The organism is Lentibacter sp. XHP0401, from assembly GCF_025751535.1.
Lineage (GTDB): Bacteria > Pseudomonadota > Alphaproteobacteria > Rhodobacterales > Rhodobacteraceae > Lentibacter.
Window position 1 is genome coordinate 114,068 of the sequence record NZ_JAOWLC010000003.1, and the last position, 193,846, is coordinate 307,913.

General features: G+C 55.6%; 191 protein-coding genes, 1 tRNA gene and 1 pseudogene (1 of these 193 only partly in view). 99 read left to right on the forward strand and 94 right to left on the reverse strand.

What is annotated here, in order from left to right; all coding sequences use genetic code 11:
• Positions 1-800, reverse strand: partial view of a PP2C family protein-serine/threonine phosphatase gene (locus tag OE750_RS05365; protein ID WP_263762236.1) — the 5' portion only. The gene continues 463 nt to the left of window position 1, outside the view; 800 of the gene's 1,263 nt are visible here — the first part of the coding sequence; the start codon lies at positions 798-800; its stop codon lies beyond the left edge, outside the window.
• Between the two features lie 159 nt (positions 801-959).
• Between OE750_RS05365 and OE750_RS05370 the strand changes: the two genes are divergently transcribed.
• Together OE750_RS05370 and OE750_RS05375 are read left to right on the forward strand one after the other, a co-directional pair.
• The gene (locus OE750_RS05370; RefSeq protein WP_263762238.1) at positions 960-1,289 is read left to right on the forward strand and encodes an Hpt domain-containing protein; all 330 of its coding nucleotides are present in this window, start codon (positions 960-962) and stop codon (positions 1,287-1,289) included.
• A 58-nt stretch (positions 1,290-1,347) separates the two neighbouring features.
• On the forward strand, positions 1,348-1,845 hold the full coding sequence (locus OE750_RS05375) for a L,D-transpeptidase family protein (RefSeq protein ID WP_263762240.1): 498 nt from the start codon (positions 1,348-1,350) through the stop codon (positions 1,843-1,845).
• A gap of 25 nt (positions 1,846-1,870) precedes the next feature.
• Here OE750_RS05375 and OE750_RS05380 read toward each other — a convergent pair whose 3' ends face one another.
• A complete protein-coding gene (locus tag OE750_RS05380; protein WP_263762242.1) occupies positions 1,871-2,383 on the reverse strand; it encodes a CAP domain-containing protein in 513 nt (170 codons plus the stop codon).
• A gap of 180 nt (positions 2,384-2,563) precedes the next feature.
• On the opposite strand from OE750_RS05380, the gene OE750_RS05385 reads away from it, so the two are divergent.
• Both OE750_RS05385 and OE750_RS05390 read left to right on the forward strand, forming a co-directional pair.
• A complete protein-coding gene (locus tag OE750_RS05385) occupies positions 2,564-3,148 on the forward strand; it encodes a L,D-transpeptidase (protein ID WP_412176203.1) in 585 nt (194 codons plus the stop codon).
• A 133-nt stretch (positions 3,149-3,281) separates the two neighbouring features.
• Complete coding sequence (locus tag OE750_RS05390; protein WP_263762619.1) at positions 3,282-3,461, forward strand: hypothetical protein; 180 nt, start codon at positions 3,282-3,284, stop codon at positions 3,459-3,461.
• 74 nt (positions 3,462-3,535) lie between these two features.
• Here the strand turns inward: OE750_RS05390 and hemH are convergent, their stop codons facing one another.
• Together hemH and OE750_RS05400 are read right to left on the reverse strand one after the other, a co-directional pair.
• Entirely contained in the window at positions 3,536-4,594 is a 1,059-nt protein-coding gene (hemH, locus tag OE750_RS05395; RefSeq protein ID WP_263762244.1) for a ferrochelatase, read from the reverse strand.
• Complete coding sequence (locus OE750_RS05400) at positions 4,595-5,512, reverse strand: SAM-dependent methyltransferase (protein ID WP_263762246.1); 918 nt, start codon at positions 5,510-5,512, stop codon at positions 4,595-4,597.
• Between OE750_RS05400 and OE750_RS05405 the strand changes: the two are divergent.
• From OE750_RS05405 to OE750_RS05425, 5 genes and pseudogenes are all read left to right on the forward strand, one after another.
• Positions 5,458-5,601, forward strand: a pseudogene (locus OE750_RS05405) (double zinc ribbon domain-containing protein); the annotation flags it as partial. The gene OE750_RS05400 and the pseudogene OE750_RS05405 sit on opposite strands and share 55 nt — an antisense overlap.
• A 27-nt stretch (positions 5,602-5,628) precedes the next feature.
• Complete coding sequence (locus OE750_RS05410; protein WP_263762622.1) at positions 5,629-6,189, forward strand: ComF family protein; 561 nt, start codon at positions 5,629-5,631, stop codon at positions 6,187-6,189.
• Positions 6,190-6,221: 32 nt separating this feature from the next.
• Positions 6,222-6,482: a glutaredoxin 3 gene (grxC, locus tag OE750_RS05415; protein ID WP_263762248.1), complete on the forward strand. Its 261-nt coding sequence runs from the start codon at positions 6,222-6,224 to the stop codon at positions 6,480-6,482.
• Entirely contained in the window at positions 6,482-7,315 is an 834-nt protein-coding gene (locus tag OE750_RS05420; protein WP_263762250.1) for a carbon-nitrogen hydrolase family protein, read from the forward strand. Before grxC ends, OE750_RS05420 begins: the two co-directional genes overlap by 1 nt.
• Positions 7,312-7,755 carry a MarR family winged helix-turn-helix transcriptional regulator gene (locus tag OE750_RS05425; protein ID WP_263762252.1) on the forward strand — a complete coding sequence of 148 codons (444 nt, stop codon included), beginning with the start codon at positions 7,312-7,314 and terminating at the stop codon, positions 7,753-7,755. Before OE750_RS05420 ends, OE750_RS05425 begins: the two co-directional genes overlap by 4 nt.
• Here the strand turns inward: OE750_RS05425 and ubiG are convergent, their stop codons facing one another.
• Entirely contained in the window at positions 7,756-8,502 is a 747-nt protein-coding gene (ubiG, locus tag OE750_RS05430; RefSeq protein WP_263762254.1) for a bifunctional 2-polyprenyl-6-hydroxyphenol methylase/3-demethylubiquinol 3-O-methyltransferase UbiG, read from the reverse strand.
• A gap of 44 nt (positions 8,503-8,546) precedes the next feature.
• Here ubiG and pip point away from each other — a divergent pair, with 44 nt between their 5' ends.
• The 5 genes from pip to infB all read left to right on the forward strand — a co-directional run bounded on the left by pip (position 8,547) and on the right by infB (position 14,961).
• Entirely contained in the window at positions 8,547-9,521 is a 975-nt protein-coding gene (gene pip / locus OE750_RS05435) for a prolyl aminopeptidase (RefSeq protein WP_263762256.1), read from the forward strand.
• Positions 9,522-9,648: 127 nt separating this feature from the next.
• On the forward strand, positions 9,649-10,224 hold the full coding sequence (gene rimP, locus OE750_RS05440) for a ribosome maturation factor RimP (RefSeq protein ID WP_263762258.1): 576 nt from the start codon (positions 9,649-9,651) through the stop codon (positions 10,222-10,224).
• Complete coding sequence (gene nusA / locus OE750_RS05445) at positions 10,225-11,835, forward strand: transcription termination factor NusA (RefSeq protein WP_263762260.1); 1,611 nt, start codon at positions 10,225-10,227, stop codon at positions 11,833-11,835.
• Between the two features lie 12 nt (positions 11,836-11,847).
• On the forward strand, positions 11,848-12,468 hold the full coding sequence (locus tag OE750_RS05450) for an RNA-binding protein (protein WP_263762262.1): 621 nt from the start codon (positions 11,848-11,850) through the stop codon (positions 12,466-12,468).
• A gap of 9 nt (positions 12,469-12,477) precedes the next feature.
• Positions 12,478-14,961, forward strand: coding sequence for a translation initiation factor IF-2 (gene infB / locus OE750_RS05455; protein WP_263762264.1), 2,484 nt, complete (start codon positions 12,478-12,480; stop codon positions 14,959-14,961).
• A 259-nt stretch (positions 14,962-15,220) separates the two neighbouring features.
• Here the strand turns inward: infB and mutT are convergent, their stop codons facing one another.
• Genes mutT through OE750_RS05470 form a run of 3 tightly spaced genes read right to left on the reverse strand, consistent with a single transcriptional unit; the run spans position 15,221 to position 17,706 of the window.
• A complete protein-coding gene (mutT, locus tag OE750_RS05460) occupies positions 15,221-15,619 on the reverse strand; it encodes an 8-oxo-dGTP diphosphatase MutT (protein ID WP_263762266.1) in 399 nt (132 codons plus the stop codon).
• Positions 15,616-16,845, reverse strand: coding sequence for a bifunctional glutamate N-acetyltransferase/amino-acid acetyltransferase ArgJ (gene argJ / locus OE750_RS05465; protein ID WP_263762268.1), 1,230 nt, complete (start codon positions 16,843-16,845; stop codon positions 15,616-15,618). The genes mutT and argJ overlap by 4 nt, the downstream gene beginning before the upstream one ends.
• Before the next feature lie 6 nt (positions 16,846-16,851).
• Entirely contained in the window at positions 16,852-17,706 is an 855-nt protein-coding gene (locus tag OE750_RS05470) for a peptidylprolyl isomerase (RefSeq protein ID WP_318527981.1), read from the reverse strand.
• 174 nt (positions 17,707-17,880) lie between these two features.
• Here OE750_RS05470 and secA point away from each other — a divergent pair, with 174 nt between their 5' ends.
• The 3 genes from secA (at position 17,881) to OE750_RS05485 (ending at position 23,166) form a co-directional block, all read left to right on the forward strand.
• Positions 17,881-20,562, forward strand: a complete 2,682-nt coding sequence (gene secA, locus OE750_RS05475) for a preprotein translocase subunit SecA (protein WP_263762272.1) — start codon at positions 17,881-17,883, stop codon at positions 20,560-20,562.
• Positions 20,563-20,660: 98 nt separating this feature from the next.
• On the forward strand, positions 20,661-21,587 hold the full coding sequence (locus OE750_RS05480; protein WP_263762274.1) for a hypothetical protein: 927 nt from the start codon (positions 20,661-20,663) through the stop codon (positions 21,585-21,587).
• 22 nt (positions 21,588-21,609) lie between these two features.
• Positions 21,610-23,166, forward strand: coding sequence for a phosphate ABC transporter substrate-binding/OmpA family protein (locus OE750_RS05485; protein ID WP_263762276.1), 1,557 nt, complete (start codon positions 21,610-21,612; stop codon positions 23,164-23,166).
• Here the strand turns inward: OE750_RS05485 and radC are convergent.
• From radC to dnaK, 3 genes are all read right to left on the reverse strand, one after another.
• Complete coding sequence (radC, locus tag OE750_RS05490; protein ID WP_263762277.1) at positions 23,163-23,927, reverse strand: RadC family protein; 765 nt, start codon at positions 23,925-23,927, stop codon at positions 23,163-23,165. The two genes, OE750_RS05485 and radC, sit on opposite strands and share 4 nt — an antisense overlap.
• 230 nt (positions 23,928-24,157) lie before the next feature.
• Positions 24,158-25,309, reverse strand: a complete 1,152-nt coding sequence (dnaJ, locus tag OE750_RS05495) for a molecular chaperone DnaJ (protein WP_263762280.1) — start codon at positions 25,307-25,309, stop codon at positions 24,158-24,160.
• Positions 25,310-25,384: 75 nt separating this feature from the next.
• On the reverse strand, positions 25,385-27,298 hold the full coding sequence (gene dnaK, locus OE750_RS05500; protein WP_263762283.1) for a molecular chaperone DnaK: 1,914 nt from the start codon (positions 27,296-27,298) through the stop codon (positions 25,385-25,387).
• Between the two features lie 199 nt (positions 27,299-27,497).
• On the opposite strand from dnaK, the gene OE750_RS05505 reads away from it, so the two are divergent.
• Positions 27,498-28,112, forward strand: a complete 615-nt coding sequence (locus OE750_RS05505) for an alpha-ketoglutarate-dependent dioxygenase AlkB family protein (protein ID WP_263762285.1) — start codon at positions 27,498-27,500, stop codon at positions 28,110-28,112.
• On the opposite strand, the gene OE750_RS05510 is transcribed toward OE750_RS05505, so the two are convergent.
• Complete coding sequence (locus OE750_RS05510; RefSeq protein ID WP_263762287.1) at positions 28,084-28,716, reverse strand: hypothetical protein; 633 nt, start codon at positions 28,714-28,716, stop codon at positions 28,084-28,086. The two genes, OE750_RS05505 and OE750_RS05510, sit on opposite strands and share 29 nt — an antisense overlap.
• Positions 28,717-28,766: 50 nt before the next feature.
• The gene (locus tag OE750_RS05515; protein ID WP_263762289.1) at positions 28,767-29,588 is read right to left on the reverse strand and encodes an ABC transporter permease; all 822 of its coding nucleotides are present in this window, start codon (positions 29,586-29,588) and stop codon (positions 28,767-28,769) included.
• Between the two features lie 138 nt (positions 29,589-29,726).
• On the opposite strand from OE750_RS05515, the gene cysQ reads away from it, so the two are divergent.
• The 8 genes from cysQ to OE750_RS05555 all read left to right on the forward strand — a co-directional run bounded on the left by cysQ (position 29,727) and on the right by OE750_RS05555 (position 39,205).
• A complete protein-coding gene (gene cysQ / locus OE750_RS05520; RefSeq protein WP_263762290.1) occupies positions 29,727-30,524 on the forward strand; it encodes a 3'(2'),5'-bisphosphate nucleotidase CysQ in 798 nt (265 codons plus the stop codon).
• Position 30,525: 1 nt separating this feature from the next.
• Positions 30,526-31,743 carry a glycosyltransferase family 2 protein gene (locus OE750_RS05525; RefSeq protein ID WP_263762292.1) on the forward strand — a complete coding sequence of 406 codons (1,218 nt, stop codon included), beginning with the start codon at positions 30,526-30,528 and terminating at the stop codon, positions 31,741-31,743.
• Between the two features lie 156 nt (positions 31,744-31,899).
• Positions 31,900-32,796, forward strand: coding sequence for a UTP--glucose-1-phosphate uridylyltransferase GalU (gene galU / locus OE750_RS05530; RefSeq protein ID WP_263762294.1), 897 nt, complete (start codon positions 31,900-31,902; stop codon positions 32,794-32,796).
• Between the two features lie 16 nt (positions 32,797-32,812).
• Positions 32,813-33,796 (forward strand): UDP-glucose 4-epimerase GalE, encoded by a 984-nt coding sequence (galE, locus tag OE750_RS05535; RefSeq protein WP_263762296.1) that lies wholly within the window; start codon positions 32,813-32,815, stop codon positions 33,794-33,796.
• Positions 33,786-35,021, forward strand: a complete 1,236-nt coding sequence (locus OE750_RS05540) for a glycosyltransferase family 4 protein (RefSeq protein ID WP_263762298.1) — start codon at positions 33,786-33,788, stop codon at positions 35,019-35,021. Before galE ends, OE750_RS05540 begins: the two co-directional genes overlap by 11 nt.
• A 71-nt stretch (positions 35,022-35,092) precedes the next feature.
• The gene (locus tag OE750_RS05545) at positions 35,093-36,079 is read left to right on the forward strand and encodes a glycosyltransferase family 2 protein (protein ID WP_263762625.1); all 987 of its coding nucleotides are present in this window, start codon (positions 35,093-35,095) and stop codon (positions 36,077-36,079) included.
• Between the two features lie 17 nt (positions 36,080-36,096).
• Complete coding sequence (locus OE750_RS05550; RefSeq protein WP_263762628.1) at positions 36,097-37,776, forward strand: beta-1,6-N-acetylglucosaminyltransferase; 1,680 nt, start codon at positions 36,097-36,099, stop codon at positions 37,774-37,776.
• Positions 37,777-37,780: 4 nt separating this feature from the next.
• Positions 37,781-39,205: a nodulation protein NodH gene (locus OE750_RS05555; protein ID WP_263762300.1), complete on the forward strand. Its 1,425-nt coding sequence runs from the start codon at positions 37,781-37,783 to the stop codon at positions 39,203-39,205.
• 3 nt (positions 39,206-39,208) lie between these two features.
• Here OE750_RS05555 and OE750_RS05560 read toward each other — a convergent pair whose 3' ends face one another.
• The 6 genes from OE750_RS05560 to OE750_RS05585 form a co-directional block, all read right to left on the reverse strand.
• Entirely contained in the window at positions 39,209-39,673 is a 465-nt protein-coding gene (locus tag OE750_RS05560; RefSeq protein ID WP_263762631.1) for a PTS sugar transporter subunit IIA, read from the reverse strand.
• Between the two features lie 45 nt (positions 39,674-39,718).
• On the reverse strand, positions 39,719-40,288 hold the full coding sequence (gene hpf, locus OE750_RS05565; protein ID WP_263762302.1) for a ribosome hibernation-promoting factor, HPF/YfiA family: 570 nt from the start codon (positions 40,286-40,288) through the stop codon (positions 39,719-39,721).
• A 225-nt stretch (positions 40,289-40,513) separates the two neighbouring features.
• A complete protein-coding gene (lptB, locus tag OE750_RS05570; protein WP_263762305.1) occupies positions 40,514-41,281 on the reverse strand; it encodes an LPS export ABC transporter ATP-binding protein in 768 nt (255 codons plus the stop codon).
• Positions 41,268-41,753: an LptA/OstA family protein gene (locus tag OE750_RS05575; protein ID WP_263762308.1), complete on the reverse strand. Its 486-nt coding sequence runs from the start codon at positions 41,751-41,753 to the stop codon at positions 41,268-41,270. The genes lptB and OE750_RS05575 overlap by 14 nt, the downstream gene beginning before the upstream one ends.
• 3 nt (positions 41,754-41,756) lie before the next feature.
• Positions 41,757-42,371 carry an LPS export ABC transporter periplasmic protein LptC gene (gene lptC, locus OE750_RS05580; RefSeq protein ID WP_263762310.1) on the reverse strand — a complete coding sequence of 205 codons (615 nt, stop codon included), beginning with the start codon at positions 42,369-42,371 and terminating at the stop codon, positions 41,757-41,759.
• Between the two features lie 30 nt (positions 42,372-42,401).
• Positions 42,402-43,016 (reverse strand): ribonuclease D, encoded by a 615-nt coding sequence (locus OE750_RS05585; RefSeq protein ID WP_263762313.1) that lies wholly within the window; start codon positions 43,014-43,016, stop codon positions 42,402-42,404.
• 150 nt (positions 43,017-43,166) lie between these two features.
• Between OE750_RS05585 and OE750_RS05590 the strand changes: the two genes are divergently transcribed.
• The 9 genes from OE750_RS05590 to OE750_RS05630 all read left to right on the forward strand — a co-directional run bounded on the left by OE750_RS05590 (position 43,167) and on the right by OE750_RS05630 (position 49,292).
• A complete protein-coding gene (locus tag OE750_RS05590) occupies positions 43,167-44,822 on the forward strand; it encodes a thiamine pyrophosphate-binding protein (protein WP_263762315.1) in 1,656 nt (551 codons plus the stop codon).
• 182 nt (positions 44,823-45,004) lie between these two features.
• A complete protein-coding gene (locus OE750_RS05595) occupies positions 45,005-46,174 on the forward strand; it encodes a tyrosine-type recombinase/integrase (protein ID WP_263762317.1) in 1,170 nt (389 codons plus the stop codon).
• Positions 46,167-46,850 (forward strand): hypothetical protein, encoded by a 684-nt coding sequence (locus tag OE750_RS05600; protein WP_263762319.1) that lies wholly within the window; start codon positions 46,167-46,169, stop codon positions 46,848-46,850. Before OE750_RS05595 ends, OE750_RS05600 begins: the two co-directional genes overlap by 8 nt.
• A gap of 78 nt (positions 46,851-46,928) precedes the next feature.
• On the forward strand, positions 46,929-47,123 hold the full coding sequence (locus tag OE750_RS05605; protein WP_263762321.1) for a helix-turn-helix transcriptional regulator: 195 nt from the start codon (positions 46,929-46,931) through the stop codon (positions 47,121-47,123).
• A 112-nt stretch (positions 47,124-47,235) separates the two neighbouring features.
• A complete protein-coding gene (locus OE750_RS05610; RefSeq protein WP_263762323.1) occupies positions 47,236-47,523 on the forward strand; it encodes a hypothetical protein in 288 nt (95 codons plus the stop codon).
• 93 nt (positions 47,524-47,616) lie between these two features.
• Positions 47,617-47,790, forward strand: a complete 174-nt coding sequence (locus tag OE750_RS05615; RefSeq protein ID WP_263762325.1) for a hypothetical protein — start codon at positions 47,617-47,619, stop codon at positions 47,788-47,790.
• Between the two features lie 49 nt (positions 47,791-47,839).
• Positions 47,840-48,241, forward strand: coding sequence for a helix-turn-helix domain-containing protein (locus tag OE750_RS05620; RefSeq protein ID WP_263762327.1), 402 nt, complete (start codon positions 47,840-47,842; stop codon positions 48,239-48,241).
• 82 nt (positions 48,242-48,323) lie between these two features.
• Positions 48,324-48,848: a hypothetical protein gene (locus OE750_RS05625; protein ID WP_263762330.1), complete on the forward strand. Its 525-nt coding sequence runs from the start codon at positions 48,324-48,326 to the stop codon at positions 48,846-48,848.
• A 93-nt stretch (positions 48,849-48,941) separates the two neighbouring features.
• Positions 48,942-49,292 (forward strand): hypothetical protein, encoded by a 351-nt coding sequence (locus OE750_RS05630; RefSeq protein ID WP_263762332.1) that lies wholly within the window; start codon positions 48,942-48,944, stop codon positions 49,290-49,292.
• A gap of 614 nt (positions 49,293-49,906) precedes the next feature.
• On the opposite strand, the gene OE750_RS05635 is transcribed toward OE750_RS05630, so the two are convergent.
• Positions 49,907-49,992 (reverse strand) — tRNA-Leu (locus OE750_RS05635).
• 148 nt (positions 49,993-50,140) lie between these two features.
• Here OE750_RS05635 and OE750_RS05640 point away from each other — a divergent pair.
• Positions 50,141-51,121: a complex I NDUFA9 subunit family protein gene (locus OE750_RS05640; protein WP_263762334.1), complete on the forward strand. Its 981-nt coding sequence runs from the start codon at positions 50,141-50,143 to the stop codon at positions 51,119-51,121.
• Here the strand turns inward: OE750_RS05640 and OE750_RS05645 are convergent.
• Positions 51,118-51,924, reverse strand: a complete 807-nt coding sequence (locus tag OE750_RS05645) for an undecaprenyl-diphosphate phosphatase (RefSeq protein ID WP_263762336.1) — start codon at positions 51,922-51,924, stop codon at positions 51,118-51,120. The two genes, OE750_RS05640 and OE750_RS05645, sit on opposite strands and share 4 nt — an antisense overlap.
• Positions 51,925-52,141: 217 nt before the next feature.
• Here OE750_RS05645 and OE750_RS05650 point away from each other — a divergent pair, with 217 nt between their 5' ends.
• The 7 genes from OE750_RS05650 to OE750_RS05680 all read left to right on the forward strand — a co-directional run bounded on the left by OE750_RS05650 (position 52,142) and on the right by OE750_RS05680 (position 64,051).
• Positions 52,142-53,575 carry an NAD(P)-dependent oxidoreductase gene (locus OE750_RS05650; RefSeq protein WP_263762338.1) on the forward strand — a complete coding sequence of 478 codons (1,434 nt, stop codon included), beginning with the start codon at positions 52,142-52,144 and terminating at the stop codon, positions 53,573-53,575.
• 167 nt (positions 53,576-53,742) lie between these two features.
• Positions 53,743-58,281, forward strand: a complete 4,539-nt coding sequence (gene gltB / locus OE750_RS05655) for a glutamate synthase large subunit (RefSeq protein WP_263762340.1) — start codon at positions 53,743-53,745, stop codon at positions 58,279-58,281.
• Positions 58,282-58,557: 276 nt separating this feature from the next.
• A complete protein-coding gene (locus OE750_RS05660; protein WP_263762342.1) occupies positions 58,558-59,469 on the forward strand; it encodes a Hint domain-containing protein in 912 nt (303 codons plus the stop codon).
• Between the two features lie 42 nt (positions 59,470-59,511).
• Positions 59,512-60,228, forward strand: a complete 717-nt coding sequence (gene mtgA, locus OE750_RS05665) for a monofunctional biosynthetic peptidoglycan transglycosylase (protein ID WP_263762344.1) — start codon at positions 59,512-59,514, stop codon at positions 60,226-60,228.
• Between the two features lie 56 nt (positions 60,229-60,284).
• Positions 60,285-60,950 carry a glutathione S-transferase family protein gene (locus OE750_RS05670; protein ID WP_263762346.1) on the forward strand — a complete coding sequence of 222 codons (666 nt, stop codon included), beginning with the start codon at positions 60,285-60,287 and terminating at the stop codon, positions 60,948-60,950.
• A 5-nt stretch (positions 60,951-60,955) separates the two neighbouring features.
• Positions 60,956-62,008, forward strand: a complete 1,053-nt coding sequence (gene queG, locus OE750_RS05675) for a tRNA epoxyqueuosine(34) reductase QueG (RefSeq protein WP_263762348.1) — start codon at positions 60,956-60,958, stop codon at positions 62,006-62,008.
• Positions 62,009-62,053: 45 nt separating this feature from the next.
• Entirely contained in the window at positions 62,054-64,051 is a 1,998-nt protein-coding gene (locus OE750_RS05680) for a hydantoinase/oxoprolinase family protein (protein ID WP_263762350.1), read from the forward strand.
• On the opposite strand, the gene OE750_RS05685 is transcribed toward OE750_RS05680, so the two are convergent.
• The gene (locus OE750_RS05685) at positions 64,048-64,611 is read right to left on the reverse strand and encodes a nucleotide exchange factor GrpE (protein WP_263762352.1); all 564 of its coding nucleotides are present in this window, start codon (positions 64,609-64,611) and stop codon (positions 64,048-64,050) included. The two genes, OE750_RS05680 and OE750_RS05685, sit on opposite strands and share 4 nt — an antisense overlap.
• 17 nt (positions 64,612-64,628) lie before the next feature.
• The gene (hrcA, locus tag OE750_RS05690; RefSeq protein WP_263762354.1) at positions 64,629-65,690 is read right to left on the reverse strand and encodes a heat-inducible transcriptional repressor HrcA; all 1,062 of its coding nucleotides are present in this window, start codon (positions 65,688-65,690) and stop codon (positions 64,629-64,631) included.
• Between the two features lie 112 nt (positions 65,691-65,802).
• Here hrcA and rph point away from each other — a divergent pair, with 112 nt between their 5' ends.
• From rph to OE750_RS05710, 4 genes are read left to right on the forward strand one after another with little or no spacing between them, the layout of a single operon-like run.
• A complete protein-coding gene (gene rph, locus OE750_RS05695; RefSeq protein ID WP_263762356.1) occupies positions 65,803-66,519 on the forward strand; it encodes a ribonuclease PH in 717 nt (238 codons plus the stop codon).
• Positions 66,512-67,120, forward strand: coding sequence for an RdgB/HAM1 family non-canonical purine NTP pyrophosphatase (gene rdgB / locus OE750_RS05700; RefSeq protein ID WP_263762358.1), 609 nt, complete (start codon positions 66,512-66,514; stop codon positions 67,118-67,120). The genes rph and rdgB overlap by 8 nt, the downstream gene beginning before the upstream one ends.
• Positions 67,113-68,270, forward strand: a complete 1,158-nt coding sequence (gene hemW / locus OE750_RS05705; RefSeq protein WP_263762361.1) for a radical SAM family heme chaperone HemW — start codon at positions 67,113-67,115, stop codon at positions 68,268-68,270. Before rdgB ends, hemW begins: the two co-directional genes overlap by 8 nt.
• On the forward strand, positions 68,271-68,621 hold the full coding sequence (locus tag OE750_RS05710; protein WP_263762363.1) for a YbaN family protein: 351 nt from the start codon (positions 68,271-68,273) through the stop codon (positions 68,619-68,621). It begins immediately after the preceding gene.
• Here the strand turns inward: OE750_RS05710 and OE750_RS05715 are convergent, their stop codons facing one another.
• From OE750_RS05715 to hemJ, 7 genes are all read right to left on the reverse strand, one after another.
• Entirely contained in the window at positions 68,622-69,509 is an 888-nt protein-coding gene (locus OE750_RS05715) for a ParB/RepB/Spo0J family partition protein (protein WP_263762365.1), read from the reverse strand. It abuts the gene before it with no gap.
• 9 nt (positions 69,510-69,518) lie between these two features.
• Positions 69,519-70,328, reverse strand: coding sequence for a ParA family protein (locus OE750_RS05720; protein WP_263762367.1), 810 nt, complete (start codon positions 70,326-70,328; stop codon positions 69,519-69,521).
• Positions 70,321-70,926 (reverse strand): 16S rRNA (guanine(527)-N(7))-methyltransferase RsmG, encoded by a 606-nt coding sequence (gene rsmG, locus OE750_RS05725; protein ID WP_263762370.1) that lies wholly within the window; start codon positions 70,924-70,926, stop codon positions 70,321-70,323. Before rsmG ends, OE750_RS05720 begins: the two co-directional genes overlap by 8 nt.
• Positions 70,923-72,794 (reverse strand): tRNA uridine-5-carboxymethylaminomethyl(34) synthesis enzyme MnmG, encoded by a 1,872-nt coding sequence (mnmG, locus tag OE750_RS05730; protein WP_263762372.1) that lies wholly within the window; start codon positions 72,792-72,794, stop codon positions 70,923-70,925. Before mnmG ends, rsmG begins: the two co-directional genes overlap by 4 nt.
• A 2-nt stretch (positions 72,795-72,796) precedes the next feature.
• A complete protein-coding gene (gene mnmE / locus OE750_RS05735) occupies positions 72,797-74,083 on the reverse strand; it encodes a tRNA uridine-5-carboxymethylaminomethyl(34) synthesis GTPase MnmE (RefSeq protein ID WP_263762374.1) in 1,287 nt (428 codons plus the stop codon).
• A gap of 30 nt (positions 74,084-74,113) precedes the next feature.
• Positions 74,114-75,394, reverse strand: coding sequence for a transcription termination factor Rho (gene rho, locus OE750_RS05740; protein ID WP_263762376.1), 1,281 nt, complete (start codon positions 75,392-75,394; stop codon positions 74,114-74,116).
• 120 nt (positions 75,395-75,514) lie between these two features.
• Positions 75,515-75,964 (reverse strand): protoporphyrinogen oxidase HemJ, encoded by a 450-nt coding sequence (hemJ, locus tag OE750_RS05745; RefSeq protein ID WP_263762378.1) that lies wholly within the window; start codon positions 75,962-75,964, stop codon positions 75,515-75,517.
• Between the two features lie 401 nt (positions 75,965-76,365).
• Here hemJ and OE750_RS05750 point away from each other — a divergent pair, with 401 nt between their 5' ends.
• From OE750_RS05750 to dnaQ, 4 genes are read left to right on the forward strand one after another with little or no spacing between them, the layout of a single operon-like run.
• Positions 76,366-76,965, forward strand: a complete 600-nt coding sequence (locus OE750_RS05750) for a Maf family protein (protein ID WP_263762381.1) — start codon at positions 76,366-76,368, stop codon at positions 76,963-76,965.
• Positions 76,962-77,795, forward strand: coding sequence for a shikimate dehydrogenase (locus OE750_RS05755; protein WP_263762383.1), 834 nt, complete (start codon positions 76,962-76,964; stop codon positions 77,793-77,795). The genes OE750_RS05750 and OE750_RS05755 overlap by 4 nt, the downstream gene beginning before the upstream one ends.
• Positions 77,795-78,388, forward strand: coding sequence for a dephospho-CoA kinase (gene coaE / locus OE750_RS05760; protein ID WP_263762385.1), 594 nt, complete (start codon positions 77,795-77,797; stop codon positions 78,386-78,388). The genes OE750_RS05755 and coaE overlap by 1 nt, the downstream gene beginning before the upstream one ends.
• Positions 78,381-79,070: a DNA polymerase III subunit epsilon gene (gene dnaQ / locus OE750_RS05765; protein ID WP_263762387.1), complete on the forward strand. Its 690-nt coding sequence runs from the start codon at positions 78,381-78,383 to the stop codon at positions 79,068-79,070. The genes coaE and dnaQ overlap by 8 nt, the downstream gene beginning before the upstream one ends.
• A 3-nt stretch (positions 79,071-79,073) precedes the next feature.
• On the opposite strand, the gene secB is transcribed toward dnaQ, so the two are convergent.
• Together secB and OE750_RS05775 are read right to left on the reverse strand one after the other, a co-directional pair.
• On the reverse strand, positions 79,074-79,559 hold the full coding sequence (gene secB / locus OE750_RS05770) for a protein-export chaperone SecB (protein ID WP_263762390.1): 486 nt from the start codon (positions 79,557-79,559) through the stop codon (positions 79,074-79,076).
• 64 nt (positions 79,560-79,623) lie between these two features.
• Positions 79,624-80,103 carry an FxsA family protein gene (locus OE750_RS05775; RefSeq protein ID WP_263762392.1) on the reverse strand — a complete coding sequence of 160 codons (480 nt, stop codon included), beginning with the start codon at positions 80,101-80,103 and terminating at the stop codon, positions 79,624-79,626.
• A 105-nt stretch (positions 80,104-80,208) separates the two neighbouring features.
• On the opposite strand from OE750_RS05775, the gene OE750_RS05780 reads away from it, so the two are divergent.
• From OE750_RS05780 to OE750_RS05790, 3 genes are read left to right on the forward strand one after another with little or no spacing between them, the layout of a single operon-like run.
• Complete coding sequence (locus OE750_RS05780) at positions 80,209-80,865, forward strand: Tim44/TimA family putative adaptor protein (protein ID WP_263762394.1); 657 nt, start codon at positions 80,209-80,211, stop codon at positions 80,863-80,865.
• 38 nt (positions 80,866-80,903) lie between these two features.
• Entirely contained in the window at positions 80,904-81,899 is a 996-nt protein-coding gene (locus OE750_RS05785; RefSeq protein ID WP_412176201.1) for a murein transglycosylase A, read from the forward strand.
• The gene (locus tag OE750_RS05790; protein WP_263762398.1) at positions 81,896-82,480 is read left to right on the forward strand and encodes a Smr/MutS family protein; all 585 of its coding nucleotides are present in this window, start codon (positions 81,896-81,898) and stop codon (positions 82,478-82,480) included. Before OE750_RS05785 ends, OE750_RS05790 begins: the two co-directional genes overlap by 4 nt.
• Position 82,481: 1 nt before the next feature.
• Here the strand turns inward: OE750_RS05790 and rfbA are convergent, their stop codons facing one another.
• The 8 genes from rfbA to OE750_RS05830 form a co-directional block, all read right to left on the reverse strand.
• Positions 82,482-83,354 carry a glucose-1-phosphate thymidylyltransferase RfbA gene (gene rfbA / locus OE750_RS05795; protein WP_263762400.1) on the reverse strand — a complete coding sequence of 291 codons (873 nt, stop codon included), beginning with the start codon at positions 83,352-83,354 and terminating at the stop codon, positions 82,482-82,484.
• Positions 83,351-84,184 carry a dTDP-4-dehydrorhamnose reductase gene (gene rfbD / locus OE750_RS05800; protein WP_263762402.1) on the reverse strand — a complete coding sequence of 278 codons (834 nt, stop codon included), beginning with the start codon at positions 84,182-84,184 and terminating at the stop codon, positions 83,351-83,353. Before rfbD ends, rfbA begins: the two co-directional genes overlap by 4 nt.
• On the reverse strand, positions 84,181-85,218 hold the full coding sequence (rfbB, locus tag OE750_RS05805; RefSeq protein ID WP_263762404.1) for a dTDP-glucose 4,6-dehydratase: 1,038 nt from the start codon (positions 85,216-85,218) through the stop codon (positions 84,181-84,183). Before rfbB ends, rfbD begins: the two co-directional genes overlap by 4 nt.
• Positions 85,215-85,775: a dTDP-4-dehydrorhamnose 3,5-epimerase gene (rfbC, locus tag OE750_RS05810; RefSeq protein WP_263762406.1), complete on the reverse strand. Its 561-nt coding sequence runs from the start codon at positions 85,773-85,775 to the stop codon at positions 85,215-85,217. Before rfbC ends, rfbB begins: the two co-directional genes overlap by 4 nt.
• Positions 85,776-85,779: 4 nt before the next feature.
• Complete coding sequence (kdsA, locus tag OE750_RS05815) at positions 85,780-86,604, reverse strand: 3-deoxy-8-phosphooctulonate synthase (RefSeq protein WP_263762408.1); 825 nt, start codon at positions 86,602-86,604, stop codon at positions 85,780-85,782.
• Positions 86,601-87,392, reverse strand: a complete 792-nt coding sequence (locus OE750_RS05820) for a 3-deoxy-manno-octulosonate cytidylyltransferase (RefSeq protein WP_263762410.1) — start codon at positions 87,390-87,392, stop codon at positions 86,601-86,603. The genes kdsA and OE750_RS05820 overlap by 4 nt, the downstream gene beginning before the upstream one ends.
• Positions 87,389-88,354 carry a KpsF/GutQ family sugar-phosphate isomerase gene (locus tag OE750_RS05825; protein ID WP_263762412.1) on the reverse strand — a complete coding sequence of 322 codons (966 nt, stop codon included), beginning with the start codon at positions 88,352-88,354 and terminating at the stop codon, positions 87,389-87,391. The genes OE750_RS05820 and OE750_RS05825 overlap by 4 nt, the downstream gene beginning before the upstream one ends.
• An 88-nt stretch (positions 88,355-88,442) precedes the next feature.
• Positions 88,443-89,666: an MFS transporter gene (locus OE750_RS05830; RefSeq protein ID WP_263762414.1), complete on the reverse strand. Its 1,224-nt coding sequence runs from the start codon at positions 89,664-89,666 to the stop codon at positions 88,443-88,445.
• Positions 89,667-90,030: 364 nt separating this feature from the next.
• Here OE750_RS05830 and OE750_RS05835 point away from each other — a divergent pair, with 364 nt between their 5' ends.
• Complete coding sequence (locus OE750_RS05835; RefSeq protein ID WP_263762416.1) at positions 90,031-90,483, forward strand: GNAT family N-acetyltransferase; 453 nt, start codon at positions 90,031-90,033, stop codon at positions 90,481-90,483.
• 164 nt (positions 90,484-90,647) lie between these two features.
• Here the strand turns inward: OE750_RS05835 and OE750_RS05840 are convergent, their stop codons facing one another.
• Together OE750_RS05840 and OE750_RS05845 are read right to left on the reverse strand one after the other, a co-directional pair.
• Positions 90,648-91,103, reverse strand: a complete 456-nt coding sequence (locus OE750_RS05840) for a carboxymuconolactone decarboxylase family protein (protein WP_263762417.1) — start codon at positions 91,101-91,103, stop codon at positions 90,648-90,650.
• A 144-nt stretch (positions 91,104-91,247) separates the two neighbouring features.
• A complete protein-coding gene (locus OE750_RS05845; RefSeq protein ID WP_263762419.1) occupies positions 91,248-91,721 on the reverse strand; it encodes a GNAT family N-acetyltransferase in 474 nt (157 codons plus the stop codon).
• A 517-nt stretch (positions 91,722-92,238) separates the two neighbouring features.
• Here OE750_RS05845 and rsgA (OE750_RS05850) point away from each other — a divergent pair.
• Positions 92,239-93,321: a ribosome small subunit-dependent GTPase A gene (rsgA, locus tag OE750_RS05850; protein ID WP_263762421.1), complete on the forward strand. Its 1,083-nt coding sequence runs from the start codon at positions 92,239-92,241 to the stop codon at positions 93,319-93,321.
• A 457-nt stretch (positions 93,322-93,778) separates the two neighbouring features.
• Here the strand turns inward: rsgA (OE750_RS05850) and OE750_RS05855 are convergent, their stop codons facing one another.
• Entirely contained in the window at positions 93,779-94,678 is a 900-nt protein-coding gene (locus tag OE750_RS05855; protein ID WP_263762422.1) for a LysR family transcriptional regulator, read from the reverse strand.
• A gap of 135 nt (positions 94,679-94,813) precedes the next feature.
• Between OE750_RS05855 and OE750_RS05860 the strand changes: the two genes are divergently transcribed.
• Together OE750_RS05860 and OE750_RS05865 are read left to right on the forward strand one after the other, a co-directional pair.
• Complete coding sequence (locus tag OE750_RS05860) at positions 94,814-95,506, forward strand: DUF4386 domain-containing protein (RefSeq protein WP_263762424.1); 693 nt, start codon at positions 94,814-94,816, stop codon at positions 95,504-95,506.
• A 268-nt stretch (positions 95,507-95,774) separates the two neighbouring features.
• Positions 95,775-96,569 (forward strand): SDR family oxidoreductase, encoded by a 795-nt coding sequence (locus OE750_RS05865; RefSeq protein ID WP_263762426.1) that lies wholly within the window; start codon positions 95,775-95,777, stop codon positions 96,567-96,569.
• Between the two features lie 139 nt (positions 96,570-96,708).
• Here the strand turns inward: OE750_RS05865 and OE750_RS05870 are convergent, their stop codons facing one another.
• The 5 genes from OE750_RS05870 to OE750_RS05890 all read right to left on the reverse strand — a co-directional run bounded on the left by OE750_RS05870 (position 96,709) and on the right by OE750_RS05890 (position 101,156).
• Positions 96,709-98,022, reverse strand: coding sequence for a TRAP transporter large permease (locus tag OE750_RS05870; RefSeq protein ID WP_263762428.1), 1,314 nt, complete (start codon positions 98,020-98,022; stop codon positions 96,709-96,711).
• An 11-nt stretch (positions 98,023-98,033) separates the two neighbouring features.
• The gene (locus tag OE750_RS05875) at positions 98,034-98,540 is read right to left on the reverse strand and encodes a TRAP transporter small permease subunit (RefSeq protein WP_263762430.1); all 507 of its coding nucleotides are present in this window, start codon (positions 98,538-98,540) and stop codon (positions 98,034-98,036) included.
• 66 nt (positions 98,541-98,606) lie between these two features.
• Positions 98,607-99,599 (reverse strand): TRAP transporter substrate-binding protein, encoded by a 993-nt coding sequence (locus OE750_RS05880; protein WP_263762432.1) that lies wholly within the window; start codon positions 99,597-99,599, stop codon positions 98,607-98,609.
• Between the two features lie 10 nt (positions 99,600-99,609).
• Positions 99,610-100,116 (reverse strand): GAF domain-containing protein, encoded by a 507-nt coding sequence (locus OE750_RS05885; protein WP_263762434.1) that lies wholly within the window; start codon positions 100,114-100,116, stop codon positions 99,610-99,612.
• Positions 100,113-101,156, reverse strand: coding sequence for a M14 family metallopeptidase (locus tag OE750_RS05890; protein WP_263762436.1), 1,044 nt, complete (start codon positions 101,154-101,156; stop codon positions 100,113-100,115). The genes OE750_RS05885 and OE750_RS05890 overlap by 4 nt, the downstream gene beginning before the upstream one ends.
• A 93-nt stretch (positions 101,157-101,249) precedes the next feature.
• On the opposite strand from OE750_RS05890, the gene OE750_RS05895 reads away from it, so the two are divergent.
• Positions 101,250-102,155: a LysR family transcriptional regulator gene (locus OE750_RS05895; protein ID WP_263762437.1), complete on the forward strand. Its 906-nt coding sequence runs from the start codon at positions 101,250-101,252 to the stop codon at positions 102,153-102,155.
• Between the two features lie 114 nt (positions 102,156-102,269).
• Here the strand turns inward: OE750_RS05895 and OE750_RS05900 are convergent, their stop codons facing one another.
• Positions 102,270-105,719: an Ig-like domain-containing protein gene (locus OE750_RS05900; RefSeq protein ID WP_263762440.1), complete on the reverse strand. Its 3,450-nt coding sequence runs from the start codon at positions 105,717-105,719 to the stop codon at positions 102,270-102,272.
• Positions 105,720-106,474: 755 nt separating this feature from the next.
• On the opposite strand from OE750_RS05900, the gene OE750_RS05905 reads away from it, so the two are divergent.
• The gene (locus OE750_RS05905; RefSeq protein ID WP_263762443.1) at positions 106,475-107,518 is read left to right on the forward strand and encodes a succinylglutamate desuccinylase/aspartoacylase family protein; all 1,044 of its coding nucleotides are present in this window, start codon (positions 106,475-106,477) and stop codon (positions 107,516-107,518) included.
• A 97-nt stretch (positions 107,519-107,615) separates the two neighbouring features.
• On the opposite strand, the gene OE750_RS05910 is transcribed toward OE750_RS05905, so the two are convergent.
• From OE750_RS05910 to hslV, 4 genes are all read right to left on the reverse strand, one after another.
• Positions 107,616-109,238: a thiamine pyrophosphate-binding protein gene (locus OE750_RS05910; RefSeq protein WP_263762445.1), complete on the reverse strand. Its 1,623-nt coding sequence runs from the start codon at positions 109,236-109,238 to the stop codon at positions 107,616-107,618.
• A gap of 231 nt (positions 109,239-109,469) precedes the next feature.
• Positions 109,470-110,312 (reverse strand): PRC-barrel domain-containing protein, encoded by an 843-nt coding sequence (locus tag OE750_RS05915; protein WP_263762447.1) that lies wholly within the window; start codon positions 110,310-110,312, stop codon positions 109,470-109,472.
• A 166-nt stretch (positions 110,313-110,478) separates the two neighbouring features.
• Positions 110,479-111,789: an ATP-dependent protease ATPase subunit HslU gene (hslU, locus tag OE750_RS05920; protein WP_263762449.1), complete on the reverse strand. Its 1,311-nt coding sequence runs from the start codon at positions 111,787-111,789 to the stop codon at positions 110,479-110,481.
• A gap of 121 nt (positions 111,790-111,910) precedes the next feature.
• Entirely contained in the window at positions 111,911-112,468 is a 558-nt protein-coding gene (gene hslV, locus OE750_RS05925) for an ATP-dependent protease subunit HslV (protein WP_263762451.1), read from the reverse strand.
• A 97-nt stretch (positions 112,469-112,565) separates the two neighbouring features.
• Between hslV and OE750_RS05930 the strand changes: the two genes are divergently transcribed.
• A complete protein-coding gene (locus tag OE750_RS05930) occupies positions 112,566-113,459 on the forward strand; it encodes a hypothetical protein (RefSeq protein WP_263762453.1) in 894 nt (297 codons plus the stop codon).
• Between the two features lie 8 nt (positions 113,460-113,467).
• Here the strand turns inward: OE750_RS05930 and OE750_RS05935 are convergent, their stop codons facing one another.
• From OE750_RS05935 to regB, 9 genes are all read right to left on the reverse strand, one after another.
• Entirely contained in the window at positions 113,468-114,181 is a 714-nt protein-coding gene (locus tag OE750_RS05935) for a ZIP family metal transporter (RefSeq protein ID WP_263762455.1), read from the reverse strand.
• A 106-nt stretch (positions 114,182-114,287) separates the two neighbouring features.
• Complete coding sequence (gene trxA, locus OE750_RS05940) at positions 114,288-114,608, reverse strand: thioredoxin (RefSeq protein WP_263762457.1); 321 nt, start codon at positions 114,606-114,608, stop codon at positions 114,288-114,290.
• A gap of 39 nt (positions 114,609-114,647) precedes the next feature.
• Positions 114,648-118,034: a double-strand break repair helicase AddA gene (gene addA / locus OE750_RS05945; protein WP_263762459.1), complete on the reverse strand. Its 3,387-nt coding sequence runs from the start codon at positions 118,032-118,034 to the stop codon at positions 114,648-114,650.
• The gene (gene addB, locus OE750_RS05950; protein WP_263762461.1) at positions 118,031-120,997 is read right to left on the reverse strand and encodes a double-strand break repair protein AddB; all 2,967 of its coding nucleotides are present in this window, start codon (positions 120,995-120,997) and stop codon (positions 118,031-118,033) included. The genes addA and addB overlap by 4 nt, the downstream gene beginning before the upstream one ends.
• Complete coding sequence (locus OE750_RS05955; RefSeq protein ID WP_263762463.1) at positions 120,981-121,670, reverse strand: nucleotidyltransferase family protein; 690 nt, start codon at positions 121,668-121,670, stop codon at positions 120,981-120,983. The genes addB and OE750_RS05955 overlap by 17 nt, the downstream gene beginning before the upstream one ends.
• Positions 121,643-122,668, reverse strand: a complete 1,026-nt coding sequence (locus OE750_RS05960) for an aminoglycoside phosphotransferase family protein (protein WP_263762465.1) — start codon at positions 122,666-122,668, stop codon at positions 121,643-121,645. The genes OE750_RS05955 and OE750_RS05960 overlap by 28 nt, the downstream gene beginning before the upstream one ends.
• Positions 122,665-123,135 carry a tRNA (adenosine(37)-N6)-threonylcarbamoyltransferase complex ATPase subunit type 1 TsaE gene (gene tsaE / locus OE750_RS05965; RefSeq protein ID WP_263762467.1) on the reverse strand — a complete coding sequence of 157 codons (471 nt, stop codon included), beginning with the start codon at positions 123,133-123,135 and terminating at the stop codon, positions 122,665-122,667. The genes OE750_RS05960 and tsaE overlap by 4 nt, the downstream gene beginning before the upstream one ends.
• Before the next feature lie 42 nt (positions 123,136-123,177).
• The gene (locus OE750_RS05970; RefSeq protein WP_263762469.1) at positions 123,178-124,719 is read right to left on the reverse strand and encodes a PAS-domain containing protein; all 1,542 of its coding nucleotides are present in this window, start codon (positions 124,717-124,719) and stop codon (positions 123,178-123,180) included.
• Between the two features lie 81 nt (positions 124,720-124,800).
• On the reverse strand, positions 124,801-126,213 hold the full coding sequence (gene regB / locus OE750_RS05975) for a sensor histidine kinase RegB (protein WP_263762471.1): 1,413 nt from the start codon (positions 126,211-126,213) through the stop codon (positions 124,801-124,803).
• Positions 126,214-126,285: 72 nt separating this feature from the next.
• On the opposite strand from regB, the gene OE750_RS05980 reads away from it, so the two are divergent.
• The 3 genes from OE750_RS05980 to OE750_RS05990 all read left to right on the forward strand — a co-directional run bounded on the left by OE750_RS05980 (position 126,286) and on the right by OE750_RS05990 (position 128,601).
• Complete coding sequence (locus OE750_RS05980; protein WP_263762473.1) at positions 126,286-126,918, forward strand: SCO family protein; 633 nt, start codon at positions 126,286-126,288, stop codon at positions 126,916-126,918.
• Between the two features lie 81 nt (positions 126,919-126,999).
• Positions 127,000-127,551: an ActR/PrrA/RegA family redox response regulator transcription factor gene (locus OE750_RS05985; protein ID WP_263762475.1), complete on the forward strand. Its 552-nt coding sequence runs from the start codon at positions 127,000-127,002 to the stop codon at positions 127,549-127,551.
• A 6-nt stretch (positions 127,552-127,557) separates the two neighbouring features.
• Entirely contained in the window at positions 127,558-128,601 is a 1,044-nt protein-coding gene (locus OE750_RS05990) for a glycosyltransferase family 61 protein (RefSeq protein ID WP_263762633.1), read from the forward strand.
• Here OE750_RS05990 and OE750_RS05995 read toward each other — a convergent pair.
• Together OE750_RS05995 and OE750_RS06000 are read right to left on the reverse strand one after the other, a co-directional pair.
• On the reverse strand, positions 128,588-129,043 hold the full coding sequence (locus OE750_RS05995; protein WP_263762477.1) for a GNAT family N-acetyltransferase: 456 nt from the start codon (positions 129,041-129,043) through the stop codon (positions 128,588-128,590). The two genes, OE750_RS05990 and OE750_RS05995, sit on opposite strands and share 14 nt — an antisense overlap.
• On the reverse strand, positions 129,043-129,651 hold the full coding sequence (locus OE750_RS06000; protein WP_263762479.1) for an HD family hydrolase: 609 nt from the start codon (positions 129,649-129,651) through the stop codon (positions 129,043-129,045). Before OE750_RS06000 ends, OE750_RS05995 begins: the two co-directional genes overlap by 1 nt.
• A gap of 155 nt (positions 129,652-129,806) precedes the next feature.
• Here OE750_RS06000 and OE750_RS06005 point away from each other — a divergent pair, with 155 nt between their 5' ends.
• Positions 129,807-130,127 carry a hypothetical protein gene (locus OE750_RS06005; protein WP_263762481.1) on the forward strand — a complete coding sequence of 107 codons (321 nt, stop codon included), beginning with the start codon at positions 129,807-129,809 and terminating at the stop codon, positions 130,125-130,127.
• 71 nt (positions 130,128-130,198) lie between these two features.
• Positions 130,199-131,590 (forward strand): adenosylhomocysteinase, encoded by a 1,392-nt coding sequence (gene ahcY, locus OE750_RS06010; protein WP_263762484.1) that lies wholly within the window; start codon positions 130,199-130,201, stop codon positions 131,588-131,590.
• Between the two features lie 173 nt (positions 131,591-131,763).
• Here ahcY and OE750_RS06015 read toward each other — a convergent pair.
• Positions 131,764-132,860 (reverse strand): IS3 family transposase gene (locus OE750_RS06015; RefSeq protein ID WP_263762486.1). Its coding sequence is split into 2 segments (ribosomal slippage): positions 131,764-132,614 and positions 132,614-132,860, totalling 1,098 coding nucleotides; the frame shifts between segments, so codons are not numbered across the junction.
• Between the two features lie 267 nt (positions 132,861-133,127).
• Here OE750_RS06015 and OE750_RS06020 point away from each other — a divergent pair.
• Complete coding sequence (locus tag OE750_RS06020) at positions 133,128-133,469, forward strand: DUF2853 family protein (protein WP_263762488.1); 342 nt, start codon at positions 133,128-133,130, stop codon at positions 133,467-133,469.
• Between the two features lie 222 nt (positions 133,470-133,691).
• Here the strand turns inward: OE750_RS06020 and OE750_RS06025 are convergent, their stop codons facing one another.
• From OE750_RS06025 to tsaD, 4 genes are read right to left on the reverse strand one after another with little or no spacing between them, the layout of a single operon-like run.
• Positions 133,692-134,111, reverse strand: a complete 420-nt coding sequence (locus tag OE750_RS06025; RefSeq protein WP_263762490.1) for an EVE domain-containing protein — start codon at positions 134,109-134,111, stop codon at positions 133,692-133,694.
• Positions 134,111-134,383, reverse strand: coding sequence for a YciI family protein (locus tag OE750_RS06030; RefSeq protein ID WP_263762492.1), 273 nt, complete (start codon positions 134,381-134,383; stop codon positions 134,111-134,113). Before OE750_RS06030 ends, OE750_RS06025 begins: the two co-directional genes overlap by 1 nt.
• 2 nt (positions 134,384-134,385) lie before the next feature.
• A complete protein-coding gene (locus OE750_RS06035) occupies positions 134,386-135,342 on the reverse strand; it encodes an NAD(P)H-dependent glycerol-3-phosphate dehydrogenase (protein ID WP_263762494.1) in 957 nt (318 codons plus the stop codon).
• A complete protein-coding gene (tsaD, locus tag OE750_RS06040) occupies positions 135,339-136,433 on the reverse strand; it encodes a tRNA (adenosine(37)-N6)-threonylcarbamoyltransferase complex transferase subunit TsaD (RefSeq protein ID WP_263762635.1) in 1,095 nt (364 codons plus the stop codon). Before tsaD ends, OE750_RS06035 begins: the two co-directional genes overlap by 4 nt.
• Before the next feature lie 47 nt (positions 136,434-136,480).
• Here tsaD and OE750_RS06045 point away from each other — a divergent pair, with 47 nt between their 5' ends.
• From OE750_RS06045 to OE750_RS06080, 8 genes are all read left to right on the forward strand, one after another.
• Complete coding sequence (locus tag OE750_RS06045; RefSeq protein WP_263762496.1) at positions 136,481-137,164, forward strand: uroporphyrinogen-III synthase; 684 nt, start codon at positions 136,481-136,483, stop codon at positions 137,162-137,164.
• Positions 137,165-137,243: 79 nt separating this feature from the next.
• Positions 137,244-138,434, forward strand: a complete 1,191-nt coding sequence (locus OE750_RS06050; RefSeq protein WP_263762498.1) for a COG4223 family protein — start codon at positions 137,244-137,246, stop codon at positions 138,432-138,434.
• A gap of 10 nt (positions 138,435-138,444) precedes the next feature.
• Positions 138,445-139,902: a heme biosynthesis protein HemY gene (locus OE750_RS06055; protein WP_263762500.1), complete on the forward strand. Its 1,458-nt coding sequence runs from the start codon at positions 138,445-138,447 to the stop codon at positions 139,900-139,902.
• A 175-nt stretch (positions 139,903-140,077) separates the two neighbouring features.
• The gene (gene smpB, locus OE750_RS06060) at positions 140,078-140,560 is read left to right on the forward strand and encodes an SsrA-binding protein SmpB (RefSeq protein ID WP_263762502.1); all 483 of its coding nucleotides are present in this window, start codon (positions 140,078-140,080) and stop codon (positions 140,558-140,560) included.
• A 132-nt stretch (positions 140,561-140,692) separates the two neighbouring features.
• A complete protein-coding gene (locus OE750_RS06065) occupies positions 140,693-140,983 on the forward strand; it encodes a hypothetical protein (protein WP_263762504.1) in 291 nt (96 codons plus the stop codon).
• A 187-nt stretch (positions 140,984-141,170) separates the two neighbouring features.
• Positions 141,171-141,494, forward strand: a complete 324-nt coding sequence (locus tag OE750_RS06070) for a DMT family transporter (protein ID WP_263762506.1) — start codon at positions 141,171-141,173, stop codon at positions 141,492-141,494.
• Between the two features lie 80 nt (positions 141,495-141,574).
• The gene (sseA, locus tag OE750_RS06075; protein WP_263762508.1) at positions 141,575-142,432 is read left to right on the forward strand and encodes a 3-mercaptopyruvate sulfurtransferase; all 858 of its coding nucleotides are present in this window, start codon (positions 141,575-141,577) and stop codon (positions 142,430-142,432) included.
• On the forward strand, positions 142,432-143,616 hold the full coding sequence (locus OE750_RS06080) for an aromatic amino acid transaminase (RefSeq protein ID WP_263762510.1): 1,185 nt from the start codon (positions 142,432-142,434) through the stop codon (positions 143,614-143,616). The genes sseA and OE750_RS06080 overlap by 1 nt, the downstream gene beginning before the upstream one ends.
• An 89-nt stretch (positions 143,617-143,705) precedes the next feature.
• On the opposite strand, the gene OE750_RS06085 is transcribed toward OE750_RS06080, so the two are convergent.
• The 4 genes from OE750_RS06085 to OE750_RS06100 form a co-directional block, all read right to left on the reverse strand.
• Positions 143,706-144,479, reverse strand: a complete 774-nt coding sequence (locus OE750_RS06085) for a 3'(2'),5'-bisphosphate nucleotidase CysQ (protein ID WP_263762512.1) — start codon at positions 144,477-144,479, stop codon at positions 143,706-143,708.
• Positions 144,466-145,812 carry a TldD/PmbA family protein gene (locus OE750_RS06090; RefSeq protein ID WP_263762514.1) on the reverse strand — a complete coding sequence of 449 codons (1,347 nt, stop codon included), beginning with the start codon at positions 145,810-145,812 and terminating at the stop codon, positions 144,466-144,468. Before OE750_RS06090 ends, OE750_RS06085 begins: the two co-directional genes overlap by 14 nt.
• Positions 145,813-145,862: 50 nt before the next feature.
• Positions 145,863-146,570 carry a hypothetical protein gene (locus OE750_RS06095; RefSeq protein WP_263762516.1) on the reverse strand — a complete coding sequence of 236 codons (708 nt, stop codon included), beginning with the start codon at positions 146,568-146,570 and terminating at the stop codon, positions 145,863-145,865.
• Positions 146,571-146,707: 137 nt separating this feature from the next.
• Positions 146,708-148,237: a DUF2125 domain-containing protein gene (locus tag OE750_RS06100; RefSeq protein ID WP_263762518.1), complete on the reverse strand. Its 1,530-nt coding sequence runs from the start codon at positions 148,235-148,237 to the stop codon at positions 146,708-146,710.
• Between the two features lie 125 nt (positions 148,238-148,362).
• Between OE750_RS06100 and OE750_RS06105 the strand changes: the two genes are divergently transcribed.
• Positions 148,363-149,115 (forward strand): SDR family oxidoreductase, encoded by a 753-nt coding sequence (locus OE750_RS06105; RefSeq protein ID WP_263762520.1) that lies wholly within the window; start codon positions 148,363-148,365, stop codon positions 149,113-149,115.
• Positions 149,112-149,717: an enoyl-CoA hydratase/isomerase family protein gene (locus OE750_RS06110; RefSeq protein WP_263762522.1), complete on the forward strand. Its 606-nt coding sequence runs from the start codon at positions 149,112-149,114 to the stop codon at positions 149,715-149,717. Before OE750_RS06105 ends, OE750_RS06110 begins: the two co-directional genes overlap by 4 nt.
• Here the strand turns inward: OE750_RS06110 and OE750_RS06115 are convergent.
• Positions 149,701-150,066, reverse strand: coding sequence for an STAS/SEC14 domain-containing protein (locus OE750_RS06115; RefSeq protein WP_263762524.1), 366 nt, complete (start codon positions 150,064-150,066; stop codon positions 149,701-149,703). The two genes, OE750_RS06110 and OE750_RS06115, sit on opposite strands and share 17 nt — an antisense overlap.
• A gap of 178 nt (positions 150,067-150,244) precedes the next feature.
• Between OE750_RS06115 and OE750_RS06120 the strand changes: the two genes are divergently transcribed.
• Both OE750_RS06120 and OE750_RS06125 read left to right on the forward strand, forming a co-directional pair.
• Entirely contained in the window at positions 150,245-151,558 is a 1,314-nt protein-coding gene (locus OE750_RS06120) for a mechanosensitive ion channel family protein (protein ID WP_263762526.1), read from the forward strand.
• Positions 151,555-152,685 (forward strand): TIGR03862 family flavoprotein, encoded by a 1,131-nt coding sequence (locus OE750_RS06125; protein ID WP_263762528.1) that lies wholly within the window; start codon positions 151,555-151,557, stop codon positions 152,683-152,685. Before OE750_RS06120 ends, OE750_RS06125 begins: the two co-directional genes overlap by 4 nt.
• 85 nt (positions 152,686-152,770) lie before the next feature.
• Here the strand turns inward: OE750_RS06125 and polA are convergent, their stop codons facing one another.
• The 4 genes from polA to OE750_RS06145 all read right to left on the reverse strand — a co-directional run bounded on the left by polA (position 152,771) and on the right by OE750_RS06145 (position 157,998).
• A complete protein-coding gene (gene polA, locus OE750_RS06130) occupies positions 152,771-155,569 on the reverse strand; it encodes a DNA polymerase I (protein WP_263762530.1) in 2,799 nt (932 codons plus the stop codon).
• A 67-nt stretch (positions 155,570-155,636) separates the two neighbouring features.
• A complete protein-coding gene (locus OE750_RS06135) occupies positions 155,637-156,101 on the reverse strand; it encodes a DUF1203 domain-containing protein (protein ID WP_263762532.1) in 465 nt (154 codons plus the stop codon).
• Between the two features lie 76 nt (positions 156,102-156,177).
• Positions 156,178-156,351, reverse strand: a complete 174-nt coding sequence (locus OE750_RS06140; protein WP_263762534.1) for a zinc-finger domain-containing protein — start codon at positions 156,349-156,351, stop codon at positions 156,178-156,180.
• A 69-nt stretch (positions 156,352-156,420) separates the two neighbouring features.
• On the reverse strand, positions 156,421-157,998 hold the full coding sequence (locus OE750_RS06145; RefSeq protein ID WP_263762536.1) for a beta-1,6-N-acetylglucosaminyltransferase: 1,578 nt from the start codon (positions 157,996-157,998) through the stop codon (positions 156,421-156,423).
• Positions 157,999-158,137: 139 nt separating this feature from the next.
• On the opposite strand from OE750_RS06145, the gene OE750_RS06150 reads away from it, so the two are divergent.
• Both OE750_RS06150 and OE750_RS06155 read left to right on the forward strand, forming a co-directional pair.
• The gene (locus OE750_RS06150; RefSeq protein WP_263762538.1) at positions 158,138-158,956 is read left to right on the forward strand and encodes a sulfotransferase family protein; all 819 of its coding nucleotides are present in this window, start codon (positions 158,138-158,140) and stop codon (positions 158,954-158,956) included.
• A gap of 117 nt (positions 158,957-159,073) precedes the next feature.
• Positions 159,074-159,967, forward strand: coding sequence for a bestrophin family protein (locus tag OE750_RS06155; RefSeq protein WP_263762540.1), 894 nt, complete (start codon positions 159,074-159,076; stop codon positions 159,965-159,967).
• Positions 159,968-160,019: 52 nt separating this feature from the next.
• Here OE750_RS06155 and OE750_RS06160 read toward each other — a convergent pair whose 3' ends face one another.
• From OE750_RS06160 to OE750_RS06170, 3 genes are all read right to left on the reverse strand, one after another.
• Positions 160,020-161,009: an adenosine kinase gene (locus OE750_RS06160; RefSeq protein WP_263762542.1), complete on the reverse strand. Its 990-nt coding sequence runs from the start codon at positions 161,007-161,009 to the stop codon at positions 160,020-160,022.
• Complete coding sequence (gene nth, locus OE750_RS06165) at positions 161,006-161,650, reverse strand: endonuclease III (RefSeq protein ID WP_263762544.1); 645 nt, start codon at positions 161,648-161,650, stop codon at positions 161,006-161,008. The genes OE750_RS06160 and nth overlap by 4 nt, the downstream gene beginning before the upstream one ends.
• A 72-nt stretch (positions 161,651-161,722) precedes the next feature.
• On the reverse strand, positions 161,723-162,157 hold the full coding sequence (locus tag OE750_RS06170) for a DsrE family protein (protein ID WP_263762546.1): 435 nt from the start codon (positions 162,155-162,157) through the stop codon (positions 161,723-161,725).
• 177 nt (positions 162,158-162,334) lie between these two features.
• On the opposite strand from OE750_RS06170, the gene OE750_RS06175 reads away from it, so the two are divergent.
• The 3 genes from OE750_RS06175 (at position 162,335) to OE750_RS06185 (ending at position 164,630) form a co-directional block, all read left to right on the forward strand.
• Positions 162,335-163,168 (forward strand): methylated-DNA--[protein]-cysteine S-methyltransferase, encoded by an 834-nt coding sequence (locus OE750_RS06175; RefSeq protein WP_412176204.1) that lies wholly within the window; start codon positions 162,335-162,337, stop codon positions 163,166-163,168.
• A 124-nt stretch (positions 163,169-163,292) separates the two neighbouring features.
• Positions 163,293-163,952, forward strand: a complete 660-nt coding sequence (locus OE750_RS06180; RefSeq protein ID WP_263762550.1) for an OmpA family protein — start codon at positions 163,293-163,295, stop codon at positions 163,950-163,952.
• A 141-nt stretch (positions 163,953-164,093) separates the two neighbouring features.
• On the forward strand, positions 164,094-164,630 hold the full coding sequence (locus tag OE750_RS06185) for an NADPH-dependent FMN reductase (protein ID WP_263762552.1): 537 nt from the start codon (positions 164,094-164,096) through the stop codon (positions 164,628-164,630).
• Positions 164,631-164,720: 90 nt separating this feature from the next.
• Here OE750_RS06185 and OE750_RS06190 read toward each other — a convergent pair whose 3' ends face one another.
• Both OE750_RS06190 and OE750_RS06195 read right to left on the reverse strand, forming a co-directional pair.
• The gene (locus tag OE750_RS06190; RefSeq protein ID WP_263762554.1) at positions 164,721-165,425 is read right to left on the reverse strand and encodes a winged helix-turn-helix domain-containing protein; all 705 of its coding nucleotides are present in this window, start codon (positions 165,423-165,425) and stop codon (positions 164,721-164,723) included.
• Positions 165,397-165,681, reverse strand: coding sequence for a hypothetical protein (locus tag OE750_RS06195; protein ID WP_263762556.1), 285 nt, complete (start codon positions 165,679-165,681; stop codon positions 165,397-165,399). The genes OE750_RS06190 and OE750_RS06195 overlap by 29 nt, the downstream gene beginning before the upstream one ends.
• Before the next feature lie 175 nt (positions 165,682-165,856).
• Between OE750_RS06195 and OE750_RS06200 the strand changes: the two genes are divergently transcribed.
• The 4 genes from OE750_RS06200 (at position 165,857) to rsgA (OE750_RS06215) (ending at position 169,504) form a co-directional block, all read left to right on the forward strand.
• A complete protein-coding gene (locus tag OE750_RS06200; RefSeq protein ID WP_263762558.1) occupies positions 165,857-166,354 on the forward strand; it encodes a hypothetical protein in 498 nt (165 codons plus the stop codon).
• Positions 166,355-166,402: 48 nt separating this feature from the next.
• Entirely contained in the window at positions 166,403-167,035 is a 633-nt protein-coding gene (locus OE750_RS06205; RefSeq protein ID WP_263762563.1) for a ribonuclease HII, read from the forward strand.
• Positions 167,036-167,123: 88 nt separating this feature from the next.
• The gene (locus OE750_RS06210; RefSeq protein ID WP_263762565.1) at positions 167,124-168,242 is read left to right on the forward strand and encodes a site-specific DNA-methyltransferase; all 1,119 of its coding nucleotides are present in this window, start codon (positions 167,124-167,126) and stop codon (positions 168,240-168,242) included.
• Between the two features lie 203 nt (positions 168,243-168,445).
• Positions 168,446-169,504: a ribosome small subunit-dependent GTPase A gene (gene rsgA / locus OE750_RS06215; protein WP_263762567.1), complete on the forward strand. Its 1,059-nt coding sequence runs from the start codon at positions 168,446-168,448 to the stop codon at positions 169,502-169,504.
• Between the two features lie 3 nt (positions 169,505-169,507).
• Here rsgA (OE750_RS06215) and OE750_RS06220 read toward each other — a convergent pair whose 3' ends face one another.
• Both OE750_RS06220 and mutY read right to left on the reverse strand, forming a co-directional pair.
• A complete protein-coding gene (locus OE750_RS06220; RefSeq protein WP_263762569.1) occupies positions 169,508-170,641 on the reverse strand; it encodes an alkane 1-monooxygenase in 1,134 nt (377 codons plus the stop codon).
• A gap of 34 nt (positions 170,642-170,675) precedes the next feature.
• Entirely contained in the window at positions 170,676-171,734 is a 1,059-nt protein-coding gene (mutY, locus tag OE750_RS06225) for an A/G-specific adenine glycosylase (protein WP_263762571.1), read from the reverse strand.
• A 63-nt stretch (positions 171,735-171,797) separates the two neighbouring features.
• Between mutY and OE750_RS06230 the strand changes: the two genes are divergently transcribed.
• The 3 genes from OE750_RS06230 to OE750_RS06240 are packed head-to-tail and all read left to right on the forward strand — an operon-like array spanning position 171,798 to position 174,123.
• Complete coding sequence (locus tag OE750_RS06230) at positions 171,798-172,316, forward strand: DUF721 domain-containing protein (RefSeq protein WP_263762573.1); 519 nt, start codon at positions 171,798-171,800, stop codon at positions 172,314-172,316.
• A 13-nt stretch (positions 172,317-172,329) separates the two neighbouring features.
• Positions 172,330-173,007 carry a thioredoxin domain-containing protein gene (locus OE750_RS06235; RefSeq protein WP_263762575.1) on the forward strand — a complete coding sequence of 226 codons (678 nt, stop codon included), beginning with the start codon at positions 172,330-172,332 and terminating at the stop codon, positions 173,005-173,007.
• Positions 173,008-173,010: 3 nt separating this feature from the next.
• Positions 173,011-174,123, forward strand: coding sequence for a CaiB/BaiF CoA transferase family protein (locus tag OE750_RS06240; RefSeq protein ID WP_263762577.1), 1,113 nt, complete (start codon positions 173,011-173,013; stop codon positions 174,121-174,123).
• An 89-nt stretch (positions 174,124-174,212) separates the two neighbouring features.
• Here the strand turns inward: OE750_RS06240 and lpxK are convergent, their stop codons facing one another.
• Genes lpxK through OE750_RS06255 form a run of 3 tightly spaced genes read right to left on the reverse strand, consistent with a single transcriptional unit; the run spans position 174,213 to position 176,638 of the window.
• On the reverse strand, positions 174,213-175,184 hold the full coding sequence (gene lpxK, locus OE750_RS06245; protein ID WP_263762579.1) for a tetraacyldisaccharide 4'-kinase: 972 nt from the start codon (positions 175,182-175,184) through the stop codon (positions 174,213-174,215).
• Positions 175,184-176,389, reverse strand: coding sequence for a 3-deoxy-D-manno-octulosonic acid transferase (locus OE750_RS06250; protein ID WP_263762581.1), 1,206 nt, complete (start codon positions 176,387-176,389; stop codon positions 175,184-175,186). The genes lpxK and OE750_RS06250 overlap by 1 nt, the downstream gene beginning before the upstream one ends.
• A gap of 6 nt (positions 176,390-176,395) precedes the next feature.
• Positions 176,396-176,638: a DUF4170 domain-containing protein gene (locus OE750_RS06255; RefSeq protein ID WP_263762583.1), complete on the reverse strand. Its 243-nt coding sequence runs from the start codon at positions 176,636-176,638 to the stop codon at positions 176,396-176,398.
• 96 nt (positions 176,639-176,734) lie between these two features.
• Here OE750_RS06255 and OE750_RS06260 point away from each other — a divergent pair, with 96 nt between their 5' ends.
• Both OE750_RS06260 and OE750_RS06265 read left to right on the forward strand, forming a co-directional pair.
• A complete protein-coding gene (locus tag OE750_RS06260; RefSeq protein WP_263762585.1) occupies positions 176,735-177,472 on the forward strand; it encodes a glutamine amidotransferase in 738 nt (245 codons plus the stop codon).
• Between the two features lie 69 nt (positions 177,473-177,541).
• Entirely contained in the window at positions 177,542-178,894 is a 1,353-nt protein-coding gene (locus OE750_RS06265) for an aminotransferase class III-fold pyridoxal phosphate-dependent enzyme (protein ID WP_263762637.1), read from the forward strand.
• 83 nt (positions 178,895-178,977) lie between these two features.
• Here the strand turns inward: OE750_RS06265 and OE750_RS06270 are convergent, their stop codons facing one another.
• Genes OE750_RS06270 through OE750_RS06290 form a run of 5 tightly spaced genes read right to left on the reverse strand, consistent with a single transcriptional unit; the run spans position 178,978 to position 184,278 of the window.
• Positions 178,978-180,297 carry an NAD(P)/FAD-dependent oxidoreductase gene (locus tag OE750_RS06270; RefSeq protein WP_263762587.1) on the reverse strand — a complete coding sequence of 440 codons (1,320 nt, stop codon included), beginning with the start codon at positions 180,295-180,297 and terminating at the stop codon, positions 178,978-178,980.
• A complete protein-coding gene (locus OE750_RS06275; protein ID WP_263762589.1) occupies positions 180,297-181,118 on the reverse strand; it encodes an ABC transporter permease in 822 nt (273 codons plus the stop codon). The genes OE750_RS06270 and OE750_RS06275 overlap by 1 nt, the downstream gene beginning before the upstream one ends.
• Positions 181,115-182,005 carry an ABC transporter permease subunit gene (locus OE750_RS06280; RefSeq protein ID WP_263762591.1) on the reverse strand — a complete coding sequence of 297 codons (891 nt, stop codon included), beginning with the start codon at positions 182,003-182,005 and terminating at the stop codon, positions 181,115-181,117. Before OE750_RS06280 ends, OE750_RS06275 begins: the two co-directional genes overlap by 4 nt.
• A 3-nt stretch (positions 182,006-182,008) precedes the next feature.
• Positions 182,009-183,133: an ABC transporter ATP-binding protein gene (locus tag OE750_RS06285; RefSeq protein WP_263762593.1), complete on the reverse strand. Its 1,125-nt coding sequence runs from the start codon at positions 183,131-183,133 to the stop codon at positions 182,009-182,011.
• Positions 183,134-183,192: 59 nt separating this feature from the next.
• Positions 183,193-184,278: a polyamine ABC transporter substrate-binding protein gene (locus OE750_RS06290; protein WP_263762595.1), complete on the reverse strand. Its 1,086-nt coding sequence runs from the start codon at positions 184,276-184,278 to the stop codon at positions 183,193-183,195.
• A 193-nt stretch (positions 184,279-184,471) separates the two neighbouring features.
• Here OE750_RS06290 and OE750_RS06295 point away from each other — a divergent pair, with 193 nt between their 5' ends.
• Together OE750_RS06295 and OE750_RS06300 are read left to right on the forward strand one after the other, a co-directional pair.
• A complete protein-coding gene (locus tag OE750_RS06295; RefSeq protein WP_263762639.1) occupies positions 184,472-185,128 on the forward strand; it encodes a GntR family transcriptional regulator in 657 nt (218 codons plus the stop codon).
• A gap of 76 nt (positions 185,129-185,204) precedes the next feature.
• Positions 185,205-186,599: an aspartate aminotransferase family protein gene (locus OE750_RS06300; protein WP_263762597.1), complete on the forward strand. Its 1,395-nt coding sequence runs from the start codon at positions 185,205-185,207 to the stop codon at positions 186,597-186,599.
• Positions 186,600-186,826: 227 nt separating this feature from the next.
• On the opposite strand, the gene argE is transcribed toward OE750_RS06300, so the two are convergent.
• Positions 186,827-188,002, reverse strand: coding sequence for an acetylornithine deacetylase (gene argE, locus OE750_RS06305; RefSeq protein ID WP_263762599.1), 1,176 nt, complete (start codon positions 188,000-188,002; stop codon positions 186,827-186,829).
• 439 nt (positions 188,003-188,441) lie between these two features.
• Between argE and OE750_RS06310 the strand changes: the two genes are divergently transcribed.
• From OE750_RS06310 to OE750_RS06325, 4 genes are all read left to right on the forward strand, one after another.
• The gene (locus tag OE750_RS06310; RefSeq protein WP_263762601.1) at positions 188,442-189,542 is read left to right on the forward strand and encodes an ABC transporter ATP-binding protein; all 1,101 of its coding nucleotides are present in this window, start codon (positions 188,442-188,444) and stop codon (positions 189,540-189,542) included.
• A 119-nt stretch (positions 189,543-189,661) separates the two neighbouring features.
• Positions 189,662-190,765, forward strand: a complete 1,104-nt coding sequence (locus OE750_RS06315) for an extracellular solute-binding protein (protein ID WP_263762603.1) — start codon at positions 189,662-189,664, stop codon at positions 190,763-190,765.
• An 86-nt stretch (positions 190,766-190,851) separates the two neighbouring features.
• Positions 190,852-192,516 (forward strand): ABC transporter permease, encoded by a 1,665-nt coding sequence (locus tag OE750_RS06320; protein WP_263762605.1) that lies wholly within the window; start codon positions 190,852-190,854, stop codon positions 192,514-192,516.
• A gap of 4 nt (positions 192,517-192,520) precedes the next feature.
• Positions 192,521-193,732 (forward strand): ABC transporter permease, encoded by a 1,212-nt coding sequence (locus OE750_RS06325; protein ID WP_263762607.1) that lies wholly within the window; start codon positions 192,521-192,523, stop codon positions 193,730-193,732.
• The last annotated feature ends 114 nt before the right edge of the window (positions 193,733-193,846 follow it).

Below are 193,846 nucleotides of genomic sequence, written 5' to 3' on the forward strand. Positions count from 1 at the left end.
ACCTCACTGGGCGCGATAGGCACAAAAATACCCTCGGCGCGGCGTTCAATAGCTATGTTCTGCTCCTTGGAAGCGGACGACATATAACCAGCCAGTCTTGCAGTCATAAGAGCAGAACTGATCCCGTGCCCCGAGACATCAATTGCAAACAATCCGATTTCATGTTCGTTGATAGGAAAATACCCGACAAGATCACCGCCTACATGCCCGCTCGATTGTAACATCAGTGAAATCTGGGCAGCGCCAAAGTCTTTGAAGCGCTCGCGCACTAGCGATTGTTGCAACTGCTTTGCTTCGATCAGGTCATTGTCAATGATCGTATAAAGCGTTTTCAGCTCGTCCAGCGTTGTGTTGATAAGCTCGTTCTTCCGCGTCAGTTCACGCTCCATAGTGAGAATACGCTCCCCCGCGACGAGCCTCGCACGCAGCTCTGCAGCGCTCACCGGCTTTGTCAAAAAATCATCTGCACCAGCATCAAGTCCCTGCGCGATTTCGGTTTTGTCGCTTTTCGAGGTGAGCAAGATAAAATAACCGAATCGTTCCGATTTTAATCCCTTGAAACGGCGCCAGAATTCGATTCCGTCCATGCCCGGCATCATCCAGTCACTAATCACAAGATCTGGCTGGGTAATTTCGCAAAAGGCCAACGCCTCGTCGCCGCTAGACACCTCGGCAACACGATATCCCCACTTCTTCAAGCTCGCGCGCAAAATACTTCGCTGCAAACGACTATCATCCACGACAAGCACAAGGTTGCTTTCGTGTTCATGTGTCTCAACAGATTGCCGGTCGCTGTGCATATCCAATACCTTGAACGCCTCGCGCTCTTTTCCAGAATTGCACCATAGCCCACCCAAATTAAGCTCTGATGAAAAAAACCGTTCTCCTTTTAGTGTTCTTTTTGCATTCCGTTAACTTCCTGAAGCTATGCTCGCTTGGGAGTAAAAAGGTGTGCATCCATGATCAACTGGGACAAGGTTCAGGAACTTCGTGAAGACATTGGCGAGGAAGACTTTAGCGAAATTGTAGATGTCTTTCTTGAGGAAGTTGAGACGGAGCTTGAAGCTTTGCCCGGGACGCCGCGCACGGAACTTGGGGCAAGCATGCACTTCCTCAAGGGTAGCGCGCTAAACCTCGGGTTTCACGATTTTTCAGAAAAATGCCGCATTGGCGAAATACTGGCCACCCAGACGAGGGCTGATGAAATTAATATTTCAGAATTACGGGCCTGCTATGCAACTTCAAAGGCCCATTTTTTACAAAATTACAACATCAGTAAATCAAAGTAAGTGCAGATTCGTCTTATAGCTGCTAAATAATTTCTCAAAACAACGATGAGCAATTAAAATGCGGGCAATCACTCTCCTTGGGGCGCTCTTATCACTCATGCTTTTCGCAGGGTGCTCTTCCTCTAAATTTCACAACTACAACGGGCCAGAAGTGACACATGTTGTCGTGCAAAAAGAAGCCCGTAGATTATACTTGCTAAATGGATCTCAGGTTCTCAAAAGCTATAAAGTTGGCCTCGGTTTCAGCCCTGAAGGACACAAAGAGGTCGAGGGTGACGGGCGGACACCTGAAGGCAACTACATTATTGATCGCCGCAACCCGAACAGCGAGTTTCACCTCTCTATCGGCATTTCCTACCCTAATGTTGAAGATATCGAGCGCGCTCGCGCGCTTGGGAAAAGCCCGGGTGGCGATATTTTCATCCATGGCCGACCCCGGAAATATAGAGACGGCGGGCGCGATTGGACGGCCGGCTGCATCGCCGTCAAAGACCGTCACATGGAAGAAATTTACGCCATGGTCCGCGACGGGACACCTATCTCTATCCGCAAATAAACCTTGATGGTCGTCATGGGAGGGCTCAGCCGCCCATGACGAGCGTCCACCAAATTTTGCCATTGCTTTCCTGGTACCAGGCGAAACCGAGGTTTGTTGCGCGCTTGTCGAGCAAGATTGCACGGGTGTCGGACTTCTCCATCCATGCACCGAGCGTTTCAAGCTCGGTCTCATAGGTCTCTGAAATCAGTTCGCCCACCATCACACCAGGATAACCACTACGGCTCACTCGGTCGATCGGCGAGGAGCCATCGGAACCAAAGTGCCATGGGCGGTTTTGCGCCGACATGTCACGCGCGTGGGTTGCTGCCGCAGCATTCAATTGGGCGTTCATCTCAACTGCTGGTGCACCAGCAGCCTGACGGAGTGAATTCACCGAATCAAGTATGCGAAACTGAATTTTTCCAGTCGAGCTATTGGAAATGCGATAGAGCTTGGGCAACGGTTTACCATCTGCACCCAGCTGTGACGTTGTTGTACCTGTTGTGCACCCTGCAAGCAGCACCACTGAAACAAGAAGAGAAACAAAAAAGCGCATGACGCTCCTTTCAAAGAAATTTCGCCCCCCGCTTTAACGCTGAATCGCCAATCAAGCAAATGCAGTTATGCAACGAAACGCTCATTACAAAGGTTTGAATTGCGAGTGGCACTTTATCGCCATATACAAAGTGTTGAACATTTTACCGGAGAAAGTCCGATGTCCCAGTTTAAAAATTCTATGAGTCGAAGAGGTTTTCTCGCTGGCTCCACATCCCTTTTAGCCGCACCCGCTATCGCTCAGTCTTCTTCTGTGAATGGCGAAGAGACAGTTGAAGTTGAACGCGACCTTAGCGAAGTTGTTCGCCGTAACGTTTCAAGCTTTCGTTCGCTGAACTGGGAGCCCTACTTCAGCAACCTCAAAGGCGGGGCATGTCTTGTTGATACAACCTCACGCGCCTTGCACTTCTGGTCGGAAGACCAATCTGTATATAAACTCTACCCAACAAGTGTGCCGTTGACAGAAGACCTAACGCGCCTCGGCCGCACATCTGTTGTGCGAAAAGTAGAGGGGCCCAGCTGGCGTCCAACACCCTCTATGCGCAAACGCAACCCCGAATGGCCCGAATTCGTCGGTCCCGGACCAGACAATCCACTCGGAACTCATGCGCTTTATCTTTCGTGGACATATTATCGCATTCACGGCACCCACGACACGCGCAAAATTGGCCGCCGCTCCTCAAATGGATGCATCGGCCTTTACAACGAGCACATCTCCGAGCTGTACGCTTTAACCAAAATTGGCACACAAGTGTTGCTAATTTGACGATATCCTAGCGTCGTTCCACCGTTCTTAAGCATATTCGGTTTGCAAAGCGCCCATTTTGCTGGTTAAAAACAAATTACGTTATATGTCTTGGGGCACGGTTTTGCCGTCAATCCAATTTCTGGAGGAAAACATGAAAAAACTCGTAATCGCGACTGCATTTGTTGCCGCAGCTTCTGCTGCTTCAGCTGGCGGTATGTCAGATCCAATCATCGAAGCACCAGTTATCGTTGAAGAAGCGGCTGGCTCTTCAGGTGGTATGGTAATTCCACTTCTTCTTCTCGTTGTCGTAGCGGCAGCAGTAGCAAGCTAAGCTTTCTTCCTTAGGGAAGAAATCTAAAGAAAACGGCAGCCTCGGGCTGCCGTTTTTTATTTTTCAGGTCTTTATTACCAGCCTTGAATATTCTCTTTAATGAGGTCAGCAAGAAACGCGACGTGCTCTTCGCCAGCATTCAGGCAAGGGATATACTCGAACATCTCGCCACCTGCCTCCTCGAATGCTTCTTTGATCTCTTCGTTGATCTCTTCCAGCGTTTCGATGCAATCGGCAGAAAAAGCTGGTGCAACAACTGCAATCCGCTTTTTGCCATCCTCTTCAGCCAAACGAGCGACTTCTTTGACAGTATAAGGTTTGAGCCACTCCTCAGGGCCAAACACGGATTGGAAAGTCGTAACGATATCAATATCACTCCAACCAAGGCGCTCACGTAAAAGGCGCGTCGTCTTCTGGCACTGGCAATGATAGGGGTCACCCTCCATCAGATAGCGCTTAGGCATTCCGTGATAAGAGACAACAAGCGTTTCGGGACGCTCACTCATCGCCGCAACTGATGTTTCAATCGAGCGCGCGAGAGCTTCGATATACCGCTTATCATCAAAATATCGCGCCACTGTACGCACAGAAGGTTGCCATTTCTCCTTCATCAATGCGCGGAAAAACTGGTCATTGGCCGTGGCCATAGTTGCGCCAGCATATTGTGGATAAAGCGAGAAGAAGAGAACTCTGTCACAGCCCTGCGCTATCATTTCGGCAACCTTGCTATCAGTCGATGGGTTTCCGTAGCGCATACAGAAATCAACCAGCACTTCACCGCCATATTCTTTTTCGACCAAGGCCCGCACAGCTGCTGTCTGCTCTTTGGTGATGGTCATAAGCGGGCTCTCGCCCTCGGCTTCATTCCAGATGGATTTGTAGGCCGCGCCACTTGCGAACGGACGTTTGGTGAGAATGACCAGTTGCAAAAGTGGCTGCCACTTCCAAGGTGCATAATCAATGACGCGGCGATCTGACAAAAACTCATTCAAGTAACGCCGCATTGACCAGTAATCATAGTTGTCTGGCGTCCCTAAATTGGCCATCAAAACACCAATCTTCGGTTTCCGCACCTCAGGGTGATCAGCAGGCAAATGGCTTGCATCAAATTCAGCTTGAGTCAGTTTTTGCATCTAGTCATCACCATTCTTTGTAAAAGTATCGGTTTCAGGCAACCTTATTTCGTTGGTCTTCAGGGCATCTGCAAGTCGTGATTGTGCTGATCCGGGGCGAAGCGGTTTCTGTTGGCTTTCGTGTGGGGTCCATCCCGTAAGAAAAACGATCTCGAAAGTCGCCACGATTCTCCCCGCATCATCGGAAAAATGCTCTTTGTAAACTTCATCACCAAGGCGAAACAATTCTCTCTGTTCAAATTTACGTTTACGCAGAGCAAGCGCATTAGTCTCTCCCATACGCCGCAGATCATGAGCCAGATGAAAAATACTTTCGTAGCTGGCTGTAAGCGTGATTTTATCCGCAACAGGAAGCGCAAATCCGGCTCGCTGCATAAGCTGCCCCAAGTCACGGATTTCGCCCGTCATCGCAACGCGCGGGCTAAGCCCACCTGTCAGCACTATCTCGGCTTCGCTGAGCGATTTGCGTAACTCCTGCAGCGTATTGCCGCCAAACATGCAGCCGATGAAAAGCCCGTCTGGCTTCAGCGCGTTACGAGCTTGGATAAGTTGCCCTACAATATCGTTCGCCCAATGAAGCGACATAGCGTGCAAGACCAGATCGTGTGACTGCGGCTTGCAAGCGAGCGTTTCCTGATCGTCAATTTGATCAAACGAGGGGAAGGCTCCGGACCAAAGCTCATTTTGATCCGATATTAAAAGCGGCTTGGTAAACGCTCTGTTAACCAAGTCTAACCGATACTGAACCTCGTCAATCGCAGCGGCGTGAGCGAAATCTGCCTCGGTAAGGCAGGCTCTCTTGCGGCGCTGCTCAAGGGCGCTGCGGTCAGTGTGAAGATTACGGTTTGTCATGAGGTAGGAATATGGGCTGGCGATCAGGGATTCAAACACTTGTTCAGACTCTTTATCCGACAACATGCTTGAGCTGCGGCACGGGTGTTGAAGGTGATTCGGGCTTATGCAGCAAATGTTGGCTTGGCTCGAACTTTATCTCTGGCCTCGTTTGCAACGCCTGCGGAAGCCCTCTGCCCGGATTGTCAGAAGCCGACGAGCTCTGCGACGATTGTATCGAAGCCCCCCGAAAGTGGACTGCCGCACGCGCTACGTTTCTTTACAAAAACGATGCAAGGAAGTTGGTATGGGAACTGAAGTATGCAGACCGCGCCGAGATCGCCACAGCCGCAGGGCCATGGCTTGTGAAGGCTTTACAGCCAATTTTGCCTGAAAATCCACTTATTGTGCCCGTTCCATTGCATTGGACGCGGTTGTTCAAACGAAAATACAACCAATCTGAACTGCTATCTGCCAGCCTTGCCAAGAAAGGCAATTATCAGCACATGCCCGCCCTGTTGAAGCGCGTGAAGCGCACGCCAACGCTACTGGGGCTCAACCGCGAAGAGCGCGAGGCTTGTTTGAAGGATGCAATCATCTTGCGCAAAGACCTCGCTGCTAGGGTTGCAGGACGAAATTTAGTGCTTGTCGATGACGTTATGACCACCGGTTCAACTCTTAACGCCGCGGCCGAGGCCTGTCTTTTGCACAATGTCGCAAGCGTAAGGGCAGTTTTTCTGGCACGTGCCTCAAAGAATGACTAGGTTCTGGCCCAACATCTAGTTTTGAGGGCCACATGTCACAGATCGAAATATATTCATCGCCGCTTTGCGGCTTTTGCCATGCTGCCAAGCGCCTTTTGGATAGCAAGAGCGTCAGCTACACTGAATACAACGTCTTAACCGACCCGAAGCTCAAACCTGAAATGATCGAGCGGGCCAACGGTGCACGTACTGTGCCGCAAATTTTTATTGATGGCGTTGGCATTGGCGGCTGCGATGATCTCTTCGCTCTTGAGAAAGCTGGCAAACTTGACGGATTGATAGGCAAAAGCTGATGAAAACCGCTCTTGTTCAGCTTACTTCTACAGAAGTCCCCGCTGACAGCTTGGCTGCCTGTGAGCGACTCGTGCTTGAAGCTATTGAACAGGACGCAAGTTTCATCCTGACACCGGAAGTCTCTAACTGCATCGCACCATCAAAAGCCGTTTTGACAGAGGTTCTTTGCCGTGAAGAGGATGACCCGTTTCTGGCCCGCATGCGTGCGATTGCCGCGAAGGCAGGCGTTTGGGTAATGATCGGTTCACTAGGCGTAAAAAGCGAGAAGGTGGCCGGAAAGTTTGCCAACAGGTCTTTTTTGATTTCGCCAAAAGGAAAAATCGAAGCGAAGTATGATAAAATTCATATGTTCGATGTCGATATTTCCGAGAGCGAGAGCTACCGCGAGAGCGCAACTTACGAGCGCGGCGATAAGGCCGTTCTGGCTGAAACGGACATTGGCAAGATCGGCATGAGCATTTGCTATGATCTGCGCTTTCCGCACCTCTTTCGCTCGCTTGCACAGGCTGGCGCCGAGATACTCACGATCCCTGCTGCTTTTGCCGAAACAACAGGACAAGCTCACTGGCATGCCCTGCTTCGTGCCCGTGCCATCGAGAATGGTGCCTATGTTATTGCTCCGGCACAAACGGGTACTCACTACGAAAAAGATGGAAAAGAGCGGCGCACATATGGACATTCACTTGCTGTTTCACCATGGGGTGAGGTGCTTGTTGATGCTGGAACCGAAACGGGAGTGACCTGTTTTGAACTCGATCTAAGCGAAGTTGCTAAGGCGCGTAAGCGTGTGGGCTCACTTACACAACTCAGCGTATTTGAGGCGCCGCAATGAACAGCAAGCAAAGCTCCCTCGCAATTGCTCTGATCAGCGAAATTCTCGCTACCGACCAACTCCTGCGCAGTAGGCTCACGCGGGTATTACCGGCAGGCATGGAGATTTCGCATTTTTCTGTGCTTACGCATCTGGCCTACACAAACGCTGAAAAAACACCCGCCCAGCTTGCCAAGACATTTCATGTCACCAAAGGAGCTATGACCAATACCCTCAACAAGCTTCAGTGGGCGGGCTATGTTCATATCCGCCCCGATTGGGATGATGCGCGACGCAAAATGGTTGCGATCAGTCCCGCGGGCCGCCAGGCACGTGATACAGCGCTGTCAGCGATTGAACCCATGATCAAAACACTGGTTGATGAAAAGGGCGCAGAAAGCATCCGCGCGGCCTTGCCTGTGCTGCGCGATATGAGACTCAAGCTTGAGAGCAACGATTGATCACGCGGGCTTTTTGGCCGCAGTCACATAATTCACGCTCAGGTCACGGTCTGAAATTTTCCAGTTCCAACTGACGGGGTTGAAAACAAAGCCCTTACGATCAAGCGGTTGCATGCCAGCTTTCTCGATAAAGCCGACCAGTTCGTCAGGCGTGATGAACTTGTTCCATTCATGCGTTCCTTTGGGCAGCCAGCGCATCACATATTCCGCGCCGACAATGGCCATCGCAAAACTTTTTGCATTGCGGTTGATCGTCGAGCAGATGTGCAGGCCCTCTGGTTTGAGCAGATTTGCACATTCGTTAAGGTATTCTTGCGGGTCGGCGACATGCTCGACCACTTCCATATTCACGACCACATCAAAACGCTCGCCAGCCGCCGCCAGCGCCTCAGCTGTGACTGCCCGATAATCAATCTGAAGACCCTCTTGCACAGCGTGCAGCTTAGCCACCTTGATGTTTTTCTCGGCGGCATCCGCACCCAACACATCTGCGCCAAGGCGTGTCAGTGGCTCACTCAAAAGCCCTCCACCGCAACCGATGTCAATGATCCGCAAGCCCGTAAACGGCGCAGGCTCTGACAAATTGCGATTGAACTCCGCTGCGATTTGCTTCGTAATATAGTCAAGCCGGCATGGGTTCATCAGGTGCAAAGGGCGAAACTTGCCGTTCGGATCCCACCATTCGGCAGCCATCGCCTCAAACTTGGCAAGCTCTGCTGGATCAACTGTTTTGGTCTGATTTTGCATAGTCGGGCCCTCAAATTGCTCTGATACGTCTGGAAAGATACGACATGCACGAATCCGCAGATGAAAAAAGCATTCGGGCGCGACTGTATCCCCCAGTCGAGCCGTTTGATAGGCGGATGATCGACGCAGGGGAAGGGCACACCCTCTATGTTGAGCAATCAGGCAATGCCAAGGGTGTTCCTGTTGTTGTTCTGCATGGTGGGCCAGGTGGCGGATGCAGCCCTGCGATGCGGCGCTTTTTCAATCCGCATCACTACAGAATTATTTTATTTGACCAACGCGGTTGCGGGCGATCAAAGCCGTTTGCCTCAGTGGAAAACAATACCACATGGGATCTGGTGCGCGATATCGAGACGATTCGCAAAGAACTGGAAATTGAGAGTTGGCATGTTTTCGGCGGCAGCTGGGGCGCAACACTTTCGCTGATTTATGCCATTGAACACCCCGAAACTGTAAAGTCTCTCACTCTTCGGGGAGTTTTTCTGGGGCGGCAAAGCGAACTTGACTGGTTTTATGGTGGCGGCGCTGGAGCATTTTGGCCCGATGTCTGGCAACGGTTTTTAGAGCCGATTCCCGAAGCAGAGCAGGGTGACCTGATCGCAGCCTATCATAAACGACTCTTCGGCAATGACGCGCGCGAAGCTCTCACGTGTGCTCAAGCGTGGACAGCTTGGGAAAACACCCTCGCTTCAATCCATTCAGAAGGGGCCTTCTACGTTCCGAACAATGCCTTTTGCCGTGCGTTTGCTCGACTTGAGAACCACTATTTTCACAAAAAGCTCTTTTTGGAGGGCGACAATTTTATTCTGGAGAACGCTGCCAAAATTGCGCACATCCCGACCAAGATTGTTCAGGGCCGCTATGACATGATTTGCCCGCCCGTTTCAGCACATGCGCTTGCAACCGCGCTCACAAAAGCAGAACTGCAAATTGTCGGCCTTTCTGGCCACGCACTATCCGAGCCGAGGATCAGCGCAGCACTGGCAGAAATCATGGATGATATTGCGCAACAAAGCTGACTGATTCGGCCTTGCATCCCACAGTCTTTCAGACTAGATACCCTTCAACAGCGGCGTGCTGGCTTCCAGCGCCCACCGATAGTTTCAGCGGGCCGCACGGCCCGCTTTTTTGTTTGAGCGAAGTAAAATGTCGAACCTGATTGCAAAATCTGCCAAAGATCGGCGCATGGCCGAAATCGTTGCCCCCGTCATTGAAGACATGGGCTTCGAACTTGTGCGTCTACGCCTTATGAGCGGCGAAGTAGAAACCCTTCAGATTATGGCCGAGCGCCCTGAAGGTGGTATTGAAGTGGATGATTGCGGCGCAATCTCAAATGCTGTCAGTGCTTTGCTTGATGTCGAAGACCCGCTTGCTGACGCCTATAACCTTGAGGTTTCCAGCCCCGGGATTGACCGCCCCCTGACGCGCCTCAAGGATTTTGAGACATTTGAGGGCTTTGAGGCCAAAGTCGAAACCGCCGAGATGATCGACGGCCAAAAGCGCTTTCGTGGTGTGCTTGCCGGCGTTGAAGATGACGAGGTTTTACTGACCATCGAGCAAGGAACCATTGGTCTCAAGTTTGAATGGCTTGTCGAAGCCAAACTCATCATGACTGACGAGCTGATCACAGAAATGTTGAGACAGAGAAAAGCAGCCGGCGCTTTTGCAGACGGTGAAGAAGTAGATATCAAAGAATCGCCTGAGTCTGAGGAGGACGAATAAATGGCCATTACATCAGCCAACCAGCTTGAGCTTCTGCAAACAGCCGAGGCAGTCGCCCGCGAAAAAATGATTGACCCCGTGCTTGTTATCGAAGCCATGGAGGAAAGCCTCGCACGTGCCGCCAAGAGCCGTTACGGTGCGGAGATGGACATTCGTGTTACGATTGACCGTAAGACAGGCAAAGCCACATTCACCCGCGTGCGCACGGTTGTCGACGAAGAAGAGCTTGAAAACTACCAAGCCGAAATGACCGTTGAGCAAGCAAAGCTTTATCTTGATGATCCAAAAGTCGGCGACACATTTGTTGAAGAAGTACCTCCCGTCGAGATGGGACGTATTGCCGCCCAAAGCGCTAAACAGGTAATCTTGCAGAAGGTTCGTGAGGCCGAGCGTGAGCGCCAGTTCGAGCAATTCAAAGACCGTGCAGGCACAATCATCAACGGTGTTGTGAAGCGCGAAGAATATGGCAACGTGATTGTCGATGTAGGCAGCGGTGAAGGCATCCTGCGTCGCAACGAGAAAATCGGCCGTGAAAGCTATCGCCCGAATGATCGTATCCGCTGCTACATCAAAGATGTGCGCCGCGAGCAACGTGGGCCACAGATTTTCCTCAGCCGTACAGCGCCCGAGTTCATGGCAGAGCTCTTTAAAATGGAAGTGCCCGAGATTTATGAAGGCATCATCGAGATCAAGGCCGTTGCCCGCGACCCGGGTTCACGCGCCAAGATCGCTGTGATCTCTTATGACAACAGCATCGATCCTGTCGGTGCCTGCGTTGGTATGCGTGGCAGCCGTGTTCAGGCTGTTGTCAACGAACTGCAAGGCGAGAAGATCGATATCATCCCGTGGAACGAGGATATTCCGACCTTCCTTGTGAACGCGCTTCAGCCCGCTGAAGTTTCGAAAGTTGTTTTCGATGAGGAAGCCGAGCGCATCGAGGTAGTTGTTCCAGATGAGCAACTCAGCCTTGCGATTGGTCGCCGTGGCCAGAACGTACGCCTTGCCTCTCAACTGACCTCGCTTGAAATCGAGATCATGACAGAAGCGGAAGAATCAGAGCGCCGTCAGAAAGAATTTGAATTGCGCACCAAGCTCTTCATGGACAAGCTCGACCTCGACGAATTCTTTGCACAACTCCTCGTTTCTGAGGGTTTCACCACGCTCGAAGAGGTTGCTTACGTTGAAAAGGACGAGCTTCTTGTAATTGACGGTGTTGATGATGATACGGCCAGTGAGCTTCAAGCTCGCGCTCGTGACATTTTGGAAGCAGAGGCGAAGGCCGCAATGGAAAATGCCCGGGCGCTTGGCCTTGAAGACAGCCTTGCAGAATTTGGTGAAATGACGCCCCAAATGCTTGAAGCACTGGCAAAGGACGATGTGAAAACACTGGAAGACTTCGCCACCTGCGCTGACTGGGAGCTTGCTGGCGGCTGGACAACAGTTGACGGCGAGCGCATCAAAGATGACGGCATTCTTGAGCCCTTCGAAATCACTCTTGAACAAGCCCAAGACCTCGTAATGACAGCACGCGTTCAGCTTGGTTGGATTGATCCAGCCGATCTTGAGACAGGTGAAGATGAAGACGCCGCTAACGAAGATGACGCGATGTGAGCAAGGATAACGATGACAACCGAAGCTGTGACCACAGGCAAAAATTCACAAGATGCGGTGCGCAAATGCATTGCAACTGGAGAATTGCGGCCTAAATCAGAGCTACTGAGGTTTGTCATTGGGCCTGAGCAGGTTTTGGCCTTTGATGTTGCGGGCAAGTTACCTGGCCGTGGCATTTGGGTAAGCGCAACGAAAGATGCGCTTACCCTTACCACAAAGAAAAACCTGTTCAGCCGGTCTGCAAAGACTCAGGTTTTTCTCCCTGAAGGACTTGAACAGTGGGTAGAAACCGCGCTTGTAAAAAGGGTGGTCAGCCTTTTGGGGCTTGCCAGAAAGTCTGGCGGAGCTGTGACAGGCTCGACCAAGGTAAAGGACTGGGCCACAAGTGAACGGGCCAGTATTCTGTTTCAGGCGAGCGATGGATCGCCACGTGAAAAATCGAAGATTCGCCTTTGGGGCGACGGAAAAACATTTGAATGCCTAACGCGACAAGAGCTTGGGGCCGCCTTCGGGCGAGAATTCGCAGTTCATGCGGCCTTAGATGCTGGAGGTTTGGCCTCACGTGTTATAGAGGAAGCAACAAGACTAGAGGGCTTTCGGCCCGCCGCGCCCGATGGGCGCATGAAAGGATGAGTATATCGAATGAGCGATAGCGACGGCAAAAAGACACTTGGTCTCCGCGGCGGTCCGCGGTCCGGCAATGTAAAGCAAAGCTTTAGCCATGGCCGCACCAAGAATGTGGTGGTTGAAACGAAACGTAAACGCGTTGTCGTTCCCAAACCTAATGTTGCGGCCTCAAGCGCAGGTGCGGGCGAGAAGAAGCTGAGCACAGCTCCGAGCAATCGCCCTGGCGGGATTTCGGATGCAGAGATGGATCGGCGCCTGAAAGCTGTTCAAGCGGCCAAATCTCGTGAGGCGGAAGAAGAAGAGCAGCGCGCCGCTGAAGAAAAGCAGCGCGAAGAAGAACGCATGCGCCGCCGGCAAGAAGCCGAAGAAAAAGAGCGCGAGGAAAAAGAGCGTGAGGAACGCGCGCGCGCCAAAGCCGAAGATGACGAGCGCAAGGTGCGTGAAGCAGAAGAGAACGCCAAGCGCGCCTCTGCTGCGCCTGCGCCGGATGCTGAAACCGGTCGCTCAGCTGCCAAACCGTTGGCAGACCGTCGCAAGCAACCGGAAAAAGAGCGTGACGATCGCACAAAAACCGCCAAAACACGCGGTGATGAAAGCCGTCGCAGTGGTAAGCTGACGCTCAACCAAGCACTTTCAGGTGGCGAAGGCGGACGGCAACGCTCCATGGCCGCAATGAAGCGCCAGCAAGAACGGGCACGCCAGAAGGCGATGGGCCAGAACGTCGAGCGCGAGAAGATCGTACGCGAAGTTAAGTTGCCCGAAGCGATTGTTGTCAGCGAGCTGGCCAACCGTATGGCCGAGCGTGTTGCAGATGTTGTGAAATCGCTCATGAACATGGGCATGATGGTTACGCAGAACCAAACGATTGATGCCGACACAGCCGAGTTGATCATTGAAGAGTTCGGTCACAAGGTTGCGCGCGTATCAGATGCTGACGTTGAAGATGTTATCAAAGAAGTGGCTGAAGATCCCGCCGATCTGAAACCGCGCCCACCTGTCATAACCATCATGGGTCACGTCGATCACGGCAAAACCTCGCTTCTCGACGCGATTCGCGATGCAAAAGTTGTTGCCGGTGAAGCGGGCGGCATTACGCAACACATTGGTGCCTACCAAGTCAAAACCGAGAGTGGAGCTCTGCTGTCGTTCCTCGATACTCCTGGCCACGCGGCTTTCACCTCAATGCGCTCACGCGGTGCGCAGGTAACAGATATTGTTGTGTTGGTTGTCGCTGCTGATGATGCAGTCATGCCGCAAACGATCGAGGCAATCAATCACGCCAAAGCTGCAAAGGTTCCGATGATTGTTGCGATCAACAAAATCGACAAACCCGCAGCCGATCCGAACAAAGTGCGCACTGATCTGCTTCAGCATGAAGTCGTTGTCGAGAAAATGTCAGGTGAAGTTCAGGATGTGGAAGTGTCCGCCATCACAGGCCAAGGCCTTGACGAGCTGCTAGAAGCGATTGCCCTTCAGGCCGAGATTCTTGAGCTGAAAGCAAACCCCGACCGCGCTGCAGAAGGTGCAGTTATTGAGGCTCAGCTTGACGTGGGTCGCGGCCCGGTTGCCACTGTGCTTGTACAAAAAGGCACACTGCGCCAAGGAGATATCTTCGTTGTTGGCGAGCAATACGGCAAGGTACGTGCGCTCATCAATGACAAAGGCGAGCGCGTTCAGGAAGCTGGACCGTCTGTGCCCGTCGAGGTCCTTGGCCTTAACGGTACACCCGAAGCAGGCGATGTTCTCAACGTGGTCAGCTCTGAAGCACAGGCGCGTGAAATCGCCGAGTACCGTGAAAGCGCCGCCAAAGAAAGACGCGCGGCGGCTGGTGCGGCGACAACGCTTGAGCAGCTTATGGCAAAAGCCAAAGAAGACAAGAACGTCACCGAGATGCCCGTTATCATGAAGGCTGATGTGCAAGGTTCTGCCGAAGCCATCGTTCAGGCTTTGGAAAAAATCGGCAACGACGAAGTGCGCGTACGGGTCTTGCATTCTGGCGTTGGCGCAATCACCGAAAGCGATATCGGTCTTGCAGAAGCATCAGGTGCTCCGGTATTTGGCTTTAACGTGCGAGCCAATGCACCAGCGCGCAACAGCGCCAACCAGAAGGGCGTCGAGATCCGCTACTACTCAGTGATTTACGATCTTGTGGATGATGTAAAACAAGCAGCCAGTGGCCTGCTTTCTGCAGAAATTCGCGAGAAGTTCATTGGCTACGCTGAAATCAAAGAAGTATTCAAGGTTACAGGTGTTGGTAAGGTTGCTGGCTGCCTAGTCACCGAAGGTGTCGCCCGCCGCAGCGCAGGTGTCCGCCTTTTGCGCGATAACGTTGTTATTCACGAGGGCACGCTCAAAACACTCAAGCGCTTCAAAGATGAAGTTGCAGAGGTTCAATCGGGCCAGGAATGCGGCATGGCGTTTGAAGCCTATGACGATATCCGCCCAGGCGATGTGATCGAGATTTTCGAACGCGAAGAAATTGAGCGTAATCTCGACTAGAGAGTAGCGGCATCGAACAAGCTAAAAGGCTGGCAGCACAAACTGCCAGCCTTTTTATTTTATCGATGTAACAGGCGTGCCTGAAAACTCTGTACTGCCTGTGCGGACAAGAACGTGTCCATTGGGCAAGGCCTTCACAAACAAGCCCTGCACAAAAATACAGCTACTGACCATAATCGTACACATAGCATTCCCCCAGTGCCATTTGTAAGCAAATCAAACAGCGAAACGGAATCTAAAGCAACGCACAATTTTACTTTTAGAGCCAATCCCTCAAAATCGGGATAAGCGGCACATCAGCCGCTGGCATCGGATAGTCTTTTAGCTTGGCCGGTTGCACCCAAGCGAGTGTTTGACCTTCCCGTGCTGTCAAAATTCCGTTCCACTTGCGGCATACGAAAAGCGGCATGAGCAAATGAAAGTCATCGTAGCTATGTGAAGCGAAGGTAAGCGGAGCAAGACAACTATTCCACGTTTCAATGCCAAGCTCTTCATGGAGCTCTCGCACGAGCGCATCTTCGGGTGTTTCGCCTGCTTCGATTTTACCACCGGGGAACTCCCAGAGCCCGGCCATAGACTTGCCCTCTGGCCGCTGCGCAAGAAGTACACGGTTGTCTTTGTCCAAAAGCGCGACCGCAGAAACCAGAACAACCTTCACGAGCGATAATCCGCGTTGATTTCGATATAGCCATGGGTGAGATCACAGGTCCAAACAGTGCTGGCACCCGCGCCCAATCCAAGATCAATCTTAATCAAAATTTCCGACTTCTTCATGAGATCGGCGGCATCTTCCTCATGATAGTCGGGATTAACCCATCCATCTCTGGCCACCAAAACATTTCCAAACCAGATAGAGAGCTTATCACGGTCTGCGTATGCACCTGACTTTCCTATCGCCATAACAATGCGGCCCCAGTTCGGATCTTCTCCAGCAATCGCGGTTTTGACGAGTGGGGAATTCGCGATGGATAGGGCGTGTGTGTGAGCTTCACTATCATCCTGTGCGCCTGATACGCGGATTTCGACAAACTTCGTTGCACCTTCACCATCTTTCACAACTTGATGTGCCAAATCGAGCATAACTTTGTGCAGCGCAGCTTTGAACGCAGCATCGTCACGAGCAACGGAAACACCACTCTTTCCAGTCGCACATAGTAGAAGCGTGTCGGAAGTCGAGGTGTCACTATCAACCGTGATAGAATTGAAAGTCGGACCCGTAAGTTCCGAGAGCATAACCTGCAAATCAGGTTGGTTCATTGATGCATCGGTAAAGATGTAGACGAGCATTGTCGCCATATCCGGCGCAATCATACCCGAACCTTTGGCAATCCCTGCGATGCTGACAGTCTTGCCGTTTACTTCATAGCTGGCACTCGCCCCCTTGGGGAAAGTGTCAGTCGTCATGATTGCCTTGGCGGCCTCTGCGATACTTGCCTCGGATAGCCCATCCTTTAGGCCGTCCAGAGTCCCAATGATCTTGTCATGCGGAAGCCGCTCGCCGATGACACCAGTAGACGACGTGAACACCCGCGCTTCCGAAAGCCCGAGAGCCTTGGCCGTGGCCGCCGAAACAGCAGCAACAGACTCGCGACCCACCGCACCTGTGAAGGCGTTTGAGTTACCCGAGTTCACCAAAATCGCCGCACCGCCTTTGGCCTCTGCACCGATCTTTTCCTGACAATCAAGCACTGCCGCCGAACGCGTCGACGAGCGCGTAAACACGCCAGCAATGTTTGTACCTTCACAAAGCGCCGCCAGCATCACATCAGTGCGTCCTGCGTATTTGACGCCTGCGGCCGCAGTGGCAAAGCTGACACCGGCAATTGCTGGCAAATCAGGGAACCGCTCGGGTGCGAGCGGGGAAACTTTGGTGATCTTGGCCATGGGCCTTTACTCCGTAAGCAGGGTGTCTTCTTTCAGTATGGCGGGGTCAATCTCGCCCTCAGTGGCAAGTTCGATTGTACCCAGCTTTTTCAAGCGCTCGACTTCTTCTTCGATCACCGTGTTGAAAAGCGCGCTTTCGAGCTCTGCCTTCACCTCATCAAAGGCAGGCTTATCTGCAAGACGCGTCTCATTGAGTTTGATAACATGCCAGCCAAACTGGGTTTGCACAGGAGCCGATACAGCACCATCTTCCATATCTGCGACAGCTTCTTCAAAAGGGGGAACCATCATACCTTTGCCAAACCATCCCAGATCGCCGCCATTGGGACCGGAAGGACCGGTAGAGCGCTCTTTTGCCAACTCGGTAAAGTCTGCACCGCCTGCAAGCTCTTCAACAAGCGCTTGGGCCTCTTCTTCTGTTTCAACAAGTATGTGAGCTGCCTTGAACTCTTTTTCAGGGTCTGCATCAGCGTATTTGTCGTCATAAGCGGCTTTGAGCCTTTCTTCGGTCAGCTTTTCCGCAACGATTTGTTCGATAACTGTTGAAGCAACAAGCGAACGGCGCTCGTTATCAAGGCGGCGCTGTACAGGTGCTGGCACTTCGCCTTCGAAACGGCCAGCAAGGATTGTCTGATTGACCAGCTGATCGATGATTGCCTTATAAAGCACATCATCTGGCAACTGTAAGTATTGTTCTGGCAAACCGCTGCGCGCAGCGGCCATGTGTCCAAGGGTAATCTGAGTTCCATTAACTGTTGCAACAACAGTGTCCGAGCTGGCTGTTTGCTCTTCCGCAAGAGTGGGCAGCGGAGCGAGAGCTGTTATAAAAGCCAGCGAGATTATCTTGAAGTGTTTAGACATCATTTTTCCTTTGTTTCCTTTGCGTATCGCGCTCGGCGTTGACACTGCCAAGGCCGACCCTTACATCGCCATAAGGCCAAGACACGCTTCTGTTCCACGCCGTTGTAGGACGCGCAAATATCCGGAGCAAGCAAATGTCTTGCAACAAGATAAAATGATCGGATCGGACTGAACATGCTTGGACTTGGATCTATTGCCAAAAAGGTTTTTGGAACAGCAAACGACCGAAAGGTTAAGGCTGTAAAGCCTTTGGTCGACCAAATCACCGCGCTTGAACCTGAGTTCGAGAAGCTAAGCGATGATCAGCTGATCGAAAAGACAACTGAGTTTAAAAAGCGGCTCGAAAGCGGCGAAACACTGGATGCCCTTCTGCCGGAAGCTTTTGCCAACTGCCGAGAAGCGGCCAAGCGGGCTTTGGGCTTGCGCGCGTTTGATGTGCAACTCATGGGCGGCATATTTTTGCATCAAGGCAACATTGCCGAGATGAAAACAGGCGAAGGCAAAACCCTTGTGGCGACATTCCCCGCTTATCTGAATGCGCTGACAGGCAAGGGTGTCCACGTTGTCACCGTGAACGACTATCTCGCCAAACGCGATGCGGAATGGATGAGCAACGTATTTACGGCACTGGGCATGACAACAGGGGTCATCTACCCGCAGCAACCCGAGGCGGAAAAATCCGAGGCCTATGCGGCTGATATCACCTATGCAACCAACAACGAGCTCGGCTTTGACTACCTGCGCGACAACATGAAATCAGAGCTTCGGCAAATCAACCAAAAGTATCACCACTTTGCGATTGTCGATGAGGTTGACTCAATCCTGATTGACGAAGCTCGCACACCTCTGATTATTTCCGGTCCGGCTGAAGACCGCTCAGAGCTCTATATCGAGATCGACAAGGTGATCCCGGAGCTTATGGAAGAGCACTTCACACTTGACGAAAAAACCCGCAACGTGACTTTCTCGGATGAAGGCAACGAATTTCTGGAGCAGCTTCTGCGCCAACGCGGCATCTTGGAAGAAGAACAAAGCCTCTATGACCCCGAGAGCACAACGATCGTGCATCATGTCAACCAAGGACTGCGCGCCCACAAGCTCTTTACCAAAGACAAAGACTATATCGTGCGCAACTCTGAAGTCGTGCTGATTGATGAATTCACTGGCCGTATGATGGCGGGCCGTCGCCTCTCGGAAGGCCTGCACCAAGCCATTGAAGCCAAGGAAGGCTGCAATATTCAAGCCGAAAACGTGACACTCGCGCAGGTGACTTTCCAAAACTATTTCCGCCTATACGATAAACTTGCAGGCATGACGGGCACAGCCACAACAGAAGCTGAGGAGTTTCTGGAAATCTACGGTCTCGGCGTTGTTGAAGTACCTACGAACAAGCCGATTGCACGTGTTGATGATGATGATGCCGTCTATCGCACGGCACAGGAAAAATTTGCGGCCATTGTCGAGACGATCAAAGAAGCCGGCGCGAAGGGGCAGCCCATTCTGGTCGGGACGACGTCGATCGAGAAATCCGAATTGCTCAGCGCATTACTTAAAAAAGAAGGCATCAAGCACAACGTCTTGAACGCCCGCCAGCATGAACAGGAAGCCCAGATTGTTGCCGATGCAGGTAAACTTGGCGCCGTTACCATTGCCACCAACATGGCAGGCCGTGGCACCGACATTAAGCTTGGCGGTAATGTCGAGTTTAAAATCATGGAGGCGATTGCTGCCTCACCCGACGACGACAATGAAGAAGTGCGCGCCAAGATTGAAGCAGAGCACGAGGCCTGGGAGCAAAAAGTCAAAGATGCAGGCGGCCTCTTTGTTCTGGCGACCGAGCGGCATGAAAGCCGCCGCATCGACAACCAGCTGCGTGGCCGCTCTGGCCGCCAGGGTGACCCCGGACGCTCGTCGTTCTACCTGAGCCTTGAGGATGACCTGATGCGCATCTTCGGCTCTGAGAGGCTCGATAAAGTGCTTTCGACCTTGGGTATGAAAGAAGGCGAAGCGATTGTTCACCCGTGGGTCAACAAATCACTCGAACGCGCGCAAGCCAAAGTCGAAGGCCGTAACTTTGACATCCGCAAACAGCTTCTGAAGTTTGATGATGTAATGAACGAGCAGCGCAAAGTGATTTTCAAGCAGCGCCGCGATATCATGGAAGCATCTGACCTTTCTGCCATCACCCAAGACATGCGCAATCAGGTGATTGACGATCTGATCGATCAATACATGCCGCCAAAAACGTACGCAGATCAATGGGATACAGAAGGCCTCTATGCCGCCTGTATCGAGAAGCTTGGCATAGATGTTCCTGTAATCGACTGGGCCGCCGAGGAAGGCGTTGACGATGAAGAGATCACCGAGCGACTAGAAAAAGCGTCAGACGAATTTATGGCCTCAAAGACCACACATTTCGGCCCTGAAACAATGCGCATGATTGAAAAGCAGGTACTGCTCCAAACCATCGATAAAAAATGGCGTGAACATTTGCTAACTTTGGAACACCTCCGCTCGGTTGTGAACTTCCGTGGTTATGCCCAACGCGATCCTTTGAACGAGTATAAAAACGAAGCGTTCCAGCTTTTTGAAAGTATGCTGGATAGCCTGAGAGAAGACGTAACACAGCAACTTTCGCTCGTGCGCCCGCTCTCGGAAGAGGAACAGCAGCGAGCAATGGCAATGATTCAGGAACAGCAGGAAAGCACGCCGCAGCCTGAAAGCATTGAAGAAGCCGGTGAGCCCATTGAAGGCTTTGTGGAAGATGATCCGAGCACTTGGGGCAACCCCGGCCGCAACGAGGCGTGCCCCTGTGGATCAGGCAAAAAGTTCAAACACTGCCACGGCCGCGTCTGAGCTTTCCACACAAACGCCCGAATGACTCCGCGCTTTCGCCTTATGCCTGCCTGATTCAAAAAGCATATTGCCTCTGAACCTTTTTGGCGGAGGCAATTATGCCCGATTACAAAAGATATGCGATCGCTGGCGCGACTATGGCAACGATCCTGCTCACAGGTCAGGTCATGCAAATGACTTCTGGAAAGAAGCACGTAAGTGCAGCTGATGTGCAAGCTATGCCGCTCCCTGTCGCCTTGTCGGATATCAAGCTCACCGCGGCTGAAGAAGAGGCTATTGTTACAGCATCTCTCGACAGCACAGTCAGTGCGTCACAGGGTGCAGAACAGCCCAAAGTATCGGATGCTTGCAAAGTCGGGATGACAGCGACGCCCATGGCGGCCGCACTTGTTAATCTGGAGCTCTCAGCACCCTGCGCCCCTAACGAACGCGTGGTAATTCACCACAACGGTATGATGTTTGCAGAGGTCACTGATGACGCAGGTATGTTCACGACAACCATTCCCGCGCTAAGTGAAACGTCTGTTTTTATCGCTTCTTTTGCCAGTGGTGAAGGCGCGGTTGCCAATGCCAAGGTTGAAGAGATCTCCTCATTCGATCGGGCCGTTGTACAAATGCAAGGCAACTTGGGTGTTGGCCTTCATGCGCGCGAGTTTGGTGCGGCTTACGGCGAAAAAGGCCATATCTGGCGAGAAGCCCCCGGCGAAATTGCCGATGGTGCAACCGGTTTTGGCGGCTTCTTGATCCAACTTGGTGATGCCAGTCTGGAAAGCCCGTTGATGGCCGAAGTCTATAGTTTTCCAAGTGGTTTCGCAAAAGAAATTGGCTCGGTTGAATTGAGTGTCGATATCGAAATCACGGCCGCAAACTGCAATAAAGATATTGAAGCCCAAACACTTCAGACAAGCCGTGGCGCACAGATCACGGTTCAGACTTTAGACATGTCTATGCCCGCTTGTGACGCGGTTGGTGACTTTCTGATGTTGAAAAAGATGGTCAATGACATGAAGGTAGCTTTCAACTAACCGTTACGTTGCGAGGCTCCTTTTGGACATAGTAAAACGTGCGGCGTTTAGCGCCGCACTTTTCATTTTTGGCACAGCGCTGCCCGTCTTTGCACAAGATGTTACCCTCACGTCGCGCGACAAAAGCGTCGAAGTGAGCGGTAATCTTTTGGGGTTTGACGGAGAGTTTTACCGCGTTGAAACCGAATACGGTGAGCTCACAATTGATGGCTCAGGCGTTGACTGTGCGGGGCCTGGTTGCCCTAATCTGACAGCCTTTGTCGCGGAACTCGATATATCCGGCGCGTCCGAGGTCGGGCGATTGTTGCTGCCTGCATTGATTGAAGCGTTTGCAGCACAGAATGAGCTCAAAACCGAGAGAGTAAACGAAACAGATGATGCTTTCAGCATCACCATGTCGCAAAAATCTGACGGTGAAACCCTCGCGAGATTCTTCATTCATATAAGCTCCAGCGGCGAGGGTTTTGCTGATCTTCTTGCCGATCAGACCGACATTGTTATGTCGACCCGGGAAATCTCACCCAAAGAGCGGCAACTCGCCCGCGCCGCAGGTATGGGCGATCTGACACAACGAGGGCGCGCGCGGGTTCTGGCGCTGGATGCATTGGTGGCCATTGTCTCCAATCAAAATCCGGTAAACGAGATTAGTGTTCTACAACTTTCACAGATTTATTCTGGAAAGCTTAACAACTGGAAAACACTCGGACCGCAGGATGCCGAAATCACCCCGTATTTGCGTGATTTAGAAACAGGCTCAGGCGCTGTTGCTCTACAGAGGCTTTCGCTGAAAGAAGCCGAAACCACCACAACACATTTTTCGCCTGACAATCTGGATCTTGCCACGCGCGTTTCGATAGACCCGTTCGGCATCGGGCTTGTCGGACGTTCAGCCACGCTTGATAACAAGATTCTAACGCTGACAGGCACTTGCGACCGTTCACTCAGGCCAACACGACGGAATGTGAAAACAGAGGATTACCCACTCACGACACCCTTGTTTTTATATCTCCCAGCGCGACGGCTTCCCAAAATTGCACGCGAGTTTCTCAGCTATACCCGTAGCCCTGCGGCGCAACTGGTGATCAGGCGGGCGGGATTTGTTGATCAGGCGCCAGAAGAAATTTCGCTCGATTTTCAAGGGGACCGCTTGGCTAACGCGATTTCGATCGCCGGCAACGAGGTTGCGGTGAAGGATGTTCAAAACATGGTTGGTGAGCTGCGAAAGATGCAAAGGCTAACCACTTCTTTCAGATTTGAAACGGGTTCAGTAAGGCTTGATGCCCAATCTCGCTCGAATGTTGAGCAGCTTGCCAGCGCTTTGGAGGCCGGAATCTATGACGGAAAAAGCCTTGTTTTTGTTGGGTTTAGTGATGGCGAAGGTGCAGCAGAAGCGAACCTGGAGATATCTCAACGGCGGGCAAATGTTGTAAAGGCCGCGGTGGAAAAGGCAGCGGAAACCGCAGATCTCAGGCAGCTTGAAGTGAGTGTGCAAGCTTATGGAGAGGCGATGCCCATGGCGTGCGATGACACGGAATGGGGCCGTCAGGTGAACCGTCGTGTCGAGGTGTGGATTCGCTAGAGTAGGCCTGACGCGCGAAAGCTAAGTTCAGTTGATTTGCCTATAATGAGATGGTCATGAAGGGTGAGCCCAAGCGCCTGTGCGGCGCGTTCTATCTGCTCTGTCATTGATATATCTTCAGGTGAGGGCGTCGGATCGCCTGAGGGGTGATTATGCACTAAAATCAATGCACTGGCATTTAGTTCAAGCGCGCGTTTGATAACTTCACGGGGATAGACAGGGACGTGATCAACGGTGCCGGCGGCCTGTTCTTCATCGGCGATGAGGGTGTTTTTACGGTCAAGAAACAGGACACGAAACTGCTCTGTATCACGGTGTGCCATGGCGGTGTGGCAGTAGTCGATGAGGGCATCCCAACTGGAGACGACGGGGCGCTGAAGGATGCGGGAGCGTGCAAGGCGCTGGGCGGTGGCCGCGACTATCTTGAGCTCGCATATAACTGCCTCTCCGACACCGTTTACTTCCATGAGACGTTCGGCAGAGGCAGAAATTACCCCGTTGAAATCATAGAATTTTTCCAAAAGCTGCCGCGCCAAAGGCTTTACATCGCGGCGGGGAATGGCGCGAAAGAGGAGAAGCTCCAGCAGCTCGTAATCGGGCATTGCATCGGCCCCGCCCGAGAGGAAACGAACGCGTAGACGCTTGCGGTGATCAGCGATGTAGGAAGGTAACTTACCCTTTGGAATCGCGGGAGAAATCACGACTTCATCGGATTGAAAGAGAGGCAGAGCCGCCTCGGAAAACTGCTTTTGCTGGGCCATAGATTTAAACTGCCCCAGCAAAGTGAAGAAGTGGTTAATTTTGAAAAGGTTAACGATTCGATTTTGGAGAAACAGGGGGGTGAAAAGCGTGCACCATGCGTGCACAATCCGTGCACCGCTTTTTCAAAACCGCAGAAAAGAGCTTGTGTTATAGCAGCGAGCGGTGCGCGTTAACCAAAAAGAAAGGGCGCACCCGAAAGCGCGCCCCGAAACTGTGAATGATTCGAAAATCAGCCTTTCATCGAATCCCAGAAGTTCTTGACCGAAGAGAAGAAGCTCTTGCTCTCGGGGTTGTTGTCTTCCGAAAGGTTCTCGAACTCTTTCAGCAGCTCTTTTTGCTTGCTCGTGAGGTTCACAGGCGTTTCGACTGCGAGTTCAATGAACATATCCCCAGCACCACCGCCGCGCAGGGCGGGCATACCTTTGGAACGCAAGCGCATCTGGCGGCCAGATTGCGAGCCTGACGGAATTTTCACGCGCGAACGGCCACCATCGATTGTCGGCACTTCGATGTCGCCGCCGAGCGCGGCTGCGGCCATGCTAACGGGAACACGGCAAAAGAGATTGACCCCTTCACGCTCGAAAATTTTGTGCGCTTCGACCTCGATGAAAATGTAGAGATCGCCCGTTGGGCCGCCGCGCATACCGGCTTCACCTTCGCCCGCGAGGCGAATACGTGTGCCTGTCTCGACACCTGCGGGGATGTTCACGGCGAGGGAGCGGTCTTTTTGAACGCGCCCTTGGCCATGGCATTTGCCACAGGGATTTTTGATGGTTTGGCCGAGGCCAGAGCATGTCGGACAGGTGCGCTCAACGGTGAAGAAGCCTTGTTGCGCGCGAACCTTACCCATGCCTGAGCAAGTCGGGCATGTGGTTGGTTCTGCACCGCCTTCTGCGCCCGTTCCATTGCAGCTATCGCAGGCTACAGAAGTGGGAACCGAAATGGTTTTCTGCAGGCCGGAATAGGCCTCTTCCAGCGAAACGCGCAGATTGTAGCGCAGGTCTGCACCGCGCGCTGCACGCTGCCGACCACCTCCACGCTGGCCGCCCATAAAATCACCAAAGAGGTCATCGAACACATCGGAGAAGGCTGAAGAAAAGTCACCCTGCCCACCGCCGTATCCGCCACCGGGCCGGCCGCCGCCGCCCATTCCGCCCTCAAAGGCGGCGTGACCGTAACGATCATAGGCGGCCTTTTTATCGGCGTCTTTCAAGACATCATAAGCCTCGCCCGCTTCTTTGAACTGGGCTTCGGATTCGGGGTTGTCTGTATTGCGGTCGGGGTGAAGCTCTTTCGCTTTGGTGCGATAGGCTTTCTTGATTTCGTCGGCAGAGGCACCCTTGGAGATGCCCAGAACCGTATAATAATCGCGTTTTGCCATGGGAGTTACCCTTTCTGAAAACAGGTAAGGCCGATCCGGCACGCGGACCGGCCTTTGCCAAGCTTTCTAAGGCGCTTAGCTGCGCTTTTCGTCGCCAAGGTCTTCAAAGTCGGCATCGACGATATCATCGTCGGAACCGCCCTGATCGGCTGCGGCAGGTTCATCATCACCCGCTTCGGCCTGTGCCTTGTAGATCGCTTCGCCCAGCTTCATGGCGGCTTCCGTCACGTTCTGGATGCCAGCTTTCAGCTTCTCAGCAGTCGCGTCCTCTTTATCAAGGTCGTCACGCAGCGCGGCGATGGCCAGTTCGATGACTTCAACTGTCGTTGGGTCAACCTTATCGGAGTGCTCTTCAACCGACTTTTCTGTCGAGTGAATGAGGCTCTCGGCCTGATTGCGTGCTTCGACGAGTTCGCGACGATCCTTATCGGCATCTGCGTTTTCTTCAGCGTCCTTCACCATTTTCTCGATGTCGGCATCAGAGAGGCCACCCGAGGCCTGAATGGTGATTTTCTGCTCTTTGCCGGTGCCTTTATCCGTTGCGCCAACCGAGACGATACCGTTTGCGTCGATGTCAAACGTGACTTCGATCTGCGGCAGGCCACGGGGAGCTGGCGGGATATTTTCGAGGTTGAACTGGCCGAGCATCTTGTTGTCGGCTGCCATTTCACGCTCGCCCTGGAACACGCGGATTGTCACGGCGTTCTGGTTGTCTTCCGCTGTGGAGAAGATCTGCGACTTTTTCGTCGGGATCGTTGTGTTGCGGTCGATCAGACGGGTGAAGACGCCACCGAGTGTTTCGATGCCGAGCGAGAGAGGTGTCACGTCAAGCAGGACAACATCTTTCACATCGCCTTGCAGAACGCCGGCCTGAATGGCTGCGCCCATGGCGACAACTTCATCAGGGTTCACACCTTTGTTTGGCTCTTTGCCGAAAAACTTTGTCACTTCTTCGATAACTTTCGGCATACGGGTCATCCCGCCGACGAGAACGACTTCGTCGATATCGCCAGTTGAAAGGCCAGCATCTTTGAGCGCCGCAGCACAAGGCTTGAGCGAGTTTTTGATCAGATCGCCCACGAGGCTTTCAAGCTTGGCGCGTGTCAGTTTCATGACCATGTGAAGCGGTGAGCCGTCTTTGCCCATCGAGATAAACGGTTGGTTGATCTCGGTTTGTGACGAGCTGGAGAGCTCGATCTTGGCTTTTTCAGCCGCTTCTTTAAGGCGCTGGAGCGCCATTTTGTCTTTGGTCAGATCAACGCCATGCTCTTTTTTGAACTCGTCGGCAAGGTAGCTGACGATGCGCATGTCAAAGTCTTCACCGCCGAGGAATGTATCGCCGTTGGTGGACTTCACTTCAAAGAGGCCATCGTCGATTTCGAGGATGGTCACGTCAAATGTACCGCCACCAAGGTCATAGACCGCGATTGTCTGGGTTTCTTTTTTATCGAGGCCATAAGCCAGCGCGGCGGCTGTCGGCTCGTTGATGATGCGCAGCACTTCGAGGCCGGCGATTTTGCCCGCGTCTTTTGTGGCTTGGCGTTGGGCATCGTTGAAGTAGGCAGGCACGGTAATAACCGCTTGCGTGACTTCCTCGCCAAGATAGCTCTCGGCGGTTTCTTTCATTTTGCCGAGGATGAAGGCAGAAATCTGGCTGGGCGAATACTTTTCGCCGCGCGCTTCGATCCACGCGTCGCCATTGCCGCCATCAACCACGTTGAAAGGCATGTGCTTTTTGTCTTTGGCGAGATCCGCATCATCAAAGCGGCGGCCGATCAGGCGCTTTACACCGAAGACAGTGTTCTCAGGGTTGGTCACAGCCTGACGCTTCGCGGACTGGCCGACGAGGCGTTCATCTTCTGTGAAAGCAACGATAGAAGGCGTTGTGCGCGCGCCTTCGGAGTTTTCAATCACGCGGGCGGCAGAGCCGTCCATGATTGCGATACATGAGTTTGTGGTGCCGAGGTCAATACCAATGACTTTTGACATATTCTGATCCCTTCTACGTTAAGGCGATGTTACGACGACAGACCCGTTACGGCATCTGCCCCCGATCTGTTAGCTTGGGCCGGAGAGTTCCGGCTCAAGGGCTTCGGAGGGTATATAAGGAGCGAAAAATGCCCCTGCAAGCGCCGAGACAAAGAAGAATCGGCAAATATGAGGGCTTTTCGCCCAGAAAGGTGGATACATGGTGAATTTGGCTCATAAGATCGGCCTGAATGGCGTAGATTTATATGCCGATGCACTGGATCGGGCGGCGCAAGAAGCGCTTTTGGACGATGTCCGTAAAATTGCCCGCGCGGCCCCGCTTTACACCCCCGAAACGCCGAGGGGGCAAAAGATGAGTGTCAGAATGACGGCGGCGGGGCAGTTCGGCTGGATCACCGACAGGCGCGGATACAGGTATGAGGCGCGGCACCCGCGCGGCACGGTATGGCCAGACATTCCCGAGAGCTTGCTGGCGGTCTGGAGAGCTGTGGCGCCTGACGCGCGCGTGCCCGAATGTGCCCTGATCAACTTTTACGCCGAAGGCGCGCGGATGGGGCTGCATCAGGACAAGGACGAGGCCGACTTTAGCCAGCCTGTCGTTTCGGTGAGTCTTGGAGATGAAGGACTCTTCCGTGTGGGCGGGGCAGAGCGGGGCGGCAAGACGGCATCGCATTGGCTACGCTCGGGTGACATTGCTGTGTTGGGCGGCGAGGCGCGGCTGGCCTATCACGGCGTTGACAAGATCCGCTTCGGCTCAAGCACGCTTTTGCCCGATGGCGGGCGGATCAATCTGACGATGCGGGTGGTGACTTGAGCGAGCAGCAGCCCGAGACGTGCCTCAGGTTTTCGCCCTGCCCGATGACTATTTCAGCGGAGAGGCCAAACACCCTGTCGCTCATGCCATCGCTACATATTTCACGCCGGACCAAAGCCACCAGAAACTCCGAGGTATTCTCTGCAAAAAGCGCGGTTGTATCGCCTGAAGACAGTGACCCGTCCGTAGACTTCATCAGCAAATTGAGCTCGTCCTCGCCCATCGCTTCAAATGTAACCCAGGTTTCCGGAGAGCCTTCATATTGCTTTTTGCCGGATGACCAGAAAGGCTCTGTTCCGAAACAGACCGCCGGATAGTCACTTGGCAATTCCACAGGCTTCAGAAAGTCGAGCGAAGCCCAGCCGATGCCTTCTTCATAATTCACGAGCCCCCAGTTATCTTGCTCGCGGATAACCTCGATTGATTTCTCGTCGAATTCGTAAGCCCCGATGATACTGGACTTACTGGAAGGCTTGTCGCGGATGTAAAGGATATCACCCGTGCCAACACCCTCGACATCAAACAGTGATGGAAAATTCTGCGCCTGAACAACCGCACCGGAGACGGCTAGAAAGCCAGCGAGCAGCAGAGCCGATTTTGCCATTGTGAACCTCCTTTGATTGGTAAATTCGTTAAGCCGTTTGGCTGAAAACCCTACCTGCGTGCATTCCATGAAACAGAGGCGTTGCGGCGGGTGTAAAATTCGCCCATGAGGCCGATCATGATCAGAACGATCCCGACAATAAGGGCATACTCCCAGTTGCTGTTGCGCGGGTTGTAGTTGATGAAGGCAAAGCCGCGCGACTGGTCGATGATGTGAAACAGCGGGTTCCAGTCAAACATGGCGAGCATGAAGCTTGGCATTGAGTTGGCGACAAACATTTTGCCAGATGCGATCATATTGGCGCGCTGGTAGATGAGCGTGAAGGCCGCGACAAAGCCGGGAAACCACGGCTTGATCGCCAACAGAACCATTCCGACAGCGCAGCCTGTAAACCACGCCAGCAAAAGCATGGCGATGACGGCCATCGGCTTGTCGATGACAAAAGATGTGACCGCCATGTAGTAACAGAACAAAATCACGAAAGCGGACAGGAATTGCAGATACAGCGAGGCAAGGGCCGCCGAGGCGATTGAAACGATCGTGTTCATCGGGGCGTGCAGCATCATCGGCGACGACGGGCCAGCAGAACCAGAAACAGAGCCCACCGCTTTCACATGAGTCATGTAGAGAAAGATGCCTGACATGATGTAGATAAGAAAATCGCCGCGCAAGGCGGCACCGCGCAAGCCGAGTAGCGAAAACATGATGTAAAACGCCAGAATCATGATTGCCATTTGCATGAGGTTTGTCACCAGCGACATGATGGCGTTGCCGTGAGCCGAGCGAATGGAATGAACCACCGAATGATAGATCAGCTCAAAGATGATGAGGGCCGAAGTGATCGCCGACCTGCGCCTGTTAACCCGAAACATCTGCTGCCTGCTCCGTCTTTCGCGGTTTGTTTTACGTTGCAATTCTTGCCGAACCGTTACGCCCGTATCATAAAGGGGATAAGCGGCCTAAGCAACAAAACCGTGAATTGAGGCACTGATACCAAAGGATAAGAGCAAATGGACTATGAGAAACTGGCCAAAGTGATGCGCGAGCTATCGCTTGTTGCGGGTGACAAGATTATGGAAATCTATGGTCGTGATGACTTTGAGGTGAAATCAAAATCGGACGACAGCCCTGTAACAGAGGCCGATGAGGCAGCGGACGCCATCATCTCGGCGGGTTTGCGCGCAGCTTTTCCTGATGTGCTTTTGATCACCGAAGAGCAGGCGGCCACACATAGCCAGCAGGCGGATACCTTCCTGATTGTTGATCCGCTGGACGGGACCAAAGAGTTTGTCCACCGCCGCGGCGATTTTACTGTGAATATCGCTTATGTGGAGCGTGGCGTACCGACGCGAGGTGTTGTTTACGCGCCGGCGAAAGAGCGGATGTTTTACACTCTGGCCGACGGCAGCGCCGTTGAGGAAGAGGGGCCGTTTGATAAGACCAAAGCAGGGGTGACGCGGGCCATCAAGGTAGCTGACAGTGACAATACTGCGCTGATGGTGGTTGCTTCAAAATCGCACCGCGATCAGGCAACGGATGATTACATCAACAAATATGCCGTTAAAGACAGCAAGAGCGCTGGCTCGAGCCTGAAGTTTTGTCTTGTGGCAACGGGTGAGGCCGACATTTATCCGCGCGTTGGCCGCACGATGGAATGGGATACGGCGGCGGGCCATGCTGTTCTGCATGGTGCGGGCGGCAAGGTTGTTGTGTTTGATAACCACGACCCGCTTGTTTACGGCAAAGAGGGCTATGCGAACCCGTTTTTCATTGCCTATTCCCCTGCGGTTGAACTGAAAAAGGCATGATATGACAGACCCTTCCGTCAGCGTTGTTGTTGCAAGCCACGGGCGGCCCGAGAGCCTTCTGTGGTGTCTTTCGGCGCTGGGAGGGCAGGCTTATCAGCCTTTCGAAATTGTCGTTGTCGCCGATCTTGCAGCCTGCGCCTACGTCAGCGAAAGTCGCTTTGACGGGCGCGTGAAGCTTGTGCCCTTTGAGGAGCCGAACATCGCTGCCGCGCGCAACAAGGGCGTGGCTGAAGCTGCGGGAGAGATCATCGCTTTTGTCGATGACGATGCGGCCGCGGAGCCTATGTGGCTGCATCATCTGGTTGCGGGGTTTGATCTGCCCGAGGTTATGGCAACGGGCGGATATGTGCGCGGCCGCAACGGGATTTCTTACCAGTGGACCGCGCGACAGGTAGATGAAGCCGGGCGCGCAACTGTGGTTGAGACGGAGGGCAATGAGCCGTTTATCCCTGAAACAGAGACTGGTTTTGCTGTAAAAACCGAGGGCACAAACATGGCTGTGCGCCGCGATGTGCTTGTTGCGCTGGGCGGGTTTGACGAGGGGTTTCACTTTTTTCTCGACGAAACCGACCTGAACCTGCGGCTTGCGGCCGCACACCACAAGACAGCACTTTGCCCCAACGCCGAAGTGCACCATGCCTACAAAGCCAGCACACGGCGCAAGGCGGACCGCACGGTGACAGACTTGTTTGATGTCGGCGCGAGCACGGTGCTTTTGCTGCGAAAACACGGCATCGCGCTTGAGCCGCGTTGCTCGGAAATGGCGGAAGAACAGACAGAGCGCCTCGCTGACCAAGTGAGCCGTGGCTTGCAGAGCGAAGCGGATGCGGCTGAGGTTTTGAGAAGTCTCGAAGCCGGGTTCAAGGCCGGAGAGCACAGGGATATGGGGCAGTATCCGGGCACGCTGCATCATCCACCCGCTTTCCTGCCGTTTTTACCCGACCGCAGCGGAAGCGTGACAGTTTCAGGGCGTTGGAGCCAACGCGAAAAGCTGCGCCGCGAGGCAGCCGAACTGGCGGCTCAGGGGGCGAATGTTTCACTTTACCTGTTCTCGTTTGGCACGCGCTTTCACCATGTTAGATATGTTGACGCAGGCTACTGGGAGCAGACAGGCGGACAATTTGGCAAAGCCAACCGCAGCGAACCCTCATTTTGTCTGGCGAGCTTCCGCGCAAGGCTCAGAAAAGAGCAGAAACGGGTGGCACTGGCACGCGGCTAAGCGATATTGCATAACAAATGCGCCACAGTAAGAAAAATTCCCCGCCTTTGTCCCATTTTTAAGACCTATACTATACTCGACGCAGGATTTTCGTGGCATGACACATTAAAATTTGTGTGCATATTCAGTAACACGCCTTGAAGAATGAGGTCAGGAATGAAGAAGAAGATTACCAAAGCCGTTTTCCCTGTCGCTGGCATGGGAACACGCTTTCTCCCGGCAACAAAGTCTGTTCCCAAAGAAATCATGACATTGGTTGACCGTCCCCTGATCCAATATGCGATTGATGAAGCGCGAGCCGCGGGCATCAAGGAATTTATTTTTGTGACCTCGCGTGGCAAAGGTGCGCTTGAGGACTATTTTGATGAAGCTCCGCAGCTTGAGCAGACACTGCGCAAGGCCGGCAAGGACGAGCTGCTTGAAATTCTCCAGTCAACCAACATGGAAAGTGGCGCGATTGCTTATATCCGCCAGCATAAGGCGCTTGGCCTTGGCCATGCGGTTTGGTGTGCACGTCGGCTTATCTCGAACGAGCCGTTTGCGGTGATTTTGCCTGACGATGTGATTGCCGCTGAAAAGCCCTGCTTGCAGCAAATGGTTGAAGCTTACGAAGAATCGCCCGGATGTATGGTTGCCGCGATGGAAGTGCCGGAGGCACAAACCAGTTCTTATGGTATTCTTGATGTGAAAGAAGACATGGGTTCGCGTGTAAGCTTGAAAGGTATGGTTGAAAAGCCAAGTGCAGGAACAGCACCCTCAAACCTTGCCGTGATCGGCCGCTATATCCTCACACCAGATGTGCTGCGCAACCTCAACAAAAAGAAATCGGGCGCAGGCGGAGAAATCCAGCTGACGGACGCGATTGCTGACGAAATTGAAGAGGGTCGCCCCGTTAACGGCTTCCGGTTCAAGGGGCAGCGCTTTGATTGCGGTTCCAAATCAGGCTTCTTGCAAGCGACAGTTTCTTTCGGGCTTGACCGCCCGGAGCTACGCGATGACCTGATGGGGTATTTGCAGCATGTTGTGAACAACACCCGTAAAGCAGCAGAATAAACACCCGAGGTTCACTTTGGAAAACGTATTGGTCACAGGTGGTGCGGGTTATATCGGCTCACACGCCTGTAAGGCTTTGAAGGCCGCGGGGTTTAACCCCGTTACCTTTGACAACCTTGTCACCGGCTGGGCCGATGCCGTGAAGTTCGGACCCTTTGAGCAGGGCGACCTGCTTGACCGCGCGCGGCTTGACGAGGTGTTTGCCGCTTATCGACCTGTCGCAGTGATGCATTTTGCTGCGCTGAGCCAAGTGGGCGAGAGCATGCAAGTGCCAGGAAAATACTGGCTCAACAATGCTGGCGGCTCGCTCAACCTGATCGAAGCGACGGCGGCAGCGGGATGTAAGCACTTTGTTTTCAGCTCCACTTGCGCAACATATGGTGACCAGGACAATGTGGTGCTTGACGAGCAGAGCGTGCAACTTCCGATCAACGCTTATGGCGCGAGCAAGCGCGCGATCGAGGATATGCTCAAGGATTTTGGTGCGAGTGACGGGATCGAAAGCGTGATTTTCCGCTACTTTAACGTGGCGGGTGCTGACCCTGAAGGGGAAGTGGGCGAGCATCATCAACCCGAGACACATCTCATTCCGCTGATCCTTGATGCGATTGATGGCAAACGCGCGGCGCTGACAATTTTCGGCACGGATTATGACACACCTGACGGCACCTGCATCCGCGATTATGTGCATGTCTGTGATTTGGTTGATGCGCATGTCCTGGGGCTGAAGTGGCTCAAAGACGGTAAAGGCAGCCGTGTCTTCAACCTTGGAACCGGCACAGGTTTTTCTGTGCGCGAGGTGATGGATCGTGCCGCAGAGGTGACTGGTAAGGCTGTGCCGCACAACGAAGGGCCGCGCCGCGCGGGCGACTGCACCAAACTTGTTTCCGGCTCAAGACGCGCCGAAGACGAACTTGGCTGGATGCCACGGCGATCGAACCTTGAAAAAATGGTAGCTGATGCGTGGAAATGGCATCAGACTGGACACTATGAGAAATGACACGCCCGCTGCCCGCCTTTTAGACCTGTCACGGCTGATAAGCCGCGCGGGGCGCGTGCTGACCGGTGTTGACCGTGTAGAACGTGCCTATCTGGATGCAGTGCTGGAGAGCGATGTACCTGCTTACGGGCTAATCCGAACGCCGCTCGGGTTTTTGCTGCTGGATGAGGCCGGCTTACGCAAGCTTGCCGACAAGATTGACGGGATAAAACCTTGGGGCGCGGCCAGTCGCTTTGCTAAGGTGTTTTCCAAACTGAGCCCCGAGTTGCAACGCGCACTGACAGATATGCGGAAACTCTCTACTGCCCGCAGCACAAGGCGGGGACTCGGCCGCATGCTGAAGCGACATTTGCCCGACAGAACCGCCTATCTCAACACAGGCCACAGCAACCTGACCGATTATGTGATAACCGGTGTTAAAGCCCTGCGTGGCGCGACGATTGCTGTGTTTGTGCATGACACCATTCCGCTTGATCTGCCGCATTTTCAGCGTGAGGGATCTGTGGAACGCTTCAAGCTGTTTCTGAGACGTGTCTCTGCGAAAGCGGATCTTGTGATCTATAATTCACGCGCCACACAGGAAAGCGCAGAGCGACATATGGCTGAATATGGACGCACACCCAAAAGGCTTGTGGCGCATTTGGGCGTTGATCTGCATAAAGCCGACAAGAGCGCACTGCCCAAGGGTCTGCCGTTTGAAGAGCCGTTCTTCGTCTGCGTGGGCACACTTGAGCCACGCAAGAACCACCTGCTGCTGATTGATGTCTGGGAACAGATCGAAAAACAGGTTCCACCGCAGGACATGCCGCATTTGCTGATTTGCGGGCAGAGGGGCTGGAAAAATGAAGAGTTTTTCTTCCGCCTCGACAACTCGCGCCTGAAGGGACGGTTTGTGCATGAGGTGGCTGGATTGAGCGACGGGGCCATTGCTGCACTGCTTGATGAGGCAGCGGGGGTTGTGTTTCCCAGCCTTGCCGAGGGCTATGGGCTGCCTGTTTTGGAAGCCGCCGCACGAAAAGTGCCTGTGATCTGCGCCGATCTGCCTGTTTACAGAGAGTTGCTCGCCGATATTCCCGTTTACGCAAGCGTTAATGACAGCTATCTTTGGATTAGAAGGATAATGTCATTGGCTGAAAGCAGGCGGACAGGACAAAGGCCCACACGAGAAGCCTTCGCCCCGCCAACATGGACCGCACATTTCAACCTCGTCTTAAGTGAGACGTGATACAGATGGTTCAGGTAATAGTTTTAGGCCGTGAGGTGAGGTAGCAGTTGGGCTTGGTCCAGTCATATCGCTTGAGGTTGCAGCGCCGCCGTTGGCGTATTCGCGCGTTTCGCAAACGCCGCGAACTGAAGGCAATGTCGGACCGCACTTCACAAGTAAAGCCTGACGATATTCTCTGCTTCTCGACTCTGCGCAACGAGCGGGTGCGCCTGCCCTATTTTCTCAAGTATTACCGCGACCAAGGCGTTGATCACTTTTTCATAGTTGATAATGACAGCAGCGATGGCTCGCTCGAATACCTCATGGAGCAGCCGGATGTGTCTGTCTGGCACACCGCGAAGAGCTACAAGCGCGCGCGCTTCGGTGTAGACTGGCTGAACTGGTTGCAGATGAAGCACGCCCATGGGCATTGGGCGCTTGTTGTCGACCCTGACGAATTCCTTGTCTATCCGTTCTGTGACACGCGGCCCATCAGGGCACTGACAGACTGGCTTGATGCCAGCTCGATCAAAAGCTTTAGTGCGATGCTTCTGGATATGTATCCAAAGGGGCGGATTGACGCTCAGCCATACCGTGAGGGGCAGAACCCGCTCGAGATCACCAGCTGGTTTGATTCCGGCAACTACATGATCAACAAGAACAAGAAGTTCGGCAACTTGTGGATACAAGGCGGGCCACGCGGGCGCACGTTCTTCAAGGACCAGCCCGAGAAAGCCCCTGCGCTGAACAAGGTTCCGCTGGTGAAATGGGATCGTAAATACACCTATGTCAGCTCGACCCATATGTTGCTGCCACGCGGGCTTAACCTTGTTTATGATGAGTGGGGCGGCGAAAAGGCGAGCGGCGTGCTCTTGCATACCAAGTTTCTCGACACATTCACCCAGAAGGCCTCGGAAGAACTTGAACGGCGGCAGCATTACTCTGCCAGCGTAGAGTATCGCGCCTATGCCGAAAACATGACGGACAACCCCGACCTTTGGTGCAAGTGGAGCGAAAAATACATCAACTGGCGGCAGCTTGAAATTCTGGGCCTTATGTCAAAGGGGAACTGGGCGTGAGTGGTGTGGGCATCATCATGCTGGTGCACACCGCGTTTGACCGTGCCGAGCAGATCGCCCGGCACTGGAACGCGGCGGGTTGCCCTGTTGTGATCCATGTCGACAAAGCCGTGCCAAAACCCGTTTTCAACACCTTCAAAGCCAGGCTATCAGAACTTGACGATATCCGCTTCTCAAACAGACACCGCTGCGAATGGGGCACATGGGGGATTGTCGCGGCGACGCAGGAAGCCAGCGAGCTGATGCTTGAGAGCTTTGAGGCGGTGCGCCACGTTTACCTTGCCAGCGGGTCTTGCCTGCCACTTCGGCCTGTTGAAGAGCTGATTGATTATCTGGCCGAGCGGCCAAACACCGATTTTATCGAAAGCGCGACCACTGCCGATGTCCCTTGGACTGTAGGCGGGCTCGATGAAGAGCGCTTTACCCTGCGCTTTCCGTTTAGCTGGAAGCGAAAGCGGATTTTGTTTGACCGTTATGTTGCTATCCAGCGGGCTCTGCGCTTCAAGAGAAAGATGCCCAACGGGATTGTGCCACACATGGGAAGCCAATGGTGGTGCCTGACGCGGCAGACCCTTTCGGGGATTTTGGAAGACCCCGACCGCGGCCTTTATGACCGTTTCTTCAAGCGCGTCTGGATTCCCGACGAAAGCTACTTCCAAACCCTCGCACGCCAGCGCAGCCAGAAGATTGAGAGCCGCTCACTGACGCTCTCGAAGTTTGACTTTCAGGGCAAACCGCATATTTTTTATGATGATCACTTGCAACTTCTCAAGCGCTCGGACTGTTTTGTTGCCCGCAAAATCTGGCCACATGCCAACAGGCTTTATGAAGTATTTCTCACTGTCAAAGAAAGCCCCGCCAACCGCACCGAGCCAAACCCGGGCAAGATTGACCGCATTTTCGCCAAAGCCGTTGACCGCCGCACACGCGGGCGGCCGGGGCTTTATATGCACAGCCGCTTCCCCAACCACGGTTGGGAAAATGGAACGACCTCGGGGCAATACTCGGTGCTACAGGGTTTTTCAGACCTGTTTGAAGAGTTTGAGCCGTGGTTTGCAAAGGCGACGGGTACAAAGGTGCATGGCCATCTGTTTGCGCCTGATCGGGTGCATTACTCGGGTGAGCAAAGTGTAATCAACGGTGCTCTGAGCGACAGCGCCGCTGTGCGCGATTACAATCCGCGCGCCTTTCTCACTAGTTTGATCTGGAACACACGAGGCGAACGTCAGTGCTTCCAGTTCGGCCCCGCAGACAGCCAAGAGCTGACATGGCTTATGGCAGCTGATCCGAATGCGCAGATTTCTGTGATTAGCGGTGCGTGGGCCGTGCCTCTCTTTCGCTCCAACAAAAATTTCAGCGAGCTGCGTGCCGAAGCGGCAGAGTTGCAAAAGATCGAAAGCGAGTTTCTCGATGTGCTGCGCTCGCCCCATTCCAAGGCGCGAATCCGGATTTGGACCATGGCCGACTTTATCGAAAATCCAATGGAACATTTACAGACAGTCATTGACGAGATTGGCTTCAAATCGCTTCGCCGCTTGGCCGAAGCACCAAAGATGAACGACCTCTCCGGCTTTGGCCAGTTTCTCCAGAACCTGAAGAACCAAGGCATGCACCCCTATCTCATGGGTGATTTCCCCGTGGTCGGGAACCCGACAGGTGTGCACAAACCCACTCCGAAACCCTATTTGGTAAAGTAGCGCTATGAGCAAACGCTTTGACTATTTTGTTGTGTTTGCCGAGATGCGCACAGGCTCGAACTTTCTGGAAGCCAACATCAACGGCTTCCCGGCGTTGAGCTGTTTGGGCGAAGCGTTCAACCCTCATTTCATCGGATATCCTAACCGCGAGGACTGCCTTGGCGTGACAGAAGCGGCGCGCAACGCTGAGCCGCATGTGCTTATTGATGCTGTAAAGAATGCTCAAGGGCTGGCGGGCTTCCGCTTTTTCCATGATCACGAACCAAGGGTGCTTGAAAGCATTCTGAACGACGCACGCTGCGCCAAGATTATCCTCACACGCAACCCTGTTGAAAGCTATGTCAGCTGGAAGATCGCGCAGGAGACGGGGCAGTGGAAGCTGACCAATGTGGCCAAGCGCAAGGATGCGAAAGCCACGTTTGACCTGAAAGAATTTGACGCCCATCTGAAGGCGCTTCAGGCGTTTCAACTGCGGTTGATGAAGGCGTTGCAGACCACAGGGCAGACGGCTTTCTATGTGGCCTATGAAGACCTGCAGGATGTTGAAGTGATGAACGGCCTTGCGACCTTTCTTGAGCAGCCAGATAAGCTAGAGCGACTTGACCGAAACCTGAAGCGCCAGAACCCCGAGTCGCTGAGCGAGAAAGTCGAAAACTTTGAGGAAATGGAAGCGGCGCTGGCGAGAACAGATCATTTTGGCCTGACCCGCACCCCTAACTTTGAGGCGCGGCGCGGTGCGGCAGTGCCCGGGTATGTGGCTTGCGCAAACACCCCGCTTCTCTTTTTACCTGTGCGCTCGGCCCCCGAGGAAGAGATTTGCCAATGGATGGCCGCACTTGACGGGGTGAGCAAGGCCGAGTTGCAGACCGGTTTTTCACAGAAGACCCTACGCCAATGGATGCGGGGCAATTCGGGCCACCGCTCTTTCAGCGTGCTGCGCCACCCTGCGCCGCGTGCACACCATGCGTTTTGTGAGCGGATTTTGAACAAGGGGCCGAAATGTTTTACCGAGATCAGACGCACCTTGCGACGCGTTCACAAGCTGCCCATCCCAAAAGATGCACCGGATGACAACTGGACCCGCGACGAGCATCGCGCCGCTTTTCTGGCGTTCCTTGATTTTGTGAAGGCCAATGTCTCGGATCAGACGGCCGTGCGCGCCGATGCGTCATGGGGCACGCAGGCGGGAATATTGCAAGGAATGGGCAATTTTGCGCTACCTGACTTTGTTCTGCGTGAAGACGAGCTTGAAGCCTATTTGCCCGCTGTAGCGATGCAGGTCGGCGTGAGCCGCGATGTGCCGCTTGTTGCACCTGCGCCAGACACGCCGTTTGAGCTGAGCGATATCTACGACGAAGAAATCGAGGCACGCGTGGCTGAGGCCTATCAGCGCGACTATCTTGTTTTCGGGTTTTCCAGTTGGAAGTAACGCCTAGGCGACCTGCTTACTCAGATCTTCCGTGATGATCGTATAGAGTGTGCTAGCGTTTTTGTTGGAGCGCAGCTTGGCACAGCGACCAGGATCGCGTAGCGCGCGGCTGACTTTGGCAAGCGCTTTCAGGTGTTCGACACCCGCATCGGCTGGCGCAAACAAGGCAAAGGCCAGATCGACAGGCTCCTTGTCAACGGCGTTGAAGTTGATGGGTTTTTCCAACAAGACAAAGACACCAAGGACTTTTTCAAGCCCGTCAACGCGGGCATGAGGCAAGGCAACACCGTTGCCAACGCCCGTGGGCCCGAGATTTTCGCGCTCTTGAAGGGCGCGAACGGCAATGGCCGCATCAATGCCATATACAGACGCGGCCACTTCGCCAAGCTCTTGCAAAAGGCGTTTCTTGCTCGAGGCGGAGGACAAAACCCTAACCGCCTCGGGCTTCAACAAAGAAGACATTTCCATCATGCGCCTACTGCTCCACAGACGCGCTGGCAAGAAATGCGCCTGTTATTTACCTGGGTCAATCCAGCCGATATTGCCGTCTTCGCGGCGATATACGACATTGAGACCGTCTTTGCTTTCGTTACGGAAAACCAGAACGGGAGAACCGGAAAGTTCCATCTGCATAACAGCTTCACCAACAGAGAGCGACTGTATTTTAGTCTCCATCTCAGCGATGATCATCGGTTGCAGTGAATCCGGTTCAGATTCCTGATCTTCATGATCCGAAGCGAGGATATACGAGGACGCGCCGAAAAGTTCAACAGGCTCCACCCTATCTTTATGGTGGTCTTTCAAGCGCCGCTTATAACGCCTAAGTTGTTTTTCCATTTTCTCGCAGCAACTATCGAACGCTGCGTAGATCTCGTTCTCGCTGGCTTTGGCTGAAGCGGTGAGACCTGTCGAAAGATGCACGGTAGATTCACAGTTGAACTCGTGACCGCTCTTGGAAAAAATCACCAAGGCCTCCACAGGCCGCTCGGCATATTTGGCGACAGCTTCACCAAGCTCTTCTTTCACATGGGTCTGAAGGGCCTCGCCAATGTCGATCTGCTTTCCACTGATTTGGTAGCGCATCTCATATCCTTTTCTATTTGGGACAAATCACAGATTAGGGCCGCGCGATGCGGCCATTGGTTGTGTGAATTCATCCGGAGTTAAGGCTTTTCGCCAGCATGAGCGAGGCCGCTGCAAGAAATGCAGAACGACCATCACAGAAAGCAAATAGACGATTAGCCATAAGTTGATTTGAGGCCACGAGGCCATGGATTGTCAACCGAAACAACAGATTGACGTAAAGAATCAGGAAATACGGAAGCTATCGCCAAGGTAAACGCGGCGAACATTTTCATTTTGAACGACTTCATCAGGCGCACCTGACATTAGCACGGTTCCATCATGCAAAATATAAGCGCGATCAACGATTTCCAATGTTTCGCGCACGTTATGATCTGTGATCAAAACGCCGATACCGCGCTTCTTGAGGTCGGCCACAAGGCTGCGGATATCATTTACAGAAATCGGATCAACCCCGGCAAATGGCTCATCAAGCAGAAGATAGGATGGCTCTGCGGCAAGGCAGCGAGCTATCTCGACCCGCCGCCGCTCACCGCCCGAAAGAGCCATGGCAGGCGCGCGGCGCAAATGTTCTATCGAGAATTCGGAGAGCAATTCTTCAAGCTTTTTGGCGCGCTCGCGGCGATTGGGCTGAACAACCTCAAGGACCGCGGCGATATTGTCTTCTACCGAGAGACCCCGAAAGATCGACATCTCTTGTGGCAGATAGCCGATGCCGAGGCGCGCGCGGCGATACATCGGCAGATCGGTAACATCGACACCATCGAGAATCACATGGCCGCCTTCGGCCTGCACCAGACCTGCTATGGCATAGAATGTGGTTGTTTTGCCCGAGCCGTTGGGGCCGAGCAGCGCCACAACCTCGCCACGCTTCAGATCGAGCGAGACATCGCGGATAACGGGGCGGCGCTTGTAGCTTTTTCGCAGGTTGCGCACTTGCAGCCCTGTTTGGCTTGTTGTCACGGAAAGGGAGGGAGCATCAGTTTTTGACATCAAGCACCGTCTTTACGCGGCCTTCCATGCGCGCGGTTCCTGCACTTGTATCAACGCGCATCCTGTCGGCTGTGATGGCCGCCTGACCTTGCACCAAAAGCACGTTGCCAGACAGAAGGATCAGGCCAGAATCCACATTATATTCGGCTGTCGCCGCTTCCGCTGCATCATCACCGCTCACAAGCGTGACGCCGCCAGACGCGTTAAGCTGAGAAATTTGTGAGCGGTCGGAGTTGTAGACGATGCTCACCGTTCTGGCCGAAATGCGCATGGCGCCCTGACCGATGAGAACATTACCCGTCAAAACGGCTGTGCCGGTGTTCTGGTTGATATCCATGTTGTCGGCTGAAACCTCGACAGGCGCGCTTGTGTCTTGTTTGATGTTGCCAAAGGCAATGTTTGCGCCTTGCGATATCGCAGGGCCAGCCAGTGCAACACAGAGTGATGTGACTATCAAAAAACCAAAGCGCAAAATCTATTCCTCATCTTTCGGCGGAGTGTATACCAGCTTTACCCCGCCTTTTAGCAGAATATGCGCATCTTTTTCCCCTTTGGGAACCTCAAGTGTCATTTGATCCGCTTCAAATGTGAATCCGGGGCCCGCGCCCGTGATTTGACCTTTGCTTTCGGCTTGTAGTTCATTGAGGCTGATAACAAGCGTGGAGGCCGCGATCTTGTAGCCTGTACTGGTTGCCGCCTGAACCCTGCCAGTGAGGGTAACAACCCCAGCGCCCGAATTGTGAACGGCCTTTGTTGAGGATAAATCAACGGTTTGCCCCGAACTGAGCTTGATTTGGGCCGAAACATCTTCAGCTTCCATCAGATCTTTGTCCTCGCTGTTTTGGCGTGCAAGGGCGGCACGCAGCGAGATCAGATCACCGCGCGGGGTGACGCCGAAAACCTCGGGTTGCGATATCTGCTGGCTTTGGGTGCGCTCGGCCAGATCGCTTTCGGAAAACGGGATAGTCGAGACAGGATCAACGCTTTTGGAAAGCAGAAACAAGGTCGATAGCATCGCCAGAGCAATGACGGGCAGAATGATTTTGGCCCACGCCACCAGCTTTGTATGTCTGTCGATATGGCTTTGCATATGCTCTAAGCCCTCCTGCGCCTAGGCGCGTTATGCGTGGGCAAAGATATCGGTTTCCGGCCAGCCTTCCAGATCGAGCATCGCACGTGCGGGAAGGAAGCGGAAACACGCTTGCGCAAGGTCGGTTCGACCTTCACGAGCAAGCATCATATCAAGCTTCTCACGCAGCCTGTGAAGGTGCAGCACATCGGAAGCAGCATACTCAACCTGCGCTTTGGTGAGCGTTTCTGCGCCCCAGTCAGAGCTTTGCTGCTGTTTGGAAATATCTACGTTGAGCAACTCTTGCAGAAGGTTCTTGAGTCCGTGCCTGTCTGTATAGGTGCGGACTAGGCGGCTGGCAATTTTGGTACAGTAAACAGGCGCTGTGAGCGCTCCGAAAGCGTGCTGCATCACCGCAATATCAAAGCGGCCGTAGTGAAAGAGCTTGAGCACATCTGGGTTGGTGAGCATGGCGCAGAGATTGGGCGCTTCTGTCTGGTCGAGAGCAACTTGCACGAGATGTGCGTGACCATCGCCTGAAGAAAGCTGCACAACGCAAAGCCTGTCGCGGTGCGGATGCAAGCCCATGGTTTCGCAATCAATCGCAACGATTGGGCCAAGATCGAGGCCATCGGGAAGGTCGTTTTGATAGAGGTGGTTTGTCATGTGGTGCACCTTCTGAACTTGCCTGCGCTGTCTTGGCGCTGTCTATCTTGTCATACTCGCCTGAGCGGCGAGATCAAGCCAACAGAGGGTTCTTTCCTTAGCCTGAAACTCTGGCTACGGTGGCCCGAAAGCAGCAAGGAGAGCGGCAAGATGAACACAAAATCCAACAGTACGCGCCATGGCGGGCAGATACTTGTGGAGGCACTGGAGGCGCAAGGCGTGAACCGTGTGTTCTGTATTCCGGGCGAAAGCTACCTCGCCGCACTGGACGGGCTTTATGAATCGGGGATCGGCACGATCGTCGCTCGTCAAGAAGGCGGCGCTGCCATGATGGCTGAAGCACATGGCAAGCTGACGGGCAAACCGGGTGTGGCTTTTGTGACCCGCGGACCAGGGGCGACGAACGCCTCTTCGGGTGTGCATGTGGCTTTTCAGGACAGCACGCCAATGGTGTTGTTCATCGGGCAAGTGGCGAGCGACCAGCGTGACCGAGAAGCTTTTCAGGAGGTGGATTACCGCGCGATGTTTGGTCCGCTGGCCAAGTGGGTTGGCGAGATTGATCGGCTCGACCGTATCCCCGAATATGTGAGCCATGCTTTTCACGTAGCCCAGAACGGGCGGCCCGGCCCTGTTGTTCTGTCTCTGCCTGAAGACATGCTTTCTTCTGTTGGCCAGGCCGTCATCGCGCCGAAGGCGGCGCTTGTGTCAGGCAAGGCTTCTGACGCCGATGTGCAGGCGATTGCCGAGCGGCTCGCAGCGGCAGAGCGGCCTATGATTGTTGTGGGCGGTGGCGGCTGGACGGCTGAGGCCGCGCAGGCATTGGGCAAGTTTGCAGAAGCAGCGGCGCTGCCTGTGGGCGCGTCTTTCCGCTGTCAGGATTATCTGGACAACCGCCACCCGAACTATGCAGGTGATGTGGGTATCGGAATCAACCCGGCGCTGGCAAAGCGGGTGAAAGAGGCTGATGTACTGCTTGTTCTGGGCGCACGCATGGGCGAAATGACAACAAGTGGCTACACACTTTTGAACGCACCCGTACCGGAACAGAGCCTCATTCATATCTATCCTGACGCCAGCGAGATTGGCCGTGTTTATCGGCCGGAACTGGGCGTTGTGGCAAAGCCTGCCGAGATTGTGCAGCAGCTTCTGGCTGTGGCAGATAAGGCACGAGGCAAGCGGGCGTCAGATGTAGAGGCAGCGCGCGCGGCTTACGAGGCGTGGCAGCAGCCCAATGAAACACCCGGCGCGCTCAAGATGGAGCAGGTCATCGGTCATCTGAACAAGGTGCTAGGCGATGATGCTATTCTGACGAACGGTGCGGGAAACTATGCCTCTTGGTTGCACCGCTATTACCGCTACCGCGGCTGGCGAACCCAGCTTGCACCTACGAGCGGCTCGATGGGATATGGCCTGCCTGCGGCTGTTGCGGCAAAGCTGGAGCGGCCTGAGCAAGAGGTTGTCTGCCTTGCTGGGGATGGTTGCTACCAGATGGTCATGCAGGAGTTTGGCACAGCCGCTCAATATGGCGCGAATATTCTCGTACTGGTTTGCGACAACGGAATGTACGGGACGATCCGCATGCACCAGCAAAAGCACTACCCCAAGCGCCCCTCCGGAACGAGCCTCGTGAACCCTGATTTCGCGATGATTGCCAAGGCCTACGGCTGCTATGGAGCGACCGCGACAAGCAATGCCGAATTCGAAACAGCTTTTGCTGAAGCGCGCCAAGCGAACAAGCCCGCACTGATCCATTTGAAGATGGACCCCGCAGCGCTTTCGCCAAAGATCAGACTGGAAGAAATATAGGAAGATGGTGCCCAGGAGAGGCATTGAATATCTATATCTTGGGGTTTCACGGTATACCGCTAGAACAAGGTTTCCCATATTTTTAAGGCATCTAGTGCATTTTGGTGTTCCAAGGGGCACCACCCCATACTATATGTTGAGGGTGGACCAGAAGGTGGACTGAATGACAAGGGCATTGAACAATGCTAACCGCTCAGGCCGTGAAAGCGGCAAGCGCTGGGAAGTTTTCGGACGGCGGCGGATTGTGGATTTTCAAAAACGATGACGGCGGCGGCAAATGGGTGCTGCGCGTTCACGTTCATGGACGCCGCAGAGAAATGGGCTTGGGAGCCTATCCGCGCGTTTCACTCAAAGAGGCGCGGCTAGAGGCCGACAAGTGGCGCAGGGTATCTCAGCAAGGCAAAGACCCTATCAAGCAACGCCAAGCCGCCCAGCGCGCCGCAGAACGCAACATGCACCTTCTAACCGACATTGCTCTTGATGCATTTGAAAGCCGCAAAGCCGAACTGAAAGGCGATGGGAAGGCGGGGCGGTGGTTTTCGCCGCTTGAACTGCACATACTTCCCAAGCTTGGCAAGTTGCCCGTTTCCGAAATAGATCAACGCGACATCCGCGATACGCTGGCCCCGATCTGGCATGTCAAAGCAGAAACGGCGCGCAAGGCTATGAACCGTCTTGGCATCTGTATTAAACACGCCGCAGCGCTGGGCTTGGACGTGGATATTCAAGCGGTAGAAAAGGCCAAGGCGCTTTTGGGCAAGCAACGCCACAAAACAGAGAACACACCCGCTCTGCATTGGCAGGACGTGCCAGCCTTCTACCAATCATTAGACCAAGGAACCGTCACTGAACTGGCGCTGCGCTTGTTAATCCTAACGGCGGTCCGATCTAAGCCACTTCGGTTTATGAACTTAGACCAGATCGAGGGCGATGTTTGGACTATACCCGCAGAAGCCATGAAAGGCCGCAAGGACGCGACAAGCGACTTTAGGGTGCCTCTATCAACCGAAGCCTTGGCGGTGATCGAGCAAGCCAAGCCCTTTGCGCGTGACGGGTTCCTTTTTGCTGGCGTGAAGCGTGGCGTTATCTCTGACGCCACAATGGCCCGATATATGGACAGGCGCGGCATGGCAGAGCGTCCACACGGTTTCCGTTCATCGTTCCGTGACTGGACCGCAGAAGCTACGAACACGCCGCGTGAAGTGGCAGAAACATGTCTGGGCCATGTCTCAGGTGGCGCTGTGGAGCTGGCCTATCGGCGCACCGACTATCTAGAACAGCGGCGGGTTCTTATGGAGCGGTGGGGTCACCTTTTGGGCGCAAAGCGATCTAAGGTCATTCAAATTGGATAAGTTAGCACCTCTCTTTGACCCCACATCAGACCGCACTGCATTTGAACAAGCTTGGGTCTATTTTTCAGAGGCCGCAATTGAGCTTGAACAAACATTGGGGGTTCCGATTGCTATGTGGAAAGATTTGACCATGGCACAATTCGGCATTCAGATTTCCTATGGGATTGAGACCGTGATGCCAAATCCAAGAACACTATTTTATCGCGTCACAGATGATGCTGCAAATATTCTTGTGGGGCAGGCTTCTAAAAGTCCAGACGCGTTTGATGCGGCAAAAATGATAGCATTTGCAAATGTTTGGAATGGCGCACCAATGCCTGCATCACTAAGGGCTTTTGCGGCGAGACTGCTAAATGGAGATGAATCCAGGCCGAAACAGCAAGGTGGCGGAATTACAAATCTATTTCTACGATGGCAGATTTATTCTGCATGCCAAATGGCTCACGACTTGTTTGGTCTCGATATTACGCGACAAGACTATGATGAACCTAATAGTGCGGCGGATTTGATGTCGCAACTTGCCGATGAATTTGGACATCCCTATTCGTTCAACACCATCCGCGACTGGTTCAAACACAAAAATTACACCAAGTTTCGACGTCGTTGCGCTCTTGCCAGCGGGTTTATGACTGAAAAGTACCTGATCGATCTAGGGGTCATTAAGCAACCTCGCTAGAGGGGTATGTAAGAAGCCCTCTTTGGACCAAATTGAGGCTAGTTAGTACTTTGTAGTGCACCAACAAGGAGCGCTACCATGCAATATGATTACAATTCACCTAACTATCTTTCTTTTCGCGACCTTCAAGCCAAACTCGGCGGACGTGGCCGAACCACGATCTACCGTGACGTTGATCTGGGACGCTTGCCCAAGCCCGTAAAAATCGGTTCTCGCCTTTATTGGAATGAAGCCGAAATCGACGCGACCCTACAAGCCCGTGCAAACGCATAACTTCACCCCCCGCCATGCAGGGTGCATGGGCGGTGGGTGGAGCGTTTTCCGTAGCAGGAATGTTCTCACTCTACGCCCAGCGCCTTGCGGCATCAACCGTAAGGACCACAACATGAAAAACAATCAATTCTACTCAGGCGAAACACAGGTTTTCTGGACCTGCAAGGCGCTCTTGGACGGGCGCACTATCTCTCATGTCACTGAAATCAGAGAGGTGCGCGGCTGGCGTCTCGGCGCGATTATCCACCGCTTGAAAGCCGACTATGCTTGGCCGATTCAGACATGCTATCGCTCACCCGACAACGTGGCCTTCTATAGCCTCAAGCCAGATGCAGACCGCGCTGCGCTGCGCCTTCCACCATCAGCTAAGGCGCTGGGCCAAGGGGAGGCCGCTCAATGACTTCCCTACGCATTACCCGCCTTCAACGCCGCTTTGGTATCTCTGAGGCGCAAGCCCGTCTCTATGTCGATCTGTTTTTCGGAGGTGTTCACGATGTTTGAAAGTTTCAAGCTAACACCGAAGGGCAAGGCATGGCACGTTAGGGGTCGCAAAGGCGCTGGCGCGGCCACAGAAGCGGCCTGGGTATCTTTAGGCGGTTGCCGTAGCCAAATCGTCGCCGTGCGCGTCTATCTGGCGCTTGTCGCCAAGGGTGGGCGTAATGGCTAGAAATGGAAAAAGATCAAAGGAGGGGCAATATGCCCCTCTACCTTATGCCATGCTCAAATCGAAAGCTTGGCGTTCACTGTCTGGCGCGGCGATCAAAGTTTGGCTGGAACTTCACACCCGATACAACGGCGGCAACAACGGCAAGCTGCATCTGTCTATGAATGAGGCGGCGCAAATTCTCAGCTTGGGCAAGGCAACGGTGCAGCGGGCATTTGTGGAGCTACAAGCCAAAGGCTTCATTGCGTTGGAGGCTGAGGGGAATTGGTATTCTCGCCGCGCCCATGATTGGCGGTTGACGGTTAAGCCGATGCAACGCCCCAAGGGTAAAGAAGTGCCAACGCATGATTGGCGCAACTGGCGTGGAAAAACAAAACACGGTTCTAAGGCGGACCCGTCAGGCTCGGCGGTGGTTCCGTTTCAAAACCAGAGGCGCGACAATGGGTCCACCTGAGAACCCGTCAGAGCATTTTTGGCACCCTGCTTGGGTTCTGGAACGGAACACTAATAGTAACCACTCATAGCGAGGCAACGGCATGGCAGTAACAACACCAAAGACAACAAAGCAGATTCGCGACTATCCCGAAATTGGCGATAGCAAAGATGGACAGCTAAACGTCACCTGCAAAGACGGGTTCTCGTTTGAAGAACTCATGGGCATGAAAACACAAGACGCGGCAAAAGGTGTTTTGACATCGGCCCTAAATGCGCTGGGCGAAAATGGCGCGTGCTATCGCACCTTGGCAGTTTCAATCTTTGCCGAACTGGAACCCCGCGATGCTATCGAGGCCATGCTTGTCGCACAGATGACAGCAACCCATGCCTTGATGACTTCAATGGCATCCCGGGCTATCGACGCAACAAACAGCCATTTAAGGGAAACACATGAACGCTCTATGACCCGCCTTAGTCGAACATATTTAGCGCAGATCGACGCGCTCAAGAAATACCGCGCCAAGGCGCAGCAGGTGGTTAGAGTGGAGCGTGTAACTGTCCATGAAGGCGGGCAAGCGATTGTCGGTGATGTGACCCACGGGGGGAGGGCCGACATTGAAAACTGACGCTAACCCCATAAACCCTAAATTGGCCTCGTCTATAGACACTGGAACGCTCCCTATGGTTAGCTACACGCTAATTGCGAAGGATTTACTATTATGAAAAAACTATTTGGAGTGCTGGTATTTGTTATGGTTTCGGGCTGTGCGTCTGAAATTTTAAAAAGCTATGTAGGAAAAGATGTAACCGAAGTTATGCTCGAACACGGGGCACCGAGTAACGTTTTTAAGCTTCCAGATGGACGCGTGGCGTTTCAGTGGAATAAGGATTCCTATTATACGACTCCTAGCAATACGGTCGTCTATGGCTCAGGCGCATACGCCACAGCGACAACCTATGGAGGCGGCATCCATAGCTACGAGTGTGTGTATACGATTTTTGCAAAACCCAACGCACAAGATTCGTTTACCGTAGTCGATTTTAAAGAACCGTCATTGATGTGCGAATGAGCCGTTGTCAGTTCTGTCAAATTCCTTTCCTGTCTTCATGCAGAGCACCAATTTGTGAATAGTGATATAGGCGTAGATCGTTGCAAGCGGCTTTGGAACGCCCCCAGATGCAGCGCCATAGCCAAATCTACCCGTGAACGCTGCAAATGCCCTTCTAAGAAAGGGTGGAACGTTTGCCGCTTGCACGGCGCTGGCGGTGGCGCGCCAAGTGGGGCAAGGCATCCAAATTATCGTCACGGTAAGCGAACCAAAGAAATGCGAGAGGTTCGACGTGTGGGTTCTTTGTTGCGCAGCTATGCAAACGCGGTGTTGCAAGAGCCGTCCTAGAGGCAGGGGGGATGTATTGTTGAGCGTGTCAAATACTGGACCGCAGGGGATAGCAACTTTTTCACGATGTCAGTTTGAAGACGAAAAGACGGGGGCGGTAAAGAAGTTAAACGCACTCGAATTGGGACCGATGGGGGTAAGCCCAATGCGCACATCCACGATTCAAACATTCTGAAAGGTGCTTGTTTGCCACTGTTGAGCGATAGTCAAAAGGTGGACTATAAGGTGGACTGGTCAGATCGGAAAACCAATAATTCATTGATTTACAATGGTTTTTTGCAGTTTAGTGGTGCCCAGGAGAGGACTCGAACCTCCACGTCCATACAGACACTAGCACCTGAAGCTAGCGCGTCTACCATTCCGCCACCTGGGCAGGTGTCGATGCCTGCGCTTTAAGGGCGGGCAAAGGCGCTGTCAACGGGATTCAAAGAGTTTTGCTGGCAAAGTCTTCATATCACCTTGCCCAAAGCCGCCAGCGCGCGTAACAAAAGGCAAGTTTTATGCCAAACGGAGGCCTTACGATGACAAAGCTAGTGACCATATTTGGCGGCTCGGGATTTGTCGGGCGTTATATTGCGCAACAGCTTGCTATGAAAGGCTGGCGTGTACGTGTCGCCGTGCGCCGCCCGAACGAGGCGCTTTTTGTGCGCCCTTACGGCGCGGTAGGTCAGGTTGAGCCAGTGTTTTGCAACATCCGCGACGATGCAAGCGTCGATGCTGTAACGCGCGGTGCGGATGCTGTTGTAAACTGTGTTGGCACGTTTGATCGTAAGGGAAAGAACAACTTTGACGCGGTACAAGCCGAGGGCGCCGAGCGCGTCGCACGGATTGCGACAGCGCATGGGGTGAAGAGCTTGGTGCATATTTCCGCACTTGGCGTAGACCGCGACGAAAAGAGCGAATACGCCCGCACCAAACGCGCGGGCGAGGAGGGAATTCTTGCGCAATTCCCCAATGCAATGATCTTGCGACCTTCTGTTATATTCGGACCGGAAGACGGGTTTTTTAACCGCTTTGCCAGCATGTCCCGTATGGGACCGATCTTTCCACTGGTCAGCGGCAGCACTAAATTCCAGCCTGTCTATGTTGCAGATGTTGCGGCTGCGGCTGTTATGGGTGTTGAAGGCAAGGCCGCTGGTATTTACGAACTGGGCGGACCCGAGGTGAAGAGCCTTCGCGGATGGATTGATGATATTCTAGCCGAGGTTCACCGCACGAAGCCTGTGTTTAACGCACCGATGTTTATGGCCAAACTGATGGCATGGGGTTTTGACTTGATGCAAACCATGACCTTCGGCCTTGTCAAGAACGGGCTGATCACACGTGATCAGGTGAAGCAATTACAAACAGATAATGTAGTGCAAGACGACGCGAAAACGCTGGCGGATCTTGGTATTGTAGCAACCGCACCCGAGGCTGTTATTGACGGCTATCTGTGGCGCTATCGCCCTTCGGGGCAGTATGACGCAATTCGTGACTCGGCGAAAAACCTTAAGGTTTAGGTGCTATAGGCGATAGCCAGCAGCACAACACCCAGCGCAACGCGATAAATCACGTAGGGTGTAAAACTGACGCTGCGCAAAAGGCGCATCATGATGCTGAGCGCGAACAGGGCCGCGACAAAGGACATGACCGCAGCGATGGCTCCGTCGCGGGCGACTTGGGCATCAGCCGTTGCGGCAACCTCTATTCCCAAAAACACTCCGCTGGCGATGATTGTCGGGATCGACATGAGCATGGCGAGCTTGGCTGAGTCTTGACGGGAATAACCAAGCATACGGCCCGCTGTGATGCAGATGCCAGAACGCGATGTGCCGGGGATGAGTGCAACAGCTTGCCAGAGGCCCATTTTGATAGCGTCTTTCGTATTCCAGTCTGCATCGGTTTTCTCAACGCTGCCGCGCTGATCGGCCCAGTAGAGGAGCAGGCCAAAGAGCAGCATTGTCCAGCCGATCACTGTCATCGAGCGCATGGCATCGTTGAGGCCTGTGAGTTTGAGGATGAGGCCAAAGGCAATGGCGGGTATGGTTGCTATCATCAGAAGGAAAGCGAGCTTTGAGCCTGTCGTATCAATACGGCCTGTGAGCATGCGAGGGATGCCCGCGAGGCCCAGTGAAACATCACGCCAGAAGAACATGACCACGGCGAAAAGCGTGCCGATGTGGACAGCTACATCAATGGCCTGACCTTGGTCGGGAGCGCTGGAGAGTTGCGAAATCAGGATGAGGTGACCCGAGGAGGAGACGGGCAAAAACTCGGTGATGCCCTGCACCAGCGCAACGAGAATCAGTAGATAAAACGGCATGTGCCCACCTGCTCTGCTTGGGTTTTAGGCAGCTATAAAGAGCTGTGAGAAAAAGGAAAGTCGCTTGATGGGTCCGAAGTGGTCCTAATATTCTGAAAATAACTTCATTTTCATCAGGCACCTCTCGTTTTTTCTAACAATAGGTCAGCATATATGACTTTCTTTTGTTTTTCCGGTGCTTTATGAGGCTTTGTAACGAGAAGAGGGAGATTTGGCTGTGGCAAAGCAACCAATGCTGAAATTTGTGTCTGTACAACGTGACATGCCCCAGAAGCGGGCAGCTGGAACGCGTAAACAAGACTTCGGCGAAATTTATCAAGAATATGCTAAGGCCAAGGCCGAAGAGCAGGCGAGCCGTTGCAGCCAGTGTGGTGTGCCTTATTGCCAGAACCATTGCCCGCTGCACAACAATATCCCCGACTGGCTCGCGATGACGGCCACCGGCCGCCTCAAGGAAGCCTACGAGCTGAGCCAGGCGACAAATACTTTCCCCGAGATCTGCGGGCGCATTTGCCCGCAAGACCGCCTCTGCGAGGGCAATTGCGTAATCGAACAGTCGGGCCACGGGACTGTAACCATTGGCGCGGTGGAAAAATACATTACCGATACCGCTTGGGAAAACGGCTGGGTCGAGCCTGTAAAGCCTGCGCATGAGCGCGCCGAGAGCGTCGGAATCATCGGCGCGGGGCCCGGCGGGCTTGCGGCGGCAGAACGGCTGCGCGCTGAAGGCATTCAAGTGACAGTTTACGACCGCTATGACCGCGCAGGCGGGTTGCTGACATATGGTATCCCCGGTTTCAAACTGGAAAAAGATGTTGTCATGCGGCGCATCGACCAGCTTGAACAAGGCGGCGTGACCTTCAAGCTCAACTGCAACATCGGCACAGACATTTCTTTTGGCGCGCTGCGCGGACAGCATGATGCCGTCATCATTGCGACAGGCGTCTATAAAACAAGAGACCTGAGCGGCGAAGGTTCGCAAGCGGACGGTATTGTCAACGCGATTGACTATCTCACCACATCGAACCGTCTGAGCTTTGGCGACACTGTGCCAGAGTATGAAAGTGGAGAGTTGAATGCGGCCGGCAAAAAAGTTGTCGTCATCGGCGGCGGCGATACGGCGATGGACTGTGTGCGCACAGCGATCCGCCAAGGCGCCGAAAGCGTGAAATGCCTTTACCGCCGTGACCGTGCCAACATGCCCGGCTCCCAGCGCGAGGTGAACAACGCCGAGGAAGAAGGCGTGATCTTTGAATGGCTGGCGGCACCTGCTGGTTTTGTTGGAAACCCTGTGAACGCTGTGAAGGTGCAGAAGATGCGCCTTGGCGCACCTGACGTGAGCGGGCGGCAAAGCCCAGAAGTTATCGACGGGGCCGATTATAACGAAGCGGCGGACCTCGTTATCAAGGCGCTTGGCTTTGAGGCGGAAGACCTGCCAGTGCTTTGGGGTTGCGAAGAATTGCCCGTAACCCGCTGGGGCACAGTGAAGGCCGCATACGAAACAGGCGCAACAGAACTTGAGGGCGTTTATGCCATTGGCGATATCGTGCGCGGCGCTTCTCTTGTTGTCTGGGCGATCAGGGATGGCCGCGACTGTGCCGATGCTATCCTCAACAAATTTGCCGCTGTTAACACTCTCGCAGCGGAGTGATTCCAGGGGGTGAAAGGCGTGCACCATGCGTGCACAAACCGTGCACCGCCAAAACAGGTTTTGACAAGCGCCGAACGTGACAGCGGCGCACGCTACACCAAGAGGCAGCTTGCCTGACCTAACGAACAAAACGATCGCGCCGTTTACGCGCAAGGAGGACTGAAGCCATGACCACATATGATGCAAACTGGGTGCGTGAAGAAGAAGCCAAGCGCAAGTGGATGGCCGAGAACGGGCTTTACCGCGAAGAGGAAGAACACTCTTCCTGTGGCGTAGGCCTTGTTGTTTCGCTTGATGGCACGCCGAACCGCAAGGTTGTGGAAAACGGTATCGCCGCGCTCAAAGCGATCTGGCACAGGGGCGCTGTGGATGCCGACGGCAAGACAGGCGATGGCGCAGGCATTCATGTGCAGATTCCTGCGAGCTTTTTTTACGACATGGTGCGCCGCACGGGCCACGAACCGCGCATGGACGAGCTGATCGCTGTTGGCCAGATCTTCCTGCCCCGCACCGACTTTGGCGCACAGGAGCGTTGCCGCACGATTGTTGAAACCGAAGTGCTGCGCATGGGGTATTATATCTATGGCTGGCGACATGTGCCTGTCGAGATCGGATGCCTCGGCGAGAAGGCCAATGCAACGCGCCCCGAGATTGAGCAAATCCTGATTTCCAATTCCAAAGGGGTTGATGAAGAGCAGTTCGAGCGTGAGCTCTATGTGATCCGCCGCCGTATCGAGAAGGCTGTCACTGCGGCCGGTATTCAGGGGCTTTATGTTTGCTCGCTATCGTGCCGCTCGGTTATTTACAAAGGCATGATGCTTGCCGAGCAAGTTGCGGAGTTTTACCCCGACTTGATGGACGAGCGCTTCGAGAGTGCTTTTGCGATCTACCACCAGCGCTATTCAACCAACACCTTCCCGCAGTGGTGGCTGGCGCAACCCTTCCGCATGTTGGCGCATAACGGCGAGATCAACACGCTCAAGGGTAATGTAAACTGGATGAAAAGCCATGAAATTCGCATGGCTTCGAGCTTCTTTGGCGATTTGGCGGAAGATATTAAACCGATTGTGCAGCCCGGCTCTTCGGACTCTGCTGCTTTGGACGCGGTGTTTGAAGTCTTGGTCCGCGCGGGGCGTGATGCGCCGATGGCGAAGACCATGCTTATCCCTGAAAGCTGGAGCAAGCAGGCTGTCGAGCTGCCCGAAGCGTGGCGCGATATGTACAGCTATTGCAACTCTGTAATCGAACCATGGGACGGCCCCGCCGCGCTTGCGATGACGGATGGCCGCTGGGTATGTGCGGGGCTTGACCGCAACGGCCTGCGCCCCATGCGCTATGTTGTAACTGGCGACGGCTTGCTGATTGCCGGCTCCGAGGCGGGAATGGTTCCGATTGACGAGGCGGGTGTTGTTGAAAAAGGGGCGCTTGGTCCGGGGCAGATGATTGCTGTGGATATGAAAGAAGGCGCACTCTTTCACGATACCGAATTGAAAGACAGGCTCGCCGCTGCTCAGCCATTTGGGGAGTGGGTCGGTAAGATCACCGAGCTGGGCGATGTTCTGGCGGCGGTGACAGAAGAGCCGATGTTTGAAGGCGAAGCGCTGCGCAAACGGCAGATCGCGGCGGGCTACACCATGGAAGAGCTTGAGCAGATGCTTGCTCCGATGTGTGAAGACGCCAAGGAAGCGCTGGCCTCGATGGGCGATGACACACCCAGCGCGGTGCTTTCAAAGAAGTATCGCCCGCTGTCGCATTACTTCCGCCAGAACTTCTCACAGGTGACAAACCCGCCGATCGACTCTTTACGCGAATTTCGGGTGATGAGCCTGAAAACGCGGTTTGGCAACCTCAAGAACGTGCTCGACCAAAGCAGCGCGCAGACCGAGATTATCGTGCTTGAAAGCCCCTTTGTGGGCAATGCGCAATGGGACGAGCTGACCCGCCACTTCAACGCCGATCTTGTCGAGATTGACTGCTCATTTGATGCAAGCGAAGGCGAGAATGCTTTGCGCGATGCGCTTGAAGCAATCCGCCAGCGGGCGGAAGATGCTGTGCGCTCGGGTGCCGGACACCTTGTTCTGACGGACCACCTGCAAAACGATGCGCGCTCGGCGATCCCTATGATTTTGGCGACAAGCGCCGTGCACTCGTGGCTGACACGCAAAGGGCTGCGCACATTCTGCTCGCTCAATGTGCGCTCGGCGGAGTGTATTGATCCGCATTATTTCGCTGTGCTTGTCGGCTGTGGCGCGACGACCGTGAACCCCTATCTTGCCGAAGACAGCGTGGCCGACCGTATCCGCCGTGGCCTTCTGGAGGGCACGCTCACCGAGAATATGGCGCGCTATCGTGAGGCTATTGACCAAGGCCTCCTCAAGATTATGGCGAAGATGGGGATCAGCGTTATCAGCTCCTATCGTGGCGGTATGAACTTTGAGGCGGTGGGCCTGTCACGTGCTATGTGTGCCGAATATTTCCCAGGATTGATGAGCCGCATCTCGGGCATCGGTATTCGCGGGATTCAGGCAAAAGCAGTTTCAATTCATGCCAAAGGCTTTGCTTCGGACATTGATGTGCTTCCTATCGGCGGCTTTTACAAAGCGCGCAAATCAGGTGAGACACATGCATGGGGTGCAAGCACGATGCATATCATGCAGAGCGCCTGCAACCGTGCTTCTTATGAGATGTGGAAACAGTATTCCAAGGCAATGCAGGCAAATCCGCCTATTCATTTGCGTGATCTGCTGGCGATCAAACCCTTAGGCAAATCTATCCCCATTGAGGAGGTGGAAAGCATCACCAGCATCCGCAAACGCTTTGTCACACCCGGCATGAGCCTTGGCGCGCTCTCGCCCGAGGCGCACAAAACACTGAACGTGGCGATGAACCGTATTGGTGCGAAATCAGACAGTGGTGAGGGCGGTGAAGACCCCGCGCACTTCCACCCCGAGCCGAACGGCGACAACCCTTCCGCAAAGATCAAGCAGGTTGCGTCAGGGCGCTTTGGCGTGACGGCGGAATACCTGAACCAGTGTGAAGAACTTGAAATCAAGGTCGCACAAGGCGCGAAGCCGGGTGAAGGCGGGCAGCTTCCGGGGATGAAGGTGACAGACCTCATCGCACGGTTGCGGCACTCGACCCCCGGTGTGATGCTGATTTCTCCGCCGCCGCACCACGACATCTACTCGATCGAAGACCTCGCACAGCTGATCTATGACCTGAAGCAGATCAACCCGCGCTGTAAGGTCACTGTGAAGCTGGTTGCTTCATCAGGAGTCGGGACGATTGCGGCGGGTGTGGCCAAAGCCAAGGCCGATGTGATCCTGATCTCGGGACACAACGGCGGCACAGGTGCCTCCCCTGCGACCAGCATCAAGTTTGCTGGCCTGCCATGGGAAATGGGGCTGACCGAAGCGCACCAGGTTCTGGCTATGAACAAGCTGCGCGAGCGCGTAACGCTGCGCACCGATGGCGGGCTGCGCACGGGGCGTGACATTGTTATGGCCGCGATGATGGGTGCGGAAGAGTATGGCATCGGAACGGCTGCGCTGATTGCAATGGGGTGTATCATGGTGCGCCAGTGCCAGAGCAACACCTGCCCCGTGGGCGTTTGCACCCAAGACGAAGCGCTGCGCGCCAAGTTTACAGGCAATGCCGACAAGGTTGTGAACCTGATCACTTTCTACGCGACAGAGGTGCGGGAAATTCTGGCCGAGATCGGCGCAAAAAGCCTTGATGAAGTGATTGGGCGTGCGGACCTTTTGAGCCAGGTGAGCCGGGGTTCTGATAACCTTGACGACCTTGACCTGAACCCCCTGCTGATCACTGTTGATGGTGCCAAAGCGATTACCTATGACCGTGACCGCCCGCGCAACGCTGTGCCAGATACGCTTGATGCCGAAATCGTGCGCGATGCGCAGCGCTTTTTGGAAGACGGTGAAAAGATGCAGCTTTCCTACGCCGTGCAGAACACACACCGCACGGTCGGCACGCGCACATCCAGCCATATTGTGCGCAAGTTCGGTATGCGGAACAACTTGCAGGAAAACCACCTGACCGTGAAACTGACAGGCAGCGCAGGGCAATCTCTTGGTGCGTTTGCCGCGCCCGGCCTCAAGCTTGAAGTGAGCGGCGATGCCAACGACTATGTCGGTAAAGGCCTTTCAGGCGGAACGATTGTTGTGCGTCCGCCTATGGCAAGCAAGCTGACAGCCTCTGACAACACCATCATCGGCAACACTGTTCTTTATGGCGCAACTGACGGCTGCCTCTTTGCAGCCGGCCGTGCGGGTGAGCGCTTTGCTGTGCGCAACTCGGGCGCGAAAGTGGTTATCGAAGGCTGCGGAAGCAACGGCTGTGAGTATATGACAGGCGGTGTGGCCGTCATCCTTGGCAGCATCGGCGCAAACTTTGGCGCGGGGATGACAGGCGGCATGGCCTATGTATACGACCCCGAGGGCAAGGCCGAAAACCTGATGAACCTTGAAACATTGGTGACATGTCCTGTGGGTATTGCCCATTGGGAAAACCAGCTCAGAGAGCTTGTTGAACGCCATGCGCAAGAAACAGGCAGCCGCAAGGCCATCGACATCTTGCAGCATTGGGACATCGAGAAGCAGAACTTCATCCAGATTTGCCCCAAGGAAATGCTTAACAAGCTGGCCTACCCGCTCACAAACGAGAGCGAGGCTGTGCCTGCGGAGTAAAGCTTGTCTGCGATAGTTACGAAGGGGCAGCTCGGGTTTGAGCTGCCCTTTTTGTTTCTCTCTTGGAGACAGTAGATTGTGACCAAATTCTCGCCAACTGTGTCGAGAATTTGGCGTTTTCTTTCAAGGCTCAGTAAAAACCTTAATTTACAATGCTTTGGAATATTCTAAATATTGCGTAATGCACATTGTTTCGTGAATTAAATCTAATTGTTTCCACTTTAGTGCCCCTTTGACCAGCCAGAATAGGCCTTGAGCAGTCAAAGGATGAGGCGAATGCCCACATACTCAACGCGATTCTTTATTATGGACCCGGCGAATCCGCCAGGCACGGGAACGACATTGAACTACAGTGTCATGAACATCACCGATAATAACGGTGACGGTGATTTCGACAGAAATGATAATGACAATGTTGCCGGCGTCGATATTTCATCCTCTTACTCGGGCGACACCGTAACCGTGAATGTGCCGGGGGTTGGCAACGTTACTTACACCGGAACAACATTCTATCTTTCCAATGGACAACGAGTTTTCACGCCTGAAGACGGCCAGCCGCTAAAGAGCGGCACATTTGTGAGCTCGACCTTTGTAAGCTCTGAGGGACCGCTCTACGCTCCGGAGCTTGGACCGGCTTGCTTTACTGAAGGCACAACGATTGAAACACCTTATGGCCCAGTCTTGATTGAGGACTTGCGCGAAGGCGACCTTGTGAACACTCTTGATGGAGCACCCAAACCTATCCGCTGGATTGGCAGAACCGTTTTGCGGCACACTGGAAAACACGCGCCGGTGCGCTTTGCCAAGGGAGCGATTGGAAACGTGCAGGAACTTGTTGTTTCGCCCGAGCACAGGATGCTTTTAACTGGCTGGCAAGCAGAGTTGCTGACAGGTGAAAGCGAAGTGCTGATTGCGGCCAAGCATTTGGTGAACGGCACAAGCGTAACGCGCATTGAGGGCGGTAGCGTCACTTATATGCACCTTTTGTTTGATGCCCATGAAATTATCGAGGCGCATGGTGTTTACTCGGAGAGCTATTTTCCCGGCCATGCCGCGCGCTTGGTCAACGATGACGCCGGCGCCGAGCTTGCCGAGTTGTTCCCTGAAATGAACCTGCCAGATGGTGAAAACTGGGTTCTTGCACGCCCCGAACTGTGCGGGTTTGAAGCGGGCCTCATGGCGGCCTGATTGGCACTTTTCCAGAACGGCTGAGCAACGTATAGAGGCTGCGTGGCAAAGAAAACGAAACCCAAAGCAAAACCGGAGCGTAAGTTCCAGCCCCTGCGGTGGCTCAAGCGGTGGGTTATACGGCTGTGCCTAATTGCTATGATTGTGCCTGTCGGAGTGGTTGCCGCGCATAGCGTGCTTAATCCTCCAAAGGGTCATTACATGCGGCAAGAGGCCAAGCGACTTGGCGGTATTGATCATCACTGGGTTTCAGCTGACCGCATCGCGCCTGTGATGCTGCGCTCGGTTGTGGCGGCGGAGGATGCGGGCTTTTGCGGACATTGGGGCTTTGATATGAACGCCATTCGCGCTGCTTTGGCCGATGGCACGGGGCGGGGCGCTTCGACGCTGACCCAGCAGGTTGTGAAAAACGCATATCTCTGGCACGGGCGCAACTGGAGCCGGAAAGCACTTGAGGCTGTTCTGACTCCCGTGGTTGAGCTGTTCTGGAGCAAGCGGCGCATTTTGGAAGTGTATCTCAATGTGGCGGAGTTTGACGAAGGTATTTTCGGTATTGAAGCCGCCTCACAGCATTATTTCGGTGTCACCCCTGCCAAGCTGAGCCCGCTGCAAGCCGCAAGGTTAGCCGCCATTTTGCCCGCGCCCAAGGATCGCTCGGCCTCGCGGCCCTCGAACTATGTGCGCAAACGCACCTCACAAATCATTGACGGAGCCGAGACAATCCGCCGAGACGGGCGTGCAGACTGTTTCGAGAGTTGAAACTCCGGCGCTAAAGTTGCATTGAAGGTTAGTCCCAACATTTCGAGCGCTTCTCCATGGCTACATTGTTTCACGTTCCGCTTTCTCCGTTTTGCCGCAAGGTGCGTCTGAGCCTTGCCGAAAAGCGGATTGAATGTGAGCTCATCGAAGAACGTTATTGGGAAAAAGATGCCGATTTCTTACGCCGCAACCCTGCAGCCAAAGTGCCCGTGCTCAAGATTGACGGGCGCACCATGTCGGAGAGCTCTGCGATTTGCGAGTATCTTGAAGAAGTTTACCCCGAAATTTCGTTGATGCCAAAGAAGCCGGAAGACCGCTACGAAGTGCGCAGGCTCGTGGGCTGGTTTGATGACAAGTTTCACCGCGAAGTCACAGCGAACCTTGTTTACGAACGGGTAAACAAGAAAGTGATGGGGCAAGGCTACCCCGACAGTAAAAACGTGAAAGCCGGTGCGAAAGCGATCAAGTTTCACCTCGATTATCTGGCATGGCTTCTGGAACAGCGCCGCTGGCTTGCAGGAAATGACATGACGCTGGCCGACTTTGCAGCGGCAGCGCATCTTTCATCGCTCGATTACATCTCTGATGTCGATTGGAACCGCTCCGAGACGGTGAAAGACTGGTATGCAAAGATCAAGTCTCGCCCGGCGTTCCGCTCGATTTTGGCAGATCAGGTTCCGGGTTTTCCGCCACCACCGCATTACGCCGACCTTGATTTTTAGAACCGATGGACGCGCTGGCCGATAAGCTGCGCGCTCAGGCTAAGGCCGAGGGCTTTGACGCCTGCCGCATTTGCGCGCCAGATGCCGTGCCGCATGTGCCACCGCGGCTGGAGGCTTTTCTGGAGAAGGGCTACCACGGACAGATGGACTGGCTTGCCGAGCGCACCCACTGGCGCAGCAACCCCGCTGCGCTCTGGCCAGAAGCGCGCTCTGTTATCATGCTGGCGGTGAGCTATACGCCCGAAACCGATCCGCTCGTGGCTTTGGAGCGAAAAGAGACTGGAACAGTCTCTGTTTATGCCCAGAACAAGGATTATCATGACCTCGTGAAGAAAGCCTTAAAGCGCCTCGCGCGCTGGCTGATTGCTGAATCGGGCGGCGAGGTGAAGGTGTTTGTCGACACCGCCCCCGTGCCTGAAAAGGCGCTTGGCGAGGCGGCGGGGCTTGGCTGGCAAGGCAAGCACACTAACCTTGTGAGCCGCGAGTTGGGCAACTGGTTTTTCATTGGCTCGGTTTTTACCACGCTTGATTTGCCAAAGGACGAACCAGAGCAGGACAACTGCGGAAGCTGCCGCAAGTGTCTTGATATTTGCCCGACAGCCGCCTTCCCCGCACCGTATCAACTCGATGCGCGGCGCTGCATTTCTTATCTGACGATCGAGCACCACGGACCTGTGGACGAAGGCCTGCGCCCAATGCTGGGTAACCGTATTTATGGCTGCGATGATTGCCTGGCTGTTTGTCCGTGGAACAAGTTTGCAGTGGAAGCACGAGAAATGCGCTTGAAGCCGCGAGAAGATTTGCAGAGCCCGCCCTTGGCAGAACTTGCGATGCTTGATGATACTGCTTTTCGCGAGAAATTCTCCGGCAGCCCTGTGAAACGAATCGGCCGGAACCGATTTGTGCGCAATGTGCTTTACGCAGTGGGCAACTCGGAGAACGCGGGCTTGCTTGCAACCGCCAAGAGCCTGCTGAATGACGAAGATGAAACCGTGCGCGACGCGGCCGAGTGGGCCTGCAAGCGACTGAAAAGCGCCGCAAACGGGCAGGACGGATAAGGCTGACAGGCTAAACCTGTGGAGCGAACAGGACAGGATTACGACATGGCCATTTTGCTGGGCGTCGACACGGGCGGCACATATACAGACGCGGTTTTGCTGCGTGACGAAGAAGAGGTGCTGGCTTCCGCCAAGTCACTGACCACGCGGCATGATTTGGCTATCGGGATTGGCAAGGCCGTTCGCGCTGTGCTCGACGCCTCGCAAGTTGACCCAGCCGCGATAGGGCTTGCCTCGCTTTCCACCACACTGGCAACCAATGCGTTGGTTGAAGGGCAGGGCGGACGCGTTGGGTTGGTGTATATCGGCTTTCCCGAGAGCGACCTCGCCAAACACGGGCTGACCGAAGCGCTGAAAGGGGATCCCTATATCGTTTTGACCGGGGGGCATGACCATGCGGGGAATGAGGCGCATAGCTTGGACGAAGCGGGGCTTTTGGCTTGGTTAGAGACTGTTTCAGGTGTTTCTGCTTTTGCTGTGGCCGGCAAATTCGGGACACGCAACCCAGCACATGAACTGGCGGCGGCAGAGATGATACGGCAAGCAACAGGCGCGCCTGTTTCTGCTTCGCACCAGCTTTCGGCAAAGCTGAACGGCCCGAAACGCGCACTGACCGCTTTGCTCAATGCACGGCTGATCGGGATGATCGACAAGTTGATTGTGCGCGCCGAAGACGGGCTGCGCGAGCTTGGAATAACAGCGCCTTTGATGGTTGTGCGCGGCGACGGGGCGCTGATTTCTTCAGCGCAAGCGCGGGAAAAGCCGATCGAGACAATTTTGAGCGGGCCTGCTGCGTCGATTGTCGGAGCGCAGTGGATGACGGGCGCGCAGGAGGCACTTGTAAGCGATATTGGCGGAACGACAACCGACATTGCACTGCTGCGCGGCGGACGGCCGAAAATTGACCCTGAGGGCGCACGCGTTGGGCCGTATCGCACGATGGTTGAGGCTGTGGCGATGCGCACCAGCGGCCTAGGCGGCGACAGTGAGGTGCATTTTGTCACCGAGGGGTTGGCAGGCGGGCTGACACTTGGACCGCGGCGAGTGCTTCCTGTGAGCCTGATTGCCCTGGATGACCCTGAACTTGTTATCAGTACCATGGAAGCGCAACTTCGTGCGCCGGCTCCGAGTGAGTTTGACGCGCGGTTTATCAAGCGTGTTGAAGGTGTCAGCCATGAAGGGCTGAGTGAGCGCGATGCGTCTGTTTTAGAACGCGTTGTAGGTGTGGTGCCCTTGAGTAAAGTCGTGCGGACACGGATCGAGACACAATCGATCCGTAGGCTTGTGGAACGCGGGATTGTGCAGGTGTCTGGCGTGACGCCTTCGGACGCAAGCCATGTGCTTGGGCTGCTCGACAGCTGGAACAGCGAAGCGGCGCAGTTGGCGCTGGAACTCTTTTGCCGCCGCCGTAAGGGCGACGGGGAACGGTTGGCCAGAGAGCCGGAAGTTCTCGCGAAACTTATTCTGGGGCAAATGACAGAACAGACGAGTTTGGCTTTGTTAGAGACTGTTTTTGCCGAGGAAAGCAACACATTTGAAGGCGAACCTGCGCGGCTGGCGCAACACGAGCTTTTGCGCGCGAGCCTGTCGGGGCACACCGGGCTGATTGCGATGAGTGCGCGAGTGAATGTGCCTGTTGTCGGGCTTGGGGCTTCGGCGGCCACCTATTACCCTGACGTTGGCCGTGCGCTTGGCTGTGAGATGATTCTGCCTGAGCATGCCGGTGTTGCCAATGCGCTTGGCGCTGTTGTCGGACGGGTGACGATGCGGCAAAGCTTGAGTGTGACCTGCCCTTCCGAGGGAGTATTCCGTCTACATGCAGAGACGGGACCCCAGGACTTTACCCAACTTGACCAAGCTTTAGCTGCCGCTGAAAACTTGCTGTGCAACGCCGTGACAAAGGCCGCGAAAGACGCGGGCGCCGAGGATATTGAAACCACCGTTTCACGCGAGTTGCGACAAAGCGAAGTTGAAGCGCGGGAAATTTTTGTAGAGGGTCTGGTGACGGTCGAGGCCGCAGGGCGGCCCCGAATCACTGATTAGCTTTTGGGCATGGATGACACGCCAACTTGCGCAGGGCGCAGGAGGCGGTCGTGCAGCATGAAGCCTTCGGCAGAGACCTGGATGATGTCTCCCGCGTTTGTCCCTGGAAGCGGGGCTTCAAACATGGCTTCATGGATGTTCGGATCAAACCGTTCGCCGACTTGCGGCGCGATCACGATCATGCCGTGCTTGGAGAACACATTGACCAGCTCGCGCATGGTAAGGTCGATGCCCTCAAAGAACGCCTTGGAGCTTGCGCGCTGCTCTTCGGTTGCGGACTCAAGCGCGCGCTTCATGTTGTCATAAACCGGCAGCATATCGCGGGCGAGCTTTGATCCGCCGTATTGCTCGGCATCACGGCGCGCTTTGTCACCACGCTTGCGCGCATTTTCAGCATCGGCCAACGCGCGCATAAACTTGTCTTTGAGTGCGTCACGCTCGGCACGCAGCTCATCGAGCTCCAGCTCTTCGGGGAGAATCTCGGAAAGCTCTTGCTCCATCTCGTCCAACTCTGCTTGCTCGATATCATCAAGGAAATCGTCTTCTTTGCGATCTGCCATGTCGTCACCTTTAAATTCTAACTTCGGTTGGAGATTAGCTTACCAACCAGCTGCGCTGTATAATCGACTATCGGAACAATGCGGCCATAATTAAGCCGCGTTGGGCCGATGACCCCGATAGCTCCGATAATCTTTCGATCAGCGTTCATATAGGGAGAGACAACCAAAGAGGAACCCGAAAGTGAAAAAAGTTTATTCTCTGAGCCGATAAAGATACGAACACCCTCACCTTCTTCGGTGAGTTCAAGGAATTCGACGATATCGCGCTTGCGCTCCAGGTCATCAAACAGGGTTTTGATTTTCTCTAAGCCCTCTTCCTCACCCTCGCCAATCAGGTTTGAACGGCCACGAACGATGAGCCGCTCGTAAGTTTCACCCTTGCCTTCCCAGACAGCCAAACCGCTATCAACCAACTGGCGTGCCAGAACATCGATCTCTTGCCGGCGATTATCAATTTCACGACGGATGCTTGTGCCGAGTTCTGTGAGGGTTTTGCCCTCTGCAAGCGCGTTGAGAAAATTGGCGGCTTCGCGCATGGAGCTTGGTGTTGCGCCGAGGGGCGGAGTGAAGACCCGGTTTTCAACGTGACCATCAGAAAACACGAGCACAACAAGCGCGCGGTCTTGGGCGAGGGGGACAAATTCGATGTGCTTTATCGCTGCTTCATGCTTGGGTGCAAGAACAAGAGACGCGCCTTGCGTAACACCGGAAAGCGCTGCGCCGACACGATCAAGCAGACCGGACACATCGCCCGAATTTTTGCCCATCGTCTCGTCGATCTTCCTGCGATCGTTTGTTTCAAGCTCGTTCACTTCGAGCAGACCATCCACAAACATGCGCAAGCCCTGCTGTGTCGGAATGCGGCCGGCGCTTGTGTGCGGGCTACCGAGCAAGCCCATGAACTCGAGATCAGACATGACATTGCGAACGGTAGCGGCACTGACCTTTTCACTCATCGTGCGGGTGAGGGTGCGTGAGCCGACAGGATCACCTGAATCAAGATAGCCTTGCACAACACGGCGAAACACCTCGCGGGTGCGCTCGTTCATTTCTGCCAGTAGCTGTGAATTGTCGCTCATTCGGGCTTCCTTCGGCTCACATTTAAGAAGCACGCGCAGGGAAAGGTCAATCGGGCTTGTGTTTGGGGGCTTTGGGCTTGTATCCCGATGGAGACAAGAAAAGGAATTTGAAATGCGACCTTCAGGCCGAACCCTAGACCAAATGCGCGAAGTAACCATCGAAACAAATGTGACCAAACACGCGGAAGGCTCCTGCATGATCCGCATGGGCGACACGCATGTTTTGTGCACCGCAACGCTTGAAGAGCGCGTGCCGCCTTTTGTGAAAGGCTCGGGGCTTGGATGGGTAACGGCAGAATACGGCATGCTGCCACGCTCGACCACAAGCCGCATGCGCCGCGAAGCGACAGCAGGCAAGCAAGGCGGACGCACTGTTGAGATCCAACGGCTGATTGGCCGCTCCTTGCGCGCCGGTGTTGACCGCGTTGCGCTTGGCGAACGCCAGATCACGATTGACTGTGATGTCATTCAGGCCGACGGCGGCACGCGCTGCGCCGCAATCACCGGTGGCTGGGTTGCACTGAAACTGGCTGTAAACCAGCTTATGAAAGTGGGCATCGTGGTTTCCGACCCGTTGGTTGACCCTGTTGCCGCTGTGTCTTGCGGGATCTATGCGGGGCAGCCTGTGCTGGATCTGGATTATCCTGAAGACAGCGAGGCCGGTGTTGACGGAAACTTCATCATGACGGGCAGCAAGAAGCTGATCGAAGTGCAAATGTCAGCCGAGGGCCAGACCTTTAGCCGCGAGCAGATGAACGAGTTGATGGACTTGGCTGACAAAGGCGTAAGCGAGCTTGTTGCGCTTCAGAAAGCGGCGACCAGTGCGTAAGTTTGATGGTGATCATCTGGTTATCGCTTCGCATAACGCAGGCAAGTTGCGCGAAATTGCCGAGCTACTGGCACCTTTCGGGGTGAAGGTTAGCTCGGCAAGCGAACATGGGCTGGAAGAGCCTGAAGAAACCGAAGACACCTTCGTTGGTAACGCCCGGATCAAAGCGCATTTTGCCGCGAAGGCGACGGGGCTTCCTGCTTTGTCAGATGACAGCGGGATCACTGTTGATGCTTTAGATGGTGCGCCTGGCGTTTACACCGCCGATTGGGCCGAAACATCCGAGGGCCGCGACTTTGCCATGGCGATGGAGAAGGTCTGGACGCTGCTTGACCAGAAGATGGCCCCGTTTCCGCGCACCGCTGCGTTTAACGCGACACTTTGTTTGGCATGGCCCGATGGGCACGATGAGGTTTTTGAAGGGCGTGTTGACGGGCAGGTTGTTTGGCCGATGCGCGGCGACAGAGGCTTCGGGTTTGACCCTGTGTTTCTCCCCAATGGCAAAACCGAAACATTCGGCGAGATGGACCCCGCCGAAAAGAACGCGATGAGCCACAGGCAAGATGCTTTTGATAAGCTCGTGAAGGGCTGTTTTGAGTAGTGACTGGCAGAACGGTGGCTTTGGCATTTACGTGCATTGGCCCTTCTGTGAGGCCAAGTGCCCCTATTGCGACTTTAACAGCCATGTTGTGCGCGAAATCGACCAGTTGCGCTGGCTTAGAGCCTATCTTTTAGAAATTGAGCGCTATGGGCGAGAGCTTCAAGGGCGCGTAGTTTCGAGCATTTTCTTTGGTGGCGGAACACCGAGCCTCATGCAGCCCGAAGTTGTTTCTGGCGTGATCGCGAAAATTAAGGAAACCTGGCCCACTGCCAACGATCTTGAGGTGACGCTTGAGGCCAACCCCGGGTCTGTGGAAGCGGGGCGCTTTAAGGCATATCGCGAGGCAGGCGTGAGCCGTATTTCAATGGGCTTACAGGCTCTGAACGATGATGATTTGCGCCGTTTGGGACGGATTCACACTGTGAGTGAAGCGCGCGCCGCATTTGAGATTGCGCGCGATACCTTTGAAAAGGTGAGCTTCGATCTGATTTACGCGCGCCAAGGGCAAACGCCCGATATGTGGCGCGCCGAGCTGAAAGAGGCGCTTTCACTCGCGGTTGATCATCTTTCCCTTTATCAACTCACGATTGAACAAGGCACAGCTTTTGGCGATAGATACAACGCCGGCAAGCTGCGCGGACTCCCGGACGATGAAGCTTCGGCAGAGATGTATGAGATTACTCAGGATGTTTGTGGTGAAGCGGGGCTTTTGGCTTATGAGGTTTCTAACCATGCCAAAGTTGGCTCGGAATGCCGCCACAACCTGATCTATTGGCGCTATGGTGATTATGCGGGCATCGGCCCCGGAGCGCATGGACGAGTTTCTTTCGGCCATGGGCGCTTTGCGACCGAAAGTTACCTTCAGCCAAATGCCTGGCTTGAAAATGCAGAGCAGAGCACCGGAGAAAAGCTGCGTGAAAAACTGGCGCCTGCCGATCAGGCCACCGAATTTTTGCTTATGGGTATGAGGCTTTCAGAAGGTGTGAGCCTTGACCGTTACGCCGCTTTGGCAGGGCAGACTTTAAATAGTAAAAAGCTAGATGAGCTTAAAGAGCTTGGTATGATCGTTCAAAACGATGACCGTGTGAGAGCAACCGAGCAAGGCAGGTTTGTGCTTAACTCCGTTCTGGCAAAGTTGCTGGAGGACTGAATGAAACTGATTTGGCTCATTCTCGGGTTGCTTAGTATTGGTGCGGCGCTCATTGGGGTTGTGTTGCCGCTTTTGCCTACGGTTCCGTTTCTTTTGCTGGCGGCATTCTTTTTCGCCCGCTCTTCTGAACGCCTTCACAACTGGTTGATCTCACACCCGAAACTAGGCCCGCCCATTCTTGACTGGGAAAGAAACGGGGCGATTGCACCCACAGCAAAGCGCCTCGCGACTGTGTCGGTTGTCGCTGTCTTTGCGCTTTCGGTGCTCATGGGCCTTCGGCCAATGCTGCTTGGAATACAGGCTGTTACGCTGTCTTGCGTGCTGCTGTTTCTTTGGACGAGGCCGAATTGATCAGGTGAGCTTACCGCAAAGTTCATCAAGCTCATCAAGAGTCTTGTAGCTGATCACCAACTGGCCAGACTCTCCACCCGCGCTATGATTAATCGTAACCTTCATACCGAGACTGGCCGAAAGATCTCCCTCAAGAGAAACTGTGTCAGCGTCTTTTTCAACCGGAGTAGACATGGCTTTCGGTTTTGTAGCCGGTGTACCTGACTTCTTGGCAAGCTGCTCCGCAGCACGCACAGATAAACCTTTGCTTACAATCTCACGCGCCAAAGCCGCGGGATCATCTGCAGTAATCAATGCTCGAGCATGACCTGCAGAAAGTTGGCCTTCGGACAGAAGGGTAAGAACTAAGTCAGGTAACGTGAGAAGTCGCATCTGGTTGGCGATGTGACTGCGGCTTTTGCCAAGTGCTTGCGCCAGTTTCTCTTGCGTATGTCCAAATTTTTCAACGAGCTGCCGATATCCGGTTGCCTCTTCTACCGGGTTAAGGTCTGCGCGTTGAATATTCTCGATAATGGCAACTTCAAGGACCTCTACATCATCAAATTCTCTAATGATAACAGGAACTTGATGCAATTGAGCCTTCTGTGAGGCACGCCAGCGGCGCTCACCGGCGACGATCTGGTAAATACCGTCTTCGCCAGGGTAGGGACGGACGATTAGAGGCTGAATAACCCCTTTTTCTCGAATAGATTCAGCAAGATCAGCGAGAGCAACAGCATCAAAAGTTCTGCGAGGCTGGTCAGGGTTCGGTTTTACCTGCTCAATCGGAACCATAAGATCATTACGGCGTGAGGGCGTTTCTTTTGTAGTCTGTTCGGACGGCATTTCTGCCATTAGCGCCGAAAGGCCTCGCCCAAGACCACGTGATTTGCTCTTCCTATCAGTCATGACTGGCTCCTATCGCAATGATTTTGCGTTATTTTTTATAACTTCGTTGGCCAACGCCCGATACGCAACAGCACCCTTTGAATTTGGGTCATAACTGAGAACCGGCATGGCGAAAGACGGCGCTTCACTCACACGGACATTGCGCGGTATGACAGTTTTAAACACCAGATCTCCGAGATTATCGCGTGCGTCTTGCTCGACCTGCTGAGAAAGGTTGTTGCGGCTGTCATACATCGTCAAAGCAATTCCCTCGATCCTGAGGTTGGGGTTTGCCGATTCACGCATCTCTCGGATGGTCAGCATAAGCTGGGACAGACCCTCAAGCGCAAAAAACTCACTTTGAAGCGGAACAAGAATTGAATCTGCCGCAACCATGGCGTTTACGGTGAGAAGGTTGAGCGAAGGGGGACAATCGATCAGGATAAAATCAAAAGCAAATGTGTCTATGTCCACCTGTTTTAGCGCATCACGGAGCAGAAAAGTGCGCTTTTCGTTTGAATAGAGCTCAATATCGGCAGAGCTGAGATCTACCGTTGCAGGGATGATGCTGACGTTTTTGGTTTCGGTTTTCAAGACAACCTGATCAAGCGGCGTATCTTCAAGCAAAAGATCATAGGTTGTGTAATTTCGATCTTCGCGATCAATTCCTAGTCCTGTCGATGCATTTCCTTGTGGATCAAGGTCAACAAGGAGTATGTTTTTTCCTGATTCAGCCAGAGCAGCGGCAAGATTGATCGCTGTTGTGGTTTTGCCTACGCCACCTTTTTGGTTCGCGATGGCGATAATTTTGGCTGCAGGCGGGCGCGAGAGATCAGACACGTTTTATTCCTTTGATTTCAAGCAATACCGCTTCATCACTTGTTTCACTTTGTATCTCATTCCAATCGAATTGCCATGCCTCTTGTGCTGTTGCCAGCTCCGAGCGCCAGTTTTTGCCTTTCAGAAAAATGGCTTTACCGTCTGGTGCAAGGTGCAATTCTGCAAAACCAAGAAGGGTGGAAAGATCCGCCAGCGCGCGCGCAGTGATTACCTGCGCGTTTTGCGACGGCGTTTCTTCAATTCTCTGCGTCATAATTTCAGCTGTCGTGGCTGTTTCCCGCAAAACGGTGCGCAAGAATGCTGATTTACGCTGATCGCTTTCTATCATCGTAACTTTTGAAGGATTTCCACTCTCTGTTGCCGCAATCGCGATAACCAAACCGGGAAACCCACCGCCACTCCCCAAATCTACCAAATGATGTGTTTGCTCGGGAATATGGCTTAAAACTTGAAGAGAATCGACAATATGGCGATTCCAAAGATCGTCGATTGTTGATTTTGCGACGAGATTGATCCTTGGATTCCATTTTTTCAATGTCTCGGAATAAACTTCCAGCCGCTCCAATGTTTCACGTGAAACATTTACTGCACCGCTCATGCTGACTTCTCCCTGCTCGCTTGCCTGATTTTTGCGAGCAGAAGGGCGATAGCCGCAGGTGTCATTCCATCAATGCGTGCAGCCTGTGCAAGGTTTTGCGGGCGCGTGGCCATGAGTTTTGTTTTAAGTTCGTTTGAGAGTCCATCTAACCGCTCATAACTAAAACTCAATGGAATCTCCTGATCTTCATCTCGCTTCATCGCATCAACATCCCGCTTCTGGCGCTCTATGTATGTTGCGTATAGTGCGTCTTTCTTGAGCTGCGCTTGCGTAACAGGACCTATTTGCGAAAAGATATCATCAATCTCAATAAGCGTTTGAAAGTCTACATTCGGAAATGACAGAATTTGATAGGCCGTTCTGCGTGTTCCATCTTGCTTTATAGTAAGGCCAGCGTTCGCAAGTTGCCCGGTCGTGAAGGTCTTGCTCTCCAGAAGCTCCTTACCCGCTTCAAGTTTTTCAATTCTATTTGAAAACAACGCCTTCCGTGCCTCGGATACGCAGCCAAGGCTAATGCCAAGGGGTGTCAACCGCTGATCGGCGTTATCAGCGCGAAGAGAAAGGCGGAATTCGGCGCGCGAGGTAAACATACGATAAGGTTCTGACACGCCGCGCGTCACGAGATCATCAATCATCACCCCGATATAGCTTTCGGAGCGGCTAAAATGAACAGGATCAAGGCGGAGTACCGAGGCGGCTGCATTCAGACCGGCAACCAACCCTTGTGCGGCAGCTTCTTCATAGCCGGTTGTGCCGTTAATTTGTCCGGCCAGAAATAAACCATCTACAGATTTGACACGCAGCTCAAGCGTAAGAGCCCGAGGATCAATATAGTCATACTCGATCGCATAACCCGGCTGCAAAATTTTCGCGCTTTCCAGCCCGACGATTGAATGAACATAATCATGCTGCACCTCTTCCGGAAGAGAGGTGGAAATGCCGTTCGGGTAAACTGTATGATCGTTAAGGCCTTCTGGCTCAAGGAAAATAAGATGCGAGCTCTTTTCAGCAAAGCGCACAACCTTGTCTTCAATCGAGGGGCAGTATCTTGGCCCGACTCCCTCAATATGACCCCCATACATGGCAGATCGTTCGAGGTTCTTTGAAATGATCTCATGCGTTTTTTCGTTGGTATGAGTCATTCCACAAGAAATCTGGCGCGCCTCGGGAGCGCTTGACATAAACGAGAACATAGATGGCTCGTCATCGCCAGGCTGCATCTCTAAGATGCCCCAGTTGATTGTGCGCCCGTCAAGACGTGGGGGTGTGCCTGTTTTCAGACGGCCTTTTGGCAGATCAAAGCCGTCCATACGTTCCGCAAGCTTTATAGATGGCTTGTCGCCCATACGGCCGCCTGCGTAAGAAACATCTCCAATATGGATAAGACCTCTCAGGAATGTTCCTGTTGTAAGAATAACCTCTTTAGCGCTTATCTGTGCTCCGTCAGCCAGAACAACACCGGAAACACGACCAGATTCAATAAGAAAATCAACTGTTTCACCCTCTATCACGGTTAGATTGGGGCGTGAGAGTGTTTCGGCAAGCATAGCTTGTTGATAAAGCTGACGGTCTTGTTGTGCGCGTGGGCCTTGCACGGCCGGGCCTTTGCGGCGGTTGAGAAGGCGAAACTGAATACCGCCTTTGTCTGACATGCGGCCCATAACGCCATCAAGTGCATCAATCTCGCGAACGAGGTGTCCTTTTCCGAGGCCACCCATCGCCGGGTTGCAGGACATGACGCCAATGTCGCGCTTACGAAGGGTGACCAACGCGGTTTTAACGCCCATACGCGCGGCAGCGTGAGCGGCTTCTGTGCCTGCGTGGCCTCCGCCAACAACAATGACGTCAAAATGTTTCACGTGAAACACTCCTACTTACCCAGACAAAAGCTGGAAAAAACCTCGTCAAGCACATGCTCGACATCAACGCGCCCGATGAGTGAGTTTAACGCGTCATGGGCAATGCGCAGCTCCTCTGCTGCAATATCAGTGGATTCGGCATCCGAAGCAATGAGCGACGCTGCACTTTCAAGTGATATTAAACAACGTTGCATTGCCTCTTTATGACGTGCGCGGGTGGCAAGGCCCGCTTTTGCTATCTTTGACGCAAGCGTGTTTGAAATCCGTGAGACCAATTCGGACAGGCCTGCGCCGGTTTTGCCCGACACTGCCCCTTTGGTATCAGCTAATAAATCAGCTTTCGCTGTGACGATAATATCATTGAGAAGTGGAGAAAACTCTGGTGCTACCCCAGCTTCAACGAGAAACACACGTAAGTCCGCGGCTTTTGCACGCTCCAAAGCACGAGCAACTCCGATCTTTTCAACTCTGTCATCTGTTTCGCGTAGACCGGCCGTATCGAGCAAGGTAACCGGGAGGCCAGCAAGCTCCATTCGAACTTCTATAACATCACGGGTTGTGCCAGCAACTTCTGAAGTGATCGCAGCATCACGGCCAGCGAGAGCGTTTAGAAGCGTGGACTTACCCACGTTGGGAGAGCCAACGATAGCGACTTCATAACCAGTTCGGATACGCTCGGCTGCGCCGAAACCATCGACCTGCGCTTGCATTGCGGTCTGAACTTCAGAGATGAGTGATAGGACTTCAGGTGCGACATCGACTGGCACATCCTCATCGGCAAAATCGATTGTGACCGTGAGCAGCGCGCTGGCGCGGATAAGACGTTCGCGCCACTGCGAGGCCAGATCCCCGAGACCACCGGAGAAGAGCCGCAAGGCTTGCTGGCGTTGGGCTTCTGTCTCTGATTCGATGAGGTCTGCGAGGCCTTCAACCTGAGCAAGATCGAGCCGCCCGTTGGCCAAAGCCCGGCGGGTAAACTCACCAGGCTCGGCAAGGCGGAGACCATCCATGCAGCTCAGTTCAGCCAAAACAGCATTTACCACAGCTATGGAACCGTGGGTCTGCAACTCGACAGTTTCTTCACCCGTAAAGCTGGCTTTCTCGGCAAAGCAAATCACCAGCGCTTCATCGAGTTTCTCACCAGCCGAATCGCGCAGTGCCCGCAAGGTGGCCTGACGAGGCGGGGGCACAGAGCCGCAAAGGGAAAAACAGGCAGCAAAAGCCTGTGGCCCAGATATCCGGATCACAGCAACGCCAGCTTTACCAGCCGCGGAGGCTTGGGCAAAAATAGTGCTCATTTCTTATAACCCGTTGATAAAGAACAGGTTTTACGTGTTCATAGAGTCGAAGAACTCACCGTTTGTTTTGGTTTGCTTAAGCTTGCCAAGCAAGAACTCGATAGCGTCTGTTGTTCCCATCGGATTGAGGATTCGGCGGAGAACGAAGGTTTTTTGCAGGTCTTTTGCTTCGACCAACAACTCTTCTTTTCGTGTACCGGATTTAAGGATGTCCATGGCCGGGAAGACGCGCTTATCGGCAACTTTACGGTCAAGCACAATTTCGGAGTTACCCGTGCCTTTGAACTCTTCAAAGATGACCTCGTCCATACGCGAGCCTGTGTCGATGAGGGCTGTCGCGATGATGGTGAGGGAGCCGCCTTCTTCGATGTTACGTGCTGCACCAAAGAAGCGCTTGGGGCGCTGCAGCGCGTTAGCATCGACACCGCCTGTAAGAACCTTGCCAGAAGACGGCACAGTCGTGTTGAAGGCGCGGCCAAGACGTGTGATTGAATCGAGCAGGATGACGACATCGCGCTTGTGCTCGACGAGCCGCTTTGCCTTCTCGATAACCATCTCGGAAACCGCCACGTGACGTGTTGCTGGCTCGTCAAATGTTGAGGAGACGACCTCGCCTTTTACAGAGCGCTGCATGTCCGTCACTTCTTCCGGGCGCTCATCTATCAAGAGAACGATAAGATAGCACTCAGGGTGGTTCTTTTCGATGCTGTGGGCGATATTTTGGAGCAGAACAGTTTTACCTGTGCGCGGCGGAGCAACGATAAGTGAACGCTGGCCTTTACCGATGGGTGCGACAAGGTCGATGATCCGTGCGGATTTGTCCTTGATTGTCGGGTCTTCGATTTCCATTTTCAGGCGCTCGTCTGGGTAGAGCGGCGTCAGGTTGTCAAAAGCGATCTTATGGCGGGCCTTTTCAGGCTCTTCAAAGTTGATCTTGGTGACATGGGTGAGGGCAAAATAACGCTCGTTGTCTTCTGGCTGCTTGAGGTGACCCTCGATTGTATCACCCGTACGCAGGGAAAATTTGCGCAGGATTTCGGGGGAAACGTAGATATCGTCGGGGCCGGGGAGGTAGTTGGCCTCGGGTGCACGCAAAAAGCCGAAGCCGTCTTGCAACACTTCAAGCACACCTTCCCCGCCAATCATCCAGCCTTCCTCGGCGCGCTCTTTCAGGATCGAGAACATAATCTCGCCCTTGCGCATCGTTGTGGCATTTTCGATTTCGAGCTCTTCAGCCATTGTGACCAGCTCTTTGGGGTGCATGGCCTTCAACTCTGCGAGGTGAAGCTGTTCTTGGGATTCTTCTGTCATGACATTACCTTTGCGCTCGCAAACGGGGCGCTAATTTGGTTTGAAAACGGGATTACCTGTGCTCCCGGAACGGGCAGGCTTGCCTCTCAGATAAGCCTGAGGGGCGCATGAGTCAACGTTTTAGAACTTTAGGACTACGGAAAGCACAATGATGATCATCAGAACTGTCGGAAGCTCATTCATCATCCGGTAGGTGCGGCCCGTGCGGGTATTGGCCCCGTTTACGAAATCTTTACGACGATAGCCTAGCCAATGATGAAACCATGTCATGGCCAGCACACTTGCAGCTTTGGTCCATGGCCAGACAGAGGACCAATCGACAATACCCGGGGTGAAAACAAGCAACAGACCAAAAACCCAAGTTGAGGTCATTGCCGGATTCATGATGAGACGAAAGAGTTTAAGCTCCATCATCTGAAAGAGAGCATCCTTTTCATCGCCTGGTATGCTTTGTTCAGTGTGGTGAACGAAAAGGCGGGGAAGGTAGAACAGGCCTGCCATCCATGCGAGCACAGACATAATATGGAACGACTTGGTCCATAAATAGAGATCAGCAAGAAGATCAGACATTTCCACCATCCTTTCGATCTCCCCTTATAAATAAATATAAAAGAAAGAAAGGTTGATGATTATGTAGGAAAGACCAAACCTGTGGATTATCGAGTTATCCAATGGGTTATTCATATGTGAGGGAAATTGAGTTTGTAACTATTTCTCCGCAGAGTAGAATAGTTAATTATTTGATAAAAAACAGACTTTTAAAAAATATAGGGATGATTCGCTTGTGGAGAATCTGTGTATGTTTGAAATTCTTTAAGTGAAAATCCAACCATCGAGTTATTCTTTTCCACTTGAGGTTAGAAATACGAAAACACTGTGAAACGGGTGAGTTTTCCGCAAAAGGGTGTGCGCCGTTGATTGTTCTGCTTTTTGTGCATTAATTGTTCGGTAATTTTACCGGAGTTTTCCACATGGCACGGCAGATCATTCTGGCCTCGGGTTCGCAGATCAGGGCGCAGATGCTTCAAAATGCGGGTATCTGTTTTGAGGCTGTTTTACCGCGCGTTGATGAAGAAATGCTCAAAGCGGCGCTTAAAGCTGAAGACGCGAGCCCCCGAGATATTGCAGATGCATTGGCCGAAGCCAAGGCGCGCAAAGTGAGCGGGAAGCACCCAGACAAGTTGGTGATAGGCTGTGATCAGGTGCTTGATTTCGAGGGACAGGTATTTTCAAAGCCAAAAACACCTGAAGAGGCAAAAGAACAAATAAAGGCTCTGCGCGGAAAGCGGCACAGTTTGCTCTCGGCTGTTGTAATTTATCATGAATGTGAGCCTCTTTGGCGGCATGTGGGGCAAGTGCGGCTTTATATGCGCGACATTTCGGACTCATACCTTGAGGAATATATAGAGCGGAACTGGCCTAGCCTTCAAAGCTCGGTTGGCGGATATAAGCTTGAGGAAGAGGGCGTGCGGCTTTTCAGCCGTATTGAGGGCGATTATTTTACTATTCTCGGCCTGCCGCTTGTAGAGATGATAAACCACCTTACGCTTTCAGGAGATCTTAAGGGATGAGCTTGACTAAAATTCCTCTGGCCGGTGTGATCGGGTCACCAGTGGCGCACTCGAAATCGCCGGCGCTCCACACCTATTGGTTAAAGACATTGGGAATTGCGGGACATTACATTCCGATAGATGTTGCGCCCGATGACTTAGAGCAAGTTGTGCGGATGCTGACCAAGATGGGGTTTGTCGGCGTTAATGTGACCGTGCCTTATAAAGAGAAGGTTTTAGAGTTTGCCGATTTGGTGACAGACCGTGCAGCGCTTATCGGCTCGGCAAATACGCTGATTTTTCGCAAAGATGGCAAGATACATGCTGATAATACAGACGGTTACGGCTTTATTCAAAACTTGCGGCACTCAGCACCGGAATGGAACCCGAAGGCTGGACCTGCGGCTATTCTCGGGGCGGGCGGTGCTGCGCGCGCGGTGATTGCGGCACTTGTCGAGGTGGGTGTGCCGGAAATCCTGATTTCCAACCGCACCAAGCTTCGTGCTGAAAAGCTACAAGCTGATTTTGGCAAGCGGTTGCGCGTTGTTGATTGGGTGCAGGCGGGAAATATGCTGGAAGAGGCGACAACTGTAATTAATACCACATCGCTTGGCATGGTAGGGAAACCGCCTTTGCGTGTGCCGCTTGACGGATTGCAAAAGGGAACATTGGTGACAGACCTCGTTTATGCACCACTGATGACGCATCTTTTGAACGAGGCGAACAAGGCAGGATGTGTCACGGTAGACGGTCTCGGGATGCTTTTACATCAAGCCGTTCCGGCATTTGAGCGCTGGTTTGGTGTTCGTCCTCAAGTGACAGATGAAACCCGTGCGGCGGTACTGCGCTGATGGCATTCTGGCTTGGACTCACTGGATCTATTGGCATGGGCAAATCGACGACGGCCAAGATGTTTGCAGCCGAGGGTTGCGCTGTCTGGGATGCGGATGCGGCGGTGCACCGGCTTTATGCTGAGGGTGGGCTGGCTGTTGGCCCGATGAGCGAGGCTTTTCCCGAGGCGGTGATTGCGGGCGCGGTATCGCGCGAGCGGCTGAAAGAGATGATTGGGGCGGACCCTGCCACGCTCAATGATATTGAGAAGATCGTGCATCCGCTTGTCGCGGCAGACCGGGTAAATTTCGCTGAAAGCGCGCAGTCGGATATCATTGTTTTTGATATTCCGCTGCTGTTTGAGGGTGGCAATGAAGGCAAGATGGATGCCGTTGTTGTCGTGACCGCAGATGAAGAAACGCAGCGCGCCCGGGTGCTTGAACGCGGGACAATGTCTGAGACGCATTTTGAAACGATCAAGGCCAAGCAGATGCCTGATGTGGAAAAGCGCAACCTGGCGGATTATGTTGTGACGACTGACACGTTGGAAAGTGCCGAGCGGCAGGTGAAAGCGATTGTGAAAGAGATAAGGGCAGGGTTGAACAATGCGTGAGATAGTTCTCGATACCGAGACGACAGGTTTTGAGCCGATGCAAGGTGACCGCATTGTCGAGATCGGGGCTGTCGAACTGTTGAACCACATGCCAACGGGGCGGACCTATCACCAATACATCAACCCCGAGCGCGGGATGCCGCAGGAAGCGTTTGAGGTGCATGGGCTTGGGGATGAATTCCTTGCGGACAAACCGAAATTTGCCCAGATCGGGCAGGCGTTTCTCGATTTTGTACAGGATTCTACGCTGGTCATTCATAATGCGGCGTTTGACATGAAGTTTCTAAACGCCGAGTTGAAGTGGATGAACCTGCCACAGCTTCCGATGAGTCAAGCACTTGATACGCTTGATATTGCGCGCAAGAAATTTCCCGGCTCGCCTGCCTCTCTGGATGCGCTTTGTCGACGCTTCAACATTGATAATTCTTCGCGAACGCTGCACGGCGCTTTGCTTGATAGCGAAATTCTGGCGGAAGTTTATCTGGAGCTGATTGGCGGCAAGCAGCCTGATTTTGGCCTTTCGGCTGACCATGAGAGCGAGAGTGTCGGCAGTGAAGGGCGCTGGAGAGCGCAACCACGCAGCACGCCGCTTCCACCACGGATCAGTGAAAAAGAAGCCGCCGCCCATGTGGCTTTTGTGGAAAGCCTGGGCGACGGCGCGCTTTGGAAAAAGCTGGGGTAGCCCTTAGGAAACGGGCGTTTTGTTTTCTTCGGCCTGACGGCGCATGAGTTCTTGGCGGTAAAGTGCCATGAAGTCGATGTTCTCAAGGTTCAGCGGCGGGAAGCCACCATCGCGCGTGACATCAGACACGATGCGGCGCAGGAACGGGAACAGAAGGCGCGGACATTCGATCAGCAAAAAAGGGTGCAACTGGTCTTCTGGCACGCCTTCGATGTTGAAAATACCGACATAGTCGATTTCCATAAGGAAAAGCTTTTCCGCGGTATTTTCTTTGTTCACGGAAGTGACAGCAAGCTTGATTGCAACTTCATACTGGTTTTCGGCAGCGCGTTTTTTGGCATCAAGGTTGACCTGAACATTTACATCAGGCGTGACTTCGCCTTGCACGCCTTTTTGGGCAAGGATGTTCTCAAACGACATGTCGCGGATGAACTGGTTGATCACGTTGAGTTTAACTTGGGGTGTTTCTACGGCGCCATTTTCGGCCATGGTATTCTCCTAACGAAATTCTTGCGCAAGCCTTAGCAAGAAGGCGCGCAGGCCTCAATGCCTCTCAGTGTTTCGTCCAGCCCGAGTTGGGATGTGTCGGGCGCTTGTCTTCGTCAACTTCGTGATATTCTGCTTCGATGATATCGTCCGGCGCACTGTGGTTGCGCGGGTCTTGAGGCTGCGTAGAGAAGGTCTGAACTTTAACGCGGGCACGGACATAATTGAAAAGCGCGTGGCGGACAGCTGGAACCAGAAGCAAAAATCCCATGGTATCGGTGAAAAACCCGGGTGTGAGCAGGAGGGCGCCGGAAAACAGGATCATTGCGCCGTGGGCTAAAGGTTCTGTCGGGTCGCGCAGGTCATTGAACGAGTTGCGCAGGTTGTTGAGCGCCAATGCGCCCTGATTTCGCAACAGCGATGTGCCGAGAAGGGCAGTTAAAATCACGATCAGCAAAGTTGGCCAAAGCCCGATGGCCCCGCCAACCTGAATGAAAAGCGCGATTTCGATGAGGGGCACGGCTATAAAAGCCACCAAAAGCCACATATTGTTGTCTCCTGCATGTCAATTGGGCGCAGTAGACTTGATCGCGCCCATAACCTACATAGGTGCAGATAGCGCTCTTTGCCACGTCCACTTAATGAGGTCTTCATGAATTCGCCCATTCTACAGCTGCTTGTCCTTGCCGGGATTGCCATTTTTCTCATTCTGCGGCTTCGCAGCGTTTTGGGCACACGTGACGGTTACGAAGCGCCTGAAGTGCCGCCTGCCGGGCTTGACCAGCGCAAACGCAAATTTGAGGTAATCGAGGGTGGTCCAGATGAGGATATCACGGATCACGCCGAAGAAGGCAGCGATACGGCAAAGGCGCTTGCAAAGATGAAGCAGCGTGAGGCTTCTTTTTCTGTTGGCACATTCCTTTCGGGAGCACGTGGCGCTTATGAATTTATCCTGATGGGCTTTGAGCGCGGTGAGCTGGCCGAAATAAAGCCCTACCTCGCCGATGAGGTTTATGACGTTTTCGCGCAGGTCGTTGAGGCACGTGAGAAAAAGGGCCTCAAGGTTGAAGCCGATTTTATCGGTGTGCGTGAAATGACAATCCACTCTGCGGAGTTCCATGAAGCAAGCGGAACAGCAGAGATTTCGGTAAAATTTGTTGGCGAGCTCACTTCTGTTGTGCGAGATAATGCCGGTGAGATTGTTGAAGGTAAGGAAGGTAAGGTCAAAACCCAGAAAGATATCTGGACGTTCGAGCGCGAAATGGGTGTGAACGATCCAAACTGGATTTTGGTTGCCACAGGTGAATGAAGCGTTTTCTTTTAGCGGCAATAATGGCTGGGCTTGCGATGACAGGATCAGGAAGCGCCGCTGAAGAAACGGAATACCGTATTCTGAAGTTTGACGAGCTGGACGGCTGGGCAGAAGATGACCATGCCGCAGCGCTCAAGGTGTTTTTGAACACCTGTCAGGACATGAAATCACCCGACTGGCGCAACCTGTGCCGCGCTGCTGCCGAGCAGACCAACGCACGTGCGTTTTTTGAGTTGTTCTTTCGGCCTGTCGAGATCAGCGATGGCAAGCCTGCGCTTTTCACGGGGTATTTCGAACCCGAGCTTGACGGTGATTTGTATCGTTCCGAGCGGTTTCGTTTTCCCATTTATTCTTTGCCGCCGGAGGCGCGTGACGGTTCGTGGTTGAGCCGTCGAGAGATGGAAGAAACCGGGGCGATGGAGGGCCGTGGCCTTGAGATTGCCTGGGTGGATGACGCTGTCGAGCTGTTCTTTTTACAGGTTCAGGGCTCTGGCCGTATCAGGCTTCCTGACGGGCGGTTTATCCGTGTGGGATATGGCGGCAAGAATGGTCATGAGTATCGCTCGATCGGACGGGAACTTGTGCGGCGCGGGGTGTATAATGTGCACCAGGTGTCGGCGCAGGTGATCAAAAACTGGGTGCGGCGTAACCCTATCGACGGGTTGGAACTGCTGCGACATAATCCTTCCTATGTGTTTTTTCGTGAGGTGAGCGAAGTGCCGTCACATCTTGGCCCACTTGGTGCGATGAACCGTTCGGTGACGACAATGCGCACTGTCGCTGTTGATCCGCGCTATACGCCACTGGGCGCGCCTGTTTGGGTTGAGAAGGACGGCAAGGGAAAAATCCGCAGCTTGATGATTGCGCAGGATACCGGTTCTGCCATCAAGGGCGCGCAACGGGCGGATATTTTCTTTGGAACGGGTGATGCTGCCGGGCAGAAGGCGGGGCGGTTGAAAGATCCGGGGCGGATGGTTGTGCTTATGCCGATTCAAACTGCTTATGCCTACCTACCTGTTGACGAACAATGAGCAGGCGCAAGCTGCATAAGGACGAGCTTGAGCTATGGGGTAAGGTGGCTGAAACGGCCGTGCCGATGCACCCTAAGCGCACGAAGCCTCAGGACGCTTTGCGCAGCCCCAAAACGCCTGTGAAAAAGGCCGTGCAGCCGATTGAGGCATTTGAAGTGAGCGCGCGGGCAACGACCTATAGAAGCGCGCATGATGTGCTCCCCGATATCCGCGAGCGCGTAGCAAAAGCACCCGTGCAGATGGACAAGAAAGCGCATGGCAAACTCAAGCAAGGCAAGCTGAAACCCGAGGCCAAGCTTGACCTGCACGGGATGACGCTTGATCAGGCGCACCCGAGGCTGACGGCTTTTGTGATGAAAGCCTATCAGAGCCAGAAGCGGCTGGTGCTTGTTGTCACAGGCAAAGGCAAGCTGCGCGATGATGGCGGGCCAATTCCTGTGCGGTTTGGAGTGTTGCGACATCAGGTTCCGCATTGGCTGCAAACCCCGCCTTTGGCGCAGGTTGTTTTGCAGATCACCGAGGCGCATTTGCGCCATGGCGGTGGCGGGGCGTATTACGTTTATTTGCGCCGTCAGCGCTAAGTCATTTCAGCAGGTTGAGCAGGTATTGACCGTAAGAGTTTTTGGCAAAGCTCTCGGCGCGTTTTTGAAGTTCTGCTGCTGTGATCCAGCCACGCGAATAGGCAATTTCTTCGGGGCTGCCCACTTGTAGGCCCTGCCGCTCTGAAAGCGTGCGCACGAAATTACCCGCATCAAGCAAGGAGCCGTGTGTGCCTGTATCAAGCCAGGCAAAGCCACGGCCCATTTGCTGCACGTTGAGCAGACCATCGTGCAAATAGCTTTCCAGAAGCGAAGTGATTTCAAGCTCGCCGCGCTCGGAGGGCCGCACCTTGGCAGCGCGCTCGGAAGCTGAACCATCAAGGAAGTAGAGGCCTGTCACGGCATAATGAGATGGCGGAACTTTAGGTTTTTCAACGATAGATTTGACTGTGCCATCTTCGGCAAAATCGACAACGCCGTAGCGCTCCGGATCGGCGACACGGTAGCCAAATACGGTTCCGCCTGTTTCCAGGCTATCGGCAGCGGCAAGCACTTCGGGCAAGCCGTGGCCAAAGAAGATGTTATCGCCCAGAACCATCGCGCTGGGCGCGCCAGCGAGGAAATCTTCAGCCAGCAAGTAGGCTTGCGCCAACCCGTCGGGCGAAGGCTGCGTGATATATGTGAGGTTGAGGCCCCATTGCGAACCGTTACCCAGAGTGCGTTGGAACTGGTCCTGATCTTGCGGTGTTGTGATGATTGCAATTTCGCGGATACCGCCGAACATGAGCACCGAGAGGGGATAATAGATCATCGGTTTGTCATAGATCGGCAAAAGCTGTTTTGAGACGCCAATGGTGATCGGATAGAGCCGTGTGCCTGATCCGCCCGCGAGGATGATGCCTTTGCGTTGTGTCATGTCAGCTCTCTTATCACGTTGTTCAATGCGTCTTTCCAAGCCGGCTGATTAACCCCAAAATCTGACAGGAGTGAGGCGCAATCAAGCCGAGAGTTCAGCGGGCGTTTGGCGGGTGTGGGGTAATCTACAGTTTCGATATCGGTGATGGTTACCTTGCGGCCAGCCTGAGCAAATATCTCGCGGGCAAAATCGGCCCAGCTTGTCTCGGGTGCGCCCGAGAGGTGATAGGTTCCGCTTTTTGTGATGATCTCGCTGATGCGAACGCAGGCGGTTGCTATGGCGGAGGCGGGGGTTGGCCCGCCGATCTGATCACTGACAATACTGAGGGCATTGCCCGTTTCCGACAGGCGCAGCATGGTTTTGACGAAGTTGTTGCCGTGGGCCGAAAAGACCCATGATGTGCGCAGGATCGCATGAAGCGCGCCGCTGGCGCGGATAGCCTCTTCCCCCGCAAGCTTTGTGCGGCCATAGGCGTTGATCGGGTTGGGTGTGTTGTTTGGTTTGAACACGTGGTTGCCGCTGCCATCAAAGACATAATCGGTAGAGATATGGATTAGCGGAATGCCCAGTGTGGCACAGGCGCGGGCCATGGCGGCGGGGGCTTCGGCGTTGATGGTGTGGGTGAGCACCTCTTCCTCCTCGGCGCGGTCAACGGCGGTATATGCAGCAGCATTGATCACGGCGCCGGGCTTGGCCTTCAGGATCGCTTCGGCGCAAATTTCTGGCTGTGCAAGATCAGCTTCTTCGCGGCTGAGGTAGGTGAATTCTGGGTGCAAGCGCTGAAGTTCGCAAGCGACCTGACCGGTTTTGCCAAAGACCAGAACGCTCATGCGCGGCCAAGCCTTTCACCAACACCCGAGCGAGACAGCAGCGGCTGCCACCAAGCCTCATTGCCGAGATACCAGCGCACGGTTTCTTCCAAGCCTTCCTCAACAGTGACCGAAGGCCGCCACCCGAGTTCGTCGCGGATGCGAGACGGATCAATCGCGTAGCGCAGATCATGTCCGGGGCGGTCGGTGACAAACCTGATGAGATTGGCATAAGGTGCGGCAGCGGGTTTGAGCTTATCAAGAATGGAGCAGATGGTTTGAACCAACTCAAGATTGCTGCGCTCGTTTTCGCCGCCGATATTGTAGCTGCGGCCGAGCGCGCCTTTCTCAAGCACCAGCAAAAGCGCATCGGCGTGGTCTTTGACATAGAGCCAGTCGCGGACGTTTTCGCCTTTGCCGTAAATCGGGATGGGCTTGCCAGCAAGCGCGCTCAGGATCACCACGGGGATCAGCTTTTCGGGGAAGTGGTAGGGGCCGTAATTGTTTGAGCAGTTGGTGATGACTGTCGGAAGCCCGTAGGTTTCTGCCCAAGCGCGCACGAGATGATCGGAGCTGGCCTTGGAAGCGGAATAGGGCGAGCGCGGGTCATAGGGCGTGTCTTCGGTGAACTGCCCGGTTGCACCGAGCGAGCCGAAGACTTCATCTGTGGAGATATGATGAAAGCGGAAGCTTTCGGGTTTGCCTTGCGCGTCCCAATGTTGTCGCGCGGCTTGGAGCATGTTGTATGTGCCCATCACGTTTGTCTCGATGAAGGCTTGCGGACCGTCGATGCTGCGGTCGACATGGCTTTCGGCAGCGAGGTGCATCACTGCGTCGGGTTTGTGCTTGGCGAAGATGGCTTCAAGCGCGGGCAGGTTGCGAATATCGGCCTGCTCGAAGCTGTAAAACGGGCTGTCAGACACGCTCGCGACATTCTCAAGGCAAGCGGCATAGGTGAGTGCATCGAGATTGACGACCTCATAGCCGCGCGAAACGGCGAGGCGCACAACGGCCGAGCCGATAAAGCCGGCGCCGCCTGTGACAAGAAGTTTCATGCCGCGCCCTCCCATGTGAACGGGCTGTCAAATTCGGCGAATGGGGGTGCGACCGCGTCTTTTCCGCTCAGCTCTGGGGTGCCGTCAAAGCCCCAGTCAATGCCGCAACTGTTCCACAGGATCGCGCCGTCTGCCTCGGGCGAATAGTAAGCGTTGCACTTGTAGATGATCTCGGTGTCAGGCGCGCGGGTGATAAAGCCGTGGGCGAAGCCTTCTGGGATAAAGAGCTGTTTGCCGTTCTCAAAGCTGAGTTCGACGCCGACCCACTGGCCGTAAGTTGGCGAGCCTTTGCGGATATCAACCGCGACATCGAAGAGCGCACCGTGGCCACAGCGCACAAGCTTGGCTTGCGCATGGGGTTGCGCTTGAAAGTGCAGCCCGCGCACTGTTCCGAGAGCGGAAGACAGCGAGTGATTGTCTTGCACGAAATCCACGTTGATCCCGTGCTGCTCCATGCGTGCCTTGTTCCAGCTTTCGGAAAAGAAGCCACGGTTATCACCATGTCGGACCGGCTCGATCAGGAGCACACCGGGAAGCGCAGTGGGCGTGACTTTCATGCGCTCAGCTTTCCTTGCTGATCGCATCATAGCGGGCCAAGTTGCCGATGAGCGCTTGCATTTGATCGACGGGGATCATGTTTGGCCCATCGCTGGGCGCATTGTCGGGATCTTCATGGGTTTCGATGAAGAGCGCAGCGACACCTACGGCAACGGCGGCGCGCGCGAGCACGGGGGCAAACTCGCGCTGTCCGCCCGATGTTGTGCCTTGACCGCCGGGCTGCTGGACAGAGTGGGTTGCATCAAACACAACGGGGTAGCCCGTTTGCGCCATGATCGGCAGGCCGCGGAAATCACTCACCAAAGTATTGTAGCCAAAGCTTGTGCCGCGGTCGCAAAGCATGATTTTCTCGTTGCCTGTGCTGGCGATTTTCTCGGCGACATTTCCCATGTCCCACGGGGCAAGAAACTGGCCCTTCTTTACGTTGATCGCGGCACCTGTTTCGCCAGCGGCGAGGAGGAGGTCGGTCTGGCGGCAGAGAAACGCCGGAATTTGCAACACATCGACTGCCTCGGCGGCAGGGGCGCATTGGCGGTCAACATGTACATCGGTGAGCACCGGGCAGCCGAATTCCTCGCGGATTTTGGAGAGGATTGCGAGGCCTTCTTCCATGCCAAGGCCGCGCTCTGTGCTGATGGAGGAGCGGTTGGCTTTGTCGTAGCTGGCCTTGAAGATGAAGCCTGTCTTGGTGGGCGCGCAAGCTTCGGCGATACGCTCGGCCATCATGCGGGCGTGATCAAGGCTTTCAAGTTGGCAAGGACCAGTGATGAGAGCGAAGGGTTCGTTGCCGCCAACCTTTACACCGTTGATGTCGATAACTTTTGTCATTGCTCTGCCAATACCTTTTCTATGCGCGCCACATCTTCCGGGTTGTTCAGCTCCCAGAAGAGACGGCCGCGCGCTTCAACTTCAACACATTTCACTGCGACGCCATTGTAAAGAAAGCGCAGTTGCTCAAGCCCTTCAAGCTTTTCAAGCTGGCACTCTGGCCAAGAGATATAGGCTTTGAGCGCTTCGGGGCGATAGGCGTAGACGCCAACGTGATGATAGACGGGTATGTTCTGCGCGGGGACTTTGCCAGCGTCGATGTAGGGCAAAACCTCCTTGGAGAAATAGATCGCACGGCCTTCGGCGCCGAAGACAGCGGTTGTGCCGCCCACGCGGCCAGCGGCGCGATCTTCCTTGAACATGGCGTATGTCTGCGCGTCACATTGCAAGACGGGTGTTGCCATTTGGGCGGCTTCATCAGCTTTCATTGCGGCGATCAGATTTTCCACAAACCAGGGTGGCGTGAGTGGCGCATCGCCTTGGAAATTGACGATGATATCAGCGTCAAGCTTCGCAACATTAACGGCCTCGGCTACACGGGCTGTTCCATTTTCACGCTCGGGGCTTGTCATGATAACTTGTGCGCCGAAAGCCTCGGAGGCGGCCTTGATGCGTGCGTCATCTGTGACGACATAGACTTCGGACACACCTGAAATTTGCGAGGCGGCTTCATAACTCATTTGGATGAGAGATTTCTCGCTGCCGTCTTTCTGACGGAGCATAACCAGCGGCTTGCCTGGATAGCGGGTTGAAGCGTAACGGGCGGGAATGAGAACAACGGTTTTCATGCAACACCTGCGCGCAAGAGATCGTGAATGTGGACGATACCAACAGGGCAGCCCGTATTATCAACCACCATCAGAGCCGAGATTTTCTTCTCGTTCAGCAGGGCAAGTGCCTGTGCGGCGAAAAGCTCAGGCGTCACAGTTACGGGGTTGAGCGTGGCGATTTCGCCTGCTGCCTTTTCCATGAGGTTGCCCATGTGGCGGCGCAAGTCGCCATCGGAGATAACCCCGATCAGCACCCCGTCTTTGAGCACACCGGTGACGCCAAAGCCCTTGGATGTCATCGAGAGGAGCACGTCTGGCATAGGCGTGTCGGCTTCGACAGTCGGGATCTGATCGCCCTTGTGCATCAAGTCTGACACGCGGGAAAGCTGCGCGCCGAGCTTGCCGCCCGGGTGGTTTTTGAGGAAGTCTTCCGAGCCGAAGCCGCGCTGCTCCATGACGGCCACGGCGAGCGCGTCTCCCATGGCGAGTGTCAAGGTTGTCGAGGTGGTGGGAGCCATGCCTATGGCGCAAGCCTCAGGCAGATTGGGCAGGTTAAGTTTGAAATCAGCCGACTGCAAAAGTGTGCTGTTGGTCTTCGATGAAATGCCGATCAACGGGATACTGAAGCGACGGGTGTGTAAAAGGATATCGCGCAACTCTTGCGTTTCGCCCGAGTTGGAAATGAGCACGACGATGTCATGCTCGGTGATCATCCCAAGGTCGCCGTGGCTGGCTTCGGAGGCGTGCACAAAATACGAAGGTGTGCCCGTGCTTGCGAGCGTGGCCGAAATTTTGCGGCCGATATGGCCTGACTTGCCAACGCCGGAGATGATGACGCGGCCTTTGGTGTTGAGCACCAGATCGACAACATCGGCGAAGTCTGCGGGCAGGTGTTCAACCATATCCAAAATGGCGTTGGCCTCGGTTGTCAACACGCGCCTGGCCGAGCGGATCGCAGGATTGTTTTCTGGGTCGGTCATCATCGGTCCTTGGGTCAATGCCGGCGCCTGAAAGCGGCCGCTCTCTAGGACACGCTCATAGCGGTCATGAGGTTTAATAACAAGCTTGCTAGGCGGCGGCGGGGAGGAGTGTTGCGGCTTTGCGGACGCCAAAAAACAGGAGTGTGCTGGAGCACAGAAAGTAGAACGCTACGGCGATGTATTGGGTTTCAAGGCTTATGCCTGCGTCTATCCCCCAGCCTGTGAGGCCTGGCCCGATGGCGGAGCCAAGCACCATGACAGCTGCGGCCATGGCCTTGATCGAGCCGATGGAAGAGGTGCCGTAAAACTCGGCCCAGAAGGCATTGGGCAAGGTCGAGTTGGCGCCTGATGTGAGGCCGAAGAGGGCAAAGCCGAGGAGCAACCCGCCTGTGCCTTGACCAAGCCCGAAAACGAGGAAGGCAAGTGCTGCGGGGAGATACATAAATACGATGAGACGGGGTGTTCCGATCCGGTCAAGCGCCCAGCCCGAGAAGACCATGGAGAAGATCGAGACCGCTGTGTAGAGCGGAAACATGGCAACGAATGTGAGGTGCGAAATTTCCTTGATTTCAGAGAAATGAACCTGATGAAACATAAGCGCCGTGCCGAAAGTTGAGGGCCCGAGAATGCTTGGAACCATGACCCAGAACAACCAGTGTGACATGGCTTGATTTCGGGTCCAATGGCGCCCGTTCATGCCGACAGACTGGAAGGATTGCGCCATGGATTGCGGGGTGCGCTCTTCGCGCAAAAGTCCAATGAGAACAGGGATTCCGAGAAGGGCAACAAGCGCCGCCGCGACCCATAAAAGCCGCCAGTCATAGACCGTAAGAAGAGCTACGAACAGCAGGGGCAAAACGGCCTCTCCGAAAGAGAAACCAAGCGCTGCAACCGAGAGAGCGCGGCCCCTTGCGGCGGTAAACCAACGGGCCATGGCGACGACGGCGATGTGGCTTGTCATGCCTTGGCCCGTGATGCGCAAAGCGAAAATGACGGCGGGGAGGAGCCATGCGGAATTGTTGCTTGCCATAAAGGCGCAGGCGCAGACCAGACAGGCGAGAATGACAGGGCCAAGAGTGCGGACGCGGAAGCGGTCGGTCAGCCCGCCGGACCAGACCATGACCACAGCTGAAGCCAAGGTTCCGAGGGCATAAACACTGCCCCATTCGCCATGACTTAGGCCAAATTCGGAGCGGATTTCGCCTGCGAAAATGGAGATGAAAAACGTCTGTCCGAAGCTCGACATAAAGGTGAGCAGCGCGCCTGCGGCGAGCCATCTGGCATTGAGCCTGAGGAAAGAAAACGTATCCATCTGCCAGCTTTTGCCAATAACGCAGGGAATGAAAACCCCAAAACGCCCGACCACCGTACGGTGGGGTTAACGTCTGCGGCGCCCGCGCAAAACACGGGGGTGAAAAGCGTGCACAACCCGTGCACCATGCGTGCACCGGCTAAACGTAATTTTTGGTTGCGAAATTTGGTTAATGGGGCGTTCGGGGGGGTGGTAGGGCCCGTTTTGAACGTTAGGGATAATTGACGGTTTCAGAGCTGTAGGGTATTTTCGGAGGAACCATATAAGGAGATTTATGCACAGAGGCTTCGATTGAACCGCATGTAGCGGCATCGCTCGGCACATTGGTTGCCGATCCTTTTTGCATAAATTCTATGGAGTTCTCATGAAGAACCAAAATATTGTAATCCGGCCGTTTGACGCGGTGACGGATACCGAAAAACTGTCGGGCATCTGGCTTGAAGCATCCCTGAAGGCTCATCCGTTCATCGGCAAGCCGCGACTTCTAGAGCAGCGCCAGCTTATTGAGCAAGAATACCTTCCGAAAAGCGAAACCTGGGTTGCCTGTGATGGGGGAGCGGCCATCGGCTTTATCAGTCTTCTGGGCAGTTTTATCGGTGGAATATTCATCGCGCCGAACCAGCAAGGCGTGGGCGTTGGTCGCAAGCTGATCGCTCATGCCTTGGAACAAAAGAATGAGCTTTCACTTGAGGTCTACACTCAGAACGAACAGGCCGTCCGTTTCTATGCCGCTCTTGGCTTCAGGGAGGTGTCTCGGCGCGATGTGGATGATTTGGGCTATCCGTTCGAGAATGCAGCCCTGCATTTGACACGCTGAGTAACGGGCCGGGCAGGAGCTCTCTTGCCCGGCTGTATCACTCGACCGGCGGAGCATTATAGGGGGAGACATCCGGGGCCAAGCCAAAAGCCCTTCTCTTTGGAGCGGTAGAACAGGCGCACGAATGACCGCGTCGAGCCTTCGTGCGCTTAAGCGTTTCGTCTCTAGCTGGCTTCAGGCTGAATCTGATAGCGCATGGCAATCGCGAGGCGGTTCCAGAGGTTCATCAGGCCAATAAGCATAGTCAAATCTGCAATCTCTTTCTGGTCGAAGAGATCAATCAAAGGCTCATAGGCGGTATCGGCGGCACGACTTTCACCGATCTTTGTCACGGCATCAGCCCAGCCGAGTGCCGCCCGCTCTCTCTCCGACCAGATTGCGGCTTCATCCCAGCCATTAAGCAGGATGAGCTTACGTTCTGAAACACCCGCGCTGATCGCTGCTTGGCTATGCATATCGAGGCAAAAAGCGCATCCGTTGATCTGCGAAACGCGAACCTTAACTAATTCGATCAAGGGCTTGCCAAGAGACGACCCGTAGAGTTTCTGGTCTACGGCAGCGATCGCTTTGTAGGTCTCCCTAGAAACCTCTTGTGGCGAGATACGGCCTGTTTCGGTCAATGTTATGCTCCTTGAATTTTTCTCGTTTAGCCTAAAGGGCGAACGAACGTCAAAGTCGAATTCGTGCGCTACGTAGCATTGGTCAATCAGGGACTCAAACCAGACTTGCGGCGGTGGCCGATGTCTGGAGCGCGGACGAAGTGGTCATCCTGTTTCCAGCCGATACTTGAGAAATGTTGCCCCATCATACTCTATCTTATCGACAAATGTTGCCCCAAGCCTCGTAAGCGCACCCAAGTTTTTACGTGATGGCGGCAGCAGAAAAGTTACAAAGGGGATGCGGTCATCCGCAAAGGCGAACTCGATTGCTTTTCTCGAAATGCGTGTGCCCAATCCAAAAGATTCTGGCTTCAGAACCAGACCATAGTCCCACTCGTCCCCCTCCCTTTGGAAACCACCCCAACCCACGTACTTACTATTAGACAATATAGCCCAATGCCCAAGTCCATCGCGCCGCCAGCAGTCTTCTTTGGTCTCAACAAATTTCGTCACAGCGGCAACATCCCATTCAGATGTCAGAAGCGGCATGTGCTCCGCAACACGAGGATCAGACATATGAGCGATGATTTCGTTTGGCTCAATCTCGGGCAATCGGGCAAAGATAATCTCGTGTTTCAATGTGGCTTCCGTTGGCAATGGTAAGTAGGCTCGATTTAATTGCACTCCTGCTTGCGAGCAATAGGTGGCTATTCTAATGGCACGATATCAGCCTTCTTTTAATGTCGTACAAAGGCCCATAGCGCCATTAGCTGCCGCCCGACTTCACTGTGGTGCGGCCCGTCAAACCAGACTTTTGCTGCGTGTGTGTAATCTGGGGCGGCTAGAATTTACAGTTTGCGGGGTGAAGTTGACTTGTCTTTCGTCCCGTTGAATGGTCGCTTCTGATAGCTGGTGAAGCGTTAAAATCAGCTGTCAACGCTTGTGTTGTGCACCTGTTCGTCCTATCTACTCATTATCTGAAATGGAGATTTTATGTCCTGGTAAGGAAGGGAGGCAGTGCGCCTCCCGGAGCACATACAACGTTTAAAACACACCCGTCATCTCGTAGCTGACGGACACGTTTGATGTGCGCACTCATTTCCTACCATCAGCGCCCAAATCTGACTTGGGCCAGAGACATGAAAGTGGACACCCTATGACAAGGGATTACTCAGATTTCCTTCCGCGTCGCGCGCGCGACGCCGGATCAAACGGCAATATCAACCCTCTTCCTGCACTGGGATGGCATCCCTTTTTCGCCCAACAAATCAGTGTGGAAGATTTGGCTGCGACACCCCCCGTTCGCGTTGTCGAAGTGCATCGCACCGGGCTGCACGTCCTCGGTGACGGCATCGATACGACACTTCCACCCAGAGCCGATGTAACTGTCGGGGACTGGCTGATGCTGGATTCTTCGCGCCCGCGATCCAGCCGGGTTCTTGAGCGCACAAGCCTTATAAAGCGGCGCGCGCCCGGAACGGACCGGCAGGAACAACTGATCGCGGCGAACATTGATACGGCCTTTATCGTCACATCCTGCAATCAGGATTTCAACGTTGCACGACTGGAACGCTATGTCGCCCTTGCGTTTGAAGCACGGATCACGCCCGTCATTGTCGTCACAAAGACCGACCTCGTGACGGACCCGCAAAGCTACATAGACGCGGCCTGCTCGGTGTCGGAAATGATCGACGTGGTTGCACTTGACGCCCGTGGAGACGCGCCCCGGATAGAACTGACCCCGTGGTGCAAGCCAGGCAAGACGGTGGCGTTCCTCGGCTCATCCGGTGTTGGGAAATCTACGTTGGCCAATGCGTTGCTCGAGAGCCAATCCATCGAGACCCAGACCATTCGCGAGGACGATGCAAAGGGTCGGCATACGACGACGCGGCGTGAGCTTCATGCGGCACCTAACGGCTGTCTGATCCTTGATACCCCCGGCATGCGGGAATTGCAGCTCACCGATGCAGCGGAAGGAATCAATGATCTCTTTGCCGATATTCAGGAGTTGGCCGCGCGGTGTCGATTCAACGACTGTCAGCACGAGACCGAGCCGGGATGTGCTGTTCTGAAGTCTATTGATGAGGGCATTCTCGATGCCAGCCGGCTTGGCAGATGGCGCAAGCTCATGGCCGAAGACGCGTTCAACTCCGCAAGCCTTGCGGAACGCAGGTCGCGCGACAAGGCATTCGGGAAGATGGTTCGCGGCGCTAAAAAGCTCAAAGATGTCAGGAGGTAAGACATGACGCAGTCGAAAGCAGGTCAAATCGCATGGCACGACCTTTTCAAAACGGACAGGGTTTTTTCGATGGCATTTTACCAGCATGTCGCCAACCGGACGTATGAAAGCGAGCGGGCATCGGGTTTTGCATGGGGTGGCAGCGAGCAGGATTTTGTCCATGTGCTAACCGGTTACGAAGCGGGCGCGGGGTTGGCCGGGACACCGCCAGACCATGAAAATGGCTGGATTGCTTACACGTCGGTCCCCGATGTGGACATGGCGGTCAGGCGCGAAGGCAAGCCATTCGAGGTGCGCCATTTCGCGCTTAACCCACCAACCAATCCAAGATCGCCTTCGCCGCTTGGGGATGGATCGGGTCTCGGCACCGGAATATCTGGTCGGTTCAAAGTTTCACAAAAGACATGTCACCTTTGCAGGGGGCGTCCACCGCGTGCGTTACGCGTAAACCAAGCCTTTAACGCTTCAGTTCTTCAATCAGAAAATCATAGACCCGCCGAATGCGGCGACTTGTGGTCAGCTCGCGATGTGCCACCAGCCAAATTGGGAAGCGAAGCGGTTCCAGATCGGGCAGAACGCGCACGACGCCAGGTTCAGCATCGCCGATCTGCGCATCAAGAATGCCAATGGCCGCCCCTTGCTTTACCAGTTCCCACATAACCAGATAGCTTTCTGTCAGCAGGGGAAAGTTTGCCTCGGCCAACCCGAGCCCAAGGCTGTTCAACCCTTTTAGTATGCCGCCCGAGCGATCTATGTTTACAAAATCGGCATGACGCAGATCGTATGGTGTTTTCGGATGGCCCAGCGTTGCCAAATAGTCTGGCGCGGCATAAAGAATGGCATCAGCCATGCCGATCTTTTGGGCGATCAGGTCGGGCTCTGTCGGCCGAAAATTACGGATTGCAATATCGGCTTCGCGGCGCAGCAGGTCGCTGGCGTGGTTCGAGACCACAATCTCGACATGGATACCCGGCTCTTGCCTGCGCAGCTTAGTTACGATGGGCGGGAGCAAAACGGCCGCGTAGGTTTCGCTGGCCGAGATACTGATGGGCCCCTCCAGCGCCTGCGACTGACCCAAGGCCGCGAGCGAGATGCGGCCAGCGGCTTCACCCATAATCCGGACGTGTTCCAGCAATTCCATTCCACTTGGTGTCAGGGTGAGACCACGTCCAACGCGCTCGAAGAGCACAACACCCAGCTCTTGTTCCAACCCGGCAACCTGACGTCCCAAAGTGGGCTGGGCCATGCCCAAAGCACGGGCAGCAGCAGAAAGTGACCCCTCTTCCGCAGTCACCAGAAAGGCACGGGCTTTATTCCAGTCAAATTTTACCGACCGCCAATCCATGCAAATCTGCATATCAAAATTAGAGAATTGGTCAATTCGCATAAATAGGCGCCCGATGTATAAGACTTTCTAGGAACAAACGCACCCCTCTGACGATCTTGGCCAGCGCCACTGACCGAGGCCAACACAGCCACAAAAGGAAAAGACATGAGCCAATCAACGCAACATTGGGACCCACAAGCGGCCCGGACGGCTGGTGGCCTTTATCTGGCTATTGCGGTTTGCGGAGGTTTCAGCATCGGGTATGTGCCCATGCAAATCGTCGCCAGCGACGGCGCCACTTCAAGTGCTAACCTTCTGGCCAACCAAGGCCTCTTCAAGCTGGGCGTATTGGCCGACAGTGCTGTGATCCTGTTTGAACTGGTGATCACCGCAATTCTGTTTCACATGTTCAAGGCAGTAGGGCCAAAAGTGGCGATGACTGCTCTGATTTCTCGCGCTGGTATGATCACTGTGATGGGGATCAATCTGCTGCTTTGGGTCATGCCTTATATCCTGCTGACACGCACGACCGGATGGGAGGCTGCACAGCTGCACGCCATGGTCCAATTCTGCCTTGAGGCGCATGCTATGGGTGTATTCGTTTGGCAACTGTTCTTTGGTGTGCACCTGCTGGCGCTTGGCTGGCTGATCCTGAAGTCGGATAAAGTGCCGCATCTGTTGGGCCGAGGGCTGTTCATCGGTGCATTTGGTTATCTGATTCAAGGCATTGCCAAGCTCACATTCATCGATGTCGCTGCTATCAACTACACTTTTATCGCCCTGCTGGTCATCGTCACGGTTTCCGAAGTCAGCTTTGGCCTTTGGCTGCTGATACGCGGTGGCCGCCCCACGCCCTGAACGGTTCAACCACACCGGTTGCGGTATGAAAGAGCCAAGCCAAGCGCAGTTCTCATCAGGGTTTTCGCGACCACCGTGAAACGGCGGCGGCGATGACGGCTGCAGCAGCTTGACCGCTAGGATTGTGTTTCATATCCTGATTCACTCGAAGAGGAGTAAACGACGATGGATAAACGCTATCGGTAATCCGGCAACCGCCCATAGGGCGGAACTGCGCTTCGGGCCAACGGCGCCCGGACTCCATTAACGCGAACTTCACGGAGCTTGCATGCCCAGACTACAAAACAAGACCGCCCTTATAACAGGGGGTGCCCGAGGCATTGGTGCTGCTATTTCTAGGGCCTTCCGCGATGAAGGCGCCGACGTGATCCTGACCGATATCAACGCCGAGGCCGGGCAGGCCCTTGCGGACGAGATTGGTGCAACCTTCGCCCGACTCGACGTGGCTTCCGAAGCTGATTGGAATACGGTGGCCGAGCGCTTTACGGTCCTTGATGTGCTAGTGAACAACGCTGGTATTACGGGATTTGAAGGGCCGTTCGACGGTGCGCCGCCCGCTCACGACCCCGAGAACGCGTCCTTGGCCGACTGGCGGGCCGTCCATGCTGTGAACAACGACGGCACATTCCTCGGTTGTCGATACGCGATCCGTGCCATGCGGGAGAAAGCAGCGGGAAGCATCATAAACATCTCGTCCCGCTCGGGACTTGTCGGCATTCCGATGGCCGCCGCTTACGCCGCCTCAAAAGCCGCGATACGCAACCATACGAAGTCGGTCGCGCTTTACTGCGCGGCACAAGGGCTGAACATTCGCTGCAACTCGATCCATCCGGCGGCAATAATGACGCCGATGTGGGAACCGATGCTGGGCGATGGTCCTGGCCGCGCAGAACGGGAGGCTGCGATGGTCGCGGACACACCCATGCGGCGGTTTGGTGACGTGAAGGAGGTTGCAGCTTTGGCCGTGATGCTCGCCTCAGATGAGGCAGCGTATATGACCGGCACAGAGCTGACGATTGATGGCGGTATCCTTGCCGGGTCGGCTGCGACGCCTGGCGGATGATATGCTAGAAGAGCGGGTGTTCTTACGCTTGCACCCACAAGCTGCCGGGAGCAACCGGACATTCGCGTATGCGAAGCGAAAGCCTGAAAAATCCTCGACCAGCAAGCTCGACGTTTGATATACGCTGCGAACCGCCAGATCAGTTGCCGTAGAGATATCCGGGAAGCCAGGTCGCCACGCCTGGCGCGACATATAAGATAGCAACACCAAGGCAGAGAAGAAAGAAAAACGGCAAGGCCGCGCGTGCGACTTTGGGCAGGCTGTCGCCAGTCAAGCTTTGCAACAGGAACAGGTTAAACCCGACTGGCGGTGTGATCTGGCTCAGCTCGATCATGATTACCAGAAAAATGCCGAACCAGATCGGGTCAATGCCTGCGGCAATGACAATCGGCATGGTGATAGGCAGGCTCATGACGGTGACGGATGTTCCATCCAGAAACAGCCCAAGGAAAATGTAGAACGCCATTAACAACATGATCAACTGGAGTTCTGACGGGTTCAGCTGAACGATGATCTCGGCGATGGATTGTGGCAGGCGCACATAGCTCATTGACGACGCGAGGACGGCCGCGCAAACCACCAGACTCGTGATCATGGCCGAAACTTTTACGGCACTGTTGAGTGAGGTGTAGAACACCTCCCAGTTCAGCTGACGTAGAACCAAAGTAATGATCAAAGTCGCAGCCAGACCGATTGCCGCTGCCTCTGAGGGTGTCGCCAAGCCTGAATAGATCGAGCCGAGGATGATGACGATCAGCACGATGACTGGTAACAATTTGGAGAAGGCCACGGCCATGTCACGCGCTGAATATGTTTCCTCCCGTTTGGGTGCAACACTCGGATCGATGAGCGCCCGTATGATGATGTAGCTGCCGTAGAGAAAGGCAATCATCAGGCCCGGGAACACGCCCGCTGCAAACAGGCGTATAATCGAAACTTCTGCCATTACCCCGTAAATGATCAGGATAATTGAGGGTGGAATAAGCAAGCCCAAGGTGCCTGCTCCAGCCAACGAGCCGATGGTCAGAGAGCGGTCATAGCCGCGCCCGATCAATTCGCCCACAGTGATCCGCCCCACTGTTGTCGTTGTGGCCGCGCTCGAGCCGGAAACGGCGGCAAACATTGTCGAGCCCAGAACACTGGTATGAAGCAAGCGGCCCGGGATGCGGTTCACGAAGGGTGTCAGGCCCTCAAACATGGACACCGATAACCTTGTTCGGAAGAGTAACTCGCCCATCCATATGAAGAGCGGGATGGCCGACAGCTCCCAAGACATCGAATTTCGCGCAATGATAGTCGCCGAGATCGTTCCCATCTTGAGCAGGCTGAAGTCGGAGATGACCCATTGGCTGATGAGACCTACGATCAAAAGTGACGCCATGATCCAGATGCCGGACCCGAGGGTCGCTATAACAAGGAACATAACGAAAAGGCTGATTTGATACGGGTCCATTTGTGGCGCTCCTAGTCCAGATCTTCAGGTACATGTAGGGCTTTGGCCATCAGCCCCGTCAGTTGAATGCAGAAGATCACAAGGCCCAGAACGAGAATGCTTTGCGGAATCCAGAGCGGGGTTTCCAAGATCGATAGCGATGTTGTTTTGCGCTCGAAGCTGCGGATCGTCTGGCGAATAAGGTGAAAGGTCAGAAAGCTGAAAACCGCCAAGGTAGCGAGCGCGTTGAACAGCTCGACAGCGACGCGGAGCCAGCCTTTTAGAGGTAACAAAAGCAAGTTTACACGCAAGAGCACCTTGTCATCGAGCGCGGCCCCCAACCCGAGAAACGTCATCGCGGCAACTTCGTAGCCCACGAACTCATCAAGTATGAAAGTAGAGGTTGACCAGAATGCCCGCAGGGTGATTTCGATAAGAATATGCACGGCCATCAAGACAATCGCGACCATTCCGAGCTGTGCGGCAAACGCAGACAAGCGGCTGGTAAAGGCGGCGTAGCTTGCAAGAAAGCGGGTCAATGCGGTGTCCTATCAGTTAAGTTTTAAAACGGGCCACACCGTCGGTATGGCCCATAGTGTTTTCGTTTAGTTGGTTGCCGCGGCAAAAGCATCAAGGATCACTTGTCCCTTGTCGCCCATCTTGGCTTTCCATTCGTCCAGTGCACCCGCACTTGCCTTGGCAAGCGCATCCATTAGAGCTGGATCAACTTCACGGTTTACGTTGACCTTGAGCTCTGCCAGATCATTATAGGTGTTGCTCAGACGCTCTTCGAGCTTGGCCCAGATGAAGGTTGAAGTTTCGGAAGCAGCTTGCAGCACGGCTGCTTGCTCGTCTGCGGAAAGTGCGTCGAAGGCGTCTTTGTTCATGTGAACAACATTGGCCGGGATCACATAATCGACGGTGGTGTAATAGGGCAGGAAGTCGCCCAATTTGATGTTCGTGCCACCCTCCGCCGATGAAACAACGGCATCGATTGCGCCTGCGGAAAGCTGCGGAACGACATCGCCCCAACTGATCTCAAGCGGGTTCGCGCCAGCGCTTTTGAACGTCTGCATCGAGGGTACATCCGCAACCCGGATTTTCAGGCCCTGAAGGTCTTCAGGCGATGTCAGAGGCTCTTTTGTCCAGATGCCAGATGGAGGCCAAGGTGTGCTGAAGAGATAGATCTGGTTTGCTGCCCCAAACGCGCGGTCATACTCGGGGCGCAGCACGGCCTCGAGAGCGAGCGCCTTGCCCTTATCTGTTGCAAGGAAGGGCATCGACGGCAAACTGAACACAGGATCAATGCCGGCCAAACGGCCGATGAATGTATCCGCGATCTCGATCGCGCCATCACCCGTGGCGTCAAAGTGGTCGGCAGATTTGAAGCCGAGCGAGCCGCCGGGGAAGTAGTTGATTTTCACCGAGTCGCTCGTCAGCTCTTCAACCTTTTCGATGAAAAACTTATCCGCAACAGCGGCGAATGTAGTGTCCTGATACTCATTGGCAAGGTTCAGCGTCGTTTGCGCAAAAACAGTCGTGGCGAAGCTTGTTGCGGTGACGGCGGCGGCCGCCGCCAGCGTTGTCAGTCGTGACATTGTGATACTCCTATTCTCTGTTGGCTTTCAGGTTTTGGTAGTGCTCGTAAGCAGCCAGGGCGCGGGGGTTCAGCACCTTGGCTATGGTGCTCACACGCTCGGGCGTGAAATGGCCCTCTTCGTGCAGCATGTTGATTGTTGCCACCAATGTGCCGCTCATAAGGACGGGGTGGTTGACGATGGAACGACACCCCAAGCTTTCGATCAGAGCGTGGTCGGCGAAGTCCCTGGTGATCTGCACTATGTCATTGGCGACATAGGTTTTGTGGTGGCGAATGACGGTGTCAAACCAGTTGTTCTCCCGCAAAGTGATCCAGCCAGAGGCAGGATAGCTGACAGGATCGCTGGTAAAGGCGCGGCGGCCTTTCATTTCGTCCTGCACAACATCCATCACGGTAAACAGGCGTGCGCCAATAGTTCGCTCGACTAGCCTTTGCAAGGCGTCATAGGCCTGTTCGGGCCGAACCGCTGTGGCAAGCGCCGCGTCAAATTCTGCTGTGGCGTCAGATTGGCTCATGCCTTTTTCACCTCAGCATTCTGCTGCATTTCAGCAAGGGTTGCATGACAGCAGGCGACGGTTTGCCTGACGACATCATCAAGCCATTTAGGGTCATCCGCAAACAGGGCATCGCGCAGATCGGCCTTTATCCGGCGGCCCAGCGGCGTGTGAACATCGCCATGGTGACGCAGCCAGTTGTCAGCCCGCAAGGCAGTCAGAACACGGTCAAAAGTGTAGGTTCCGAACTCAAGGATGATCTTGATGGGAGGCAGAGGCGCTTCTGCGAGGTCGAGCACATCGCAGACAAGATTGCCGATCTTTTCCCATTCTGCACCGGCAATAGCAGGCCGGTCCATGCGCATCACCTCGCCAAAGCCGTAGGGCCCGACGCCTGTATGTATATCAACGATTGCCAACTGGCTGGCATCTTCGGAATGCTCTTTGACAATTTTCGTGAGATTGCGAACGGTCCAGCTTTCTTCCAGCCCGCCAAAAAACAAACCGTCGGGGTGGCTGTGCTGGCCGCGCAGGACATCTTGTATCAGGGTCTGATCGCCCTTTCTGGCGACGTAGTCGGCTATCGCTTGATCGGATGCAGCTTGGCTGCCCTCCCAATCAACCGGGCACAAGGCGGCATGCAGCGAGTTGTATTCGGTGTTTTCCGGCAAAGTTGCGAAGCTCTTCGGCAAGTTGCGGTTGGGGTCGACATTGTTTTCATCAGTTCGTGTCAGTCGCGCGCAACCGACAGGGTTGACGGCGTGTACCAGCACAACGGCAGTGTCTTCTGGCAACTCTTTGGTAAAAATCTCGATCAGGGGCAGTTGCGCTCCCGAACCGGCTGTCAGCTCTGTGCCGTGGACGCCCGATGTGACAAACAGCACTTTTGCGGCAGGTTTCGGTCCGATCCGAACCACATCCACTGCGGCCTCCGCCAACAACGGATCTTGAACCGGGTGAACAAAGGTCTGGACGGGTAAGCCCGCCGCGTTGGCAGCACTCAGAAAGCGCTTACGCGCAATTTCATATGTCGCAGAAAAGTAGTTGATGGATTCGGACATGGCAGCTCCTACATTCCAACAAGGTAGAGAAATCGGGGGCATATCATCAAACTATTTTATTTAATATGATATGCATAAATGTTATGAAGGCGCATGAAATTCCGCCAACTTGAAGCTTTTAGCCACATCATGATCACCGGCTCAATGGTGAGCGCCGCCGCTGAGATGAACGTCAGCCAGCCTGCGGTAAGCCGTTTGATCTCTGACCTTGAGGCCCACCTCAAATTCAGCCTCTTCGAGCGCAAGCAAGGCGCGCTAATTCCGACCCCTGAAGGAACCCGCTTTTTCGAAAGCGTCGAGGAAAACTTCCTTGGCCTTGGTCGGCTGGAAAAAGTTGCCGAGAACATTCGCGGCGATACGGGGCAAGTGCTGCGCGTGGCGGCGACCCACTCGCTCGCAGCCACCCTACTGCCGCCTGTGCTGGAAAAATTTCATCAACGGTTTCCAAAGACCAAAGTTGTGATCCACTCTCACCGCTTGTCACAGCTCATCGTCCGATTGCAAAACTCCTCTGTCGATATTGCGATTGCTGCGCAACTGCCAAACTTGCGCGGAACAGAGCGAATTCTGCTTGGCAACGTTCGGCAGGTTTGCGCCCTGCCTGTCGGTCACCGGCTCGCGGCGCTGAAAACGATCTGCGCCAGCGATCTGGCGGGCGAAACGATATTGGGGATCATGCCTGATGGCCCTGCGCGGTGGAGCGAAGTTTTTTCACAACTGAAATCGGAAGGTGTTGCGTTCAAGGACAACTATGAAGTCGACACCGCCCATACCGCCTATTCGATCATCGCGCGCGGTTTGGCCGTCGGCATTATCGAGCCGTTTGGCGCACGGATGTGGGTCCAGTCCGAAAAGGTGGTCTGGCGCCCCTATGTCCCGCATATCGAGATGCAATATCATTACTCTGTCATGAAGCGGCGCCAGTATCGGTCTGATCAGGCGAAGTTCCTTGAATACCTCAAGGCATATTGCGGCGCTGCACCCGAGTTCGACAACTAACAGCGCCTTTGACGCTTGCGCATTCCCAGATGATAACTTCTGCAGAATTTCCGGTCATGATTGCACGGATACACGGAACAACCTTCCACACATTTATTTAAACATTGCCAGTGATCAGAACTGCATTTCATAGCCCAAGCTCAACCCAAAGCTTTCAAAGCCATTGGCGCCGATGCCGTCGTAGAAGGTCGCGGCGTTGAATTTTCGGGTGGAGGACAACACGCGGTTTATACCCAACTCGACCCGCATGCGGCCGCCTTCGTAGTCTGGTGAAATCGTCGAGGCGTATCCGCTGCCGCCGGTCTGCGACCAGATTCCGGACATACCGCCCAAAAGCTCGAGCTCACCCGAGCTCACAGGGATTTCATGTTTGAAATCAAGACCAACTTCGATCTGTCCAAGGTTGATGCCTTGTCCCGGGATCGTGTTGCCCAGACTGTCAACATAGCTGTGCTGGTCGTCTGTGACATATGAGGCATCTAAGAACGGATACAGGGTCGTGGCGGTCCCATATGTATACTCTCCCGTCACCTTGAATTGCACCAGAACGCGCGTGGTTTCGAAGTTGTCTTCGTATGTTCCAAAGGGAGAGATCGTGTTGTTGGTCTCGCCGTATAAAAGCCGACCTTCGAAATAGACCGGTTGCTCGGCGCTCTTGGCGACGAAGTAGGGGCCGACCATCCAGCCTGTACCGCTGACCGAAGCCACACCGGTGTCTTCTGTCAGGTGGTCAAGCTGCACCATCGCACCGATCAACAGGTTTTCGCCCACTTTCCGGTGGCTGCCCAACGCGCCAAACATATACCCGCTTTTGCTGGTTGTGTTTGATGACCATGATCCCTGCGCCTGCATCCAGACCGGATAGTCTGGATTACTGGCAAAGTTGAACTGGCTTTGGCCGCGTGTGACATTCACACCAAACCCGCCTCGTGCCTGTCCTGACATGAAGCCTGACAGGCCGGGCTGGCTGCGGATAAGTTGGTTGGCACGGGTCTGCGTAAATGACGCGATCAACTCTTGCGTCTGCTCTACTGTAACATCGGCAATGCTGACGGAATTAGATGCAAGGTTCCCGTTGTTACTGCCATCGACAGCCGCATCTGCTGGGACAACCAGAGTGACGGCTCCGCTGCCTGATACTGTGAGGCTTGCTTGATAGACTGCGCCACTGCCTGTCAGGCTGCTGACGGTTGCGTTTGATGCCAGGATGTCCGAGCTGTCAAAGCCTGTGACATTTTCCGAGAAGGTGATGGTAACAGTGAAGGTAGACTGAGCGTTTACCGTGGCCGGGGCGTTCGTAATGCTGACAGTTGGCGGCGTGCCGTCGAAGACCGCTGTCACCTCGTCCGAGGCCGTATTGCCATTGCCCGCCGCGTCGGTAAAGCGGTTCGCCGCGACTGACAGGGCGACGGGGCCATCGGCCGCGGGTGTCAGGATTGCGGTATAGCCTGTGCCTGACCCCGTAAGCGTCGCTGTTGCATTGGTCAGGGTGAGATCGCTGTCATCGAAGTCTGTGCTTGCCTCTGACAGGGTGATTTCAGCCGTGTAGGTTCCTGCGGTCGGCCCCGACAACGCGCCGATCACGATCGTGGGTGGTGTGCCGTCATAGGACGTCGCAACTTCGTTCGAGGCCGTATTCTCGTTGCCCGCCGCGTCAGTGAAGGTGCCCGCCGCGATTGACAGGGTGACGGGGCCATCGGCCGTGGGTGTCAGGGTTGCGGTATAGCTTGCACCCGATCCTGTGAGCGTCGCGGTGGCGTTGGTCAGGGTCAGATCACCGTCATCGAAGTCTGTGCTCGCCTCTGACAGGGTGATTTCAGCTGTGTAGGTGCCTGCGGTCGGCCCGGCAAAGGCCGCAATGCTCACTGTCGGGGCATCATAGTCCGGGAACAAATCAACGGTTGCGGCAGTCGACTCATTGCCCAAGCTGTCTTCTGCGGTGACCGAAACGGTGCCTCCGACCATATCTGCGGTCGAGGTGACAGAGAAACTGCCGCCTGTCGCCGTGACGGTTTGCACGCTTGCGTCGGGAAATGTGATAGTAACCCTCGCGTCCACCTCAGTTGTCCCCACAATCGTCATCGACCGGTTCGGGTTGATCGTTGCTGCTGTCAGGGTAGGTGCAGCCGGCCCCGTACCTGGCGTAATGGTCAACGTGAACTCACTCTCGAGGGCTGGGTTACCTGCCGAATCCGTTGCATTGATCTTGATAAGGTTTGCCCCTACCGGGAAAGCATAAGGACTGGTAATCACAGTGCCGCCCAACGAAAATATTGGGCTGATTCCGGTGTCGACATTGTCATCAACGATTGTGTTGAACCCGACCAAACGTGTCCCTCCGGGACCAGCCTCAAGAGAGAGGTTACCAATGGGTCGTATCACTGGTGGCGTGCCGTCATAGGACATCGTAACTTCATTCGAGGCCGTATTGCCATTGCCCGCCGCGTCGGTAAAGCGGCCCGCCGCGACTGACAGGGCGACGAGGCCATCGGCCGTGGGTGTCAGGGTTGCGGTATAGCTTGTGCCCGACCCCGTGAGCGTCGCTGTTGCGTTGGTCAGGGTCAGATCGCTGTCATCGAAGTCTGTGCTTGCCTCGGACAGGGTGATGACAGCCGTGTATACACCCGCCACAGGGCCGCTTAACGGGGCAATGGTGATCGTGGGCGGAACAGCCGTTACATTCAGAGTGGCGCTTGCCGTGCCGGAGTTGCCAAGACCGGACGTCAAATTGCTTGTAACATTGAGGTAAGTTCCCCCGGCTACGGATGTCACATCCGCTGAAACTGTGCAGCTTGCACCTCCAGAAACGGTGCCACCTGAGTAACTGATTGTGCCCGACCCCTGAGAGGCGCTGAGCGTTCCACCTGTACAGGTCGTTGAAGCGTTCGCCGGCGTCGCGACGATAACACCAACGGGCAGGTTGTTGATAAAGTTCAACCCTGTCGCTGCATTGGAGCTGGTCGTATTGTCAATTGTGAAGCGCAGCGTCGAGACGTTACCCTCGTCAATTGTGCCTGGCGCGAAAGCAGTAGAAAAAGCAGGAGGTGTGTCGGTAATAACGATGTTCGTACAATCATTGTCCAATGCAGCAGCATCGAAAGAGCCTGAACCGAGTTCACGACCATTCGCAGAATAAGTTGCGCCGATTGACTGGTCGGGAGCACTGGTATCCACGTCATAAACGTAAAAAGTGAAATTCCCGAGCGCAGTTGGCTGATTTTGGACGGTACCGAAAAAGTCATTCGCCAGAAAGCTATTTGCAGGGGCGTTAAACGTCGCACTACCGAGGATCACACCGGCTGAGTCGGTCAGGTAGAACGCTATCCAGTCAATGGGGTCTCCACCAGCATCCGTCTCATCTGTAGAACCCGTTGGACCTAGAGCGTTTGCAAGAAAAGTGGTCGAGGCCCCACCAGCGCCGCAGTTTCCGTCCGACTGAAGCCGGAAGTCTGAAACAGTTACGCTTTGCGCATGGCCGACGCTGACGCCCGCAAAAACCCAGAACATGGACATTACAAAACCAAGAAAAAGCCGTAACCGAATGAGTTTAATGAAAGTGACCATGACATTCTCTTGGAAAAATATATTTTTTTGCCGAAATTCATAATCCTCTGAATCAATCATTGCTGCGGCGGGTGACGAAAGGGGCAGAATTGCAGGAAAGACAAGGGCGAGACGCCCAAGAGTAACAGTGCGAAAGACCATATTGATTTCTTCTCTCTTCAGACAACATTACGAAATGAGGCACTCCACAAAGGACGCCACAGGGTTCGACCGTGTTGCTCGGACCCAAACACCTCGAGATATGTGTTGAGCATTTTAGTGTCGCCGATCTTATCGACACAGGTCTTCAAGCCCGCCCTAAAAACCCGACGCGCCGCGTGAGGTCAATAGCTTTTTCCCGCCATAGTTCGAATGTTGCTGGCGTGGCTCATTTGAACGTTTGAACGCCGCTCTGTGATATGAACATTCCCTTTAGACGAGTGCCTCGCGGCATTCCGCATGTTCGAAAGGATTTCGGCAAGGTGAGCTCAGTCTCAACCTTCGCTGAAGCTGCGTCTGGGGGGAAACATTAACCAACCTGAACGGTTGCTTCCTCCCAACTGGGCGAGAGCGTTTTCACTAGTCCGGAACGACCGCTCACTGCCCATAGTTTCGCAGCGATGGCTTGCTAGATTGCAGCGTTTACAGTGATCCCTTAACGCGAAGGTTCCTTCGCAACAGCAAACACCGCTAGGTGGCCGTGGCTTTGGGGGCAGAAGAAATTGACTTTGTCGCCAAACCTGCGACAGCTTTCGGCTGAGCAGGGAAGGCGAAGTATGACCAAGCGGCAGAGTTTTGAGATTGCGGGGGAGCGTGTCGGCGCGGGAGAGCGGCGGACGGTGAATATTCCTGTCAGCACCTTGTCGGACCACACGCCTGTGACGCTTTCGGCGCATGTGTTGCATGGCAAGAAGGACGGACCGACGATTTTTATTTCCGCGGGCATCCATGGTGACGAGGTGATCGGGGTTGAGATTGTCCGTCGGCTTTTGCGCGCGAAGAACCTCAAGGCGCTACATGGCACGCTAATTGTTGTGCCGATTGTGAACACTTTCGGCTTTCTCAATCACTCGCGTTACTTGCCTGACAGGCGTGACTTGAACCGCTGTTTTCCCGGCTCGCCGCATGGCTCGCTGGCCTCGCGGCTGGCGGATATTTTTATGACCGAAATTGTCGCGCGTTGCTCGCTCGGGATTGATTTGCACTCCGCTGCCATTCACCGTGTGAACCTGCCGCAAGTGCGGGTTTCGGCGAAGAACCGTGAAACGATGCGGTTGGCGCAGGTGTTTGGTGCGCCTGTGATTTTGACGAGCGGGTTGCGCGACGGGAGCCTGAGGCAAGAGGCGAAGAAAAAGGGTGTCGACGTGCTGCTTTACGAGGCGGGCGAAGGGATGCGCTTTGACGAGATGTCTGTGCGCGCGGGGCTTGCGGGAATATTGCGGGTGTTGAGCGAGGTTGGTTTGCTATCAACTGCGGGGATTGCCAAGCCGAAGGCGCGTTCTCTTTTATGCTCGGACAGTCACTGGCTGCGGGCGCCTGCGGGGGGCCTTTTGCGCAGCTTCAAAAGTGAGGGCGATGTGGTGCAGGAGGGTGATATTGTCGCCGCGATTGCCGACCCGTTCGGGGAACGAGAAATTGAGGTTGCCACAAAATACAGCGGGATCATTGTTGGCCGCGCTGTCATGCCTGTTGTGCATGAGGGCGATGCGCTGTTTCACATTGCTGCGGTGAAATCGGCAGATGTAGCCGAGGCGGCGATGGATGATTTGACAACGCAACTTGAGGAAGCTGCGCTTTTTGACGAGGATGAGATTATCTAAAGCGTTTCGCCTTTAACCTGAAACAAATGTATCGCCAATATCCCGAGAAGGCGCAGCCTGGCAGGGTATTGGCGATGCAAGTTTAAGGCGAGGCGCACTAGATCCGCATGCGGGGAACATCGTGAGGATCAAGCTTGAGCTCGATCATCACGGGGCCGGTGCGCTTGGGGAGGGCGGCGAGGGCTTCTTCCAGCTCTTCGGTGTTGCGCACAGTGAAGCCGTGGCCGCCCAATGATGTTCCGATTTCGGCAAACGAGGGCCAGTGGAACTCTGTCAGGGAGGGGTCCATTTTGCGATCAATGAACTGGATGTGCTCGGCGCCGTAGGCGGAGTCATTTGCGACGATTACGATGAGATCGAGGCCGAGGCGGACGGCTGTGTTGAACTCGTTGATGCCGCCCATCATGAAGCCGCCATCGCCTGTGAACATGACAACAGGCCTGTCGGGCGCGGCGACGCCTGCGCCGATGGCTTCTTGCAGGCCGATGCCTATTGAGCCGAAGTTTGTTGTGGCGACGAAGCTTTGCGGGCCTTCAACCGAGAGGCGGACCCAGACTTCTGTCATGAAGCGGCCCCCGTCGGTGACGAGGAGGCGGTTTTTGGGCAGCGCCTCTTCAAGCCGCTCCAGCGCGTGAATGTAATTGATACAGCCCTCGGCTGTTTTGTTGGGGCCGACGGGGTGTTCTGTGAGCTTGTCGATGTCAAGGTCGCTGGTGAAGCCGCTGGCAGGAATTTCGGCCTCGTCGAGCCAGTAGAGGATCGTCTCGGCGGTGAGGCCGGCATCGGCGACAAGCGCAGCATCGGGGTGAAGGCCGCCGCCTATGGCTGTGGGGGTCACGTCAATCTGGACGATGCGTTTGTCTTTCATGAGCTTGCCTTGATCTGTCGTGAAGTCATGCAGGGAGGCGCCGAAGCAGATGATGCAATCGGACTGGGCGATAAGCTCGTAGGCGGCAGGGGTGGAGAGCGTGCCGAAAATGTCGATGTTGTAAGGGTGATCCTTGAAGAGACCCTTGGCCTTGAGCGTGGTGGCGAGGGGGGCTTCAAGGCGGTCGGCCAGCTTGATGATCTGCTCTCGGGCCTTCACCGCACCCGCGCCAGCGAGGATGAGCGGGCGGCGGGCGGAGGCGATCATGCCGATGGCGTTGTCGAGGATGTCACCCTCGGCCACACCGCCGGGCGCTGTGAAAACATCGAGCACGCGGGGCTCATGCGCAGCCTCTTGCCACATGAAATCGGCGGGCATGTTGAGCACGATGGGCCGCCGCTCGACCTGAGCACGGTAGAACGCACGGGCGACATCCATCGCGACAGTTTCGGGTGTGCGCATTTGCTCGAAGCCTGCGCCTGTGGCTTTAACCACCTCGCGCTGGTCAATGCTTTGCAAGTGGCGCGGGTTGGCGGCGGGGGTGTCGCCTGCGAGCAGGACCATGGGGATATGGCCGCGCGCGCCCTCGGTGAGGGCTGTCATGCAGTTTGTCAGGGCAGGGCCGTGGGTGATGCTTGCAACGCCGACCTTGCCCGAAACATGGGTATAGGCGAGCGCCATGAGCACGGAGCTGCCCTCATGCGCGGCGGGCACAAACCTGCCCTCGCAATCGCGCACGAAGCTGTCGACCATGAACAGGTTGGCATCTCCCATGAGGCCGAACATTGTATCAACGCCATGATCGGCCACGGCGCGGGCGATGTTTTGATAGACGTATTTTTGGGCTGACATGGGCTTGCTCTCCTGTTCGCTGGCGAGAAAGATAACGCAAATGAGGCGCGTAATGTGCGCGAAATTACCAGATATACACATAAATTACGCGGCATTTACGCAAGTATTTATGGTTTAGCGTGAAACTAGCGCGCTATGACGGATCGCTCAGTTCGTTTTGACAGGTTTCATGTGCAGAACAAAAAGGGGCCAGTGCAGTGCACCGGCCCCGTGGCTTGGTCTGGAAAGGTCTTAGCTTTCGTATTCAGGCTGGGCTTTCAGCGCTTCTTCGCTGCTGTCGATGTAAACGCGCACATCGTTGCCATCGTCGGAGCGCACGATTTGCATTTCATCGAATGAGACAGCGATCGTATGCTCGCCCATTCCGAGGAAGCCACCGATGTCGATCACGGCGCGGTCCATCTTGCCATCGTCGGTGAGCAGGAGCTCACCGACCTCGCCGATGTCTTCATCCTCGGCGCCGTAAACGCGGGCACCGGTCAGGTTTTCGGCTGTAAGCTCGTCGGCTTCTACATTGGCGTAGCCGTCACGTGTGATGTCAGGCTGGCTCAGCATGGGGCGGCCATCGCTGCTATCAAGCGAATTGCTGGCTTCGATTTCGGCATCGGCCTTTTCCGCATTTTTCATGCCGGCTTCGTCCATGTTATGTTCATAGGCTGGAGCATCTTTGACTTGAGCGACTGATGCGTTGACCACAAAGAACCAGTCGTCTGTATTGTTTTGCTCTGTCACGATTTTGAGTTGTGACATGTCGAGCGAAACGTCTTTCTCGCCCACTCCGAGGAAGCCGCCAACGCCGATGATTACGGCTTGCACCTTACCATCGCGGGTGAGGACAACTTCATTGATTTCGCCGATGTCATCCCATTCTTTTTCACCATCAGCTTCGACGGTGTTTTGCACATCGTTTTCGGTGGCGTAAACGCGCGAGCCGATCACTTCAGATGCATTCAGGTGCATCGCTTGATCGTAGGTCATCTCCGAAAATGTACCGGAATGATCACCGTGATTGTCTGCATAGGCGGCTGTGCCGAGAACCAGTGCTGTTGCGGCTGTAGCTAAAAAACGTGTCATGATTTCTCCTCTCGTTTCAGGCTGGATATGTTTCCAGCGGGTCTGCCCAAACAACACGCGGATTTCGGGTTGGTTCCTTGTTGTAAAAATGAATGAAAAAATGCGCGGCTTTTGGCCAACGCATTCTTTCGAGTTACTGAAAAGGATAAATAAGTGGAGTGGCTCTTTAGAGCACGTAGCCAGACAGATCGGAGGATTTCATCAACTCGCCCAGATGGGCATCAACGAAAGAAGCATCGACTGTGACACTGTCGCCTGCGCGGTCGGGGGCTGTGAAGCTCAGCTCTTCAAAGACGCGCTCGAGCACGGTGTAGAGGCGGCGCGCACCGATGTTTTCGACTGTGGAGTTCACCTCGGCGGCGATCTTGGCGAGCGCTTTGATGCCGTCTTCCGTGAAGCCGACTTTTACTTCTTCTGTTGCCATGAGAGCGGTGTATTGCAGGGTGAGGGCGTTGTCTGTTTCGGTGAGGATGCGGACAAAGTCATCCTCGGTGAGCGCGCGCAGCTCGACGCGGATGGGCAGGCGGCCTTGCAGCTCGGGTAAGAGATCAGACGGCTTTGCAATGTGAAACGCACCCGAAGCGATGAAGAGGATATGATCGGTTTTGACTGCGCCGTGTTTGGTGCTGACGGTTGTGCCTTCGATCAGCGGCAAGAGATCGCGCTGCACGCCCTCGCGGGAGACATCACCGCCGCGGGCATCCTGGCGGGTGGCGACTTTGTCGATTTCATCCAAGAAAACGATGCCGTTTTGCTCGACGCTTTCGAGCGCGGCTTTGGTGACGAGTTCGTCATCGAGGAGCTTGTCGGCTTCTTCTGAGATGAGCACCTCATAGCTCTCGGCGACTGTGAGCTTTTTGCGCGTGGTGCGCCCGCCCATGGCCTTGCCAAAGATCTCGCCAAGGTTCATCATTCCCATCTGGCCGCCCGGCTGACCGGGGATGTCGAACATGCCGCCCATAGGGTTGGAGGTGTCGGCGATGTCCAGCTCGATGATGGTATCGTCCAGCTCGCCTGATTTGAGCTTTTTGCGGAACATCTCGCGCGTGCCTTCGCGGGCATCTTCACCTGCGATGGCTGTGATGACGCGCTCCTGGGCGGCGGAATGGGCGCGCGCCTTCACGTCTTCGCGCATGTGCTCGCGGGTTTGCAGGATCGCGGTATCGACAAGATCGCGGATGATCTGCTCTACATCGCGGCCGACATAGCCGACCTCTGTGAATTTCGTGGCCTCCACCTTGATAAAGGGCGCGCGCGCGAGCTTGGCGAGGCGGCGGGAGATTTCGGTTTTGCCGACACCTGTCGGGCCGATCATCAGGATGTTCTTAGGGTAGACCTCATCGCGCAGATCATCAGACAGTTGCTTGCGCCGCCAGCGGGAGCGTAGCGCTACGGCAACCGCGCGCTTGGCATCGGCCTGACCGATGATGAAGCGGTCCAGTTCGGAGACGATTTCGCGGGGGGTGAGGTCTGTCATATTAGGGTCTCGCTTTTCGAAGGTTTTGCGCCGCGCATTGCGCGCCGCCGGGGGGAGGGGCTTTGCCCCTCTTGGCCTTCGGCCAATTCACCCCAGGATACTTGAGGCAATAAGAAAGGGTTTAGCCTTTAATGGTTTCGACTGTCAGGTTTCCGTTTGTGTAGACGCAGATATCGGAGGCGATCGCCATGGCGGTGCGGGCGATGTCTTCGGCGGATTTTTTGGTATCCATCTGGGCGCGGGCGGCGGCGAGAGCGAAGTTTCCTCCAGAGCCGATGGCGGCGACGTTGTGCTCGGGCTCAAGCACATCGCCGGCACCTGTGATGACGAAGAGTTCTTTTCCGTCGGAGACGAGGAGCATGGCCTCGAGCTTTTGCAGATATTTGTCGGTGCGCCAGTCTTTGGCGAGCTCGACGCAGGCGCGGATGAGTTGGCCGGGGGTGGCCTCGAGCTTGGCTTCGAGCCGCTCAAGGAGTGTGAAAGCATCGGCTGTGCTGCCTGCGAAGCCGACGAGGACATCGTGCCCGCCCGGGGAAATGCGGCGGACCTTTCGGGCTGTGCCTTTGATGACGGTTTGGCCGAGGCTGACTTGACCGTCGCCCGCGATGACCACCTCACCGTCTTTTTTGACGGCGACGATTGTTGTTCCGTGCCAGCCTGGAAAATCTGATTGCGCCATTTGGGCCTCCTTGGTCTTGAGGGAATATATGGCGGCTCGGGCTGGCGAGCACAAGGTTTGGCTTGTTTGGCGGGGCTTGCGCGGCTAGCACTTTGGCATGAGCGAGCGAGTGACGATTTTTCTTGAGCCTGAAATGAAGGCCAGCGCCGAAGCGGGGCAACACAACTTTTTGGCCAAGGTCGAGGCAGTGCTGCGCGGCGGCGGCCTGTCTGTGCATTATGCCAATGAGGCGGAGCGTGACGAGCCGTTTGAGGGGCGGGCGCTTGTGCATATGTGGCCGCCGATGAGCGCGGATACGCTGGTGATGCGACGTGTTTATGCCTATCCGTTCTGGGCGATTGAACCCTCGGACAAGCGCTGGGAATGGAGCGTGGCGGGTGCTGTGTTTGATCCTGAAGGGGTGAACGGCAGCAAGGCGGCGCGGTTTGTGGGCAACTGGCGAAAGCGTTTGTTTGGCGTGGCCGAGGCGCGGCGTGAGGGCTATGTTTATGTGCCGCTGCAAGGGCGGATCAGCGAGCGCCGCTCGTTTCAGGCGGCTTCGCCTCTGGAGATGATCGAGGCTTTGCTTGAAGCCGAGAGCAAGCGCTCTGTTGTTATCGGGCTGCATCCGAAAGAGAACTATGCGGCCAGTGACATTGATGCTTTGGAAAAATTCGAGCACCGCTTTGAGCGGGTGAGTGTTGTGATGGGGCAGATGGAGCAGTATCTGCCGGGCTGCGACTATGTGGTGAGCCAGAACTCCGGCGCAGCGTTTTTTGGCTATTTCTTTGAAAAACCAGTCGCGCTTTTCGGAAAGATTGATTTTCACCATATCGCGGCGAATGTGCATGAGCTTGGTGTGGAGGAAGCGCTTGCGCGTGTGCCGGATATGACGCCGGATTTTGAGCGATATTTGTGGTGGTTCTGGCAGGAGAAGTCCATCAACGCGGGGCGGGATGAGGCGGAAGAACAGATTGCTGTGCGGTTTAAGCTTGCAGGCTGGATTGCCTGATTGGGCGCTTAACTGATGAGCAACTGACCGATAAGCCCCAGTTGAAACCCGGCGACAGCCCCGAGCGGCGGCGCCCACCGCTTTTCGAGCGGGACTTGGGGCGCGATATCTTCAAACACCAGATAGATGATGCCGCTTGCGGCAAACAGCATGAGACCACCGAGGAGTTCGGGATAGGCTGCTCCGTAGGTGTGTCCGACCCATGCCGACAGTGCGCCAACGACGGGCAAACAGGAAAAAACCAGCAGCAAGCTGCGCGGCTTATGTGCTCCTTTTGCAATCATTTCGCGATAGGCGTTGAAGCCTTCGGGCAGGTTCTGCAGGGCGATGAGCAGTGCGAGAAGATAGCCCGCCGACCCGCCGACAGCGAGTGCTGCACCAAGGGCGATAGCTTCAGGGACATAATCGAGCATCATGGCAAGGAGCTGTGCTGATTGGCCGCCACTCTTTGCGATAAGCCGGTCGAGCAGGAAGAAGGCGATGCCGCCGGATGCGAAGGCGATAGCGGCCCATCCGACTGTCAGTTTTTCGGCCCCGTCGGGGACCAACACCAAAGACACAGCAGCCAGAAGCGCGCCGCCGCCGAAAGCGACTACGCTGTGCCGAAACTCCTGATCAAGCCAGCGGGGTTGAAAATGTGCAATTGTAGCCAGGGCAGCCCCGAGGGGAATGGTGAGACCGGCGAGAGTGGCGAGGCTTATGGCGACGAGCATTTGATCCATCGGGGTATGATAGCGAAAACTACGGAACGCTGCACTCTGCAATAAAAAGCCCCGCATCGGCTTGTTTTACCGGGCGGGGCTTTTCTATTGGAATGTGACGTGCGGATCAGATCGCGTCTTCGATCCAGCTTTGGAGCTGTGCTTTGGGGCGCGCGCCTGAAAGGTTTGCAACAGGCTCACCGTTTTTGAAGAGGAACAGCGCGGGGATACCGCGCACGCCCATTGCGGCGGCTGAATTCGGATTTGAGTCAACATCGACTTTCACGATTTTGACTTTGCCTTCCATCTCGGCTGACAACTCTTCAAGTGACGGGCCGATTTGTTTGCAAGGGCCGCACCATTCGGCCCAGAAATCCACCACAACGGGGATATCGGAATTTTTGACTTCGGCATCGAATGTGTCGTCGGTGACAGCAACAGTGGCCATGGTTTTCTCCTGATTGGGTTGGGTTCGCTTGAGGGGAACCTAGGTATCCGGGGGCAGATCGTCAAGATATGTAGCGCTCTGGAAGGCGTTGATCACAAGATCATGAGGAAGCGCCATGAGCTCTGGCGTTTTTGTCCAGAGAATGGCTGTTTCGATTTTGTGGTTGGGGTAGATCAGCGCAAGCGCTTCTGCGTAAGCGCCCATCTGGCGCAGGATGCCTATGGGCGTATCTTCGGGACGCGCAGGCAAGGTGGCGTTTGTCTTGAAATCGACTGCGAGGACACGGGCTTCGCCCACCACAAGCTTGTCGACAATGCCGTGGAGGCGCTTGCCGAGCGTGCTGCTGGGGGCTGTCAGCGAAACTTCGGAGAGCACATCAGGCATGAACAGATGCGCAAGCGTGCCGTTTGCCAGAACAGTCTCTACTTCGGCGTAAGCAGCCTCGTTTTCCTCGGGCGCTTCGATGTGGGCCAGAAGCGTCTCGGCGAGCGGCCTGCGGGCCTCGGGCGCGACATTGGGCAAATGTTCGAGCAGAAGGTGAACCTTTGTGCCGTAGCGCATGGCCGTGGCTTCATCGAGGCCATCGGCGCTGCCCAGAGCTTTTGCGCCTGGGAGTTTGGAGGCGGAGATAGTCTGTGGTTGGGGCGCACCAGCCGGGGCGGCATGGGCGAAGTGAGGGTCAAGCGTGAAGGTCTGGTCTTGCGCGGGGGAGCTTTCCGTTTCGCTCAGCGCGGCCCAATCGCCTGTTTCGAGGCGTTGGATCACTTGATCGGAGTTTTGATGCGCTGCAAAAGGCAGTTTTTTAGCCGCTTCGCTGATGGAATGATACCAGCTTTTACCGTTTTTCACCTCGCCTGCGGCGGCGATGATCAGCCATTTTTCAGCGCGGGTCATGGAGACGTAAAGCAAGCGTTGGCGCTCGGCTTCCTGAGCGGCAAGCTTTTCCTCGACGGCGGATTGAAGTGCGGCGGGGGTTTCATCTTTGCTTTGTTTGTAAAACGCGGTGTCGCCTGACGCGACGATCTGGCCGTTGAAAGTGTTGGAGCGGTCGGCTGTCTCGGGCATGATCACGATGGGCGCTTCGAGCCCTTTGGAGCCATGCACTGTCATCACGCGGATACGCTTTCCGCCAGCTTCTGTCTGGCGTTTGATTTCCGGATCATCGCTTTCAAGCCAGCTGAGGAAGCCCGTGAGCGAGGGCACAGAGCTGCGCTCGTAGGCGAGGGCCTGGGCGAGGAAAGCATCAAGCGCATCTTCGGCCTCGTACCCCAAGCGCGCGAGAATTTTCTGGCGGGTCTTGTGGCGGGTGAGCAGACGCTCGATCAGATCATAGGGGCGCAGGAAATCGGTGACGCGGCGCATGTCATTTAGGATTGCCAATGTCTCGGAATGTGTCTCTGTTTCTGAGCGAAGGGCTTCCCAGAGGTAGCCTTTGCGCTTGGAGGCCAGCGTAAAAAGGTCTTGCTCGGACCAGCCGAAAAGAGGAGAGCGCAGGGCTGCAGCGAGGGAGAGATCATCTTCCTGAAGGGCGAGGAACTTGAGAAAAGCGGTGATGTCTTTGACAGCGATCTGCTCACCGATGCGGAGCCTGTCGGCCCCTGCGACATCTAGCCCGACAAGTTTGCAGGCGCGGATGATTTCGTGAAACAGCTCCTTGCGGCGCTGGAGCAGGATCAGGAAATCGCCTTCATGAACAGGGCGGGCCTGCCATGTGCCGTTTTCCAGTTTGGTCGGGATCAGGGTCTTGCTGTCGATCATCTGCTTGATGTTGTCAGCGATCGTTTTGGAGAGAATGGAAATCGGATCATCAGGTGTGAGAATGTCGAGCGGCTCAAACCACGGCAGATCATCATCCTTTTTTTCCTTCTCGATCTGCGGCCAGATATCGACGCGGCCCGGCATGGTGCTGTGGAAAGCGATATGCGCTTCCTCGGCCCCAAAGCCCGCATCTCCGCGTTGCTCGAAAACGGCATCGACCATGCTGAGAATGGCCGGAGAGGAGCGAAAGGAATAGGCGAGATTGCGGGTGTGGAGCGGCTCTTCGTAGAGGGAGAGCTTTTCCTGAAAAACATTGCGCATACGGCCGAATTCGGCGGCATCAGCGCCTTGAAACGAGTAAATCGACTGCTTCTTATCGCCTACAACAAAGATGGTGCGGGGCTTTTCGCCCTGCGCGCCTTGGCCGGAGGTGATCTCGCGGGCGAGTTCTTCTATCACGGCCCATTGCTCGGGCGAAGTATCCTGAGCTTCATCGACAAGGATATGATCAATCCCGCCATCGAGGCGGTAAAGCACCCATTCGGCGACTTGGGGGTTGGTGAGCAGTGCTTTTGTTTTGAGGATGAGGTCATCAAAATCTAGCCAGCCATGGGCCTGCTTGGTGGCATCGTAACGTGCAAGGAAGGCGCGAGCGAAAGCGTGCAAAGCGAGCGTGCTTTGCGCAGCAGCAAGGGCGATACGGCGCGGGCGCGCGGCCTCGATGCGCAGGATGAGCGCCTCGATCTGGGGGGCGAGGTGAGCGAGATTATCGCGTGTTTTGGCTGTGACGTAGCTTGAGAGCTTGGCTGTGAACGGTTCTTTCGCGCCTGAACCTGTGAGGAAAACGGATTCAAGGACTGGTAGGGATGACAGGCCGGGGCCGTTGAACTTTTCGAGTTTGGCGTGCGCTTTCACATCGTTGGCGGAGCCAGCCGCGGCTATGGGGAGCATTTCGGCAACAAGCTCAGCTTCGCCGCCGATAAAGACCTCGGCCAGAAGCTTGTCCTGTGTTAGATCATCGGGGATGCCGAAAGCTTTACAGACGTCCTCGCGGGTGAGGTCTTTGGCAAATTTGGCCTTGTTAGAGACTATACTTGCGGTGAATTGCTCGAAATCATTGCCGCCGAGGTGGCTGATCATATCGAGTAGGAGCTGAGCCTCGTCGGAGGAGGAGAGATCATCGGTGACCTGCTCGCGAAGCTGGGCGGAGGTGCGGTCATCCAGCTCGGTGAATTGCGGGGTTACGCCCGCCTCAAGCGGGAAACGACGCAAGAGGGAAGCGCAGAACGAGTGGATCGTCTGGATGCGCAGACCACCCGGTGTTTCTATCGCTTTGGCAAAGAGGCGGCGGGCGTTTTTATAATAGCTCGCATCGGCGCCAACAGCTGCGCCAAGCTCGGCCAACTCTTCCTTGAGTTCCACATCGGGCTTCATCGCCCATGCGCCGAGGCGTTTGAGCAGGCGGTTTTGCATCTCGGAAGCGGCGGCCTTGGTATAGGTGAGGCAGAGGATATTTTGCGGATCGACCTCCTCGAGCAAAAGCCGCGCAACACGGTCTGTCAGCACGCGGGTTTTACCTGAGCCTGCATTGGCCGAAAGCCATGTGGAGGCACGGGGTTGCGCGGCATCTATTTGTGCGATGGTTGCTTCATTGGGCAAGGCGGTCATTTGAGCACCTCTTTTACGGGGTCGTCCGAGCTGCTCCACTCACCGTAGCGGGCGAGGTGATCGTAATCGCCAGCAAAGCCTTCTTTCTGGATGGCGCGGCGGGAGGGGTAGCCTTTGTCGGGCTCGGAGAACGCCATGATAAGCTTTTTGAATTCGGCGAGAACTGTCGCTGTGTCGTATTCCTCGGGGTTGAGCACGGCTTCGCCAGCGTTTGAGCCGAGGCCGATATAGGCGAGTTTTCCGACGGTTTCGGCGGGAATGTCCTTGAACGCGCCCTCGGTGGCCATAACGGCAGTGAGGGGGAGCTGTTTGTCGAAGTGTTTGCGCAGTTTCTCGGTGGGCGGCGCGCCTGTTTTGTAATCGTAGATCGCGAGCGTGCCATCGTTCAGAATATCGAACCTGTCGGCTTTGCCTTTGAGAGTGAAGCCTATGTCTAGCAGATCAAGCGCGCCCTCGGCCTCGGCCTTCAGGAAGCTGCTGTTGGCTGCGCGTCCGGCTTCTTCTGTGAGGAAACTATCAATAACGCTGGCGAAACGGGCGAGCCAGATGAGCCGCGCGGCGGGCCATGGAACTTCGCGGGTGAGAATATCGCGCGCGAGGGTGTAGAGAGCGGTGTGGGAGCGCTGGGACGGGTCAGCCTTGGCGGCTTTGACGAACTCTTCCATGACAGTGTGCAGGATTGTTCCGCGCAGGAGGGCGTCGGGGAGTTTTTGCAGCGGATTGAGCGAATTGAGCTTGAGCACATGGCGGGCATAGATGGCGTAAGGATCACGGATGAGAGTCTGGATCTGGGTGATTGAAAGCGCGCGTGGGCGCATTGCAACGGGCGGCACGGGCGCGGGGCGCCGGGCTTGCGCAACCTCGGCCAGAGGCGCATCAATCAGCTTGGCGCGGCCGAGCCATGGGGCGGCACGGGCGCGTATGGCTTTGAGTGCTTTTTCGCCGCGCTCTTGAGGCAGGCCAGCGAGCAGGTTTGTCAGGCGGATGACCCATCGGGAGGGGACTGTCTCGGCATCGTCGGATTTGTGGGCGCGGGTTAGCCAGACCTCTTTCGCGGCGATGGCTTGCTGGAAGTCATGCGCGGAAAGACCGATGCGTCGCTCGGGGAGCAACAGCCCGACCTCGGCGCGCATTTTTCGGTTGAGCCACGGGTCGGGCGCGGGGGCTTCGGGCCAACTGCCCTCGTTGAGCCCCGCGAGGATGAGCAGATCAACGCCTTGAACACGGGCCTCGAGCGTGCCCCAGATGAGCACGCCTGAATGCACGGCCTCGCTGCGGCGGACTTCGCCTGTGGAGAGGGTGGATTCGATGAGATTGGCGTAGTCGTAATGGCTCATTTCGCCACCTGAGGGGGCGCAGGCGGTGAGCTCGGCGAAGAGCTTTTGTGCAGCGATGCCATCATCTTTTTGCCAGAGGGGGGTCTCGGCATCTGCGGGGCCACGGGCGAGGGATTCGGCTGTGGCGATATGATTGGCGATAAGCGTTTCGAGAGGCTGCTCGCCTGTGAGGCTTTCGGTGCAGAAGGCAGAGGAAACCCACGCGGCCCAGATGCGCGCGGCTTCGTCTTTGTGGGCGGCGGACCATGTGAGAAGCGTGGCTTCATCGGGCAACGGAACACCCTTGCGGCGGATGAAAAGCTCAAGCTCACGGGTGTAGCGCAGGTGTGTGCCGCGCTCTTCAAGGGCGTTGCAGAGCGGGTGCTTGAGCAGGGTGATCAGCGCCTCGGCGGTTAAGGCGCGCGGGCTGAGCACATCGAGCACATGGCGCAAGAAGCGGCCAACGGGCGAGAGGTGCAGAGGCTCGCCGGCGCTGTCATCAGGGGTGATGTTCCAGCGGGCGAGTGCTGCTGTGACCTGGCGTGAGATGTTGCGATCAGGCGTGATGAGCGCGGCTTGCACGCCGTCTTCCGCCGCCTGGCGCAGGCGGAGTGCGATGGCGAGGGCTTCCTCGCGCTGGGTGTTGGCCTCGACAAGGGTGATGCCATCGGTTGCCTTTTCGGCAATAAGCGCGGCCTCGGGGCCTTCGGCGATCCATTGATCTGTCACAGGTGCGGGGCGCATTGCGAGGGAGACAAGCGTGTTGCGCCGCTGTGACGGAGCCGCGCCAGCGGGCCAGTGCTGCACATCTTTCGGGGCAAGATCGAGCGCTGTGAGCAGAGCGTGAAAGCGGTATTGCGGGTGATCCTCGCTCATGGCGCCTTCGGGGAGTTTGGGCCATGCCCCATGGGCGAAGGCAAAGTCGAACCCCGGAAGCACGACCGCGCCGTTTGGCAAACGCGCGACTGCGCGCATGAGCGCACCGGTGAGGCCGCGCGAGCCTGTGGAGCCTGCGATGATGATCGGATCTTGCGGCGGCGCAGCTTTCCAGCGGGCTGTGAGTGCCTCGCAGATCAGGCGGCTGCGGGCGGCTGTTGTGAGGCCTGCACGGCTGGCTGCGTAGCCATGCACAATGTTGAGGAAGGCCTGCGTGCGCTGCCAGTGGCCTGACTGGTCTGTCACATCAAGCTTGGCGATGGCCTCGGGAGAGACGCCTTCCTCGTGCATTTCTGTCATCAGAGCCGTGAGGCTTTCAGCCAGATCAAACGCCGCTTCGCGCGGGGCCATGGCGGTGTGATCGTGGGAATTGGCCTCGGTTTCGATCAGCGTGCGGATAATGACCGAGAGTTCCAGCTTGGTCTGGAGCGTTGGCTCGGCGGCGGGCAGCGGGCTGAGCGGATCAAGCGTGGCGAGATCGGAGATGAGCGAGATACGCGGCATAAGCAACGCATCGCCTTCATCGAACAGCTCGGAAACGCGGCGCTCCATGCGGCGGGTGTTGAGCACGAGATGCACGCGGGCCAGCGCTTCGGGCGGCTGGTTTTTGTAAGCGTCTGTGAGCGCATCAACCAGCGCGCGCGGGAAATCTGCGCCAAGCGGTGTGCCGAAGAGTTGGGGAGAGTCCGCGCCATTAAAGAGAGGTGTCATCAAGCATCCTTTCGGCGCGGGTAATGCCTTCGGGAGAGCCGACATCGCACCATTGGCCCGTGTAGGACAGACCGAAGAGGCGGCCGTCTTGCAAGAGGTTGTCCCAGACGAGATTAAGCGAAAAGGAGCGTTCGGGGATTGCCTTGGTCAGTTCCGGCTTGATGATTTGTGCGCCGGAATAGACGAGGCCCGCGCCGCGTGTGAGCTGGCCTTTATCGGATAGGACAAAATCGCCTGTGCCTTTGTGACCCAGTGCGTTTTGAAGCGGGATGAGCAGGAGGAGCGCGTCCATCTCCTCAGGGTTCCACGCGGCTTGCAGCGCTTCCAGGGGGTTTGGGCCACGCCAGAGCGCATCGGAATTGAGCGTGAAGGCGGGGCCATTGCCAAGCAGCGGCAACGCATTTTTGAGGCCTCCGCCTGTCTCGAGAATATCGGGGGATTCTGTGATGGTTTTGACGGGGCTGCCCGCGAGATGAGCTTCAAGCACGTGCGGGAGGTAGTGCAGATTGACAACCGTGTTGAGGCCGAGGGGAGCGGCGAGCGTGAGCGTGTGATCAATCAGCGGCCTGCCAGCAACTTTGACCATGGGCTTGGGCTGGTGCGCGGTAAGCGCGCCCATGCGTGTGCCAAAGCCGGCGGCGAAGATCATGAGAGAGCGAGGACTGTTCCGCATTTGGCTTTCAATTCTGTGAGGAGCGCTTCGGAGGGCGCGGGCAAATCGGCGAGGAGCATTGCGCGGATATCCGACAGCGCGGGGTGCGATAGATCACGCAGGAGGTAGGCCCAGACGCGGGGGATGAAATCAACATAATGCGGCTTGTTCGAGTAGAGCGAGAGCCGCGCGAAAACGCCGAGGATGCGCAGGTTACGCTGCGCGCCAAGGAGCGCGTAGGCGGTGCTGAATTCGGTTTCGTCATGGCCGCTTCGGGAGATGTAATGCGCAAGCATGTGCTGCTCGATATCGAGCGGAACATCGCGGCGGGCATCTTGCAGGAGCGAGACAAGATCATAGGCAGGGTGGCCGAGCATTGCGTCTTGAAAATCAAGCAGGCCGACACGGGCGGGGCCTTTACGTTCTGGCAACCAGAGCAGGTTTTCGGCGTGATAATCGCGCTGGATGAGCACGGTTTGCTCGGGGATATGCTGGGCAAGGAGTGCTTGGAAAGCGGCGTGAAATTTCGCAGACTGATCGGCCATGCTGCCCGTGTTTTGCGCGCCATACCAGCGGTGGGCCAGCGCGGCCATATCAGCCATGACGGCAGGGCTGTAGGGCGCGAGGCCAACAGGCGGGGTGTGCTTGTGCAGGGCAAGAAGCACATCGGTTGCGGCGGTGTAGATTTCAGGTTCCAGCGCGGGCAAGTTGACGACAACGCGGGCGAAGAGATCATCTCCAAGGTCTTCGAGCAAAAGAAAACCGTGCTCTGCGTCGGCAGCAAGGATACGCGGAGCAGAGAGGCCGATGCTTGTGAGATATTCGGCGATGTGCACAAAGGGGCGCACATCTTCGCCCTTTTCGGGGGGCGCATCCATGAGCACGGCGGGGGTTCCATCGGCCGCTTTCAGGCGCTCGTAGCGGCGGTTGGAAGCATCGCCTGCGAGGGGCGCGCGGATGGCTTCATGCCAGCCTGCGGCGGTAAGGAAGCTTGTTGAAAGATCGTGGCGCTGTGTCATGTGAAGGAAAACTCGTTGAGGAAAGACCAGCGCTCGGGGCCGGACATGTGCAGGGTTCTTTCGCCCTCCTGCGGCGCCAGGTCAAGCGAGAGAGTGAGAGCGGTGGCGGGGCGCAGACTGCCGAGGCGGTCGGGCCATTCGATGAGGCAGATGGCATCTTCAAAGGCATCGGTGAGGCCGAGCTCTTCCAGTTCTGACGGATCGGTGAGGCGGTAAAGATCGGCGTGCCATATCTCGGTGCCTTTAGCCTCGTAGGTTTGCACCAGGGTAAAGGTGGGCGAGGGGACATCCTCGGGCACAGGGAGCCGCGAAAGGATGAGGGCGCGGGCGAGGTGGGTTTTGCCAGCGCCGATGCCGCCTTCGAGTAGCACGGTATCACCCGCAACAAGCTGTGCGCCGAGCGCTTCTGCAAAGCGGGCTGTGGCGCTTGCGCTGCCAAGTATTACGGTTTTATCAAGCTGCGCCATGATGGCAAAGATGACCCGTGGCGCGCGGGGCTGCAAGCGGTTTTAGACAGCAGGTAAAGCTGCAGACTTCGTCACGGGAGGGGCCGCAGGGAGAGCCGATGTGCGCAGGGTCACGATTGTTGTGTTTCCATCTTGAACATGCAGATCGTAGGCAAGCTCTGTGCCGTCAAGCAGCGTGAAGCTGTTTTTCTGTTCACTGGCGTTGCGCAGGCGCGCGGAAAGTGTGTTGCGCACTGATCCGGGAGCGAGTCTGTCTTTCCAGATGTGAATGATGGAGGCGAGAGAGTGGTTTGAGGCGGGCGTACCTTCTGGCAGGCCGAGGAAGGTGACGAAGGCGTCGTTCCAGAATGTGATCGAGCCATCGTTTTCAAAGCAGACGACAGCATCGCCAAGCGCCTGAAGCGCGATATCGCGGATTTCGACCTGCCCTTTGAAGCGCTGGGTGAGAGACATCTCGACGCTTATGTCTTCAATCAGGATTGCGATAGCCCCGTCGGGGTGTGGACGGCCGACGATGCGATAGGTGAGGCCGTTGGGCAGGCGCCATGTTTCCTGATAGCGCCCGTCGGCGGACTGCACCACCAAATCGGCGATCTGGCGGCGCCATGAGGAGTAATTTTTCGGCTCCGGCATGATCCTGTTATCGCGCAGGCGATCAAAGAAACTTTGCAGATTGGGCTGTGCGGAGAGAAAGTGCGCGGGCAGCGATGTGAGATCAACCAGTGCAGGGTTGAACAGAACGAGACGCCTGTTGCGATCAAAGATCGCGAGGCCGGTGGAGAGCTGCGCAAAGGTTTTGGCAAGAGTCTGGACAAATTTGCGCTGGGTTGTTTCGGCTGTTATGAGGCTGTCGACGTTGACGGCGCAATTCAGGATGATATTGGGGCCGGCCTCGACGCTTGATATATCAAACCAGTGCACCTCGTTTTGATCAAAGCCTATTGTCAGAGAGACGCGCGCTGACGTGTCATCAAGCGATTTGAGAGTGTCAAAATCAAACACACCGGCATCATCGCCAAACGCTTTTTTACGCGCTTTTTCGAGCACACGGTAAGCCTTGTTTGTCCAGATGGTTTTGCCTTGAGATGTTGCCCAAGTCGGGTGAACAAGCTTGTTGATGGCCTCTTCGCGCAGTTCGATTTGCCGACGTTGTGCAAACATCATGTGCTTGTCGGCAAGTGTGGTTGGCGTTTTGTCTTTCAGGCTGAGGAGTGTTTGAGCGCCATCGGATTCAATGTGAAGCATAGCGGTGTCATCGGGGAACCGTGAGGCAAAGGGGCCTGATGTTTGGGCGGTATCGGTTGCCGGCAGTTGCTTTGGGAGGTCTGTGAAGCGTGTGGCGAAAGCTTCGCGCACCTGTGGCCAGCCGAGTGCGGCGGTGTTCGATACGCCTATTATTTCGAGCGCGGACTGGCTTGCGCCCGTGCATTCGGACCCGTCGAAACGCAGCCACGGCGCATGCGCCAGCACTTCGGGCTCGGGCGCACGTGTATAGGCACTAAACAGGGCGAGCAGCAAAAATACGGCAATGGCTGTTGCCAGACCTGCGGCCAGAATAACCCAGAGAAGGGATTGATCGACCATGAACGACTCTTTCTGTGTTCCTTTGCCCCACTATAGTTTGGGCTGAATTTGGTTAACTAAGTGTTAATCGTAAACGAAACGTCAGGTCGTGATGGGTTTGTTTTGCCCAAGAGGCGTGCGGCCTGCGCTTGTATCAACCTGCACATCGGCGGCGTTCCAGCGCACAACAACAAGAGCGCCGGAACGATGCGGACCAGTGCCGGTCGTATCAGCGGCATCGGGGCCATTGGTAAAGTTAAGCTCGGCTCCCGAACGCTCAAGCAGGGTTTTTGCAATGAAAAGGCCAAGACCCATACCCTCATATGCGGTTTGTTTGGCACGTGTCTGGGCATTGCTGCGCCGCCGCATGAAGGGATCGCCAATGCGCCCGATGAGGCCGGGAGGGTAGCCGCCGCCATCATCCTGAATGCGGACAGTGACGTTTTCGGAGCTCCAGACCGTTTCGACCCAGACATTGGCGCGCGAAAAATCAACTGCGTTTTGAACAAGGTTGCGCAAGCCGTGGATGATCTCGGGTTTGCGGTAAATTTCGGGTTGGGGCGTGCCATCGACGCTTTCTTCGGAAAAGTGGATGGCTTTTCCGCGGTCTGTGTGCGGGCTGGCGGCATCTTGAACCACTGTCGCGACGGGGGCCTGGCGCATATAGATATCATCTTTGCCGGTGCGACCCATAGAGCGCAGAATATCGCGGCAGCGGTCGGCTTGTTGTGCGATCAGCTCGATGTCTTCGCGTAGCTCGGAGCCTTCGGGGAACTCGTCGAGCAACTCGGAGCTTACGAGTTTGATTGTGGCCAAAGGTGTGCCGAGCTCGTGCGCGGCAGCTGCAACAACGCCGCCGAGATCGGTAAGCTTTTGCTCACGGCTGAGGGCTAGTTGTGCGGCTTGAAAGGCTTCGGACATCGCATTGGCATCAAGCGCGATGCGGCGCACGTAAACCCCGAGGAAGACGACAGCAATCACCACAGCAGCCCATGTACCAAACATGAAAATATCGGGGATACGTATGATAAACCCCTGCTCGGTGCGCAGGGGAAAATAGAACTGGGTAAGGCCAGAAACGATGACGAGAGTTATGAGGCCTAAAATGATAGTGCTTCGGGTTGAGAAAACAGCCGCCGAGACAGCGACAGGCCCAACAATGAGAACGGAGAAAGGATTATTGAGGCCACCTGATAGGAAAAGCAGAACGCCGAGCTGCAAGAGATCAAACAGAACCATGAAAAAGTTTTCACGCTCTGATAGGCGGCGGCTGAGCGGGAAGATGAACATGGCGACAAGGTTGGCCAGCACAGAGGCGCCGACAACGAGATAAAACAACCCGACTTCAAACTGCAGGTTATAGTAGCGTTCGGCCACGAAAAGCGCGGTGAGTTGTCCGAACACCGCGGCCCATCTGAGCCAGATAAAAGTGCGCAGGCGGATATAGTTGCTGCGGCGCAGCCCTTCGGGAAGGGGCGGGTAAGCGGTGAGTTGAGACGTATTGTCAGATTGCATGTTGCGTCTTGAAGCCTAAATGGTGAGGGTGCGGCGAAATCATGCGAAGAATGCAGCGGAAAAGGAAGTGGAATGTCACAGAAACTAGCGATCGGAGCGGCATTGGCCGCTGGTGTGCTTCTTGCGGGAACCTGGGGTTATACGCAATTTGCGGGTGGTTCAGGTGACGAGTTGGCGGAGTGCCGTATCGGTAATGTGGCTGGTGGGGCCGGTTCTATCGGCGGGCCTTTCGAGCTTGTGGATGAAACCGGCAAGACCGTAACGGACAAAGATGTGATCACCAAGCCGACGCTGCTCTATTTTGGCTATACTTTCTGCCCTGACGTTTGCCCGCTGGATTCGGCGCGCAACGGTGAGGCCGCGGTTTTGCTCGAAGAGCGCGGTGTTGATGTTGGCACGGTGTTTGTCTCGATTGACCCCGAGCGCGATACGCCAGAGTCGCTTGCCGAGTTTACCGATGTGATGCACCCCGAGATGCTCGGGCTGACAGGCACGCCAGAGCAGGTGAAGGCCGCGAGCATGGCTTACCGCACTTATTACAAAAAGCAGGAGCCGGAAGAAGGCGATGAAGAGTTTTACCTCGTGGATCACTCGACATTTACCTACCTTGTGACGCCGGAGCAGGGCTTTATCGACTTTTTCAAGCGAGACGAAAGCCCCGAACAGATGGCCGACCGCGTGCAGTGCTTTATTGATAGGCTCTAGGGGCAATTTGACGAGCTTTGTTTGACGGCCCCTCCGGCGCAAGATAAGACTCATTCTAAGTGCAAATGGGGAGTGTCGTTCGTGCCCGAAGAGTCTTTTGATATTGGGGAAGACAAATCCCTTTTGCTTGTTGATGATGACGAGCCATTTCTGCGCCGTTTGGCCAAAGCCATGGAAAAACGCGGATTTGAAGTTGAGACGGCCGGATCTGTTGTGGCCGGCAAGGCCATTGCCACGGCGCGTCCGCCTGCCTACGCGGTCTGCGACTTGCGGCTGGAAGACGGCAACGGGCTTGATGTGGTTGAAGTGATCCGTGAAAAGCGCCCTGACAGCCGCGTTGTTGTGCTGACGGGATATGGTGCGATTGCCACGGCTGTTGCGGCTGTCAAGATCGGCGCGACAGACTATCTGAGCAAGCCTGCCGATGCGCGCGACATTACCAATGCGCTTTTGGCCAATGGCAGCGAGCTGCCCCCGCCGCCTGAAAACCCGATGAGTGCCGACCGCGTGCGCTGGGAGCATATCCAGCGGGTTTATGAGCTGTGCGACCGCAATGTGAGCGAAACAGCGCGGCGGCTGAACATGCACCGCCGCACGCTACAGCGTATTCTGGCCAAACGCAGCCCCAAGTAAGTGACGATGGACCCGACAGAGCCGCCCAACCCCAAGGGAGGCTGGTCTCAAACCGCGCTGGAATTTGAGCGCGTGAGAATTGTGCCGCCGCAAGAAATTGACGGGCGGATCATCAGGACGGGGGTGTTTGATGAACATGGGGCCGATGTGCCCGTCGCAGCAACATGGCGGCGAGACGAACGGATCACTCTTGCGCCTGACTATCCCGTAGAAACAGAGACTAACCTTGCAGGAAAGTGGCTTTGGGGCGGGGTGCTTTACCATCATTTCGGGCACTTCCAGATGCAAAGCATTGCGCGGCTTTGGGCAATCAGGCGCTATCGTGACGAGATCGAGGGGATTATTTTTGTGACCCGAGGGCAGACGGATATGCTGCCTTTCGAGCAGGATTACCTGGCTCTGCTGATTGGTGATGTGCCGGTAAGGGTTGTGACCGAAGTTTGTGATGTTGAAGCGCTGGTCGTGCCGGGGCAAGGGTTTGGCCTTGGTGATATTGCTAAGGGAACACGGGTGTTCCGGCGTTATATTGCGGCGGAATTTGCCAAAGATGTTGCGCCCGAGGGGCCTGAAAAGTTGTTTATCTCGCGCGCGCTTCAACCGCTTGAGAAGGGCGGGTTCTTGGGGGAAGAACTGCTAGATGCACGGATGGAAGAGGCTGGATACACAGTGTTTTGGCCTGAAGAGCACAGCCTGCGTGAGCAAATCGCGCGGTATAAGGCGGCCAAGCGGGTCGTTGGCCTGGATGGCTCGGCGCTGCATCTTTTTGCTATGGTCGGCGCGAATGCGCAAAAAGTGGCGATGATCTTGCGGCGGGAAAAGGGTGCGAGCCGTGCTCTGAGGACGCATTTGACAAGCTTTACAGGGGCAAAGCCCTTGGCGATCAATGCGCTCGCCAAGGGCGCTGAGGTGAGCGTGGGCAAGAAACGTGAAATCAGTGAACTTGATTTCGAACACATTGGAAAACTGCTCAAGCGGCATGGGTTCATTGACCGCGCGCAGGAGTGGGGCCCGCTGAGCGAGGCTGAACTTGCTTTGGTCAACGAAGATTGAACCGCATCAGGACGCGCTCGGGCGTATGCTGATACGGCTCGAACCCGCGTGACTGATAATAGATGATCCCGCCTTCGTTTTGGGTGAGGATCGTGGCGTTGATCCAGACATATCCGAGGGTTTTGGCCGACTTTACCGTCTCTTTGAAGAGTGCCGAACCGATGCCAAGCTGTGATTTTCCCCTGAGCGTGAATGTGGCGATGTTGCAGGCCTCACGGGGCAGATCTTTGCCCGGCCCTACGGACTGCCAGCCGAGCGCTTGGCCAGTATCATCTTCAGCCATAAGAAAAGCACTTTGGGCTGGATTAGAGCCTATCCAGCCTTTCATCTCGGCTTTTGTGAGGGGCGCTTTCAGAGCTGTTGTTCCGCCTTCTGCGATGATTGTATTCAGAAGTTCGGCAAGCACACGGGCATCGGCGGGAGAGGCGTGGCGAAGGTGCATCAGCCGATTTCGGCCAAGAGAGCATTGTGCCGTGCCGTGAACTCTTCACGGACCTCAACAGGCGGGCGCAAGGAGATGCTGAGCCCTTTGAGTAAAGCAGGATCGGGTGTGCCAAAGAGTTTGTCGGATTCCTCTTTTGTGAATCCGGCGATCTGGGTTGCTTCAAGCCAAGCGGAAACGGTATCGGCCTTTTTAATCTGCTTTTTGATGAGCGTCGGGGTTTTGGCTGGAAGGCCAAAGCGGATATGAATCGCTGCAGTGAGGCGCTCGTCGAGCTCCTCATAGCCCGGGCCGACTGCGTTTTTCACAGGTGATATCATATCGCCAATCACATATTCGGGCGCGTCATGCAGGAGGGCGGCGAGCCGCCATTTTGGCTCGGCCTTTGGCACGATGCGGGCGAAAAGTTCTTCAACCAGCAAAGAGTGCTCGGCGACGGAATAGGCAAAATCGCCCACTGTCTGCCCGTTCCAGCGCGCCACAAAGGCAAGGCCGTGGGCGATATCCTCGATCTCGATGTCCATCGGTGTTGGATCAAGTAGATCAAGCCTGCGGCCAGAGAGCATGCGCTGCCATGCGCGGGCTTGTTTTGGAGAAGATTTTGCCATTTTTCAGTGCCTGTGACTTGGTGCGCCCTTTTCTTGCCACATTTAACTCATATTGTAAGGGTGTGGATCAGACAAATCTGACCGCTGGATCGGGAAACCGGCCAAAGGGCCAATCAATAGGCCTGTTTTTGAGAGTATAATCGAGGAGCTTGGCAATGATCGAGCGAATTTGTACCAAGCGCATGTTTGCGCTTCTTTTGGGCTGTGCTGCGATCCTGACATCGTTGCCCGCCTATGCCGACAGTTGCACCACACGTGATGTGATGGTGGAGCGGTTGCAAAACACCTATCAGGAAGAATTGACAGGCGGCGGTCTTCACGGCGCGTCGGCTGTTGTTGAGGTCTGGGTTTCGGTGGAAACGGGCACATTTACCGTGATCAGCACGAACACGGCCGGCGAGGCCTGTATCCTGGCGACAGGAACAGACTGGCAAGGGCCGCTGGCGCTGACAAAAGTATCGGGCATATCAAGCTGAAACGCTCAAGATTGCGCAAAAAATGATAAGGTGATACTGCCAAGCCAAATTGGCTTAATACAGGTATCCCCATGTCATCAGACTATATTGTAAAAGACATCAAGCTCGCGGATTTCGGCCGCAAGGAACTCGACATTGCCGAAACGGAAATGCCGGGGCTTATGGCTCTGCGTAAAGAGTATGGCGAAGAGAAGCCGCTGAAAGGCGCGCGCATTGTCGGCTCTTTGCATATGACGATCCAGACTGCTGTTTTGATTGAAACACTGGTCGAGCTTGGAGCCGATGTGCGCTGGGCATCGTGCAACATTTTCTCGACACAAGACCATGCGGCGGCCGCGATTGCGGCAGGTGGAACGCCTGTATTTGCGATCAAAGGCCAGACGCTGGAAGAGCACTGGGACTATCTTGACCGTTCGTTCATGTTCCCTGAAGGGGCGAATATGATCTTGGACGATGGCGGCGATGCGACACTTTATGTGTTGCTGGGTGCGCGCGTCGAGGCGGGCGAAACAGACCTTATCGAAGTTCCGACCTCGGAAGAAGAAGAAGCGATTTTTGCCCAGATCAAAAAGCGCATGGCTGCGAGCCCCGGTTGGTTTACCAAGACGCGCGCCGATATTCAGGGCGTTTCGGAAGAAACAACAACGGGTGTTCACCGCCTTTATGATCTGCACAAAAAAGGCCAGCTGCCTTTCCCGGCGATCAACGTGAACGACTCTGTGACCAAGTCGAAGTTTGATAACAAATACGGCTGTAAAGAGAGCCTCGTTGACGGCATCCGCCGCGCGACCGACACGATGATGGCGGGTAAGGTTGCTGTTGTTATGGGGTATGGCGATGTGGGCAAAGGCTCTGCGGCGAGCCTGAGCGGCGCCGGCGCGCGCGTGAAGGTGACAGAGATTGACCCGATCTGCGCGCTGCAAGCGGCGATGGACGGATATGAAGTTGTTCTGCTGGAAGATGTTGTTGCCACAGCCGATATTTTCATCACCACAACCGGCAACAAGGACGTGATCCGCATCGAGCATATGCGCGAGATGAAGGACATGGCGATTGTTGGCAACATCGGCCACTTTGATAATGAAATTCAGGTGGCATCTTTGAAGAACCACAAATGGACCAATATCAAAGAGCAGGTCGACATGATCGAAATGCCGAATGGTCACCGCTTGATCCTGCTCAGCGAGGGCCGTTTGCTGAACCTTGGCAATGCTACGGGCCACCCATCGTTTGTGATGTCGGCTTCGTTTACCAACCAGGTTCTGGCGCAGATCGAGCTGTTCAAGAACGGTGATAACTATGAAAACCAAGTTTACATCCTCCCCAAGCACCTCGACGAAAAAGTTGCGCGCCTGCATCTTGACCGTATCGGTGTGAAGCTCTCCAAGCTCGATAAAGAGCAGGCCGATTATATCGGCGTGAGCACGGAAGGGCCGTTCAAGCCCGAGCATTACCGCTACTGAGACAGACTTGTTTTGAAACATGAAAAGCCCCGCGAAGCCTTGTGTCTCGCGGGGCTTTTTCTTGTGCAACAACAGATGGAAAACAATGCCGCTGCCCTGATCTGACGGGGGGTGACCTGAGCCCCAAGTTCCCTCCAGCTTTGCGCGGAGTCCTTGGGGTTAAATCTTTGGCGCTAGGCCACCATCTTGTCCATTGCCTTTCTCTGCAAAAATTCTATCGGGGTGAGGTTTCCCAATGCTGAATGTGGTCTGCGCCAGTTGTAATCCTCCTGCCATTCTTCAAGCGTTTTGCGGGCATCGCGCAATGTGCCAAACAGCGTTTCGTTGAGGCATTCGTCTCGAAGCTTGCCGTTGAAGCTTTCGATGAAGCCGTTCTGCTGGGGCTTTCCAGGCGCGATGTAATGCCAATCGATACTCGTTTCCTGAACCCATTTGAGGATCGCCATGCTGGTGAACTCAGTGCCGTTGTCTGACACGATTGTCTTCGGCATGCCGCGTTCAGCGATGATCTGATTCAGTTCGCGTGCAACGCGGTGGCCAGACAGCGACGTATCAGCCACCAGAACCAAGTTCTCACGACTGAAGTCATCAACGACTGCCAAGATGCGAAACCTGCGACCGTCTGTCAGAGCGTCAGAAACGAAGTCCAAGCTCCAACGTTGGTTTGGGCCATTGGGCAGGACCATCGGCTTTCTCGTTCCCAACGCACGCTTCCTGCCACCTCTGTGACGCACCTGAAGCTTCTCTTCACGGTAGATGCGCCTTACTTTCTTGTGGTTCACCTCAAAGCCCTCCCGCGCAATCATCACGTGGATGCGGCGGCAACCAAATCGACGCCGTTCACGAGACACGCGTTTGATTGCATCTCGCAGTTCCGCATCATCACCACGGCGCGAGAGATACCGCACCGTTGACCGATCAATCTGCAGCACATCACACGCCCGCCGCTGGCTCACACCGTGCGCATCGCACAGGTGAACCACCGCATTCCGCTTTGCCACGGGCGTCACCATTTTTTTGAATTGATGTCTCGTAGCATGGCGTTGTCCAACATCTGTTCGGCCAACAGCTTCTTCAGTTTGCCGTTCTCGTCTTCCAATGCCCGCAACCGCTTCGCGTCAGAAGGCTCCATACCGCCATACTTCGATTTATATTTGTAGAAAGTTGCCGAGCTGATCCCGTGCCGCCGACACACATCGGCGGTCTTCTCACCAGCTTCCTGTTCCTTGATCATCGATATGATTTGTTCGTCCGTAAATCGTGCCTTCATTTGTCCGTCCTTTTGTTGGGCGGACTCTACACAAATTTGGAGGAGTTTTAGGGGCGCAGGTCAGGGGATGCCCGCCTCACTCGAAGCTGTGTTTATCTGAATGCTTCACAGATCAGGGAGCTGCGCAGCTTTATTTAAGCGACTGAAGATGACGAAAAGTGCCAAATTTTCCCTTTGTTTCTAGGAAAACTGACAGTAGGCTCCCCCTAGAATTGCAACAGAATTAAGCATCAGGCAACGAGGCCTATTAAACGGGAGTATAAGAGTATGGGAAAAAGAGATGATCTAATCGCGCAGTATGCGGATGATCTGAAAAACAAGTGCGGCATGACGCCGGATATGGACTTGCTGACAAAAGTCACAATCGGCTGCGGCCCTGCGATCTATAATGCAGATGCTTCAACTGTTGCTGCGACACAGCCCAGCGAACTGGAGACTGTGAAAGAGAACTTCCTGATGAAAAAGCTTGGCCTCGCAGACAGCCCGCAGCTTATGGAAGGTATCAACGCCGTTCTTGAAACCTATGGTATGTCAGAGCGCAACAAATACCGCGCTGTTGTTTACTACATGCTGACAAAGCACTTTGGCAAAGAATCTGTTTACAAATAAGCAATGCATTTGACGCTGAGAGCGCCTGTCATTTTTGGCGGGCGTTTTCTATTTGAGCTATATTTTACCTAGTTGGAGTTTGGCCTGAGGCGCAACTTACGCTAGGTTGAACTTGTTCGAGTCAGTAGGGCCGAACCCAGATTTATATTCGCGTGTGGTGGTTAGGGAGCACGTGGGGTGAAAGAGGGTTCAGCCAGAGTTTGTCAGGCGTGAACCCTCTTTTTATGCTTCGGTTTTGCCCATCTTGCAGATGAGTCGCCATTCCTCTTCCGTAACAGGCTGCACGGAAAGACGCGGGCTTTTGACCAGAGGCATTTCGGCAAGGCGCGGCTCGGCTTTTATCATTTCAAGCGAGACGGGCTTTTCAAACGGGCGGACCGCTATGATATCGACGCACTCCCAACGAGGGTCATCTGTGCTGCTGTCGGGGTGCGCTTCGTTTAGAATCTTAACAATTCCCACGACCGATTTTTCCTTTTGAGAGTGATAGAAAAAGCCAAGGTCGCCCACGCGCATGTCGCGCATGAAGTTGCGGGCCTGGTAGTTGCGCACGCCGTCCCACTCCTCGCCCTTGTCTCCCTTGGCCACCTGATCGGACCAGCCCCATGTTTCGGGTTCGGATTTGAACAGCCAGTAGCGCATCAGCCGATGACCTTTTTCCAATGTTGGATGCGCACATCCGAGAAGAGGCCCGCCTTGGCGTAGGGGTCATTCGCGGCCCAGCTTTGGGCGGCGGTTTTATCTTCTACATCAAGGATCACGAGCGAGCCTGCCATATCGCCTGCATCATTAAGCAAGGGGCCGGCCATGGCGACAACGCCCGTTTCCGCGATATAGGCAAGATGCGCGTCGCGGTTGGCTTTGCGGGTGTCGAGTGCACCTTGTTTGTCAGTGCAAATAAGAGCGATGAGCATGATTATTCTTCCTTTAAGGGGCGTGAGAGAAGGTTTTGCAGCGCCTCGGAAACGCTGATTTTGCCAGTGCTGAGTACAGCGACGGCGGAGCAGATGGGCATATCGACATTAAGCTCTTTGGCCCAAGCGACAACGGCGTTGGCTGTTGGGATACCTTCGACGGTTATGGAGGTGTCAAAATGCTCCTGCCGTCCGAGGGCGAGGCCGAAGCGGTAGTTGCGAGAGAGTGCGGACGTACAGGTGAGGGCAAGATCACCAAAGCCCGCGAGGCCAGTGAGCGTTTCGGGGAGCGCACCGCGGCGCAGGGCGAGGCGTTGCATTTCAGCAAAGCCGCGGGTCATCAATGCGGCGCGGGCGCTATCGCCCATCCCCTTGCCGATGCAGGCGCCACAGGCGATTGCGATGACGTTTTTCAAAGCGCCTCCGAGCTCGGCTCCTGCTGTGTCGGTGGTGCGATAAATGCGCAAGTTGGGCGTTGTGAGAGCCTGTTGAAGTGTCTTGCCAAGCACCGCATCTTTGCAGGCGAGGGTGAGCGCCGTGGGCAAGCCACGGGCAATATCGGCGGCGAAGCTAGGGCCGGTAAGCAGAGCCGCTTTGGCTCGTGGAAGAGTGGCTCGGATTGTCTCGACAGGACCGAGGTGTGTTTCAAGATCAAGGCCTTTGCAGGCGGCGATGAGAGTGCGGTTTGCAAGAAGATCTGCATGTTCGGTGAGAAAGCCACGCAACTGCTGCATGGGCACGGCGAGGAGAACTGGCCCCTCGGTGGACATACTGGATAGCGCGTCAATTACGGTAAGGCTTTCAGGAAAAGGCGCGCTTGGCAGGCGACGGGTGTTTACGCGGCTGGCCTGCATTTCGGTGACACCGCTGCGCGCCCAGAGCGCCACGGGCTGACCCGTGCGAGCAAGTGAAATTGCCAGCGATGTGCCGAACGCGCCTGCGCCGAGAACGGTGATCATGCTTTGGCTCCTTTCTTGCCCGAGCCGAGCATTGACGGGCTGCTTGTGTCAAGCGGCCAACGGGGGCGGGCGGCGAGCGTGAAGTCATCTTGCTGGCCAGCAGCGAAAAGCTCAAGGCCAGCGTAGGCGATCATAGCGGCATTATCGGTGCATAGCGTAAGGGGCGGGCTGAGGAAAGCAGCGCCGAACTCATGCGCAACAGTCTCTAATGCGGCGCGAATGCTCTTATTGGCCGCAACGCCACCCGCCACGGCAAGCACAGGCTGCGTGGGGGCCGCTTCCATATAAAGCGTCATGGCGCGGCGGGATTTTTCGGCCAGAACATCGCTCACGGCAGCTTGAAAGCCTGCGCAAAGATCGGCGCGGTCTTGCCGTGTGATGCCGTCTTTCTTCACTACAATGGCATCACGGGCACGGAGCAGTGCTGTTTTGAGGCCAGAGAAAGACATATCACACCCTGCACGGTCAAGGAGTGGGCGGGGCAGGCGGAAGCGCTTGGGATCACCTGTGAGAGCTTCGAGCTCAACGCTTGGCCCGCCCGGCTGCGTGAGGCCGAGTAGACGGGCGGTTTTGTCAAAGGCTTCGCCGGGAGCGTCATCAATTGTGCCGCCGATGCGGGTAAACTCTTGTGCGCCGCGCACGAGGAGAAACTGGCAATGTCCGCCCGAAACGAGGAGCATGAGATAGGGATATTCGGCCGCATCGGTGAGGCGCGGGGTGAGCGCGTGACCTGCGAGGTGATTGACGCCGACGAGCGGCTTGCCCGAGCCTGCGACCAGCCCTTTGGCCAGCGCAACACCTGACATGACACCACCAATAAGACCCGGCCCGGCGGTAACGGCTATAGCATCAACATCGGCCAGCGTCAGTCCTGCCTGATCGAGCGCCTGAACCACGCAGCCATCGAGCCGCTCGGCATGAGCGCGCGCAGCGATTTCGGGGACAACGCCGCCGAAATCGGCGTGTAGGCTTGTTTGGCCCTCAACCACGGAAGAGAGCACCTGAGCTCCACCCGTTGTGCCACGGACCAGCGCTGCGGCGGTGTCATCGCAGCTGCTTTCGATACCAAGAATTGTGAGGGCGCGCATCATGGGGCTTTTCATTGCAAGGGCTTGTGTGGGCAGGTAACACCTTAGCCATGCGTAAAACAAGTTTGCCTCTCGTTCTTCTGACACGTCCGCAGGCCGCCGCCGAGCGCTTTGCGGCTTTGCTGCATGCCGTGCGTCCCGAGATTGAGGTGCTGATGAGCCCGATGATGCAGATTGTCCACGTGATGCCGGAGGCGCTGCCCGAGGCGGAGGTGCTTGTGTTTACGTCTGTTCATGGCGTTGATGGATATATCGCAGCGGGCGGCAAGGCGGCAGATGTTTATTGCGTTGGCCCGGCAACGGCTGCACGGGCGCAGCAGGCGGGGTGCACTGTGATTGCCGCCGAGAAAGACGCTGCAACACTCAAACCCTTGCTTGCAAAGGAAACGCGCCGTTTGTTGCAAGTCAGAGGTGCGCATGTTGCTGCCGATCTGACGCAGGCTGCACCTGATGTGCAGAGCATTGTGGTGTATGACCAGCCTTTGAAGTCGCTGAGTGGCAAAGCCAAGGCGGCTTTGCTTGGCGAACAGCCTGTGATTGTGCCGCTGTTTTCGCCACGCAGTGCGCTGGCTTTTGCGGCAGAGGCAAGTGAGGCGCACGCGCTTTATGCGGTGTTTATCAGTGAGGCTGCTCGTGATGCGGCTGAAATGCCTTCTGTAGAAACCGAAGTTGCCGAAACACCCGATGCGGACGGCATGGCAGAGGCCACCCTGCGGCTGATTGACAGACTATGATTGCTTGAGGCTTGGGCAAGGGGGGTCTAAGCTTTGTTGGTTATTGTATTATTGGTGAGATTCGGGAGGGCCGCGCGCCGTGGCACGCAAGACAAGCAAGAGCAAAACGCAAACCGAAGATGTGAAGCCCGAAACCGAAGAACCGGTTATCGATGCGGAAGCTGTTGACGTTGTTGAGGATGCGCCCGAGGTAGAGCTGCCAGAACCCGAAACGACTGAAGAATCTGAAGCTGAAGCCGAAGAGCCTGAAGATGAGGCGGAGCCGGTTGAGCAAATGCCTGCTCCTGCGCCCGTTGTCGTGCGCAAAGGTGGATTTGCTCCGATGCTATTGGGCGGTGTTTTGGCTGCTGGTGTCGGCTTCGGATCGGCGCTTTATTTGTTACCGAACCTGCCTGCCGGCTGGTTGCCTGACCAAGGGGACGACACAAGCGCGATGCTGGCTGAAAAGCTGGATGCACAAGCGGCAGAGATTGAAACTTTGAAAGCCCAAATGGCTGACGTGGGCGCAGCTGATGCGCTTGAAGCAGAGCTTGCTGACGTGAGCGGAAAAGTCGCCACGATAACGGCAGATGTGAGCGCGCTGAAAGGTGGCCTTAGCCAGATCAACGCAATAGAAACACGGTTGAACACGCTTGAAAAAGCGCCTGTGGAAAGTGCGTCGCCTGCGGCTGTTGAGGCCTACCAACGCGAGATGGCAGAGCTTCAGGAAGCTTTGGCTGCGCAGCGTGCTGAAGTTGAGGCAATGTCGGCCGAGGCCGAGGCCAAGCGCGCTTCGGCTGAGATGACGGCACAGGAGGCTTTGCAGCGCTCGGCGGTGAGCCAGATTTTGACATCGCTTGAAACGGGCTCAAGCTTTGGCGACGCGGTTGAGAGCCTGCGCGCCACAGGTGTTGATGTGCCTGAAGCCTTGGCGGCGCAGGCGGGCGGCGTGCCTTCCGTTGCGCAGTTGAGCGGTGACTTTCCCGATGTGGCGCGCGAGGCTTTGGCAGCAGCCAGAACGACAGAGGGCGGAGGCGGCATCGGCGCTTTTTTCAAGACTCAGCTTGGCGCGCGCTCGCTTGAACCGCGTGAAGGGAGTGACCCAGATGCTGTGCTCTCACGTATGGAAGCGGCCGCGCGCGAAGGACGTTTGGGTGATGTGATGGCCGAAGCGGAGGGCTTGCCGGACGAGGCAAAAGCCCCGTTGCAAGACTGGCTTGATGCAGCCAAGGCACGGCAAGCTGCGCTGGAAGCGGCAGAGGCTTTGAGCCAGCAAATGAATACGAATTGAGGGTGAAGAAATGCTTTGGTCACTGATAAAGATTTTCCTGTTCTTCGCCCTTATTGCAGCGGCCAGTTTTGGCGCGCTTGAGCTGCTTTCGATGGATGGCGGAATGCGGATTGCCATTGCCGGACAGGAGTATAGTCTGACGCCCCTTCAGGTCGTTATCGCGCTTGTGATGCTGGTTATCGCGGTTTGGATCTTTTTGAAACTTATGGGTTTTCTACTTGCGACGTTCCGTTTTCTGAACGGCGACGAAACGGCGATCTCGCGGTATTTTGACCGCAACAGGGAGCGCAAGGGGTTTCAGGCTTTGGCCGATGGAATGCTGGCTCTGGCCTCGGGCGAGGGGCGGCTTGCTCTGGCCAAGGCTGCGCGGGCTGACAAGTATCTGGACCGCCCCGACCTGACCAATTTGCTCACAGCTCAAGCTGCCGAAATGGCGGGTGACAAGGGCAAGGCGGAAGAGGCTTACAAGCGGCTTTTGACGGAGGATCGCACGCGTTTTGTGGGAGTGCGGGGCATTATGAAACAGCGTCTTGCAGCGGGCGAAACTGACAAGGCACTGGCGCTTGCAAAGACGGCTTTTGCGCTCAAGCCGGCCCATGAGGAAACACAGGATACGCTCCTGAAACTTCAGGCGCAGGAAGCCGACTGGAAGGGTGCGCGCGAGACGCTGAAAGCCAAGTTGAAGCACGGATCTTTGCCCCGCGATGTGCACAAGCGGCGTGACGCTGTGCTGGCACTTTCCGAGGCGAAAGACGTGCTTGCAGAGGATGGCGGAATTTCGGCACAGGAGCGGGCGATCGAGGCAAACAAGCTGTCTCCTGATCTTATTCCAGCGGCTGTTATGGCGGCGAGAAGTTACATTGCGCAAGGTAAGCCGAAGTACGCGGCACGCGTTATTTCAAAGGCTTGGACAGCACGTCCGCACCCTGACCTTGCGGGGGCTTTTGCCGAGATTGTGCCTGATGAAACGCCTGAAAAACGTATCAAACGCTTCAAGGCTTTGACGAAATACAACCCCGACAACCCCGAGACAAAACTACTGCTTGCAGAGCTTAATATTGCCGCCGAAAACTTCCCCGAAGCAAGGCGTGCTTTGGGCGACTTGGTCGAGACGCAAGGGGATGCGCGGGCACTGACGATTATGGCGGCTGTGGAGCGTGGCGAAGGGGCCAGTGATACGGTTGTGAAAGGCTGGCTGGCGCGGGCTTTGAGCGCGCCGCGCGGGCCACAGTGGGTATGTGAAAACTGCCAGCATATTCACGGCGAATGGACCCCGACGTGTGACAACTGCAACGCACTTGATACGCTTGCCTGGAAGCGCCCGCCGCAGGGCGAGGTGCAGGCACTTTCGAGTGCTGCGATGTTGCCTTTGATTGTGGGGGCTGTGGAGGACCACAGCGACGCGATTGACGATGCGGATGTTGTGGATGCCGAGCTTGCGGACGAAGGCAGCGAACGGTCGGGTTAACGCCCGATTTTGGGGGGGTGATATGCGTGCACAACCCGTGCACCATGCGTGCACCGCCTGAATCGGGGATTGAGCGCGATTAACGATTTCGCAGTGCCGTTAGGAAAGCGTTAGGATTGGTGCGCTCGATGCGAGCGCTCTCGACTTTTGCAGCAGGGATGATTATCTGCCCGTCATGGCACAAGGTAACACAAAATCAGATCCGAATTATAAGGTGATCGCCGAGAACCGGCGCGCGCGTTATGACTATGCGATTGAAGATGATCTCGAATGCGGGATTATTCTTGAGGGCTCTGAAGTGAAGTCGCTCCGCGACGGCGGCTCGAACATTGCCGAAAGTTATGCAGCTGTAGAAGACGGCGAACTCTGGCTCGTGAACAGCTATATCGCGCCTTACAAGCAGGCGCGACAATTCAAGCATGAGGAGCGCCGCCGCCGCAAGCTTTTGGTGAGCCGCAAGGAGCTGAGCAACCTTTGGAACGCAACCAGCCGCAAGGGTATGACCCTTGTGCCTCTGGTGATGTATTTCAACCATCGCGGGATGGTGAAGCTCAAGATCGGGATCGCCAAGGGCAAGAAGAACCACGACAAGCGCGCATCGGATGCCAAGCGTGACTGGGGCCGCCAGAAACAGCGGCTCCTGCGCCACGGAGACTGAAGCCGCTCTTAAGGGGAATTACGCCTCTTTATTTCCCGTTTCGCTATTTTCCGGATGTGCGATAGTTTGTCGCGACTAGGGCGGGGGTGCTTGCTCTGGCAAAAAGTAATTTTCCCAGGGAAGGGGTATCTTATGGAACTTATTATTGGTCTGATTTCAGGCGCGGTTGGCGGCAATGTTGCCGGTGGCCTTTTGAAAAACCTCAACCAAGGCACGCTGATCAACTCGATCTCGGGTATCGTAGGCGGCGGCCTCGGCGGCACGATCCTTGGCATGTTGGGAGCGCCTGATGTGGCCGGCGCTGCCGGTGCGGTTGGTGGCCTCGATATCGGCTCGATCATCGGGCAGATTGCCGGCGGCGGCGTTGGCGGTGGTGTTGTGTTGGCGCTTGTCGGCGTTGTTCGCAACATGATGAACAAGTAAGTTTTCAGACAATGTCTGAACGGCCAAGGCCGGACGCGGGAAACTGCGCCCGGCCTTTTTACGCTGGATTGGTTTTACTCAGGTATTGATCAGCATTGGCCGCGATATTAGGTTTGGCCCATCGCGGGACGACCTGCGACTTGGATTTTTTCCGGGACGACCCGGCCCAAAATTGGAGGGCTGTGTCATGGCCTGGATTTTACTTGTTTTTGCAGGCTTGCTCGAAATTGTATGGGCGTTCTTCATGAAGAAGTCTGCTGGCTTCACGCTTTTGGTTCCGAGCACGATCACCATTGTTACAATGATAGCGAGCTTTGCGCTGCTTTCGCTTGCCATGCGCGCACTTCCGCTGGGCACGGCCTATACTGTCTGGACGGGCATTGGTGCAGTTGGTGCGTTTACTGTTGGTATTGTCGTGCTGGGAGAGGCCGTAACGCCGTTGAGGTTGTTCGCGGCGTTGCTCATTGTTGCGGGTATCGTACTTATGAAAGTTTCGAGCCCGTCCGCTTAGTGCGGAAGCGAAGAGAACCCAGCCTTGCTCCTTACGCGCCTGCGCGGTAGAGATTTGTTAAATGCAAGATGGGGGCGATGATGGCGCAAGATGATCCGAAAACGCTGGTGAGCACAGAATGGCTTGCCGCGCATTTGAAGAACCCTGACTTGAGGGTGCTGGATGCGACATGGGTTTTGCCCCATGTCGAGCTTGACCCTGTGGCGGGATATAACGAAGCGCACATTCCCGGCGCGCGGTTTTTTGATATTGACGAGATTTCCGATCATCGCTCCGAGCTTCCCCACATGGTTCCGCCTGTTGAAAAGTTTATGAGCCGTATGCGCGCCATGGGTGTGGGCGATGGGCATCAGGTTGTTGTCTATGACCAAGTCGGCGTGAACTCGGCGCCGCGCGTTTGGTGGCTGTTCAAGCTGATGGGGCAAGAGAACGTGGCTGTGCTGGATGGTGGTTTGCCCAAGTGGCTGGCCGAGGGTCGCAAGACCGAGGATATGCCACCCATCGTGCGCGACCGTCACATGACAGTGCGGGTGCAGAACCATCTTGTGAAAGATGTGACGCAGGTTTCGGCGGCGGCGAAGCTTGGCGATTACGAGATTGTCGATGCACGCTCGCGCGGGCGCTTTGCGGGCACAGAGCCAGAGCCGCGGCCCGGGTTGCGGGGCGGGCATATCCCGAACTCGAAGAATGTGCCGTTTGGTGAACTGTTCAATGAAAACAACACGTTGAAAGCGCCTGAAGATTTGCGCGCCGTGTTTGAGGCGGCGGGAGTCGATTTGGGCAAGCCTGTGATCACGTCTTGCGGATCGGGGATTACGGCGGCGGTTTTGTCGCTTGCTTTGGAGCGGATCGGCAAGACCGACCACGCGGTATATGACGGCTCATGGGCCGAATGGGGCGCGTTTGGAACGCTGCCTGTAGAAACTGGAGAAGCCTGATGTTTTCTAACCTGAAGAACCAGCCTGTCGACAAGATCATGCAAGTGATGACCAAGTTCAAGGCCGACCCGCGGCCCAACAAGATTGACCTTGGTGTGGGTGTTTACAAAAACGCCGAGGGCGTGACACCGGTGATGCGGGCGATCAAGCAGGCCGAGCACCAGCTTTGGGAGACGCAGGACACCAAGGCATATGTTGGCCTTGTGGGTGACCCTGCTTACAGTGACGCGATGGTCAAGCTGGTGCTTGGTGACGCAGTGCCCCGCGAGAATATCGGTGCGGCAGCAACACCCGGTGGCACGGGCGCTGTGCGCCAGGCGTTTGAGATGATCAGGATGGCGACGCCGGAGGCGCGGGTCTTTGTGAGCAATCCGACATGGCCGAACCACATCAGCATTTTGCAGTATGTCGGGCTTGAGTGTGTGCAATACCGCTACTTTGATGCCGAAACGCGGAGCGTTGATTTTGACGGGATGATGGCTGACCTTGACGGGCTGAAGGCCGGCGATGTTGTGCTGCTGCACGGCTGTTGCCACAACCCGACGGGTGCGAACCTGACGCTCCCGCAGTTTCAGCAGGTGATTGAGGTGATGAATGCCAAGGGAGCGATCCCGTTGGTGGATATTGCTTACCAAGGCTTCGGGGACGGTTTGGAAGAAGATGCGGCGGCGACGCGGCTTGTGGCCTCTAGCGTGCCCGAGTGTCTGATTGCGGCGAGCTGTTCGAAGAATTTTGGTATCTACCGCGAGCGCACGGGGCTTTTGATGTGTGTCAGCCAAGACGCCGCCAAGACGCCGCTGACGCAGGAGAATCTCGCGTTTCTCAACCGTCAGAACTATAGCTTCCCGCCCGATCACGGCGCGCGGCTGGTGACGATGATTTTGAACGATGACACGCTGAAAGCCGAATGGATGAGCGAGTTGGAAGAGGTGCGCCTTGGTATGCTTGGCTTGCGTGAGCAGTTGGCAGGCGAGTTGGCACGGCTGACGAACTCGGACCGCTTTAACTTTCTGCGCGAACATCGTGGGATGTTTTCGCTATTGGGCACGGGCCCTGATACTGTTGAGGCGCTGCGTGCGAACAACGGGATATATATGATCCCTGACAGCCGTATGAACATTGCCGGTTTGAACAAAGAGACTGTGCCGTTGCTTGCCAAGGCGATTGTTGAAGCGGGTATTTAGGCTCGAATTTCCGCTTTGCGAAAATCCGACCGGCTGGGGGCTCTGCCCCCAGACCCCCGGGATATTTATGGCAATAAGAAAGAGCCGGATCAGGCGAGGGCGTCGAGAAGTCTGCCGTGCATTTCTGGATTGGCGGTGAGCACGCCTTGAGAGGCGGGGTCGGGTTTGTTGAAGATGAGGGGCGCGCCGTGACGGTCTGTGATGCGCGCACCAGCTTCGGACAGTAGAAGCGCGCCTGCGGCGATGTCCCATTCCCAAGAGCGCCGCAGGGTGATCATGGCGTCAAAGCGGCCTTCGGCGACGAGCGCGAGGCGATAGGCCAGTGAGGGGCGGTGCGCGCGTTTGAGCGTTGGCGCTCCGTCTTTCCAGTGTTTGGCCTCGAACACCGGCTTTGTGGCGAGGACTTCGAGGGTATCATAATCGGCATTCGAGGACATGCGCAGGGGCACGCCATTGAGCGTTGCGCCTTGACCACGGGCGGCAGCGTAGAGCTTCTGGCGCAGGGGAAGATAGACCACGGCAGCAACAGGCACGCCCTCTTCGACGATTGCGAAGCTGTGCGCCCAAGTTGTCGAGCCTTCGATGAAACTGCGGGTTCCGTCTATCGGATCAATTACGAAGGCGCGGTGTTTGCCGAGGCGCTGGCCTGTGTCTTCGCTTTCCTCGGAAAGCCAGCCATAATCGGGGCGGGCAATTTGCAGCGTATCCTCCAGGTATGCGTTTACAGCAAGGTCTGCCTCGGTGACGGGGCCTGCGTTATCATCCTTGTCCCACTTTTTGAGGCGGTCCATGGCGAAACCTGTGGCGATTTCGCCTGAAGTTTGCGCGGCTTTGATGAGCAAATCGAGATCAGGATCCTGCAAGGGTGAGACCTTCAACAAGCAGCGACGGCACAACGCGGGAGAGATGTGTGCGCGCGTCATTTGCGGGAATGATGGTGCGCAGCATATCGCGTAGGTTGCCAGCGATGGTGACTTCGTTGACGGCGTGAACCACCTCGCCGTTTTCGACCCAGAAGCCTGATGCGCCGCGGGAATAGTCGCCTGTGTTGGGGTTTATTGTCGAGCCGATGAGCGAGGTGACGAGGAAGCCTGTGCCCATGTTGCGCAGAAGCTCGGCGCGGGTTTGCGCGCCTTGCGTGAGTGCTACATTCCATACGCTGGGCGAGGGCGCGCTGCCTGTGCCCCGTGCGGCATTGGCTGTGGAGGTGAGGCCGAGTTTGCGGGCATTGGCGAGATCGAGCGTCCAGCCTTCGAGCACGCCATCGCGGATGATGTGGCGGGGGGCGGTGGGCAGGCCCTCGGCATCAAAGGGGCGCGAAGCAGAGGTGCGGGGGCGGTGCGGGTCTTCCACGATCGAGAGGTGCGGAGGCAAAACCTGCTCGCCCAGTGCATCGCGAAGCCATGAGGAGCCGCGCGCGACCATGGCGCCGTTGACGGCGGCGAGGAGGTGCCCCAGCAATGTGCTTGAGACGCGCTCGTCAAATATTACAGGGTAGCTGCCTGTTTTGGGCTTTCGGGGGTTGAGCCGCTCGACTGCGCGGGACGCCGCCAGCGCGCCGATTTCTTCGGGGCTGCGCAGATCGGCCTGAAAGATGCGACCGTCACCGTCATAGTCGCGCTCCATGTGAAGACCTGTGCCTGCGATGGCCACGCAGGACAGCGAGCGCGATGAGCGCTGGTAGCCGCCTGAAAAGCCTGTGCTTGTGACGAGATGCACGGATGTTTGCGAATAGCTGGCGCTGGCGGACTGCACCTGACTGATACGCGTGTTGGCGAGGGCGGCAGCCTCGGCGCGACGGGCATCGTCTTGCAGGACCTCGGGGCTTGGCTCGGGGGTATCATCGTAAAGCTCAAGCGCTTTGATATCCCAGGATGTTGCCAGTTGGTCTGGCGAAGCGAGGCCGATGTAAGGATCTTCCGGCGCTTCTCGGGCCATGGCGACAGCGCGCCCGGCGACTTGCAGCAGGGCTTCCGGCCGGGTGTCGGAGGACGAAACCATCGCTTGCCGTTGGCCGACCATGACGCGCAGGCCAAGATCGGTTCCTTCGGCGCGTTCGGCTTGTTCAAGCTTGCCTTCGCGCATATCGAGAGAGACTGAGCGACCCTCAAGGGTGATGACATCGGCGCTATCTGCGCCTGCTTCGAGGGCAGCTTGCAGAGCGGATTGAGCGAGAGTTTCGAGCGTGTTTTTCATGCGCCTCTTGTGGGCCATATACGGGGCGCATTCAAGTCACGACTGCAAGATCAGCCTGCGAGGGCGCCGAGCCACAACGCGTCGATGTTGTCGATCTTCTCCGGTGAGAAGGAGATGCCGCTCTCCCAATAGCGGCCTGAGGGAACATAGTATCCGAGGCGTTCTTCTGCTGTTTTTGCGGCCGCGAAGCGTTTTGCGTTGGGCGCGCGAACGGGCTTAGCGAAGCTATCGGAAGTAACTGTGGGAAAGAGCAGGCGGCTTTGGGGCGCATCAAAGCGCATACAGGCGCAATTCCGAGTTGCGGCATGTAGTAAGAGGCGGGCGGATTTGGCCTCGAGATTGCGAAGGGAAATGTCGTTGCGCAAAGGGTCGGCTGTGCCCGTGCCATAAAAATGGGTCGGGCCGCTTTGAGGATAGATCATATCGCAGCCCGCGAAGATGATAGCCCTTGGTTTGAGCGTAGCGAGCGCCCAGTAACCGGCTGTGAAGGCCATAGTTCCGCCAGCGTATAGCACGCCGCCGAAGTGGTTGTTGGCGGGGACGTAGGCGGAGGACATAACGCGCATTTGGTCTGGTTCAAGCGTTTTGGGTGCGCGCTCGTGAGGAAAGTCATCGGGTGCGATGTGATGTGTCCAGTCAGGGCGGATTTGCCAGGCATTGTTTATGGCTATGATGGCCGAGAAGCGTGAGCGCGGCCAGGCTGCGCAAGCTGTCACTGAAGGGGCGCTCCCCATGATTAGGACAGGTTTTTCAGTCATCCGGCGGCTTCCTGTGTTTGTGAAGGAGTCCCTTCAGATTCTTTTGAAGCATACGGGGTCTGCTTGAACAGGGATCAAATTTGGAAACAAAAAGGGCGCAGCCTGCGCCGCGCCCCAAGAGAGTGTTTTGCTGAAACTTACTTCAGGCGCTGGCCGTTGGCGAGAACGTGGCCCTGTTCGTTGACTTCGATCTTGGAGTTGAGCGTGTCGGGGGCTTCGCCGGGAACAGCGAAAAGGCCCATCATCATGCGCGCGCCCATGGCTTGCTCTTCGGGCAGAAGGCCCATGCCGACGAGCTTGTCGATGAGGCCGTTGCCGCCGACGAGCTTGAGATCAACTGCGCCTGTGGGTTTTGGCATTCCGGGGATGGTTTCCATATCGGAGTTGTCGAAAGTGAAAGCGCCTTCACCTGTGAGCGCTGCACCTGCGATGCTGAGATTGATGGTGTTGATGTTGACAGAGTTCACCTCGCCGGGTTTCTTCTCGCCTGTTTCAATCGAGGCCATGCCCTCGGGATCCATCATGTCAAACAGGAGTTTGGCTTTGCCTGACAGATCAAGGTGAAGCGTGGCCGGATCACGGGGGAGCTGGCCTGTCGGATCGATCATGCCCCAGAGCATTTCGGAGGTTGTGAAATTGCTCAGCTCGATTGTGAAGCCGTAGTCTTGCTCTTCTTCGGAGGCGGTGATTGGCATAGCGAGCGCAAAGGCACTTTTCTCGGCGTTGATTTCGACCGGGAATGGAATTTGGCCGCCCGTCATTGTGGATTTGAGGCCCAGAGCCTCACCGCTGTAGGCCAGCCCGCCTTCATCCATTGCAACTTTCAGCATTCCGCTGTCGGAGGAAGAAGAGCCGATGGTTTGCTGGCCATCTTCGGTGATTTCAACATTGGTCATGCCGCCTGTGTAGCCAAAGCTGCCATCAAAAGCGAAACCTGCTTTGAGCAGGGCAGAGATGTTTTGCGCGTCAAAGTTGCCATCGTTCGGGTAGGCACCTGTGCCGTTGAATGTGAGCGCATTGAGCGCGCCCGTCATTTTGAAGTTGTCCAGTTCGTCCGTGTCTTCGGGCGGGGTGATATCAAAGGTATAGCTAAGCTTCTCGGCAGTGAAGTTTTGCACCACATCGCGGATGTTGCCGATTTTCATGCCGGTTTTGCCTGCAACACCTGCCATGTTGAAAGCCATTGTGCCGATGTCCATGGGCTTGCCCTCGATTACGAGGTCACTCACAGTCATGTCGAGCGCGGCGGCGGTGTAGGTGTAAGTCATGTCATCGGGGCTGCCCGAAACGATGATCGAGAGGTCCTTGTTGTCGTAATTGAGAACGCCGGACACGTCTTTCTCGCCTTCTGATGCAAAGCTGAAGGCGATGGGCAGAGTTTCGGGGAGATTGATTTCGACGGAGCCATCCGAGAGGTTGGTGAAGTTCATTTCCCCCATGCTGATATTCACGCTGCCCTCTTCTTCGGGGACAGGGATGGAGAGCTTGAGCCCGGAAACGGTGAGTGTGTCGCCCGACGTTGCCTCGGAGCCTTCGACCGTATAGCCGAAGTTGTTCATATAATCTTTCCAGTCCTGCCAGACGTTTTGCGCGTTGATTTCGGCAAATGCGGTTGAGGCCGAGAAGACGAGAGCAGTGCTGCTGAGGAGAAGTTTGCGTGAGATCATGTTGAAACCTTTCGGGGAAATACGTTTGCTGCAATGTCTGCCCCGTGTGGGCGGGGGTCAAGGGGTGTTCTAACTGGACGAGAGGATAACAGAAGACTACCAATATTGGAAAACAGGAGGATGACATGGGTGATGTAACTGGCAAAACTGTGCTGATCACAGGCGCAAGCCGCGGAATTGGCGAGGCGACGGCACGGCTTTTTGCGCAAAAGGGCGCAAATGTGGTGCTTACGGCCCGCTCCGAGGCGGCGATTGACGAGATCGCGCTTGATATTGGTGAAAAGGCGATGGCTGTGGCCTGTGATGTATCCAAATACGGCGATGTGCGTAACGCTGTGGAGCACGCTGTGGGCCGCTTTGGCGGTATCGATATTCTCATTGGCAACGCGGGTGTTATCGAGCCTGTCGCGATGCTGGCCGAGAGCGACCCAGACGATTGGGGCCATGCGATCGACATCAACCTGAAGGGTGTTTACCACGGGATGCGCGCGGTGATGCCCCGGATGATCAAGCAGGGCCACGGAACCATTATTACCATCAGTTCAGGTGCGGCGCATAACGCGCTTGAAGGCTGGAGCCATTATTGCGCCTCAAAGGCGGGGGCGGCCATGATGACCAAGGCGGCGCATGTGGAAGGCGCGGCCAAAGGGCTGCGCGTGATGGGGCTTTCGCCCGGGACGGTGGCAACGCAGATGCAACGCGAGATCAAGGCCAGCGGTGTAAACCCTGTGAGTGCTATGAACTGGGAAGATCATATTCCAGCCGAGTGGCCGGCGCGCACTTTGCTTTGGATGTGCAGCGAGGCGGCGGATGCGCATTTGGGGCAGGAGCTTGCCCTGCGCGATGAGGGCCTGCGCAAGACTGTCGGGCTGATATGATCAGTCTCGCGAAAGAGGGCGCGCTCTGGGTTGTGTCTCTAAACCGCCCTGAAAAGGCCAATTCTCTGACAGCCGCCATGCTTGAGGAGCTTTGCGAAATTGTCGAAAGCGCGGGCGAGGCGCGGGTGCTCGTGCTGACGGGCGAAGGGAAAGTCTTTTCTGCCGGAGCCGACCTTGACGAAGCGCGCGCAGGCCTTGCGACCTCTCCTTTATGGGAGCGGCTCTCTGGCTCTCTGGCGGGCTTTCAGGGCCTCAGCATTGCTGCGCTCAACGGCACTTTGGCAGGCGGAGCCATGGGCATGGCGCTGGCCTGTGACATGCGGCTGGCTGTGCCAAGTGCGAAGTTTTTCTACCCGGTGATGAAGCTTGGATTTCTGCCCCAGCCGTCTGACCCTGCGCGAATGAGTGCCCTTATCGGCCCTGCGCGCACCAAGCTTGTTTTGATGGGCGGGCAGAAGATTGTGGCCGAAGAGGCGCTGGCCTTCGGGCTTGTTGATCGTATCGTCGAGCCTGGCGCGCTGATGGAGCACACGCGAGAGATTGCTGCAGATGTGCTGGCGGCAAAGCCCGAGATTATCTCGGGGATCAAGCGGATGATTTGACCCAGTCTTTCGCCTCGTCAAGCTCGTCCATATCAAACATGCGCAGTTTGGTAGACATAAAATAGCCTGCCGCCTTGGTGATCGGGCTTATCCAGCCGATATCCGACACCACGGCGACGCGGTCGATATGCTTGAGATGCGTTATATCAAACTTGATACCCGGCCAGAGGACCGAGGGCTCGAAGCCGGCAAAGCTTTCTACGACCTCGATAAAGTTGATACTGCCGTGTTTGTCGATAAAGGCCTGAATAGGGGTTATGACGGTGTCATAATCCTCTTTGGTGATTTTGCCTGATACGGTGATCATTGCAGTTTTGGTGCTGTCGTCTTCCGAGTAAACCAATGACATGTTTGGCCCTCCTTTCACTCCCAATATAGGCAGTTACGTCACGCTTTGAACTGATACAGCGCAATTTGGCCGAGCGCACGCATTCAGGGATGGATTTTCAAGCCTGATGTTCAGTTGTAAATTGTGGCCGAACGGGGCATTAGAAGCAGGCATAAGCGACTTGTCAGAGGACATCGAGATGGACGGACAACCTGAGATTATCACAGCGGCACTTGGGTATCTGGAGCAAGGCTGGACGCTGGCAGAAAGCTGGCTGTTGAGCCCTGCGGCATGGTCTCAATTTGCCTTGCTGATTGTGGCTTATGTGATGGCCGTTATGGCCGCGCGGATGCTGCGGCCCAAGATTGCCGCGCTGCTCACACCCGAGGAAACACAGAAAAACATATTGGCCAACGGGCGGCGCTGGTTGCTGGCGTTTCTCCCCCTGATGCTGCCGCTTCTGGCGTATGTTTTCACCGCCATTGGCGAGAGCGTGGTGCGCTCCTTGTTTGATTCGGGCGCTGTGATTGCGTTTGGCAAGCGCGTGTTCCTGTTTCTTGCGGCGCGTATTCTGGTAAAGGAAATCCTGCGCGACCCTTTCCTCAAGTTGCTGGGCCGTTATGTGCTTATTCCGGTGATGGCGCTTTATGCGGTGGGTTTGCTTGACCTTGTGAGCGCCAAGTTGGCCGAGTCTGTTGTCACCCTGGGCAATATCAGCTTTTCTCTCATGTCGATTGTGCGCGGGCTGATTGCGGGCTCTATCCTGTTCTGGCTCGGGTGCTGGTCAAACGAGCAGTCGAGCGCGTTTATCGAAAAACAACAGGAGATGCGCCCCGCCACGCGCACGCTTGCAGCCAAGACAGCCGAGCTGATGATTTTCGGGATCGCGTTTCTGGTATTGATGAATGTCATGGGCATTTCGCTCACCTCGCTTGCCGTGATTGGCGGTGCGATTGGTGTGGGCCTCGGCTTTGGTCTGCAAAAGATCGCGTCTAACTTTATCTCCGGTGTCATCCTGCTTGTCGAAGGGCAGGCCACTGTCGGCGATTTTGTCGAGCTTGATGGCGGTGAGGCGGGTAAGATTGTCAAGATGACAGCGCGTGCCGCTATCCTGGAGACATTTGATGGCCGCTGGATTGTTGTTCCCAACGAAGATTTCATCACCACACGGGTGGTGAATTACTCGGATTCTGGCAGCGCAAACCGCTATGAAGCACCCTTTTCCGTGAGCTATGATACCGATATCAACCTCGTGCCAGCGATCATCGAGGCCGCTGTCGCCACCCACCCGAAGGTGCTGAATGCGCCCGAGCCACCTGACTGTGAGCTGCGCGGGTTTGGCGACTCTGGTGTCGATTTTGCGGTTGAGTTCTGGGTAAACGGGCTAGACGACGGTGAGAATAAATTTACCTCGGATGTGTTGTTCCTGATTTGGAATGCGTTGAAGGAAAATGGCATCGAAATCCCCTATCCTCACCGTGTTGTCGAGCTTCACGACAAGCGTAAACCGTGAAGCGTGCACTTGTCATAGGTGCGGGGCCAGCGGGGTTGATGGCGGCTGAGGAGATGGCCTTGGCAGGCCTGCAAGTGACGGTTGCCGAGGCCAAGCCCTCCCCTGCACGCAAGTTTCTGATGGCAGGTAAGTCGGGTCTCAACCTCACCAAAGACGAGCCTTTCGAGGCCTTTTGCGCGGCTTACGAGCAGCCCGCGCTGCGCCCGATGCTGGAAGCTTTCGGGCCACAGGATGTCATCCGCTGGGCCGAAACGCTGGAGCAGGAGGTTTTTACGGGTTCTTCGGGGCGGGTATTCCCAAGGGCGATGAAAGCCTCGCCGCTGCTGCGCGCGTGGCTTAAACGGCTCGATGCGCTGGGTGTAGAGCTCAAAACGCGGCATCGCTGGCATGGTGGCACGGCGTTTGAAGCCCCCCAGGGGCGCGTTGATCTGCCTGCCGATGTCACGGTGCTGGCCATGGGTGGCGCAAGCTGGGCGCGGCTTGGTTCCGATGGCGCGTGGGCCGCGCAGATGCCTGATCTGGTTGCGCGCTTCAAGCCTGCCAATATGGGGTTTGCGGTGAACTGGTCGGCGCATATGGAAGCGCTGTTTGGCGCGCCGGTGAAGCAAGTGGAGCTTCGGGCTGGCGGGCAAAAACACCGCGGCGAGTTCGTCGTTTCGGGGCGCGGACTGGAAGGGGGCGGCATCTATGCTGTCTCAAAAGCGATGCGGGAGGGTGCTGATTTGTGGCTTGATCTGATGCCTGATGTGACACTGGAAGAAGTTCAATCGCGGCTTGCCAAAGCGGGCAAGCAAAGCCTGCCAAACGCGCTGAAGCGCCTGAAGCTAGACCCGGTCAAGCGCGCGCTTTTCTTTGAATTCGGCAAGGATAGAGACACATCTGTTGCCGAAACGCTTAAAAACCTGCCCATCACACATGTAGGCCCAAGGCCGACAGACGAAGCAATCTCGACAGCAGGTGGCCTGCGTTTTGATGCGCTCGATGAAAGCTTGCAGATCAAGAGCCAACCCAAGGTTTTTGCAGCGGGGGAAATGCTTGATTGGGAAGCACCCACTGGTGGCTACCTGATTACAGCTTGTCTCGCCACAGGCAAATGGGCAGGTCTGCACGCCGCGAAACTGGCCTAGCTCTTTTTCTTGCTAAAAATATCCCGGGGGTCTGGGGGCAGCGCCCCCAGTTGGTCGGATTGTGCGAAGCACAATTCGAAATGGATCAATGCGCTTCAGCCCAGTTCGCGCCTTGCCCTGCATCCACAATCAGCTTCACATCAATTTTCACTGCCGGCTCTGCTGCGCCTTCCATTATCTCGCGGGCCACCGCAATAGTCCCGTCCACCGCTTCATTCTCAACTTCAAACAGTAGTTCGTCATGCACCTGCAACAGCATCTTTGCGGGCAAACCTGCAATCGCCTCCGGCATACGGATCATGGCGCGACGGATGATGTCGGCGGCTGTGCCCTGGATCGGTGCGTTGATGGCGGCGCGTTTGGCAAAGCCGGCGCGGGGGCCTTTGGCGGCAATCTCCGGGGTGTGGATCTTGCGGCCGAAAAGCGTCTCTACATAACCGTATTCTTTTGCAAACTCGGTTGTCTCGTCCATATAGGCGCGGATGCCGGGAAAGCGCTCGAAGTAGCGGTCGATGAAGCCTTGCGCTTCGCTGCGCGGGATGCGCAGGTTGCGCGCGAGGCCGAAGCCCGAGATGCCATAGATCACCCCGAAGTTGATCGCCTTGGCGCGGCGGCGGATGTCGGGGGTCATCTCGTCCAGCGGGACATCGAATATCTCGGAGGCTGTCATCGCGTGAATATCGTGCCCATCTTTGAACGCCTGTTTCAGCGTATCAATCCCCGCGATATGCGCGAGGATGCGCAACTCGATCTGGGAGTAGTCCAGGCTGATCAGCGTTTTGCCTTCTTCGGCGATAAAAGCCTCGCGGATGCGGCGGCCTTCCTCGCTGCGCACGGGGATGTTTTGCAAGTTCGGATCGCTTGAGGCGAGGCGGCCTGTGGTGGCGCCTGTTTGCACATAAGAGGTGTGGACGCGGCCTGTTTCGGGGTTGATGTGGTCTTGCAACGCATCTGTGTAGGTGCTTTTCAGTTTGGAAAGCTGGCGCCAGTCGAGCACGCGAGCGGGAAGCTCGTGTTCTGTTGCCAGTTCTTCGAGGATATCCGCGCCCGTGGCGTAAGCGCCTGTTTTTCCTTTTTTGCCGCCTTCGATCCCCATTTCGTCAAACAGGATTTCGCCCAGTTGCTTGGGGCTGCCGACATTGAAGCTGCGCCCTGCAAGTTCGTGGATTTCGGCCTCGAGCCCGGCCATTTTCTGCGCAAAAGCGTTGGACATGCGCGAAAGCGTGTCGCGGTCCACCTTGATGCCGTGCATTTCCATTTGCGCGAGCACGGGCACAAGCGGGCGCTCGAGCCGTTCGTAGACAGAGGTGACTTTTTGCGCATGGAGTTGCGGCTTGAAAATCTGCCAGAGCCGCAGGGTGATATCGGCGTCTTCCGCTGCGTATTTAACGGCGTCGTCGATCCCGACCCGGTCAAATGTGATCGCGGATTTGCCGCCGCCGAGGAGCGATTTGATGGGGATCGGGTTATGGCCCAAGTAGCGCTCGGAGAGGGCGTCCATGCCGTGATTGTGCTCGCCCGCGTGCAAGGCGTATGACATGAGCATCGTGTCATCAATCGGGGCGATATCGACACCGTAGCGCTTGAGCATTTTGGCGTCGTATTTCATGTTCTGCCCGATCTTCATCACGGACGGGTCTTCGAGCAGCGGTTTGAGCAGGGATAGGCACTGTTCCAGCCCAATCTGGCCTTTTGTGATCTCGTCAGAGCCGAAAAGTTGGCCCTCCTCCCCCTCTTTATGGGCGAGGGGAATGTAGCAGGCATGGCCCGCCTCGACACAAAGCGAGATGCCGACAAGATCGGCGCGCATTTCGTCCAGGCCTGTGGTTTCGGTATCAACGGCGACATAGCCACGTGCCTTTGCCAGTGCGACCCATTTTTCAAGCTCTTCGACTGTGCTGACTTTATCGTAAACCGCCTTATCAAAGTCAGGCGCATCGGGTGTGCCGGCGGGGGCCGCCGGTGCATCGGGCTCGACAATCTCGGGGGCTTCTTTGCCCATATGGTCGGCGACACGCTTGGAGAGCGTGCGGAACTCCATTTCGGCGAGGAATCCGAGGAGCGTGTCCGGGTCGGGGTCTTTGACCTCAAGATCATCGATGGTGAAGTCGAGCGGGGTTTCGCAATCAAGTTGCACGAGGCGCTTGGACAGTTCGATCTGGGCGCGGTGCTCGATCAGGGTTTCGCGGCGCTTGGGTTGTTTGATCTCTTCGGCGCGGTCAAGCAGCTCTTCGAGCGAACCATATTCGTTGATCAGCAGTGCGGCTGTTTTGATGCCGATGCCCGGCGCGCCGGGGACGTTATCGACAGAGTCGCCGGCAAGTGCCTGTACATCGACAACGCGCTCGGGGTAGACACCGAACTTCTCGTGCACGCCGTCGCGGTCGATGCGGCGGTTTTTCATGGCGTCGAGCATTTCGACGCCGCCGCCGACAAGCTGCATGAGGTCTTTATCGGAGGAGATGATGGTGACGCGGCCGCCTGCTTCGCGGGCCTGGCAGGCAAGAGTCGCGATCATATCGTCGGCCTCGTAGTTTTCCATCTCTTTGCAGGCGATGTTGAAGGCCTCTGTCGCGCGGCGGGTGAGCGGCATTTGCGGGCGCAAGTCTTCGGGCATGGCCTCGCGGTTGGCTTTGTAGAGGTCATACATATCGTTTCGGAAGGTGTGGGAGCCTTTGTCAAAGATTACGGCGACATGCGTGGGCGCGTCGGGCCCGTTGTTGTCCTCGACATAGCGGTAGATCATGTTGCAGAAGCCTGCGACCGCGCCGATGGGTAGGCCATCGGACTTGCGGGTGAGCGGGGGCAGCGCGTGATAGGCGCGGAAGATGAAGGCGGAGCCGTCGATCAGATGAAGGTGGCAGCCTTTGCCGAATGTGGTCATCGCGCGTCTCCCATTAGGTGTGGCTTATGGTTTGCCACGAAGCGGGCTGCGCTTAAAGAGGGAAGTCTTATGCAGAGCGCGTTATGCGGACTTGCCAGCAGTTGTTGCGGGCGGAGCGGGCATCAACAAAGGCGATATCCTCGCGCGCGAGGAGTGAGGCGGCGTAGGATTCGATTTCGCTTGCGGGCGTGACCCGGCCTGTGCCGTAGATGATGCGTTCGTCTTTTGAGTAGGCTTTCAGCAGGTAGTCGGGCGAGGTTTTCAGCACATCGGGGAAGCCTGAGCCGTTTGCATGGCACGTCTCGGCGCAGAGGAAGATGGGGCCTGTTTCGGCGTAGGGCTGGTTTTGGCCAAAGGGTTTGTGGGCACAAATAAGCATAGGTGCCCCCTCGGGAATGTTGCGCAGGCAACAGCGGCAAGGGTTGCCTGCACCGCTTGAAACGCTGCGCTCGGCTGGCATTCCGTAGGCATCAGGCCCGTCTGCGCGCAGGGCATCAGCTTCGGCTTGGGGCATTCCGTGAAACTCGATCATGTTTATCTCCTTCTCTGGCAGATAAACTAAAAAGGCCGCCCGCAGGCGACCCGTTTCATGCGCAATGATTTAGGGCTTAGACTTTGCCTTCAAAGTCTTTGTGCACATACTTCGCGTCACAATATGGGCATTCTACCCAGCCGGTATCATGGGGGATCTGGAGCCAGACGCGGGGGTGGCCGCCTTCGCCGCCGTCACATGAAAAGCGGTAGCTGTCGACGATTTTTGTCTCGGGCGCTTGGGTTGTCATGTGTGCAGTCCTTCAGGGGCAAGTTTGTGCGGCAATATAAAACGAGGCGGGGCGGAGGGGCAAGCCTGATCAGTCGGCAAAGAGATGGTCGATGTTGACGATCTCGAAGGCTTTTTCGTGATGCGCTGCGAGAAATTGTGCAAGCGCAGATGCGTTGGCCTCGGGGCTTTCGGTTTCGCGGATGCGGAAATGACCATCAAAGTTGGCATCGCGCAGCTCGTCGCTTTCGTGAACCATGTCGGCGCGGATTGTGGGCAGGAGTCGCTCCAGCGTTTCTTTGGGCGTCTTCTCGCCAGCGAGGCCAACGCGCTTGGCATGGCCTGTGAGATACTCATCGGTAAAGGTGCACTCGACTTCGAGCAATCGGGTTTTGGAACGGTCGGCGCAGAAATCATTGAGCAGGTCGATATTGCTTGGATCAATGCAGACGACGAGTTGATCTGATTCGTAATAGTCAAACAACATGCGGACAAGTGCGCGGCGGTGGCGGTGACGTTTGCCCATAGTGGACTGGATGCCGCCAAGGTCGGGCAGGGATGTGCTGTCTTCGTTGAAGAGATATTCGATGCAGGGCACGTTTGTCATTTTGCGGATACGCTCGACAAGGCGTTTGGCGACGTGCCATTTTTTGCAGACGATGATGAGCAGCTCACGTTCGCGGCCCAAAGACCCCTCGTTCTCCCAGAATCTGAGGCCAAAGCGGCGACCTACACGGCCACGCCCTGTGAGAAACTTGAAGAGCGATGCGCCCTCGTTGGAGATTTTGAAATCCCAGCCGCGGGTTGCGTAAAGCAGACCGAGGCGGCGCTTGAGTTCTTTGGCCTCGGGGCTGATCTTGCGGGCGAAGATGTAATCCTGACTGAGCAACAGGTCGTAGTGATCGTTATAAAACGTGACCGGCAGGCCATAATCGGTGAACATGAGGAAGGTGAGGGTGCGTGTGCTGATCTCGTCTTCGGGGACAAGGTGACGGACCAGTGTTTGAAAAAAGGTTTCGTCGGGGATCCATGTGGTTTTGAAAAAGCGCATAACGTCTTTGCGCTTTTTCGTGAAATCAAGGATCCATTCGACAGTGCGGCGACGCAGACACCACCATTGCGAGCCGATCTGGATTTGCAGATCATCGGGGATGTCGCGGGTAAGGCCAAGTTTGCGCTGGAAGTTGAACGCGGCATAGAAGCGGCGCTTCTGGGTGCGCTCGTTAAAGAAGTGACGGTAGATGAGCCGTTCTTCCTTCATGCCGGTTTTGATCCAGTCACTCTCGAAGTAGTCAAAGCTCTCGATGTAGTCGACATCGGCGCGGTCGAGGAATTCGTGCGCGTATTCGGCCGATTTGATGGCCATGCAATCACCCGAGAGCATGTAGAAATGCGTGGCACGGGGGAAGGCATCGACGGCAGCTTCGACAGCGTGAAGCGTGGCTTGCACAAGAGACCACTCGCCCCAGCCGCATTTGATCCGCTTTTTGGCGAAAGTCACGTTGGGGTTGCTCTCGAGGGCGGTCTGGATCGTGGCGAAATGTTCGGGATTGGCGCGGGCATCAAAGTGAATTGACATATAGTCACCCACAGCGGTCAGGCGCTCTGCTTGCTTGATGATTGCCTCGGGGTCTTTATGGCAAAGCAATATGAACGCGATTTTCGCCATTTAGGAAACATTTGCCTCTGGTTCGGTGCATTGTTTACTTGATAGTGGTGAACTTCAGTTGAATAAACACGAAATATTTGGTTTTTTACGATTAAAAATAACAAGCGCCGCCGCGTAAGGCAGTTTTAGGAGGCAAAATATGGGTTTTCCCGGAACATGGATGACCGAAAGTGAAAGCGTGGTTTACCGCGTTGTGCCCAAGTGTGCCTGTTCGACTATCGGGCAGATCATGTTTTATTCGGACCACGGCGAATTTTTTGACGGCGACATTCATGATGCTGTTGACGGGCTGCACAAGTGGGCGCGCGAAGAAAGCCAGGGACTGATCAATGCCAATGTGAAAACGCATAACTCCTATTCGTTCACCTGCGTGCGCAACCCTTACACGCGAATCCTGTCCAGCTTTTTTGACAAGATTTGCGGCATCCAGCGCAATGGCCGCCGTTATCGGGGCAACCTTGTGCCGCTGCTGATCCAGAAATACGGGATAGAAGTGGGCGGTGACGATGGCAAGGAAGAGTTTGATCAGATCAAAAGCTTCCGCCGCTTTCTTTTGTTTGCACGTGACACTATCAGATGGCGCCGCCCGATGGAGCCTGACATTCACTGGAGCGCCATGTCGGGCCATGTGAGCACATTTATCGCCAACGGCGGGCGCTATGACAAAATCTTCTGGACCGAGAAGTTTAACGACGGGATGCAGGACGTGCTCGATGCGATCGAGACGCCTCATAAAGTCGATCTGAAGACCATCCCGCGGTTTAACGAAAGTGAAGGCCACGGGCCGAAGCGGTTGCATAATGTCGAGGACTATTTTGACGATCTGTCGATGCATCTGGTTTACGAAATCTTCAAGCGCGACTTTGAATTGTTTAAGTATGACTTCAACGACCCGTCCAACAAGATGCCGATTGGCGAGATTGATCTTGATGAGGTTCATGCCAAGCTTGGTGACTGAGTAGGCCAGGCTGCTTTATAAAATTCGCAATGTGCTTTTGAATTGTCGCTTTGGGCGGCAGACTTCACAGGTATTGGCGGCTAGTCTGTCGTGTCTAAACGCCTCTGGAGCGGCCTAATGATTGTAAGAGAACAGCCCTCAGCGCTCTCGCTTTTTTTTGTTATGCAAGGCTCGATCGTGCCGCGCATTCTACACAAGATTGTCGCGGTGACGCTATTGTCGATGGCGATCTACTTGCTTGACAGGTATGCGACACCTTTGCCGCAAATCCCTTTTTTTGCGATAAGTGTTTTCGGTTTGGCGCTTTCGCTGTTTCTGGGCTTTCGAAACAATGCTGCTTATGAACGCTGGTGGGAAGCTAGAAAGCTCTGGGGGCAGCTTATTGCAGATGTGCGCAATCTGGGTCGTCAGGTCGTGATTTTTGAGGTTGATGTTACGCTGCGCGCAGATGTGATGAAAACCGCTGCGGGTTTTGCCCATTTACATCGCTCCTATTTGCGTGGCGATGATGTCCGGAAGGACATCGAAGCTTTGTTGGGTGAAGAACAAGCGCTCAGGCTTTTGAAAAGTGCCAATTCCGCGGATGCTGCGCTCAGGGATATTGCTGCGAATATTGCCAAGGCAGACCTGAGCGGGTTTGCACGTATGGCGCTGGGGCAAACTCTTGCAAACATTGGGTTGGCGCAGGCCGGCTGTGAACGCATTGCCAGCACGCCTTTGCCATTTGTCTACTCGCTGCTTGTCAGGCGCACGACGTATCTTTACTGCTTTTTGCTGCCTTTTGCTCTGGCGGGCAGCGCTGGCTGGTTCACACCGCTGGTGGCGGCTGTGGTGGCTTACGTGTTTTTCGGACTTCAGGCTGTTACCCGTGAGCTTGAACACCCTTTTGCAGATACTGCCAATGGTCTGCCGCTTGATACGATGTGCCGCGTGATCGAGATATCCGTTGCGGAGAGCCTTGGGAATGCAACGCCACCACCTCTGGAGCCGCAGGGATTTGTATTGACCTAGGAGAGCGGGGCTCAGAACGCTGTTTGGTTTGGTTCTGACAGCCCCGCGAGGTTTAGAGCAGACCGTGCTTGGCGAAAAGCGCTTGCATGTCTTCTTGCGGGCGCGGGCCAACATGGCTGATCACCTCGGCTGCGCAGAGATTGCCCATGGCTCCGCATGTCGCCATATCGCGGCCTGAAACGAGGCCGAAGAGGAAACCTGCAGCAAACTGATCTCCCGCGCCTGTGGCGTCGACGGGAACGATTTTGGTAACGGAAATATCGGTGCGCGTGCCTTCGTGTATGATGCTCACTCCATCGCCCGAGCGGGTGCAGACCACCAGAGGGCAAACAGCGGCGACGCGGGCGAGGTCGGCTTCGAGATCATTGTCTTGATAGAGCGAGCGGATTTCGGCTTCATTGCCGATAACGAAATCCATTTCGTTCTCGATCAGGTTCACAAAATCGGCGCGGTGGCGCTCGACGCAGAAGGGATCGGAAATGGCGATACCGGCCTTGCCACCCGCGGCGCGGCAGGCGCGGGCAGTGCGGATGAAGGCGTCTTTGCCTTTGTCTTTGTCAAAGAGGTAACCTTCGAGAAACACAATTCCAGCACCGGCGGCGACAGATTCATCAACATCTTCCGGGCCAAGCTCGGCGGAGATGCCGAGGTAGGTGTTCATCGAGCGCTCGCCATCGGGGGAGACAAAAATCATCGAGCGCGATGTCGGAAGCTCGCCGCCTGCAACGGGCGCGTTCACAAAGTCGGTTCCGTCTTTTGTCATGGCATCGGCGTAGAAGTGGCCCAACTCATCATCGCGTACGCGGCCGATGAAACCCGTGGAAAGGCCGAGGCTGCCGATGCCGGCGATGGTGTTGGCGACGGAGCCGCCCGGCGTTTGGACACGCTCGCCCATGGCGGAAAAGAGCTCTTCGGAGCGTTCGGTTTCGACAAGCTGCATGATGCCTTTTTCGATACCCATCTCTGTCAGAAAAGCGTCAGAGGATTGGGTGATCACATCAACAACAGCGTTGCCGATGCCGACGACTTGATATTTCTTCATAGATTCTTTTCCTCAAATTCACAGAGATCGCGGATAATACAGGTGGCACAAAGCGGTTTGCGCGCCTTGCAGTGATAGCGGCCATGCAGGATGAGCCAGTGATGGGCGTGCTGTTGGAAATCAACAGGGATGTTGTCTTCTATCGCGCGCTCGACAGCATCGACATCTTCGCCGGGGCAGATGCCCGAGCGGTTGCCAACGCGGAAGATGTGAGTGTCAACGGCTTGCGCGGGGTAGTGCCACCACATGTTGAGCACGACATTGGCTGTTTTGCGGCCAACACCCGGGAGCGAGACAAGAGCGGCGCGGGAATTTGGCACAACGCCGCCATAGTCATCAACCAGAATGCGGGAGAGCTTGATGACGTTTTTGGCCTTGTTGCGGAAAAGACCGATTGTCTTGATGTGTTCAATCACGCCGTCTTCGCCGAGGGCCAGCATTTTTTCGGGCGTATCGGCTATTTTGAAGAGTTCTTTTGTGGCTTTGTTTACGCCAACATCGGTTGCCTGCGCAGAAAGTGCTACGGCCACAACGAGTGTGTAGGCGTTGACATGATCAAGCTCGCCCACTGGGGCGGGATCGGCCGCTTGAAAGCGGGTGAAAATTTCGCGGATTGTGTGATAATCGAGTTGCTTGGCCATGGGTGAAAGCTATGCCTGCCTCGACCAAAAAGGGCAAGGGACCAGCGCAAAGGCCGGCCCCTTTTTGAAAGCCTAGAAAGACCAGACGATTGTGTCGTCGGCGGCCATTGCGCCTGCCATGGCTGGCGGCTTGGCAACTGTGACACCGTCTATCAGCACGGAAGCATCAGCGCCCTTGCCGGGAAGGTAGATGGCGCAGACTTCAACTTTTGCGCCTTTTTCCATTGCGGCTTTAAGCAGGCCTTGTGGGCTTGCGCCCATTGGAGGCTGTGGTGCCGTTGCTGTTTCGGGAGCTTCTTTGAGTGCGATATCGCCCGCAGGGCCGCAGAGCAGGATGTGCGCGGCGTGGCCTTGAGCCATAGCTTGGGAGGTGAGAACCATGGACATGAGTTGTGTTTGTGGCTCGGCTGCTGTGACGACTGAAACGAGGTTTTCAGGCGTGTCGTCAGCCAGCGCCGGCATGGCGAAAGACGCCGCGAACAGGGCGGGAACAAGGATTTTTTTCAAGAAACTCTCCGATATTTCACTGGGTTGCGTGTTATACAAATGAACATATGCCAAAAATGCTATATTAAAACGCGCCATTGTGACGCGCTTTGGCGGTATGGCGGGTTTCCGCATGAAACGGGTCGCGGGGCGGTGCAACGCCCGCTAGGGTGAAGGCCAAGGAGACATGCGATGAAAATGGATCAGCCAGAAGGGCGCTATCATTATCAGTTGATGCGCCGCGCGTTGGAGACGATTGACACAGCCGAGACTCCGCTTTCGCTTGAGGAACTGGCGGGGGAAATGCAGATGAGTCCTGCGCATTTCCAACGGGTGTTTTCTGCCTGGGTGGGCGTATCGCCCAAGCGCTACCAGCAGTATTTGCAACTGGGTGAGGCCAAGCGGCTTTTGAACGAGCGCTTCACCACGCTGGAGACGGCGCAAACAGTTGGTTTGTCGGGTGGAGGGCGTTTGCACGACCTGTTCCTGCGCTGGGAGGCGATGAGTCCGGGTGAATTTGCCAAGAAGGGTGAAGGCCTCACTATCAATTACGGCTGGTTTGATACGCCGTTTGGCGAGACACTTGTTATGGGCACGGAGCGGGGCATTTGCGGCATGGGGTTTGCCGAGGAAATGGGCCGTGAAGCTTGCTTTGATGATTTGACACAACGCTGGCCGAAAGCGGATTTCAACGAAGCGCCCGAGGCGCTTTCGGGCTGGCTGAAGGCGGGTATTGAGGCAAAGGGCGAAACGGCTCTGCACCTTATGGGCGCGCCCTTCCAGATTAAGGTCTGGGAGGCTTTGTTGCAGGTTCCTTCAGGCCATGTGACCACATATGGCGAGATAGCCAACGCGATTGGCAGCCCTAAAGCGGTGCGCGCTGTGGGCACGGCTGTAGGCCGTAACCCGGTAAGCTGGCTTATTCCGTGCCATCGTGCGCTGCGTAAATCAGGCGCATTGGGCGGGTATCACTGGGGCTTGCCTGTGAAGCGGGCGTTGCTGGCTTGGGAGGCTGCGCGCGAAGAGGCGTGAGCCTATGGGCGAATTGCTGCCGATCATCAGGGATCATGGCGCTGTGGGTTCTTTGTAGCTGCGGCGATGCGGTATATATGGGCCTTAAGCCACAGGTTTTGTGGCAAGATAACACGAGGCAGATATGACCCTTATTTCAAAATTCATTGGCGCAAGCGCTGTGAGCTCATTTGTATTGCTGGCCGGATGCACCGACCCCGGCATGATTAGCCCTGATGACCCCAACCGCAAGGCAAAGAGCGGCGCGCTTATTGGCGCGGCTGCGGGCGCTGTGATTGGCGGCTTGACGCAGGATGACGGCAAGAAAGGCGCTTTCCGAGGTGCGATTGTTGGCGCGGGCCTTGGCGGGCTGACAGGTGCGGCGCTTGATCAGCAGGAGCGTGACTTGCGCAACAAACTTGGCAATGACGCCAAGATTGTGAACACGGGCGAGCGGTTGATTGTAACCATGCCGCAGGACATTCTGTTTGCAACCGACAGCGCGAGCCTGCGTGCGGACCTGACCAGCGATATTCGTGCTGTGGCGAGCAGCCTGAACACATATGGCGACTCAACTGTGCAGGTGATCGGCCATACTGATAACACAGGCGATGCGGGATATAACCAGACGCTCAGCTTGCGCCGTGCGCAGGCGGTGACCTCGGTTCTGGCGAGCGAGGGTGTAAACACCTTCCGTATGCAAGCGATTGGCCGTGGTGAAGATGCGCCGCTGGCAACAAACCTGACGCCGGAAGGCCGCCAGCTGAACCGCCGTGTGGAAATTGTGATTACGCCAAGCGCATAAACCGGACCTCTGATTTGACAGGAAGCCTCGCCCATTACGGGCGGGGCTTTTCTTTTGCGCACAGTGGCTGTGCATCTGTGAGAATTGTTGTTTTGCCGTGTGCAGAATAGATAAATCTGGAACACGTAACAGGAGGCCAGCATGGCACAGATTAAATTACTCGGTATTTCCGGCGCGCTGCGCAAAGAGTCGACCAACACGATGCTGCTGCATGAGGCCGCGCGCCTTATGGACGGCGCCGAATTGACCCTCGGAGACCTGAACTTTCCGCTTTATGACGCGGATCTGGAAGCGGCAGAGGGCGTGCCGGAAGCGGTAAAAAAGCTGGCAGCGCAGATTGGCGATGCAGATGCGGTTATTATTTCGACGCCTGAGTATAACAGGGGCATCACCGGAGTTTTGAAGAATGCGCTCGACTGGGTGAGCCGTGTTGAAGGCAACCCTTGGAACGGCAAGCCTGTTGCGCTTATGTCGGCCGCTGCGGGACGCGCAGGCGGAGACCGTGGGCAACTCATGTTGCATGCTTGTATGACACCGTTTAATCCGATGATTGTGCATGGAGCCGAGATAGCTGTGGCGGCGAGCTTTAACGAGTTCGACGACGCTGGGCGGCTTAAGGGCGAGCTTTATGTGGAGAATTTGAGCGCTTTGATGGACGCGTTGCGCGCGGCTGTTTGAGGGGTCGAATTTGCTTTGCAAATCCGACCCGTGCGAGGGGCCAGCCCCTCGCACTCCCCGAGGTATTTCTGAACAGAAGAAGACGAGGGTTTAGAGAACCTGAATGACGTCTTTGTCTATGCTGAGGATATAGCCGCGGCGGGCGATGTTTTTGATAAGCAGTTCGGAGACGAGTTGGTTTCCGAGCGTATCGCGCAGGCGTTTGATACGGGTGGCGCCTGCGGCTTCATCACAATCTGAGGCGAGGCGGCCCGAGATGACGGCCTCAAGTTCGGCTCCGTTGAGGACGTCATCATCCATGCGGGCTTCGGCGAGGACAGAGAGTGTTTCCATCGCTGCACCCGTGAGTTTGAAGCCCATATTGTTGAGATAGACGGTGTTTTCCTCGCGGCTGATGAGCAAGGAATTAACCTGAATGCCGGAACGCTCGATGGCTGCCATGCGGCGGCTGAATGTCGAGAGCAGGACAAGAAAAACGAACGCCGCGATGAGCATTGCGGCGGCGAAGACCAGTAAAACGAAGATAACCATACGGTAGCTTGAGAGTGTGTCGGAAAAGGCGGTGCCCGATTGGGCCAGAATTTCGAGCAACTTTACCTCGGCTTGGGTGCTGAGATTGTCATTCTCTATAAAGAGTTGTTCGACACGAGCGTTGAACGCACCGGCATCGGGCAGAGTGAAGAAGAGCACAACAGCCGCAACAAGAAGGATCACCACGATGGCGGCGATGCCTGTGTAAACGGTGCGGTTGGGCGTGCTCATGCGCTCAGAAGCGGAGATAGAAGGGTCCTGCACTCGCTTTCCTCCCGTTCAGGCCTGAGGCGTCAAACACCGAGACAACATTGAGCAGCACCCAGCCGCCTTTGGCAAGGCGCGGAGCAAGCTCTGCGCGCGCGGCGGCGGCGTTGCAGGGGCCAGATACCTGTGCGACGCCGTAATGCAGCTTGAGCGGGTTGTCTTGCTTGGCCTTATAATCGGCAAAGCAATCGGCCGCGTGAAGCGGCGAGGACAGGAGCGCCAGAGCGGCGGTTATGGGGATGATGTTTTTCATGGGCTCAACCTGCGCGTTTTGGTTTTGATATTCAATATCCAAAGCAGGCTTGTGCGGCTGTTATCGGATAGCAGGGGGCTGTTATTGCCTGTCTTTGCGGGAAGGCTGAATCTGGTTCCATCGCTGGTTTGCACACGAGGTGTGAGCCGATCTGAAACCGAAAGGAAACACTCTCATGTCACGTAAATTTATCGCCGCTATAGCGCTTGCTTCGCTTGTTTCTGCGTCATGGGGTGCGGCCCCTGCACGGGCAGATGACCGCGACACCGCGCGGGCCATTGCCGGGATTGCTGCGCTTGTGATTATTGGCAAAGCTTTGAGCGACCGCAATGACAAGCGCCACGAGCAGACTATCCGCCACAACAAGCCGCGCGTAAACCATGGCCACGTATATCAGGCCCCGCAACATGTGCGGCCCAAACCAAACCCGCAGCATGTACGGCCAATGCCGCCACGCGTGCAAAAGATGACGCTGCCGCGCCGCTGCCTTACGACTGTGCGAGCGAGGGGCAGAAACATGAACTACATGAACCGGCAATGTTTGCAGAACAACTATCGCTGGGCAGGCCAGCTTCCGCGTAATTGCACTGTAAGGGTGCAGGGCAATCGCGGTACGCGTGTGGGCTATTCCGCGCAATGCTTGAGACAGCAGGGGTATCGCCTGAACGGGTGAAGCCGAAACGCACTTGATCCGGGCCTGTTATGTCTGTCATCTGGCAGCATGACAGGCCCGGATTTATTTTACGAGCAAGCTGCGTTGGAGCGTGGCTTCAAGCGCATCGCAGGTGTGGACGAAGTTGGCCGGGGGCCGCTTGCGGGGCCGGTAATGGCCTGCGCTGTGGTGCTTGATATGGCGCGCATCCCTGAGGGGCTGAATGACAGCAAGAAACTCACGGCAAAGCGGCGAGAGGTGTTGGCGGAGGCGATTGAAGCAGTGGCCGAGGTGAGCATCGGCTCTGCAAGTGTGGAAGAGATCGACGAGATCAACATTCTGCGCGCTTCGCATTTGGCGATGGAGCGTGCTGTGGCAGGGTTGATTACGCCGCCAGACCACTGCTTGATTGATGGAAACATGATCCCGAAGGGTTTGAACCTTTCGGCAGAAGCGATTGTGAAGGGGGACGGCAAATCACTGAGCATTTCGGCGGCCTCAATTGTGGCCAAAATCAGGCGAGATTATGTCATGTCGACATTGGCGCAACACTACCCCGGCTATGGCTGGGAGACAAACGCAGGATATCCATCAAAAAGTCACAGATTGGCTTTGGAAAATCTTGGTGTGACCCCACACCATAGACGTTCGTTTAAACCCGTGCACCATATCTTGTATCAACAAAAAAATGTAAGTGACTGATTCAATAAAGAAATTGACCGCGAATCAGCAATGACTCATCTTGGTTCTCAACAAAGCGAGTGCAAAATGCACCGATGAGAGGCAGAAGATGAAAACGAAAACAACAAAGAGCGCAGGATCAAATACCCCTGTGTCGCTTCCTTTGAACACTATCCTTGATGGCGATTGCATCGAGCGCATGAACGCGCTTCCTGCGGAGAGCATTGATCTGATCTTTGCCGACCCGCCCTATAACTTGCAACTCAAGGGCGATCTTCACCGCCCCGACAACAGCAAGGTGGATGCGGTTGATGACCATTGGGACCAGTTTGACAGCTTCAAAGCCTATGACAAATTCACCCGCGAATGGCTTGCTGCAGCGCGCCGTTTGCTGAAGCCCAACGGGGCGATCTGGGTTATCGGCTCTTATCACAACGTGTTTCGCATGGGCGCCGAGCTACAAAACCAGGGGTTCTGGATTTTGAATGACGTGGTTTGGCGCAAGTCGAACCCGATGCCGAACTTTCGCGGCAAACGCTTTACCAACGCCCATGAAACAATGATCTGGGCGAGCAAGGAAGAGGGCGGCAAATATACCTTTAACTATGAGGCGCTGAAGGCGTTGAACGAAGGTATCCAGATGCGCTCTGACTGGGTTATTCCGATCTGTAACGGCGGTGAGCGCCTTAAGGATGAAAACGGAGACAAGGCCCACCCGACACAGAAGCCCGAAGCATTGCTGCATCGTGTGATGGTTGGCTCGACCAATGTGGGCGATGTGGTGCTGGACCCGTTCTTTGGCACAGGCACAACAGGCGCTGTGGCCAAGATGCTGGGCCGCGAGTTTATCGGGATCGAACGCGAAGAAGCTTACCGCAAGGTTGCTGAAAAACGTATCGCCAATGTGCGCAAGTTTGACAAGGAAGCGCTTGAAGTGAGCGCGAGCAAACGCAGCGAGCCGCGTGTGCCGTTTGGCCAGCTTGTGGAGCGCGGAATGCTGCGCCCGGGCGAAGAGCTTTTTAGCCTTAACGGACGTCATAAGGCCAAAGTACGTGCAGATGGTACGCTGATTGGTGACGATATCAAAGGCTCGATCCACCAGGTTGGTGCACATCTTGAAGGCGCACCGAGCTGTAACGGCTGGACTTATTGGTGCATCAAGCGGGATGGAAAGCAGGTTCCGATTGACCTGTTCCGCCAGCAGATCCGCGCGGAGATGCGCAACTGAATTTCACGGATAGATGCGCCCGAAAGGCTGGCTCACGCGCGAGCCAACGGGTGAGCTGTATCCAAAACCGAACACCGCCGGTGCCTGCGGCCTGACTCCGTGGCACTACACCTTGAGCCCCGTCCTCCTCCAGAGGCGGGGCCTTTTTTTATCGCCAGTGTGCTATAGACTGGGTGCAACCGATATTTGAAAGCACAACTTTGATGACACGAGAGACGACCGAGGGGCTGCCGCAAAAGAATATACCTCTTTCGCTGTTGCAAAAGCTGGGCTGGCAGCCGTTTTTTGCGGAGCAGACCAATGTTGAAGCAATGGCCGCGACACCGCCGGTGCGGGTGACGGAAGTGCACCGTAGCGGACATCATGTTGTGGGTGAGGGGATTGATGAGATTATTCCGCCACGGCCTGATGCAACGGTTGGCGATTGGTTGCTGCTGAATGAAGCTGAACCTGCCGAGAGCGTGGTGCTTGAACGCAAGAACCTGATCAAGCGGCGCGCGCCCGGGCCGGAGCGGCAAGTGCAGCTTATCGGAGCAAACCTTGATACCACCTTCATCGTCACGTCCTGTAATGATGATTTCAACATCGCGCGGTTGGAGCGCTATGTTGCACTCGCATTCGAAGACGCGGCTGCGCCTGTTATTTTGCTGACCAAGGCGGATATGTCTGACGATGTCGAAAGCTACCTCAGCCAAGCGCGTTCGATCTCGAAGGATGTGCCTGTGTTGGTGATTGATGGACGCGGTGAAGAGCCACGAGACAAGCTTGCCGGGTGGTGCAAACCCGGCAAGACAGTTGCGTTTATCGGCTCATCGGGTGTTGGAAAGTCGACGCTCACCAATGCGCTGGCGGGCGGGCAGGATATCAGGACGCAGGGTATTCGCGAAGGCGACGCGAAGGGGCGGCACACCACAACGAGCCGTCAGCTTCATATGTTGGCAAGCGGGTGCAACGTGCTTGATACGCCAGGAATGCGCGAGGTGCAGCTTACCGATGCGGCATCGGGCTTGGGCGACTTGTTCGCTGATTTGCAAGAGCTGAGCACCCAATGCCGCTTTCGCGATTGTAAGCACGAGAGCGAGCCGGGCTGCGCGGTAAAAGCCGCGCATGAAGCGGGGAATATTGACGAACCCCGCCTCATGCGCTGGAAGAAGCTTGTTGCGGAAGATGCGTTCAATTCCGAAAGCTTGAGCCCACGCAAAGCCATGGACAGAACCTTTGGCCGTGTCACCAAGCAAGGCAAGAAACGCGGGAAGAGATAACGCTTACCGCGGCAGCGGGTTTGTGCCTTTGTTGTAGGGCTTCCAATCGGTGATTTCCGGGTAATACATGCCGCGCCAGCGACGGACGCGGGGGTTCATGTATTTGCGCCAGATCGGCGGAACCATCGCGGCCATTGTCATCATCGGATAGCCGTAGGGCAATTGGGGCGCTTGAGCATCATCGTAGTTTTGCAAGAGCGGGAAGCGGCGATCTGGTTTGTAATGATGATCGGAGTGGCGCTGGAGGTTGATGAGCAGCCAGTTTGAGGCTTTGTGTGCGGCGTTCCAGCTGTGATGGGGCATAACGTGCTCGTATTTGCCATTGCCCAGATGTTTGCGGGTGAGGCCGTAGTGCTCGACGTAATTCACGAGTTCAAGCTGCCAGACAGCGATGAAAGCTTGCCAGAGGAAGAGCGCAAGGCCCACCCAGCCGCCGACGACAAGCGCCAGAACCAGCATAAGGCCTTGCAATGCCCAATAGCGGAAAAACGGATTGGAGGGGTCGTTCCAAGGCAGGTCTTTACGCGCGAGCATATCTTTTTCGGCCTTGAAGGCAGAGCGCGGACCCTCGCGTAGAACGCGGGGGAAGTAGCGGTGAAAACCCTCGTTGTAGCGCGCTGTCACAGCATCGCGCGGGGTTCCGACATAGCGGTGATGCACGAGCATGTGCTCGCTGCGGAAGTGTGAGTAGAGCACCATCGAAAGCAGGATATCGCCAAGCCAGCGCTCGACCTTGTTTTTCTGGTGCATGAGTTCGTGGCTATAGTTGATACCCACAGTGCCCGTGATGACGCCGACGCCGAAGAAGAGCACAATTGTTTCGAGCGTTCCGAGATGCTCGGCGCGGGGGACATACCACAAGAGACCGAAGAGCGTGAAGAACTGCAAGGGAACCCAGAGCTTGGTGATGAGCGCGTAGGCTTTCAGGTGTTCTTCGCCGATGGTTGGATCTGCGTTTTCAGTGTTGAGGCCAAGGACGGCATCGAGGCCTGAAAAGAGATACCAAGTGGCCAGTGGGAGGAGCAGAACCGTCCAGCCACCGACAAGTGCGCCAACCCATGCCAGAGGGATGAGCGAGAGCGAGAGCCAGAACGGCAGGGCGCGGCTGAGGCTGGCAACTTGTTGGGCGTTTAGCATTTTGGCGGCCTTTAACGTGTGAGCTGTAGAAGAATTATTGCTGCGCAGTGTTGAACGCGCTTTGCGCGAGGTCAAATGCCTTTCGCATCACCGTGGGGAGGGCTTTGGGTGTGAAGGCGTGTTTAGGGACAAACTCCAGCCCTTCCACTTCGGTATCATGCGGTAGGTGAGCGATATGAATATCAAGGCGCAGGTGAAAGTGGGTGAATGTGTGCCGTGCTTCTTCGGTCAGTGGTTGCCAATCGGCTTCAAGCGGGGGCGCCGCAACGCGTGCTTCGCCCCAAGCGGCGCCCGGCCAGCCGAGCATGCCACCAAGGAGGCCTTTGTCGGGGCGGCGCTCCATCAGCCATGCGCCATCCGCACGGCGCGCGATATAGGCGATGCCGAGGCGCGTGGGCTTGGCCGCTTTGGGCCGCTTGCGCGGGAGTGTATCGGCGATGCCTTCGGCGCGGGCGATACAGGGCACACGCCACGGGCAAATGCCACAGGCGGGAGATTTGGGAGTGCAGAGCGTTGCGCCTAGGTCCATCACCGCTTGGGCATAATCACCGGCGCGAAGCTTTGGTGTGAGGCTGGCGGCATGGGCGCGTAGTGTCTCTTTGCTGTCGGGAAGCGGCTCTAACACGGCATAAAGCCGCGACATGACGCGCTCGACGTTACCATCAAGCACCGTTTCGGGGTGATCATAGGCGATCGAGGATATCGCGGCCGAGGTATAGGGGCCGATGCCGGGGAGCGCCTCAAGCCCCGTGCGCGACTTGGGAAAGCCGCCAAGCTCCGTGACTTCGCGGGCGCATTTGAGAAGGTTGCGTGCGCGGGCGTAGTAGCCAAGGCCCGCCCATTCGGCCATGACGTCCTCATCACGCGCAGCGGCCAGCGCCTGCACTGTGGGCCAGAGCAGCATGAAACGGGTGAAATAGGCTTTGACGGCAGCAACGGTTGTTTGCTGGAGCATGATCTCGGAGAGCCAGACAGCGTAAGGGTCAGGCTGAACACCTGCGGCCCTGTCAGACGGGCTTACGCGCCAAGGTAAGACACGGGCGTTTGCATCATACCACGCAAGCAAATCTGGGGCCGAGGCGGCTTCACGCATTGTTTATACCCTGTTTACCAATCGCTCTGTCCAACGAGCCTTTGCAGGGGTAACATGGCGCTGATGAATAAAGATGCAAGCCAAACCAAGCGCAGCCGCGGCTTTAAGCGGGCGGCCAACCTGATGGGAGAGCGGATCAACGCTGTGTCCCAGCAGCGGGGTTTTGCTGTGTCACGACTTCTGACCCATTGGGAAGAGATTGCCGGCTCCGAGATTGCCAGTATCAGCCGTCCTGTCGAGGTGAGCTATGGAAAGGGCGGCTTTGGTGCTGCTTTATGTTTGCTTACTACGGGGGCCAACGCACCGGTGCTCGAGATGCAAAAGACCAAGCTGCGCGAGAAAGTGAACGCGGTTTACGGCTATAACGCCATTTCCAGCATTCGCATCACCCAGACCCATGCGACAGGCTTTGCCGAGGGGCAAGTCGACTTTCAGCACCGCAAGCAGAAGGCTGTGCCGAGTGCGCCTGACCCTGCTGTGGTAGAAGAAGTGAAAACCCGTGCCGCCGTTGTGGGCAACGAGGGTTTGAGACTGGCCCTTGAAGCGCTGGGCCAAAACGTTCTATCCAAACACAAACGCTAGAAGAGAGACACTTATGAACCGCACCATTCTTATCATTGCACTGGTTGCAATTCTTGGCCTCGGGGCTGCTTACTTTGTCTTGAGCGGGGGCAGCTTGAGCGCGACCGAAGCCACAGAGCAGGCCACTGAAACTGCAAGCGAAGAAACCAGCAGTGCCGATTTGCCAGCGATCACCGAGATGACCATGGGTGACGTGAACGCGCCTGTGAAAGTGATTGAATACGCTTCTTACACGTGCTCGCATTGCGGCGATTTTCATAACGAAAGCCTCAAAGATCTGAAGGCCAACTATATCGATACGGGCAAGGTGCACTTTACTTATCGTGAAGTCTATTTTGACCGCGCAGCGCTTTGGGCTTCGATGGTGGCGCGTTGTGGGGGCGACGAAAAATTCTTTGGTATTTCGAATCTGATTTACAAAGGTCAGCGCGACTGGATGGGCAGCGGTGATCCTGTGCAGATGGCGGATGGCTTGCGCAAGATCGCGCGGGTGGCTGGCCTGTCTTCCGAGACGATTGACGCTTGCCTTGAAGACCAGGACAAGGCGCAGGCTTTGGCGGAATGGTTTCAGGCCAATGCCGAAGCCGACGGAATTGAATCAACCCCGTCATTCATTATTGGCGATGATCGTGTAATCGGCAACAACTACGCCAAACTGCGCGAAGTCATTGACGCCCAACTCGAGAACTGAGCCATGAGCGCTCCCCTTGAAGGCCTGAAAGTTATCGAGCTTGCGCGTATTCTGGCGGGCCCTTGGGCTGGCCAGACGCTGGCCGACCTTGGCGCAGAAGTGATTAAAGTGGAAGCGCCGCAAGGTGATGATACGCGCCAGTGGGGACCTCCTTTTGTGGAGCGGGAGGGCGACAGATCGGCGTCCTATTTCCACTCTTGCAACCGTGGCAAATCAAGCGTGATTGTGGACTTTCGCACGCCCGAGGGGCAGGCGCACGTGCGCGAACTTGTGAAGGATGCGGACATCCTGATCGAGAACTTCAAGCTTGGCGGGCTCAAGAAATACGGCCTCGATTATGAAAGCCTCGCGGAACTGAATCCGCGGCTGATTTATTGCTCGATCACGGGCTTCGGCCAGACGGGTCCCTATGCGCACCGCGCAGGCTATGACTATATCATTCAGGGCATGTCGGGGCTCATGTCGATCACCGGTGAGCCGGACGGCCAGCCGCAACGTGCGGGTGTGGCGATTACCGATGTGTTTACGGGAGTTTACTCTGTCGCGGGCGTGCTTGCGGCCCTTTATCAGCGCGAGCGCACGGGGCGGGGCCAGCACCTTGATATGGCTCTGCTTGATGTGGCCATCTCGGTGACTGCAAATCAGGGAATGAACTATCTGACCACGGGCACACCGCCCGGACGGACGGGGAATTACCACCCCAATCTTACGCCCTATCAGGTGTTTGATTGTGCGGACGGGCATATCATCATCGCGACGGGAAATGACGGGCAGTATCGACGGCTTTGCGACCTTTTGGGACTTGGCTGGATGAAGGATCACGCGGATTATCTGACCAACGCGGACCGCGTGGCGAACCGCCCTGCCATGATTGCGCTGTTGATGGGTGAAACGGCCAAGCAAACCAAGGCCGAGCTTTTGGCTGGCTGTGAGGCGGAGGGCATCCCTGCGGGGCCGATCAATGATATGGCCGAGGTGTTTGCGGACCCGCATGTGAAAGCGCGCGGGATGCAGATTGATCTTGATGGCGTGCCGGGTGTGCGTGCTCCGTTTGTATTTTCGGATGCGGAGCTTGCTTTGAAGCGGCCTTCTCCGAAACCGGGCGAAGACGGATAAAGCAGTTTCGAATTGTGCTTTGCACAATCCGACAGAGGCGGGGGACCAGTCCCCCGCGCCCCCTGGGATATTTAGAGCAAGAAAAAGAACTAGGGTTTCAGCTTGTCCAGTTGTGCCATGAGAGCACTTTCGTTCGCGAACTGTAGGCGGACAGGGAGGGTAAGAACCTCTTGGCGAAAGGACCGGGGAAGGCGGACAGCGTCTTTTTCTGTTGTGACAAGGCGTGCGTTGTGACGCTTTGCATCGGCGCTCAGGCGGGTCATGAGGGCTTGGGTGAGTGGCTGGTGATCGGCGAGGGCTTCGGCATGAATGATTTCGGCGCCGAGATGTTTGAGGGTGTTGAAGAATTTTTCGGGATGGCCGATGCCCGCGAACGCGAGAACGCGGGTTCCGCCCCAGTCCATGCCTGTCGGGAGCGGCTCTAATGTGGCTTGATAGCGTGGAATAGAGACTGTTGTGGCGAAATTTTCTTGCTCTGTTTCAGAGCCTATTGTTATGAGAGCATCGGCGCGGGCGAGGCCTGTTTGAACAGGTTCGCGGAGCGGGCCGGCCGGCAGGCAGCGCCCGTTGCCGAAGCCGCGCTTGGCATCAACCACCACGAAAGACAGATCTTTGTGGACGGAAGGATCTTGAAAACCATCGTCAAAGAGGACCACGCTTGCGCCGAGTTGATCGGCCATGTGCGCGCCTGCAAGACGGGATTTGGACACCACAACAGTGCAGAAAGCGGCCAGCAGCAGAGGCTCGTCGCCGACGTCGGCGGCAGTGTGATTTTGTGGACCAACCTGCACAGGGCCATGCAAAGCGCCGCCATAACCACGGGAAACGACAACGGGCGTATGGCCAAGTTCGATCAGCTTTTGCACGAGAGAGATGACTGTCGGGGTTTTGCCTGTGCCACCTGCGTTGATATTGCCGACACAGATGACGGGAACAGCGAGTTTTCGGGGCTGCCCGCGCGAGATTCTGCGGGCTGTGCCGAGCGCATAGAGCGCACCAAGCGGGGCAAGAAGCGCGGCTTGCCATGAGCGGGAGCGGAACCAGAAGCGGGGGGCCTGCATCAGCTTTCCTCCAGATGATCGAGCGCATCATGAACAAGCGAGGTGACGCGGTCGGTCACTTCGGCGCCTTCGGTCGCTATTTCCCAAGCGGCCATGGCCATTTGCGCGGCGCGATCAGGCGCGGAAAGCTGGGTGACGGCGGCGGCGAGGGTATCAACATCGCGGACGATACGCGCGCCCCCTGCGGCCGCAAAACGCGAGTAACTGTCAAGGTGCTTGCCGACATTGGGACCATAGAGGATAGCGGAGCCAAGATTGGCTGCAGCGTAGGGGTTGTGTCCGCCGTAACCGGAAACGAGCGAGGCGCCCATGAAACTGACGGGAGCAATGCGAAGCCAGAGACCCATTTCAAAGGGATCTTCTGCGAGCAGAATTTGCGCTGTTTCGTCAGAGAGCCCGTCCATATCGGGCCATGTGGTGTAACGGAACTGGTGTTGGTCAAGCGCGTTTTTGAAGATGTCACGCTCGTCTTCATCATCGGGGACGAGAATGAGCAGAAGGCGGTGCGCAGCGCGGCTGGCTTTGAAATGTGCGGCCAGAATGATGTCGAGTTCCTCGGAGCGCACGCAGGCTGCGAGCCATGTGGTGCGCGAGTTGATTGCTTCGGAGAGATTGGCCAGATCGGTTTCGTTGCAGGGAAGGGAAGGCACGCCTTGTTGCATTCGGCCGGATACGAAGATGTCCTCGGCTTCAATACCCATTTTACACAGCACAGCTTCGGCTTCGCTATCGCGTGCGAGAAAGGTTGAAAAAAGCCTGAGTGCGCGCCTCTGTGAGAGACCTTGCCCGCGCCACATATTGGTTTGAAAGCCCCCCGCATGTGCATCAAGCAGAAAGAGAGGGATGCCGCGTTTGTCTGCCTCGAACACCAGAGGCGGTATGATTGCGCCGCCCGCCCAGAGACAAAGGCGCGGGGCCCATTCGGCGAAAAATGAAGTGATGCCGTTGCCGTCCCGCGAGATAACGCTCCAGCCGATTGTCGGATCAAGCCCATCGGGGCGCGTGATGCTGTTATCTGTTGTTATGAGGCAGGTTAGATCGGGGCGTTCGACAGATATGCTGCGGCGAAGTTGCAAGAAAGCATGAACATGTGCGCGCTGTGTGGCGTGAAACCACAAATCAACTCTGCGGACAGGCCCTTGCTGTTTGCCGGCCGTGGCAGACAAGTTCTGACGCGACAATAGCCCTGAGAGCAGCGGCTTCATCGGGGTTTAGCCCAGTTCTTCCGTTGGAGACGTTTCGCTGCCTTCCTCGCGGAGCTTGTGCAGGTGCGCCACGAAATAGCGCATATGGGCATTATCAACCGTGCGCTGCGCTTCGGATTTCCATGCGTCAAAGGCGCTGGCATAATCAGGGAAGATTCCGACGATGTGGATATCCTCGACGTTTTTAAAGACATTTTTTGTCGGATCGACGAGCTCGCCGCCAAAGACGAGATGAAGGCGCTGTGCCATGTTAGGCCCCTTTGCGTGTTGAGCATGCACCAACCTAAGGGATTGCATTTTGGGGTCAAGGCGATGCAAGTGAGCCATAGCAAAAGGACATGGCCCATGAAACCCTTTCTGATTTTGCAGCTGCGCCCCGAGGCGGAAGCCGCAGACAACGAATTTGCTGCAATCTGCGCGAAGGGCGGGCTTGCTATGGATGAGGTGCAACGCGTGCGGCTGGATTGTGAAAACCTGCCTGAAAACCTTGAATTGGCCGATTATGCGGGTGTGATTGTGGGCGGGGGGCCGGGCTGTGTGAGCGATGCGCCCGAGGAAAAAACCGAGGTGGAAGCCAAGATCGAGCGGGATGTGCTCTCGTTAATGCCCGAGATTACGGTGCGGGATTTTCCATTTATGGGGTGTTGTTACGGCATTGGCGTGTTGAGCCATCATCTGGCACGGAATGTGAGCAAGGCGCGCTTTGGCGAACCGGTGGGCACGGCGGATTGTCGACTGACCGAGGCAGGCCGCGCAGACCCGCTTTGCCAAGGGTTACCAGAGCGGTTTGAGGCCTTTGTGGGCCATAAAGAGGCGGTGCAGAGCTTGCCCGAAGGCTGTGTGCATCTTGTTGAAGCGCCCAGTTGCCCATTCCAGATGATCCGCTACGGGCAAAATGTTTATGCGACGCAGTTTCATCCCGAGGCAGATGCGGCGGAGTTTGAAGCGCGAATCAATATCTACAAACACAAAGGGTATTTCGCACCAGAAGAGGCCGAAAGCCTGATTGCGATGTGCCATGCTGCTTGCGTGACGGAGCCTGAACATATCTTGAGAGCGTTTGTGGAGCGCTACAGGGCGTAATCGCGCTGGACAGAATCGGGCGGCGTGCTAGATTTGATCAAATTCTTGCACAGCCCGATGGAGAGCGCGATGAAAGACGACAACTTCCTCAAAGAGAACAATGCACGCCACATGTGGCATCCGATGGGCGCGCCTGGCGACAGCCTTGAGCACCCTCCGACGATCATCAAAAGCGCTGAGGGCTCCAAGATTACCGATCTGGACGGTGCGGAAGTTGTGGATGCTGTGGGCGGGCTTTGGTGCGTGAACCTCGGCTACTCAAACGATGTGGTGAAAGACGCGATTGCCAAGCAGCTTTATGAGCTGCCGTATTATTCGGCTTTTGCAGGCACAAGTAACCCGACTGCTATCGAGGCTTCTTACGCCGTGCGCGAGTTCTTCAAGGACGATGGCATCGGGCGAGTTTTCTTCACTTCGGGCGGCTCTGACTCTGTCGAAACCTGTTTGCGACTTGCGCGGCAGTATCACCGTATTAAGGGCGAGCCGACGCGAACAAAATTCCTCAGCCTCAAGAAAGGTTACCATGGCACCCATTTTGGCGGGGCAAGTGTGAACGGGAACAACCGCTTCCGTATTGCTTATGAGCCGCTTTTGCCGGGCTGTTTCCACATGCCGAGCCCATATACCTATCGTAACCCGTTTAACGAAACCGACCCTGCTGTGCTGGCGCAACTCATCGCACAGGCGATGGAAGACGAGATCAACTTTCAAGGGGCGAACACGATTGCAGCGTTTATCATGGAGCCGATTCAAGGCGCGGGTGGTGTTATCGTTCCGCATGAAAGCCTGATGCCGCTCTTGCGCGAGATTTGCACACGACATGGTATTCTGATGATCTCTGACGAGGTGATCACAGGCTTCGGACGCACGGGCGACTGGAGCGGCGCGCGGCATTGGGGCGTGAAGCCCGACATGATGAGCACAGCCAAGGGGATTACCTCGGGATACTTCCCTGTGGGCGCGGCTTTGATGAGCGAGGTTGTTGCCGATGTGTTTGAGAATGACACGCGGGGAGAGGCGGGAATTTACCATGGATATACCTATTCTGCGCATCCTGTCGGGGCTGCGGCTGTGACGGCAACGCTGAGCGAAACGCTGCGGCTTGACACCAAGACCAACGCCGCCGCGCGCGGCGCGCAACTTTATGAAGGCGCGCTGAAGCTGGCCGAGAAATACGATATCATTGGTGATGTGCGCGGTGGGCACGGGCTGATGACGGGGATCGAGATTGTCTCGGACAAGACTGCGAAAACGCCGATGGATTTGGCTGTGATGAAGCGTATCCACAAGGCGGCTTATGATGCGGGTGCAATGGTGCGCCTTGGCGGAAACAACGTGTTGATGTCACCGCCTCTGACGATTTCGGAAGCCGAGATTGACACTGTGCTGAGCGCGCTTGATGCGGGCTTCGGCGCTGTCTGAGGGGTTGCGCCGCGCCTTCGGCGCGTCGCTCAGCTGGGGGCTTTGCCCCCAGACCCCCAGGATATTTACAGCAATAAGAAAGACTAGAGGTCTTTGAGGGCTGCGCCTGCGTAGACGCCATACATGAGGGCGCGGCGGGCACGACCTAGGGGGAAGCGCTTGGGCGGCTTGGCCATGAGCTTGGGCGTATGAAGTTTGTTTGCACCCAGGATTTGGTCGGCCAACAGCGCACCAGTGTAGCTGCCCATAGCGACACCGTTGCCGTGATAGGCAAAACCTGCATAGGCGCCGGACATTTCGGGAACGGGCCCCGCGAAAGGTGTGAGGCCTGCTGCGAGGCAGACCATGCCTGACCAATAGAAAGGCGTTTCGACCTGTGACCAAGCGGGAAACATCGCCTCGAAATCGGCGCGTATCTGGCGGCGGTTGCGGGCTTCGGAGGCCTTTGTGGACATGAGGCCACCACGCATTCCGAAGAGGAACCGGCGGTTGGGCATCAGGCGAAAATAATGCAGAAGTGTGCGGCTGTCATAGGCAGTTTGATCGGAGTTCCAGCCGTTGGCGAGCTCTGTTTCAGTGAGTTCGCGGGTGACGATAACAGAGGACTGCGCAGGCATGTAGCGCGCGGCCATCCATTCGGGGACATCCTCAGACGAGTAGCCGTTGGTTGCGACAATGAGTTGTTCAGCCTCAAGTGTGCCCTGCGGCGTGGCGAGGCTGTATTTTTGTGCGCGGTTGATCTTGTTGACGGGGCTTTGGCCGAAGACTTGCACGCCGGCTGCCTCGGCTGCTTTGAGCAGGCCGGCGAGATATTTGCGCGGGTTGAGGCCGAAGCCGACCGGCGTTGTAATAGCGCTGTGAAACTGGCCTGACATGCCGAGTGCGGGAAGCTCTTCCCGGGTGTGAAGTGTGGGGGTAACACCGTAGTTTTCTTCGATGGCACGAGCGTCTTTCTCAAAGTTGACTCGGGCATTGTGTGCGAGTTGGGTTTCACCCTTGCTGTGGACATCAGCTTGGATGCTATGCTTTTCAAGCGTGTCGGCGACATGATTAATAGCCGAGGCTTCTGCGCGGCGGTAGGCGAGCCTTGCTGGCTTTCCGTGTTGGCGGTCGAGCATCGCATCGCTTGCCTTTGCGCCGCCAAGACAACAGAAACCGCCGTTGCGCCCGGAGGCGCCCCAGCCGGGGAAGCCGGCTTCAAGCACAGAAACCGAGACACCTGCTTCGGCCAATGCCAGCGCGGCGGAGAGACCTGTAAAGCCAGCTCCGATGATGGCGACATCGGCTTTTTGCGCGCCTTTCAGGGCGGGCCGCGAAAGCGCCGCATCAGAGACAGTATCGGCCCAATAGCACCCTGCGATGCGCGCATTGGAATAGGCGTGATCCGGGAAGATACGCCGCATCAGTCTGCTGTTTGTTCGGCTGCACGCTCTTCACGCTTCTGACGCACCAGCGCACGTTTTGACAGGAGCGAGGCGCTGATAACACCGACTGTTACGATGCTGATCATGATGGTGGAGAGCGCGTTGATTTCTGGCGAGACACCGAGCCGCACAGCCGAGAAAATCTTGATTGGCAGGGTGGTGGATGAGGGGCCGGCTGTGAATGAGGCGATCACCAGATCATCGAGCGACAGGGTGAAAGCCAGAAGCCAGCCCGAGATGACTGCGGGTGCGATGATCGGCAGAGTCACGAGGCGGAAGGCCTCGAACGGGGAACAGCCCAGATCAAGCGCGGCCTCTTCCAGAGAGCGGTCAAAGCTGACGAGGCGCGAAGACACAACGACGGAAACATAACACATCGAGAACGTGGTATGGGCCAGCACGATTGTAAGTACGCCACGGTCAAGGCCGATGCCGATGAACAGAAGAAGCAGCGAGAGGCCTGTAATGACTTCAGGCATGACGAGGGGCGCATAAATCATCCCCGAGAACAGAGTGCGCCCTCTGAAACGCCCGCCGCGCACAAGCACGTAGGCGGCCATCGTTCCGAGCACTGAGGCTATTGTGGAACTGAGAACAGCAACTTTTACCGTGACCCATGCGGCATCAAGGAAAGCCTGGTTCTGGAACAGCTCGCCATACCATTTGGTCGAGAATCCGGCCCAGACCGTAACCAGCTTGGATTCGTTGAAGCTGTAGATGATCAGAATGACCATCGGCAGGTAGAGGAAGAGAAAGCCGATGGTGAGGGACGTGGCGTTGAACCATGAGAAACGTCTCATCCTTCTGCCTCCCGCTGCTTCTGCTCGTTGCGCTGGAACAGCACGATCGGAATGATCAAAATGAGCAGGAGAATAACGGCCACAGCCGAGGCTACGGGCCAGTCGCGGTTGGAGAAGAACTCTTCAAACAGCACCTTGCCGATCATTAGGGTCTGCGATCCGCCGAGCAGTGAGGGGATGACGAACTCGCCCAGCGCGGGGATGAAAACCAGAAAGCAACCCGCGATGATGCCTTGTTTGCTGAGCGGGATCGTGATCAGCCAGAATGCCGTGAGACGCGAGCAGCCGAGATCTTCAGCTGCTTCGAGCAAGGATATATCGAGCTTTTCAAGCGCAGCATAGATAGGCAGGATCATGAACGGCAGGTAGGTGTAGACGATGCCGATGTAGACCGCTGTATTTGTGTTCAGGATCAGCAGCGGCTCGGAGATGATCCCTGTCCAGAGCAGAAACTGGTTGAGGAAGCCCTCGTTGGAGAGAATGCCCATCCACGAGTAAACGCGGATGAGGAAGCTGGTCCAGAACGGCAGGATGATCAACATCATAAGTGTCGGGCGCCACTCGTCGGGGGCTTGCGCCATGCCGTAGGCAATGGGATAGCCGACGAGAAGCGAGAGCACTGTCGAGATCGCTGCGATTTGCAGGCTGGAGAGATAGGCCTTCCAGTAGAGATCATCTGTGGTGAGAAACTTGAAGTTTTCGAAATCAAGACCGGCAAAGAAGTTGCGGATACCTTCCCAGCCTGACGAGAAATCAAGCGTAGGGGTGTAGGGCGGAATGGCCAGCGCGGTGTCGGACAGGCTGATCTTGAAGACGATTATGAACGGCACAAGGAAGAGAACCAGGAGCCAGACATATGGAACGGCGATGAGGGTGAAGCGGCGCATACCCTAGCCCTCCAACACAATGGCGGCTGTGTCGGTCCAGGAAAGCCAGACGGTGTCTTCCCATGTGAAGCTGCGGCGCTCCAGCCGGGTGGTGTTGGCGGTTTGGGCCTTGATCATATGTCCACCCTCGATTTCGACATGATATGTCGAGAGGTTGCCGAGATAGGCGATGTCGATGATTTTTCCCTTGATCGCATTGGTCACTTTCGCGGGCTTCTTCGCTGTGATTGAAACCTTTTCGGGACGGATGGCCAGTGCGCATTTGGCGCTTGCGCCGAGGTCATTCGATGTCTTGGCATGAAGCGGCGCTTTGCCCTCGGCATAGGCGATGTCATAGCCGTCATCCGCGCGAGTGGCGTGTCCATGCAGAATGTTCACATCACCGATAAAGTCGGCCACATAAATAGAGTTGGGTCGCTCGTAGATATCGGCAGGGGTTGCGACCTGGATGATCTCGCCTTCGTCCATGACGGCAACGCGGGAGGCGACTGTCATGGCCTCTTCCTGATCGTGGGTCACGATGACAAAGGTTGTGCCTGTTTTCTCCTGAATATCCATAAGCTCGAATTGCGTGTCCTGACGCAGCTTTTTGTCGAGTGCGCCGAGGGGCTCATCAAGCAGCAAAAGCTTGGGCGCTTTGGCGAGAGAGCGGGCAAGGGCGACGCGCTGTCGCTGGCCACCTGAAATCTGGTGAGGTTTTCGTTTGGCAAACTTGGTGAGGCGCGTGAGGCGGAGCATTTCTTCGACACGGGCCTCGATTTCGGGCTTGGGCTTGCCTTCGCGCTTGAGGCCGAATGCGATATTTTCAAACACGGAAAGGTGCGGAAACAGCGCGTAGGATTGGAACATCATGTTCACTGCACGCTTGTTGGGTGGGACACCCTTCATGTCTTGGCCTGCAATGAGGATCTGGCCTTCTGTCGGGGTTTCAAAGCCGCCGAGCATTCGCATCATTGTGGTTTTGCCGCAGCCCGAGGGACCGAGCAGCGCAAAGAATTCTTTCGCGTATATATCCTGCGTCAGATTGTCGATTGCGACGAAATCACCGAAGCGTTTTGTGACGTTCTTAAACTGAATCAGCGGTTTTTCGTCCGCGTCGAGCCATGGTGCGAAAACGGTCTGAGCCATTCTTATCCCTCAAGGTTGAAAAAGCCCGCAAACCTGAGTTTGCGGGCCATTGTTCAGGCTTATGTGCCTGATTTGATTTTTGTCCAGAGGCGCGTGACGACACGCTGAACTTTGGATGGATAGGGCCGTGTCGTGAAGAGGTTGTCGAGTGTTGCGGCGTCTGGATAGATCGCTGTATCACCGATGACATCTTCTACAAGAAACTCTTGCGAGGCCAGGTTGCCGTTGGCGTAGTAAACATAGTTTGAAGCGGCGGCCATGTTCTGTGCATCCATGATGAAGTTCAGGAACACATGTGCTGCCTTGGGGTTTGGCGCATCAACAGGGATTGCCATTTGGTCAAACCACATTTGCGCGCCTTCTTTTGGGGCATGATAGGCGATTTCGACGCCGTTCTCTGCCTCGGCGGCACGGTCGCGTGCCTGAAGGATATCGCCTGACCAGCCGACAGCAACGCAGATATCACCGTTGGCAAGTGCGTTGATGTATTCCGAGCTGTGGAACTTTTGGATGTGGTCCCGCACAGGCATGTAAACGCCTTCGGCCTTGGCAAGCACTTCGGGGTCCTGGCTGTCGGGGTCTTCCCCGAGGAACTTGAGCGCCGCGGGAATCATCTCGGCAGGAGCATCAAGGAAATGCACGCCACATTCGGCAAGTTTCTCCATATTGGCCGGGTCGAACACCAGCGACCAGCTGTCGATTGGTGCGTCTTCGCCCAAGAGCTCTTTCACTTTGCCGACATTCACACCGATGCCTGTTGTGCCCCACATATAGTTGATGGAGTAGGCATTTTCAGGGTCATACTGTTCTGTGCGCTTGCTGACCACGTCCCACATGTTGGCGTGATTTGGGAGCTGTTCAAGATCAAGCTTCTGGAAGGCACCAGCCGAAATCTGGCGTTGCAGGAACGTGCCTGAAGGCACAACAACATCATAGCCGGAGCCACCTGCGAGCATCTTGGTTTCGAGAACCTCGTTGGAATCAAAAACATCGTAGATAAGCTTGATGCCGGTGTCTTCTTCGAATTTGGCGAGCAGGTCTTCATCGATATAATCGGACCAGTTGTAGACCCGCACTTCCTCGGCCGAGGCCATGCCGGCGACGAGAGCGAGTGATGCGGCTGCTGTAAGCAGATTGGTTTTCATATTTTGGTTTCTCCCTATTGAAGAGGTCATTCCCCTTGACGAAATATTTGATCAAGTTTTGACTGTCTTGGCAACATTTCAATTAAGATGCCTGCACGAAGCGCAGCAGATTGCAAGAGATTCGGAAGGATAGAAGATGACGCAAGACACTGCCAACGTGGCCAAACTGGTGAGCTTTGCCGCCTATCCGGAGATGATTTCAGCGGAGTTGCCTGCGCATGAGAAAGTCTATCGCGAGATGCGCGATTTGCTTTTGTTTGGCGAGTTGGCGCCCGGGCAGGCTGTGACCATTCAGGGAATTTGCGACAGTTTGGGTGCCGGAATGACCCCCGTGCGCGAGGCCATTCGCCGCCTCACCGCCGAAGGGGCGCTTGAGTTTCTTGGCAACAGGCGTGTTGTCGTGCCTGTTTTGACTGTGAGCCGCGTGAATGAGTTGATTTTTGCACGACAGGCGATTGAACCACAGCTTGTAGTGCGCGCGACAGAGCGAGCCACAGACAGCACGATCGAAGAGCTCACACGGATTGATGATGCGCTCGATCTGGCGATCGCGCAGGGGGATGTTCGGACCTATCTGGAACAGAACTATCGCTTTCACGCGCGGCTTTACTCAATGGCAGAAGCGCCTATTCTTTCATCGCTTGCAGACGGTCTTTGGTTACGTTTTGGGCCATCTTTGCGCGTGGTGTGCGGACGTGTCGGCACTCAAAACTTGCCTGACCAGCACCATGAAGCTCTGAGTGCGATGCGCGCGGGCGATGCACAAGGGGCGGCAAAAGCCATGCGCGAAGATGTGATTCAGGGCATGGAGCAAGTGCGTCGGGCGCTTGCTGAAGCGACAAGAGATTGACATGAAATAATTTGATCATATTCTGGGCGCGATCAATTTGACCGCGCGGAAACACCCGCGCAGCGGGGAGTTTCATATGACACAGATCACCAACCACATGCCAACCGAAGAACTGCAGCGTCTTGACGCGGCGTACCATATGCATCCGTTTACCACGAACGATGACTTGGCCAAGAAGGGCGCACGCGTGATCACCCGCGCCAAAGGCGTGACGCTGACGGACAGCGAGGGCAACGAGATTCTTGATGCGATGGCGGGTTTGTGGTGCGTGAATATTGGCTACGGGCGTGAAGAACTGGCCGAGGTTGCCGCCCGCCAGATGCGCGAACTACCTTATTACAATACGTTTTTCATGACGACCCACGTGCCTGCGATTGCATTGGCCGAGCGTCTCGCGGAACTTGCGCCTTATGACCTTAACCACGTCTTTTTCGCGGGTTCCGGCTCGGAAGCGAACGATACCAATATCCGCATGGTGCGGACCTATTGGCAGGAGAAGGGCAAGCCCGAGAAGAAGGTGATCATCTCGCGGATCAATGCCTACCATGGTTCGACTGTTGCGTCTTCGTCGCTTGGCGGGATGGCAGGGATGCATGCGCAGAGCGGGATGATTCCCGATGTCCATCATATCGAGCAGCCGAACTGGTGGGCCGAGGGCGGGGAAATGACCCCTGAGGAATTTGGACTCGAGCGGGCGCAGCAGCTTGAGAAGGCTATCCTTGATTTGGGCGAAGACAAGGTCGCGGCGTTTATTGCCGAACCCATTCAGGGTGCGGGGGGTGTTATTGTTCCGCCGTCGACTTACTGGCCCGAGATCCAGCGCATCTGTGACAAATACGAAATTCTCCTGATTGCCGATGAGGTGATCTGCGGATTTGGCCGCACGGGCAATTGGTTCGGTTGCCAGACGATGGGCATAAAACCCGATATTATGACGGTAGCCAAAGGGCTTAGCTCGGGCTATGCGCCGATTGCGGCGAGCATTGTGAACGATGAGGTGGCCGCTGTTATGGGCGCTTGCGAGTTCAACCACGGTTATACGTATTCAGGGCATCCTGTCTCTGCGGCTGTGGCTTTGGAGAACCTGCGTATCCTTGAAGAAGAGGGTATCGTGGAACGCGCAGGAAGCGAGCTTGCGCCTTATTTGAAAGAGCAGTTCGAGAGCCTCGGGGACCATCCTATGGTGGGTGAAGTGACGATTGTCGGCATGATGGGCTCTCTGGCCCTGACGCCTGATAAGGCCACGCGCGCCAAGTTTGCGGCGGATGCGGGGACCGTTGGTTTTATGGTGCGTGAGCGTTGTTTTGCGAACAACCTGATCATGCGGCATGTGGGGGACAGAATGGTGATTTCTCCGCCTCTGGTGATAACGAAAGCCGAGATTGATACGCTGATTTCCCGCGCCAGAAAGGCGCTGGATGAGGGGTATGAGAATGTGAAAGCGGCCGGGCTTTTCAAAGCGCAGAGTTGAGGGGTTTCGGCTTGCGCCGACCCGCTGGGGGGCCAGCCCCCCAGACCCCCCGGGATATTTGAGGCAAGAAAAAAGCCCAAAGTGAGAGATGCGGACGGCGGGGTTAATGCCTCGCCGTTTTTGCAAAACAGGGGGGTGAAAAGCGTGCACACCCCGTGCACCATGCGTGCACCGCCTGAATCGGGTTTTTGTTAACCGAAAATTAGCTAATGCGGCGTGCGGTGCGGCTAGGCCGTGAGCTTTTTGCTGAGGCCCGCGAGCATGTTGAGGCAAGCTTGAAGCTGGTCGGGTGCGATGAACTCGTCGGGTTTGTGAGCTTGTTCGATGCTGCCCGGCCCGCAAACGACAACCGACATTCCGAGCTGTTGGAACAGGCCTGCCTCGGTTCCGAATGCCACCACATCGGCGCCATTGCCGCCCGTGAGAGCTGTGCAGAGGTCGCGGGCTTCGTTTTTTTCCATCGGGGTGAGGCCGGCGACTTCGCCTATGGTTTCGACTTCGATATCGGCGGCCGGATGTACGGCGCGCATGGCGGGAAGCAGGACATCGTTTGTGTAAGCGTCGAGCGCTGTGTGAACGAATTTGTAATCACTGTCCTGAACAGGGCGAAACTCCCATTCGACCTCGGCCTTACCTACGATTACGTTGTGCGCTACGCCGCCCGAAATGCGGCCGATGTTGACGGTTGTGTAGGGCGGCGTGAAGCGGCTACCGGCAGGCGCGCGCGCCATCAGCTCGCTGCGCACCTCCATGAGCTTGGTGACATAGCGGACGGCATATTCGGCAGCGTTGACTCCGCGATCAGGGGCGCTGCCGTGGCCTTCAAGGCCGGTGAAGCGGGTTGTGTATTCACAGCACCCTTTGTGACCTTCGATGATGCGCATTTCGGTGGGTTCACCGATGATGGCTATTGCGGGTTTGATGCCTTGGGCTTTGAGCTCTTCCACCAGAGCTTGCGCGCCGATGCAGCCTGTTTCCTCGTCATGTGTAAAGGCGAAATGCACAGGGCGTGTCAGTTCCAGGCCGGCGTATTCTTCGGCCATGGTCAGTGCTGCGGCGATGTAGCCTTTCATATCGCATGTGCCGCGCCCGAAGAGGAGGCCGTCGCGGTCTGTGAGTGTGAAGGGATCTGTGGTCCAGTCCTGATCGGCCACGGGGACAACATCAGAGTGACCGGAGAGCACGATGCCGCCGTCGCCCTCGGGCCCCAGCGTGGCGAAAAGATTGGCCTTGGTTCCGCAAGGCGAGCTGAAACTGCTCACCCGTGCGCCGAGGTGGCCGAGATGATCGGCCATGTATGTGATCATTTCGAGGTTACTGTCGGTTGATACTGTCGGAAAGCTGATGAGCTTCTCGAGGATTTCGACAGTGCGGGCGAGAGGCGTGGAGAGTTGATCTTTCATGACTGGAAACACGTGCTGAGAAGCCCGCTGAAGCGGACGGCAAAACCGGATGAGAAAAAGGATGTTTCGGCGCAGGTCATGGTGTCTTCCAAGTCTGGTTGGTGCGCCTTTATGAGGGGTGAAACAGGTGGTTTGGTCTAGCGGGTAAAACGCCTAGATTGGGCGGTTTGCGACATTTCCCGGTTTGGAAGCGATGTGATTCTCTGTTTGTTCACCTGTGAACAATAGCCAAGACGTGAAATTATATTTCGGTGAGTGGGCCATATTGCAAATAAACTGTCGCCAGAGCCCAATTTTTATGCGTATTCTGATAATTGTCCAACTTGAGACGGGAAATAAAAAAATACTTGGCTAGCCTGTTGCATGACCCCTCGCAACTGAGGTTAGATACGCAACAATAAGTGGCTTAAGCCATAAGCAAACGACAGGGAGCCGATTTTTGGCCAAAACGCATGATGAAGATGCGTTCGTAGCGTTCGAACGTGTTCAGAAGAGTTATGACGGCGAAACGCTTGTTGTAAAAGACTTAAACCTCACATTGCCAAAGGGCGAGTTTCTGACAATGCTCGGGCCGTCAGGGTCGGGCAAGACAACTTGCCTGATGATGCTGGCGGGCTTTGAAACGGCCACGCACGGCGAGATCAAGATTGACGGTGTGAGTATCAACAACATTCCGCCGCACAAGCGTGGCATTGGCATGGTGTTTCAGAACTACGCGCTGTTTCCGCATATGACGATTGCCGAGAACCTCGCGTTTCCGCTTGAGGTTCGCAAGATTGGCAAGTCTGACCGCGAAGCCAAGGTGAAGCGGGCTTTGGACATGGTCGAGATGGGCAACTTTGGCGGCCGCCGCCCTGCGCAGCTTTCGGGCGGGCAGCAGCAACGTGTCGCTTTGGCGCGTGCACTTGTTTTTGAGCCTGAGCTGGTTCTGATGGACGAACCCCTCGGCGCGCTCGACAAGCAGTTGCGGGAAAAGATGCAATTCGAGATTACGCATCTTGCGCACGAGCTTGGCATTACCACGGTTTATGTGACCCACGACCAGACAGAAGCGCTGACCATGTCAGACCGCGTTGCTGTGTTTGATGACGGGCGCATCCAGCAGATTGCGCCGCCTGACGAACTGTATGAAAATCCCCAGAACAGCTTCGTTGCGCAGTTCATCGGCGAGAACAACACACTGCAGGGTGTTGTGAAAAAGATCAGCGGCAACGCTTGTATCGTGCAGCTTGACAGCGGCGAAGAGATTGATGCGATGCCTGTAAATGTGAACAAGGTCGGCGACCGCACGACTGTTTCGATCCGCCCCGAGCGTGTCGAATTTGACAAGAGCCGCCTTCATGCCGATGCGCATACGCTTAAGGCCGAGGTGCTCGAATTTATCTATATGGGTGATATTTTTCGCACGCGCCTTCGGGTTGCGGGGAACGACGAGTTCATCATCAAGACACGTAACGCGCCTGATCAGGTGCGTTTGAAGCCGGGACAGCAGATTGAAATCGGCTGGCTTCCGGAAGACTGCCGCGCGCTTGACGCGTAACGCAGCGTGAGACTATCGCGTGCGCCGCGAGCGGGGCGCGTTGATTGAATGTGGATGGGTTAAAAGCCCTAGAGGCTCATGCACAAAAGATTAAACGGGCAAATACACGGGAGAATATAATGAAATTCACCAAGACACTTCTCGCAACAACAGCACTGACAATGGCTGCTGGTGTTGCTGGTGCGCAGGATATGCCGAACGAAATGACCATCGTGTCATGGGGCGGCGCTTACTCTAAATCGCAGCTTCTGGCTTATCACGAACCCTATTCGGAAAAGACGGGTGTAACCATCCTGAACGATGAAAGCTCGAACGAAGCTGTTGCCAAGCTGCGCGCGATGAACGAAGCCGACAATATCACATGGGATGTTGTTGATGTTGTTGCGGCCGATGCGATCCGCCTTTGCGACGAAGGTCTCGCGATGGAAATCGACCCTGACACGATGCTTGCGCCTGCCGACGATGGCACGCCGGCTTCGGAAGACTTCGGCGATTTGCTTGTCAGCGATTGCTTCATTCCGCAGATCGTTTACTCGACAACATTCGGTTACCGCACTGACCTTGTTGGCGACACGCCACCCACAGACGTTTGTGACGTGTTTGATCTTGAAGCCTATCCCGGCAAGCGCTCGCTCGAGAAGCGCCCGATTAACAACATGGAATGGGCTCTGCTCTGTGACGGCGTAGCGAAAGACGATGTCTATGATGTTCTGGCAACAGACGAGGGCCAAAACCAGGCGCTTGCGAAGCTCGACACCATCAAGGACAGCGTTGTCTGGTGGTCAGCCGGTGCGGATACACCGCAGCTTCTGGCGGATGGCGAAGTTGTTATGGGGTCAACATACAACGGCCGTCTCTTCAGCGTGATCGAAGAGCAGAAGCAGCCTGTTGCTATGCTCTGGGACGCTCAGGTGTTTGACCTTGACGGTTGGATCATTCCTGCCGGTCTTTCACCCGAACGTCAGGCGCGTGCGCTTGATTACATCATGTTCGCGACAGACACACAGCGCCTTGCCGACCAAGCGAAATATATCGCTTACGGCCCTGCGCGTAAGTCTTCGGCTCCGCTTGTAGACAAGCACGCCGAGCTTGGCATCGATATGGCACCGCATATGCCGACCGATCCGGAGAACGCCAAGAACACGTTCCTCTACAACTACGGTTTCTGGGCTGACTACCGCGACGATATCGACGCGAAGTTCCAAGCTTGGCTCGCCAAGTAAAGCACTACCGGAGGGGCCGTTCGCGGCCTCTCCACACCACCAGTTAATGACTTGAATTGATTCAAGCGAAATACACGGGGACGAACATGAGCGATGTAACGCAAGACGGGCCAGTTCTGGCGGCAGATGGAACGCCGCTGAAAAAGAGCCTCGCCCGGGCACTACGGGTAGAAAAACTGCGTGCCTTGGCGCTGATTGCGCCGCTGCTTATCTTTGTCCTGGTTTCGTTTATCATTCCGATCGGCTCGATGCTGTTCCGCTCGGTTGAAAACCAGATCGTCGGAAACACGCTGCCCAACACTGTTGCGCGGCTGAACGCTTGGGAGGCCGACGATGATGCGCTTCCGCCCGAGCCTGTTTTTGAGGCGATGTATTATGACATGTTCAACGCGGCAGAAGCCAAACGCCACACGCGGCTTGGCTCGCGGCTGAACTATGAAGCCTCCGGGATGTCATCGCTGTTCCGCCAAAGCGGACGCAAGCTTGATGACCTCGGCAAGGACTATCTGAAAGACATGAGGGCGATCAACGCCGGGTGGGGCCAAGCCGGGCCTTGGTATGAGCTGATGTCGGGCGGCGAAGGGGCCGAGGCCGACAGAGATTTCTCCAAGCTAGCTGTTGGCAGGATCTCGCGGCTTGAAGAGACTGTTCTGAAGCCGGCTGAGGCGTTTGCGCCTTCTGTCGAGATTGTTGCGCTGTTGCCCAAGACGGCCGAAGCCTACACCTCGTTTGCCGTATATGAAGGGCTCGTCGAAGGGCGCGATGTGGCGACTCGCAAGCCTTGGGAAACGGTTTATCCTGCTTTGGTGCAAGACCTGAAGGCAGCCGATGTTTCGGGCTTTACGGGCGCAGGCGCGGATATGCTCAAGGAACTGGCGGGCAATATCGGCCAGTTTGAAGCGCCGAATTTCACACAGGTTATGGCCGAAGTCGATGACGACTGGAGCAACCCTGAAACATGGTCACTCATCAAGGCGCATTCGGGCAAATACACCAACGGGTATTTCCTCAATGCGATTGACATGCAACGCACCCCGGACGGTGCAGAGATGCAGCCCGAAAACAAGCGTGTGCTTCTGACACTGTTCAAGCGCACACTTTATATGTCGCTTGCGATTACGGGCATGTGCGTTTTGCTAGCCTATCCTGTGGCATGGATTTTGGCGAACCTGCCGGCGCGCTCGGCCAATATGCTGATGATCCTCGTGCTCCTGCCATTCTGGACCTCGCTTCTGGTGCGCACATCTGCCTGGAAGGTGATGCTGCAACAGCAGGGTGTTATCAACGATGTGCTGGTCTGGCTTGGCTTTCTGGCCGATGACGACAGGCTCATCATTATCAACAACGCGACCGGCACGATTATTGCGATGACGCATATCTTGCTGCCGTTCATGATTTTGCCGATGTATTCGGTGATGCAAACGATCCAGCCGACTTATCTGCGCGCGGCCAAGAGCCTTGGCGCAACGAATTGGACGGCGTTCTGGCGGGTGTATTTCCCGCAGTCTGTTCCGGGTATCGGAGCGGGGTCGATCCTCGTGTTTATTCTGGCGATTGGTTACTACATCACCCCCGAGATTGTGGGTGGGACCAAGGGGGTCTTTATCTCCAACAGAATCGCCTATCACATTTCATCATCACTCAACTGGGGACTCGCGGCTGCGCTTGGCACGATCCTGCTTGCGGTGGTTCTCGTTCTCTACTGGGCCTACGATAAGATCGTCGGCATCGACAATGTGAAGTTGGGATAAAAAAATGGCTGCACTCACTCCTATTTCACGCAAACCTTTCTGGCTTGTTGCTCTGATCACCGGCGGATTTGGCGCTTTCTTCGGGCTCTTCCTCGGCACAGCAAACGGCTCTGGCCCCATGGGCGTTGTCATTGGCGCGGTGCTGATGATTGCGCTGGCATTTATTTATATCTCCGTGCTTGGAAACGAGCGCTTGGGCCGCGGAATTACCTTTGCCGCGGCGGGCATTGCCGGTTTTGCGGCGGGAGGCATTCCGCTCGCGATTGTCGGTGCGATCCTTGGCGCTGTGGCCGGTTGGTTGATTTACTGGGTCTATGAAGGGCGCTACCGCTCTTACATTGCGCCGTATCTCACTTGGTATCAGGTGCTGTGGTATTACGGTTTCCGGATGATATGTGCTGCGATCTTTATCTTCCTGATCACGCCTATTCTGGTTGTTCTGCCGCTGTCGTTCAATGCGGAGAACTTCTTTACCTTTACACCCGAGATGTTGCGGTTTGACCCTGAAGGATATTCGCTGAAGCACTACCGCGACTTCTTCAACAACAACGAATGGCAGCGCAGCTTCAAGAACTCTCTGATCATTGCACCGATTGCGACGATTATTTCGGTAAGCCTTGGCACGCTGGCGGCGATTGGCCTCAGCCAGAGCCATGTGCCCGGACGGCGCGCGATTATGGCGGTTATGATTTCGCCGATGATTGTTCCGCTGATCATTTCGGCGACAGGTATGTTCTTTTTCTACAGCCAGATCGGGAACTGGATGGAAGGGACGCTGGGGCTTAACAAAGACCTTGTCGGATATATCAAAGTGATCCTTGCCCATGCGGTGCTGGGCATTCCTTTCGTCATTATTACGGTGACGGCGACGCTTGTGGGCTTTGACCGCTCGCTCACCCGTGCGGCGGCGAATATGGGAGCTGATCCTGTCACCACCTTCTTCCGCGTGCAGATGCCGCTTATTTTGCCGGGCGTGATTTCGGGCGGCCTGTTTGCCTTTATCACCTCGTTTGATGAAGTCGTGGTTGTGCTGTTTGTCGGCTCGGCGAGCCAGAAGACACTGCCTTGGCAGATGTTTATTGGTCTTCGCGAGCAGATCAGCCCGACGATCCTTGCGGTTGCGACGATTCTTGTTGCAATTTCGATTGCGCTGCTGGCGACGCTCGAAATGTTGCGCCGCCGTTCGGAACGCTTGCGCGGTATGTCACCGGGCTGAAACAAAGCGGGTTCGGATTTCGCTTTGCAAAATCCGAACCCGGGGGGGGGGGGGGGGGGGGGGGGGGGGGGGGGGGGGGGGGGGGGGGGGGGGGGGGGGGGGGGGGGGGGGGGG

Excerpts from the sequence above, each read along its gene's own strand:
- OE750_RS05370 (WP_263762238.1), top strand. The coding sequence starts at position 960 with ATGATCAACTGGGACAAGGTTCAGGAACTTCGTGAAGACATTGGCGAG.
- OE750_RS05375 (WP_263762240.1), top strand. The coding sequence starts at position 1,348 with ATGCGGGCAATCACTCTCCTTGGGGCGCTCTTATCACTCATGCTTTTC.
- OE750_RS05380 (WP_263762242.1), bottom strand. The coding sequence starts at position 2,383 with ATGCGCTTTTTTGTTTCTCTTCTTGTTTCAGTGGTGCTGCTTGCAGGG.
- OE750_RS05385 (WP_412176203.1), top strand. The coding sequence starts at position 2,564 with ATGAGTCGAAGAGGTTTTCTCGCTGGCTCCACATCCCTTTTAGCCGCA.
- OE750_RS05390 (WP_263762619.1), top strand. The coding sequence starts at position 3,282 with ATGAAAAAACTCGTAATCGCGACTGCATTTGTTGCCGCAGCTTCTGCT.
- hemH (WP_263762244.1), bottom strand. The coding sequence starts at position 4,594 with ATGCAAAAACTGACTCAAGCTGAATTTGATGCAAGCCATTTGCCTGCT.
- OE750_RS05400 (WP_263762246.1), bottom strand. The coding sequence starts at position 5,512 with ATGTTGTCGGATAAAGAGTCTGAACAAGTGTTTGAATCCCTGATCGCC.
- grxC (WP_263762248.1), top strand. The coding sequence starts at position 6,222 with ATGTCACAGATCGAAATATATTCATCGCCGCTTTGCGGCTTTTGCCAT.
- OE750_RS05420 (WP_263762250.1), top strand. The coding sequence starts at position 6,482 with ATGAAAACCGCTCTTGTTCAGCTTACTTCTACAGAAGTCCCCGCTGAC.
- OE750_RS05425 (WP_263762252.1), top strand. The coding sequence starts at position 7,312 with ATGAACAGCAAGCAAAGCTCCCTCGCAATTGCTCTGATCAGCGAAATT.
- ubiG (WP_263762254.1), bottom strand. The coding sequence starts at position 8,502 with ATGCAAAATCAGACCAAAACAGTTGATCCAGCAGAGCTTGCCAAGTTT.
- pip (WP_263762256.1), top strand. The coding sequence starts at position 8,547 with ATGCACGAATCCGCAGATGAAAAAAGCATTCGGGCGCGACTGTATCCC.
- rimP (WP_263762258.1), top strand. The coding sequence starts at position 9,649 with ATGTCGAACCTGATTGCAAAATCTGCCAAAGATCGGCGCATGGCCGAA.
- nusA (WP_263762260.1), top strand. The coding sequence starts at position 10,225 with ATGGCCATTACATCAGCCAACCAGCTTGAGCTTCTGCAAACAGCCGAG.
- OE750_RS05450 (WP_263762262.1), top strand. The coding sequence starts at position 11,848 with ATGACAACCGAAGCTGTGACCACAGGCAAAAATTCACAAGATGCGGTG.
- infB (WP_263762264.1), top strand. The coding sequence starts at position 12,478 with ATGAGCGATAGCGACGGCAAAAAGACACTTGGTCTCCGCGGCGGTCCG.
- argJ (WP_263762268.1), bottom strand. The coding sequence starts at position 16,845 with ATGGCCAAGATCACCAAAGTTTCCCCGCTCGCACCCGAGCGGTTCCCT.
- OE750_RS05470 (WP_318527981.1), bottom strand. The coding sequence starts at position 17,706 with ATGTCTAAACACTTCAAGATAATCTCGCTGGCTTTTATAACAGCTCTC.
- secA (WP_263762272.1), top strand. The coding sequence starts at position 17,881 with ATGCTTGGACTTGGATCTATTGCCAAAAAGGTTTTTGGAACAGCAAAC.
- OE750_RS05480 (WP_263762274.1), top strand. The coding sequence starts at position 20,661 with ATGCCCGATTACAAAAGATATGCGATCGCTGGCGCGACTATGGCAACG.
- radC (WP_263762277.1), bottom strand. The coding sequence starts at position 23,927 with ATGGCCCAGCAAAAGCAGTTTTCCGAGGCGGCTCTGCCTCTCTTTCAA.
- dnaJ (WP_263762280.1), bottom strand. The coding sequence starts at position 25,309 with ATGGCAAAACGCGATTATTATACGGTTCTGGGCATCTCCAAGGGTGCC.
- dnaK (WP_263762283.1), bottom strand. The coding sequence starts at position 27,298 with ATGTCAAAAGTCATTGGTATTGACCTCGGCACCACAAACTCATGTATC.
- OE750_RS05505 (WP_263762285.1), top strand. The coding sequence starts at position 27,498 with ATGGTGAATTTGGCTCATAAGATCGGCCTGAATGGCGTAGATTTATAT.
- OE750_RS05510 (WP_263762287.1), bottom strand. The coding sequence starts at position 28,716 with ATGGCAAAATCGGCTCTGCTGCTCGCTGGCTTTCTAGCCGTCTCCGGT.
- OE750_RS05515 (WP_263762289.1), bottom strand. The coding sequence starts at position 29,588 with ATGTTTCGGGTTAACAGGCGCAGGTCGGCGATCACTTCGGCCCTCATC.
- cysQ (WP_263762290.1), top strand. The coding sequence starts at position 29,727 with ATGGACTATGAGAAACTGGCCAAAGTGATGCGCGAGCTATCGCTTGTT.
- OE750_RS05525 (WP_263762292.1), top strand. The coding sequence starts at position 30,526 with ATGACAGACCCTTCCGTCAGCGTTGTTGTTGCAAGCCACGGGCGGCCC.
- galU (WP_263762294.1), top strand. The coding sequence starts at position 31,900 with ATGAAGAAGAAGATTACCAAAGCCGTTTTCCCTGTCGCTGGCATGGGA.
- OE750_RS05540 (WP_263762298.1), top strand. The coding sequence starts at position 33,786 with ATGAGAAATGACACGCCCGCTGCCCGCCTTTTAGACCTGTCACGGCTG.
- OE750_RS05550 (WP_263762628.1), top strand. The coding sequence starts at position 36,097 with ATGCTGGTGCACACCGCGTTTGACCGTGCCGAGCAGATCGCCCGGCAC.
- OE750_RS05555 (WP_263762300.1), top strand. The coding sequence starts at position 37,781 with ATGAGCAAACGCTTTGACTATTTTGTTGTGTTTGCCGAGATGCGCACA.
- OE750_RS05560 (WP_263762631.1), bottom strand. The coding sequence starts at position 39,673 with ATGGAAATGTCTTCTTTGTTGAAGCCCGAGGCGGTTAGGGTTTTGTCC.
- hpf (WP_263762302.1), bottom strand. The coding sequence starts at position 40,288 with ATGCGCTACCAAATCAGTGGAAAGCAGATCGACATTGGCGAGGCCCTT.
- lptB (WP_263762305.1), bottom strand. The coding sequence starts at position 41,281 with ATGTCAAAAACTGATGCTCCCTCCCTTTCCGTGACAACAAGCCAAACA.
- lptC (WP_263762310.1), bottom strand. The coding sequence starts at position 42,371 with ATGCAAAGCCATATCGACAGACATACAAAGCTGGTGGCGTGGGCCAAA.
- OE750_RS05585 (WP_263762313.1), bottom strand. The coding sequence starts at position 43,016 with ATGACAAACCACCTCTATCAAAACGACCTTCCCGATGGCCTCGATCTT.
- OE750_RS05590 (WP_263762315.1), top strand. The coding sequence starts at position 43,167 with ATGAACACAAAATCCAACAGTACGCGCCATGGCGGGCAGATACTTGTG.
- OE750_RS05595 (WP_263762317.1), top strand. The coding sequence starts at position 45,005 with ATGCTAACCGCTCAGGCCGTGAAAGCGGCAAGCGCTGGGAAGTTTTCG.
- OE750_RS05605 (WP_263762321.1), top strand. The coding sequence starts at position 46,929 with ATGCAATATGATTACAATTCACCTAACTATCTTTCTTTTCGCGACCTT.
- OE750_RS05610 (WP_263762323.1), top strand. The coding sequence starts at position 47,236 with ATGAAAAACAATCAATTCTACTCAGGCGAAACACAGGTTTTCTGGACC.
- OE750_RS05615 (WP_263762325.1), top strand. The coding sequence starts at position 47,617 with ATGTTTGAAAGTTTCAAGCTAACACCGAAGGGCAAGGCATGGCACGTT.
- OE750_RS05620 (WP_263762327.1), top strand. The coding sequence starts at position 47,840 with ATGCTCAAATCGAAAGCTTGGCGTTCACTGTCTGGCGCGGCGATCAAA.
- OE750_RS05625 (WP_263762330.1), top strand. The coding sequence starts at position 48,324 with ATGGCAGTAACAACACCAAAGACAACAAAGCAGATTCGCGACTATCCC.
- OE750_RS05630 (WP_263762332.1), top strand. The coding sequence starts at position 48,942 with ATGAAAAAACTATTTGGAGTGCTGGTATTTGTTATGGTTTCGGGCTGT.
- OE750_RS05640 (WP_263762334.1), top strand. The coding sequence starts at position 50,141 with ATGACAAAGCTAGTGACCATATTTGGCGGCTCGGGATTTGTCGGGCGT.
- OE750_RS05645 (WP_263762336.1), bottom strand. The coding sequence starts at position 51,924 with ATGCCGTTTTATCTACTGATTCTCGTTGCGCTGGTGCAGGGCATCACC.
- gltB (WP_263762340.1), top strand. The coding sequence starts at position 53,743 with ATGACCACATATGATGCAAACTGGGTGCGTGAAGAAGAAGCCAAGCGC.
- OE750_RS05660 (WP_263762342.1), top strand. The coding sequence starts at position 58,558 with ATGCCCACATACTCAACGCGATTCTTTATTATGGACCCGGCGAATCCG.
- OE750_RS05670 (WP_263762346.1), top strand. The coding sequence starts at position 60,285 with ATGGCTACATTGTTTCACGTTCCGCTTTCTCCGTTTTGCCGCAAGGTG.
- queG (WP_263762348.1), top strand. The coding sequence starts at position 60,956 with ATGGACGCGCTGGCCGATAAGCTGCGCGCTCAGGCTAAGGCCGAGGGC.
- OE750_RS05680 (WP_263762350.1), top strand. The coding sequence starts at position 62,054 with ATGGCCATTTTGCTGGGCGTCGACACGGGCGGCACATATACAGACGCG.
- OE750_RS05685 (WP_263762352.1), bottom strand. The coding sequence starts at position 64,611 with ATGGCAGATCGCAAAGAAGACGATTTCCTTGATGATATCGAGCAAGCA.
- hrcA (WP_263762354.1), bottom strand. The coding sequence starts at position 65,690 with ATGAGCGACAATTCACAGCTACTGGCAGAAATGAACGAGCGCACCCGC.
- rph (WP_263762356.1), top strand. The coding sequence starts at position 65,803 with ATGCGACCTTCAGGCCGAACCCTAGACCAAATGCGCGAAGTAACCATC.
- OE750_RS05710 (WP_263762363.1), top strand. The coding sequence starts at position 68,271 with ATGAAACTGATTTGGCTCATTCTCGGGTTGCTTAGTATTGGTGCGGCG.
- OE750_RS05715 (WP_263762365.1), bottom strand. The coding sequence starts at position 69,509 with ATGACTGATAGGAAGAGCAAATCACGTGGTCTTGGGCGAGGCCTTTCG.
- rsmG (WP_263762370.1), bottom strand. The coding sequence starts at position 70,926 with ATGAGCGGTGCAGTAAATGTTTCACGTGAAACATTGGAGCGGCTGGAA.
- mnmE (WP_263762374.1), bottom strand. The coding sequence starts at position 74,083 with ATGAGCACTATTTTTGCCCAAGCCTCCGCGGCTGGTAAAGCTGGCGTT.
- rho (WP_263762376.1), bottom strand. The coding sequence starts at position 75,394 with ATGACAGAAGAATCCCAAGAACAGCTTCACCTCGCAGAGTTGAAGGCC.
- hemJ (WP_263762378.1), bottom strand. The coding sequence starts at position 75,964 with ATGTCTGATCTTCTTGCTGATCTCTATTTATGGACCAAGTCGTTCCAT.
- OE750_RS05750 (WP_263762381.1), top strand. The coding sequence starts at position 76,366 with ATGGCACGGCAGATCATTCTGGCCTCGGGTTCGCAGATCAGGGCGCAG.
- OE750_RS05755 (WP_263762383.1), top strand. The coding sequence starts at position 76,962 with ATGAGCTTGACTAAAATTCCTCTGGCCGGTGTGATCGGGTCACCAGTG.
- coaE (WP_263762385.1), top strand. The coding sequence starts at position 77,795 with ATGGCATTCTGGCTTGGACTCACTGGATCTATTGGCATGGGCAAATCG.
- dnaQ (WP_263762387.1), top strand. The coding sequence starts at position 78,381 with ATGCGTGAGATAGTTCTCGATACCGAGACGACAGGTTTTGAGCCGATG.
- secB (WP_263762390.1), bottom strand. The coding sequence starts at position 79,559 with ATGGCCGAAAATGGCGCCGTAGAAACACCCCAAGTTAAACTCAACGTG.
- OE750_RS05775 (WP_263762392.1), bottom strand. The coding sequence starts at position 80,103 with ATGTGGCTTTTGGTGGCTTTTATAGCCGTGCCCCTCATCGAAATCGCG.
- OE750_RS05780 (WP_263762394.1), top strand. The coding sequence starts at position 80,209 with ATGAATTCGCCCATTCTACAGCTGCTTGTCCTTGCCGGGATTGCCATT.
- OE750_RS05785 (WP_412176201.1), top strand. The coding sequence starts at position 80,904 with ATGACAGGATCAGGAAGCGCCGCTGAAGAAACGGAATACCGTATTCTG.
- OE750_RS05790 (WP_263762398.1), top strand. The coding sequence starts at position 81,896 with ATGAGCAGGCGCAAGCTGCATAAGGACGAGCTTGAGCTATGGGGTAAG.
- rfbA (WP_263762400.1), bottom strand. The coding sequence starts at position 83,354 with ATGACACAACGCAAAGGCATCATCCTCGCGGGCGGATCAGGCACACGG.
- rfbD (WP_263762402.1), bottom strand. The coding sequence starts at position 84,184 with ATGAGCGTTCTGGTCTTTGGCAAAACCGGTCAGGTCGCTTGCGAACTT.
- rfbB (WP_263762404.1), bottom strand. The coding sequence starts at position 85,218 with ATGAAACTTCTTGTCACAGGCGGCGCCGGCTTTATCGGCTCGGCCGTT.
- rfbC (WP_263762406.1), bottom strand. The coding sequence starts at position 85,775 with ATGAAAGTCACGCCCACTGCGCTTCCCGGTGTGCTCCTGATCGAGCCG.
- kdsA (WP_263762408.1), bottom strand. The coding sequence starts at position 86,604 with ATGACAAAAGTTATCGACATCAACGGTGTAAAGGTTGGCGGCAACGAA.
- OE750_RS05820 (WP_263762410.1), bottom strand. The coding sequence starts at position 87,392 with ATGAAAACCGTTGTTCTCATTCCCGCCCGTTACGCTTCAACCCGCTAT.
- OE750_RS05825 (WP_263762412.1), bottom strand. The coding sequence starts at position 88,354 with ATGACCGACCCAGAAAACAATCCTGCGATCCGCTCGGCCAGGCGCGTG.
- OE750_RS05830 (WP_263762414.1), bottom strand. The coding sequence starts at position 89,666 with ATGGATACGTTTTCTTTCCTCAGGCTCAATGCCAGATGGCTCGCCGCA.
- OE750_RS05835 (WP_263762416.1), top strand. The coding sequence starts at position 90,031 with ATGAAGAACCAAAATATTGTAATCCGGCCGTTTGACGCGGTGACGGAT.
- rsgA (WP_263762421.1), top strand. The coding sequence starts at position 92,239 with ATGACAAGGGATTACTCAGATTTCCTTCCGCGTCGCGCGCGCGACGCC.
- OE750_RS05855 (WP_263762422.1), bottom strand. The coding sequence starts at position 94,678 with ATGCAGATTTGCATGGATTGGCGGTCGGTAAAATTTGACTGGAATAAA.
- OE750_RS05860 (WP_263762424.1), top strand. The coding sequence starts at position 94,814 with ATGAGCCAATCAACGCAACATTGGGACCCACAAGCGGCCCGGACGGCT.
- OE750_RS05865 (WP_263762426.1), top strand. The coding sequence starts at position 95,775 with ATGCCCAGACTACAAAACAAGACCGCCCTTATAACAGGGGGTGCCCGA.
- OE750_RS05870 (WP_263762428.1), bottom strand. The coding sequence starts at position 98,022 with ATGGACCCGTATCAAATCAGCCTTTTCGTTATGTTCCTTGTTATAGCG.
- OE750_RS05880 (WP_263762432.1), bottom strand. The coding sequence starts at position 99,599 with ATGTCACGACTGACAACGCTGGCGGCGGCCGCCGCCGTCACCGCAACA.
- OE750_RS05885 (WP_263762434.1), bottom strand. The coding sequence starts at position 100,116 with ATGAGCCAATCTGACGCCACAGCAGAATTTGACGCGGCGCTTGCCACA.
- OE750_RS05890 (WP_263762436.1), bottom strand. The coding sequence starts at position 101,156 with ATGTCCGAATCCATCAACTACTTTTCTGCGACATATGAAATTGCGCGT.
- OE750_RS05895 (WP_263762437.1), top strand. The coding sequence starts at position 101,250 with ATGAAATTCCGCCAACTTGAAGCTTTTAGCCACATCATGATCACCGGC.
- OE750_RS05900 (WP_263762440.1), bottom strand. The coding sequence starts at position 105,719 with ATGGTCACTTTCATTAAACTCATTCGGTTACGGCTTTTTCTTGGTTTT.
- OE750_RS05905 (WP_263762443.1), top strand. The coding sequence starts at position 106,475 with ATGACCAAGCGGCAGAGTTTTGAGATTGCGGGGGAGCGTGTCGGCGCG.
- OE750_RS05910 (WP_263762445.1), bottom strand. The coding sequence starts at position 109,238 with ATGTCAGCCCAAAAATACGTCTATCAAAACATCGCCCGCGCCGTGGCC.
- OE750_RS05915 (WP_263762447.1), bottom strand. The coding sequence starts at position 110,312 with ATGACACGTTTTTTAGCTACAGCCGCAACAGCACTGGTTCTCGGCACA.
- hslU (WP_263762449.1), bottom strand. The coding sequence starts at position 111,789 with ATGACAGACCTCACCCCCCGCGAAATCGTCTCCGAACTGGACCGCTTC.
- hslV (WP_263762451.1), bottom strand. The coding sequence starts at position 112,468 with ATGGCGCAATCAGATTTTCCAGGCTGGCACGGAACAACAATCGTCGCC.
- OE750_RS05930 (WP_263762453.1), top strand. The coding sequence starts at position 112,566 with ATGAGCGAGCGAGTGACGATTTTTCTTGAGCCTGAAATGAAGGCCAGC.
- OE750_RS05935 (WP_263762455.1), bottom strand. The coding sequence starts at position 114,181 with ATGGATCAAATGCTCGTCGCCATAAGCCTCGCCACTCTCGCCGGTCTC.
- trxA (WP_263762457.1), bottom strand. The coding sequence starts at position 114,608 with ATGGCCACTGTTGCTGTCACCGACGACACATTCGATGCCGAAGTCAAA.
- addA (WP_263762459.1), bottom strand. The coding sequence starts at position 118,034 with ATGACCGCCTTGCCCAATGAAGCAACCATCGCACAAATAGATGCCGCG.
- addB (WP_263762461.1), bottom strand. The coding sequence starts at position 120,997 with ATGACACCTCTCTTTAATGGCGCGGACTCTCCCCAACTCTTCGGCACA.
- OE750_RS05955 (WP_263762463.1), bottom strand. The coding sequence starts at position 121,670 with ATGCGGAACAGTCCTCGCTCTCTCATGATCTTCGCCGCCGGCTTTGGC.
- OE750_RS05960 (WP_263762465.1), bottom strand. The coding sequence starts at position 122,668 with ATGACACAGCGCCACGATCTTTCAACAAGCTTCCTTACCGCCGCAGGC.
- tsaE (WP_263762467.1), bottom strand. The coding sequence starts at position 123,135 with ATGGCGCAGCTTGATAAAACCGTAATACTTGGCAGCGCAAGCGCCACA.
- OE750_RS05970 (WP_263762469.1), bottom strand. The coding sequence starts at position 124,719 with ATGGTCGATCAATCCCTTCTCTGGGTTATTCTGGCCGCAGGTCTGGCA.
- regB (WP_263762471.1), bottom strand. The coding sequence starts at position 126,213 with ATGCAATCTGACAATACGTCTCAACTCACCGCTTACCCGCCCCTTCCC.
- OE750_RS05980 (WP_263762473.1), top strand. The coding sequence starts at position 126,286 with ATGTCACAGAAACTAGCGATCGGAGCGGCATTGGCCGCTGGTGTGCTT.
- OE750_RS05990 (WP_263762633.1), top strand. The coding sequence starts at position 127,558 with ATGGACCCGACAGAGCCGCCCAACCCCAAGGGAGGCTGGTCTCAAACC.
- OE750_RS05995 (WP_263762477.1), bottom strand. The coding sequence starts at position 129,043 with ATGCACCTTCGCCACGCCTCTCCCGCCGATGCCCGTGTGCTTGCCGAA.
- OE750_RS06000 (WP_263762479.1), bottom strand. The coding sequence starts at position 129,651 with ATGGCAAAATCTTCTCCAAAACAAGCCCGCGCATGGCAGCGCATGCTC.
- OE750_RS06005 (WP_263762481.1), top strand. The coding sequence starts at position 129,807 with ATGATCGAGCGAATTTGTACCAAGCGCATGTTTGCGCTTCTTTTGGGC.
- ahcY (WP_263762484.1), top strand. The coding sequence starts at position 130,199 with ATGTCATCAGACTATATTGTAAAAGACATCAAGCTCGCGGATTTCGGC.
- OE750_RS06020 (WP_263762488.1), top strand. The coding sequence starts at position 133,128 with ATGGGAAAAAGAGATGATCTAATCGCGCAGTATGCGGATGATCTGAAA.
- OE750_RS06025 (WP_263762490.1), bottom strand. The coding sequence starts at position 134,111 with ATGCGCTACTGGCTGTTCAAATCCGAACCCGAAACATGGGGCTGGTCC.
- OE750_RS06030 (WP_263762492.1), bottom strand. The coding sequence starts at position 134,383 with ATGCTCATCGCTCTTATTTGCACTGACAAACAAGGTGCACTCGACACC.
- OE750_RS06035 (WP_263762494.1), bottom strand. The coding sequence starts at position 135,342 with ATGATCACCGTTCTCGGCGCAGGCGCGTTCGGCACATCGCTGGCAATT.
- tsaD (WP_263762635.1), bottom strand. The coding sequence starts at position 136,433 with ATGATGCGCGCCCTCACAATTCTTGGTATCGAAAGCAGCTGCGATGAC.
- OE750_RS06045 (WP_263762496.1), top strand. The coding sequence starts at position 136,481 with ATGCGTAAAACAAGTTTGCCTCTCGTTCTTCTGACACGTCCGCAGGCC.
- OE750_RS06055 (WP_263762500.1), top strand. The coding sequence starts at position 138,445 with ATGCTTTGGTCACTGATAAAGATTTTCCTGTTCTTCGCCCTTATTGCA.
- smpB (WP_263762502.1), top strand. The coding sequence starts at position 140,078 with ATGGCACAAGGTAACACAAAATCAGATCCGAATTATAAGGTGATCGCC.
- OE750_RS06065 (WP_263762504.1), top strand. The coding sequence starts at position 140,693 with ATGGAACTTATTATTGGTCTGATTTCAGGCGCGGTTGGCGGCAATGTT.
- OE750_RS06070 (WP_263762506.1), top strand. The coding sequence starts at position 141,171 with ATGGCCTGGATTTTACTTGTTTTTGCAGGCTTGCTCGAAATTGTATGG.
- sseA (WP_263762508.1), top strand. The coding sequence starts at position 141,575 with ATGGCGCAAGATGATCCGAAAACGCTGGTGAGCACAGAATGGCTTGCC.
- OE750_RS06080 (WP_263762510.1), top strand. The coding sequence starts at position 142,432 with ATGTTTTCTAACCTGAAGAACCAGCCTGTCGACAAGATCATGCAAGTG.
- OE750_RS06090 (WP_263762514.1), bottom strand. The coding sequence starts at position 145,812 with ATGAAAAACACGCTCGAAACTCTCGCTCAATCCGCTCTGCAAGCTGCC.
- OE750_RS06095 (WP_263762516.1), bottom strand. The coding sequence starts at position 146,570 with ATGACTGAAAAACCTGTCCTAATCATGGGGAGCGCCCCTTCAGTGACA.
- OE750_RS06100 (WP_263762518.1), bottom strand. The coding sequence starts at position 148,237 with ATGATCTCACGCAAACTTCTCCTCAGCAGCACTGCTCTCGTCTTCTCG.
- OE750_RS06105 (WP_263762520.1), top strand. The coding sequence starts at position 148,363 with ATGGGTGATGTAACTGGCAAAACTGTGCTGATCACAGGCGCAAGCCGC.
- OE750_RS06110 (WP_263762522.1), top strand. The coding sequence starts at position 149,112 with ATGATCAGTCTCGCGAAAGAGGGCGCGCTCTGGGTTGTGTCTCTAAAC.
- OE750_RS06115 (WP_263762524.1), bottom strand. The coding sequence starts at position 150,066 with ATGTCATTGGTTTACTCGGAAGACGACAGCACCAAAACTGCAATGATC.
- OE750_RS06120 (WP_263762526.1), top strand. The coding sequence starts at position 150,245 with ATGGACGGACAACCTGAGATTATCACAGCGGCACTTGGGTATCTGGAG.
- polA (WP_263762530.1), bottom strand. The coding sequence starts at position 155,569 with ATGACCACATTCGGCAAAGGCTGCCACCTTCATCTGATCGACGGCTCC.
- OE750_RS06135 (WP_263762532.1), bottom strand. The coding sequence starts at position 156,101 with ATGATCGAGTTTCACGGAATGCCCCAAGCCGAAGCTGATGCCCTGCGC.
- OE750_RS06140 (WP_263762534.1), bottom strand. The coding sequence starts at position 156,351 with ATGACAACCCAAGCGCCCGAGACAAAAATCGTCGACAGCTACCGCTTT.
- OE750_RS06145 (WP_263762536.1), bottom strand. The coding sequence starts at position 157,998 with ATGGCGAAAATCGCGTTCATATTGCTTTGCCATAAAGACCCCGAGGCA.
- OE750_RS06150 (WP_263762538.1), top strand. The coding sequence starts at position 158,138 with ATGGGTTTTCCCGGAACATGGATGACCGAAAGTGAAAGCGTGGTTTAC.
- OE750_RS06155 (WP_263762540.1), top strand. The coding sequence starts at position 159,074 with ATGATTGTAAGAGAACAGCCCTCAGCGCTCTCGCTTTTTTTTGTTATG.
- OE750_RS06160 (WP_263762542.1), bottom strand. The coding sequence starts at position 161,009 with ATGAAGAAATATCAAGTCGTCGGCATCGGCAACGCTGTTGTTGATGTG.
- nth (WP_263762544.1), bottom strand. The coding sequence starts at position 161,650 with ATGGCCAAGCAACTCGATTATCACACAATCCGCGAAATTTTCACCCGC.
- OE750_RS06175 (WP_412176204.1), top strand. The coding sequence starts at position 162,335 with ATGGATCAGCCAGAAGGGCGCTATCATTATCAGTTGATGCGCCGCGCG.
- OE750_RS06180 (WP_263762550.1), top strand. The coding sequence starts at position 163,293 with ATGACCCTTATTTCAAAATTCATTGGCGCAAGCGCTGTGAGCTCATTT.
- OE750_RS06185 (WP_263762552.1), top strand. The coding sequence starts at position 164,094 with ATGGCACAGATTAAATTACTCGGTATTTCCGGCGCGCTGCGCAAAGAG.
- OE750_RS06195 (WP_263762556.1), bottom strand. The coding sequence starts at position 165,681 with ATGAAAAACATCATCCCCATAACCGCCGCTCTGGCGCTCCTGTCCTCG.
- OE750_RS06200 (WP_263762558.1), top strand. The coding sequence starts at position 165,857 with ATGTCACGTAAATTTATCGCCGCTATAGCGCTTGCTTCGCTTGTTTCT.
- OE750_RS06205 (WP_263762563.1), top strand. The coding sequence starts at position 166,403 with ATGACAGGCCCGGATTTATTTTACGAGCAAGCTGCGTTGGAGCGTGGC.
- OE750_RS06210 (WP_263762565.1), top strand. The coding sequence starts at position 167,124 with ATGAAAACGAAAACAACAAAGAGCGCAGGATCAAATACCCCTGTGTCG.
- rsgA (WP_263762567.1), top strand. The coding sequence starts at position 168,446 with ATGACACGAGAGACGACCGAGGGGCTGCCGCAAAAGAATATACCTCTT.
- OE750_RS06220 (WP_263762569.1), bottom strand. The coding sequence starts at position 170,641 with ATGCTAAACGCCCAACAAGTTGCCAGCCTCAGCCGCGCCCTGCCGTTC.
- mutY (WP_263762571.1), bottom strand. The coding sequence starts at position 171,734 with ATGCGTGAAGCCGCCTCGGCCCCAGATTTGCTTGCGTGGTATGATGCA.
- OE750_RS06230 (WP_263762573.1), top strand. The coding sequence starts at position 171,798 with ATGAATAAAGATGCAAGCCAAACCAAGCGCAGCCGCGGCTTTAAGCGG.
- OE750_RS06235 (WP_263762575.1), top strand. The coding sequence starts at position 172,330 with ATGAACCGCACCATTCTTATCATTGCACTGGTTGCAATTCTTGGCCTC.
- OE750_RS06240 (WP_263762577.1), top strand. The coding sequence starts at position 173,011 with ATGAGCGCTCCCCTTGAAGGCCTGAAAGTTATCGAGCTTGCGCGTATT.
- lpxK (WP_263762579.1), bottom strand. The coding sequence starts at position 175,184 with ATGCAGGCCCCCCGCTTCTGGTTCCGCTCCCGCTCATGGCAAGCCGCG.
- OE750_RS06250 (WP_263762581.1), bottom strand. The coding sequence starts at position 176,389 with ATGAAGCCGCTGCTCTCAGGGCTATTGTCGCGTCAGAACTTGTCTGCC.
- OE750_RS06255 (WP_263762583.1), bottom strand. The coding sequence starts at position 176,638 with ATGGCACAGCGCCTTCATCTCGTCTTTGGCGGCGAGCTCGTCGATCCG.
- OE750_RS06260 (WP_263762585.1), top strand. The coding sequence starts at position 176,735 with ATGAAACCCTTTCTGATTTTGCAGCTGCGCCCCGAGGCGGAAGCCGCA.
- OE750_RS06265 (WP_263762637.1), top strand. The coding sequence starts at position 177,542 with ATGAAAGACGACAACTTCCTCAAAGAGAACAATGCACGCCACATGTGG.
- OE750_RS06270 (WP_263762587.1), bottom strand. The coding sequence starts at position 180,297 with ATGCGGCGTATCTTCCCGGATCACGCCTATTCCAATGCGCGCATCGCA.
- OE750_RS06275 (WP_263762589.1), bottom strand. The coding sequence starts at position 181,118 with ATGAGACGTTTCTCATGGTTCAACGCCACGTCCCTCACCATCGGCTTT.
- OE750_RS06280 (WP_263762591.1), bottom strand. The coding sequence starts at position 182,005 with ATGCGCCGCTTCACCCTCATCGCCGTTCCATATGTCTGGCTCCTGGTT.
- OE750_RS06285 (WP_263762593.1), bottom strand. The coding sequence starts at position 183,133 with ATGGCTCAGACCGTTTTCGCACCATGGCTCGACGCGGACGAAAAACCG.
- OE750_RS06290 (WP_263762595.1), bottom strand. The coding sequence starts at position 184,278 with ATGAAAACCAATCTGCTTACAGCAGCCGCATCACTCGCTCTCGTCGCC.
- OE750_RS06295 (WP_263762639.1), top strand. The coding sequence starts at position 184,472 with ATGATTTCAGCGGAGTTGCCTGCGCATGAGAAAGTCTATCGCGAGATG.
- OE750_RS06300 (WP_263762597.1), top strand. The coding sequence starts at position 185,205 with ATGACACAGATCACCAACCACATGCCAACCGAAGAACTGCAGCGTCTT.
- argE (WP_263762599.1), bottom strand. The coding sequence starts at position 188,002 with ATGAAAGATCAACTCTCCACGCCTCTCGCCCGCACTGTCGAAATCCTC.
- OE750_RS06315 (WP_263762603.1), top strand. The coding sequence starts at position 189,662 with ATGAAATTCACCAAGACACTTCTCGCAACAACAGCACTGACAATGGCT.
- OE750_RS06320 (WP_263762605.1), top strand. The coding sequence starts at position 190,852 with ATGAGCGATGTAACGCAAGACGGGCCAGTTCTGGCGGCAGATGGAACG.
- OE750_RS06325 (WP_263762607.1), top strand. The coding sequence starts at position 192,521 with ATGGCTGCACTCACTCCTATTTCACGCAAACCTTTCTGGCTTGTTGCT.